At 63.8% G+C, this 224,863-nt stretch carries 209 protein-coding genes, 2 tRNA genes, 1 other RNA gene, 2 pseudogenes and 2 riboswitches (1 of these 216 cut by a window edge); of the genes and pseudogenes, 127 read left to right on the forward strand and 87 right to left on the reverse strand.

Annotated features, from left to right (window positions below; all coding sequences use genetic code 11):
• Complete coding sequence (locus FJ428_RS17275) at positions 1-867, reverse strand: SDR family NAD(P)-dependent oxidoreductase (RefSeq protein ID WP_140516569.1); 867 nt, start codon at positions 865-867, stop codon at positions 1-3.
• Positions 868-1,025: 158 nt separating this feature from the next.
• On the opposite strand from FJ428_RS17275, the gene FJ428_RS17280 reads away from it, so the two are divergent.
• On the forward strand, positions 1,026-1,307 hold the full coding sequence (locus tag FJ428_RS17280; protein ID WP_140495255.1) for a hypothetical protein: 282 nt from the start codon (positions 1,026-1,028) through the stop codon (positions 1,305-1,307).
• Positions 1,308-1,311: 4 nt separating this feature from the next.
• Here the strand turns inward: FJ428_RS17280 and FJ428_RS17285 are convergent, their stop codons facing one another.
• The gene (locus tag FJ428_RS17285) at positions 1,312-1,887 is read right to left on the reverse strand and encodes a TMEM175 family protein (protein ID WP_140495258.1); all 576 of its coding nucleotides are present in this window, start codon (positions 1,885-1,887) and stop codon (positions 1,312-1,314) included.
• Positions 1,888-2,124: 237 nt separating this feature from the next.
• Here FJ428_RS17285 and FJ428_RS17290 point away from each other — a divergent pair, with 237 nt between their 5' ends.
• Both FJ428_RS17290 and FJ428_RS17295 read left to right on the forward strand, forming a co-directional pair.
• The gene (locus tag FJ428_RS17290; protein WP_140685488.1) at positions 2,125-2,529 is read left to right on the forward strand and encodes an SH3 domain-containing protein; all 405 of its coding nucleotides are present in this window, start codon (positions 2,125-2,127) and stop codon (positions 2,527-2,529) included.
• Positions 2,530-2,716: 187 nt separating this feature from the next.
• Positions 2,717-3,925: an MFS transporter gene (locus tag FJ428_RS17295; RefSeq protein WP_140685489.1), complete on the forward strand. Its 1,209-nt coding sequence runs from the start codon at positions 2,717-2,719 to the stop codon at positions 3,923-3,925.
• A gap of 12 nt (positions 3,926-3,937) precedes the next feature.
• Here FJ428_RS17295 and FJ428_RS17300 read toward each other — a convergent pair whose 3' ends face one another.
• Both FJ428_RS17300 and FJ428_RS17305 read right to left on the reverse strand, forming a co-directional pair.
• Positions 3,938-5,410, reverse strand: a complete 1,473-nt coding sequence (locus tag FJ428_RS17300) for an MATE family efflux transporter (RefSeq protein WP_140739514.1) — start codon at positions 5,408-5,410, stop codon at positions 3,938-3,940.
• Positions 5,411-5,577: 167 nt separating this feature from the next.
• On the reverse strand, positions 5,578-7,068 hold the full coding sequence (locus FJ428_RS17305; protein WP_140739511.1) for an esterase-like activity of phytase family protein: 1,491 nt from the start codon (positions 7,066-7,068) through the stop codon (positions 5,578-5,580).
• A gap of 309 nt (positions 7,069-7,377) precedes the next feature.
• Between FJ428_RS17305 and FJ428_RS17310 the strand changes: the two genes are divergently transcribed.
• The 3 genes from FJ428_RS17310 to FJ428_RS17320 all read left to right on the forward strand — a co-directional run bounded on the left by FJ428_RS17310 (position 7,378) and on the right by FJ428_RS17320 (position 11,793).
• Positions 7,378-9,789, forward strand: a complete 2,412-nt coding sequence (locus FJ428_RS17310; RefSeq protein ID WP_140879853.1) for an FAD-dependent oxidoreductase — start codon at positions 7,378-7,380, stop codon at positions 9,787-9,789.
• 12 nt (positions 9,790-9,801) lie between these two features.
• The gene (locus FJ428_RS17315; RefSeq protein WP_140879854.1) at positions 9,802-11,355 is read left to right on the forward strand and encodes a trimethylamine methyltransferase family protein; all 1,554 of its coding nucleotides are present in this window, start codon (positions 9,802-9,804) and stop codon (positions 11,353-11,355) included.
• A 123-nt stretch (positions 11,356-11,478) separates the two neighbouring features.
• The gene (locus FJ428_RS17320; RefSeq protein WP_140495272.1) at positions 11,479-11,793 is read left to right on the forward strand and encodes a hypothetical protein; all 315 of its coding nucleotides are present in this window, start codon (positions 11,479-11,481) and stop codon (positions 11,791-11,793) included.
• A 52-nt stretch (positions 11,794-11,845) separates the two neighbouring features.
• On the opposite strand, the gene FJ428_RS17325 is transcribed toward FJ428_RS17320, so the two are convergent.
• Together FJ428_RS17325 and FJ428_RS17330 are read right to left on the reverse strand one after the other, a co-directional pair.
• Positions 11,846-12,553, reverse strand: coding sequence for a hypothetical protein (locus FJ428_RS17325; RefSeq protein WP_140879855.1), 708 nt, complete (start codon positions 12,551-12,553; stop codon positions 11,846-11,848).
• Between the two features lie 7 nt (positions 12,554-12,560).
• On the reverse strand, positions 12,561-15,257 hold the full coding sequence (locus FJ428_RS17330; RefSeq protein WP_140623147.1) for a UvrD-helicase domain-containing protein: 2,697 nt from the start codon (positions 15,255-15,257) through the stop codon (positions 12,561-12,563).
• A 182-nt stretch (positions 15,258-15,439) separates the two neighbouring features.
• Here FJ428_RS17330 and FJ428_RS17335 point away from each other — a divergent pair, with 182 nt between their 5' ends.
• Positions 15,440-17,755 carry a glucose/quinate/shikimate family membrane-bound PQQ-dependent dehydrogenase gene (locus FJ428_RS17335; protein ID WP_140879856.1) on the forward strand — a complete coding sequence of 772 codons (2,316 nt, stop codon included), beginning with the start codon at positions 15,440-15,442 and terminating at the stop codon, positions 17,753-17,755.
• A 29-nt stretch (positions 17,756-17,784) separates the two neighbouring features.
• Here FJ428_RS17335 and FJ428_RS17340 read toward each other — a convergent pair whose 3' ends face one another.
• Complete coding sequence (locus FJ428_RS17340) at positions 17,785-18,219, reverse strand: hypothetical protein (RefSeq protein WP_140495278.1); 435 nt, start codon at positions 18,217-18,219, stop codon at positions 17,785-17,787.
• Positions 18,220-18,228: 9 nt separating this feature from the next.
• Positions 18,229-18,378, reverse strand: a complete 150-nt coding sequence (locus FJ428_RS30295; RefSeq protein WP_181167328.1) for a hypothetical protein — start codon at positions 18,376-18,378, stop codon at positions 18,229-18,231.
• 243 nt (positions 18,379-18,621) lie between these two features.
• Here FJ428_RS30295 and FJ428_RS17345 point away from each other — a divergent pair, with 243 nt between their 5' ends.
• Positions 18,622-19,518, forward strand: coding sequence for a dienelactone hydrolase family protein (locus tag FJ428_RS17345; RefSeq protein ID WP_140557563.1), 897 nt, complete (start codon positions 18,622-18,624; stop codon positions 19,516-19,518).
• 8 nt (positions 19,519-19,526) lie between these two features.
• Here the strand turns inward: FJ428_RS17345 and FJ428_RS17350 are convergent, their stop codons facing one another.
• Positions 19,527-20,426, reverse strand: coding sequence for a DMT family transporter (locus FJ428_RS17350; protein WP_140879857.1), 900 nt, complete (start codon positions 20,424-20,426; stop codon positions 19,527-19,529).
• Between the two features lie 89 nt (positions 20,427-20,515).
• Here FJ428_RS17350 and FJ428_RS17355 point away from each other — a divergent pair, with 89 nt between their 5' ends.
• The gene (locus FJ428_RS17355) at positions 20,516-20,995 is read left to right on the forward strand and encodes an Lrp/AsnC family transcriptional regulator (protein WP_140521186.1); all 480 of its coding nucleotides are present in this window, start codon (positions 20,516-20,518) and stop codon (positions 20,993-20,995) included.
• Between the two features lie 51 nt (positions 20,996-21,046).
• Here the strand turns inward: FJ428_RS17355 and FJ428_RS17360 are convergent, their stop codons facing one another.
• Together FJ428_RS17360 and FJ428_RS17365 are read right to left on the reverse strand one after the other, a co-directional pair.
• A complete protein-coding gene (locus FJ428_RS17360; protein WP_140495286.1) occupies positions 21,047-21,244 on the reverse strand; it encodes a hypothetical protein in 198 nt (65 codons plus the stop codon).
• A 147-nt stretch (positions 21,245-21,391) separates the two neighbouring features.
• Entirely contained in the window at positions 21,392-21,877 is a 486-nt protein-coding gene (locus FJ428_RS17365) for a thioesterase family protein (RefSeq protein WP_140879858.1), read from the reverse strand.
• Positions 21,878-22,094: 217 nt separating this feature from the next.
• Between FJ428_RS17365 and FJ428_RS17370 the strand changes: the two genes are divergently transcribed.
• On the forward strand, positions 22,095-23,510 hold the full coding sequence (locus tag FJ428_RS17370) for an FAD-linked oxidase C-terminal domain-containing protein (protein WP_140879859.1): 1,416 nt from the start codon (positions 22,095-22,097) through the stop codon (positions 23,508-23,510).
• Positions 23,511-23,609: 99 nt separating this feature from the next.
• Positions 23,610-24,131, forward strand: coding sequence for a hypothetical protein (locus FJ428_RS17375; protein ID WP_140495292.1), 522 nt, complete (start codon positions 23,610-23,612; stop codon positions 24,129-24,131).
• Positions 24,132-24,243: 112 nt separating this feature from the next.
• Here FJ428_RS17375 and FJ428_RS17380 read toward each other — a convergent pair whose 3' ends face one another.
• Positions 24,244-25,227 carry a Dyp-type peroxidase gene (locus FJ428_RS17380; RefSeq protein WP_140516541.1) on the reverse strand — a complete coding sequence of 328 codons (984 nt, stop codon included), beginning with the start codon at positions 25,225-25,227 and terminating at the stop codon, positions 24,244-24,246.
• 224 nt (positions 25,228-25,451) lie between these two features.
• On the opposite strand from FJ428_RS17380, the gene FJ428_RS17385 reads away from it, so the two are divergent.
• Positions 25,452-29,324: an AsmA family protein gene (locus FJ428_RS17385; RefSeq protein ID WP_140879860.1), complete on the forward strand. Its 3,873-nt coding sequence runs from the start codon at positions 25,452-25,454 to the stop codon at positions 29,322-29,324.
• Positions 29,325-29,369: 45 nt separating this feature from the next.
• Here FJ428_RS17385 and FJ428_RS17390 read toward each other — a convergent pair whose 3' ends face one another.
• The 4 genes from FJ428_RS17390 to FJ428_RS17405 all read right to left on the reverse strand — a co-directional run bounded on the left by FJ428_RS17390 (position 29,370) and on the right by FJ428_RS17405 (position 31,594).
• Complete coding sequence (locus FJ428_RS17390) at positions 29,370-30,257, reverse strand: sigma-70 family RNA polymerase sigma factor (protein ID WP_140879861.1); 888 nt, start codon at positions 30,255-30,257, stop codon at positions 29,370-29,372.
• A 33-nt stretch (positions 30,258-30,290) separates the two neighbouring features.
• Positions 30,291-30,596, reverse strand: coding sequence for a hypothetical protein (locus tag FJ428_RS17395; RefSeq protein ID WP_140495300.1), 306 nt, complete (start codon positions 30,594-30,596; stop codon positions 30,291-30,293).
• Positions 30,597-30,863: 267 nt separating this feature from the next.
• Positions 30,864-31,109, reverse strand: coding sequence for a DUF982 domain-containing protein (locus FJ428_RS17400; RefSeq protein WP_140495302.1), 246 nt, complete (start codon positions 31,107-31,109; stop codon positions 30,864-30,866).
• Between the two features lie 14 nt (positions 31,110-31,123).
• Positions 31,124-31,594 (reverse strand): MarR family winged helix-turn-helix transcriptional regulator, encoded by a 471-nt coding sequence (locus FJ428_RS17405; protein ID WP_140516535.1) that lies wholly within the window; start codon positions 31,592-31,594, stop codon positions 31,124-31,126.
• Between the two features lie 148 nt (positions 31,595-31,742).
• Here FJ428_RS17405 and FJ428_RS17410 point away from each other — a divergent pair, with 148 nt between their 5' ends.
• Positions 31,743-33,536, forward strand: a complete 1,794-nt coding sequence (locus FJ428_RS17410; RefSeq protein WP_140879862.1) for a chloride channel protein — start codon at positions 31,743-31,745, stop codon at positions 33,534-33,536.
• A 12-nt stretch (positions 33,537-33,548) separates the two neighbouring features.
• On the opposite strand, the gene FJ428_RS17415 is transcribed toward FJ428_RS17410, so the two are convergent.
• The 4 genes from FJ428_RS17415 to FJ428_RS17430 all read right to left on the reverse strand — a co-directional run bounded on the left by FJ428_RS17415 (position 33,549) and on the right by FJ428_RS17430 (position 35,361).
• The gene (locus FJ428_RS17415) at positions 33,549-33,770 is read right to left on the reverse strand and encodes a ribbon-helix-helix domain-containing protein (protein WP_140516531.1); all 222 of its coding nucleotides are present in this window, start codon (positions 33,768-33,770) and stop codon (positions 33,549-33,551) included.
• A 7-nt stretch (positions 33,771-33,777) separates the two neighbouring features.
• Complete coding sequence (locus FJ428_RS17420; RefSeq protein WP_140675360.1) at positions 33,778-33,975, reverse strand: DUF4169 family protein; 198 nt, start codon at positions 33,973-33,975, stop codon at positions 33,778-33,780.
• Positions 33,976-33,993: 18 nt separating this feature from the next.
• Positions 33,994-34,527, reverse strand: coding sequence for an SspB family protein (locus FJ428_RS17425; protein ID WP_140495312.1), 534 nt, complete (start codon positions 34,525-34,527; stop codon positions 33,994-33,996).
• A 144-nt stretch (positions 34,528-34,671) separates the two neighbouring features.
• The gene (locus tag FJ428_RS17430) at positions 34,672-35,361 is read right to left on the reverse strand and encodes a TetR/AcrR family transcriptional regulator (RefSeq protein ID WP_140879863.1); all 690 of its coding nucleotides are present in this window, start codon (positions 35,359-35,361) and stop codon (positions 34,672-34,674) included.
• Between the two features lie 186 nt (positions 35,362-35,547).
• Between FJ428_RS17430 and FJ428_RS17435 the strand changes: the two genes are divergently transcribed.
• A complete protein-coding gene (locus FJ428_RS17435; protein ID WP_140516527.1) occupies positions 35,548-36,753 on the forward strand; it encodes a multidrug effflux MFS transporter in 1,206 nt (401 codons plus the stop codon).
• A 46-nt stretch (positions 36,754-36,799) separates the two neighbouring features.
• Here FJ428_RS17435 and FJ428_RS17440 read toward each other — a convergent pair whose 3' ends face one another.
• Together FJ428_RS17440 and ssrA are read right to left on the reverse strand one after the other, a co-directional pair.
• On the reverse strand, positions 36,800-37,351 hold the full coding sequence (locus tag FJ428_RS17440; RefSeq protein ID WP_140495318.1) for an AAA family ATPase: 552 nt from the start codon (positions 37,349-37,351) through the stop codon (positions 36,800-36,802).
• A gap of 117 nt (positions 37,352-37,468) precedes the next feature.
• Positions 37,469-37,829: a transfer-messenger RNA gene (ssrA, locus tag FJ428_RS17445) on the reverse strand.
• A gap of 167 nt (positions 37,830-37,996) precedes the next feature.
• On the opposite strand from ssrA, the gene FJ428_RS17450 reads away from it, so the two are divergent.
• From FJ428_RS17450 to FJ428_RS17475, 6 genes are all read left to right on the forward strand, one after another.
• Positions 37,997-38,308: a DUF2853 family protein gene (locus FJ428_RS17450; protein WP_140495320.1), complete on the forward strand. Its 312-nt coding sequence runs from the start codon at positions 37,997-37,999 to the stop codon at positions 38,306-38,308.
• A 303-nt stretch (positions 38,309-38,611) separates the two neighbouring features.
• Entirely contained in the window at positions 38,612-39,406 is a 795-nt protein-coding gene (locus FJ428_RS17455; protein WP_140516710.1) for a thymidylate synthase, read from the forward strand.
• 731 nt (positions 39,407-40,137) lie between these two features.
• Positions 40,138-40,932 carry a molybdate ABC transporter substrate-binding protein gene (modA, locus tag FJ428_RS17460; RefSeq protein WP_140516523.1) on the forward strand — a complete coding sequence of 265 codons (795 nt, stop codon included), beginning with the start codon at positions 40,138-40,140 and terminating at the stop codon, positions 40,930-40,932.
• Between the two features lie 15 nt (positions 40,933-40,947).
• The gene (gene modB / locus FJ428_RS17465; RefSeq protein ID WP_140879864.1) at positions 40,948-41,652 is read left to right on the forward strand and encodes a molybdate ABC transporter permease subunit; all 705 of its coding nucleotides are present in this window, start codon (positions 40,948-40,950) and stop codon (positions 41,650-41,652) included.
• On the forward strand, positions 41,649-42,761 hold the full coding sequence (gene modC, locus FJ428_RS17470) for a molybdenum ABC transporter ATP-binding protein (RefSeq protein ID WP_140879865.1): 1,113 nt from the start codon (positions 41,649-41,651) through the stop codon (positions 42,759-42,761). The genes modB and modC overlap by 4 nt, the downstream gene beginning before the upstream one ends.
• Positions 42,762-42,853: 92 nt before the next feature.
• On the forward strand, positions 42,854-43,195 hold the full coding sequence (locus FJ428_RS17475; protein ID WP_140495328.1) for a winged helix-turn-helix domain-containing protein: 342 nt from the start codon (positions 42,854-42,856) through the stop codon (positions 43,193-43,195).
• 151 nt (positions 43,196-43,346) lie between these two features.
• On the opposite strand, the gene cobF is transcribed toward FJ428_RS17475, so the two are convergent.
• Complete coding sequence (cobF, locus tag FJ428_RS17480) at positions 43,347-44,111, reverse strand: precorrin-6A synthase (deacetylating) (RefSeq protein WP_140879866.1); 765 nt, start codon at positions 44,109-44,111, stop codon at positions 43,347-43,349.
• A gap of 124 nt (positions 44,112-44,235) precedes the next feature.
• On the opposite strand from cobF, the gene FJ428_RS17485 reads away from it, so the two are divergent.
• The 8 genes from FJ428_RS17485 (at position 44,236) to FJ428_RS17520 (ending at position 50,602) form a co-directional block, all read left to right on the forward strand.
• Positions 44,236-45,246 carry a DUF4424 domain-containing protein gene (locus FJ428_RS17485; protein WP_140879867.1) on the forward strand — a complete coding sequence of 337 codons (1,011 nt, stop codon included), beginning with the start codon at positions 44,236-44,238 and terminating at the stop codon, positions 45,244-45,246.
• Positions 45,246-45,764, forward strand: a complete 519-nt coding sequence (locus FJ428_RS17490; protein WP_140664677.1) for a dihydrofolate reductase — start codon at positions 45,246-45,248, stop codon at positions 45,762-45,764. The genes FJ428_RS17485 and FJ428_RS17490 overlap by 1 nt, the downstream gene beginning before the upstream one ends.
• A gap of 166 nt (positions 45,765-45,930) precedes the next feature.
• Positions 45,931-47,052, forward strand: coding sequence for an FtsH protease activity modulator HflK (gene hflK / locus FJ428_RS17495; protein WP_140516511.1), 1,122 nt, complete (start codon positions 45,931-45,933; stop codon positions 47,050-47,052).
• A complete protein-coding gene (locus FJ428_RS17500; RefSeq protein ID WP_140516509.1) occupies positions 47,052-48,020 on the forward strand; it encodes a protease modulator HflC in 969 nt (322 codons plus the stop codon). Before hflK ends, FJ428_RS17500 begins: the two co-directional genes overlap by 1 nt.
• Before the next feature lie 6 nt (positions 48,021-48,026).
• Positions 48,027-48,215: a DUF2065 domain-containing protein gene (locus FJ428_RS17505; protein ID WP_140516507.1), complete on the forward strand. Its 189-nt coding sequence runs from the start codon at positions 48,027-48,029 to the stop codon at positions 48,213-48,215.
• A 134-nt stretch (positions 48,216-48,349) separates the two neighbouring features.
• Entirely contained in the window at positions 48,350-49,864 is a 1,515-nt protein-coding gene (locus FJ428_RS17510; protein WP_140495341.1) for a DegQ family serine endoprotease, read from the forward strand.
• Between the two features lie 55 nt (positions 49,865-49,919).
• Positions 49,920-50,345, forward strand: a complete 426-nt coding sequence (locus FJ428_RS17515; RefSeq protein ID WP_140879868.1) for a putative toxin-antitoxin system toxin component, PIN family — start codon at positions 49,920-49,922, stop codon at positions 50,343-50,345.
• Complete coding sequence (locus tag FJ428_RS17520; protein ID WP_140495345.1) at positions 50,342-50,602, forward strand: toxin-antitoxin system HicB family antitoxin; 261 nt, start codon at positions 50,342-50,344, stop codon at positions 50,600-50,602. Before FJ428_RS17515 ends, FJ428_RS17520 begins: the two co-directional genes overlap by 4 nt.
• On the opposite strand, the gene FJ428_RS17525 is transcribed toward FJ428_RS17520, so the two are convergent.
• Both FJ428_RS17525 and serB read right to left on the reverse strand, forming a co-directional pair.
• Positions 50,603-51,166, reverse strand: a complete 564-nt coding sequence (locus FJ428_RS17525) for a GNAT family N-acetyltransferase (RefSeq protein WP_140879869.1) — start codon at positions 51,164-51,166, stop codon at positions 50,603-50,605.
• Positions 51,163-52,050 (reverse strand): phosphoserine phosphatase SerB, encoded by an 888-nt coding sequence (gene serB / locus FJ428_RS17530; RefSeq protein ID WP_140516503.1) that lies wholly within the window; start codon positions 52,048-52,050, stop codon positions 51,163-51,165. Before serB ends, FJ428_RS17525 begins: the two co-directional genes overlap by 4 nt.
• On the opposite strand from serB, the gene miaA reads away from it, so the two are divergent.
• A complete protein-coding gene (gene miaA, locus FJ428_RS17535; protein ID WP_140879932.1) occupies positions 52,040-53,005 on the forward strand; it encodes a tRNA (adenosine(37)-N6)-dimethylallyltransferase MiaA in 966 nt (321 codons plus the stop codon). The two genes, serB and miaA, sit on opposite strands and share 11 nt — an antisense overlap.
• Positions 53,006-53,111: 106 nt before the next feature.
• Entirely contained in the window at positions 53,112-53,903 is a 792-nt protein-coding gene (locus FJ428_RS17540) for a GGDEF domain-containing protein (protein ID WP_140879870.1), read from the forward strand.
• A gap of 220 nt (positions 53,904-54,123) precedes the next feature.
• Here the strand turns inward: FJ428_RS17540 and FJ428_RS17545 are convergent, their stop codons facing one another.
• On the reverse strand, positions 54,124-55,956 hold the full coding sequence (locus tag FJ428_RS17545) for an ATP-binding protein (protein WP_140553686.1): 1,833 nt from the start codon (positions 55,954-55,956) through the stop codon (positions 54,124-54,126).
• 154 nt (positions 55,957-56,110) lie between these two features.
• Between FJ428_RS17545 and FJ428_RS17550 the strand changes: the two genes are divergently transcribed.
• From FJ428_RS17550 to FJ428_RS17560, 3 genes are read left to right on the forward strand one after another with little or no spacing between them, the layout of a single operon-like run.
• The gene (locus FJ428_RS17550) at positions 56,111-56,674 is read left to right on the forward strand and encodes an XRE family transcriptional regulator (RefSeq protein WP_140555380.1); all 564 of its coding nucleotides are present in this window, start codon (positions 56,111-56,113) and stop codon (positions 56,672-56,674) included.
• A gap of 4 nt (positions 56,675-56,678) precedes the next feature.
• A complete protein-coding gene (locus FJ428_RS17555) occupies positions 56,679-56,987 on the forward strand; it encodes a hypothetical protein (RefSeq protein WP_140516495.1) in 309 nt (102 codons plus the stop codon).
• A 49-nt stretch (positions 56,988-57,036) separates the two neighbouring features.
• Complete coding sequence (locus FJ428_RS17560) at positions 57,037-57,558, forward strand: GNAT family N-acetyltransferase (protein WP_140879871.1); 522 nt, start codon at positions 57,037-57,039, stop codon at positions 57,556-57,558.
• Positions 57,559-57,561: 3 nt separating this feature from the next.
• Here FJ428_RS17560 and FJ428_RS17565 read toward each other — a convergent pair whose 3' ends face one another.
• Positions 57,562-58,449, reverse strand: coding sequence for a LysR family transcriptional regulator (locus FJ428_RS17565; protein ID WP_140559560.1), 888 nt, complete (start codon positions 58,447-58,449; stop codon positions 57,562-57,564).
• A gap of 118 nt (positions 58,450-58,567) precedes the next feature.
• Here FJ428_RS17565 and FJ428_RS17570 point away from each other — a divergent pair, with 118 nt between their 5' ends.
• Both FJ428_RS17570 and FJ428_RS17575 read left to right on the forward strand, forming a co-directional pair.
• Positions 58,568-59,719, forward strand: coding sequence for a gamma-butyrobetaine dioxygenase (locus FJ428_RS17570; protein WP_140675331.1), 1,152 nt, complete (start codon positions 58,568-58,570; stop codon positions 59,717-59,719).
• Positions 59,716-60,306, forward strand: a complete 591-nt coding sequence (locus FJ428_RS17575; RefSeq protein ID WP_140495362.1) for an HD domain-containing protein — start codon at positions 59,716-59,718, stop codon at positions 60,304-60,306. Before FJ428_RS17570 ends, FJ428_RS17575 begins: the two co-directional genes overlap by 4 nt.
• A 73-nt stretch (positions 60,307-60,379) precedes the next feature.
• Here the strand turns inward: FJ428_RS17575 and FJ428_RS17580 are convergent, their stop codons facing one another.
• Positions 60,380-62,182 carry an NAD(P)/FAD-dependent oxidoreductase gene (locus tag FJ428_RS17580; RefSeq protein ID WP_140879872.1) on the reverse strand — a complete coding sequence of 601 codons (1,803 nt, stop codon included), beginning with the start codon at positions 62,180-62,182 and terminating at the stop codon, positions 60,380-60,382.
• A 445-nt stretch (positions 62,183-62,627) separates the two neighbouring features.
• On the opposite strand from FJ428_RS17580, the gene FJ428_RS17585 reads away from it, so the two are divergent.
• The 9 genes from FJ428_RS17585 (at position 62,628) to FJ428_RS17625 (ending at position 73,381) form a co-directional block, all read left to right on the forward strand.
• Entirely contained in the window at positions 62,628-64,409 is a 1,782-nt protein-coding gene (locus FJ428_RS17585) for an acetolactate synthase 3 large subunit (protein WP_140664654.1), read from the forward strand.
• Positions 64,410-64,491: 82 nt separating this feature from the next.
• On the forward strand, positions 64,492-65,064 hold the full coding sequence (gene ilvN / locus FJ428_RS17590) for an acetolactate synthase small subunit (RefSeq protein ID WP_023676680.1): 573 nt from the start codon (positions 64,492-64,494) through the stop codon (positions 65,062-65,064).
• Between the two features lie 109 nt (positions 65,065-65,173).
• Positions 65,174-65,770 (forward strand): LysE family translocator, encoded by a 597-nt coding sequence (locus FJ428_RS17595; RefSeq protein ID WP_140516483.1) that lies wholly within the window; start codon positions 65,174-65,176, stop codon positions 65,768-65,770.
• A 197-nt stretch (positions 65,771-65,967) separates the two neighbouring features.
• Positions 65,968-67,254 carry an efflux RND transporter periplasmic adaptor subunit gene (locus FJ428_RS17600; protein WP_140879873.1) on the forward strand — a complete coding sequence of 429 codons (1,287 nt, stop codon included), beginning with the start codon at positions 65,968-65,970 and terminating at the stop codon, positions 67,252-67,254.
• Positions 67,251-70,412, forward strand: a complete 3,162-nt coding sequence (locus tag FJ428_RS17605; RefSeq protein ID WP_140564201.1) for an efflux RND transporter permease subunit — start codon at positions 67,251-67,253, stop codon at positions 70,410-70,412. The genes FJ428_RS17600 and FJ428_RS17605 overlap by 4 nt, the downstream gene beginning before the upstream one ends.
• A 73-nt stretch (positions 70,413-70,485) precedes the next feature.
• Complete coding sequence (gene nthA, locus FJ428_RS17610; protein ID WP_140559564.1) at positions 70,486-71,109, forward strand: nitrile hydratase subunit alpha; 624 nt, start codon at positions 70,486-70,488, stop codon at positions 71,107-71,109.
• Positions 71,106-71,765, forward strand: a complete 660-nt coding sequence (nthB, locus tag FJ428_RS17615; protein WP_140559565.1) for a nitrile hydratase subunit beta — start codon at positions 71,106-71,108, stop codon at positions 71,763-71,765. The genes nthA and nthB overlap by 4 nt, the downstream gene beginning before the upstream one ends.
• Positions 71,752-72,114, forward strand: coding sequence for a nitrile hydratase accessory protein (locus FJ428_RS17620; protein WP_181167329.1), 363 nt, complete (start codon positions 71,752-71,754; stop codon positions 72,112-72,114). The genes nthB and FJ428_RS17620 overlap by 14 nt, the downstream gene beginning before the upstream one ends.
• A gap of 139 nt (positions 72,115-72,253) precedes the next feature.
• Positions 72,254-73,381 carry an ATP-dependent RecD-like DNA helicase gene (locus tag FJ428_RS17625; protein ID WP_140516474.1) on the forward strand — a complete coding sequence of 376 codons (1,128 nt, stop codon included), beginning with the start codon at positions 72,254-72,256 and terminating at the stop codon, positions 73,379-73,381.
• Here FJ428_RS17625 and FJ428_RS17630 read toward each other — a convergent pair.
• Positions 73,374-73,775, reverse strand: a complete 402-nt coding sequence (locus FJ428_RS17630; protein WP_140521265.1) for an STAS/SEC14 domain-containing protein — start codon at positions 73,773-73,775, stop codon at positions 73,374-73,376. The genes FJ428_RS17625 and FJ428_RS17630 overlap by 8 nt on opposite strands.
• A 112-nt stretch (positions 73,776-73,887) precedes the next feature.
• Here FJ428_RS17630 and FJ428_RS17635 point away from each other — a divergent pair, with 112 nt between their 5' ends.
• The 3 genes from FJ428_RS17635 (at position 73,888) to FJ428_RS17645 (ending at position 77,732) form a co-directional block, all read left to right on the forward strand.
• Complete coding sequence (locus tag FJ428_RS17635; protein ID WP_140879874.1) at positions 73,888-74,628, forward strand: pyridoxine 5'-phosphate synthase; 741 nt, start codon at positions 73,888-73,890, stop codon at positions 74,626-74,628.
• 103 nt (positions 74,629-74,731) lie between these two features.
• Positions 74,732-76,651, forward strand: a complete 1,920-nt coding sequence (locus tag FJ428_RS17640) for a potassium transporter Kup (protein WP_140495382.1) — start codon at positions 74,732-74,734, stop codon at positions 76,649-76,651.
• Positions 76,652-76,691: 40 nt separating this feature from the next.
• Entirely contained in the window at positions 76,692-77,732 is a 1,041-nt protein-coding gene (locus FJ428_RS17645; protein WP_140664649.1) for an aldehyde reductase, read from the forward strand.
• 39 nt (positions 77,733-77,771) lie between these two features.
• Here FJ428_RS17645 and FJ428_RS17650 read toward each other — a convergent pair whose 3' ends face one another.
• The gene (locus FJ428_RS17650) at positions 77,772-78,665 is read right to left on the reverse strand and encodes an SDR family oxidoreductase (RefSeq protein WP_140495386.1); all 894 of its coding nucleotides are present in this window, start codon (positions 78,663-78,665) and stop codon (positions 77,772-77,774) included.
• A gap of 134 nt (positions 78,666-78,799) precedes the next feature.
• Here FJ428_RS17650 and FJ428_RS17655 point away from each other — a divergent pair, with 134 nt between their 5' ends.
• Positions 78,800-79,210, forward strand: coding sequence for a helix-turn-helix domain-containing protein (locus FJ428_RS17655; RefSeq protein WP_140495388.1), 411 nt, complete (start codon positions 78,800-78,802; stop codon positions 79,208-79,210).
• Positions 79,211-79,289: 79 nt separating this feature from the next.
• On the opposite strand, the gene FJ428_RS17660 is transcribed toward FJ428_RS17655, so the two are convergent.
• Positions 79,290-80,027, reverse strand: coding sequence for a glutathione S-transferase family protein (locus FJ428_RS17660; protein ID WP_140879875.1), 738 nt, complete (start codon positions 80,025-80,027; stop codon positions 79,290-79,292).
• 100 nt (positions 80,028-80,127) lie between these two features.
• On the opposite strand from FJ428_RS17660, the gene FJ428_RS17665 reads away from it, so the two are divergent.
• The 3 genes from FJ428_RS17665 to ilvC all read left to right on the forward strand — a co-directional run bounded on the left by FJ428_RS17665 (position 80,128) and on the right by ilvC (position 82,435).
• On the forward strand, positions 80,128-80,586 hold the full coding sequence (locus FJ428_RS17665; RefSeq protein ID WP_140516702.1) for a MarR family winged helix-turn-helix transcriptional regulator: 459 nt from the start codon (positions 80,128-80,130) through the stop codon (positions 80,584-80,586).
• Positions 80,587-80,736: 150 nt separating this feature from the next.
• Positions 80,737-81,390, forward strand: coding sequence for a TetR/AcrR family transcriptional regulator (locus FJ428_RS17670; RefSeq protein WP_140516455.1), 654 nt, complete (start codon positions 80,737-80,739; stop codon positions 81,388-81,390).
• A 25-nt stretch (positions 81,391-81,415) separates the two neighbouring features.
• Positions 81,416-82,435 carry a ketol-acid reductoisomerase gene (ilvC, locus tag FJ428_RS17675; RefSeq protein WP_140495398.1) on the forward strand — a complete coding sequence of 340 codons (1,020 nt, stop codon included), beginning with the start codon at positions 81,416-81,418 and terminating at the stop codon, positions 82,433-82,435.
• Between the two features lie 69 nt (positions 82,436-82,504).
• Here ilvC and FJ428_RS17680 read toward each other — a convergent pair whose 3' ends face one another.
• Positions 82,505-83,089, reverse strand: a complete 585-nt coding sequence (locus FJ428_RS17680) for a BA14K family protein (RefSeq protein WP_140879876.1) — start codon at positions 83,087-83,089, stop codon at positions 82,505-82,507.
• Positions 83,090-83,277: 188 nt separating this feature from the next.
• On the opposite strand from FJ428_RS17680, the gene FJ428_RS17685 reads away from it, so the two are divergent.
• The 3 genes and pseudogenes from FJ428_RS17685 to FJ428_RS17695 form a co-directional block, all read left to right on the forward strand.
• Complete coding sequence (locus FJ428_RS17685) at positions 83,278-84,390, forward strand: endonuclease/exonuclease/phosphatase family protein (protein ID WP_140879877.1); 1,113 nt, start codon at positions 83,278-83,280, stop codon at positions 84,388-84,390.
• A gap of 3 nt (positions 84,391-84,393) precedes the next feature.
• Entirely contained in the window at positions 84,394-85,110 is a 717-nt protein-coding gene (locus FJ428_RS17690) for a hypothetical protein (RefSeq protein ID WP_140761121.1), read from the forward strand.
• Positions 85,111-85,195: 85 nt separating this feature from the next.
• Positions 85,196-85,444: pseudogene (locus tag FJ428_RS17695) on the forward strand (PIN domain-containing protein); the annotation flags it as partial.
• A gap of 24 nt (positions 85,445-85,468) precedes the next feature.
• On the opposite strand, the gene FJ428_RS17700 reads toward FJ428_RS17695, so the two are convergent.
• From FJ428_RS17700 to FJ428_RS17710, 3 genes are read right to left on the reverse strand one after another with little or no spacing between them, the layout of a single operon-like run.
• A complete protein-coding gene (locus tag FJ428_RS17700) occupies positions 85,469-86,686 on the reverse strand; it encodes an ABC transporter permease (protein ID WP_140521160.1) in 1,218 nt (405 codons plus the stop codon).
• Between the two features lie 2 nt (positions 86,687-86,688).
• Entirely contained in the window at positions 86,689-87,396 is a 708-nt protein-coding gene (locus FJ428_RS17705) for an ABC transporter ATP-binding protein (protein WP_140564194.1), read from the reverse strand.
• 4 nt (positions 87,397-87,400) lie between these two features.
• Positions 87,401-88,693: an efflux RND transporter periplasmic adaptor subunit gene (locus FJ428_RS17710; protein WP_140675311.1), complete on the reverse strand. Its 1,293-nt coding sequence runs from the start codon at positions 88,691-88,693 to the stop codon at positions 87,401-87,403.
• Between the two features lie 130 nt (positions 88,694-88,823).
• On the opposite strand from FJ428_RS17710, the gene FJ428_RS17715 reads away from it, so the two are divergent.
• Positions 88,824-89,756, forward strand: coding sequence for a PhzF family phenazine biosynthesis protein (locus FJ428_RS17715; RefSeq protein ID WP_140879878.1), 933 nt, complete (start codon positions 88,824-88,826; stop codon positions 89,754-89,756).
• Between the two features lie 107 nt (positions 89,757-89,863).
• Positions 89,864-89,939 (forward strand) — tRNA-Lys (locus FJ428_RS17720).
• 133 nt (positions 89,940-90,072) lie between these two features.
• Here FJ428_RS17720 and FJ428_RS17725 read toward each other — a convergent pair.
• From FJ428_RS17725 to cbiE, 8 genes are read right to left on the reverse strand one after another with little or no spacing between them, the layout of a single operon-like run.
• Positions 90,073-90,336 (reverse strand): hypothetical protein, encoded by a 264-nt coding sequence (locus FJ428_RS17725; RefSeq protein WP_140670218.1) that lies wholly within the window; start codon positions 90,334-90,336, stop codon positions 90,073-90,075.
• 39 nt (positions 90,337-90,375) lie between these two features.
• Positions 90,376-91,386 (reverse strand): nicotinate-nucleotide--dimethylbenzimidazole phosphoribosyltransferase, encoded by a 1,011-nt coding sequence (gene cobT, locus FJ428_RS17730; RefSeq protein WP_140879879.1) that lies wholly within the window; start codon positions 91,384-91,386, stop codon positions 90,376-90,378.
• A 24-nt stretch (positions 91,387-91,410) separates the two neighbouring features.
• Complete coding sequence (cobS, locus tag FJ428_RS17735) at positions 91,411-92,187, reverse strand: adenosylcobinamide-GDP ribazoletransferase (RefSeq protein WP_140554992.1); 777 nt, start codon at positions 92,185-92,187, stop codon at positions 91,411-91,413.
• A 3-nt stretch (positions 92,188-92,190) separates the two neighbouring features.
• The gene (locus tag FJ428_RS17740) at positions 92,191-93,504 is read right to left on the reverse strand and encodes a cobyrinate a,c-diamide synthase (protein WP_140879880.1); all 1,314 of its coding nucleotides are present in this window, start codon (positions 93,502-93,504) and stop codon (positions 92,191-92,193) included.
• Positions 93,501-94,319: a uroporphyrinogen-III C-methyltransferase gene (cobA, locus tag FJ428_RS17745; RefSeq protein WP_140495562.1), complete on the reverse strand. Its 819-nt coding sequence runs from the start codon at positions 94,317-94,319 to the stop codon at positions 93,501-93,503. Before cobA ends, FJ428_RS17740 begins: the two co-directional genes overlap by 4 nt.
• Positions 94,316-95,080 carry a precorrin-4 C(11)-methyltransferase gene (gene cobM / locus FJ428_RS17750; RefSeq protein ID WP_140495563.1) on the reverse strand — a complete coding sequence of 255 codons (765 nt, stop codon included), beginning with the start codon at positions 95,078-95,080 and terminating at the stop codon, positions 94,316-94,318. Before cobM ends, cobA begins: the two co-directional genes overlap by 4 nt.
• Positions 95,077-95,463, reverse strand: coding sequence for a cobalamin biosynthesis protein (locus FJ428_RS17755; protein ID WP_140495564.1), 387 nt, complete (start codon positions 95,461-95,463; stop codon positions 95,077-95,079). Before FJ428_RS17755 ends, cobM begins: the two co-directional genes overlap by 4 nt.
• The gene (cbiE, locus tag FJ428_RS17760; protein WP_140879881.1) at positions 95,460-96,695 is read right to left on the reverse strand and encodes a precorrin-6y C5,15-methyltransferase (decarboxylating) subunit CbiE; all 1,236 of its coding nucleotides are present in this window, start codon (positions 96,693-96,695) and stop codon (positions 95,460-95,462) included. The genes FJ428_RS17755 and cbiE overlap by 4 nt, the downstream gene beginning before the upstream one ends.
• 1 nt (position 96,696) lies before the next feature.
• Here cbiE and FJ428_RS17765 point away from each other — a divergent pair, with 1 nt between their 5' ends.
• The gene (locus tag FJ428_RS17765) at positions 96,697-97,458 is read left to right on the forward strand and encodes a cobalt-precorrin-6A reductase (RefSeq protein ID WP_140879882.1); all 762 of its coding nucleotides are present in this window, start codon (positions 96,697-96,699) and stop codon (positions 97,456-97,458) included.
• Here the strand turns inward: FJ428_RS17765 and FJ428_RS17770 are convergent.
• From FJ428_RS17770 to FJ428_RS17805, 8 genes and pseudogenes are all read right to left on the reverse strand, one after another.
• Entirely contained in the window at positions 97,422-98,186 is a 765-nt protein-coding gene (locus FJ428_RS17770) for a precorrin-3B C(17)-methyltransferase (RefSeq protein WP_140495567.1), read from the reverse strand. The genes FJ428_RS17765 and FJ428_RS17770 overlap by 37 nt on opposite strands.
• A complete protein-coding gene (locus tag FJ428_RS17775; RefSeq protein WP_140521148.1) occupies positions 98,183-98,953 on the reverse strand; it encodes a precorrin-2 C(20)-methyltransferase in 771 nt (256 codons plus the stop codon). Before FJ428_RS17775 ends, FJ428_RS17770 begins: the two co-directional genes overlap by 4 nt.
• Complete coding sequence (locus FJ428_RS17780; RefSeq protein ID WP_140495569.1) at positions 98,950-99,582, reverse strand: precorrin-8X methylmutase; 633 nt, start codon at positions 99,580-99,582, stop codon at positions 98,950-98,952. The genes FJ428_RS17775 and FJ428_RS17780 overlap by 4 nt, the downstream gene beginning before the upstream one ends.
• Positions 99,506-101,066, reverse strand: a pseudogene (gene cobG, locus FJ428_RS17785) (precorrin-3B synthase). The gene FJ428_RS17780 and the pseudogene cobG overlap by 77 nt, the downstream one beginning before the upstream one ends.
• A complete protein-coding gene (locus FJ428_RS17790; protein WP_140879884.1) occupies positions 101,063-104,806 on the reverse strand; it encodes a cobaltochelatase subunit CobN in 3,744 nt (1,247 codons plus the stop codon). The pseudogene cobG and the gene FJ428_RS17790 overlap by 4 nt, the downstream one beginning before the upstream one ends.
• A gap of 16 nt (positions 104,807-104,822) precedes the next feature.
• Positions 104,823-105,875, reverse strand: a complete 1,053-nt coding sequence (gene cobW / locus FJ428_RS17795) for a cobalamin biosynthesis protein CobW (protein ID WP_140495572.1) — start codon at positions 105,873-105,875, stop codon at positions 104,823-104,825.
• Positions 105,876-105,877: 2 nt separating this feature from the next.
• On the reverse strand, positions 105,878-106,324 hold the full coding sequence (locus tag FJ428_RS17800; RefSeq protein WP_140495573.1) for a DUF1636 family protein: 447 nt from the start codon (positions 106,322-106,324) through the stop codon (positions 105,878-105,880).
• 37 nt (positions 106,325-106,361) lie between these two features.
• Positions 106,362-106,566, reverse strand: a riboswitch (cobalamin riboswitch).
• 29 nt (positions 106,567-106,595) lie between these two features.
• Positions 106,596-107,795, reverse strand: a complete 1,200-nt coding sequence (locus FJ428_RS17805; protein WP_140495574.1) for a winged helix-turn-helix domain-containing protein — start codon at positions 107,793-107,795, stop codon at positions 106,596-106,598.
• A gap of 333 nt (positions 107,796-108,128) precedes the next feature.
• Here FJ428_RS17805 and FJ428_RS17810 point away from each other — a divergent pair, with 333 nt between their 5' ends.
• The 23 genes from FJ428_RS17810 (at position 108,129) to FJ428_RS17920 (ending at position 133,298) form a co-directional block, all read left to right on the forward strand.
• On the forward strand, positions 108,129-108,494 hold the full coding sequence (locus FJ428_RS17810; protein ID WP_140495575.1) for an NADH-quinone oxidoreductase subunit A: 366 nt from the start codon (positions 108,129-108,131) through the stop codon (positions 108,492-108,494).
• A complete protein-coding gene (locus FJ428_RS17815; RefSeq protein WP_140495576.1) occupies positions 108,485-109,066 on the forward strand; it encodes an NADH-quinone oxidoreductase subunit B in 582 nt (193 codons plus the stop codon). Before FJ428_RS17810 ends, FJ428_RS17815 begins: the two co-directional genes overlap by 10 nt.
• A gap of 4 nt (positions 109,067-109,070) precedes the next feature.
• Complete coding sequence (locus tag FJ428_RS17820; protein WP_140879885.1) at positions 109,071-109,673, forward strand: NADH-quinone oxidoreductase subunit C; 603 nt, start codon at positions 109,071-109,073, stop codon at positions 109,671-109,673.
• The gene (locus FJ428_RS17825; protein WP_140879886.1) at positions 109,673-110,863 is read left to right on the forward strand and encodes an NADH-quinone oxidoreductase subunit D; all 1,191 of its coding nucleotides are present in this window, start codon (positions 109,673-109,675) and stop codon (positions 110,861-110,863) included. The genes FJ428_RS17820 and FJ428_RS17825 overlap by 1 nt, the downstream gene beginning before the upstream one ends.
• Positions 110,864-112,141 carry an NADH-quinone oxidoreductase subunit E gene (locus tag FJ428_RS17830; RefSeq protein WP_140739456.1) on the forward strand — a complete coding sequence of 426 codons (1,278 nt, stop codon included), beginning with the start codon at positions 110,864-110,866 and terminating at the stop codon, positions 112,139-112,141.
• A 10-nt stretch (positions 112,142-112,151) separates the two neighbouring features.
• The gene (nuoF, locus tag FJ428_RS17835) at positions 112,152-113,456 is read left to right on the forward strand and encodes an NADH-quinone oxidoreductase subunit NuoF (protein ID WP_140521143.1); all 1,305 of its coding nucleotides are present in this window, start codon (positions 112,152-112,154) and stop codon (positions 113,454-113,456) included.
• A 76-nt stretch (positions 113,457-113,532) separates the two neighbouring features.
• Positions 113,533-114,228: an NADH-ubiquinone dehydrogenase gene (locus FJ428_RS17840; protein ID WP_140579849.1), complete on the forward strand. Its 696-nt coding sequence runs from the start codon at positions 113,533-113,535 to the stop codon at positions 114,226-114,228.
• 73 nt (positions 114,229-114,301) lie between these two features.
• The gene (nuoG, locus tag FJ428_RS17845; protein WP_140879887.1) at positions 114,302-116,383 is read left to right on the forward strand and encodes an NADH-quinone oxidoreductase subunit NuoG; all 2,082 of its coding nucleotides are present in this window, start codon (positions 114,302-114,304) and stop codon (positions 116,381-116,383) included.
• Between the two features lie 2 nt (positions 116,384-116,385).
• Positions 116,386-117,429 carry an NADH-quinone oxidoreductase subunit NuoH gene (gene nuoH / locus FJ428_RS17850; protein WP_140495583.1) on the forward strand — a complete coding sequence of 348 codons (1,044 nt, stop codon included), beginning with the start codon at positions 116,386-116,388 and terminating at the stop codon, positions 117,427-117,429.
• Positions 117,429-117,920: an NADH-quinone oxidoreductase subunit NuoI gene (nuoI, locus tag FJ428_RS17855; protein ID WP_140495584.1), complete on the forward strand. Its 492-nt coding sequence runs from the start codon at positions 117,429-117,431 to the stop codon at positions 117,918-117,920. Before nuoH ends, nuoI begins: the two co-directional genes overlap by 1 nt.
• A 226-nt stretch (positions 117,921-118,146) precedes the next feature.
• On the forward strand, positions 118,147-118,767 hold the full coding sequence (locus FJ428_RS17860) for an NADH-quinone oxidoreductase subunit J (RefSeq protein ID WP_140495585.1): 621 nt from the start codon (positions 118,147-118,149) through the stop codon (positions 118,765-118,767).
• Between the two features lies 1 nt (position 118,768).
• Positions 118,769-119,077, forward strand: coding sequence for an NADH-quinone oxidoreductase subunit NuoK (gene nuoK, locus FJ428_RS17865; protein WP_019858930.1), 309 nt, complete (start codon positions 118,769-118,771; stop codon positions 119,075-119,077).
• Between the two features lie 10 nt (positions 119,078-119,087).
• Positions 119,088-121,061 (forward strand): NADH-quinone oxidoreductase subunit L, encoded by a 1,974-nt coding sequence (gene nuoL / locus FJ428_RS17870; RefSeq protein WP_140879888.1) that lies wholly within the window; start codon positions 119,088-119,090, stop codon positions 121,059-121,061.
• Positions 121,061-122,566, forward strand: a complete 1,506-nt coding sequence (locus tag FJ428_RS17875) for an NADH-quinone oxidoreductase subunit M (protein ID WP_140521140.1) — start codon at positions 121,061-121,063, stop codon at positions 122,564-122,566. Before nuoL ends, FJ428_RS17875 begins: the two co-directional genes overlap by 1 nt.
• Before the next feature lie 19 nt (positions 122,567-122,585).
• A complete protein-coding gene (gene nuoN, locus FJ428_RS17880) occupies positions 122,586-124,022 on the forward strand; it encodes an NADH-quinone oxidoreductase subunit NuoN (RefSeq protein WP_140495588.1) in 1,437 nt (478 codons plus the stop codon).
• A 4-nt stretch (positions 124,023-124,026) separates the two neighbouring features.
• Positions 124,027-124,848, forward strand: coding sequence for a biotin--[acetyl-CoA-carboxylase] ligase (locus FJ428_RS17885; RefSeq protein ID WP_140656949.1), 822 nt, complete (start codon positions 124,027-124,029; stop codon positions 124,846-124,848).
• 94 nt (positions 124,849-124,942) lie between these two features.
• A complete protein-coding gene (locus FJ428_RS17890; RefSeq protein ID WP_140495590.1) occupies positions 124,943-126,613 on the forward strand; it encodes a ribonuclease J in 1,671 nt (556 codons plus the stop codon).
• A 110-nt stretch (positions 126,614-126,723) separates the two neighbouring features.
• Positions 126,724-127,128 carry a methylmalonyl-CoA epimerase gene (mce, locus tag FJ428_RS17895; RefSeq protein WP_140495591.1) on the forward strand — a complete coding sequence of 135 codons (405 nt, stop codon included), beginning with the start codon at positions 126,724-126,726 and terminating at the stop codon, positions 127,126-127,128.
• A complete protein-coding gene (locus FJ428_RS17900) occupies positions 127,125-127,409 on the forward strand; it encodes a DUF1467 family protein (protein ID WP_140495592.1) in 285 nt (94 codons plus the stop codon). The genes mce and FJ428_RS17900 overlap by 4 nt, the downstream gene beginning before the upstream one ends.
• 631 nt (positions 127,410-128,040) lie before the next feature.
• On the forward strand, positions 128,041-129,369 hold the full coding sequence (gene proS / locus FJ428_RS17905) for a proline--tRNA ligase (RefSeq protein ID WP_140879889.1): 1,329 nt from the start codon (positions 128,041-128,043) through the stop codon (positions 129,367-129,369).
• Positions 129,366-130,652 (forward strand): lipoprotein-releasing ABC transporter permease subunit, encoded by a 1,287-nt coding sequence (locus FJ428_RS17910; RefSeq protein ID WP_140516404.1) that lies wholly within the window; start codon positions 129,366-129,368, stop codon positions 130,650-130,652. The genes proS and FJ428_RS17910 overlap by 4 nt, the downstream gene beginning before the upstream one ends.
• Positions 130,649-131,332, forward strand: coding sequence for an ABC transporter ATP-binding protein (locus FJ428_RS17915; protein ID WP_181165304.1), 684 nt, complete (start codon positions 130,649-130,651; stop codon positions 131,330-131,332). Before FJ428_RS17910 ends, FJ428_RS17915 begins: the two co-directional genes overlap by 4 nt.
• Before the next feature lie 718 nt (positions 131,333-132,050).
• The gene (locus FJ428_RS17920; RefSeq protein ID WP_140516403.1) at positions 132,051-133,298 is read left to right on the forward strand and encodes a site-2 protease family protein; all 1,248 of its coding nucleotides are present in this window, start codon (positions 132,051-132,053) and stop codon (positions 133,296-133,298) included.
• 16 nt (positions 133,299-133,314) lie between these two features.
• Here FJ428_RS17920 and lipB read toward each other — a convergent pair whose 3' ends face one another.
• The gene (lipB, locus tag FJ428_RS17925; RefSeq protein ID WP_140516401.1) at positions 133,315-134,058 is read right to left on the reverse strand and encodes a lipoyl(octanoyl) transferase LipB; all 744 of its coding nucleotides are present in this window, start codon (positions 134,056-134,058) and stop codon (positions 133,315-133,317) included.
• A 180-nt stretch (positions 134,059-134,238) separates the two neighbouring features.
• Here lipB and FJ428_RS17930 point away from each other — a divergent pair.
• From FJ428_RS17930 to FJ428_RS17940, 3 genes are all read left to right on the forward strand, one after another.
• Positions 134,239-134,323: transfer RNA gene (locus tag FJ428_RS17930), tRNA-Leu, on the forward strand.
• Positions 134,324-134,518: 195 nt separating this feature from the next.
• Positions 134,519-135,937: a magnesium transporter gene (gene mgtE / locus FJ428_RS17935; RefSeq protein ID WP_140521139.1), complete on the forward strand. Its 1,419-nt coding sequence runs from the start codon at positions 134,519-134,521 to the stop codon at positions 135,935-135,937.
• Positions 135,938-136,062: 125 nt separating this feature from the next.
• A complete protein-coding gene (locus tag FJ428_RS17940) occupies positions 136,063-136,449 on the forward strand; it encodes a MerR family DNA-binding transcriptional regulator (protein WP_006203215.1) in 387 nt (128 codons plus the stop codon).
• 299 nt (positions 136,450-136,748) lie between these two features.
• Here FJ428_RS17940 and FJ428_RS17950 read toward each other — a convergent pair whose 3' ends face one another.
• Together FJ428_RS17950 and FJ428_RS17955 are read right to left on the reverse strand one after the other, a co-directional pair.
• Positions 136,749-137,225, reverse strand: a complete 477-nt coding sequence (locus tag FJ428_RS17950) for an isoprenylcysteine carboxylmethyltransferase family protein (RefSeq protein ID WP_140879890.1) — start codon at positions 137,223-137,225, stop codon at positions 136,749-136,751.
• The gene (locus tag FJ428_RS17955) at positions 137,222-138,226 is read right to left on the reverse strand and encodes a DUF1624 domain-containing protein (protein WP_140664603.1); all 1,005 of its coding nucleotides are present in this window, start codon (positions 138,224-138,226) and stop codon (positions 137,222-137,224) included. Before FJ428_RS17955 ends, FJ428_RS17950 begins: the two co-directional genes overlap by 4 nt.
• A gap of 231 nt (positions 138,227-138,457) precedes the next feature.
• Between FJ428_RS17955 and FJ428_RS17960 the strand changes: the two genes are divergently transcribed.
• Positions 138,458-139,657: an MFS transporter gene (locus FJ428_RS17960; protein ID WP_140879891.1), complete on the forward strand. Its 1,200-nt coding sequence runs from the start codon at positions 138,458-138,460 to the stop codon at positions 139,655-139,657.
• Between the two features lie 3 nt (positions 139,658-139,660).
• Here FJ428_RS17960 and FJ428_RS17965 read toward each other — a convergent pair whose 3' ends face one another.
• Positions 139,661-140,830 carry an aromatic ring-hydroxylating dioxygenase subunit alpha gene (locus tag FJ428_RS17965; RefSeq protein ID WP_140879892.1) on the reverse strand — a complete coding sequence of 390 codons (1,170 nt, stop codon included), beginning with the start codon at positions 140,828-140,830 and terminating at the stop codon, positions 139,661-139,663.
• A gap of 133 nt (positions 140,831-140,963) precedes the next feature.
• Positions 140,964-141,160, forward strand: a riboswitch (cobalamin riboswitch).
• A gap of 35 nt (positions 141,161-141,195) precedes the next feature.
• Here FJ428_RS17965 and FJ428_RS17970 point away from each other — a divergent pair.
• From FJ428_RS17970 to cobO, 4 genes are read left to right on the forward strand one after another with little or no spacing between them, the layout of a single operon-like run.
• On the forward strand, positions 141,196-141,375 hold the full coding sequence (locus FJ428_RS17970; RefSeq protein ID WP_140495602.1) for a CbtB domain-containing protein: 180 nt from the start codon (positions 141,196-141,198) through the stop codon (positions 141,373-141,375).
• Between the two features lie 15 nt (positions 141,376-141,390).
• Positions 141,391-142,188, forward strand: a complete 798-nt coding sequence (locus FJ428_RS17975) for a CbtA family protein (protein ID WP_140879893.1) — start codon at positions 141,391-141,393, stop codon at positions 142,186-142,188.
• A complete protein-coding gene (gene cobU / locus FJ428_RS17980; protein WP_140623223.1) occupies positions 142,181-142,696 on the forward strand; it encodes a bifunctional adenosylcobinamide kinase/adenosylcobinamide-phosphate guanylyltransferase in 516 nt (171 codons plus the stop codon). The genes FJ428_RS17975 and cobU overlap by 8 nt, the downstream gene beginning before the upstream one ends.
• A 1-nt stretch (position 142,697) precedes the next feature.
• Positions 142,698-143,312, forward strand: coding sequence for a cob(I)yrinic acid a,c-diamide adenosyltransferase (gene cobO, locus FJ428_RS17985; RefSeq protein ID WP_140648779.1), 615 nt, complete (start codon positions 142,698-142,700; stop codon positions 143,310-143,312).
• A 334-nt stretch (positions 143,313-143,646) separates the two neighbouring features.
• Here cobO and cbiB read toward each other — a convergent pair whose 3' ends face one another.
• On the reverse strand, positions 143,647-144,615 hold the full coding sequence (gene cbiB / locus FJ428_RS17990) for an adenosylcobinamide-phosphate synthase CbiB (protein WP_140879894.1): 969 nt from the start codon (positions 144,613-144,615) through the stop codon (positions 143,647-143,649).
• Here cbiB and cobD point away from each other — a divergent pair.
• Both cobD and FJ428_RS18000 read left to right on the forward strand, forming a co-directional pair.
• Entirely contained in the window at positions 144,614-145,660 is a 1,047-nt protein-coding gene (gene cobD / locus FJ428_RS17995; protein WP_140879895.1) for a threonine-phosphate decarboxylase CobD, read from the forward strand. The two genes, cbiB and cobD, sit on opposite strands and share 2 nt — an antisense overlap.
• A complete protein-coding gene (locus FJ428_RS18000) occupies positions 145,657-146,166 on the forward strand; it encodes a tyrosine phosphatase family protein (protein WP_140495608.1) in 510 nt (169 codons plus the stop codon). The genes cobD and FJ428_RS18000 overlap by 4 nt, the downstream gene beginning before the upstream one ends.
• Before the next feature lie 3 nt (positions 146,167-146,169).
• Here FJ428_RS18000 and FJ428_RS18005 read toward each other — a convergent pair whose 3' ends face one another.
• Together FJ428_RS18005 and FJ428_RS18010 are read right to left on the reverse strand one after the other, a co-directional pair.
• Entirely contained in the window at positions 146,170-146,973 is an 804-nt protein-coding gene (locus FJ428_RS18005) for a creatininase family protein (protein ID WP_140879896.1), read from the reverse strand.
• 54 nt (positions 146,974-147,027) lie between these two features.
• The gene (locus FJ428_RS18010) at positions 147,028-147,411 is read right to left on the reverse strand and encodes a RidA family protein (RefSeq protein ID WP_140495610.1); all 384 of its coding nucleotides are present in this window, start codon (positions 147,409-147,411) and stop codon (positions 147,028-147,030) included.
• Positions 147,412-147,680: 269 nt separating this feature from the next.
• On the opposite strand from FJ428_RS18010, the gene FJ428_RS18015 reads away from it, so the two are divergent.
• From FJ428_RS18015 to FJ428_RS18050, 7 genes are all read left to right on the forward strand, one after another.
• Complete coding sequence (locus FJ428_RS18015; RefSeq protein WP_140495611.1) at positions 147,681-148,685, forward strand: ABC transporter substrate-binding protein; 1,005 nt, start codon at positions 147,681-147,683, stop codon at positions 148,683-148,685.
• Positions 148,686-148,696: 11 nt separating this feature from the next.
• Positions 148,697-149,518: an ABC transporter ATP-binding protein gene (locus FJ428_RS18020; protein WP_140516385.1), complete on the forward strand. Its 822-nt coding sequence runs from the start codon at positions 148,697-148,699 to the stop codon at positions 149,516-149,518.
• Complete coding sequence (locus FJ428_RS18025; protein WP_140516383.1) at positions 149,505-150,353, forward strand: ABC transporter permease; 849 nt, start codon at positions 149,505-149,507, stop codon at positions 150,351-150,353. The genes FJ428_RS18020 and FJ428_RS18025 overlap by 14 nt, the downstream gene beginning before the upstream one ends.
• Positions 150,354-150,357: 4 nt before the next feature.
• The gene (locus tag FJ428_RS18030; RefSeq protein WP_140564175.1) at positions 150,358-151,659 is read left to right on the forward strand and encodes a cytosine deaminase; all 1,302 of its coding nucleotides are present in this window, start codon (positions 150,358-150,360) and stop codon (positions 151,657-151,659) included.
• On the forward strand, positions 151,659-153,062 hold the full coding sequence (locus tag FJ428_RS18035; protein ID WP_140879897.1) for an FAD-binding oxidoreductase: 1,404 nt from the start codon (positions 151,659-151,661) through the stop codon (positions 153,060-153,062). The genes FJ428_RS18030 and FJ428_RS18035 overlap by 1 nt, the downstream gene beginning before the upstream one ends.
• Positions 153,063-153,348: 286 nt before the next feature.
• Entirely contained in the window at positions 153,349-153,930 is a 582-nt protein-coding gene (locus FJ428_RS18045; RefSeq protein ID WP_140555020.1) for an NAD(P)H-dependent oxidoreductase, read from the forward strand.
• A complete protein-coding gene (locus tag FJ428_RS18050; protein ID WP_140521127.1) occupies positions 153,930-154,517 on the forward strand; it encodes an NAD(P)H-dependent oxidoreductase in 588 nt (195 codons plus the stop codon). The genes FJ428_RS18045 and FJ428_RS18050 overlap by 1 nt, the downstream gene beginning before the upstream one ends.
• A gap of 46 nt (positions 154,518-154,563) precedes the next feature.
• On the opposite strand, the gene FJ428_RS18055 is transcribed toward FJ428_RS18050, so the two are convergent.
• Genes FJ428_RS18055 through FJ428_RS18070 form a run of 4 tightly spaced genes read right to left on the reverse strand, consistent with a single transcriptional unit; the run spans position 154,564 to position 161,227 of the window.
• The gene (locus FJ428_RS18055) at positions 154,564-157,023 is read right to left on the reverse strand and encodes an FAD-dependent oxidoreductase (RefSeq protein WP_140879898.1); all 2,460 of its coding nucleotides are present in this window, start codon (positions 157,021-157,023) and stop codon (positions 154,564-154,566) included.
• Entirely contained in the window at positions 157,020-158,201 is a 1,182-nt protein-coding gene (locus FJ428_RS18060; RefSeq protein ID WP_140495619.1) for a pyridoxal phosphate-dependent aminotransferase, read from the reverse strand. The genes FJ428_RS18055 and FJ428_RS18060 overlap by 4 nt, the downstream gene beginning before the upstream one ends.
• Positions 158,201-160,654, reverse strand: coding sequence for an FAD-dependent oxidoreductase (locus tag FJ428_RS18065; protein ID WP_140879899.1), 2,454 nt, complete (start codon positions 160,652-160,654; stop codon positions 158,201-158,203). Before FJ428_RS18065 ends, FJ428_RS18060 begins: the two co-directional genes overlap by 1 nt.
• 30 nt (positions 160,655-160,684) lie before the next feature.
• Positions 160,685-161,227: an XRE family transcriptional regulator gene (locus FJ428_RS18070; RefSeq protein WP_224518992.1), complete on the reverse strand. Its 543-nt coding sequence runs from the start codon at positions 161,225-161,227 to the stop codon at positions 160,685-160,687.
• A 223-nt stretch (positions 161,228-161,450) separates the two neighbouring features.
• On the opposite strand from FJ428_RS18070, the gene FJ428_RS18075 reads away from it, so the two are divergent.
• A complete protein-coding gene (locus FJ428_RS18075; protein WP_140555023.1) occupies positions 161,451-162,155 on the forward strand; it encodes a nitroreductase in 705 nt (234 codons plus the stop codon).
• Between the two features lie 24 nt (positions 162,156-162,179).
• On the opposite strand, the gene FJ428_RS18080 is transcribed toward FJ428_RS18075, so the two are convergent.
• From FJ428_RS18080 to FJ428_RS18100, 5 genes are all read right to left on the reverse strand, one after another.
• Positions 162,180-163,622 carry an MFS transporter gene (locus FJ428_RS18080; RefSeq protein ID WP_140879900.1) on the reverse strand — a complete coding sequence of 481 codons (1,443 nt, stop codon included), beginning with the start codon at positions 163,620-163,622 and terminating at the stop codon, positions 162,180-162,182.
• Between the two features lie 160 nt (positions 163,623-163,782).
• Positions 163,783-164,370, reverse strand: a complete 588-nt coding sequence (locus tag FJ428_RS18085) for a sarcosine oxidase subunit gamma (protein ID WP_140559599.1) — start codon at positions 164,368-164,370, stop codon at positions 163,783-163,785.
• Entirely contained in the window at positions 164,363-167,356 is a 2,994-nt protein-coding gene (locus FJ428_RS18090) for a sarcosine oxidase subunit alpha (protein WP_140879901.1), read from the reverse strand. The genes FJ428_RS18085 and FJ428_RS18090 overlap by 8 nt, the downstream gene beginning before the upstream one ends.
• Entirely contained in the window at positions 167,353-167,649 is a 297-nt protein-coding gene (locus tag FJ428_RS18095) for a sarcosine oxidase subunit delta (protein ID WP_140579829.1), read from the reverse strand. The genes FJ428_RS18090 and FJ428_RS18095 overlap by 4 nt, the downstream gene beginning before the upstream one ends.
• A gap of 54 nt (positions 167,650-167,703) precedes the next feature.
• Positions 167,704-168,963: a sarcosine oxidase subunit beta gene (locus FJ428_RS18100; RefSeq protein ID WP_140495627.1), complete on the reverse strand. Its 1,260-nt coding sequence runs from the start codon at positions 168,961-168,963 to the stop codon at positions 167,704-167,706.
• A gap of 452 nt (positions 168,964-169,415) precedes the next feature.
• Between FJ428_RS18100 and FJ428_RS18105 the strand changes: the two genes are divergently transcribed.
• The 15 genes from FJ428_RS18105 to FJ428_RS18175 all read left to right on the forward strand — a co-directional run bounded on the left by FJ428_RS18105 (position 169,416) and on the right by FJ428_RS18175 (position 187,347).
• Entirely contained in the window at positions 169,416-171,905 is a 2,490-nt protein-coding gene (locus tag FJ428_RS18105; protein WP_140879902.1) for a mechanosensitive ion channel family protein, read from the forward strand.
• Positions 171,906-172,059: 154 nt separating this feature from the next.
• Positions 172,060-172,323: a hypothetical protein gene (locus FJ428_RS18110; RefSeq protein ID WP_140521120.1), complete on the forward strand. Its 264-nt coding sequence runs from the start codon at positions 172,060-172,062 to the stop codon at positions 172,321-172,323.
• Between the two features lie 205 nt (positions 172,324-172,528).
• On the forward strand, positions 172,529-173,962 hold the full coding sequence (locus tag FJ428_RS18115; protein ID WP_140728959.1) for a UbiA family prenyltransferase: 1,434 nt from the start codon (positions 172,529-172,531) through the stop codon (positions 173,960-173,962).
• Positions 173,963-173,964: 2 nt separating this feature from the next.
• On the forward strand, positions 173,965-175,317 hold the full coding sequence (locus FJ428_RS18120; protein ID WP_140656982.1) for an FAD-binding oxidoreductase: 1,353 nt from the start codon (positions 173,965-173,967) through the stop codon (positions 175,315-175,317).
• Between the two features lie 123 nt (positions 175,318-175,440).
• A complete protein-coding gene (locus FJ428_RS18125; protein WP_140521117.1) occupies positions 175,441-175,890 on the forward strand; it encodes an EamA family transporter in 450 nt (149 codons plus the stop codon).
• On the forward strand, positions 175,887-176,894 hold the full coding sequence (locus FJ428_RS18130; RefSeq protein ID WP_140656984.1) for an NAD(P)-dependent oxidoreductase: 1,008 nt from the start codon (positions 175,887-175,889) through the stop codon (positions 176,892-176,894). The genes FJ428_RS18125 and FJ428_RS18130 overlap by 4 nt, the downstream gene beginning before the upstream one ends.
• Before the next feature lie 104 nt (positions 176,895-176,998).
• Positions 176,999-178,429, forward strand: a complete 1,431-nt coding sequence (locus FJ428_RS18135) for an aspartate aminotransferase family protein (RefSeq protein WP_181165308.1) — start codon at positions 176,999-177,001, stop codon at positions 178,427-178,429.
• Between the two features lie 11 nt (positions 178,430-178,440).
• A complete protein-coding gene (locus FJ428_RS18140) occupies positions 178,441-179,673 on the forward strand; it encodes a DUF2029 domain-containing protein (RefSeq protein ID WP_140656988.1) in 1,233 nt (410 codons plus the stop codon).
• Positions 179,670-180,428, forward strand: coding sequence for an FkbM family methyltransferase (locus FJ428_RS18145; protein ID WP_140495635.1), 759 nt, complete (start codon positions 179,670-179,672; stop codon positions 180,426-180,428). Before FJ428_RS18140 ends, FJ428_RS18145 begins: the two co-directional genes overlap by 4 nt.
• Before the next feature lie 148 nt (positions 180,429-180,576).
• On the forward strand, positions 180,577-183,138 hold the full coding sequence (locus tag FJ428_RS18150; protein WP_140521113.1) for an FAD-dependent oxidoreductase: 2,562 nt from the start codon (positions 180,577-180,579) through the stop codon (positions 183,136-183,138).
• A gap of 102 nt (positions 183,139-183,240) precedes the next feature.
• Positions 183,241-184,086, forward strand: coding sequence for a DUF1194 domain-containing protein (locus FJ428_RS18155; protein ID WP_140656990.1), 846 nt, complete (start codon positions 183,241-183,243; stop codon positions 184,084-184,086).
• Positions 184,087-184,296: 210 nt separating this feature from the next.
• Complete coding sequence (locus FJ428_RS18160) at positions 184,297-184,641, forward strand: peptidase inhibitor family I36 protein (protein WP_140495638.1); 345 nt, start codon at positions 184,297-184,299, stop codon at positions 184,639-184,641.
• Between the two features lie 140 nt (positions 184,642-184,781).
• A complete protein-coding gene (locus FJ428_RS18165) occupies positions 184,782-185,726 on the forward strand; it encodes an ABC transporter substrate-binding protein (protein ID WP_140555034.1) in 945 nt (314 codons plus the stop codon).
• Between the two features lie 62 nt (positions 185,727-185,788).
• The gene (locus tag FJ428_RS18170; RefSeq protein WP_140495640.1) at positions 185,789-186,565 is read left to right on the forward strand and encodes an ABC transporter permease; all 777 of its coding nucleotides are present in this window, start codon (positions 185,789-185,791) and stop codon (positions 186,563-186,565) included.
• Complete coding sequence (locus FJ428_RS18175) at positions 186,562-187,347, forward strand: ABC transporter ATP-binding protein (protein ID WP_140516345.1); 786 nt, start codon at positions 186,562-186,564, stop codon at positions 187,345-187,347. The genes FJ428_RS18170 and FJ428_RS18175 overlap by 4 nt, the downstream gene beginning before the upstream one ends.
• Before the next feature lie 9 nt (positions 187,348-187,356).
• Here the strand turns inward: FJ428_RS18175 and FJ428_RS18180 are convergent, their stop codons facing one another.
• The 3 genes from FJ428_RS18180 to FJ428_RS18190 all read right to left on the reverse strand — a co-directional run bounded on the left by FJ428_RS18180 (position 187,357) and on the right by FJ428_RS18190 (position 189,309).
• Positions 187,357-188,358 carry a GlxA family transcriptional regulator gene (locus tag FJ428_RS18180; RefSeq protein WP_140495642.1) on the reverse strand — a complete coding sequence of 334 codons (1,002 nt, stop codon included), beginning with the start codon at positions 188,356-188,358 and terminating at the stop codon, positions 187,357-187,359.
• A 272-nt stretch (positions 188,359-188,630) separates the two neighbouring features.
• Positions 188,631-188,765: a hypothetical protein gene (locus tag FJ428_RS30890; protein WP_127853696.1), complete on the reverse strand. Its 135-nt coding sequence runs from the start codon at positions 188,763-188,765 to the stop codon at positions 188,631-188,633.
• 358 nt (positions 188,766-189,123) lie between these two features.
• Positions 189,124-189,309: a hypothetical protein gene (locus FJ428_RS18190; protein WP_140495643.1), complete on the reverse strand. Its 186-nt coding sequence runs from the start codon at positions 189,307-189,309 to the stop codon at positions 189,124-189,126.
• A gap of 217 nt (positions 189,310-189,526) precedes the next feature.
• Between FJ428_RS18190 and FJ428_RS18195 the strand changes: the two genes are divergently transcribed.
• On the forward strand, positions 189,527-190,426 hold the full coding sequence (locus FJ428_RS18195) for a LysR substrate-binding domain-containing protein (RefSeq protein ID WP_140564156.1): 900 nt from the start codon (positions 189,527-189,529) through the stop codon (positions 190,424-190,426).
• Here FJ428_RS18195 and FJ428_RS18200 read toward each other — a convergent pair whose 3' ends face one another.
• Entirely contained in the window at positions 190,427-191,407 is a 981-nt protein-coding gene (locus FJ428_RS18200; RefSeq protein ID WP_140817440.1) for an alpha/beta hydrolase, read from the reverse strand. It abuts the gene before it with no gap.
• A gap of 246 nt (positions 191,408-191,653) precedes the next feature.
• Positions 191,654-192,043: a hypothetical protein gene (locus FJ428_RS30950; RefSeq protein ID WP_318012479.1), complete on the reverse strand. Its 390-nt coding sequence runs from the start codon at positions 192,041-192,043 to the stop codon at positions 191,654-191,656.
• Between the two features lie 101 nt (positions 192,044-192,144).
• Between FJ428_RS30950 and FJ428_RS18210 the strand changes: the two genes are divergently transcribed.
• Positions 192,145-193,173, forward strand: a complete 1,029-nt coding sequence (locus tag FJ428_RS18210) for an acyltransferase (RefSeq protein ID WP_224518991.1) — start codon at positions 192,145-192,147, stop codon at positions 193,171-193,173.
• 41 nt (positions 193,174-193,214) lie between these two features.
• On the opposite strand, the gene FJ428_RS18215 is transcribed toward FJ428_RS18210, so the two are convergent.
• From FJ428_RS18215 to FJ428_RS18260, 9 genes are all read right to left on the reverse strand, one after another.
• Positions 193,215-195,344, reverse strand: a complete 2,130-nt coding sequence (locus FJ428_RS18215) for an ASKHA domain-containing protein (protein WP_140495647.1) — start codon at positions 195,342-195,344, stop codon at positions 193,215-193,217.
• Entirely contained in the window at positions 195,295-196,269 is a 975-nt protein-coding gene (locus FJ428_RS18220; RefSeq protein WP_140495648.1) for a methyltetrahydrofolate cobalamin methyltransferase, read from the reverse strand. The genes FJ428_RS18215 and FJ428_RS18220 overlap by 50 nt, the downstream gene beginning before the upstream one ends.
• An 81-nt stretch (positions 196,270-196,350) precedes the next feature.
• Entirely contained in the window at positions 196,351-197,442 is a 1,092-nt protein-coding gene (locus FJ428_RS18225; protein ID WP_140879903.1) for a methylenetetrahydrofolate reductase, read from the reverse strand.
• Positions 197,439-198,062, reverse strand: a complete 624-nt coding sequence (locus FJ428_RS18230) for a methylenetetrahydrofolate reductase C-terminal domain-containing protein (RefSeq protein WP_140555039.1) — start codon at positions 198,060-198,062, stop codon at positions 197,439-197,441. The genes FJ428_RS18225 and FJ428_RS18230 overlap by 4 nt, the downstream gene beginning before the upstream one ends.
• The gene (locus tag FJ428_RS18235) at positions 198,055-198,357 is read right to left on the reverse strand and encodes a virulence factor (protein WP_140516337.1); all 303 of its coding nucleotides are present in this window, start codon (positions 198,355-198,357) and stop codon (positions 198,055-198,057) included. The genes FJ428_RS18230 and FJ428_RS18235 overlap by 8 nt, the downstream gene beginning before the upstream one ends.
• A gap of 202 nt (positions 198,358-198,559) precedes the next feature.
• Positions 198,560-199,342, reverse strand: a complete 783-nt coding sequence (locus FJ428_RS18240; RefSeq protein WP_140879904.1) for a formyl transferase — start codon at positions 199,340-199,342, stop codon at positions 198,560-198,562.
• 93 nt (positions 199,343-199,435) lie between these two features.
• Positions 199,436-200,011 (reverse strand): DUF4893 domain-containing protein, encoded by a 576-nt coding sequence (locus tag FJ428_RS18245; RefSeq protein ID WP_140817443.1) that lies wholly within the window; start codon positions 200,009-200,011, stop codon positions 199,436-199,438.
• A 255-nt stretch (positions 200,012-200,266) separates the two neighbouring features.
• On the reverse strand, positions 200,267-200,893 hold the full coding sequence (locus FJ428_RS18250; RefSeq protein ID WP_140879905.1) for a DUF1638 domain-containing protein: 627 nt from the start codon (positions 200,891-200,893) through the stop codon (positions 200,267-200,269).
• Between the two features lie 285 nt (positions 200,894-201,178).
• Positions 201,179-201,877 (reverse strand): B12-binding domain-containing protein, encoded by a 699-nt coding sequence (locus FJ428_RS18260; RefSeq protein WP_140495658.1) that lies wholly within the window; start codon positions 201,875-201,877, stop codon positions 201,179-201,181.
• 289 nt (positions 201,878-202,166) lie between these two features.
• On the opposite strand from FJ428_RS18260, the gene FJ428_RS18265 reads away from it, so the two are divergent.
• The 6 genes from FJ428_RS18265 to FJ428_RS30305 all read left to right on the forward strand — a co-directional run bounded on the left by FJ428_RS18265 (position 202,167) and on the right by FJ428_RS30305 (position 208,657).
• On the forward strand, positions 202,167-203,741 hold the full coding sequence (locus tag FJ428_RS18265) for a trimethylamine methyltransferase family protein (RefSeq protein WP_140495659.1): 1,575 nt from the start codon (positions 202,167-202,169) through the stop codon (positions 203,739-203,741).
• An 89-nt stretch (positions 203,742-203,830) separates the two neighbouring features.
• Positions 203,831-204,520 carry a 4Fe-4S dicluster domain-containing protein gene (locus tag FJ428_RS18270; RefSeq protein ID WP_140559619.1) on the forward strand — a complete coding sequence of 230 codons (690 nt, stop codon included), beginning with the start codon at positions 203,831-203,833 and terminating at the stop codon, positions 204,518-204,520.
• A 105-nt stretch (positions 204,521-204,625) separates the two neighbouring features.
• The gene (locus FJ428_RS18275; RefSeq protein WP_140879906.1) at positions 204,626-205,363 is read left to right on the forward strand and encodes a dienelactone hydrolase family protein; all 738 of its coding nucleotides are present in this window, start codon (positions 204,626-204,628) and stop codon (positions 205,361-205,363) included.
• A gap of 145 nt (positions 205,364-205,508) precedes the next feature.
• A complete protein-coding gene (locus FJ428_RS18280; RefSeq protein ID WP_140879907.1) occupies positions 205,509-206,069 on the forward strand; it encodes an RNA polymerase sigma factor in 561 nt (186 codons plus the stop codon).
• A 2-nt stretch (positions 206,070-206,071) separates the two neighbouring features.
• Positions 206,072-208,186 (forward strand): VWA domain-containing protein, encoded by a 2,115-nt coding sequence (locus tag FJ428_RS18285; protein ID WP_140879908.1) that lies wholly within the window; start codon positions 206,072-206,074, stop codon positions 208,184-208,186.
• A 207-nt stretch (positions 208,187-208,393) separates the two neighbouring features.
• Entirely contained in the window at positions 208,394-208,657 is a 264-nt protein-coding gene (locus FJ428_RS30305) for a hypothetical protein (protein WP_181167331.1), read from the forward strand.
• 16 nt (positions 208,658-208,673) lie between these two features.
• Here FJ428_RS30305 and bmt read toward each other — a convergent pair whose 3' ends face one another.
• Positions 208,674-209,696 (reverse strand): betaine--homocysteine S-methyltransferase, encoded by a 1,023-nt coding sequence (bmt, locus tag FJ428_RS18295; RefSeq protein ID WP_181167334.1) that lies wholly within the window; start codon positions 209,694-209,696, stop codon positions 208,674-208,676.
• Positions 209,697-209,811: 115 nt separating this feature from the next.
• Positions 209,812-210,669, reverse strand: a complete 858-nt coding sequence (locus FJ428_RS18300; RefSeq protein ID WP_140495665.1) for a helix-turn-helix transcriptional regulator — start codon at positions 210,667-210,669, stop codon at positions 209,812-209,814.
• A 229-nt stretch (positions 210,670-210,898) separates the two neighbouring features.
• Between FJ428_RS18300 and FJ428_RS18305 the strand changes: the two genes are divergently transcribed.
• Both FJ428_RS18305 and FJ428_RS18310 read left to right on the forward strand, forming a co-directional pair.
• Positions 210,899-211,906 (forward strand): fatty acid desaturase, encoded by a 1,008-nt coding sequence (locus FJ428_RS18305; protein WP_140879909.1) that lies wholly within the window; start codon positions 210,899-210,901, stop codon positions 211,904-211,906.
• A gap of 91 nt (positions 211,907-211,997) precedes the next feature.
• A complete protein-coding gene (locus FJ428_RS18310) occupies positions 211,998-212,828 on the forward strand; it encodes a PhnD/SsuA/transferrin family substrate-binding protein (RefSeq protein ID WP_140675224.1) in 831 nt (276 codons plus the stop codon).
• Here the strand turns inward: FJ428_RS18310 and FJ428_RS18315 are convergent.
• From FJ428_RS18315 to FJ428_RS18330, 4 genes are all read right to left on the reverse strand, one after another.
• A complete protein-coding gene (locus FJ428_RS18315; protein ID WP_140879910.1) occupies positions 212,793-214,148 on the reverse strand; it encodes a Xaa-Pro peptidase family protein in 1,356 nt (451 codons plus the stop codon). The two genes, FJ428_RS18310 and FJ428_RS18315, sit on opposite strands and share 36 nt — an antisense overlap.
• 9 nt (positions 214,149-214,157) lie before the next feature.
• A complete protein-coding gene (locus FJ428_RS18320) occupies positions 214,158-216,740 on the reverse strand; it encodes an FAD-dependent oxidoreductase (RefSeq protein ID WP_140879911.1) in 2,583 nt (860 codons plus the stop codon).
• Entirely contained in the window at positions 216,737-217,222 is a 486-nt protein-coding gene (locus FJ428_RS18325) for a DUF559 domain-containing protein (RefSeq protein ID WP_140728946.1), read from the reverse strand. The genes FJ428_RS18320 and FJ428_RS18325 overlap by 4 nt, the downstream gene beginning before the upstream one ends.
• Before the next feature lie 164 nt (positions 217,223-217,386).
• Positions 217,387-218,964 carry a trimethylamine methyltransferase family protein gene (locus FJ428_RS18330; protein ID WP_140521093.1) on the reverse strand — a complete coding sequence of 526 codons (1,578 nt, stop codon included), beginning with the start codon at positions 218,962-218,964 and terminating at the stop codon, positions 217,387-217,389.
• Between the two features lie 216 nt (positions 218,965-219,180).
• Here FJ428_RS18330 and FJ428_RS18335 point away from each other — a divergent pair, with 216 nt between their 5' ends.
• From FJ428_RS18335 to FJ428_RS18350, 4 genes are all read left to right on the forward strand, one after another.
• Positions 219,181-221,070 (forward strand): phospholipase D-like domain-containing protein, encoded by a 1,890-nt coding sequence (locus FJ428_RS18335; RefSeq protein ID WP_140728945.1) that lies wholly within the window; start codon positions 219,181-219,183, stop codon positions 221,068-221,070.
• A gap of 165 nt (positions 221,071-221,235) precedes the next feature.
• Positions 221,236-222,411: an MFS transporter gene (locus FJ428_RS18340; protein ID WP_140555057.1), complete on the forward strand. Its 1,176-nt coding sequence runs from the start codon at positions 221,236-221,238 to the stop codon at positions 222,409-222,411.
• 94 nt (positions 222,412-222,505) lie between these two features.
• On the forward strand, positions 222,506-223,666 hold the full coding sequence (locus FJ428_RS18345; RefSeq protein WP_140879912.1) for an MFS transporter: 1,161 nt from the start codon (positions 222,506-222,508) through the stop codon (positions 223,664-223,666).
• 104 nt (positions 223,667-223,770) lie between these two features.
• A protein-coding gene (locus FJ428_RS18350) for a prolyl oligopeptidase family protein (protein WP_140879913.1) crosses the window boundary here: on the forward strand, positions 223,771-224,863 show its 5' portion. Its footprint extends 968 nt past the window's final position; the window shows 1,093 of its 2,061 coding nt (coding positions 1-1,093); its start codon is at positions 223,771-223,773; its stop codon lies beyond the right edge, outside the window.

Raw genomic sequence — 224,863 nt, forward strand, 5'->3', positions numbered from 1 at the left:
TCATTGCTTCATGAATGCCGCGAAGGCATCCTTGTGGTCGGGGTGCCAGCGCGACAGAGCAGGGCGGTTTTCGATGATGTCGCCGATCGCCCAGGCCATGCGTTTCTCATCCAGCGGACGCGTCACCTCGTTGTCAGGGCACAGGATGTAGAAGTCGCGCTTTGTCAGGGATTCCAGCATGAAATCAATGACCTGTTCGCCGGTCCAGGCGCCGGCCGGCTTCTCGGTCGCACCCTCGGTCAGGCCGGTATAGGTGAAGCCCGGGATCAGCAGATGCGCCGACAGATGGGCACCCGGTTCGTTGCGCAGGGCATGCGCCAGTCCCTCGGTAAAGGTCTTCACGCCGGCCTTGGAGACGTTGTAGGCAAGGTTTCCAGGCGGCGTGGTGATGCCTTGCTTGGAGCCGGTGTTGACGATCAGACCCGGCTGGCGGGCTCCCAGCATGCGGGGCACGAAGGCTTCGACGCCATGCACGACACCCCAGAAATTGATGTCCAGCAGCTGCTTCCAAGCGTCGCGGTTCTCCCACGGCTTGCCCGGGTTGTTGCCGACACCAGCATTGTTCATCAGCAGCGACACATTGCCGAAGGCGCCAAAGGCTCTTTCGGCGAGACGATCCACGTCTTGTGCCTTCGAAACGTCGGCGGCGACGGCCAGCACGGCATCGTCGCCGGCGATCGCGGAAACAACACGGGCCGCATCCTCAAGACGCGGGCCGGCGATATCGGCGAGCACGATCTTCATGCCCATGAGAGCCAGCCGCTTCGCGGCCGCAAGACCAATGCCGCTGGCAGCACCGGTAATGACGGCGGCATTGCCCGAACCAAGCGCGGGCAAAGCGGTCTGGAGTTCTGCGTCGGTCAGCATGGGCGGCGGATTCCTTCTTGCGATGGCGCCGAACTTAGCGCCGGAGCGGGCTGGCGCAAGCCTCCACGCGCCTGGCTGCGCTTCAGCAGCCTGCTGGGCCGGGTTGACCGGTCCAGCCGAGACTGCGCATGGTGCCTCGCAAAAAGGAGATTTCCCGATTGACGGACTGGATCGAAATCCTGAAGCAGCAGACCACCATTGGCGATCAGATGAGCCGCGAAGTGCCGCAGATGCTGGCAAACCCCGAGATCAACGAAGCACAGGTGAAGACGCTGTTTTCCGCCTTGGAAAAACAGGCGGATTTCGTCGAGAAGCTGCGCATGGCGCTGGAAAAGTTCGGCCATGACTTTGCGGTCATCAAGGCGGCGGAACGGCTGGAAGAGCGCTACGCCGATCTTGCCGCGTCGGTGGCCGAGAAGCTGAAAGCGATGCGCGAATAGATCCCTATTTTTCGATCACGCGTGCGAAACGCCGGTCCGGCACAAGCCAGACCAGGGCAACCAGTACATAGATCGCGACGCCGATCCACTGGCTGATGAAGGTCAGCGGGATGGCGCAGAGATAGGCGACAAGCGAGATCTTGCCCTTGCGGTCGTTGCCGATCGCCCTGGCAAAGGCCGTATCGTTGCCGTGCAATCGGTGAAGCGTCACGACGAGAATGAAGTAGGCGATGGCGCACAGCGCAAGATCGGCGCCGTAGACGGCGACCGGCACCGGCGCGAAATGGTTTTCGCCCATGAAGGCCGTCGTCACCGGCATCAGCGACAGCCAGAACAGGAGATTGAGGTTCGCCCACAACACGCGGCCGTCGACCCGCTGCACGGTGTGGAACATATTGTGCAAATTGTTCCAGTAAAGGCCGACGTTGATGAAGGACAGCACGTAGCTGAAGAAGATCGGCCATAGCGGCAGCAAGGCCGAGAGATCCTCGCCGTGCGGCACCTTCAGTTCAAGCACCATGATGGTGATGATGATGGCCACGACGCCGTCGGTGAATGCCTCGACCCTGCCTTTGCCCATGATTTGCGCCCTATGTCCGGTGTCGATCGTTGAAGATGGTAAATCGTTAGCTGATGTTGTCAGGCCGATAAACGCCATCCGGGGAATTTCTCAACTATATCAGGGGAAACTCTCCCGCCAGGCCGGCTCGCGGCAATGGTTTGCTGTGGCAAATTGTTGACTTTTCTTGCCACAGTCCTCCATCGAAGACAGCCTCGGCTGAATCACATAAGGCCGAGCGATCGAATGGAGTGACTGATGAGATTTCGATTTCTGCTCTGCCTCGCGACCATTCTGGCCGCCATCCTCGGCACGTCGGCCGCCGCGTTCGCCTACAGCGCCCACACCACCACCAACCTCAACGTGCGCTCCGGGCCCGGGGCGGGATATGCCAAGGTGGGGACGCTGCCAGTCGGCTACAGGGTGAACGTCACCGGCTGCCAGCCGGGTTGGTGCAGAATCCATGGCGGCGGCCTCAGCGGCTGGGCCAGTTCCGGCTATCTCTCGCGGGTTCATGTCGTTCGCCCGCCAGTGATCATCGTGCGCCCGCCGCATCGTCCGCCGCACTGGCAGCATCGGCCGCACCGTCCTCCGCACCATCGCCCGCCGCACAAACCGCGTCCCGGAAAGTGCAAGATCGCACCGGGTTTCTCCTGCAAATAGGGGATTTGCAGCGGGTCGCACGACAGGATGTCGTGACAGATCGGAGCCATCGGCTCCGATCCGGGCCTGTTCAGGCGGCAGGTTTCGGGGCAACGTCCGTCATGCTGCCAGGAGCCCGCCGGCCGGAACGTCGGGAGTAAGGGCGCGTTAAGGTCGCGATCCCTGAAACTGATGAAGAGGTTTGGCCATGGCCATTCGTGACTTGGCGCATTCGCGCAACGAAGCAGGCGGCGAGGCTCTCGCAATCCCGGTGGTCGCCACAATGATCGCCGTTCTGTTTGCCGGCAGCACGGTGCTGACGCCGCTCTACATCATCTACAAGCAGCAATTCGGCTTTTCACAGATCACGCTGACGCTGGTCTACGCGGTCTATGTCGTCGGCAATCTCGGCGCCCTGCTGATGTTGGGCGGCGCGTCGGATGTCGTTGGGCGCCGGCCTGCCGCTCTCGCGGCCATGATCGTCGCCGTCGCCAGCGCGCTTGTCTTTCTGTTCGCCAACAATGTCGTTTTGCTCGATGTGGCGCGCGTCCTGAGCGGGCTTGGCATCGGTGTCGGCGCGGGGACCGGAACGGCATGGATCGCCGAGCTTCTCCCCGGCGCTGACAAGGCGCGCGCCAGCGTCATTGCCACCAGCACCAATTTCCTGGGCCTCGGTTTCGGCGCACTCGTTTCGGGACTGTTGGCGCAGTATGAACCGTGGCCCTTGCGCCTGGTCTTCATCGTTTATCTGGCGGCGCTTGTGATCGTCTCCATCCTGGTCTGGCGTACACGCGAAACGGTGGCGGAGCCTGGCGGCCTCGGGCAGATTTCCATGCGGCCGCACTTTGCCGTGCCGGATGAAATCCGCGCGCGCTTCGTCGCGCCGGCGGTGACCGGTTTCGGCGCCATGGCGCTGGTCGGCTTCTATGCCGCGGTGGCGCCAAGCATCCTGGCGCAGCAACTGCACGAGACGAACCATGCTGTCGCCGGTGCGCTGTTCTTCGAATTGGCGATCATCACCGCGCTCAGCATAGTTGCGCTGAAGCAAATGCAGAGCGGCAAGGCCATGCTGGCCGCGCTGACGTTGATGATTCCCAGCATCCTCATGGTGGTGGCGGCGCAGATGCTGGCGTCGATGGCGCTGATGATCGCCGCCACCGCCTGCTGCGGCGTGACGGCCGCACTCGGCTATCGTGGCAGCCTGCAGGTGGTGAACGAGATCGCACCGGAGGATCGCCGCGCGGAAGTGGTATCCAGCTTCTTCATCTGCTGCTTTATCGGCAATGCCTTGCCCGTCATCGGCATTGGCATCATCTCGACCTATGCCAGCCCCATCGCGGCCAGCCTGGCGTTCGCCGCGATGATCATCGTGTTTGCGCTGGTCGCGCTGGGCTTTGGGTTGAAAAACAGGCCTTGAGAGCGGCCAGCTTCAGCCGTTCGGCGTCTCTGGGGAAAAATGCGCGCGTTGGCGCGGCACGCCGAGCCCGGTGTCGGGCGGCTCGCCGGCGGCCGGCCTGTTCTCGATCATGTGCAGGGTGCGCCAGCCGCCGAGACGGTAATAGGCCGCGGCCAGCAGCAGGGAGGTGATCGAGCCGGCGGGGAAACTCCACCACAGCGCCTCCTCGCCGATCACATCTCGCATGAAATAGGCAAAGCCGGTGCGCACGACCAGTACCGAGATCACCAGGATGACCAGCGGCGGCATCACGGCGCCCGTGGCGCGCACGGTGGCGAACAGCACGATGGTGACGCCGAACAGGATGAACGACCAGGACGCGACGTTGTTGATGTGAGCGGCGATGTCTATCGCCGCGCTGTCGCGGCTCAGGAACAGGCTGAGGATCGAGCGATCGAAGACCCATAGAAGTGCCACGAGAGCACCGGTCAGCACCAGGTTGAAGCCGACGCCTGACGCTGCGATGCGGCTGATGCGGTCCCAGCGGCCGGCGCCGACGTTCTGCGCCGCCATCGAGGACACGGCCGCGCCGATGGCGAGCGCGGGCATCTGGATGTAGGTCCATAACTGCGCGGCGATGCCGTAGGCGGCGGCCACCTGCGAACCGTAGGAATTGACGATGCCCATCACCGTCAGGGCCGCGGCCGAAATCACGATCATCTGCAAACCCATCGGCACGCCCTTGAAGACGACGACGCGCAGCAAGGCGGGGTCCGGCCGCAGCAGCGCCAGATTGGCGCCGGCCAGACGCAGCGGGTGCTTGCGGACATAGAGCACGATCAGGATGGCAATGACGCTCACCGTCTGGCCCACAAGCGTCGAGGTTGCCGAGCCGGCGATGCCGAGCTCTGGAAACGGCCCGATGCCGCGGATGAGCAGCGGGTTCAAGATGATGTCGAGCACGACGGCGAGCGCCATGAAAAAGAACGGCGTGCGCGAATCGCCGGCGCCGCGCAGCACCGTCATCACAAAGGACAGAAGGTTCATCATCGGCACGGCCACGAAGATGATGCGCAAATAGGAGCGCGCCAGCGGCAAGGCGTCGGGCGGTGTGCCGAGCGCGCCCAGAATGGCGTCTACCCAGATCCAGCCGCAGACGGCGAACAACACCGAGACGAAGAAGAAGAAGGTAGCGCTGGTGCCGACGATGCGGCGCGCCTCGGGTAGGTCGCGGGCGCCGACCGATTGCGCCACCAGTATGGTGGCCGCCATGCCGATGCCGAACACCGTGCCGAGGATGAGGAACAGCACCAGATTGGCATTGGAGGTGGCGGTGAGCGCGGACTCGCCGAGGAAGCGGCCGACCCAGACGGCGTTGACCGAGCCGTTAAGCGATTGCAGCACGTTGGAGCCGAGCACCGGCAGGGCGAACAGCAGGAGCGTGCGCTGAATGGGGCCGCTGGTCAGGTCACCGGTGCGCCGGCGCGCGGGCATCTTTTCATCCATGGCGGGCATCCGGCAAAGCTGGTTCTTTTGAGTCCGGCACGCAGGATACCGCAGGCCCGACCGGGATGCACCCTTGCGAAAGGAGCGACGGCGGGCAAGGCACGCCGTCGTGCATCCGATCAAGCTTGTCGGGCAGGAGGCGCCAGGCGGCGCCTGCTGCAAGATGCTTACTTCCTGGCGAGGCCGGGAAGCGTGACCTGATAGACAAGGAACATGGTGTCGACATCGGCGCCGTCCTCGGCCTTGTAGGGCGCGCCGACCTGGAAACCGTCCTGGGCGAGGAAATCGTTGTCGTTGGCGACGAACAGGAAATAGTCGTCGGGCAGCTTCGGATCGAGCACGCTCGCCAGCGACATCGCTTCCCACTTTTCCGAGAGGTTGTCCTTGTCGTTGGGCGCGCCATTGTGCAGCCCGAAGCGGGCAAGCTCGGCCTTGTCGTTGATGTCGATGAACGGCATCAGCCTTGCCGGCGTGACCGACGGATCGAGCACGCCCTTGGGCGCCACCGGCTTGTCGGCGGCATCGAAGGGACCGCCGGCGATGTCGGTCGCGCCGGAAAGGTCGACAATGTCGATCTTGCGATACAGCGACTCTTCGCCCTTCAGGCCCTGGCCATTGCCGCTGTCGCGCGCCAGCATCAGGAAAGCCGTGTCCGACAGCGCCACGATCTCGCTTTGCGCAGCCACCTTGGTCTTGCCCTTGGCGTCCTTGAACACCGGCAGCGGCACGACATATTCATGTGCCAGCTTGAGATGGGCAAGATCGGAGGCGTCATAGATCAGCGCCCTGGTGTTCTGGCGCGTCGAGGCCGAATCGCCGCCGTCCTGCCGGGTCGCCGACTGCAAGACCGCGATTACGAATTTGCCGTCCGGCGTCATTGCCATGCCTTCGAGGCCCTGATTGTTCTGGCGGCCGGTTTCGGGATCGTTTGGGTCGGGTTCGGCAGCACCTGGGCCCGGATTGTCGGAAGCAAAATTGGCCGTGCCGTGGCGCATCGGCACGAGCGCGGCCGGAGGCTGGGTCGCCGACATCAGACGGCCGTCGGCGGAGAAGCGGTAGATGTCGGGACCGTATTCGTCGGAAACGAGCATGGTGCCGTCGGGCAGCCGCACGATCGCCTCGTTGTCGAGCGCGAGCTTGCCATTGTCGGCCTGGGGCAGGACAGGCATGTCGCCGGCGGCGGGACGCACGCCGTTCAGCGGGTCGAGACCGGTGACGTCGGCACCCTTGTCGTCGGTCAGGAGCATGGTGTCGGCGAGCGTCACCTTGACGCCGGTCTGCTCCTGGCCGGCCGCGGGCGCGGCACCTGGTGCCACCGGGGCGAACTCGATGTTGATCGTGTTGAGGCGCGGCCGGTAGTCGGTGGTACCGACGACGTTATAACCGCGGTCGGGCAGCAGCCACAGCGGGCCTCTGTAGGTGCCGGCATCATGCGTCCAGCCCGCGGTGTCGATCGACATGCCGGAGCCGGAGCCGAAGGTCTCGCCGAACCTGTCGCGCTGGCCGGCCGGGATACGGCCAACCCCCGCCAGCCCCTTGTTGACGAAACTGGCGCCGCCGACGCTGGCCGAGCTGTCGGCGAAGGCGGGCAGCGAAACGGCCGAGGCCGCCAGCGCGGCGACCAGCAGCCGCAACGAGAATGAGCGTAGATGCGTCATGGATATCCCCTTGATGACAAAGCGCCGGGACGGCGGAATTCTGAGGTTGCCTGGCGGCGGCGAGGCTGCCGCCCTGGAGGGCCGCTTGTGCCCTCGGCAAGCGGTCTAAGGCGCGAACATGATGCTTGCATGACAGTTGGTGACGCATTCGCGTCGGCCCGCCGCGACGCTGCTGGGGAAGTGCGGCCGCGCCGGAAAATCGATCGTTCCAACACAGGTTCGACAGCGTCCAGGAGCTGTTCGCAGTACTAGACACTTATGTACAGTACGTATACGGTTCCGGTTTCGGACAGTCCGGGGAGGGAAGCCTTGAAGTCTCACTACCGCGCAGTCGTCATCGGGGGAGGAGTGGTGGGCGCTTCGGTGCTCTATCACCTGGCGCGGTTCGGCTGGTCGGATGTGGCGCTGATCGAGCGCGCCGAACTGACGGCGGGGTCGACTTGGCATGCGGCGGCGGGGTTCCACGCGCTCAATGCCGACCCCAATGTCGCCGCGCTGCAGGATTACACCATCAACCTTTACCGCGAGATCGAGGCCGAATCCGGCCAGGACGTCGGCCTGCACATGACCGGCGGCGTCAACATCGCCAGCGATCCGGCGCGCTGGGAGTGGCTGAAATCGGCCTGGGCGGTATTCCAGTCGGTCGGCATCGAGACCGCCCGGCTGGTGACGCCTGACGAGATCAAGGCGATCTGCCCGATCGTCGACGTCACCGGCGTGCTTGGCGGCCTCTACGATTCCAACGAGGGCCATCTCGACCCTTACGGCACGACGCATGCGTATGTCGGTGCCGCCAAGAAGCGCGGCGCCGACGTGATCCTGCGCAACCGCGTGGTCGAGCTGAAGGCGCGCGCCGACGGCCATTGGGATGTCGTCACAGAGCAACGCACCATCACCGCCGAGCATGTCGTGAATGCCGGCGGGTTGTGGGCCAAGCAACTCGGCCGCATGGCCGGGGTTGAACTGCCGGTGACGCCGATGGAGCACCATTATTTCGTCACCGAGGACATTCCGGAAGTCGCTGCCCTCGACAAGGAGATCGGCCTGGCCGTCGATCTCGACGGCTTTTCCTATCTGCGGCAGGAGCGCAAGGGCGTGCTGCTCGGCGTCTACGAGCAGAACCCGAAGCACTGGAACATGGACGGCGCGCCGTGGGATTACGGCATCGAGCTCATCCCCGAAGACATCGACCGCATCGGCCCGGAACTTGCCAAGGCGCATGAGCGCTTCCCTTGCCTGGCGACGGCAGGCATCCGCAAATGGGTCAACGGCGCCTTCACCTTCACCCCGGACGGCAATCCGATCGTCGGGCCGGTCCGCGGCCTGAAGAATTACTGGGTCGCCTGCGGCGTCATGGCCGGCTTCAGCCAGGGCGGCGGCGTCGGCAAGTCGCTGGCCGAGTGGATGATTTACGGCGAGCCGCAGGCCGACATTTTCGGCATGGACATCGCCCGCTACGGCGCCTTCGCCGCAAACCGGGAATATCTCAGGCAGACGACGCGACAGTTTTATTCTCGTCGTTTCGTCATGACCTTTCCCAACGAACGGCTGCCTGCGGGCCGGCCGCTGAAACGCCCCGGCGCCTATGACGGCATGAGTGCGGCGGGCTGCGAATGGACGGCCTCCTGGGGGCTGGAAATCCCCGCCTATTTCGCGCCGATGGGATTCCGCGAGGAGACGACGCTCAGGCGTTCCAACGCCTTCGACATCGTCGGTGACGAGGCGCTGCAAGTCCGGCGCGCCGCCGGCCTCATCGATATCTCGGCCTATGCGCGCTACGCGATCACGGGACCGGGCGCGGAGGCCTGGCTCGACAGGCTGCTGGCCTGCAGGCTGCCGAAGGCGGGACAGGCGAGGCTGGCGCCGATGCTCGGGCCGGACGGGCGGCTGAAGGGCGATCTCACCGTCTTCAACTGGGGCAATGGCGACTACTGGCTGATGGGCTCCTACTATCTGCGCGAATTCCACATGCGCTGGTTCGAAGCGCATATGGCTGAAGGCGTTTGCGTCACCGATATTTCAGATGCGATGTCGGGCTTTCTGGTCACCGGCCCCAATGCCAGAAAGATCGTCGAGCGCACGACGCACCAGGACATCTCCCCCAAAGCATTGCCATTCATGGCATGCGGCGAATTTGACATTGGCATGGTGCGGGCAAGGATGGCTCGCCTCTCCATCGCCGGCGAACTCGGCTTCGAGATCAACTGCCCGGCCACCATGCATGCCACATTGCGCGAAACGCTGCTTGCCGCCGGCGAGAATCTCGGCCTCGCCGAGATTGGCTATTACGCACTCAACGCGCTTCGGCTGGAAAAGAGCTTCGGCATCTGGTCGCGTGAATTCACGCAAGGCTACACGCCCGGCCAGACAGGGCTCGACCGCTTCATTGCTTTCGACAAGGGCGATTTCATTGGCCGCGAGGCGGCGCTGAAGGAACGCAAGGCCGGTGTTGCACGACGGATCGTGACGCTGGAAGTCGATGCCATCGACGCGGACGCCAGCGGCTTCGAGCCGGTCTGGCACGGCGCTCGGCGCGTCGGCTTCGTCACCTCCGGCGGCTTTGGCTACACGATCGGCAAGAGCGTCGCGCTGGCGTTGGTGGATGACGATTTTGCCGAGGAAGGAACGGCGCTTTGCGTGCACATTGTCGGCACCGAGCGGCCGGCGCGTGTCATTCCGGCTTCGCCTTACGATCCCTTGGGCAAGGCGATGCGGCAATGAGGAGGTTTCCGGATGATCGATGACGCGGCACGCGAAGGCAGGCGCGAGCGCCGGCGAGGACGCATCGGCGAGGCCGGCAGCGAGAGCAGCCGCCGGCCCAATTACCGCTCTCTGAAGAACCCATTCCTGCCGCAGCCAATCTTTTCGGACGACCACGTCGCCTCGATCCACGACACGGCGCTGCGCGTGCTGGAAGAGCTGGGCATCAAGGTTCTGCTGCCGCAGGCGCGCGACCTGCTCGCCCGCGCCGGCGCCCTGGTCGACCCGGATACCGACATGGTGCGGATCGGCCGCGACATGGTGGCCGCCGCGCTGGCCTCGGCGCCACGGTCGATCCACGCTCATGCCGGCGCACGTGCCCGCGACCTGCCGCTCGAACTCGGCTCGATGACCTTCCTGGCGGGCTCCGGCGCGCCGAACGTCACTGACCTCGAACGCGGCCGCCGACCAGGCACACTGGCGGCCTTCGAGGAGTTCATCAAGCTGGTGCAGCATTTCGACGTGCTGCACATGCTGGGACCTTGCGTCGAGCCGCAGGACATCGACAACCGTTTTCGCCACTACGCCGTCAACCGGGCGCAACTGACCCTGTCGGACAAGCTTCCCTTCATCTTCGCGCGCGGCACCCCCCAGGTCGACGACAGTTTCGACATGATCAGGTTGGCGCGCGGGCTGTCCGAGGACGAGTTCCGCTCGGGCGCCCATTGCTACACCGTCATCAACACCAATTCGCCGCGCCAGCTCGACATCCCGATGGCGCAGGGCATCATCGACTTCGCCAGGGCGGGCCAGGTCCTGATCATCACGCCCTTCTGCCTGGCGGGTGCGATGGCCCCGATCACGGTGGCCGGCGCGCTGACGCTGCAGCATGCCGAGGCGCTGGCCGGGTTGACGCTGGCGCAGATCGTGCGGCCGGGCGCTCCTGTCGTCTACGGCTCCTTCTCCTCCAATGTCGACATGAAATCGGGCGCGCCGGCCTTCGGCACGCCGGAGCATATCAAGGCGACGCTCGGAGCCGGCCAACTGGCGCGCTTCACCGGCCTGCCGTGGCGTTCGGGCGGCGGCAGCGCGGCCAACATCTCCGATGCGCAGGCGGCGCATGAGACGCAGTTTGCGCTGTGGGGCTCGGTGCTGGCAGGCGCCACCGTGTGCATCCATGCCGCCGGCTGGCTGGAGGGCGGCCTGAGCGTTTCCTTCGAAAAGCTGGTCACCGACATCGAGGCGTTGCAGACGGTGGCTGAACTGTGCGCCGCCACGCCCGGCGACGACGATGCCATCGGCTTCGAGGCGATCGCCGAAGTGCAGCCCGGCGGCCATTTCTTCTCGGCAGGTCACACCATGGCGCGCTACCGCACCGCCTTCTACGAGCCGCTGGTGGCCGACTGGTCGAATTTCGGCAACTGGACGCAGGCCGGTTCCAAGACCGCAACCGAACGCGCCACCGGTATCTGGAAGCGCATCCTCGCCGATTTCGAGCCGCCGGCGACGGCTATTGCCACATCAGCTGTGCTCGATGATTTCATCGCGCGCCGCACCGAACAGGGCGGGGCGGCGCCGGTATCGTGAGATAGCTTATTCCTCTCATCGTCCTGAATTGTGGGTGCGATCCGGAACCTGCTGCACCTCTCATGCATTCATGGCACGGCCGGTGCCTGCTCGCATTGCGAGCCATTGAGGGAGGACGACCACATGGGTTTCGACCAGTACCACGAACCGCCCGAAGAATTGTCGCAGGAGGTGCGAACCTTCGCCCGCATGATCACCTCGCTGATCGAGGAAGCGGAAGCGATCTCCTGGTATGAACAGCGCATGTCGGTGGAGAAGGACCCGCAGGCCCGCGCCATCATGAAGAACGCGCAAGGCGAGGAGTTCAAGCATTTCGGCATGGACCTCGAATTCCTGCTGCGTCAGAAGCAGGACTGGCGCGCGGAACTGAAGGAAATCCTGTTTACGACGGGAGATATCGTCAAGGCTGGCGAGGCGGGAGAGAAGAAGGTGGACTGAGCGGTCCGGCCCGGGTGACTACCGAAAGTTCCGTTCACTTCGGACGTCCACGCTATTGGAATTCATTCCAATCAATTTTAGCTGTGAAATCGCAAACATAATTAGGGTCAAAATCTACTTCGATTGTCTCATCCAGAAAACCTTCAACTTTAATGATCATTGGCTGAGTTGCCTCTGTCATGTCGTCGAGATCTATAAAAAATAATGTACCCTTTAGCCGATTGGCATGGTGCCAGAATTGGTTCCAGAGCCATTGGTGGTCGGCGCGAATAGCATTTAAATCGTGCGAAAGCGCTCCAGATACCGCGTTGCTGGCGGGAAAGTTTCTGTAGGGGGAAAATTCGTGCATGACATGTCCCGTTCTATCGTGAATTCGTTTCACACGATCAATGTCCTCTTCCCTTGTCTGCTTGATATCTAGTTCCCAAATAGTCTGCTCGTTTAGCGCGTCCTTTGCGGCTAGTCGCGCGTAAGCAGGGAATAGAAGCTTAGAGCTTCTTGTAAGGCGCTTGAAAACCTCACCCACTTTGTAGTTGGTCCTGAGATTGAGCGGCTCATCAAACTCAATTTCGGCTGCAATTACACACAAGTACGCAATCGTCTCACATGCCTTTCGTATTTGCAGACAGGCAGTTTCAATATGGATCAACGAGGCATCGTTGGCCCATAAATGGCGCCGGGCACTCATCAAACGAATTTTTAGAATCCACGCAGCCCTTAAATATTTTTCGACCAACTCCTTACGCGAGTAAGTATCCATTTTTTTCTCAAACCGCCGCGACAAACCCGTCGAGCACGCGTTTCTGGCCGGCCTTGTCGAAGTCGATGGTCAGCTTGTTGCCCTCGATGGCCGCGATGTTGCCGTTGCCGAATTTCTGGTGGAAGACGCGGTCGCCGACGTTGAACGGAGACGGCGTGTCGGCGACGGATTTGGCGACCAGTTCGCCGTCGATGGTGCGGCCCTTGATCGAGGTGCGGCCGGCGCCGTAGCCGCTGTCGGTCTCGCCATAGCCGATGCGCTCGACCTGGTGGCCGGAGCGCGAGCCCCAGTTGCGATCGGTCGCCTCGGTGCGGTTCTGCTGCGCCCGCTGCCAGCCCGGCGTGGCGTAGCTGTTGGAGAAGGCGCCAGATTTTTCGGCGCCGACATTGTCGAAGCGCGAGGCGCCATAGGGGTTCTGTCTTCCTGCCCCCTGGCCGCCCCGGCCGGAAGCGAACGAGCCGCCGCCATAGGAATTGCCGTAGCCGCCATAGGAGTTGCCGCTTTCGGCGACTTCGACATGGGTTTCAGGCAGTTCATCGAGGAAGCGGGAGGGAATCGTCGATTGCCACAGGCCGTGGATGCGGCGGTTGGAGACGAACCAGATGTGCAGGTTCTTCTTGGCACGGGTGACGCCGACATAGGCCAGCCGGCGCTCTTCCTCCAGGCCGGAACGGCCGCCTTCGTCCAGCGCGCGCTGGTGCGGGAACAGGCCTTCCTCCCAGCCCGGGAGAAAAACGGTCTCGAACTCGAGGCCTTTGGCCGAATGCAGCGTCATGATGTTGACGGCGTCGAGTTCGGCGTTCTGCTCGGCATCCATGACCAGAGCGACATGTTCGAGGAAGGAGCGCAGCGATTCATACTCCTCCATGGAGCGGATCAGCTCCTTGAGGTTTTCCAGCCGGCCGGGCGCCTCGACCGAACGGTCGTTCTTCCACATGTCGGTGTAGCCGCTCTCTTCCAGGATGGTCTCGGCGAGCTCAGTATGCGGCGTGGTTTCCAGCGCCTTCTGCCAGCGTTCGAAATTGGCGGCGACCTCGCGCAATGCGGCGCGCGGCTTGGGCTTCAATTCATCGCTCTCGGCGAGCTTGGCAGCGGCTTCCAGCATCGGTACACGCAGCGCGCGGGCCGTGTCGTGGATCTGACGGATGGTGGTTTCGCCGAGGCCGCGCTTGGGCACATTGACGATGCGCTCGAAGGCGAGATCGTCGGCGCCTTGCGCGACGACGCGGAAGAAGGCAAGCGCGTCGCGGATCTCCATGCGCTCATAGAAGCGCGGGCCGCCAATGACGCGGTAGTTGAGACCGAGCGTGACGAAGCGGTCCTCGAACTCGCGCATCTGGAAGGACGCCCGCACCAGGATCGCCATGTCGTTGAGATTGTGCTTCTGGCGCTGATAAGCCTCGATGGTCTCGCCGACAGCGCGCGCTTCCTCCTCGGAATCCCAGGCTGCGTGGACGTTGACCTTGCCATCCTCGGGATCGTCGCGATCGGTGAACAGCGTCTTGCCGAAGCGGCCTTCATTGTGGGCGATGAGGTGCGAAGCGGCGCCGAGGATATGCGCGGTGGAACGATAATTGCGCTCCAGCCGGATGATGGTGGCGCCGGGAAAATCCTTGTCGAAGCGCAGGATGTTGTCGACCTCCGCGCCGCGCCAGCCATAGATCGACTGGTCGTCGTCGCCGACGCAGCAGATGTTTACTTTGTTTTCGCTCACGGGCTGTTCCGCGCCTGCCGGCGCGGGCCCGACCCCTCTTTTCTGCGCGCCTTCGGCGTCGCGGGAGGGGCTTCGCAAAGGCTCGGACGCCCGGTCGGGCTTGCGGCCTTCGGCCGAATGCAAATCCGTAGACGTCGCGCTACGCCCGCTATTTGGCCGCTGCGCCAGGAGCCGCAGCCACATGTATTGCGCGGTGTTGGTGTCCTGGTACTCGTCGACGAGAATGTATCTGAACCGCTTATGATACTCCTTCAGCACGTCCGGATTGGCGCGGAAGATGCGGATAGGGTGGCAGAGCAGATCGCCGAAATCGCAGGCGTTCAGCGTCTGCAGGCGCTCCTGATAGGCCTTGTAGAGCTCGCGGCCCTTGCCGTTGGCGAAACTGCGCGCATCGCCCTCGGCGATATCAGCCGGGCCTTGCCCCTTGTTCTTCCAGCCGTCGATCATCTGCGCGAACTGCTTGGCCGGCCAGCGCTTGTCGTCAAGGCCCTCGGCCTGGATCAATTGCTTGATCAGCCGCACGACGTCGTCGGTGTCGAGGATGGTGAAGTCGGATTTCAGCCCGGCAAGCTCGGCGTGCCTGCGCAAGAGCTTGACGCCGATCGAGTGGAAGGTGCCGAGCCAGGGCATGCCCTCGACATTGCCTTCGCCGATCAGGATGCCTATGCGCTGCTTCATCTCGCGCGCGGCCTTGTTGGTGAAGGTCACGGCCAGGATCTGCGAGGGAAAGGCTTTTCCGGTCGCCAGGATGTGGGCGATGCGGGTGGTCAAGACGCGCGTCTTGCCGGTGCCGGCGCCGGCCAGCACCAGAACGGGACCTTCGGTGGTTTCCACCGCCAGCCGCTGCTCGGGGTTCAACCCTTTGAGATAGTCGGGCGCGTTGTTGTGGCCGCTGCGGGCAGCCATGGCGCGCGCGGCGATGCCCGACGGGGCGGTGGGCCGCGCATCGGGTTCATCGAAAAAGGGCATGTCTTCGGAAAAGCCGGACATCGCCCCCGAATGTAGTGATTCGGTGGAGAAAGACCAGAACTGTCTACGTTTTGTTCCACTCCTGATTGTTTCCGGCCTGCTTGACAGGCAGGGCGGGTGAGGGAAAGCTGCGTAAAGGGCAGGGAGGGGATCCTGTTGCCCACGGCCGCCTCGAGGCGCGCAACAGTCGAAGGAGTATCATCTTGGCTGTCACCATCACCTCCCTCATCCTCTTCCTCATCGGCCTCGCGCTTGGCGCCGGCGGCATCTGGTTGGCTTCACTGGGAGGCAGCTGGTACTACATCATATCAGGCATCGCCTTCCTCATCGCAGCATGGCTGCTCTACCGGCGCAGATCCACCGCGCTCTGGCTCTACGCCGCGATCGTGCTGGGCACGCTTGCCTGGGCGGTCTGGGAAATCGGCTTCGACTGGTGGGAACTCGGGCCGCGCGGCGGCATCATCGTGCTCATCGCGTTGTGGCTGCTGACGCCGTGGGCGAGGCGGGGCCTTGTTGGTCCCGATGGCCGCGCGCCGCTCATTCTCGCCGTGTTGGCGTCGCTGGCGGTCGCCGGCTATTCAATGACGACCGATCCCAAGGATATTGCCGGCAATCTCGACACCGACAAGGTGACCCCGGCGGCCGATCTCGGCGGCGACATACCTGCCGGCGAATGGCACTTCTACGGCCGTACGCCCTATGGCCAGCGCTATTCGCCGCTCGACCAGATCACGCCGGAGAACGTCGCCAACCTGCAGCCGGCCTGGACTTATCGCACCGGCGACGTGAAAGGTCCCGACGATGTCGGCGAGACCACCTATCAGGTGACGCCGCTGAAGATCGCCGATACGCTCTACATCTGCACGCCGCACAATTTCGCCATCGCCATCGACGCCGCCACGGGCAAGGAGAAGTGGCGCTACGATCCCCAGGTCAAGCTCGACAAGGACCGCCAGCACCAGACCTGCCGCGGCGTCTCCTACTACGCCGACGCCAAGATCGGTGCCGGGCAGCCTTGCGCCGCGCGTGTCTACCTGCCGACTTCGGACGCGCGGCTGATCGCGCTCGACGCCGCCAACGGTCAGGTCTGTCCGTCCTTTGCCGAAGGCGGCACGCTGAACCTTCTGACCGGCATGCCTTATCCCAAGTCCGGCTATTACTATTCGACCTCGGCGCCGCTGATATCGGGCGGCAAGATCATCGTCGGCGGCGCGGTCAACGACAATTATTCCACGCAGGAGCCGTCCGGCGTCATCCGCGCCTTCGATGCCTCCACGGGCGCGCTGATCTGGAACTGGGATTCCGGCAATCCCGACCAGACCACGCCGCTGGCGGCAGGCCAGACCTACACCGCCAATTCGCCCAACATGTGGTCGACGCCGAGTGCCGACGAAAAGCTCGGCCTGCTCTACATACCGCTCGGCAACCAGACGCCGGACCAGCTCGGCGCCGGCCGCAGCGCCAATGTCGAGAAATTCTCCTCTTCGATCACCGCGCTCGACCTCAATACGGGGCAATTGAAATGGGTGCGCCAGACCTTGCATCATGACCTTTGGGACATGGATGTGCCGGCGCAGCCGAGCCTTGTCGACATCACCAAGACCGACGGAACGGTCGTGCCGGCGCTGGTGGGGCCGACCAAGCAGGGCGACCTCTACGTGCTCGACCGGCGCACCGGCGAGCCGGTCATCCCGGTCAAGGAAGTGCCGGCGCCCGGCGGCGCCATCGAAGGCGACCACACATCGCCCACGCAGCCGGTGTCGGACCTTTCCTTCAATCCGCCGCCGCTGACCGATGCCGACATGTGGGGCATCACCATGTTCGACCAGCTGGCGTGCCGGATTGCGTTGCACAGGCTGCGCTATGAGGGCCGCTACACGCCGCCATCGCTGCAGGGCACGCTGGTCTATCCCGGCAATTTCGGCGTCTTCAACTGGGGCGGCGTGGCGGTCGATCCGGTCCGGCAGGTGCTGTTCGGCATGCCGACCTATCTCGCCTTCACCTCCAGGCTTGTGCCCCGCGCGGACGTGCCGCCGCCAGGCGACGCCAATGGCAGCGAGCAGGGGCTGAACCGAAATGACGGCGCTCCCTATGCGGTGGTGATGGGACCGTTCCTGTCGCCGCTCGGCATTCCGTGCCAGGCGCCGCCATGGGGCTATGTCGCCGGAGCCGACCTCAGGACCGGACAGATCGTCTACAAGCACAGGAACGGCACGGTCTATGACATGACGCCGCTGCCTTTGCCGCTGAAGGTCGGCGTGCCCGGCATTGGCGGGCCGATGATCACCGCCGGCGGGGTGGCTTTCCTCGGCGCCGCGGTCGACGACTACCTGCGCGCCTACGACCTGACCTCAGGCAGGCAGCTCTGGCAGGCGCGCCTGCCAGCCGGCGGGCAATCGACGCCGATGACCTATACGGTGGCTGACGGGCGCCAGTTCGTGGTCATCGTCGCCGGCGGCCATGGCTCGGTCGGCACCAAGCCCGGCGATTACATGATGGCGTATGCGCTGCCGAAGTAGGAACGGGTGCGGTCTCGCAGGATCGCGCCCTAACTGATTCCGAGATGGCTCTTCAGGCTGGGTACCGAGCCGAGCACTTCATTGGTGAGATCAGGCCCGGCGGCGGCTTCGGCCTGTTGGATCAGCGTGGCGCCGGCCTGCCTGATCTGCGCCATGTCGAGGCCGGAAGCCTTGAGCGCGGCGACGCCGTTGATCAGTGCGCCGGCCTTTTCGCCGAGAACACCGCCCAGCGCGCCTTGCAGCGACGACAGCAGGCCACCACCGCCGGCCGCGCCGGCGGCCATGACGTCGTATTGGCGGGCGAGATCGTCGGCGCCGGGAATCTTGGCGAAGAAACCCGAAACGTTGGTGCCTTCCGCCTCGTGCTCCAGCACCGAGAAGATGGTGCCGACGACTTTCTCGGTCGTTGCCTGGTCGAGGCCTGCCTTTTGCGAGACGGTGTTGACGATATCCTGGACGTTCATGGTCTCACCTCAAATTTGGGATTTCGGGTCCGGGCGGCGGTCCCGGCCGATGCGAAGCTCGATCATCGACCGCCTGCCTGCGTCCACAAGCCGGAAGCGTAATGCCTGAGCGGCAGCCAGGGCAAGGACGAACGCGCTGGTGAGGATAGGCATGATCATCGGCGGGTGTCCTTCTGGTCGGGACGGGATGGGACGGGCATCGGTAGCACGCAGCTTCCCTTACCATTGTGGCAGTGCCGCCAGGATTTATCGGCGATGACCAAAAAGTGATGGGGCGGGCGCCGGCGTTGCCGGCTTCACTGGCTGCGGCCGATGCTTGCCGCTGCGCTCATCCAGGCTGGACCGGGCCGGCCGCGCCCCTATCTAGCTCCGGTGTTGAAGCCTGAAGCCGAGGAATGCGCCATGACCAAAGCAGCCGCCAGACCAGCAAAGCTTGGGATCACCCAGGCGATGATCGACGCCTATGACGAATACACGCATCTGACACTCGATCGCCGCCGCTTCATGGAGCAACTGACCCGGCTTGCTGGATCCGGGGCGGCGGCCGCGGCGATCGCGCCGATGCTGGCTGCCAACTCTGCCCAAGCGGCCATCGTCGCCGAGAACGATCCCCGCGTGAAAGGCCAGGACATCACCTATCCCGGCGCCGGCGGCGAGATGAAGGGCTATCTGGTCAAGCCGGCGGACCAGGCGGGCAAGCTCGGCACCGTCATCGTCATCCACGAAAACAGGGGGCTCAACCCGCATATACGCGACGTCGCCCGGCGCGTGGCGCTGGAGGGCTTCGTGGCGCTCGCTCCGGATTTCCTGTCGCCGCTCGGCGAGACGCCCGCCGACGAGGACAAGGCGCGCGACATGTTCACCAAGCTGGATCCGGCGCAGACCGTCGCCAATGGCGTCGCGACGGTGGCTTTCCTCAAGGCCGACAAGGACGGCAACGGCAAGGTCGGTGTCGTCGGTTTCTGCTGGGGCGGCGGCACGGCCAACATGCTCGCCGTGAACGCGCCTGATCTGGCGGCAAGTGTCGCCTATTACGGCATGCAGCCGAAGGCCGCGGACGTTTCCAAGATAAAGGCGGCGCTGCTGCTGCACTATGCCGGATTGGACGAACGGACCAATGCCGGCATCGACGCCTTCAAGAAGGAACTCGATGCCGCGCATGTCGAATACACGGTCTATGTCTATGAAGGCGCCAATCACGCCTTCAACAATGACACTTCGGCAGCGCGCTATGACAAGAAGGCGGCTGATCTCGCCTGGGGCCGGACCGTCGCCTTCCTGAAGGAGAAACTGGCTTAGCGGAGGATCTACTGCGTGCTCGCAGGCCTATGCAAGGCGACGCCGGCCACCACCAGCGCAATACCGATGCAGTCGCTGATGCCGGGGATCTGGCGCAGCACGAGAATGCCGATCAGCGTCGCGGTGACTGGCAGCAGCGACAGCATCAGCGCGAAGCTCGACCGCGGCAGCCGCGCCATGGCGAGCTGGTCGCAGATATAGGGGATGACCGAGGAGCAGATGCCGACGCCGATGGCCGCCAGCAGCAGCGGCGCGGAGAAAAAGGCGGGCAACGCGTCGGTGAGGCCGATCGGCAGCACGACCAGGAAGGCCACGGCCATGGCGGCGCCGAGCCCGGCAATGCCGCCGCCGGCGCCTGAAGCGGCGACGCGGTGGCCAAGCACGATATAGCCCACAAACAGCGCGCCGTTGAGGAAGGCCCAGAACAGGCCGATGGGATCGCTGGACCATTTGACGTCGATCAGCAGCAAGGTGCCGGCCACGGCGACGGCAAGGGCAGCGAGATTGCGCGCGCTTCGGAGACCGACCAGCGCGACGCCGATGGTGCCGACGAATTCGATCGCGGCCACCAGCGAAATCGGCAGGCGGTCGAGCGCCAGATAGAAGGAGCAGTTCATCACTGCCAGACAGGCGCCGAAGGCGAGCAGCAGCAGCCGTGTCGACCGATCGGCCTGGGCGAAGGTTCGCCACGGACGCGTCAGCGGCGCGAAGATCAACGCGGCGGTGGCGATGCGCAGCCAGGCCATGCCCAGCACGCCGATCTGCGCAAACAAAAGCACGGCGAAGGCAGGGCCGAGATAGTGGAACACGGCGCTGACACAGAACCAGACATGCGGCGGCAGCGACGTCGGCAGGCTGGTAAAGGCCGCACCTGTGGGCGTGGTTTGGACTTGCGTCCGATCGTTCATCGGATCAGTATCGCAGGTATTTTTTCCGTCTGATATGGGTCGTGGTCGTTCAGGGACCTCGGTCGCTTTCCGGATGCAAGGAGTTTTTGATGAAGCGCCTTCGAAACGAAAATCTCGACCTCGACGCGGTCGATCTGAAGATACTGCGCCTGCTGGAAAAAGATGCGCGCGCCAGCACGGCCGAGCTGGCGCGCGCCGTCGGCCTGTCGGCGCCGAGCGTGTCCGAGCGTGTCAAGCAGCTTCAGGAGAGCGGCGTCATCGAAGCCTATTGCGTGCGGATCAATCCGGCGGCGCTTGGCCTGAACCTGTCGGCATGGCTGCGCATCAGGCCGGTGCCGGGGCAGCTCGCCGTCGTGGCCGAGATCATCCGCGACCTACCCGAGATCGCGCAATGCGACCGGGTAACCGGCGAGGACTGTTTCATCGCGCTGGCGCATGTCGGCTCGGTGGCCGAACTCGAACGGGTGATCGACCGTATCATTCCCTACGCGATGACCAACACGGCGATCATCCAGTCTTCGCCGGTGGCGGCGCGCTCGCCGCTGGCGGCGATCAGGCGGCAGGGTTGAGGTCAAACGCCCGGAATGTCGTCAATGGAAGTGGCCGCTCTACCCGCAGCGTCAGGCGTGGCCGCGCTTCATGCGGGCCTGCTTAAGGATGACGCGCCAGCGGATCATGTCGAAGGGGATCGGCTCATTGTTGTTGGCGATGTGGAAGATCTCGTTGTTGACGTTCTTCAGCGAGCGCCAGAAATCATAGTCGGTAATGCGCGGATCGGCGGCGAGCCTGTCCACCTCGACTTTGATATCGGTTTTCATGCACGTCCCCCGAATCGGCTATGCCCCGCCGCCCGTGTCGCTACTTCGATGCGGATCGTTTTCGAACGGCCCGCTGAGTCGCGCAACGGTCCAATCGGCTTGTTCCCGTTAAAACCTCGGTAAGGTTAACGCGGGCCCCGGGCGGGTTCAAGCCGTCTTGCGTTTGATGCCGATCGAGCGGCCTGCGCGTTCGGGCATCGGCAAGGCTGCGTGAGCGGCGCGCATCGCTTCGATCTTGGTCAGCACGTCGGCGGGGAAGGGGGCTACCTTGGGCCCGGACATGTCGACATGCAGTGCAAGCTGCTCGGACGTGGCGGCGAGCCAGCCGTCGGCATGGCGGATTTCCTGGTAGAACCGCAGCCGCTTCTCGTCATGGTCGATGAGTTGGAAGGAAACTGTGACCTTGTGGTCGAGATGCAGTTCCTGCACGTAGCAGACATGGACTTCGGCGGTGTAGATGGTGAGGCGGCGGTTCTTGACATAGTCCAGCCCCATGCCCATCGCCTCAAAGGCTTCATCCGAACAGCGGTCGAACAGGACGTTGTAGTAGGCCATGTTGAGATGGCCGTTATAATCGATCCAGTCCTTCTCGATAGCCATTGGCTGAGAAACAAAAGGGGCGGGGATCGGCATGGCAATTTCCTTGTTCTGGTGCTGGACAGAGCGTGGTTGTAAGAGCGGTTCATCGTTTCACGGAAACGTCGGACCGCCTCTTTGATACAATTCCCCAGGGAAAGCGCTAGGCGCTTTTCCCGGGAAAACCGCTTCACACTTTTCCTGGAATTGCGTTAGGCATCATCCATAAATGCATGACAAGCATGGACACATTGGTCCATTCGCGGAGGAATTCATGGCCCTGAGCGACCTCAATCCGGTCGAGCGCAACGAAGAAGGCATCGCCGCCGTGCTCGGCATCCTCAAGCAGCGGTTTGGCGAGCGCTTTCAGACCGGCCAGGCAGTTCGCTCCCAGCATGCGCATACGACAACCTACATCCCGACGCAGGCACCGGACGGCGTCGTCTTCCCGGAAACGACCGCCGAGGTACAGGAGATCGTGCGCGCCTGCGCCGCGCACCGCGTGCCGGTGATCGCCTTCGGCGTCGGCTCCTCGCTCGAAGGCCACACCAACGCGCCGGGCGGCGGCATCTCGGTCGACACTTCCCGGATGAACCGGATCCTATCGGTCAATCCGCAGGATCTCGACTGCACGGTCGAGCCCGGGGTGACTCGCGAGGATCTCAACCGGCATCTGCGCGACACCGGCCTGTTTTTTCCAATCGATCCCGGCGCCAATGCCTCGCTGGGCGGCATGGCGGCGACACGGGCCTCAGGCACCAACGCGGTGCGCTACGGCACGATGCGCGAGAACGTGCTATCGCTGACGGCCGTCATGGCCGATGGCGAGGCGGTGACCACCGGCAAGCGGGCAAAAAAGAGCTCGGCCGGCTACGACCTGACACGGCTGCTGGTCGGCTCGGAAGGCACGCTCGGCATCATCACCTCGCTGACCTTGAGGCTGCAAGGGATTCCGCAGGCGATTTCCGGTGGTGTCTGCCCGTTTCCGAGCGTCGAAGCGGCCTGCAACGCCGTCATCGCGACGATCCAGATGGGCATTCCGGTGGCGCGCATCGAACTGGTCAACGCGCTGCAGATGCGGGCGATGAAGGCTTATTCCAAGCTCGACTATCCCGAAAGCCCGTGCCTGTTCGTCGAATTCCATGGCAGCGATGCCGGCGTTGCCGAGCAGGCCGAGACCTTCGGCATGATCGCCGAGGAGAATGGCGGCGGACCGTTCCTGTGGACCAGTGTCGCCGAGGAGCGCACCAAACTTTGGAAGGCCAGACATGACGCCTATTGGTCGTCGCTGACGCTGCGGCCAGGCGCCAAGGGCCTGTCGACCGACGTCTGCGTTCCAATCTCGCGTTTTGCCGAATGCGTCACCGAAACCGAGGCCGACATCGCCGAAATGGGGCTTGTCGCGCCGATCGTCGGCCATGCCGGCGACGGCAATTTCCACGTCCTGGTGCTGATGGACGTGAACGACCCAAAGGAAATCGCGCTGTCGGAGAAATTCGTGGCGCGGCTCAACATGCGGGCCATCGCCATGGAGGGCACCTGCACGGGCGAGCACGGCATCGGCCAGGGCAAGATCGGCTTCCTGCGCTATGAGCTCGGCCACGGCGTCGACATCATGCGCACGATCAAGCAGGCGCTCGATCCGCTCGATATCATGAACCCGGGCAAGATACTGCCGGCTGCCGAGTAGACGCCGTCATGGGCTCGTCTTGACCCCACCCCCAATCGGGCCGAGACTCCGTGTGCTGAAGGCCCAGAAGACGGGCAACCCAAGCGGAGGAGTGGTGTCATGGCGATTTCACGCAAGGAAGAAGCGCGCGCGCTGAGTGCCGACGAACACGAACTGGTGGAGAAATCGCACCATCCGGCGGTCCAGGACCTTTCTGACGCCGATCTGTCCGGCCTCGTCAAACGCCTTCGGGAGCGGCGCGACAAGGCGCAGACCGAGGCGCATCGACGCCGGCGCGAAATCCGGGGCAAGGGCACACCGAAAGGGGCTGTCGCTTCAAAGGCCGATGGCGGCTCTCAGTTGAAGCTTGCGATGCTGGCGACGGCCATGCGGCGGTTGAATGGCGAGGCCGAACGGCGCCGCCAGTTGACGGCGCGCGTCTCATTGGTCGACAGCGCGCGCAAGGCGCTGGCCCTGAAGCAGAAAGCGCCGACGGATGGTCCAGCGTTCAACGCGCGCACTGCGCACAAGGGCATGCGAGCGGTGGCAAACCAGAGGACGCCGAATCTGGTTCGGCCGGCCGAGCTCGGCCGACAACGCAAAGCGGCCAAGGTGGCGCAGGCAAAGCGCGACGCGCGTTGAATTCGCACTGATGACGCCGATGATCGCGTGCTGATCTCCGCAGCACGCCGAAGCACGACAAACGCTTCTCCGCCGGCACGTGGTCGGTAGGCCGCTTTGCTGTGTGCGTCGTTTACCGAGTGGCCAACTTCTCTGGCGCTGCTTCGGCAAGCACCTGCAGCATCGGCCGTGTCGGTGCGAAGAATGTCGTGCCGGTGTGAGGGGTGGAGAAATCAAGCAGCCGGTCGTAGGCGCCGGGCGGATCGCCGACATACATGCGCTGCAGCATCTTCTCGATCACCCAGAGATATCTCGAATAGCCGATGAAGTAGGTGCCGAATTCCCGTTGCCCCGGCCGGCCGAACGGCATGTTGTCGCGCAATATGTCATGTTCGGTGCCGTCGGCATCCTCGATGGTGGCGAGCGACTTGTGCGATTTGCGCGGCGCTTCGTCATCATCGATTTCGATGTTGTCGATCTTGGTTCGGCCGATGATCGCCTCCTGCACGGGCGTGGGGATTCGCGCCCACGCCTGGAGATCGTGCAGGTATTTTTGAACGACGACATAGCTGCCGCCGGCAAAATCGGGATCTTCGTCGCCAACGAGCGCCGAGGCGGGCAGATCGAGGCCGGTGGGGTTGGCTGTGCCGTCGACGAAACCGAGCAGGTCGCGGGCATCGAAATAACGGAAGCCCGAGACTTCGTCGACGACGGTCACGCCGGGACCAAGCCTGTCCAGCAGGATACGCTCGAACTCGAAGCACATGTCGGGCCGCTCGGAGCGGATATGGAAGAGAAGGTCGCCCGGCGTCGTGGGCGCGGCGTGAACCGCACCCTTGATCGGCGCGAACCGCTTCAACTCCGCCGGCCGCCGGCCGGGGTTGAGCCGGTTCCATAGATCGTGGCCGATGCCGGCGATGCAGGACAGGCGGCCGCCGAGGTCGCGGAACCCGACAGTCTTGACCAGGTCGTCAAGGTCGCCGAGTACGGAACAAACCTTTCCGAGAACCGCCTGTTCATCGGCTATGGTGACGACAAGGAAAATCGCTGATTGCGAAAGCGGCGCATCGACGCTCTGCGCATCGATCGGCACACGGTCCCAGTTCTTCCCCGACATCCCCAATTCTCCGCTTTTCCAGGATTGTTTCAGACGATCCCGGATCGGAAAACGCCGCGACCGGAACAGGGCGAGGACGCCCAAAGCAAGGTATCGCGATCAAGAGCGACCGCGCAACATCGAACGCCGTCCATGGTTGTCGCCGACGACGATCGAATTGCCTCTTTATCGACACGCGGATGCAGGTAGAGTGCGGCTGATTTCAACCAAACCGTTCGGAACTGATGCTCGCACGCCTGTTCGTGATCTTTGGTGGCCTGTTCGTGCTGGTGCTGTGCGCGGCGCTGGTGGGGCCGTATTTTGTCGACTGGTCCGGCTATCGGGCGCAGTTCGAGCGCGAAGCGAGCGCCATTCTCGGCCGCAAGGTGACCGTGCAGGGCGACGCCACGGCGCGCTTGTTGCCGTTTCCGTCGGTAACCTTCTCCAATGTCGCCGTTGCCGGCGGCCCCGCCGGCCAGCCGGCGATGACCGTCGAGACGTTTTCGATGGATGCGGAACTGGCGCCGTTCCTGCGTGGCGAGGTGCTGATTTTCGACATGCGGCTGGTGCGGCCGAAAGCGACGATCGACATCGCCGCCAATGGTACCGTCGACTGGGCGATGCGGCCGTCCTCGCCCTTCAACCTCAACCAGATCTCGATCGAGAAGCTGACGGTGACGGAAGGGCAGATCGAGTTGCGTCATGCCGCCGGCGGACGCAGCCACACCATGTCCGAGATCAATTCGACCATTTCGGCCAAATCGCTGGCGGGCCCGTGGCGCATGGATGGCACGTTGAGGTTCGACGGCCTGCGCACGACGGTTGCCGCCACGACCGGCAAGGCCGAAGCCAACGGCCAGATGCGGTTTCGGCTCAAGGCCGATCCCGACGCCTATCCGCTGGTCATCGAAACCGACGGCAATGCCGGCATCGTCAACGGCGCCGCCATCTACTCCGGACAGTTCAAGATTTCCGGCGCCGATAAGAACTCAGCCCAGTTGCGGGGCACCGATGGCGAGACGGTGAAGGTCGGCACCGGCAAGTCCGATCCCGGCTTTCGGGTTAACGGCAAGTTCGCGCTCGATCACCAGAAGCTCGGCATCGATGAATTCCGCTTCGAGACCGGACCCCTCGACAATCCCTATACCGCCGACGGCAAGGCCTCGATCGATCTCGGCCAGAAGCCGAGCTTCGCCATCGAGGCCAATGGCGCGCAGGTGCAGTTCGACGAGGCCGTGGGTGCGGCGGCAGGCGCCGGCCTGACACTGGATCAGCGCATTGCCGGACTGGAACAGGCCTTGCTCGACCTGCCTAAGCCGACCATTCCCGGAACGGTCGAGGTCAGGTTGCCGGCCGTGGTGGCCGGTGACACCACGGTTCGCGACGTTCATCTTTCCGCCGAGCCGGTCGATGGCGGCTGGTCGGTGAAATCGCTCGCCGCGACACTGCCCGGCCGCGCCACGCTGGAGGCCGACGGCCTGCTCAGCGTCGAGAACCATTTCGGCTTCACCGGTTCGCTGCTGCTGGCCGTGGCGCAGCCTTCCGGCTTCGCTGCCTGGTTGTCCAAGGACGTCGACGAGGCGATCCGGCGTCTGCCCGCCGCCGGCTTCCGGGCTAAAGTCGATCTCTCCGAAAAGCGCCAGGCCTTCAGCGATCTCGAACTGGTCCTGGGCAAGGCGATGTTTTCCGGCCGCATCGATTCCAGCCAGCCCGACGACGCCAGGCCCTCGGTGCTGATGCGGCTGGAAGGCGGCGATCTCGATGTCGACGGGCTGGCGGCCTTCGCTTCGATCTTCATCAGTGACAAGGGCGCCAACCGATTTGCCGACCGCGACCTCGATTTCCAGATCAAGGCGGGACCGGTCAGTGCCGGAGGCTTGTCCGCCGACACGGTCGACACCGCGCTCAGGCTGCGCGACGGGCTGCTTGAGATCGACCGACTGTCGGTGGGCGGGCTGGCCGGCGCGTCGATCAGCGCCACAGGCCGGATCAAGGATTTTCCGGCGAGCCCGACCGGCAAGCTTGACGCCTCCGTGGTCGCCGTCGACCTGAAGCCGCTGCTAGACGTGGCGGCGCAGCACTATGCCGACAACGCCGTGCTCAAGGGACTGGCTAGCCGCGCCGCAGCCTATCCCGACCTGTTCCAGGATTCACGCGTCGATCTTGTGGTGAGTGCCGCCGACAATGGCGACGGCACAACGGGGCTTGCTGTGAGCGGGCAAGGCAAGGCCGGCGGATCGTCCTTTTCCGCCTCGCTGTCTGGGAAGGGAGCGGTCGACAAGCTTCTTGAAGCGCCTGTGGCGCTGACCTTCAATGCCAGGAACCCCGACGCCACAGCGCTGCTGGCACTTTACGGCTTGCCGGCACTGCCGCTCGGCATGCTCGGCGTGGCAAGCACCGACATCCAGGCCAAGGGCACGCTGGGCGGCGGCCTGGCGACGAGCTTCAGCCTTGCCGGCAACGACTTCAACGCCGGTTTCGACGGCACCGTAGCCGACACGCCGCAAGGTCCGGTCGCGAAGGGCAAGGTCAGCCTCGATGCGGCCGACATCGAGCCCTGGCTGATGACATCGGGCATAGGTTTGCCAGGCATGGGGACAGGCACGTCGACGTCGCTCACCGCGCAGGCCGATTACGGCAACGGCCTACTGGTGCTCTCCGGCCTCAATGCCGCCATCAACGAAGCTGCGGTGTCGGGTGACGTGAATATCGACATCAAGGAGGGGATTGACGGCAAGGATGGCGCGCCGCATCTGGCCGGCTCGCTGGCGCTCGACGAACTCGATCTCGACCCGATCGCGGTGGCGCTGTTCGGCGATTCCGCGTTCACGGACAAGAGCGGAGACAATAAAGGCGGTGTGTGGCCGTCGGCCCCGTTCAGCCAGAAATCCAGCCTTCCATTCACGGCCGATCTCGACTTGACCACGGCTTCCCTTGCCGCAGGGCCATTCGCGACCGCCTATGACGCGGCCTTGTCGCTGAAGCTCGACCGGAAAGGCATCCGCGTGTCCGATCTCAAGGCGAAATTCCTTGGCGGTGCGCTGACAGGCCTGTTCGAATTGAAAAACAATGACGGCACTGGGCTTTTCACCGGCCAGATGAAGCTCGCGGGTGCCGATTTGCCAGCCGTGCTGCCGGATGCCGGCATCGACGGCAAGGGGGATGTCTCGGCGGCGTTTTCGACAAGCGGCAAATCGGTCGACGCGATGATCGCCGCTCTGTCGGGTTCGGGCACGGCGGCGCTGAAGGGCATCACGGTCGCCGGCGTCAATCCGGATGCGTTCAGCACCTTCCTCGCCAAGGCCGACGCGATCGGCCGCGATATCGATGCAGCCAAGACAGCCGGCTTCGCCCCTGCTATCGCGGCAGATGGCAGTTTCGCGGCAAAGGATACCGACATCGCCTTCACCATTGCAGGTGGCACGCTACGGGCGCCGCCGATCAGCCTCGAAAATCCTTCGGCGACCTTGTCCGCCGATATCACGGCGGACCTCAATGCCGATACGGTCTCCGCCAAGGGCGCGGTCACCTACCGGCCCGGCGACGAAGCGCTCGTCGGTTCCGAACCGGCGATGAATTTCAGCGTCGAGGGGCCGTTCGGCGCCGTCAAACGGCAGTTCGACAGCGAACCGCTGGCGCAGTTCCTGACCCAGCGCGCGCTCGAGAAGGAGCAGCAGCGGGTCGAGGCGATGCAGGCCGCGTTGCTGGAGAAGCAGCGGCTGCGGCGCGAGGTGCGCTATTACGCTGCGTTGCAGGACCAGCGCGACAAGGCGGCCGAGGAGCTGCGACAGCAGGAGGAGGCGGCGCGGCTGAAGGCCGAGGCCGACGCCAAGGCGAAAGCCGAGGCGGAAGCTCAGGCGCAGGCCGAAGCAGAGGCCAGGGCCAAGGCGGATGCCGAGGCAAAAGTCAAAGCCGAGGCGGATGCCAAGGCAAAGGCCGAGGAGGCGATGCGGACCTCCTCGCAGGAGAAGGCAAGGCTGGAAGCAGAGCGCAAGGGCGCCGAGCAGACGCCGAACCCGGAACCGGCGGCACCGCCGGTGGCCAATGACAATCCGCCTCCGGCCAAACCGCAGTTCAATCCGTCTACGATCGACAATTTGCTGAAGTCTTTGCAGTAGGGCAGTAGGGCAGTAGGCTGTAGGCAGGGGATTTCCCTCGATCGTTCAAATAACGAGCAGTTCGGCGCTGTCGGCGACGTAGCGGGCGTGACGAAAATCGCGGATGGCGGCAAGCTTGCCCTCCTGCCAGACAAGCAGGATGAAATAGGCTGGTCGCGCAGCCGGATCGTTGCCGTCGTGAACGAGGACCACCGGCCTGTCCTCGACGAATCCCGGCACGAAACGCCAATCGCGGAGGCGGGAATAGTTGTGGAAATAGGTGGCCACTTCCTTGGGTCCGGTAAACCGCGTCCTGGCCACCAGCTCTAGGCGAACTTCATCGGCGAGCATGTCGCGCACGGCGTCGAAATCACGGGCGTTGAAGCGATCGATATAGGCTTCGAGCAACAGGCGTTCGGAGACGCCCAACCTGGGAACCGGCCCATCCTCGGGCTCGGCGGCGAGCTGGCGCAAGCGGCCGCGGCCACGATGCAGCGCCGCCTTGACGGCCGGGACGCTGGTGTCCAGCGCGGCGCTGATCTCTTGCAGCGAATAACCCAGAACGTCCATCATGATGACGCTGCTGCGCTGCGCGACGGGCAGGCGCATGAAGGTGTGCAGGCCGGCGGCAGCGGCCTGACGGTCGAAGGTGGCGTTGGCCGGGTCGACGATCATGTCCGGATCCTCATCGGAAAAGGCCTTTTCGCGGGCTCGCCGGCGCAGAAAGTCGAGTGCCGTGTTGTGCGCGATGCGGAACAGCCAGCCCTCCGGATTTGCGATCTGGCCGGCGTTCGGCAAAGCCTCGAACGCCTTGGCCAGCGCTTCCTGCAACACGTCCTCGCCGTCGAAGACGGAACCCGTCATGCGCGCGCAATAGCGGTGCAGCTTTGGGCGCAAGTCCCCAAGCAGGCGTTCGATGAGCGCGCGGTGCCCGCCAGGAATGAGGATGTTCATACGCCCGCCGTTCTCCACATCGCTTGACCGCGCCTAGTGGTCCAGCATCCGGTAACTGCCCACTACCGTCATCGCCTCGCGATGCGGAGGCTCGATGCAGCGATCCCTGATGCCGTTCTGAAAAGTCGCGAATGCCGCTAGCCCCGGAAGGGTGCCGGCCTGCTCCTCGGTTGCCGCCTCGACCAGATGGAAGAAGGTACCGTCGCCGGACCGCCATGTCATGTAGCGAAACCCTTCGGGCGATTTATCCCGCAATTCCTGGAACACGGCCTTGACCAGCCGCTCGTTCTCGTCGACCAGCTCCGGTTTGGTCCTGTAACGTATCAAATGGTGTTTCATCTTGTCTGTTCCTTTGCCGGCCCTGCACCTTGCAGGTCGCTCATGTCCGAGACGAAGCGGCGGAGCCAAAGGATTCGGGGTTTCCGGAATTTTTTTATGCGGCCCCTTATGTCCCATCTTCCCGATGGTAGCCGGGCTTCGCAAAAGTTGAATGGACGACGGCGCGTTGCTGACGGCTGTCGCGATCTCATCGTGCGCTCACCGTCGATCGAGGACGGTATGTCGGGCCTGTGGTTGGGCCAACAACGCCCAGGACATGCGCGGCAGTTATTCGACCAGAATGCGCGCTTCCCTCGCGGCTTCGACAAAAGCATCCCTGGCGGTATCGGCCGATACGCCGCCGTTCATGGCCTGTCGGCACGCCCGCAGCGCAGCCTTATGCTTGATGCTTCCCGCATCGCGCCAGTGATTGGTAAGAAGGTCGAGAGCTTGTTCGGCATTGGACAGATTTCGAACGTCGCCAGTAACGCCTGTGGAAACCGGGACTGCCTTGGAAAACCAGATGTTGTACATGGCATAGCCTCCATTCAGCTAGGTTGCGAAACTTGTCTCTGGAGCGTGTCGCGGTCCTTTCGGGCGAGCACGCTCCTCAGCATGGGTTCGATGCGCGAAAGCTCGTCGAGATGCACGGCCGACAAGTCGGCGAGGCAGGCATCGGCCCGCTCGGTCAGTTGCAGCAGCACCTTGCGCTGGTCGTCCTTGTCCTGATCCCTGACGATCAGCCCGGCCTCGCACAGGCGGTTGACCAGTTCGACGGCGCTATGATGACGGATGCGCAAGCGTTCGGCGAGGTCGCCGATGGCTACCGGGCCTCCGCCCGGAAAACCCTTGATGGCGAGCAGTGCCTGATGCTGGCGCGATGTCAGACCGGCGTCTTCGGCCTGTAGCTGGCTGAATTCCAGGAAGCGGCGGATCAGATAGCGGAACTCCGACAGCCGCTGGTAGTCGGCCTGGCTGATGGCGGGGCGGGGTTTTTGCGGATGCGACATATCAGACATGTGTTGTCATTCCAGCCAAAGCTCAAACGATTTCGGGCCAGGTCCGCTTGAATATTTATATCGTATTACGATACATAGCCGCCGGCAAAGCCGTTTTGACGGTTTGCCGATCCTCCAACAGCGACACGCCACGGAAAGCAGGCAGGCAATGAAGACCGAACAGGGCAGTCCCGGACATCTGCGCGATTTCACCACCGACGCCAGGGTGTTGCTGATCGCTGGCATCGCGGTGGTGGTGGCGACGGCCGCGCTGTTTGCCGGCATCATCCTGCTGAAATTGATCCGGCTCGCCACCAACGTCGCCTATTTCGGTCAATTCACGCTCGCCGATCTGAGGCTGGAGGACACGCCGCTTGGCTATGCCGCCGTCGCCGTGCCGGTGATCGGCGCACTCATTATCGGCCTGATGGCGCGCTACGGCAGCGAGAAAATCCGTGGCCACGGCATTCCAGAAGCGATCGAAGCGATCCTGCTCGGGCGCTCGCGGCTGGACGCCAAGGTCGCAGTGCTGAAGCCGCTGTCGTCGGCGATCTCGATCGGCTCCGGTGGACCGTTCGGCGCCGAGGGCCCAATTATCATGACCGGCGGCGCCATCGGCTCGCTGATCGCGCAGATGCTGCCGGTCAGCGACAATGAGCGCAAGACGCTGCTGGTGGCGGGCGCCGCCGCGGGCATGACCACCGTGTTCGGAACGCCGATCGCCGCCATCATGCTGGCGGTGGAGCTGCTTCTGTTCGAATGGACGCCGCGCAGCTTCATTCCGGTGGCGGTGGCTGCCATCGTGGCGGAGGTCGAGCGCACCATGCTGCACATGCCGGGACCGATCTTTCCGTTTCAGGGCGGCATGGCGATTTCCTTTGCCGGTCTTGGCGGTTGGGTCCTGATCGGTATTGCGGCCGGCCTCCTGTCTGCCTTGCTGACGCAGATGGTCTATGCCTGCGAGGACGGTTTCCAGAAACTGCCGATCCACTGGATGTGGTGGCCGATGCTCGGCGGCCTCGTCGTCGGCATTGGCGGCCTGATCGAGCCGCAGGCGCTCGGCGTCGGCTACGACAACATATCCAACATGCTGGACGGCCGCACGATTGCGACGGCAGCACTCCTGTTGTTGGTGGTGAAAGCGGTCATCTGGTCGGTGGCGCTGGGCTCGGGAACGTCGGGCGGCGTGCTGGCGCCACTGCTGATCATGGGCGGCGCGATGGGCGCGGTGCTCGCCGGCTTCCTGCCGGCGGCCGATCCCGGCTTCTGGGCGCTGCTGGCGATGGCGGCGACCATGGGCGGCACGATGCGCGCGCCGCTGACGGCGACCTTCTTCGCGGTCGAATTGACCGGCAACACGCATGTGCTGGTGCCGCTGATCGCGGCCTGCGCCGCCGCCCATGCGGTGACGGTGCTTTTGATGAAACGTTCCATCCTGACCGAGAAGATCGCCAGGCGAGGGCATCATCTGGTGCGCGAATACCGGGTCGATCCGTTCGCGCTGACCAGGGTGCACGAAGTGATGACCACGCAGGTCCAGAGCGTGCCGGCGACGATGACGCTGCATGGCGCAGCGGCATTCCTGACCGCGCCGGAGACGCGTCATCCGAGCTTCCCGGTCATTGACGGCAACAGGCAGGTGCTCGGACTCATCGATCCACCGGCGATCCTGCGCTGGCGGCGTGCCGGCAAGCACCGGACGACGACGCTCGGCGAATTACTGGCCGGCAGCAAGGTGACGCTTGCCTATCCCGATGAATATCTGGAAGGCCTGTCGGACAAGCTCCTGATGGCCAACGTGTCGCATCTGCCGGTCGTGGCACGCGACGATGGAACGCTGGTCGGTTACGTCGGCTGGAAGGACCTGATGCGCGTCAGATCCAGGAAACAGGCGGAAGAGCGCGATCGCACGGCCCTGCTGGGGTTCGGCACCCGCCGCGGGAAACAGGAGGGCGCTGCCTGACGGCGTCCGGCATCAGGCGCGGCCGCGCTTCGCCCAGGCCAGTACATGGATCCGGAGCGCCGAGGACAGATTGGTGTCGCGCGGCCGGTTTTCGTCGACTTCCGCGACCAGCGCGGCAAGGGGCAGATTGCGCGCGACGGCGATGGCGACAAGGTCGTCAAAAAACGGCTTTTCGAGCGAATAGCTGGTGCGGTGGCCACGGATCGTCACCGAGCGTTTTTCGACCGGGCTCACCTGAAGCTCATTTGGGGTCCGGATCGTGCGGCGGTTGACGCCGATGGCCTGCGACGAAAGCCTCGGCCTTCTCGGCAACCAGGCGGTCGCGTTCCTTCTCTGCCCCGGAGCGGCCGTACAGGGCGCGGTTCTGGCTGGCCGTGCGTTCCTTCTCCAGCCTTGCCTTCTGCTTGCGAGCCTGGCGCAGATTGACGATGTCGGCCATGACGCGCGACCCGAAGGCTTATTTCTTGCGGAAGGCGTCGAGCGAGACGACTTCGGCGCCCTTGGCGGCATCGGCATCGGCCGCCTTCTTCTCGGGTTCGGCGGCCTTCTTCTCAGCCTTCGGCTTTTTCTCGGAGACGATGGCGAGCGGTTCGGACGCCGGCTGGGAAGCTGGCTCGTCATCTGACTGGCCTTCGGTCTTGACGTCGAATTCGAGTTCGAAGTTAACCGACGGATCGTAGAAGCCGCGCACCGCCGAGAACGGGATTTCGAGTTTTTCCGGCACGTCCGAGAAGGAGAGCCCGACCTCGAAACCGGTCTCGGTGACCTTCAGGTCCCAATACTGGAACTGGATGACGATGGTCATCTGCTCCGGATAGCGCTCGCGCAGCCGCGAAGACACGCGCACGCCCGGCGCGCCGGTCAGGAAGGTGATGAAGAAATGATGGTTGCCGGGGAGGCCGGTGCGCGCGACCTCGGCCAGGACCTTGCGCATGACGCCGCGCAACGCCTCCTGGGCCAGAATGTCATAGCGGATGTGGTCGTCGGCCATGTGGCGGTCGGGTTCCGTTGAATCGTCCGCATAGCTGTAATCAAGCTTGAGCGCGGCGTAAACCGCATATAGACCGCCGCCGCGAGGAAGCGAGGACGATTGCCGAGATTTGATCGCGGAAGCCGGCTTGCGTCACCGCAAATGTCACGCGTTGGCAAGCGCGGCGTGTTTCTTGACGCCGGTCGGGGAGGGGCGCTTGCCGAAAGCGCGCAGGAAGGTGCGCACGCCATTTGTCGCCGATTGCACGACCTCGTCCTCGGCCGGGGTGCCGCCGAGCATGAAGGTCGTCTGCAATTCAGCATTGACGAGGCCGAGGAACTGCCGCGCCGCGACGTCGGGGTCGTCGATCGCGAGGTAACCGCCATAGGCAAGGCGGGCGAAGCGGGCGGCGATTGCCGGCCAGGTCCGCCCCGGGCCCTGTTCGCGCCATTCGGCGAACAGTTCGGGGTAGCGCTCGCCTTCGGTCTGGATCAGCTTGCGCAGGAATTTTCCGTCGCGGTTGCAGATGCAGTTCTGGTTCAGGCGCACGGCAAAGCCGATCAGATCCGCTTCCAGATTCCTCGGCTGGTCCGGGAACGTGGCGATGGTGGCGAAGATGCCGGCATTGCAGCGCTCGGTGAGATCGCGGACTACGGCGATGAAGAGCTTTTCCTTGTCGCCATGGTGGTTGTAGACGGTCTGGCGCGAGACACCCGCCTCGGCGGCGATCAGGTCGATATTGGCGCCGGCAAAGCCCTCGCGGCAGAACACGGAAGCGGCTGCGTCGACCACCGAGATGCGCTTGGCCTCGTGGCTGCGTGGCGGGAAACTGTCAGGAGAAACACCCGGTCTCATGAAAATCTATATAGAGGTGATTGACGATTTAGACAAGACTGTCTAAATTTGTGGACACGCTATAAGGGGTTCACCTCTGGACAGGCGAACAATTCGCTCTCGGAGAGTCGGAATCCCACGGGATCGGACGTCCTGGGGTCAGACGTCGCCTTGCGGCGGCAACCAGATTCGAAAGAAGCCAACATCATGAGTCCCAAATTCCTCCGCATCGCGGTCGTGCTCGGCCTGTTGTCCGCCATCGGGCCCTTCGCCATCGATATGTATCTGCCCGCATTGCCCTCGATCGGCGCGGATCTCAACGCCGGCACCGCAGCCGTGCAGATGAGCCTTTTGATCTTCTTCCTGTCGATGGGCTTCGGCCAGATCGTCGTCGGGCCGATCTCCGATATGGTCGGACGCAAGCTGCCGCTCTATGGCGGTCTTGCGCTGTTCATGGTCGGCGGCGTCGGTTCGGCATTGGCGCCGACCATCGAATGGCTGATCGCCTTCCGTTTCCTGCAGGGCCTTGGCGCCAGCGCCGGCATGGCCATTCCGCGCGCGATCGTGCGCGACCTGCACACTGGCAACGAAGCCGCCAAGCTGATGTCGTTGCTGATGCTGGTGTTCTCGGTATCGCCGATCCTGGCGCCGCTGACCGGCAGCCAGATCATCGAGAGTTTCGGTTGGCGCGCCGTGTTCTGGACCGTTACGGCCGCAGCGGTGCTAGCAACCATCCTGCTCGCGACCTCGCTCAAGGAGACGCGGCCGGCTGAAGAACGCGCCGGTTCTTCCTTTGGCACCGCCCTTTCAGGCTACCGTTTCCTGATGGGGGACCGCAATTTCCTCGGCCTGGTGGCGATCGCGGGCTTCGGCATTGCGAGCTTCTTCGTCTATCTGTCGAGCTCGTCCTTCATCCTGATCGACCATTATGGCCTGTCGCCTTCGGTCTATAGCGTGTTCTTCTCGATCAATGCCGTCGCCTTCATCGGCATGTCGCAGCTCACCGGCCTGCTTTCCGAGCGTTTCGGGCTCAAGCGGGTGGTGTGGGTAGCGGTGACCGGCTACGCCACGACGATGGTGGCACTGTTCGCTGTCATGGCTTCCGGCGTGGACCGGCTGGATGTGATGGCGGCGCTGCTGTTCGTCGGCTATGGCTTCCTCGGCCTGGTCATTCCGACCACCTCGGTGTTGGCCATGGAGGAGCATGGCGAGATCGCCGGCACGGCTTCGGCGCTGATGGGCACGCTGCACTTCGCCATCGGTGCGCTCGCCATGGGTGTCGCGGGCATCTTCTTCGACGGCACGCCGCTGCCGATGGTCGCCGGCATCACGCTCTGCGCGGTGATCTCCTTCACCCTGGCCAAGATCACGCTCGGCCGTTCGCGCGAGGCCGTCGAAGCGCCGGCGGAGTAGGCAATCGCCAATAAATTGAAAGAGGCCGGGCCGATCCCGGCCTTTTTCATGCCAATCCCGTTTCGTCCAGCATGAAGCGCAGCCGTGTCTCGACAGGCGCCAGGGGCAGCCGTACCAGTTCATAACCGAGTTCGGCATAGACGCCGACCAGCGCGTGACAGGTACGCTCGGCTTCGTCGAGCGTTTGCTTGCGTTCTTCATCCTGCGTGAAGATTTCGGGCCAGGGCGGGGCAACGAAGACACGAGGGTTGTAGCGGCAACGCTTCGCTGCGATGCCGACGTGATCGGGCACCGCCAGGCCGCAGAGGCGGAGATAGCCCAGCGTGTCGGGCACGCCACGATCGAAGAAGACCGGTCCTTCCTGTTCGATCGCAGCTTGGTAGGAGCGCATCTCCCAGGACAGCATCAATTCGACGAACAACGTGCGATCGCTCCACGGCAAGGCGGGACCGCCAATGGCGGACTGGTCGCGAATGATGCCGCGTCCGGCCTCGACCGAGGTGGCGAACCCTGCACGGCGCAAGGCTTCGATCAGTGCGGTCTTGCCGGAGCCCGGACCGCCGGTCAGCACGAAGAATCGGTCGGAATTGTTTTGCATTTTTTTACCCATGACGAAGGAGGCACGCGGCTCCACTGCGTCGTCTCCCATGGGCCGAACGAAGTCTGGCCGGCGCGAGCGTGCCGTTGCGCGTGATGCAGATGAAAAAGGGGGAGAAGTGGAGGTTTCTGTTGCCAGGTACCTCCGAACCCCGCCTAGAAGTGCGAACCCCTAGGGCTTGATTTGAAGCTATCGCACTGCATTAAGCAGCGAGACGTGCTTCCGCATAGTTGTCGTTGGCAACTATAAGTTTAGCCCGATGACGGTGGTACAATGCCGGGCAAAAGTACGATCTTTACACCTTCGTCGATCCTATTTCGCCCCCAGCAAAAGCCGCTCCGTCTTCCAGAGCGGTTTTTGGTGGAGGCGCCGGGTACCGCCCCCGGGTCCGAACGGCTTATTTCATCGCCAGTTTATCGCCATAGTCGGTCAAGCCGACGAAGCGAATATAGGGGCCCATCGCCAGAAATGAAAGACCGCAATGTGCTTTGTCCCTGTGTCAAAATGCGACGCGGCAGGGTTGACTTGGGAACGGTCTCAACCGAAGCTTTGCCGCGGTGAGGAGTTACCGACCGAGCGCACGAGTTGCGGAGCGCGCCACAGCCCTCATCGACCGGATCCGTGGCGCCGACGAGGGGAATTTTGATGGCCGACTATCTTGCAGACGTGAAGAAATACGACGCCGCGGCGAGTGCGGAAATTGTCGAGAAGATCGTCAAGCATCTGGGCATCGCGCTCAGGAACCGCGACTCCTCGCTGGTGTCCTGCACCGATCCCAAAGAACTCGAGCGCGTCCGGGAAAACTGGGTCGGCAAGAAGCTCGGCGTCGCCGATGCGGCTAAGGCAGATGCTGCGATCGAGAAGACCTGCAAGGCGATGGCCGCAGACAACACCAAGAATCGGGTAACTTTTTACTACCTCGTTGCCAAGGACCTGGGAAAGCTCGGTTCGCTCTGAGAATTCCGTGCTCGCGCGGCTGCTGAAGCGCGCCGCTGGTTTGTAACGGGCACGGCTTGTGCTGCCCCTCATCTGGCTGCCGCCATCTTCTCCCCGTATAGAGACGGGGAGAGGAATGCTGTCACCGATGGTTTCGCCAATTGACGGCGTTGCAAGACGGACACCGAGGCTGCGGCCAGTTTGCTTGGATGTCGGCGCAGACGCCGAAACAGTGATGAGGCAAGCGTCGCCTGCGCCGTTTTGATGTGTTCGGCCGCCTGTCTAGCAGCTATAATGCTCGCACAATCGAATCGAGCCGAACCGATGCGCCAGTATCTCGACCTTCTGCAGCACGTGCTGGATCATGGCGCCGACCGCGGCGACCGCACGGGCACGGGCACGCGCTCCGTGTTCGGCTACCAGATGCGCTTCGATCTGGCGCGCGGCTTTCCCGCCACCACCACCAAGAAGCTGCACCTGAAATCGATCATTCACGAGCTTTTGTGGTTCCTGGCCGGCGAAACCAATATCAAATATCTGACCGACCATGGCGTTTCCATCTGGGACGAATGGGCTGACGAGAATGGCGACCTTGGTCCCGTCTACGGCAAGCAGTGGCGTTCCTGGCCGGACGGCCATGGCGGGTCGATCGATCAGATAAACAATCTTGTGAAAGAGATACGCCGCAATCCTCAATCGCGGCGGCTGATCGTTTCGGCCTGGAATCCGGCCGAGGTGGAGGCGATGGCGTTGCCGCCATGCCATTGCCTGTTCCAGTTCTACGTCTCGGAAGGCCGGCTTTCCTGCCAGCTTTACCAGCGTTCCGGCGACATCTTCCTCGGCGTGCCGTTCAACATCGCCTCCTACGCCCTGCTGACGCTGATGGTGGCGCAGGTGACCGGCCTGAAGCCCGGTGATTTCGTCCATACGCTCGGCGACGCGCATCTTTATTCGAACCATTTCGAGCAGGCGCGCGAGCAACTTCGGCGCACGCCAAGAACGCTGCCGACCATGTGGATCAACCCTGAAGTGAAGGATCTCTTCGCCTTCCGCTTCGAGGATTTCCGGCTGGAAAACTATGTCGCCGACGCGACGATCAAGGCGCCGATCGCGGTCTGAACCGCCAGCGCAGTCGTTGCCGACCTGATGTCTCGAGGCCGTGGCGATGATGGTGCCTCGCCGGTACGTCGTTTTGATATCTTTTCGACAAGATCGGTCGACTTTACCCTCAGGCCAGGAGATTTCCGGGGAGGCGTCCATGCGACTGTCAGCAGCGGTATTTGCGCTCGTCTTTGTCTTCGCTTTCAATGCCCACGCATTTGCCGAGTGCGGGTGTGAATGCATCAACAACAGCATGAAGCCGTTCTGCGACGATCCAGCTGCGAAGCTGCCAAACTGTCCCCGCGCGACTTGCAAGCCCGCTGACGCAGAGGGGAATGACCTTCCCGCAAGCGCCATATCAAGCGAGACGCGGTATGTCTGCAAAGTGCGGATGGTGAAGACGCCGGAAGGCTCGTTTCGACACACACTTATCTGCATTTAGACATTGTCTCGCCTCTCCCAATAGATCACGGCGGCGACAGCTATGTCGCCCAAAGGTGACCGCAGTTTTGGGGGAACGACGCGCTTTAGAAGATTTCAGCCTTGGTTCCGTCGAGGGCAACGGGCGCCGATTTTCTTGTGACGTCTTCGTCTGCCTTTCGCTGTATCCGTGCTGGTCTATCGCAGGTCGCGATGACGCCGCGCATTCAATGGCGACGCTGGGCGAAAAACCTTTCCTTGTTATATTCATCCGGATATATCGGATGGCAGGCTTCGAGCAGGCCGGATGCCAACTCAGGGAGAGCTTCATGACGCGCAACGGTTTTGCAGTGGCGGCGGTCGCCATTGGTGGCTTCGCGGCGGCGTGGACGGCAGCAGTGCCGGCGGCGCGCGCGCAAGACGAGGTCGTGGTGTTTGCGGCCGCCAGCCTCAAGGACGCGCTCGACGCGGTCAACAAGGCCTGCGCGGCAGATGTCGGCGAAGCGGCGACCATCTCCTACGCGGCGAGTTCGGCGCTCGCCAAGCAGATCGAAAGCGGCGCGCCGGCGGACGTCTTCATCTCGGCCGATCTCGACTGGATGAAGTATCTTTCCGACAGGAAGCTGACCAAGCCCGATACCGAAGTGAAGCTGCTCGGCAACCAGATCGTGCTGGTGGCGCCGAAGGATTCGGGCGTTGAAGCCAAGATCGAAAAGGGTTTTGATCTGGCCAGACTGGTCGGCGACGGCAAGCTCGCCATGGGCGACCTCAAGGCTGTGCCGGCTGGCAAATACGGCAAGGCCGCGCTTGAATCGCTCGGCGTCTGGTCCTCGGTCGAGGGCAAGGTGGCGCAGGCCGAGAATGTGCGTGCGGCGCTCAAGCTGGTCTCGACGGGCGAAGCGGCTCTCGGCATCGTCTACGCCACGGACGCGCATGCCGAAAAGGGCGTCAAGGTGGTTGGTGTTTTCCCCGAGGATTCACATCCGCCGATCATCTATCCGGTTGCCCAAACGGCTGATTCGAAGGACAAGGACACGCCTGCCTTCCTGAAGTGCCTGCGGACGGCAAAGGCATCGGATCTATTCAAGGAGCAGGGTTTCACGGTCCTTGCGCCCGTCAACTAGGATAGCCACCTGCGCATGAACTGGCTGCTGGACCTCACTCCCGACGAATGGAATGCGGTCCGGCTGTCCATCAAGGTGGCGACAGTGGCGATGATCACCAGCCTGCCGCCGGGCATAGCGATAGCGCTGCTCCTGGCGCGCGGCCGCTTCTGGGGCAAGACGCTGCTCAACGGGCTGGTGCATCTGCCGCTGATCCTGCCGCCCGTGGTGACCGGCTATCTCCTGCTTCTGACCTTCGGCAAGCGCGGGCCGGCCGGCGCATTCCTGGCCGAGCATTTCGGCATCGTTTTTTCCTTTCGCTGGACGGGTGCGGCTCTTGCCTGCGGCGTCATGGGTTTTCCGCTGATGGTGCGGGCGATCCGATTGTCGATCGAGGCCGTCGACCGCAAGATGGAGGCGGCGGCCGGAACGCTCGGCGCCAGCCCGCCATGGGTGTTCGGCACCATCACCTTGCCGCTGATCTTGCCTGGGCTGATCGCCGGTGCCATCCTCTCCTTCGCCAAGGCGATGGGCGAGTTCGGAGCGACGATCACCTTCGTCTCCAACATCCCGAACGAGACGCAGACGCTGCCGTCGGCAATCTACACGTTCACCCAGGTGCCGGGCGGCGATGCCGGCGCGCTTCGGCTGACGCTGATCTCGATCGTCATCTCGATGGCCGCCCTGGTGGCCTCGGAAGTGCTGGCGCGGCGCGTCGGCCGGCGGATGGACATCGAATGACGGTCCTTGTCGACATCCGCCATCGGCTCGGCGATTTCCCGCTCGACATCCGCTTCGAGAGCGCCGGGCGGCTGACGGCGCTGTTCGGGCCCTCTGGCTCGGGCAAGACGACGCTGATCAATATGATTGCCGGGTTGATCCGGCCCGATCAGGGACGCATCGAGATCGATGGGCGTGTGCTGGTCGACACCGCCAAGGGCATTTTCGTGCCGAAGCACAGGCGCCGGATCGGCATGGTGTTCCAGGACGCGCGTCTGTTTCCGCATATGAGCGTGGCGAGCAATTTGCGCTACGGCCGCTGGTTCACGCCGGCGGCGGAGCGTTATGCCGAGATCGACGCCGTCGTCGAATTGCTCGGCATCGAGCCGCTGCTGGCGCGGCGGCCGGCAAAGCTCTCGGGCGGCGAGAGGCAGCGCGTCGCGATCGGCCGGGCGCTGCTCGCCAGCCCCCGGCTGTTGCTGATGGACGAGCCGCTGGCCTCGCTCGACGAGGCGCGCAAGGCCGAAATCCTGCCCTATGTCGAGCGCCTGCGCGACGAGACCAAGATCCCGATCGTCTATGTCAGCCATTCGATCGCCGAGGTGGCGCGGCTGGCGAGCGACGTGGTGATGCTGGCGCGAGGCAAGCTTGCCGCCAGCGGCCCGACCACGGCTGTCATGCAAAGGCTGGACCTTCTGCCGGCGGAGGAGCGCGGCGAGGGCGGCGCGGTGCTGGACACCAGCGTACTGCAGCATGACGAGGTTTTCGGCATGACGGTGCTTGGCTCGAACGCCGGCGAGATACGCGTGCCCAAGCTGGCGGCGACGGTGGGCGCGCCGGTGCGCATACGCATCCGCGCGCGCGACGTCATGATCGCCACCGAACGGCCGTCTGGTCTCAGCGCGCTCAACATCCTGGCCGGCACGATCGTCGCGATCAGACCGGGCGAGGGGCCGACGGTCGAGATCGGTATCGACTGCAACGGCGCGACCGTGCTGGCACGGGTCACCGAACAGTCGCGGCAGGTTCTGAAGCTGCGGCTCGGCGGACAGGTCTTCGCCGTGATCAAGACGGTGAGTTTCGACCAGGCAAACACCGGGGGCGGGCTCCCCGCGGAGGCGGACGGCTGAGACGGCGAGCGGGTCTCTGCGCTATATCGATTTGGAATAGCGAGGCGGCCAGGGACGCTCTAACATGGCGGGCGTGATCGCGGAGGAAGACAATGCCGTCGCTGAGCTTGCGGATAAATCTCGACCCCGACGGGCGCATCGGGCCGGGCAAGATCGAATTGCTGGAGCAGATCGCCGCCTTCGGTTCGATCTCGGCCGCCGCGCGCGGCATGGAGATGTCCTACAAGCATGCGTGGGACCTGGTCGAGGACATGAACCGGGTGTTCGGCAAGCCGCTGGTGGCCGCGCAGACCGGCGGCCGCAAGGGCGGCGGCGCACAATTGACGGCGGTGGGCCTGGCCGTGGTCAGCCGTTTCCGCGCCATCGAACGCGCGGCGGCTTCGGCCGCCGCGACGCATATGGAGGCGTTGCAGGCGGAGATTGAGGAGGGGTAGGGCAGTAGGGCAGTAGGGCAGTAGGGCAGTAGGGCAGTAGGGCAGTAGGGCAGTAGGGCAGTAGGGCAGACCAACTCGGGCGCGTCGAATTTTTCGTGTGCTTTCTTGTGTTCCGGCTCCTGATGTCTCGTTCACTTACTGCCTTACTGCCCTACTCCCCTACCTTCCGCAGCACGTACGTATCCATGATCCAGCCCTTTTCCCTGCGGGCCTGCTCGCGGATTTTCTCGATTTCGGCGCCGACGTCGCGGAGGCGGCCGGAGACGACGATTTCGTCCGGCGTGCCGAGATAGGCGCCCCATTGGATGAAAAGATCCTGGTCGGCGAGCGTGTTGAAGGCGCATTTGCCGTCAAGCATGACGACGACGCTGCCGGCATTTTGCGGCATGCCTTCTTCCGTCAGCCGGCGGCCGGTGGTGATCAGGATGGAATCGCCGATGCGGTTCAGCGCTGTCGCATGGCTGGCTGCAAGCGCCTGGATGGCGGTGATGCCGGGAATAACCTCCAGTTCGAAGGCGACGTTGCCCCTGAGGCGTACGCGCTCCAGGATGCGCAGCGCGCTGTCGTAGAGCGAGGGGTCGCCCCAGATCAGGAAGGCGCCGCAACCATCCTCGGCGATCTCTTCGCGGATCAGGTCTTCATAGATGGCGGCGATTGCCTCGTGCCAGTCATCGACCGTCGAGCGATAGGAAGGCGCCGGTTCGGCCCGCACGGGCACGTCGAATTCCACGCGGCGTGAATTCGGGTTGGTGACGAAGCGGTCGCAGACGTGACGGCGCAGTTCGGCAAGATCGTTCTTCTTCGCACCCTTGTCGGGGATGAACAGCACGTCGGCCCGATTGAGGCCGTCTATGGCCTGCACGGTCATATGGTCGGGATTGCCGGCGCCGATGCCGATGACGAGAAGCTTGCGCATGAAGCGAACTCCTGCCCGATCGCAACCCTTTAGTCCAGACTGGCGTGGCGCGGATGCGGAAGGGCTTTGAAACGCCACGTTGAAACCGCTAGGGTCATCGCGACATTCTCGCCGAGGGGCTTTCATGTTGCGATATGTTCTGACGGCGGTGCTGGCCTTGTCGGCCGCACCCGCGTTCGCCAATGATTCCGTTGCCGAACTCGGCACCGGCGGCCTGGTGCTGTCGCGCAGCGATGCCGTGGCGATGCAGAGCGAGGACCTCTTCATCTCGCCGGAAAAGGTGACCGTGGATTACGTCTTCCACAACAACACCGACAAGGACGTCGACGCGATCGTCGCCTTCCCAATGCCCGACATCTCCGGCGATCCCGAGGAGATGCCGGCGATCCCCGAAAACCAGAGCGACAATTTCCTTGGCTTCGAGGTGACGATCGACGGCGTGGCGGCAAAGCCTGAGCTCGAGCAGAAGGCGTTCGCGCTCGGCATCGACATCGGTGCCGACCTGAAGGCGCAGAACGTGCCTTTCAACCCATTCGGTGAAGCGGCAAAGGCGGCGCTCGCGAAGCTGCCGCAAACGGTGGCCGACGATTGGGTCACCCGCGGCATCATCATCGAGGACACTGTCGATGACAGCGCTGGCGCGAAGCCCAATTATGCACCGTTCTGGCAATTGCGCTCGACCTATTGGTGGCGCTCGACCTTTCCGGCCAACAAGGACGTCCACGTTTCCCACCGCTACAAACCGAGCGTCGGCGGCACCTCGTCGGTCAGCTTCTTCTACGACGGCAAGTTCCAGGGACAGTACGCCGCCTACAAGTCCCGCTACTGCATGGACGACACGTTCGAGAGCGCAGTGCGCAAGGCTGCCAAGAACGACCCCGACGGCTATCCAAAATATTACGAGAGCCGCATCGCCTACATCCTGACCACCGGCGGCAACTGGGCGGCCGGCAGCATCGGCAAGTTCAAGCTGACCGTCGACAAGGGCAATCCCAAAGCCCTGGTCTCGTTCTGCGGCGACAATGTCAGGAAGGTCGGGCCGACGAGTTTCGAGATGACGGCTGAGGACTTCTATCCAGAGCGCGACATCGACATCCTTATCCTCGATCCATCCGACAATGGGAACGGCAACTGATGCACGTGGCAATCTATGTCGCCATCGCCGAGAACGGCGTTATCGGGCGGGACGGGGGGCTGCCCTGGCGGCTTTCCACCGATCTCAAGCGCTTCAAGGCAGACACGATGGGCAAACCTATCATCATGGGACGCAAGACCTATGAAGGCATCGGCCGGCCGCTGCCGGGCAGGCTGAACATCGTTGTCACCCGTGACAAGGCTTGGCGCGCCGACGGGGTGGAGGTGGCGCATACGCTCGAGAACGCGATCCAGCTGGCTGATGTGCGTGGGCGCTGCATGAGCGGGGTGAACGAGGTCTGCGTCATCGGCGGCGGCGAAATCTATGCGCAGGCGCTGCCGCTGGCCGACCGGCTGCACGTCACCCATGTGCTGGCCGCTGTCGACGGCGACGCGCATTTCCCGCCGATCGATCCGAAACGCTGGCGCGAAGTCAGTTCGCAGGAGATCCCAGCCGGCGAAAAGGACAGCCACGCGACGCGCTATACGGTTTACGAGCGACGCCGCGAGAGCCATTGAAAGAAAAAAGGCGTTTAAAGACGACAAAGGGTCGCGACCGGCCCAAAACCGATGATGCCAGCAGAGCATCGCGTTGAAAGCATGCCGTGGCGTCCCTATAGAAGAACAAGACTGGATTTGCGCCGTAATTCCGGCGCTTGAGGGAATTCCAAGCGAAAGGACATTCATGCCCTGGAACGACAAAGGTGGCGGTGGCGGCGGCCCATGGGGCGGCGGCGGCAACAATCAGGGACCCTGGGGGCAGGGACCGAAGGGGCCAAGCGGCCCGCAAGGCTCGCCTCCCGACCTCGAGGACATCATCCGCCGTGGCCAGGACAGGCTGCGGCGTGCGCTGCCCGGCGGTGGCGGCGCCAGTCCGGCCATATTCGGCCTGATCGGCGCGGCGCTGGTCGTGCTATGGGCGTTCCAGGCAGTCTACACCGTGCAGCCCGATGAGGTCGCGGTCGAGCTGCGCTTCGGCAAGCCGAAGGCCGAGCTGTCGCAGCCCGGCCTGCATTTCCACTGGTGGCCGCTCGAAACCGTCGAAACGGCCAAGATTTCCGAGCAGCTCGTCGACATTGGCGGTGGCGCGTCCAGCGGCAACACGTCGGGGCTGATGCTTTCGGGCGACCAGAACATCGTCAACGTGCAGTTCTCGGTCGCCTATCAGGTCTCCGATCCCCGCGCCTATCTGTTCGACGTCTCCGACCCGGATGGCATGCTGCGGCAGGTCGCCGAGAGCGCGATGCGCGAGGCCGTCGGCCGCAGGCCGGCGCAGGACATCTTCCGTGACGACCGCCAGGGCATAGCGGCTTCGGTGCGTGAGATCATCCAGACCACGCTCGACGGCTACAAGGCCGGGCTTCAGGTCAACGCCATCTCGATCGAGGACGCGGCGCCGCCGCGTGAGGTCGCCGACGCCTTCGACGAGGTGCAGCGCGCCGAGCAGGACGAGGATAAGTTCGTCGAGCAGGCCAACCAGTACTCCAACCAGAAGCTCGGCCAGGCACGCGGCGAGGCCGCACAGGTCCGCGAAGACGCGGCCGCCTACAAGAACCGGGTGGTGCAGGAGGCCGAAGGTGAGGCCCAGCGCTTCATCTCCGTCTATGACGAATATGCCAAGGCGCCCGACGTGACGCGCAAGCGGCTTTACCTGGAAACGATGGAGAAGGTGCTGAAGGACTCCGGCAAGGTGATCGTCGAGCAAGGCAACGGGCAGGGGGTCGTCCCCTATCTGCCGCTGCCGGCATTGCAGCAGAAAGCGCCGGCTCCGACCCCGCTTGGCGCGACGACGGGAGGTAACCAGTGATGGCCAACCGTCTCCCCGTCATCGTCGTCATCGCGGCGGTCATCCTGTTCCTGCTCTATTCGTCGGTCTTCGTGGTCAATGCGCGCCAGCAGGCGCTGGTGCTGAGGTTCGGCGAGATCGTCGACGTCAAGACCGAGCCCGGCATCTACTTCAAGGCGCCGTTCTCGTTCTTCGACGCCGACACGGTGCAGTTGATCGAGAATCGGGTGCTGCGCTTCGACCTCGACAACATCCGCGTCCAGGTCTCGGGCGGCAAGTTCTATGAGGTCGATGCCTTCATCGCCTACCGCATCTCGGATCCGCGTGTCTTCCGTGCCGCGGTATCCGGCCAGATCGAGCTCGCCGAAGCGCGGCTGAGGACGCGTCTCGACGCTGCCTTGCGCCGCGTCTACGGTCTGCGCGACTTCGAGGCCGCCCTTTCGGAGGAGCGCGCTGTGATGATGCGCGAAGTGCGCGATCAGCTACGGCCCGACGCCACCTCGCTCGGCCTGCAGATCGAGGATGTCCGCATCCGCCGCACCGACCTCACCGCCGAAGTCTCGCAGCAGACCTTCGATCGCATGAAGGCGGAACGTCTGGCTGAGGCCGAAAGGCTGAGGGCGCGCGGCAATGAGGCGGCGCAGCGCATCAAGGCCCGTGCCGACCGTGAGGTGGTCGAGATCATCGCGGAAGCGCAGAAGGAGTCCGAAATCCTGCGCGGCGAGGGCGAGGCGCAGCGCAGCGCCACCTTCGCGGAGGCCTATCAGCGCGATCCGGCGTTCTTCGACTTCTACCGGTCGATGAACGCCTATGGCACGGCGCTGGACAACACCGGCACGACAATGGTGCTGTCGCCGAATTCGGAGTTCTTCCGTTTCTTCCGCGACCCTGACGGCAAGGAGGCGCCGGCAAGGCCGGCGGCTCCGCAGCCGGCACCACCTGCCGCCCCGGCGACGGCACCCGCGGCTTCGCCCAGCACCGGCCAATAGCGGCCGGTGCAGGATTTCTTCGCGGCAATAGGCCTGGTCCTCGTCATTGAGGGCCTGGTCTATGGCGGCTTTCCCGGTTTCGCCAGGAAACTGGCGGGCGAGGTGCTGTCATTGCCGGAGAATGCATTGCGGATTGCCGGGCTGGTGGCGATTGGCGCCGGCGTCGGTATCGTCTGGCTGGTCCGCGGCGGCTAGGGGTGCAAAAACGCGGGATTTACACTCTGCCAATAGCCAAAGCCGCAAACGTGCCCTATTTCTTGCCATCATGGCGCGACACGGCGTTTCCGTCGAAGCGCTTTTCTCTTTCAGAAGTGCCGGGAGGCTTCTCGATGACATCCAACACCCTTTTGCGCGCGGCTCGACGCACGTTCGTCGCTGGCGCGGCAGCGCTTCTTCTGGGCACCGTGGCCGTTCCGGCCTTCGTGACGCCGACAATGGCCGCCGACGGGCCTGCTTCGGTGGCCGACCTGGCGCAAGGCCTGCTCGGCGCGGTGGTCAACATCTCGACGTCGCAGACGGTGAAGGGCACGGAAGGTCCGGGCGCGGTGCCGATGCCGCAGCTTCCCGAAGGCTCGCCGTTCCAGGATTTCTTCGACGATTTCTTCAAGAACCGCGGCGGCGACAAGGACAATGGCTCGCAGAAAGTGCAGTCGCTCGGCTCCGGTTTCGTCATCGACGCCGAGCAGGGCATCGTCGTCACCAACAACCATGTCATCGCCGATGCCGACGATATCGAGGTCAATTTCTCCGATGGAGTCACGCTGAAGGCGACGCTGGTCGGCACCGACACCAAGACCGATGTCGCGGTGCTCAAGGTCGATCCGAAGGGCCACAAGCTGACGGCGGTGAAGTTCGGCGATTCCACCAAGATGCGCGTCGGCGACTGGGTGATGGCGATCGGCAATCCGTTCGGCCTCGGCGGCACGGTCACGGTCGGCATCGTCTCGGCGCGTAACCGCGACATCAATTCAGGCCCCTATGACGATTTCATCCAGACCGATGCCGCGATCAACCGCGGCAATTCGGGCGGGCCGCTGTTCAACAGCGCCGGCGAGGTCATCGGCATCAACACGGCGATCATTTCGCCGTCCGGCGGCTCGATCGGCATCGGCTTCTCCATCCCCTCGCAGCTCGCATCGGGCGTTGTCGAGCAACTGCGCCAATATGGCGAAACGCGGCGCGGCTGGCTTGGCGTGCGCATCCAGCCGGTGACCGACGACATTGCCGAGAGCCTCGGCATGGCGACCGCCAAGGGTGCGCTGGTCGCCGGCGTCATCAAGGGTGGACCGGTCGACAACGGCACCATCCAGGCCGGCGACGTGATCATCAAGTTCGACGGTAAGGACATCCACGAAATGCGCGACCTGCCGCGTGTGGTCGCGGAGAGCCCGGTCGGCAAGGCGGTCGACGTGCTGATCGTGCGCAAGGGTGTCGAGCAAACGGTGAAGGTAACACTTGGCCGGCTCGAGGACAGCGAGAAGCTCGCCAGCGGCGAAAACGGCAACACCGACCAGGACAAAGGCGACAAGGCGCCGGCGGTTTCGACGGCCTCGGTGCTCGGCATGACCGTCGGCGAATTGAACGACGATACGCGCAAGAAGTTCAGCATCGCCGCCGATGTTTCGGGCGTCGTCATCACCGATGTCGCCAAGGACTCGGCCGCCGCTGAACGCGGCATCCAGCCGGGCGAGGTGATCACCGAAATCGCGCAGGAATCGGTTGCCACGCCCAAGGATGTGATGGACCGGATCGGCGCGCTGAAGGAGCAGGGACGCAAGAACGCACTGTTGATGCTGGCGTCCAAGACCGGTGAGCTGAGGTTTGTGACGATCCGGATGGACTGAGGATCGCTAACGATGGTCATATTGTAACATCCCATGGGATGTACTATTTTGATTTGTGAGGCGGATCGTACTGGACACAAACGTTTTGACGGCAGGTTTGCGAAGCAGGAATGGCGCGTCTTTCGCCATCCTGCAGCTGATTGCGGATCGGCAAATTCGCCCATTAGTGACGACAGCGCTGTTTCTTGAATATGAAACCGTGCTGGCCAGACCCGAGCAGGTGGCGGCTCACGGGTTGTCCGCGCCGGATCTGGGCCGTTTGCTGGCCGGCTTTGCATTGCTGGCTGAGCCGGTCGAGCTGCACTTTCTCTGGCGGCCGCAATTGAACGATCCGAAGGATGAGATGGTGCTTGAAGCAGCGATCAACGGCCGGGCCGATGTGTTGGTGACTCACAATCGCCGGGACTTCCTAGCTGCGGCAGGCCGTTTTGATGTACTGCTTGTGAGCCCGGCCGAGTTCTTGGAAGGACTTCGTACATGAGCAAAGCGACTTATCCGCTGAAACTGCCACAGTCGGTTAAGGAAGCAGCCGCGCGCCTCGCGAAGGCCGATGGCGTGTCGCTCAATCAATGGATTGCGTCGGCTGTGGCGCAAAAGGTCGGGGCAATGGAAGCGGCAGCTGACTTCCTGCGTCGTCGTGCCGGCGACGCGTCACCGGGCGATTTCGCGAAAATGCTGGGGCGGGTCGCAGACAGATCGCCACAGTCCGGCGACGAATTTCCACCTGACAGGCATTGATCAGTGACGATTCTTCCGCCAATCCGCGCTCGTCAGCCTGTAGAACACATGCCTTTTCAGCTCCGGGTGGCTGTCGGGAATGCTGGGGTGGTCGAAGTTGGCCGAGAGATCGGCGGTCATGCCGAGGCGCTTCATGACGGCAGTGGAGCGGCGGTTGTTCTCGACCGCGAAGGAGACGATCTCGCCAAGGCCGAGTTTTTCGAAGCCGTAGGCCAGCCATGCCTCGGCAGCTTCCGTGACATAACCCTTGCCCCAGAATTCGGGCGCCAGCCGCCAGCCGACCTCAACGGTGCCGGCGGGAAGGAACGGCAGATGGTCCGTCCCGGTGATGCCGGCAAAGCCGATGCATTGGCCTGATGCGGCGATCTCGCAGGCGGCAAAGCCATAGCCGTCCCGATCGATGATGGCCCGCAGTTCGTCCATCTTGGCGTCTGCTGCGGCGCGGCCGCGACGGAAGGGGAAGAACTCCATCACGCGTTCATCGGAATTGATGCGGCGGAACAGCTCCCGGTCGCGATCCTCCCGGTTGCGCAGGATTAGGCGCTCGGTGCGCATTGGTGTCATTGGACGAACTCTTCCTGCCCGTAGCCTTGCAGATAGAGCAATGCGGTCAGGTCGCCATGGTCGATGCGAACCTTTGCCTGTGCAGCCACCATCGGTTTGGCATGCAGCGCAACACCGGTGCCGGCAAGGCGGATCATGTCGAGATCGTTGGCCCCGTCGCCGACAGCAATGGCATCGGCCGGGGTGAGGCCGAGACGCGCCGTGATCTCGATCAGCGCCTCGGCCTTGGCGGCGCGGCCGAGGATCGGCTCGCCGACCAACCCGGCAAAGAGGCCATCCTGTTCGAGCAGGCGGTTGGCGCGGTTTTCATGGAAGCCGAGCATGGCGGCGATGCGTGAGGTGAAGACCTCGAAGCCGCCCGAGACTAGCGCGGTCCAGGCGCCGTTGGCCCGCATCGTCTGCACCAGCGCGCGACCGCCGGAGGCCAATGTCAACCGGTTGGCAACGATCAGATCGACCACGGCCGCATCGAGCCCCTTGAGCAACGCCACGCGCTCGCGCAGGGCGGGCTCGAAGGCGATCTCGCCATTCATCGATCGTGCCGTGATCGCCGCGACGTGCTCCTTGACGCCGATCTCGTCGGCCAGCTCATCGATGCATTCCTGGTCGATCATGGTCGAATCCATGTCGGCGATGAGGATCTTCTTGCGGCGCGTTGCCGACTGCTGGACGATCACGTCGATCGGCTCGGCGGCCAGCGCCGCGCGCAGATTGGCGGCCGCCTCGTCGGCTTGTGCATTCGCTGGCAGTGCGAGATCGCAGGCAATGTCTTCGGCCATCCAGCGAACAGTGCTTGCGCCCACCGACCGTGAGGCCATATTCGCAAGCGATGGCGACAAGGCACGATCGGCGGGATGGGAAACAAGCGTGGCGATAAGCGGCATCGATAATTCCGGTGCGGATGCGGGCGAAGGCCGCGTGAAGAATGCGATCCTGATAGCCGGGCCGACCGCCAGCGGCAAGTCGGCGCTGGCGCTCGACCTGGCCGAACGTATAGGCGGCGTAATCGTCAACACCGATTCCATGCAAGCCTATTCGGTTCTCGACGTGTTGACTGCCCGGCCGGAGGCGGCGGACCTCGCTCGGGCACCGCATTATCTCTATGGGCATGTCCATCCCGGCACCGCCTACTCGACCGGGGCGTGGCTGCGCGACGTGACGAGGCTGATCGAAGACGGCGCGCTCTCGCGGCGACCGATCTTCGTCGGCGGCACCGGCCTTTACTTTCGCGCCTTGGCCGAGGGCATTTCGGAAATGCCCGACATTCCGCGGCAGGTACGCGACCGTTGGCGCTACGAGTTGAAGGAGCAAGGCGCCGTCAAACTGCATGGCATCCTGATGCGCGAGGATTCCAGAGCAGCCATGCAGTTGAAGCCCACGGACAGCCAGCGCATCGTGCGGGCGCTCGAAGTGCTCGACGCATCCGGCCGCTCGATCCTGGACTGGCAGGCCGCGCGGGGCCGGCCGCTCATCGACAGACAGACGGCCCGCTTCTTCGTCATCGAGCCGGACCGGGCCGCGCTGGTCGGACGCATCGAAAGGCGTTTCGACCAGATGCTGGCCAAGGGCGCACTGGACGAAGTCAAGCAACTCGCATCGCTTCGTCTCGATCCGCAATTGCCGGCGATGAAGGCGATCGGCGTTCGCGAACTGCAAGCGGCGATGGCCGGACAATCGGGTTTTCCCGAGGCGATTGAGCGCGCCAAGATCGCAACCAGGCAATATGCCAAGCGGCAGACGACCTGGTTTCGGCACCAGCTAGGACCGGAATGGCAAAGATTGCATCCTGGTGACGATATCGAAACCACGATCCAAACGCTTGTTGCTAATGCAACCTAGAAAGCCTTTCCTTCACGGAAAGGTTCTCGTTGTGGTTGTCCAAATTAACCCTCCGTAAGGCCCGCCATGCCATAAGGTCGATGGGCATTTTTCCATCGGGGAGCAGATGCGTTTCCACAAGGCGGAATCGGCGTTTTTCGTCTTTATCTTCGTGATCCTGGCCGCCGGCCTGGTGACGCTGCATGCCTATGGACTGCTACAGTCCTTTGCCACCGAACTGCACACGGCCTCCGGCCTGGACAAGGTCATCTACCTCAACAAGCTGCTTTTCGCGACGGGCGTGCTGCTCGCGACCGCGCTGTTCTTCGGCATCTTCTTCATCTACCCGCTGATCCGCAGGCAGGCGACGGAGGAAGACAAGCTGCGGGCCATGACCGTGTCACTGAGCGCCCGCTCCGAGACGTTCGAACATGCGGCGCTGACAGATAGCCTGACCGGCATGCAGAACCGGCGCTATTTCGACGACGCGCTGAAGGAATATCTCGAGGAGTTCAAGCGCATCGAGAAACCCGTCGGGCTGATGATCCTCGACCTTGATCATTTCAAGCAGGTCAACGATACACATGGCCACGACGTTGGCGACGAGGTACTCAAGGCCGTCGCCAGCTGTCTCAAGGACATGACGCGCTACCATGACGTGGTGGCGCGATTGGGTGGCGAGGAATTCGCCGTGGTCACGCCCAACATGGAGGCGGAATTGTTGTCGAAATTCGCCGAGCGTATCCGCAAGGCGATCGCCAACATGTCGGTTCTTTCGGGCAATGTCCGGCTCAAGATCACCACCAGCGTCGGCCTTGCCGTCTGGGACCGCAAGGAGACGGCGGAAGAATTCTATCGCCGCGCCGACCGCCAGCTCTACGAGGCCAAGAGGCAAGGCCGCAACCGCGTCTGCGCCTGAAATCCCGAAGAAGAATTCACGAGGCCGGTTGCCTGACGCGGCTTTTTCGACTTCCGGTGCTCACGGACTGAATGTCCGCTCCGCTCCGGCTTCTCGAAACCACGCCATTCAATCCGGCCTGATGAATTCCCTTTCGGGATTTGACCAAGCTGGTTCGATGATGTGAAGCCTTTGGAGCTTGTGTGCGGCTTCCCGGCCGGTCGTCAGAGAGCTTGCAGGCTCAATCGTTCTGGGGGCGCATGCCGAAGGTGGCGGGCTTTAGGCCGTAGCGCATGTCGAAATCATCGTCCGATTGCACGCGTGCGGCCGGCGGCTTGCGGTAGTCGGGATCGCCGGCCTGGCGGCCAGAATCGACCACTTCGGCAAAGGCCATCGCCTGCTGCTGCGGCTTTGGAACGTTGCGAAGCCGTTCCACGATCGTCACCAGATCGACATCGTCGCCGGTTTTCGACGACATGGCTTGTTCGCGCTTTGCCGTGCCGGGGATCAGTTCAGCCGGCAGTCTCTCGAACTTCAGCCGCATCGTCGTCGCCACGCCTTCCCCGAAGGCGATCGCTTCGCGCTGGCCCATGGACGACAGGAAAGCAAGCGTGGAGGCGGACGAGTCGGCGATGGCCGAGCGGATGATCGCCTGGTCCTGCTCATTGGCGAGCCGCATGGCGAAGAAGGTCGAGCACTGCGACAGGATGGTCGGGTCGAGTTCGCCCGGGCGCTGGGTGACGACGCCGAGATAGCAGCCATATTTGCGGCCTTCCTTGGCAATGCGCGACAGCGCGTGCCTTGTCGGCGCGAAGCCGAGGCGCGCATCGGCCGGCATGTAGCGATGCGCTTCTTCGCACAGCAATAGGAGCTGCAGCTTGCCCTCGCTCCACAGCGCAAGGTCGAACGCCAGGCGCGCCAGCACCGAACAGACGGAATTGACCACTTCGGACGGCATGCCGGCCATTTCGAAACAGGTCACAGGGCGGCCGTTATGCGGCACGCGGAAGATGTTGCCGATCGTCTCGTGGATGGTGTCCTCGATCAGGCGCGAGTTGAACATGAAACGGTAGCGCGGATCGGCTGCCGCCGATTCGATGCGCGTCTTCAGCGATTTGAGCGTCGGGCGCTCGTTCTTGCTTTCGAGCATGCCCATGCGCTCGTCAATCTGCTTGAGCAGATCGGCAATGCGGTAGGGCACTGGCGTATCGGCGGTCAGCGCATCGCTGCCGCGCCTGAGATAGGCGCCGGAATTGGGGTTGCGATAGAGGTTTTTGGCGAGCGGAATGAGGTCGCGCAGCGCATCGATCTCGTCGGGCACGGTCTCGCGGCCGCGAAACAGAACCTCGGCGAATTCCTCGAGCCGGAACATCCAGAACGGAAGGTCGAGCGTCTTGGAATCGACCTTGACGCAATATTCGGGCAGCGACGCGGCGAATTCGTTGTGCGGATCGAGGATCAGGATGCGCAGATCCGGCCGCGCCGCGATCGATTTGCGCAGCAGCAGCGAGACGGCGGTGGACTTGCCGACACCGGTGGTGCCGACAATGGCAAAGTGGCGCGCCAGCGTGTCGTCGATGGCGATGTTGGCGGCGATCGCCTCGTCCTGCGACAGCGAGCCGATGGTGATCGAATGACGCCCGGCCAGATCGTAGACGGCCTGCAGGTCACGGCTGCGGATGCGGTGCGCGATGGCGCCGATATGGGGATAGGTGGTGATGCCGCGGTCGAAGATCGGCTTGGAGCCGGGCTCGGCGCCGTCGCGCACTTCGCCGATCAGCTCGATGCTGACCTCGATGGCGTTCTGGCCTTCGCTGTTCCAGGCGCGATCCGACTTGCCGATCGCATAGACCAGGCCGACGGTGCGCGTGGTGCCGAGATTGACCGAGATCATCTTGCCGACCGTCCACAGGCCGGTCACCGCGCCGTCGACGTCGTCCGCAAAGGCGCTGATGGTGGCGCGCGCACCGTCGCATTGCACGACATTGCCCAGGATGCGCCTGTCGTTCTGTTCGGCGTTGCGGCGCTCCTGCGATGTCGGTTCTCCGACCGAGGCTTCGCGTTCGACATACATGGACAGGCCAATCCCCATTTTCCGTCACGTCGAAGCCTACAGGAACGGGGTTAAGGTCGAGTGTGGCCGGATGGTGTAGGGAGGATTAAGAAGCCGGCGAAAATTGTCGCGACAAGGCTCTTTTCCAGTTATTAGTTTTCGCTATAATAGACGAATGGATGATATAGCGAACGACATCTCCTCGACAATCGGCAGGCGGATACACGCCGAGAGGACGATACGGGACTGGTCCCTGGCCGAACTCGCCGAGCGCTCCGGCGTCTCCAAAGCCATGCTGAGCACGATCGAGCGTGGCATAACCAGCCCGACGGCAGCGCTCCTGGTGCGGATCGCCGCCGCCTTCGGCATGACGCTGTCGACCCTTATCGCACGCGCGGAATTGCAGGGTGGGGGCTTGCTGCGGGCGAGCGACCAGCCCGTTTGGCGGGATCCCGACACCGGCTATGTCAGGCGGCATCTTTCGCCGGCCGGCGACATGCCGCTCGAACTGATCAGGGTTCATCTGCCGGCGGGCGCCAAGGTCAGCCTGCCCGCGGCATCCTACGCCTTCATCAAACAGCAGATATGGCTGATCTCCGGACGGCTGGAATTCACCGAGGGCGATCTGGTGCACAGGCTCGAGCCCGGCGACTGTCTGGCGCTCGGCGCGCCGTCGGACTGCACCTTCCATGCACTCGAGGCGGGCGCCGACTATCTCGTCGCGCTGGTCAGGGCCTGACATCATGCCGAGACGTCCAAAGCGCTCCCACAATGGGGGACCGCCGCTCGACGACTACAAGGGGCCGCCATGGGGCAAGGGCGATCCTTATATTTTCCTGGCCTGGCAGGCCGCGCATGCCAAGGCGTGGAAAGCACCGAGCCGCGACGTCATGCTGATGCGCGTGGACAAGGCGGAACGGCTGGGACTTACCTATGAGGAATACACGCTCGAACTCCTCGAACGCGGACGCCACCTTCAGGAAGAGGACACCGAACGCATCGCCGCGATCAAGGCGGCGCGCAAGGGAAAGCGATTCAGCGCTTTCGATTGACGCCAGTTCGACCGTATCGATCCTTCCATCTCAGCCAGGCAGAACGAGCATGCATTCCATCGAGATCAGAATGTTGACGCAGGACGCGCGGACACAGGCGTTGCTTGGCGATCTTCTGGTCGAAACGGTTGCCGCGGGCGGGTCGGTGAGCTTCATGCATCCGCTGGCGCCGGAAACCGCCCGCAGGTTCTGGGACACGTCGCTGACGGCGGCCGCAAGAGGCGAGCGGGTGGTGCTTGGCGCGTGGGAGGCGGACACGCTGGTCGGCACGGTCACGCTGCTGCTCGACTGTCCGCCCAACCAGCCGCACCGGGCCGAAATCGCCAAGCTGATGACGCGCCTCGATCGTCGAGGCAAAGGCGTGGCGACCCGCCTGATGCTAGCGGCCGAGGCCCTTGCGGTGGAGAGGGGCCGCACGCTTCTGGTTCTGGATACGGCGACCGAAGAGGGGGCGTCCGGGCTCTATGAGAGGCTGGGCTTCACGCTGACCGGGGAAATACCGGACTATGCATTGAAGCCCCATGGCGGGCTGACCGGCACGCTCATCTACTGGAAGCGCATCGGCCGGTGAACGTCATGTCGGAGATGGCTCGCCGAGGCGCGACAGCAGCCATTGGCGGAAATCCTGCTCGGCACCGGTCAGTCGCGCGATCGGTGCCTTGGTCAGAAAATGCCCCGATGTGCTCGGGAGCTCGAAATCGGAAAGCCTGGCCAGGGCCTTGCTTTCGAGTGCCGCGTCAATCAGCGGCCGCGAGCCCAGAAGCACGCCCGCGCCGGCTCGCGCAGCCTCCATCGCAGCCACGAAGCTGTCGAAGCGATGCGAGCGCCTGGGGTGACCGGCCAATCCCGCCGCGGCGAACCATTCCGCCCACATCTCGCGCGCACCGGCGACCAGGAGCAGCGGCAGGGATGTCCAGTCGGCATCACTGGCCAAGGCCGGGGCGGCCACCGGCACAAGCCGCTCGGCGGTCAGCCTGTCGGCCAGGCGTCCGGGAAAGGATCCGTTGCCGAAACGGATGTCCAGCGCTGAGCCCGGCAGGTCATAGTCGGTCGGGCGATGGATCGTCACCAGGTCGACATGGATGCGCGGCAGCGCCTTGGCAAGGTCGGGCAGCTTCGGAACGAGCACCAGCAAAGCGAAAGAGATCGGCGCCCGCAAGGTGACGGTCTCGACGGCGCGGGGCTCGAACAGTTCCGCCGTGCTGCTGCCGATGGTGGCGAAGGCTGATTGGATGTGGGGCAAGTAGGCGGCGCCCTCCGGCAACAGTGCGACGCCCCGCGCCAGCCGTGAGAACAGACGCGTCTTCAGCCGATCCTCGAGGAGCCGGACATGCTGACTGACGGCCGCCTGGGTCAGGCCGAGTTCGGCGGCGGCCGCCGTAAAATTCGAAAGCCGCGCCGCTGCCTCGAAGCTGCGCAGCCAGTCGAGTGGGGGCAAGGTGGGGATGGTTCTCGCAGGCATTACGATTTTGCAGCCATTGACCGAAAAATGATAATTTCAATTATACCTTTCGCTCGATCAACATGCAATCGAGGCCCCGCTGAGCGGACTGCGGGGCGCAATGGACAGGAACATCTCCATGTTGACCGATGCGCTGATAGGCGACGCAGGAAGAATGATCGAACTGGGCTGGAAGGACGGGACGCGCTGCCGGTTCCATGCCATGTGGCTTCGCGACAACGCACTCGACGACAAGACACGCAGCGCCGGCAACGGCCAGCGACTGATCACCATCCTAGATATTCCAGCCGAGACGCGGATCGGTGCCGCTTCGATCAAGGGCAATGCCGTGGAGATCAGATTCGTGCCCGAGAAGAAGACGGTCAGCTTTCCCGAGGCGTGGCTTCGAGCCAATGCCTATGATCGCGCCGAGGCCCGTCAGTCCGGATGGACCGCCGACGCGGTGCAGCGCTGGACAAGGGCGACGATGCAGAATTCGGTGCCGCGCGCCGGTTATCCGAAGGCAAGCCGCAGCCGCAGTGTGCTGCGGGAATGGCTCTTGGCGGTGAGGGTCTACGGTTTTGCAGTGATGGACGGACTGCCGGCCGAATCCGGCGCTCTGTGCAAGGTCTCCGACCTGTTCGGCTACATCAGGGAGACCAATTACGGGCGCTGGTTCGAAGTGCGCGCCGAGGTCAATCCGAACAATCTGGCCTACACCAATCTCGGCCTCCAGGCGCACACCGACAATCCTTATCGCGACCCGGTGCCGACGCTGCAGATCCTGTCCTGTATCGAGAACACGGTGGAGGGTGGTGAGTCCAGCGTGGTCGACGGGTTCGCCGTGGCGGCCGCCTTGCAGGCCGAGAATCCCGAAGGCTTCCGACTCCTGAGTTCGCATCCTGCCCGTTTCGAATATGCCGGATCGTCCGGCGTGCGGCTGCAGGCGAAGCGGCCTATGATCGAACTCGGGCCGGACGGCGAACTGATCTGCATCCGCTTCAACAACCGCTCGCTGGCGCCGACCATCGACGTGCCTTTCGCCGAGATGGATGCCTACTACGCCGCCTATCGCCGCTTTGCGGAGTTGATCGAGGATCCGGCTTTCGAAGTAACGTTCAAGCTTGAGCCGGGGCAGGCCTTCATCGTCGACAACACCCGCGTCATGCATGCGCGCAAGGCGTTTTCGGGAACCGGGAAACGCTGGCTGCAGGGCTGTTATGCCGACAAGGACGGCCTGCTGTCGACGTTGGCGGCGATCGAGCACGGTTTCAAGGAGGCGGCGGAATGAACGCACATGATCTGAACGCCGGCAACATCGTCGAATTCATCGCCGATATCTTCGAGCGCCGGGGAGCCGAATCCTATCTCGGCGAGCCGGTGACGATGTCCGAGCATATGCTGCAGGGCGCCTGGCTCGCAGAGCAGGATGGTGCGCCGGAAGAACTGGTGGCAGCAGCCCTGCTGCACGATATCGGCCACTACACCAGCGAGTTCGGTACCTATTCGCCCGATGACGTCGAGGACAAGCACCATGACGAGGCCGGCGGCGAGGTGCTGGCGCCGTTCTTCCCGCCGGTCATCGTCGAATGCGTCAGGCTGCATGTCTCGGCCAAGCGCTATCTCTGCGCCACCGACCCGACCTATTTCGACAAGCTGTCGCCGGCTTCGGTTCATACGCTGTCGTTGCAGGGCGGGCCGATGAGCCCGGACGAGGTGGCCGGGTTCCGCAAGAACCCGTTTCACGAAGAGGCGGTGCGCGTCCGCATCTGGGACGAGGGCGGCAAGGTCGCCGACATGAGGACGCGCACGTTTCGCGACTATGTGCCGTTGCTAGAACGCGTGGTGGCGCGGTTCGCGGCCGACCAGGCGGCGTAGCCGATCGCACCGATCAGGAAAGGGAGGCGCGGTCCAAAACCGCGCCTCCCTCGGTTTTTCGCCACGATCTGGCTTATCCCTTGTGGTGAACCTGCTGCAGCCCATAGACGGGCGTCGCAATGCCTTCCTGCCTGGCCTTCAACTGCAGCGACAGGAACTGCGAATAATGGCGCGACTGGTGCAGGTTACCGCCATGGAACCAGAGCGCCTCCTGCTGCGTCGGCTTCCACATGTTGCGCTGCTCACCTTCCCATGGGCCGGGATCCTTGGTGGTGTTCGAGCCGAGTCCCCAGCATTTGCCGACCTTGTCGGCAACCTCCTTTGAGATCAGCTCCGCCGCCCAGCCATTCATCGAGCCGTATCCGGTGGCGTAGACGATGACGTCCGCCGGCAGTTCGGTGCCATCGCTGAGCAGGATGGAATGTTCTTTGATCTCGGCCACATCGACGCCGCTCTTGAGCTTGATGGCGCCATCGATGATCAGCTGCGAAGCGCCGATATCGATGTAGTAGCCGGAGCCACGCCTGAGATATTTCATGAACAGGCCGGAGCCGTCGTCGCCCCAGTCGAGCATGAACCCCGCCTTTTCCAGGCCCTTGTAGAACGCCGCGTCGCGCTCCTTCATCTTCTCATAAAGCGGAATCTGGAACTCGTGCAGGATCTTGTAGGGCAGGGAGGCGAAGATGAGGTCGGCCTTGGCGGTGGTCATACCGTTCTGCACCGCCTGCTCCGAGTAGAGCGCGCCAAGCCCGATATCCATCAGCGTGTCGGATCTGACGATGTGGGTGGTCGATCGCTGCACCATGGTGACGTCGACGCCGGCTTCCCACAGTGCTGCGCAAATGTCGTGCGCGGAATTGTTCGAGCCGATGACGACAACCTTCTTGCCGGCATATTGGTCGGGGCCGGGGTGCTTGGAGGAGTGGTGCTGATCGCCCTTGAAATTCTCCATGCCCTTGAACTTCGGCAGATTGGGACGGCCGGACATGCCGGTGGCCAACACCAGCTGCTTCGGCTTCAGCGTGATGTCCTTGCCGTCGCGGTGGACGACAACTGTCCATTCCTTCTTCTCCTCGTCGTAGGAAGCGCTCTTGGCCTCGGTTGAGGACCAGTAATTCAGCTCCATCACCTTGGTGTACATTTCCAGCCAGTCGCCGATCTTGTCCTTGGGCGAGAAAACCGGCCAGTTCCGGGGAAAATCGATGTAGGGCAAATGGTCATACCAGACCGGGTCGTGCAGGCAGAGCGACTTGTAGCGCTTGCGCCAACTGTCGCCGGCACGTTCATTCTTCTCGATGATGATCGTCGGCACGCCGAGCTGGCGGAGCCGCGCGCCAAGCGCGATGCCGCCCTGGCCGCCGCCGATGATGACCGTATAGGGCTGCGTCTTGAAGCCAAGCTCGGCCGCTTCCTTCTCGCGCTCTTCCTTCCAGGTCGGGCGGTTCCTGCCGGAGCCGTGCTTGGCGCCCATGGGCCGGGCGAAGCCGGCCGGCTCTTCATAGCCTTTCAGCTCGACCATTGTGGTCAGCAGCGTCCAGATCTTGCCGTCCTTCAACCTGATATGGCCGAAGCCGCGCGCCACATTCGTCTCGAAGCTGATCCAGCCGTCGATCACCCCGTTCGCCTCGGTCGCGTCCTCGCCCCTGGCGATGGCGAAATGTGATGGCTTCGTCTTCGATAGCTGGCTTTCCAGCATGTCACGCACCTGATCGCGGCCTTCCATGGTCTTGATATTCCAGGTGAAGGTGACGAGGTCGCGCCAATAACAATCTTCCTGGAAGCATTCGACCGCCTTGTCGACGTCGCCGGCGGCAAGGGCCGCGCCAAATCGTTCGAGAAGGTCGGAAAGCTTCCTGTTCGGGGCCTTGTCGAGCATCAGTTTCCTCCGCGTTTTTGTTGATCGGCCTCGTTGCGAGCTGCCTTTGCCGAGCTTGGGGTCCGGCCTCGGGCAGTATCGCGGCAAACCATGGGCCGCGTCACGTCGCCAAATAGTTCGGCTTGTTTTCAAGGGTTTGACCAGCGACCCGACGTCGAGCCGGGTCTAAATGACGGCGTGCGCGTGCTTCGTGCCATGCACCGGGCAAGCCGGCATGAAAGCGGAATCGACCCCATTGACGAACGGCTGCTTTCACCCTTATGGTTCGCCACCATGAAAAAGGCACTCATTCTCGTAGGAAGGCGCGTGGGCAAGGCGGTGTAACCGCCGGGCGAAAACCTCCCATGCGCAACACACAGGCTCCCTCGGGGGCCTTTTTTATTGCCTGAAACACGACTAAACGACCAGCAAATCGCCAGATGGCGGACAGTACGGGACCAAACCGATGAGCAACGGACAGAGCGAGCGGCGCGAAATGACTGGCGCCGAAATGGTGGTGCAGGCGCTGAAGGATAATGGCGTCAAGCATGTCTTCGGTTATCCGGGCGGCGCGGTTCTCCCGATCTATGACGAGATCTTCCAGCAGGACGACGTCGAGCACATCCTGGTGAGGCACGAGCAGGGCGCCGGCCACGCGGCCGAGGGCTATGCGCGCTCGACCGGCAAGGCAGGCGTCATGCTGGTGACATCGGGTCCGGGCGCGACCAACGCGGTGACGCCTTTGCAGGACGCGCTGATGGATTCGATCCCGCTGGTGTGCCTGACCGGGCAGGTGCCGACCTCGCTGATCGGTTCGGACGCTTTCCAGGAGTGCGACACGGTCGGCATCACGCGCCCCTGCACCAAGCACAATTGGCTGGTGAAGGACGTCAACGAGCTTGCCGCAACCATTCATGAGGCCTTCCATGTCGCCACCACCGGCCGTCCCGGTCCTGTCGTGGTCGACATCCCGAAGGACGTGCAGTTCGCCAAGGGTTTTTATGTTTCTCCGCAAACCGCGCCGCGCACCAGCTATCAGCCGAAGGTGCAGGGCGACCTGGAGAAGGTCAAGGCGGCGGTCGAACTGCTGGCCGGTGCCAGGAAGCCGATCATCTACAGCGGCGGCGGCGTCATCAACTCCGGTCCGGAAGCGAGCCATCTGCTGCGCGAACTGGTCGACCTCACCGGTTTCCCGATCACCTCGACGTTGATGGGGCTCGGCGCCTATCCGGCATCGGGCAAGAACTGGCTCGGCATGCTCGGCATGCACGGCACCTACGAAGCCAACATGGCCATGCATGATTGCGACGTGATGATCTGCATCGGTGCGCGCTTCGACGACCGCATCACCGGCCGGCTCAACGCGTTCTCGCCGAACTCGAAGAAGATCCATATCGACATCGATCCGTCCTCGATCAACAAAAACGTCCACACCGACGTGCCCATTATCGGCGATGTCGGCCGGGTTCTGGAGGATCTCGTGCGGCTGTGGCGGGCAACCGCCAAGGCCGACAAGAAGGCGCTCTATCCCTGGTGGGAGCAGATCGCCAAATGGCGTGCGCGCGATTCGCTCGCCTACAAGATGAACAACGACGTGATCATGCCGCAATATGCCATCCAGCGGCTCTATGCCCTGACCAAGGACATGGACACCTACATCACGACGGAGGTCGGCCAGCACCAGATGTGGGCGGCGCAGCACTACCATTTCGAGAAGCCGAACCGCTGGATGACGTCCGGGGGGCTCGGCACGATGGGTTACGGCCTGCCGGCGGCACTCGGCGTGCAGATCGCGCATCCGAACGCGCTGGTCGTCGATATCGCCGGCGACGCTTCGGTGCAGATGACGATGCAAGAGATGAGTGCCGCGGTGCAGTTCGACGCGCCGATCAAAATCTTCATTCTCAACAACCAGTATATGGGCATGGTGCGGCAGTGGCAGCAGCTGCTGCACGGCAACCGGCTGTCGCATTCCTACACCGAAGCCATGCCTGATTTCGTCAAGCTGGCCGAAGCCTATGGCGGCCACGGTATTCGCTGCGACAAGCCGGACGAGCTGGACGATGCCATCAAGGAGATGATCTCGGTCAGGAAGCCGGTGCTGTTCGACTGCCGCGTGGCGACGCTCGCCAACTGCTTCCCGATGATCCCGTCGGGCAAGGCGCACAATGAGATGCTCTTGCCGGACGAGGCGACGGACGAAGCGGTGGCCAACGCCATCGACGCCAAGGGCAGGGAACTGGTTTAGCAGCGGACAGAGGCAGGGCTGTCGCGAGAAGCCGTGCGTAAACAGAGATTAGATCCAAGAGTTTGAAGTCGAGATTCACATCATGAACGCACAGCTACAACCGACCGGCTCCGCCTATTTCATCGCCAAGGAAACGGAAAAGCCCGAGAACCACACGCTTTCAGTGCTGGTCGACAACGAGCCGGGCGTGCTTGCCCGGGTCATCGGCCTATTTTCCGGGCGCGGCTACAACATCGAGAGCCTGACAGTCTCGGAAACCGAGCATGAGAAACATCTGTCGCGCATCACCATCGTGACGCGCGGCACGCCGCATGTGCTGGAGCAGATCAAGCACCAGCTCGAGCGCATCGTGCCGGTCCACCGCGTCGTCGACCTCACCGTGCGCTCGCAGGAGTTCGGCCAGGAGCGGCCGCTGGAGCGGGAACTGGCGCTGGTCAAGGTCGCCGGCACCGGCGAGGCCCGCGTCGAGGCGCTGCGCCTGGCGGATGCCTTCCGCGCCAGCGTCATCGACGCCAACACCGAGCATTTCATCTTCGAGATCACCGGCAAGGGCTCCAAGCTCGACCAGTTCATCGCCATCATGAAGCCGCTCGGCCTGGTAGAGATCTGCCGCACCGGCGTGGCGGCGATGAACCGTGGCCCGCAGGGGATGTAGCACCGGTAAGTTTCTCCACAGTGTGACGACGGGATCGGCCACCGGCCGAGGGTGGCCTTTGTGCGGTCGTTGGAAGTGACAATAATACTGGCTTATCTGGGAGGATATCATGTCGCTCGACGCATTCCTCGCCTTGCTTGTCTACGCCTTCGTGACCTCGATCACGCCCGGGCCTAACAATCTGATGCTGCTCGCCTCAGGTGTGAATTTCGGCCTGGTGAGGAGCGTGCCGCATATGTTCGGCATCAGCATCGGGTTTCTTGTCTTGCTGCTGGCGGTCGGCCTTGGTCTTGGCGCCGTGCTGACGGCGTTCCCGGCGCTGCACACCGCGCTCAAGATCGCCGGCGCCGCCTATCTGCTCTACCTTGCCTGGAAAATCGCCATGTCACGCTCGCTCAGCGGCAAAGGCGAGACGAAGGCGCGGCCGATGCGTTTCATCGAGGCGGCGGCGTTCCAGTGGGTCAATGCCAAGGCCTGGGTGATGGCGATCACCGCCATGGCCGTCTACTCCAATCCGGAGCATCCGTTCCTGTCGGTGGCGCTGATCTCGGTGGCCTTCACCATCGTCAACCTGCCGAGTGTTTCAGTGTGGGCGGGATTCGGCACGGCGCTGCGCGGTTTCCTGTCCGATCCCGTGCGGCTGAAATGGTTCAACATCGCCATGGGCGTGTTGCTGGCCGCGACGCTTTGGCCGATGCTGCGGTAAGCTGTCCAGGCTCGCGATCATAGTGGGCTGCCCATCCATTGTGCAGTGCACATTAAATCTTCGTAATGCCGTGTTTTGGCCCTTTTCCGCCAAAGCCCTGTCCTATCTATTCAGCGAAATCGCGGCAGGCAGTCGTGATTTGAGCTAGAATACGACCACCTGGCTATGGCGTGTCGGACGGAGAGGGTCTTTTGTCGATGCGTGGAAAAGTCATTCTTTCATTGCTTGCGGTCGCCTGCGCAGGCGCGGCTTGGCTCTATCTGTCTCCCGACACGCTGAGCAGGGCCCGGCAGATCATCGGTGTAAATCAGGTCGCGTCGGACAAGCCGACGCCGGATAGGCAGGATCCGCAGGCAGGGGCCAAGCAGGCGGCCGGCGGCACTGGCGCCCGTTCGGCCTCGATCATCTCGGCCACGGCAACGACGGCCGATTTCCCGGTCCGGCGCTACGCCATCGGCTTCGTCTCCTCTCCCGCCGTGGTCAGCATCAACGCGCGCGTGTCCAGCCAGATCGTGTCGATCGACGTCAAGGACGGGCAGATGGTGAAAACCGGCGATCTCCTGTTTTCGCTGGATGACCGTGCCTTGAAGGCGCAGCTCGCCAAGGATCAGGCGACGCTCGCCAAGGATCAGGCGCTGCTTGCCAGTTCGAATTCCGATCTTCAGCGCGCCAAGGATCTTGTCGCCAAGCAGGCCGGTACGCAGCAGACCTACGACCAGGCCGTTGCCGCGCAGAAGGCGGCGGCAGCGACTGTCGATGCCGACAAGGCGACAATCGATGCAGACAATGTCCAGCTTGGCTTTGCCAGGATCACCGCGCCGATTTCCGGCAGGCTTGGCGCGGTCAACGTTGCCGTGGGCGATCTCGTGACCACGAGCAATGGCAGCAGCAGCACCTCGACCCCGCTCGTCACCATCACCCAGATGGATCCGCTGCAGGTGAACTTCAACCTGCCCGAAAGCAATCTTGCGCTGCTGCACAAGGCACTGGCAAAGCCACAGCAAGGGGCAGTGACCCTGACCCAGGACGGCGACCCGACACCCATTGGCAAGGGCACGCTCGATTTCGTCGATTCCAGCGTCGATACCGCTTCCGGCACCATCGCAACGCGAGCCAGCATACCCAACGCCGATCTGTCGCTGTGGCCGGGCCAATATGTGAATGTCGTGCTCGACGCCGGCATCATGCCGCAGATGACGTCCGTCCCCACGGTCGCGGTGCAGCCCAGCCAGAAGGGGCCGTTCGTCTATGTGGTCAAGCCTGACAACACAGTCGAAATGCGGCCGGTGCAAGTGGCGCTGACCGTGGGTCAGAGCGCCGCCATCAGCGATGGCCTGAAAAGCGGCGAGAAGGTTGTTATCGAAGGCCAGACGCGACTGAAGAACGGGGCTGCCGTGCACGAAGGCAAGGCATCCGCCGGATCCGGCGACCAGGCAGCACCCAAGATCGCGCAAGCGGACAAGGCCGGCGAGGCGGCCCAATGATCTCCGAGTTCTGCATTCGCAGGCCTGTCGCCACCCTCCTGATGTCGTTCGCCCTCGTTCTGGGCGGGCTGTTCGCCTACAAGTTCCTCCCGGTGGCGGCGCTGCCCAGTGCCGAATTCCCTGTCGTCAACGTCTCGGCTCAGCTACCCGGAGCCTCGCCGGAAACGATGGCAACGTCGGTGGCGACGCCGCTGATCAAGCAATTCGCCACCATTGCCGGAATCGATTCGATCTCGACCACCAACTCGCTCGGCCAGACCTCGATCGCCATCCAGTTCGTGCTCAACCGCGACATCGATGCCGCGGCCGCGGACGTGCAGGCAGCGATCGCGCGCACGCAAAGATCGCTGCCGCCGCAGATGACCTCGCCGCCGAGCTATCGCAAGGTCAATCCGGCCGACGCGCCGATCCTTTTGATGTCGCTGGTCAGCGATACGGTTCCGCTGACCGATCTCGATGCTTTCGCCGAAAACGTCATCTCGCCGTCGCTGTCGACCATCGACGGCGTGGCGCAGGTCTCCATCTTCGGCCAGCAGAAATATGCGGTCCGCATCCAGATCGACCCGACCGCGCTTGCCGCGCGCGGCATTTCGATCGACCAGCTGCAGGCGGCGATCGCATCCGCCAACTCCAATACCCCGCTGGGCGTTCTGAAGAACAACAAACAGCAGCTGACGATCACGGCCAATACGCAGCTGACCGACGCCGCCGGATTCTCCAACCTCATCATCGCCACCAAGAACGGTCATCCGGTGCGGCTGGGCGAGGTGACACGCGTCGTCGATTCGGTGCAGACCACGACGACTGCGAGCTGGTATGACGGCACGCGCGCGATCATCATGGCGGTGCAGCGCCAGCCCGACGCCAACACTGTCGACGTCGTCGACAAGGTCAAGGCGATGCTGCCGTCCTTCCAGGACCAGATGCCGGCCGCCGCCCAGATCAAACTGCTCAACGACCGTTCGACCTCGATCCGCCAGGCCGTGGACGACGTGCAGTTCACGCTGCTGTTGACCATCGCACTGGTGGTCATGGTGATCTTCGTGTTCCTGCGCCGCGTTACGGCGACCATCATCCCGGCCGTGGCGGTGCCGATCTCGTTGATCGCCACGCTCGGCGCGATGTTCCTGTTCGGCTTTTCCATCGACAACATCTCACTGATGGGCCTGACGCTCGCGGTCGGCCTCGTCGTCGACGATGCCATCGTGATGCTGGAAAACATCTTCCGCCATATGGAGGAGGATGGGTTGTCGGCGTTCGATGCTTCGCTGAAGGGCGCGCGCGAAATCGGCTTCACCATCATCTCGATTTCGATCTCGCTCGTGGCCGTGTTCATCCCGGTGCTTCTGATGGGCGGCGTCATCGGGCGCATCTTCAACGAGTTCGCCGTCGTGGTGACGGTCGCCATCCTGGCGTCAATGTTCGTGTCGCTGACGCTGACGCCGATGCTGTGCTCGCGGCTGCTGTCGGTGACCAAGGCCGACCGCGAGGCGCATGGCGATGGCCACAGGCGCGATTTCATTACCCGCGGCTACGACCGGATCCTGAGCTTCTGTCTGCGGCACACTTTCCTGGTGTTCCTGGTCTTCATAGGCACCGCGGCGGCGTCGGTGTGGCTGATCGAGGTCTCGCCGAAGGGCTTTTTCCCGCAGGAGGATATCGGCCAGATATCGGTGACGACCATTGCGCGCCAGGACATCTCGTTCGACGCCATGGCAAAGCTGCAGGGGCAGGTGGCCAGCGTGTTCTCGCATTCGCCCTATGTCGACCATGTTGCGTGGTCGGCGGGCAGCGGCAACAATGCGCTCAACCAGGGGCAGCTTTTCGTCCAGCTCAAGGGCAAGGACCAGCGGCCCAATATCGAGAAGGTGCTTGCGGATCTACGCAAGCAATTGGCCGGCGTCGCGGGCATCGAGACCTACATGCAGCCTGTGCAGAATCTGAGGCTGGGTTCGCGCTCGTCTGCCAGCGCCTACCAGCTCGTGGTTCAGGGCCTCGACACCGGCCAGACAGACATCTGGGCGCAGAAACTGAATGACGCGATGGCGGCCGATCATGCGACCTTCACCGACGTCACCAGCGATCTGCAGAACAATGCGCTGCAGGCGACGCTGGTGGTGGATCGCGACAAGGCGGCCCAGCTCGGCATCGACACCGACACGCTGCGCTCGGCGCTTTATGGCGGGTTCGGCACCGACCAGGTTTCGACGATCTTCGGCTCCGCCGACAGCTACGAAGTCATCACCGAGCTCGATCCCAAGATCGAGTGGTCGCCGGAGCGGATGCTGGCCATCCAGATGAGGACGGCGAGCGGCTCCCTGGTTCCGCTTGGCGCCTTCGCCCGGGTCGATCGCACGGCCGGCGCCTTGACGGTCAACCAGCTCGGCCAGCTTCCGGCCGTGACGATCTCTTATAATCTGCCGCAAGGCGTGGCGCTCGGCGACAGCGTGAGCCGCATCGACGCGCTCAAGGAGCAGATCGGCATGCCGGAGACGATCTCGACCAGCTTTGCCGGCACAGCCAAGACCTTCCAGGATTCGCTCGCCAACCAGGGCCTGCTGATCGGCGGCGCGATCCTCACCATCTATATCGTGCTTGGCATTCTCTATGAGAGCTTCATCCATCCGCTCACGATCCTCACAGGCTTGCCATCGGCTGTGCTGGGAGCGGTTGTCGCCTTGCGCTTCGCCGGCATGGACCTGTCCGTCATCGCGGTGATCGGCATCCTGATGCTGATCGGCATCGTCAAGAAGAACGGCATCATGATGGTCGACGTCGCGCTCGAATTGCGACGAGAAGGAATGTCGGCCACCGAGTCCATCCACAAGGCCTGCCTGATGCGGTTCCGGCCGATCATGATGACGACGCTGGCCGCCTTGATGGGCACGTTCCCGATCGCGCTCGGCACGGGCGCCAGCGCGGAGCTGCGCCAGCCGCTGGGCGTCGCCGTTGTCGGCGGTCTGCTCGCCTCGCAGGCGCTGACGCTGTTCGTCACACCGGTAATCTATGTCTACATGGAAAATTTCTCGGGCTGGCTGGTCGGGCTGATGCCGAAGCGCAAGCCCGAATTGCATCTGGTCGAAGCGGGGGATCAGCCTTCGCTGTTCGACGATGATGACGAAATCCGAGGCGAGCCGCAAAAGACGGCCGCGGAGTAGTGTATCCGCGTCGCGCCCACTGGCCCAAGTCGTCATGCTTGCGGCCGGCGGATCGCAGCCGTAGTTTGTGGCCATGTCCCACGATCATGACCACGACAACGAACTCGATCCGTTTGCCGCTCGCGTGCGCGCGCTGGAAACCATTCTCACCCGCAAGGGATTGATCGATCCGGCCGCGATCGATGTCATCGTCGATACCTACGAGACTAAGATCGGTCCCCGCAACGGCGCGAGGGTGGTGGCCAAGGCCTGGAGCGATCCCGCTTTTGCCGACTGGCTGAAGCGCGATGCTACGGCGGCGATCGGATCGCTGGGCTATACCGGCCGGCAAGGCGAGCACATGCAGGCGGTGTTCAACACCGAAGAGACTCACAATCTCGTCGTCTGCACGCTGTGCTCCTGCTATCCGTGGTCGGTGCTCGGCCTGCCGCCGGTCTGGTACAAGGCGCCGCCCTATCGCTCGCGCGCGGTCATCGATCCGCGCGGCGTGCTTGAGGAATTCGGGCTGACGCTGCCGGCCTCGACAAAGATACGCGTCTGGGATTCGACCGCGGAGTTACGCTATCTCGTCGTCCCGATGCGGCCTCAAGGAACCGAAGGCTGGAGTGAGGAGCGCTTGTCCGAATTGGTAAGCCGCGATGCGATGATCGGCACTGTGCTAGCCCAAAAACCGGAAAAAACGGGGGATCCGGCATGAACGGCCCGCAGGATGTCGGCGGACAGATGGGATTCGGGCCGGTGGCGCCGGAACGGGACGAGCCGTATTTCCATACCGACTGGGAGCGGCGGGCGCTCGGCGTGACGCTCACCGCCGGCGCCATGGGCGCCTGGAATATCGATGAGAGCCGGCATGCGCGGGAATCGCTGCATCCGGCCGACTATTATGCCTCCAGCTACTACCAGATCTGGATCAAGGCGCTGGAAACCCTGCTCAAGCGCCATGGTTTCGTCAGCGAGCGTGATCTCAAGGCAGGCGAGGCGATCGATGCGGCGGCGACGCCCAAAAGAGTGCTGAAGACCGATGACGTTCCGGCCGTGCTGGCCAAGGGCGCTCCGTGCAACCGGCCGGTCGAAACGGCGCCGCGGTTCAGGGCCGGCGACCGCGTGCGGACCAGGAATTTCAATCCGACCGGCCACACCAGGCTGCCGCGCTACGCGCGTGGCAAGCATGGGAGGATCGAAGCGGTGCGCGACGGCTTTGTATTCCCGGACACCAACGCGCATGGGCAGGGCGAGAACCCGCAATGGGTCTATACGGTGGTTTTCGACGGAGCCGAGATCTGGGGCGACGGGGCCGATCCGACGCTGACCGTGTCCATCGATGCCTGGGAGAACTATCTTGAACCGGCCTGAGGCGAACGGGCCTGCCGGTCTGCCCGCCGGCCTCGATGCGCCCGTCTTCGCCGAGCCCTGGCAGGCCGAAGCCTTCGCGATGACGGTGGCGCTGCACGACAAGGGCCTGTTTTCGTGGAGCGAGTGGGCGCAGGCACTGTCGGCCGAAGTGAAGAAACCCGGCGCCGGGGCTGACGGCCATGACTATTACGAACATTGGTTGGCGGCGCTGGAAGCGCTGCTGGCGTCGAAAGGATTGGCCGCCAAGCCCGATGTCGATGCAATGGCACGGGCCTGGGAGCGCGCCGCGCATGCCACGCCGCACGGCAAGCCGATCCTGCTGGAGAACGATCCGCACGCCGTCGGGTGATCGTGCGGACACGCCGCCCGTTCCCTTTACGTTCCCGTCCTCGCCTGATAGGCTGAAGCGCAGGGAGTTCGCCACCAGGCCGCGTCGATGGCGGTGGCGCTATCTTGTCTTTCTCTCGCGAATCCGGTCACACGATCAGATGGAATTTTCACCCCAACAGGACGAGGCGCTGCAGGCGGTCGCGCGCTGGCTCAAGGCCGGCAAGCCGCAATTGTTCCGGCTGTTCGGCTATGCCGGCACCGGCAAGACGACGCTGGCGCGCTATTTCGCCGAACATGTCGACGGCCAGGTGCAGTTCGCCGCCTTCACCGGCAAGGCGGCGCAGGTGCTGCGCTCCAAGGGCGCGGTCAATGCCCGCACCATCCATTCGCTGATCTACAGGCCCAAGGGGGAGGAATCGGTCGAAGACGAGGTGACTGGCAAGACGTCGATGTCGCCGACTTTTTCGCTCAACCGGCAGAGCCCGATCTCGCGTGCGAAACTGGTCATCATCGACGAATGCTCGATGGTCGACGAGCAGCTTGGCCGTGACCTCTTGAGCTTTGGCACGCCGATCCTGGTGCTGGGCGATCCCGGCCAGTTGCCGCCGATCTCGGGCGGTGGCTTCTTCACCGACCACGAGCCGGATTTCCTGCTCACCGAAATCCACCGGCAGGCGCGCGACAATCCGATCCTGCGGCTGGCGCTCGACGTGCGCGAGGGGCGCGAATTCATGCGCGGCGACTACGGCACGGCGCAGGTGATCGGCAAGGAAGACGTCAACCAGGACTTAGTGCTGAGGGCGGACCAGGTGCTGGTCGGCACCAACCGCACGCGCCGCCGCTACAACCAGCGCCTGCGCGAGCTCAAGGGGTTCAATGCCGACTATCCGCAGGCCGGCGACAAGCTGGTGTGCCTGCGCAACGACCCGGCCAAGGGCCTGCTCAACGGTTCGCTGTGGAAGGTGATGACCTCGTCGCGCGAGACGGTGAAACCTGGCATCAACCTTCTGGTGTCGCCCGAAGAGGATGATCCGGACCGCGGTGTCGCCAAGATCAAGCTGCTCAAGGCGGCGTTCGAGGATCCCGACGCCGATATCCCGTGGCAGCAGAAGAAGCGGTTCGATGATTTCGACTATGGCTATGCCCTGACCGTGCACAAGGCGCAGGGGTCGCAGTGGAACGAGATCGTGCTGTTCGACGAAAGCTGGGCGTTCAAGGAAACGCGCCAGCGCTGGCTTTACACCGCGATCACCCGGGCGGCCGAACGGTTGACGATCGTCAGGTAGCGGAGCCCAGTTGCCTGGCGCCGAGCCATTGCCAGGCATCGGCCTCGTCTTTGAAATGCCTGAGTTCGACCGGCGGCGGGGTAGGGAGGAAGTCTCGCGCCTGCGCCGTCCAGTCCGGCTCGCCGATCGCGGCACAACGGCCGATATGCTCTGCGGCCTGGACCGCGCCCTGTCGCAGCGTCTCGTCCGATATGTCGCTCCAGTCGACGCCGTCATGATCGATCACGCGCACCAGCACATCGATTCGCGGGTGAAGCGCGTAAGCCGCTTCGAGCAGGCCGAACAGGTTTTCCGCGTCGGCCGCCGAGACATGGCCGACGATATCGATGGCGAAGAGATCCTCACGGTCCGTATCGATGCGCCGGATTGCCGGCACGGCTTCGAGGAAATTCAAGGGATCGTATCCTTTCACAAACGTCATCCGATCTTCTGGAACACCGGAAACCCCCTATCTGTTCCCGTCAAAGGCGGTATAGATGCGCCGAAATCGAGCAGGATCCGAAGCCATGCCCGCAAAGCTTTCCGTCAATCTCAACGCCATCGCCATGCTGCGCAACCGGCGCGACCTGCCGTGGCCCGATGTGATCAGGCTTGGCCGCATCGCGCTTGCGGCGGGAGCGCATGGGCTGACGGTGCATCCTCGTCCGGACGAGCGCCATACCCGCCGTTCAGACCTGCCTGAGATCAGGGCCTTGATCGACGATGAGTTCCCGCGGGCCGAATTCAACATCGAGGGCCATCCGACCGAGCATTTCCTGGCGCTCGTGGAAAAGCACCAGCCGGAACAGGTGACCCTGGTGCCCGACGATCCCTCCCAGGCAACGTCGGACCATGGCTGGAACTTCATCGCCGATGCAGCGTTCCTGACACCGATCGTGAGACGCCTGAAGAAGGGCGGTTTCCGGGTCTCGTTGTTCTCCGATGCGGATCCTGCCGGCATAAACGCCGCGCGCGATACCGGCGCCGACCGCATCGAGCTTTACACGGGACCTTATGGCAGTTGCCATGCCGATTCCGCCAAGGCGGCCAAGGAGCTGGAAAGACTGGGAAAAACGGCCGATGCGGCCTTTGTTGCGGGCCTTGAGGTCAATGCCGGGCACGATCTGACGGTGAGCAACCTGCCGGCCTTGGCGCGACGCGTTCCGGCATTGGCCGAAGTGTCGATCGGACATGGGTTGACAGCCGACGCGTTGGAGTATGGCATGGCCGGCACGGTGGGCCGCTTTCTCAGGGCTTGCGGGTGGTAATGGTGGCAGCCTCGCGTGCAAAGCATGGCAGCCATAACGCGACGGTACTTGATATTGCATCGCAGCAAGCGTAGAGCACCGCCCGCTTATCGGAGTGTCGTTCATGGCCCTTGCCAACACTGGTAGTGAGGCAGAAACCGTCGAACAATCGAGCCATCCTGAAATCGAGCAGCACAGCACCAAGGTGTTGATGCTCGGCGCGCTCGGCGTTGTTTACGGCGATATCGGCACCAGCCCGATCTACGCGTTCCGCGAGGCGCTGGTGGCGTCGTCGGGCGGCGAAGTGGCCGACCGTGGCGACATTCTTGGCGTTCTCTCGCTGATCATCTGGTCACTGACGATCATCGTCACCATCAAATACATCATGTTCGTGCTGCGCGCCAACAACCGCGGCGAAGGCGGCGTGCTGTCGTTGATGGCATTGGCGCGCGGCAGTTTCCCTAAGCGCTCGGCGATCATCCTGGGCATCGGTATCGTCGGCGCCTCGCTGTTCTTCGGCGACGCCGTCATAACCCCGGCAATTTCGGTGCTCTCGGCGGTCGAGGGCATGAATGTCGTCACGCCGACCTTCCAGCCTTATGTCGTGCCGCTGACACTGGTCATCCTGGCGGTTCTGTTTTCGGTGCAGCGCTTCGGCACCGGCGGCGTGGCGCTGATCTTCGGCCCGATCACCGCGGTCTGGTTCCTGGCTATCGGCCTGTCCGGCCTCAACCATATCATCGCCGATCCGGAAATCCTGTGGGCGATCAGCCCGCACTATATCGTCGCCTTCCTGATCAATTCGCCCGATGTCGCCTTCGTCACCATCGGCGCCATCTTCCTTGCGGTCACCGGCGCCGAAGCGCTTTATGCCGATCTCGGCCATTTCGGCCGCAAGCCGATCGTGCTCGCCTGGCTGGCGATCGTGTTCCCTTGCCTGCTGCTCAACTATGCCGGCCAGGGCGCCTTCGTGCTGGCCAAGAACGGCGTGGTCGGACATCCCTTCTTCGAAATGAACGAAGGCTGGACGCTGATCCCAATGGTGGTGCTGGCGACCGCCGCGACGGTGATCGCCAGCCAGGCGGTGATTTCAGGCGCATTCTCGCTGACCAGGCAGGCGGTGCAGCTCAACATGCTGCCACGGCTGGAAATCCTGCACACGTCGGAAAAACAGTCCGGCCAGATCTACATGCCGCGCGTCAACCTGTTGCTGGCGCTGGTGGTGATGATGCTGGTGGTGGGCTTCGGCGAATCCAGCAGGCTGGCTTCGGCATACGGCATCTCGGTGACCGGCAACATGCTGGTGACCACGGTGCTGCTGTTTGTCGTCATGACCCGCATCTGGAAATGGCGGCTGTGGGTGGCTGTCGCGATGACAGCCTTGTTCGGTTTCATCGATGTCGGTTTCTTTGCTTCCAACATCGTCAAGGTGTTCGAAGGCGGCTGGGCCTCGCTGGCGGTGGCCTTCACCATCGTTCTGGCGATGTGGACCTGGGTGCGCGGCAGCCGTTATCTCTTCGACAAGACCCGCCGCAACGAGATCCCGCTCGATTTCCTGGCCGGCAATCTGTTGAAGAAGAAGCCGCAGCTGGTATCCGGCACCGCGGTGTTCCTGACCAGCGATCCGCTCAGCGCGCCGACCGCGCTGATGCACAGCCTGAAGCACTACAAGGTCCTGCACGAGCAGAATGTGATCCTCTCGGTGGTAACCGCGCCGCAGCCGGTGGTGCCTGACAGCGACCGGGTCAAGATGGAGACGGTCAACGAGCTGTTCATGCGGGTGACGCTGACCTTCGGCTATATGGAGCAGCCCAACATCCCGCGCGCGCTGGCGATCTGCCGCAAGCAAGGCTGGAAGTTCGACATCATGACGACGTCCTTCTTCCTGTCCCGGCGCTCGCTGAAAGCCTCGCCCAATTCCGGCATGCCGGTGTGGCAGGACCGGCTGTTCATCGGGCTGGCGCGCACGGCGGCCGACGCCACCGAATATTTCCAGATACCGACCGGCCGTGTGGTAGAGATCGGTACGCAGGTGGCGATCTGACTGTCTCGATCGCCTTGGGCTGACGCTTCGGGGGACGGGCATGAGCGGCGAATTGGTGCTTGTCACCGGCGGATCTGGCTTTCTCGGCGCCCACTGTATCCTTGAACTGCTGAAGGCGGGCTACCGCGTGCGCACCACCGTGCGCTCGGCCGGGCGGCAAGCCGATGTCCTGGCCATGCTCAAGGCAGGTGGCGTCGAGCCGGATGACAGGCTCTCCTTTGCAATCGCCGATCTCATGAGCGATGCCGGCTGGCCGCTAGCCGCTGCAGGCTGCGACTATGTCCTGCATGTCGCCTCGCCGTTCCCGCCCGGCGTGCCCAAGCATGATGACGAGCTGATCATTCCGGCCCGTGAAGGCGCGTTGCGGGTGCTGCGGGCGGCACGAGATGCCGGCGTCAGACGCGTCGTGCTGACGTCCTCCTTCGCGGCTGTCGGCTACGGCAAGATGCCGCCCGACGGCCGTCCGTTCACCGAGGAGAACTGGACCGATCCGATGGGAAGGGTCAGCGCCTATGTGAAGTCGAAGACGCTCGCCGAGCGCGCGGCCTGGGATTTTATCGCCGCCGAGGGTGGCGGGTTGGAGCTTGCTGCCGTCAACCCCGTCGGCATCTTCGGGCCTGTGCTTGGCTCCGACCATTCGACCTCCACCGAATTTGTCCAACGCATGATGAATGGAGCCATGCCGGGGCTGCCGCGCCTGTCCTTCGGCGCCGTCGATGCACGCGACGTGGCGGACCTGCATGTCCGCGCCATGACCGATCCAGCTGCCAATGGCGAGCGCTTCCTGGCGGTGGCCGGCGATTTCATGACCGTGCGGGAAATCGCGCAAACCTTGAGAAAGCGGCTCGGCAACGCGGCGAAGCGCGTTTCGACCAGAGAGCTTCCCGATTGGCTGGTGCGCATGGTGGGACTGTTCAATCCGGAAGTCGCGCAGCTCGTGCCTGAGCTGGGCAAGGTCAAGAATGCCACCAATGCCAAGGCGGTTCGCATGCTCGGCTGGAAGCCGCGTTCGCGCGAAGACGCGCTGGCTGCGACCGGAGAGAGCCTTATTCGGCACGGCCTGATCAAAACATCGAAGTAGGGGCGGAAAGTCGAGAACAGACTTCCCGCCGCGTGGATTTCAACCTGCCAGGGCAGCCTTGTTCGCCTCGAGGAATTGTCTCAACGTCCTTGGCGTCCTGCCGGAAAGCATCTCGATCGCGTCCGTCACCATGGCGATGCGGCCGGCACGCGTGTTGACGTCGAAGGAAACGATGACGCCGGCAAAATCCTCGGGAACGCCTGATGCCTTTACCCCTTCGGTCAGGACATCATCCGAAACCTGCACGACATCGAGCGGCTTGCCGGTGACTTCGCTGACAAGGGCGGCGATCTCTGCCGTCGTGTACGCTTGCGGGCCAGTCAGCGTGTAGGTTTTGTTGTCGGTCGAGCCGGAAGCGAGACCGGCGGCGATCGCCGCTGCCATGTCGTCGCGCGCGCCATGGGCGATGCGGCCTTCGCCGGCGGACGTGTACCAGTGCCCCGAGGCGATCGCGTGCGGCAGCGCCATGAACAGGTTCTCCTGGTACCAGCCGTTGCGGAAGATCGTGTAGGGGATGCCGCTCGCCTTGATTGCCTGCTCGGTGCTGTAGTGGTCACCGGCAAACAGGACCGGCGACACCGGTTCCGGGTTGGGCATCGAGGTATAGAGCAGGTGCGAGACGCCGGCGTTTTTGGCCGCCGCGACGGCATTCTCGTGCTGCTTCAGGCGCTTGCCGCTTTTGAGATCGAGATCGCCGGTCGAAATGATTAGCGCCTTGTCGGCGCCCTTGAATGCGGTTTCCAGCGAAATGGCGTCGTTGAAGTCTGCGGCCCTGACAACGACGCCGCGCACCGCCAAATCTGCCAGGCTTTCGGGATTGCGCGTGATAGCGATGATCTTTGCAGGCGGAGTTTTATGCGCGTCCAGGAGATAGCGGATGACGCCGCGGCCAAGCTGGCCGGAGGCGCCGGTGACGAGAAGGGTTTCGGTCATCGGAGATCCTGATTTGTGCCGAAGCGGCGGGTGCTCTAGTGGTCTCAGAAAGAGACCAGCACTAAAATAGGAATTGACCTGTCGCCGTAAAGAAGGCAGTTTTTCGGGAGGTAGGCACATCCAGGGAACCAGCGATGGACGGCAAGGTCACCAATCTGAAATCGAAGCTGGAGACCTACAAAGCGATGAGCGGGGGCGGTAATTTTGCCGATTGTCCGGTTCGCAATGTCATCCAGGGCGTCAGCGGCAAATGGAGATCGCTGCTGGTGATGGCGCTGGCTGAAAGGCCGTATCGTTTCGGCGAGTTGCGGCGGCTGGTGCCTGACATTTCGCAGCGCATGCTGACCCAGACACTGCACGATTTGCAACGCGACGGTTATGTGCATCGTGAAGTGTTCCCGACCAAACCACCGAGCGTTGAATACAGCCTTACCGATCTCGGGCGCTCGATGTTCGGCGCCTTTCATCAACTGATCCTATGGGCCGAACTCAACCATGATGCGGTGCGCGAAGCGCGTGCGGATTTTGATGCCGCCCAGGCATAAGCCGCGTGGTGGCGCCGCGACGCCGCGCATTCGCCGCAGTTCCTGGCCTCGATGGTGGCCGGCACTGTGGTCGATCCGTTCAGCCGAACTGGGCTGGCGGAAGCGCGCTGGCCCGATCGTTCTTGCGAATGACCGTCGAAAGATACGATCCCTTCGCCCGCAGGAAGGCATGCAGGCGCTGTGGATAGTCCTGCGCCACGGCATGCTTGACGGACGGGCGTCCACTCAATGCCTGGCGCCAGGCCTGGACGAGCGGTTTGCCGTCCAGAATGCCGAAATCGCCGATCCGGTCGAAGGTATCGATGTAGCGGAAGACAGGGCCGTAGACTGCGTCGACGAGCGAAAAGCGCCCGCCTTCGAACCATGGTCCAGTCCGGCCGGCTTCGCCCGCCAATTCGGTCTCCACACGATCGAACATTTCCGACAGCGTCCGAGACTCGGCAAGGAATCCTGCCTCGGTCGACGCCGAATAGAACCGGCCGACGGCGTTGAGGATGGCTGAGCCATACTCGATCCAGGCACGATGCCGGGCACGGGCATAGGGGTCGGCGGGGTGGAGGGGATTGGCCTCAGTTTCTTCGAGGAATTCGAGGATGACGGCGGATTCGAAGATCACCGTCTCATCGTTCCCCAGCCGCACGCGCAGCAGCGGCACCTTGCCGAGCGGCGAGACCGCCTTGAACCAGTCAGGCTTGTTGGCGAGGTCGATGTCGACGCGCTCGAACGGCACGCCTTTCTCGGCCAGCGAGATCGCCGCACGCTGGACATAGGGGCAAAGGGGATGGCTGACGAGAATGAGGGTGTTGGCATGCTTCATCGGATTTGCCTCTCAATATCGATGCATTCGCATCTATCTAGATGCAAATGCATTGGTCGTCAAGCTTGATGCAATTGCATCTATCTCTTATGATGCCGTCATGATCGAGACAGCCATGCCATCGCCGGAGGCCATCAAGACCTGGGCACGCCTGATGCGGGTATCACGCCAGCTGGTGGAACGTGCCGAAGACGCGCTGAAGGAAGGCGGCCTGCCGCCGCTTGCCTGGTATGACGTGCTGCACGAACTCGCTGAGGCGGGCGAGGGCGGCTTGCGGCCGTTCCAGCTGATCGAACGAACCCTGTTCGCGCAGTATAATATTTCGCGGCTGCTGGCCCGACTTGAAGCCGATGGGTTTGTCGAGAAGCTGCCGGTGGCTGATGACGGCCGCGGCCAAACCGTCCGCATCACGGCCAAGGGACGAGAGACGCGCCGCCGTATGTGGGCCGTCTATGGCAGGTCGATCGCGGAGCTGGTTGGCGACAAGCTCTCGCCGCAAGAACTGAACACGGTATCGGCCTTGCTCGGGCGGTTGCGCGATCCGCCAGCCGGCGACTGAACATACGCGTTGCGCGGCTGCGGGGACACGGGAAAGACATTTCGTCATTTTGGCCTTGCGCCGATCTTCGGATTGCGCAATATGCCGAACCGTAACGTACGGTACTGAGCTCGGGCGATCTACGGCTCTACCATCAAACGGGAACAGAGCGTGTTGCAGGCAAATGCCGATATCGACAACGGCGAAGCGCTGACGGAGCGTCAGAAGGCGGTCCTGGATGCAGCGCTCCGCCTGCTGGTCGAAGAGGGCGACAATCTGACCATGACCGCAGTGGCGCGGCGGGCGAGCTGCTCCAAGGAAACGCTCTACAAATGGTTCGGCGACCGCGACGGCCTGCTGACGGCGACGGTGCAATGGCAGGCCTCGAAGGTGCGGGTGACGGCGGTCGACGGCAGGGGGCTCGACCTTGCGTCGTTGGCCGCGAGCCTGGAGCGATTTGCTTCCGACTGGCTGAAGGTCATTTCCAGCGACACTTCGATCGCACTCAACCGGGTGGCGGTCGGCCATGCCGGTTCGGGCAAGGATGATCTTGGCGCGGTGGTGCTGGAGAACGGGCGCTTTGCCCTCGCCAAGCGCCTGAAGCCGGTGCTGGAGGCCGGCCGCCAGGCCGGGCTGCTCGATTTCTCGGACGCCGAGACGGCGTTCCGTACGTTTTTCGGGCTGGTCGCCCGCGACGTGCAGATCCGTCTCTTGCTTGGCGACCGGCTGGAATTGACTGAGGCGGCGATCGGCGGTGATGCCGTCCGCGCGACGCAGCAGTTTCTCGCTCTTTTCGGAGCAAAAACCGGGCCGCAAGGCCTCTGATCTTCAAACGGGAAGGAAGACAAAAATGCGCGTCTATTACGATCGTGATGCCGATCTCAACCTGATCAAGGGCAAGAAGGTCGCCATCATCGGCTATGGCAGCCAGGGCCGGGCGCATGCGCTCAACCTCAAGGATTCCGGCGCCAAGGAGATCGCCATCGGCCTCAAGGCCGGATCGGCGACCGCCAAGAAGGTCGAGGCCGACGGGCTCAAGGTGATGAGCGTGGCCGACGCCGCCAAATGGGCCGACCTGATGATGATGGCGACGCCCGACGAATTGCAGGCCGACATCTACAAAAACGAGATCGCGCCGAACATCCGCGACGGCGCGGCAATCGCCTTCGCGCATGGCCTCAACGTGCATTTCGGCCTGATCGAGCCGAAGTCGACGGTCGACGTCGTCATGATCGCGCCGAAGGGGCCCGGCCATACGGTGCGCGGCGAATACCAGAAGGGCGGCGGCGTGCCGTGCCTGGTCGCCGTCAACCAGGATGCTTCGGGCAACGCACTCGACCTCGCGCTCTCCTACGCCTGCGGCGTCGGCGGCGGCCGTTCGGGTATCATCGAGACCAATTTCCGCGAGGAATGCGAGACCGATCTGTTCGGCGAGCAGGTCGTGCTGTGCGGCGGCCTGGTGGAGCTGATCCGCGCCGGGTTCGAGACGCTGGTGGAAGCCGGCTATGCGCCCGAAATGGCCTATTTCGAGTGCCTGCACGAGGTCAAGCTGATCGTCGACCTGATCTATGAAGGCGGCATCGCCAACATGAATTACTCGATCTCGAACACCGCCGAATGGGGCGAATATGTCTCGGGGCCGCGCATCATCACCGCCGAGACAAAGGCCGAGATGAAGCGGGTGCTGAAGGATATCCAGACCGGCAAGTTCACCTCGGAGTGGATGCAGGAATACCGTGCCGGCCTGTCGCGTTTCAAGGGCATCCGCCGCAACAACGACAGCCATCAGATCGAGGAAGTCGGCGCCAAGCTGCGCGCGATGATGCCGTGGATCTCCAAGAACAAGCTGGTCGACAAGGCGAAGAACTGAGCGATCCACGCTCCAAAAGAAACGGCGCCGCGCGGCGCCGTTTTTTATTGCAGGATTGTGCGGCCTGGCTCAGCGATAGGGCGAGTAGCACTGCTGGCGTGGGCCGTTATAGGGCTGGAAGGTGTTGTCGTAAGCGCGATACGAGCGGTATCTGTTGTAGCACCACCGGACATGGGCGCTCGACAGCCGGCCGGCGCGATAGTAGCGGCGCGGCGGTGCATCGTAGTAATTGTAGTTGTTGTACATGCTGCCGAGGCCGAGCCCCAAGCCAAGCCCCAGGATCGCGGCGCCGGCGCTGTCATCATAGTAGCGGCCGCGATAATGGTGGCGGCGCCAACGCCAATCATCGCCGCCGTTCCAGTGACGGCCGCTCCAGTGACGACCGCTCCAGTGACGGCCGCCCCAATCGCCGCGGTTCCAATTGCCGTGGTTCCACCCGCCCGACCGGCGCCATCTCCAGTCGTTGTTGAAGCTCCGGTTGTTGCCGCCGGCCCAGCTGTCACGCACAGGCGTGACCGTCGGCGCCGCGGTGCTGGCTGGGATCGACAGCTCCGGCTGAAGGATTGGTCCGGCAGCGGATGGTGCCGTGATGCCGGAGAAGATACCGAGCGCTATCAGCCCGGATTTGACTGTGGAAGAAAAGAGCGCGTTCATTGCACTTCTCCAAGAGAACAGGCCCCACGCCGACCCTGGGATGGGCCCACTGTGGGTCTTTGCGTCTGAACGGCGGATGAACGGAAAGGTTCCCTCAACCATGGCGCGAGGCGCGCCAGGATCAATCGATTCCAGCTGGTGGTTGCCCGGCCTTGTTTTCTGCCGCGCTTGCGGGCAAAGCTCATGATATGTCGCTGCGCCTTGCAACCTTCAATGTCGAGAACCTGATGAACAGGTTCGATTTCTCCGGATACCGCAACCAGCTCAACGAGGACCGGACGCTGGCTCTCTTCGATATCCAGAGCGAGGCCGAGTACAAGATGCTGGAGCAGGCTCGCGCCATCGCGCAGTCGGACGACATGCGGCAGCTGACGGCGCTGGCCATAGCGGCCACGCGCGCGGACATCATCTGCATGCAGGAGGTCGACAATATCGAAGCCCTCAAGGCGTTCGAATATGGCTATCTTTTCAAGATGGTGGGGCAGGGCTACCGCCAGAAGTACACCGCTGCCGGCAATGATTCGCGCGGCATCGACGTCGCCGTGATGATGCGCAGCGAGACCGCGCAGGGCCAGCCCATCGAATTCGTGCGCATGACCAGCCACGCCTATGTGACCTATGAACAGTTCGGGCTGCACACGCCGGAGCTGGCGGCGCTCGGCAACCAGCCCAATGAACGCATCTTCCGGCGCGACTGCCTGGAAGTGGACATTACCGTGGGCGGCTCGCCGCTGACGCTCTATCTCGTGCACTTCAAGTCGATGGGCTCGCCCCGCAACGGGCTCGACGGGCGTGAAGCGACGATGCCGATCCGCATCGCGGAGGCGCAGGCGGTGCGCCGGATCATCGAGGAGCGCTTCGGGGCGGATCATGCAGCCGACAAGCGCTGGGCGATCTGCGGCGACATGAACGATTACCGCCAGCGCGTGAAGATCGCCGGCGACGAATTCGACGGCTATCGTTTCGAGGTGGTCGACGAGAACCTGTCCTGCATCAACGTGCTGACGGCTGGCGGTTTTTGCGAAAACGTGGTCGAGAGGCGGCCGGAAATGAACCGCTGGACCTTCTACCACACGCGTGGGCCGCAAGAGCGGCATTTGTGCCAGCTCGATTATATCCTGCTGTCCACGGGATTGGCGGCTAAGAACGCCACCGCCGTCCCGGACATCATCCGCAACGGCCAGCCCTGGCGCACGATCTTCCCCGCCGGCCAGGAAGTGGAGCGCTTTCCGCGCGCCGGCTGGGACCGGCCCAAGGCATCGGACCATTGTCCGGTGGCGATCACGCTGGACATGGCCTGAGCCGTGAGCTTCGACCTGCCGCGCAATGTCATTTTGCCGGTCGACGCCGTCGACGTCAGGCTCGATCCCGGCCCGCATCCTTTCGCGCTGGACAATGCCGAGGCGATCGCCGCGAACTGGCAGCACGAGATCGCGGCCAATCCCGCGTTGTTCGATGGTCCCGTGGTGCTGCTTTCGCGACTTGCCTGGCGCGACAATCGCCTCGTCGGCCGGTGCCACGCGGTCAACTACTCCACGTTCATGCTTTGGCGGAAGCGGCGGGAGAATTCCGGCGCCGAGCACGCCTATGCCCATGCCATGCTCGTGGCCGGCGACAATGCGCTGGTAGCGATTCGCATGGCCTCCCACACCGTTACTGCCGGCCGCGTCTATTTCGCCGCCGGTTCATTTGAACCGGCGGATTTTCGCGATGGCCTCGTCGATGTCGATTTCAACATGATCCGCGAGGTGCGGGAAGAAACCGGCCTCGACATTTCAGGCGCCGCACGCGGCCTGCATTACCATGCCCTGTCGACGGAAAGCGGCACGGTGATCTTCCGCCGCTACCGGGTTCCCGAGCCCGCCGAGGAGATCGCGCGGCGCATCTCGGCCTTCGTCGCAACCGAGGCCGAACCGGAGATCGTGGGTCCGGTCATCATCCGCCACGCCGCCGACCTGCCGCACGGGCTGATGCCGCACATGAAGCCGCTGATCGAGTGGCATTTTGCGAACGCGGACTAAACCTTACCTTCCGTGCTGATCGCCAATGCCGGCATACGAAGGTCTGAGTGGCTGCCTGCAACCCCAAACATCGGGTGCGTGCGCGGACAATCGTCTCGATCAGGATGTGTTGCCACTGTTTGCAGGCCGCATTCTGCCTTTCGACCTCGACGCGTCGCGCGCCTATGCCGACCTCATGGTAAAGGCGAGAGCCTCAGGAAAGGCGATCGGCAATGCGGATGGCTACATCGCAGCCACGGCCGCAGCAAACGGTCTTACGGTCGCCACCCGCGACACCAGTCCATTCGCGGCCGCCGGATTGAATACCATCAATCCCTGGGAAACAGCGTCGTAGCCGCGCCTTTGCTTTCCAATCGCCTTATTCATGCCGCAGCGCGTCGATCGGGTCGAGCCTGGCGCCGCGCAGCGCCGGGAAGAAGCCGAAGACCATGCCGATCAGCGCGGAAAAGCCGACGGCGAGCAGGATGACTGCCGGGCTCGGCGCAAAGGGAATGGCCAGCGTCGCCGAGGCGAGACCGGCCAGCGAGAGCCCGATCAGGATGCCGATGATGCCGCCGAGCAGCGACAGCACCGTCGCCTCGACCAGGAACTGGATGAGGATGTGCTTTTCATGCGCGCCGATGGCGAGCCTGATGCCGATCTCGCGGGTGCGCTCGGTGACCGACACCAGCATGATGTTCATGATGCCGATGCCGCCGACCAGCAGGCTGACGCCGGCGACCGCGCCCAGCATGCCGGTCATGGTGGTGGTGGCGCTGGCCATGGCATCGGCGATCTGGGTCATGTCGCGGATCGCGAAATCGCTTTCGCGGTCGGGCGTGAGGCGTCTGGCGTCGCGCAGAATATCCTCGACGCGCGGCTGCAGCTCGCTGGTCGGGGTGCGGTCGTCGGCGGCGACGTAGATGTTGTCGATGTTGCGGTTGCCCGCAATGCGCCGCTGATAGGCATGCAGCGGCATCAACACGACATTGTCCTGGTCCTGGCCGAAGCCGGTATAGCCCTTCGGCTCGAGCAGGCCGATGATCTTGCAGGAGGTGCGGTTGACGCGGATGATTTCGCCCTCCGGGTCGCCGGCACCGAAGAACTGCTGGCGCACCGTCTCACCGATCAGGCATACGCCGGTGCCCGAGCGGGTCTCGGACTCACTGAACGAACGGCCTGAGACCAGTTTCCAGTCGCGAGCATCGAGATAGGCACTGTCGGTGCCGGTGACGCCGGAGGTCAGGCTCTCGGTACCGAAGATGACGCGGACCTGCTTCTGCGAGGCCGGCGAAATGGCGCGTGCGCCTGTCAGATGGGCAATGAGCGCGGCAAGATCCTTTTCGGTGAGCGGACGGACGACCTGGTCGAGCCCGCCCGGGCCGCCGGGACCGGCCGGGCGGCCGGAGCGCACAACCAGAAGATTGCTGCCGAGCTTGGCGATGTCGTCCTTGACCTTGGCGGTGGTGCCGGCGCCAATGGTGAGCATGGCGATGACCGCGGCGACGCCGATGACGATGCCGAGCAAGGTCAGGAACGAGCGCAGCATGTTGCGGCGGATCGAGCGCAAGGAGAGGCGGACGGTTTCCCAGAGCATTGTCAGGCCACCTCGACGGTCATGGTGTCGGAGGCGACATGGCCGTCGAGGAAGCGCACCGTGCGCTCGGCATATTCGGCGACGTCGGCCTCGTGGGTGACCATGGTGATGGTCAGGCCAAGCTCCTTGTTCAGTTGCGTCAGCAACTCCATGATCTCGTGCGTGCGGGCAGTGTCGAGATTGCCGGTCGGTTCGTCGGCGACGAGCAGCGTCGGCCTCGTGACGATGGCGCGCGCGATCGCCACGCGCTGTTGCTGGCCGCCGGAAAGCTCGGCCGGCGTGTGATGCTCGCGACCGACAAGGCCGACTTGCGCCAGCGCCTGCATGGCAAGATCGCGGCGCTCGCGGCCGGCCACGCCGCGATAGATCAGCGGCAGTTCGACATTTTCCGCCGCCGTGGTGCGCGCCAGCAGATTATAGCCCTGGAAGACGAAGCCGACATAGAGGTTGCGCAGCATGGCGCGGCGGTTGCGGTCGAGCCGGCCAGCATCGACGCCCATGAAGGAATAGGTGCCGGCGGTCGGCGTGTCGAGGCAGCCGATGATGTTCATCGCCGTCGATTTGCCGGAGCCGGACGGGCCCATGATGGCGACGAATTCGCCGCGCCGGATCGCCAGGTCGACGCCGGCCAGCGCGTGCACCTTGGCTTCGCCATGGCCGTAGCTCTTCCAGACCTTGTCGAAGGTGATGAGGGGGGCGCCCATCGCCACGGCGTCAGCTCCGCTGCTGCGAGGCCGTGATGACCTGCGCCCCCTCTGACAGGCCCGAGGTGATCTCGGTCAGCTCGCCGTCGGTCGAGCCGATCCTGACGTTGACCGGATGCGGACGGCCTTTCTCCAGCACGTAGAGCATGCGTGAGCCGTCGGTCGGCGGCGCTGCCGCCTGGCGCTGGCGATTGCCGCCGGGACGTCCCATGCGGCCGGTGAACAGGTCGCTCAGGTTCCAGCCGCGGGCGGCCTGCTGCGCAGGACGATAGCGGAAGGCGGAGGAGGGGACGGTCAGCACGTCCTTGGCCTGCCGGGTGACGACCGAAACAGTGGCGGTCATGCCGGGGCGCAGCAACAGCTCGCTGTTGTCGACCTCGAGCCGCGCATTGTAGGTGACGACGCCGTCGGTGGTGACCGAGGCGTAGGAGATGTCGCGGATCTCGGCGTCGAACGGCCGCTCCGGGAAGGCATCCACGGTGAAGCGGGCATGCTGGCCCGGCTTCACCGCGCCGATATCGGCTTCGTCGACCGCCGCCACCAGTTCCATGTTCCTGAGATCGGCGGCGATGATGAACAGCACCGGCGCCTGCAGCGATGAGGCGACCGTCTGGCCGGGGTCGACAGAGCGCGTCAGCACGATGCCGTCGATCGGCGCATAGATGGTGCTGTTGGCAAGGTCGGTCTGCTGCGATTTCAGGTCGGCGTTGGCGATGGCGAGATTGGCCTCGGCGCTATCGAGCGCTGCCTTCGAACGGTCGCGGGTCGCGGTCGCCGCTTCGAGCGACTGGTCGGTGGCCATGCCGCGCTTGGTGAGGGCGGCGGCGCGCACGAGCGCGCTTTCATTCTCGGCCAGCGTCACGGTGGCGTCCGCGACATTGGCGGCGGCCGCCTTGGCGGATGCCTCGGCGCGTTCGATCTGCACCTGCAGCTTGGCGGTGTCGAGCGCGGCCAGCACATCGCCCTTCTTGACCTGCTGGTTCTCGTTGACCGAGACTGAACGAATGATGCCCGAGAGCTGGCTGGAAATGTCGACCTGGGTGAGGGGCTGCAAGGTGCCGGTCGCCGAAACCTCGACAGTGAGGTCGGCCTTGGCGGCGGGCGCCGTCGTATAGTCGATCTTGACCGGCGAGCCGGCATACCACTGGTAGCCGGCAAAAGCCGCGACAAGGACGATCAGCGCCAGCAGCGCATAGAGCCAGCCGCGGCGGCGATTCTTGCGCCGCCCCGTCTGGTCGAGCCCGAGCGCGGTCTCGATGGCGGAATCCGATTCCGTCTTTGGCAGATTGACAATCTGGTCCACGCCGGACCCCCTGAAGCGCAATATGTCCCTATGAGTGCACAGATCAGTGCTAATGGTTCGAATATCAAATTAAATTTCGCTCATGTTGGGATTGAGGCAGAAATTCGGATCAAAGCGGAAGGTTTCCTCCATGAGACGCGATTACTTGCTTTACGATGTGTTTACGACCGATCGGCTGGCCGGCAACCCGCTGGCGGTGGTGTTGGACAGCGGCGGACTGGACACGGCTGCGATGCAGGCTATCGCGCGCGAGTTCAACCTGTCGGAATCGGTGTTCGTGCTGCCACCGGATAATCCCAAGCACCGCGCCCGTATCCGCATCTTCACGCCCGATTATGAAATGCCTTTCGCCGGCCACCCGACCGTGGGCTCGGCGATCGCGCTGGCCGAACTGGCCGATATCGCGCTCGCTGAAATGGCCGACAATGACGGCGCTGCGAGCATTTTCGTGCTGGAGGAAAACATCGGCCCGGTGCGCTGTGCCGTCAGCAAGCACGATGGCGCCACCTTCGCCGAATTCGACCTGGCGAAGCTGCCGGAGCCGCTGAAGCTCGAAGCCGACCCGGTGGCGATCGGCGCCGCCCTTGGCCTGGCGCCGCACGAGATCGGTTTCGAGAATCACCGCGTCGCGTTCTGGTCGGCGGGCGTGCCCTATGTGACCATACCGGTGGCCAATCTGGAGGCGGCGGGCCGGATCCGGCTCGACAATCAGGCGTGGTCGGAACTGGCCCCGCGCAAGAGCGAATGGGCGTTTGCCAGTCCCTATGTCTATTGCCGAGAGACGGTGAACCACGAGAGCGCCTTCCATGTGCGCATGATCGTGCCCGGCACGCCTTCCTACGAGGACCCGGCGACGGGCTCGGCAGCGGCGGCCTTCGCCGGCGCCGTCATGCATTTCGACGCTCCGACGAATGGCGTTTCGCAGCTGTGGATCGAACAGGGGCTGGAGATGGGGCGGCCCTCGCGCATCCGCCTGGAACTGGCCGTACAGGGCGGAAAACTGGTCTCGGCGCGCATCGGTGGCAACGCGGTCAAGGTGGCGGAAGGCAAGCTGTTCGTCTGACCATCTGCGTCACTTCAGCGATTTGTCGGGAAATGATTCCGGCAGGGCTGGACAGGACCGGCATCGGCGGCTATATGCCCGCCAACGCCGGTTTTTGCCGGCCGAGTGGGTGCGTAGCTCAGTTGGTAGAGCAGCTGACTCTTAATCAGCGGGTCCACAGTTCAATCCTGTGCGCACCCACCAAATTCTTCAAAGACTTGGTGGAAAGACCCTGAATAGGCCGGTTCAATTGCCGCGCTCATCAGTGTTTGGCTGCCTTCGCAACCCGGCCGCCGTTGGCCAGGTGAGACGCGGGACTTTGCAGCTTGGTCAAAGACTACGATTGGCCGCGCCGAAAAACGCGGCTCAGAAACCTGCCGAACCGAAAAGCCATGCCGTTGTGCGCGCTCCGACCGTCGTCGGCATCAATGGCGGCCTTTCCGCCTGAGAAATCGCTGATGAGCCACCAGAAGAAAACTAGAAAAACAATGAGAATTGCGGTGTCGATCGGGCCGTAAGTTGAATATCCGCTGTGCCGAAGCACACCAGCAAGCAGCACGGCGATAGTCATAGCAGCGGCAGCCGGGTGAAGCTTTTTCATCCACCAGATCTATTCGAGAATCGCTACAACCGGAAGATGTTACTTCTCCGACACGCCGGCCTCGGCAAAGCTCGCCATCCTCGCATGGCACTCCAGCGCCGAGCGGACGATGTTGACGGCGAGGCAAGCGCCGGAGCCTTCGCCGAGCCGCATGCCGAGGTCGAGCAGCGGCGGCAGATTGAGCGCTTCGAGCAGGCCGCGGTGACCCGATTCAGCCGAGACGTGGGCGGCGATCGTATGAGCAAGGCCTGTGGAGTGCAGCTTTGCCAAAGGTGCTGCGGCTGCGGTGCAGACGAAGCCGTCAAGTAGCACCGGTATGCCCATGTGACGGGCGGCAAGCGTGGCGCCGAAGATGGCGGCGAGTTCGCGGCCGCCGAGCGCCGCGGCAACCCCCAGGGGGTCGGCAAGAATGGCGGCGTGGCGCTTCAAGCCCGATTCGATGGCAACCACCTTGCGCTCGAGGCCGGCATCGTCGACGCCGGTGCCGCGTCCGGTCCATTTTTCGGCATCGCCGCCGAACAGCGCCGCCGAGATCGCGGCGGCCGGCGTGGTGTTGCCGATACCCATCTCGCCGAAGCAGACGAGATCGAGATCATCAGTCACCGCATCGTAGCCGGCCGAGACGGCGGCAAGAAATGCCTTGTCGTCCATCGCCGGCGTTTGCGTGAAATCGCCGGTCGGATGGTCGAGATCGAGCGGAATGACGTCGAGTTCGGCGCCCGCGATGCGGGCGAGCTGGTTGATGGCCGCACCGCCGCCGGCGAAATTCGCCACCATCTGCACCGTGACTTCCGAAGGATAAGCCGACACGCCTTGCGCGGTAACGCCGTGGTTGCCGGCGAAGACGAAAACTTTCACCCGCTCGAGCCTAGGCATGTCGCGGCCCTGCCAGCGCGCCAGCCACGCGGCGATGGACTCAAGCCGGCCGAGGCTGCCCTGCGGCTTGGTCAACGTGTCCTGGCGGCGAGCGACCGCGCTCGCGGCGGCGTCATCGCCATCAGGCAGGTCGAGGCAAGCAGCGCGCAATTCATCTAGGGATTTGAAAGGCATGGAAGGAAATTCTCCGAAACAGAGTCAGGAAAGGGCTACGGAAGCGACGAGCAGCACCGCGATTTCGCTCACCTGTTGCATAGCGCCGATCGTGTCGCCGGTCTGGCCACCGATCTGGTTGAGGCAAAGCGCGTGGAAGGCGGCAAACAGCAGTCCGAGCAGGATAAGCGCCGCGATGGCGCCGCCAAGCCCGAGCAGGAGGAGCGGGATGGCGCCGAGCACGGCGCCGGCGAGGGCAATTTCCCGCGAGACGGTGCCGGCGCCGGCCGAGAGGCCATCGTCGCGCGCCGGGGGCAAGAGATGCATGAAGGCGCCGAATACGCCGCGCGAGGCCGCATGGGCGGCCAGGAGCGCGAAGAGAGCTTGTGTGGGATCGACGAATTCCGACAGCGCGCTCCAGCGGATGAGCAGCGACAGCGCCAGCGCCATGGCGCCGTAGGCGCCGATTCGGCTGTCGCGCATGATCTCCAGCTTTCGACCGCGCGTGTTGCCGCCGCCAAAACCGTCGGCGACATCGGACAGCCCGTCCTCGTGCAGGCAGCCGGTGGTGACCGCGGTTGCAACCAGGGCAAGGGCTGCCGCCGACCCGATGGCAAGGCCAAACCGTTCCGCCGTGGCAAAGACGATGGCGCCGATCAGGCCGACGACGAGGCCGGCGACCGGGGCGGCCCAGATCGCGGCGGCAAGGCTGCGGCCGCGAAAGTCGATGACGGGCAAGGGCAGCCTGGTGAAGAAGACCAGGCAGAGGGCAACATCGCTGGGGATTTGCCGGGGCGAAAGGGTGACCTTCGGGAACTTCATGCCTCAGCCCCTTGCGATGGCATGGAAGAAGGTGCCGCTGATCTGGCCGCGCCGGTAGCCCGAGGCGCCGATCGGATTGCCTTGCCCGTCGGCGAGGTCGGCCAGGGGCTCGTCATCGCCGGCCGCCGTCATCTGCGCATAATGGAATTCGTGCCCGCGGATCAGCGCGCCCCGCGGGCCGAGCGGACAGTCGGCGCGCAGCCGCGCTTCGCGATAGCCGAGGTTCATCTTGCGCTTGGCGAAGCTGGTTGAATGGCCGAGCAGGCCGAGCATTTTGTGCGTTTCGCCAGATGCATCTTCCAGGGCTTCGCCAAGCACCATGAAGCCACCGCACTCACCATGGATGGGCTTCGTCCCGGCGAACCTTGCCGTTCCTTTCCGAAAATTCGCAGCGGCGGCGAGACGGCCGGCGTGAAGCTCGGGATAGCCGCCGGGCAGCCAGCAGACGTCGCAGCTGTCGTCAGGCGCCTCGTCCGCGAGCGGCGAGAACGGAACGATCTCCGCGCCGGCCTTGCGCCAGTAGGCCGCGACGTGCGGATAGAGAAAGGTGAAGGCGGCATCCTCGGCAAGTGCGATGCGCTGGCCGGGCGGCTGCAGCGCATCGTCGAAGCTGCCGGGCTCCGGGGCGAGAGGTGTTGCTAGCGCCATGACGGCGTCGAGGTCGAGCGACTTTTCCGCCATGTCGGCCAACCGGTCGAGATGCGCCATCAGGTCATCATATTCACCGGCCTGGACGAGGCCGAGATGGCGCTCGGGCAAGTTGAGCGTGGGATCGCGCAGGATGGCGCCGACGACCGGCAGGCCGATCGCCTCGATGGCGTCGCCGGACAGCCGGCGATGGCGCTCGCTGCCCAGCCGGTTGAGCACGATGCCCGCCATGCGAACCTCCGGATCGTAGATGGCGAACCCCTTGGCGACGGCCGCTGCCGTGGTCGACTGGCCGGAAACGTCCAGCACCAGCAGCACCGGCAGGCCGTAGAGCCGCGCGAGATCGGCCGCCGAACCGCTGCGGCCCGGCGCGGCCGGAATGCCGTCGAACAGGCCCATGGCGCTTTCGAGGATAACAAAATCGGCGTCGTCGGCGGCATTTACGGCCAGTGCGTTGAGCAGCGACGGCGACATCGCCCAGCTGTCAAGATTGACGCCGGACAGGCCGGTGGCGGCGGTGTGGAAGCCGGGATCGATGTAATCGGGGCCAGACTTGGCGCCGCGTACTTTCAGGCCGCGCCGAGTGAGTGCGCGTAAAATGCCGATGGTGACGCTGGTCTTGCCCGAGCCGGAGCGCGGCGCGCCGACGATGATCGCGCGGGCGCTCACGATGCACCCGCCAGCGCCGCGCGCATGGCGACGATGCCGCCGACGACGATCAGCGCCGGTGCGGACAGGCCGGCGGCGGCGGCTTCCTCGGCGATGGTGGCCAGCGTGGCGACGACGATGCGCTCCTGCGGCGTCGTCGCGGCGACGATCACCGCCGCCGGCGTCGATGGCGCCAGCCCGCCGTCGAGCAATGCGGCCGATATCACAGGCAGATTGGCCATGCCCATGTAGACCACGACAGGCTGGCCGGTGCGCGCGATCGCGGCCCAGTCGAGATCGTCATCGGTGCCGGCGGCATGGCCGGTCGCCAGGATTACCGCCTTGTTGATGCCGCGCATGGTCGCGGGGATGCCGGTGGCGGCCAGCGCGCTGAGGCCCGAGGTGAGGCCGGGCAGGACGCGGAACGGGATGTTTTCCCGCGCCAGCGCCAGCGCCTCTTCGCCGCCACGGCCGAAAATATAGGGGTCGCCGCCCTTCAGCCTGACGACGCGGCGGCCCTGGCGCGCCAGCCGGACCAGCAGGGCGGTTATGTCGTCCTGTTTCATCGAGGGTTTTCCGCCGCGCTTGCCGGCAAAGAAAAGTTCGGCGTTTTCGGCAACCGCGACGACGTCCGGGGAGACCAGCGCATCGTAGACCAGCGCATCCGCCTCACTCAGCGCCGCCAGCACTTCCAGCGTCAGGCAGCCGGGATCGCCGGGGCCGGCGCCGGCGAGCCAGACATGGCCGGGCTCAAGCGTCCGCGGCTTGAAGTTCAGCCGGGCAAGCGCCTGTTGGAGCGCGGCGTTCTCGCCCTTATTTTTGGTGCTGTCGCTCACAATCCGTCCCGTCCGCGAAAACGCCGTTGGTAATGCGCGTCGTACAATGAACTCTCGCCAAAGCCTTCCGCCGCCAGCGAGCGGCCGACGAAGATGATGGCCGTACGCTCCATCGGGTCGGCGGCCAGTTGTGCCTCGATGGTTTCCAGCGTGCCGGTCAGCACGCGCTCGTCCGGCCAGGAGGCACGGAAGACGACCGCCACCGGGCAATCGCGGCCATAGAGCGGCGTCAGCTCGGCGACGATGCGATCGATGGCGTGGATGGCAAGATGAATGGCAAGCGTGGCGCCGGTGCGGCCGAAACCGGCCAGCGTTTCGCCAGGCGGCATTTTTGAAGCGCGGCCGGAGACGCGGGTCAGCACCAGGCTCTGGGCGACTTCGGGAATGGTCAGCTCGCGCCGCAGAGCAGCCGCCGCGGCAGCGAAAGAGGGAACGCCCGGCGTCAGCGTGTAGGGAATGCCGTGCCTTTCCAGCCGGCGGATCTGTTCGGCAACCGCGCTCCATACCGACAGGTCACCGGAATGCAGCCGCGCGACATCATGGCCGGCCTTGTGGGCGGCCAGATATTCGGCCTCGATCTCGTCGAGCGACATCGGCGCGGTGTCGATCAGCTTCGTTCCCGGGGCGCAATGCTGCAGCAATTCGGGCGCCACGATCGAGCCGGCATGGAGGCAGACCGGGCAGCTTGCCAGCAGCCGCGCGCCGCGCAGGGTAATGAGGTCGGCGGCGCCCGGACCGGCGCCGATGAAATGCACGGTCATGCCGCGTCTCCGCTGATGGCGATGGCGCAGGTGACCGGGCCGAGCACGATGCGTGGTCCCAGCAGCCTGGCGCCTTCGCCGGCGACGGCCAGCGCCGATGCTTCGGAAACCGACGGTGTGCCGGCCAGACCCTGCGAGAGGCTGGAGTTGCTGAGCGCCTTCGTCGACGCTGCTTTAAGCGCTGCCTCATCGACGACGATGACGGGAAGGTTGAGTGTGCGACCTGCGGCAGCGATCGCCTGTTCATCTTTCTTGAGCATGGCGGTGGCGAGCGACGAGAGCGCCGTCATCGCCAGCCCGTGCGCTTCGAGCGCGGTTTCTATCGCGGCAAGCACGTCCTCGACGCTTACACCCTTTCGGCTGCCGATGCCCGCGACCATCATGGCTTGATCCAACTCCATTGGGTAACCGGCATCGCCGGCCGCCAGGCCTGCATCGAACCGACAGGCGCGGCGCGGGATATGGCGATGCGGGTCAGATCGCCCCCGAGCTCGGTATGACGGGCAAGAAGCAGCGTCTCCATTTCCAGCGTCACCGCATTGGCAACGAGGCGGCCGCCGGTGCGCAGCGCCTTGATGGCGGCGGCCAGCACGCCGGCGTCGCTGCCGCCGCCGCCAATGAAAATCGCGTCTGGCGTATCGAGCCTTGCAAGCGCCTTGGGTGCGCTGCCTTCGACTACGATGAGTCCGGGAACGCCGCAGGCAGCAGCGTTGTGGCCGATGCGGGCGGCGCGGATCGGGTCGGCTTCGATGGCAACAGTGCGCATCGAAGGGTGGGTGAGCATCCATTCGATGCCGATGGAACCGGAGCCGGCGCCAATATCCCACAGCAGTTCGCCGCGCCTCGGCGCCAGCGCCGACAGCGTGATGGCGCGGATCTCATGCTTGGTGATCTGGCCGTCATGGTCGAACAGATGATCGGCGAGGCCTGATGTCAAAGGCAGGATACGCGCATCCGGACCAGATTGAATTTCGAGCGCCAGCACATTGAGCGGATTGATGTTTTCGAGGTTGAAGGCATCGGCCCGGGCCGTGCGCAGGTTCTCGTTCGGCCCGCCCAATGCCTCCAGGATCGTCAACCGCGAGGCGCCGAAATCAAGCTCGGTGAGCAGGCGGGCGATTGCCGCCGGTGCATCGCCGTCGGATGTCAGGGCCAGGATGCGTGCGTTGGGTTGCAGCAATGGCCGGATCAGGTCGATGGGGCGGCCATGCAGCGAGACGGTTTCGATGTCCTGCAGCGCCCAGCCAAGGCGAGCGGCCGCCAGCGAAATGGCCGACGGCGCGGGAATGACATGCATCTCCCGCGGCATGACCTTGCGGGCGAGGGTGACGCCGACGCCGTGGAAAAAGGGATCGCCGGAGGCAAGAACGCAAACGCGCTTGCCGGCGAGCGACAGCACGTCGTGCATCTTGGCATCGAAGGGAACCGGCCATGGGCGCGGATCGCCCTTGGCGAATGATGAGACGAGCGCCAGATGCCGCTTGCCGCCAAAGATGATTTCAGCGTCGGCGATCCGCTGCTTGGCCTCGTCGCCGAGACCGGCTACACCGTCCTCGCCTATGCCAACGATGGTGAGCCATTTTTGGTTGGCGCCGCGTAGACTCTTAGCAGGCATGATGACCCACCGCATTCTGATCCTCGGCGGAACCACCGAAGCCCGGCAACTGGCTGGAAAACTGGCAGCCGGTTACTCGGTGATGCTGTCGCTGGCGGGCCGCACCGAAAGCCCGGTGACGCAGGGCGTGCCGGTACGCAGTGGAGGGTTTGGCGGCGCCGATGGTCTGGCCGCCTATCTCAAGGAGACAAGCATCGAGCTGCTGATCGACGCCACGCATCCCTACGCGGCGCGAATTTCCGCCAATGCGGCGCAGGCCGCGCGCATGGCTGGGGTGCCGATCGTCGCTCTGCGCCGTCCCGGCTGGGAGCCTGTCGAGGGCGATCGCTGGACGCAGGTCTATACGACAGGCGATGCCGTGCAGGCGCTTGGACCGGCGCCGCGCCGTGTATTCCTGGCTCTCGGCCGGCAGGAGGTCGCGGCTTTCGAAGCCGCGCCCCAGCACCACTATCTCATCCGCAGCGTCGATCCGGTCGAGCCGAAGCTGGCAGTGCCCGATGCCACCTATCTCCTGGCGCGCGGGCCGTTTCGCGAGGCGGAGGAACACACGCTGCTCCAGCGGCACGGCATCGACATCGTCGTATCCAAGAACAGCGGCGGCGCGGCGACTTATGGCAAGATCGCCGCGGCGCGGGCGCTTGGCCTCGACGTCGTCATGGTGCGCAGGCCTGCGCTGCCGGAGATTCCTTCGGCTGCGACCGTTGATCAGCTTGCCGACATGGTCGATCATCTTGTCGAGCCTGCCGCGGAGCGCGGCGTGTAAACCAGCGCCGGCCTGTTACCGCGCCTGATGATCCGGGTTTCCGGCGAACCGATGATGATGCAGGTTGCCATATCCGCCTTGTCGGCATCGGCATCCGCCAGCAGGAACACCTCGATGCGCTCATCGGGCCGGCCTGCGGCACGGCCGAATATAACGGGCGTGGTGCCCGGCAGAATGGCCTTCAGACATTCGAAGGCGCGGCCAAGCTGCCAGGGGCGCGCCTTGCTGATGGGATTGTAAAGCGCGATGACGAAGCCGGCGCCGGCGGCCGCCAGCAGGCGCAGTTCGACCAAGTCCCATGGCTTCAGATTGTCGGACAGCGAGATGGCGCAGAAATCATGGCCGAGCGGTGCCCCGATGCGGGCAGCGACAGCGAGCATGGCGGTGACGCCAGGCACGATTGCGAGATCGATCGCGCGCCATTCGGAGGGGCCGGCTTCGATCGCCTCGCAGACGGCCGCCGCCATGGCGAAGACGCCTGGATCGCCCCCGGAGACGACGGCGACATTGTGACCTTCGGCCGCCTTCGCCAGCGCCTCGTTGGAGCGGGCAAGCTCTTCGCGATTGTCGGAGGCGATGCGGGTCTGGTCCGGGCGCAATTCCAGCCGGTCGAGATAGGGCTTGTAGCCGTAGAAGAAGCTTGCCTCGGCGACGGCGTGGCTCGCCTGCGGCGTCACCTGATCGGCGTTGCCAGGTCCGAGCCCGATGACAGTGAGGCGGCCGCTCATGCGCCACCCGCCGACGCGACAGGGCGTCCGGACCAGCCGGCAACGAGCACAATGGCGAAATAGGGCGCCTTGTCGTCCGGCTTGTCGGTGAGCCGCATCGAGACGCTGCCCGGCATGGTGCCGCGCTCGACATAGACGGCGCGTGTCAGCTTGCCGGTGGCCTCCAGCGCCCGCCGGATTTTGGGCAGGTTGCGGCCGACCTTCATGATAACGGCGGCATCGGTGTCGGCGAGGCGCCGGGTCAGTTCGAACTCGCTCATCGTGCCCGGCAGCACGGTCAGCACGTCGTCGCCCTGGACGATCGGCAGGCCGGTCGCCGACCAGCAGCCCGACATGGCGGTAACGCCGGGAATGACCTCGGTCGGAAAACGATGGGCGAGGCGCACATGCAGATGCATGTAGGAGCCATAGAAGAGCGGATCGCCTTCCGACAGCACGGCGACCATCCTACCGGCATCCAGATGACCGGCAACGGTCTCGGCGGACTCCTCGTAGAAGGCCGATATCTGCGCGCGGTAATCGTCGTGATCCTTGTCGATCTCCGTGGTCACGGGATAGAGCAACGGCAGTTCCAGCATGTCGGGCCGGAAGCGCGTTTCGACGATGGCGCGCGCATTGCTGTTGTTGCCGCGCTTGGCGAAATACGCCACCACATCGGCCTCGGCCAGCGCACGCGCGGCCTTCAGCGTCAACAGTTCCGGGTCGCCGGGACCGGTACCGACGCCGACCAGGCGGCCCCTCGAGCCGGTTTTGGGGAGCGCGTTCACAGGCCGGGCCTCGCGAGAGAATTGAGGGCTGCCGCGGTCATGGCGCTGCCGCCAAGCCTGCCGCGCACGATTGCATAGGGTACGCCGTAGGAATTCTGCGCCAGCGCGTCCTTCGATTCGGCGGCACCAACGAAGCCCACCGGCATGCCGATGATGGCGGCCGGTTTCGGCGCACCGTCGCGCAGCTTCTCCAGAAGATAGAAGAGTGCGGTCGGCGCATTGCCGATGGCCACCACCGAACCGGCGATGCGCTCGCCCCACAGGTCGATCGCGGCGGCAGAACGTGTGTTGCCGATCGTCCTGGCGATTTCATGCGTGCGCGGGTCGCGCAAGGTGCAGATCACCTCGTTGCCGGCAGGCAGACGGGCGCGGGTGACGCCGTGCGAGACCATTTCGGCGTCGCAGAAGATCGGCGCGCCGGCGGCAAGCGCGGCCCGTGCGGCGGAAACGAAATCGCTGGAGAAGACAAAATTCTTGGCGGCTTCCACTTGGCCGCAGGCATGGATCATGCGGACCGCGACATCGGCCTCTGCTTCGGAAAAGCGCGCGAGATCAGCCTCGGCGCGGATGATGGCAAAGGAGCGTTCGTAGATCGCCGTGCCGTCGTGGATGTAGTCGTAGGCGACCATTGTCATTCCTGTCGATAAGCCTCTGCGATGCCGGCCGGCCCCAGCCTCGTCAGGCAGGCGGCGGCGGTCTCGCCCTGATAGCGTGCGCTGCGGATTGCCGCCGCGACGCGGCCGATGCCGCGCGCGGCGTCATAGCCCGGCCTGTAACCGGCAGGAAGGGCCTTTGCCGTCGCGTTCACGACAAGTCCGGCTCCATTTTCGCCGCCGACCACGGTCAGCGCCGCTGGGCCGGGATGCGCGCAACCCTTGGCGCAGCCAGAAACATGCAAGGTGAAGTCAAGACCATCGGCGTTTTCGGTGGCGATCGCCTCGGCAATGTCGCGCGTGGCGATGCGACCCGAGGCGCAAGCCGGCGCGCCGGGACAAGCAGCGATGCGCGTGCGCGGGTCGGTGGGGGCGGTGACGAAGCCGAGGGTGGCGGCTGTTTGCTGGAGGGAAGGATTGGCGGCTGGTGGCTGGCCGAGGAAGAGCAGGGCGCGGCCCGGGGCGAGGCGGATTTCCGACGTCCCGAGGGTGAGAGCGCTTTGAGCGAGGGCGATGAGCCTTTCGGCGGGCATGCTGCCGTAGGGGAGACCGATGCCGAGGGCGCGGCCAGTGTTCAAGTCGAAAACGCCAATCGGCGAGCGAGGGTGCTCTACGGCGCCCCCCTCTGTCCTGCCGGACATCTCCCCCACAAGGGGGGAGATTGGCGGTTCGGGCGCCGGCTCTCCTTCTGCATCCCAGGAAATTGGCAAAGGCGAGCGTGAATGAGCAATCTCCCCCCTTGTGGGGGAGATGTCCGGCAGGACAGAGGGGGGCGCCGTAGAATGCCAACTTGCGAGAGACGCTATTTGCCTCTCCGATAAATCCCGTGTGTGCGCTTCGCGGCCTTTTTCAGCCACCATCCTAAGCGCTGCGACGGCTATGTCTCTAGCGGCATGCGCGTTGACCTTTGCCAACACTTTCGCATTCCGCCCGTCACCGGCCACCGACACCCGCCAGCGGATTCCCGCCTCGGTGCTCGCCGCCTTCAGCCGCACGTCGGCCGTCACAGCATCCATCGTCAGTTGCCCGCCACCGTCGACAACGACCGAAACCTTCGGCCCGAGCCGCTGCGACAGCCCGGCGTCCTCGACCGCTTCCCTGATCCGATCAGCCAGCGGCCTGGGGTCGGCGATCTCCTGCGGATCGATGCCGGCCAGTGGTCCGGTCTCCACTGGTACGCCAGTGCGGACCACAATGCCCAGCGCATCGACTTCCTTCGCCAGCAGGGTTGCACTTTGCGTGGTCAATCCGCGTATTTGCAAGCTGCCGCGCGCTGTCACTTCCATGATGCCGTTGCCGTGCCGCAGGGCGGATTCTGCCAGCCCGATCAGAAGCTTCGGCGACAATCCGCCAGAAGATGGGCCTCCGGCGACCGGGTTGAGCCGCACCAGCAGGCCGTCGCCGGTCTGCATCGGCGCCGAAAGGGCCGGGCAGGCGCCGCGGCGGGAGTAGGCGTTCATGCCGCCAACTCCCGTGCCTCGGCAATCAGTGCCGCGAGGTCGTCGTCGATCGAATTGCGCAAGGGATGCCAGAGGCCCCGCCGTCGCGCCGACAGGAGGCGTTCGGCAATGGCTTTCGCGGCGGCCGGGTTTTCGCGCAGGATGAAGGCGCGGACGTCCGCATCGCCGAGATAGGCATCGTGCACGGCGTCTATCAGCGCGCCCGGTATGGCCTGCGTGGTTTCGGCGAAGCCAACCAGCCGGTCGACGGTTTCGGCGAATTCCGAGGCGCCGCGAGGGCCGTGGCGCATCTGGCCCGCTATGAAGCGGGCGTTGACAGCGCGGGCGCGCACGACGCGCGTCACAGCCTCACTAAGTGAACGCGGCTTCGGCCTCTGCGGGTCCGTCGTGTCCAGCACGATAACGTCGGCATTCCTGCCAAGCGCTGCAAGGGCGGCCGAAAAACCGCCGATAAAGGCGACATCGGCGGAGCCTTCGAGGATGTCGCGGCCGGGATCGTCGCCGGTGTGGACGAGAAGATCGGCCTCGGCGATGCGGTTCTCGAAAGCGCCGGGCGCGGCGATCCCTTCACCGCCGGCGCCGCCATAGGCATGCGATGTGGCATCGAGATAGGCGCGGCCGATTTCCTCGCGCGCCGCCCAGTCGCCGCTCGACAGGATTTCCTCGACGCCAGCGCCGTAAGTGCCAGGCGAGGTGCCAAAGATGCGCGGGCTGATCTTGCCCTCGGCGCGGGTCCTTGCGGCGAGCGGATTTTCCGAATCGTCCTCGTCGCGCGCGGCAACGGCGTTGGCAGCGGCATCGATCAGCGCGATCTGGGTCGGGAACATGTCGCGGAACAGGCCCGATATGCGCCAGGTGACGTCGACGCGCGGGCGGCCAAGCGCTGCCGGTGCCAACACCTCGATGCCGGTGACGCGACCTGTGGCGGCATCCCATTGCGGGCGGCAGCCCATCAGCGAAAGCCCCTGCGCGATCTCCTCGCCGCCGGTGCGCAAAGACGCCGAACCCCAAAGGTCGATGATCAGCGAGCGCGGCCAGTCGCCATGCGATTGCATATAGGTGCGCACCACTTCCTCGGCGGCAGCCTTGCCGATGTCGTAAGCCGTCGGCGTCGGCATGGCGCGCGGGTCCGACGTGAACAGGTTGCGGCCGGTGGGCAGAACGTCGGAACGCCCGCGCGCGGGCGCGCCGGCCGGGCCCGCGGTGACATGACGACCGTCGAGCGCGGCAAGAAGGGCGGCCTTTTCGGCCTTGGCGCTTTGCCGGCGCATAAGGTCGGGCTCTTCGTCGGGCGCGCGGCCGTAGACATGCAGCCCATCCTTGATAGCGAAATCCTTCAGGTCGCAGAGCCAGGCATCGATGCGGCGCAGGGCCTCGTCCGGCGCGTCGGTGCGGGCAACGCCGGCCTCCGCGGCGAGGCCCGTCGTCTGCGCGGTTTCGACGATCAGACTGGCCAGACGGTCGCGGCGGCGGCGGTCGAGACCGTCAGCCTGGGCGTATTCGTCGACCAGCCGTTCGAGCCTGTGCTGGTTCTTGTCCAATCCGGCGCCGGTGAGCGGCGGCGGCAGATGGCCGAGCGTGACGGCGGCGATCCGCCGCTTCGCCTGCGCCGCCTCGCCGGGATTGGAGACGATAAAGGGATAGATGACGGGCAGGGGACCGGTGACGATCTCGGGGAAGCAGTTTTGCGAAAGCGCAACCGTCTTGCCCGGCAGCCATTCCAGCGTGCCATGCGCGCCAACATGGATGAGCGCATGGACGCCGAGCAATTTGCGCAGCCACAGGCCGAAGGCGAGCAACGCATGGCGCGGCGGCAGCGTCGGGTCGTGATAGTCGGCGCGGCGGTCGGCCGAGCGGCCGCGGTCTGGAGCCAGCGCCACGGTGATGTTGCCGAAGGTCGCGGCGCGGAAGGGGAATTTGGCGGCGGGCAGCGCTTGAACACCCCCCTCTGTCCTGCCGGACATCTCCCCCGCAAGGGGGGAGATTGGCAGTTTCGACGCTGGAGCTACTCTTGCAACGTTGGAGATTGGCGAAGACAGAGATGACGGCGTAATCTCCCCCCTTGCGGGGAAGATGTCCGGCAGGACAGAGGGGGGTGCCTCGCGCAAACCTGTCTCGCCTTCGGCTTTGCCCCAAGCTGCTTCTACGGCAGCAATTGCTGCGCCCGGCAATTCCGTTGAGAAGGCAAGGTACTCATCCAACTCCAACCCAGCCTTGCTGCGCTCCAGCAAATCCAGCAACGCACGCGACGTTTGGGGAATTCCCTCAACTACATAGCCCTGTTCCTGGAGGTCGTGCAGCATCGCCAGCACGCTCGATGGCACATCCAACCCGACCGCATAGCCGGTGCGGCCGGGAGCGCTCGGATAATCAGGGATCAGAATGGCGAGCTTGCGTTCCGCGCGGGGCGTTTCCCGAAGGCTGATGAAGGCCGCGACCCGGTCCGCCACCTGTTCGACGCGATCGGGTTCCGGCCGGTTGGCAAAGGCGCGGTGGCCGAGCGCCGGGTCGGTCTCGCTCTCGCCCTTGAACGAAACGGCGCCGGCCAGGATGCGGCCGTCCAGTTCGGGCAGCACGACATGCATGGCGAGGTCGGCGGGCGCAAGCCCGCGCTGGTTCTTCTCCCATACGTCGCGGCGGGTGGTGGCGACGATCACCTGGAAGACCGGCACGCCGGCGCGGTCGAACAGGGTCTCGACGCCGGGTTCGGCGCCGGACGCGAACGCGGTCGCAGTGATGATGGCGGCGGGCTTGAGCTGGGCAATCGCGGTTTCAACAAAAGCCAGAGATTCCGGGTCTTTCAGGCTGGAGACGAAGATCGGCACCGGCAGCATGCCGCGCTGCCGTAGCGCCTCGAAAAGCGCGTCGATGGGCGCGACATCGGCGGCGAGCAGCATCGAGCGGTAGAAGAGGATGGGAATCACGGGTGGGTTGACGTTGCCGGCGTCGAGTTCCGTCACACCCCCCTCTGTCCTACCGGACATCTCCCCCGCAAGGGGGGAGATTGCTCTTTCATCGACGATTTCGCCTATCGCGGATGGTCGAGATAAATCCCTGTCCAAGGGGACAGAAGAGGAGCCGGCCTTGATGACAGCCGATCTCCCCCCTTGCAGAGGAGATGTCCTGCCGGACAGAGGGGGGTGTGAAGGATCGTCAACATTCGATAAGTCCGGCTTCTCCACGACTCCGCGCCCCGGCTCATAAAACCCGGCTTTCGGCACGCTTACCGGCTCGGCAATCTCGCGATCAGACCCCGCCAACCGCGCCAGCCTGCGCACCAGCGCGCTCATATTGGCCGGGCCGCCCTGGCGGAAATAATTGAGCAGCCCGTCCAGTTCCTCGCGCGGCAGCGTCGAGGCTTCGATCAGCCTGATATCCTCGTCGTGGCTTTCACCGGGAAGTAGTGCCAGCTTTATGCCACGCTCACGGGCAACCACGGCCAACTGGTCGCAGCCGTAGCGCCACCACTCGTAACCGCCGAGAATACGCACCAGAATGACTTTGGCGTGACGGGCGACGCTGTCGATCCAGAGGTCGACGGACATGGGGTGGCGCAGGTCGCGCAGCGCGGCCAGCCGCATCGTGGGCAGCCGATCGGCGTCGCCTTTCCAGGCCGCTGCCAGTCCGGCCAGGTCGCTGTCCGTGAAGGACAGCGCCACCATTTCCGCCGGCGTCTGCCGCAGATCGACCGGCTCGGCGAGATCGTCGAGCGAGGCGGATGTGGTGGTGAGGATGTGCATCGCGGTCGGTGTTGCCTCAGCCGGCGAGGATATGCTCGATCGCCGGGCGGTTCAGCCCCTTGAGGCCGATGACGACCAGGCGCGAGCGGCGGTCGTCGTCAGCCGTCCAGGCGCGGTCATAATAATGATTGACGCGCGGACCAACGGCCTGGAGCAAAAGCCGCATCGGCTTGCCGCCGACCTCGACGAAGCCTTTCACCCGCAGCACGTTCTCCTGTTCGGCGGCGGTCGCGACGCGCTTTGCCAGGTCGTCCGGGTTGGCGATCGAGGGGATGTCGACGATGAACGTATCGAAGTCGTCGTGCTCGTGGTCGAAGGCGCCGTCATGATGGGACTTGCGGTTCTCGATGTCGTCCTCGACGGCGAGGCCTAGCCCGAGCAGCACGGACGGATCGACCTTGCCATGAGCCGTCGGCACGACCTTCACGGCGCGGGCGGAGTGTTCGCCAATGATGGCGTTGGCGCGAGCCGAACCTGCGGCATCCATCAGGTCGCTCTTCGACAGGATGATGAGGTCGGCGCAGGCGATCTGGTCCTCGAACACCTCCTCGACGGGGTCGTCGTGGTCCAGTGTCTGGTCCTGCGCGCGTTGCGCCTGCAGGGCGTCCATGTCGTTGGCGACGCGCCCCTCGGCCAATGCCGGACCGTCGACCACGGCGATTACGCCGTCGACTGTCACCCGGCTCTTCACTGTCGGCCACTGGAAGGCCTGGACCAGCGGCTTGGGCAGAGCCAAGCCTGAGGTCTCGATCAGGATGTGGTCGACCTTCGGCGTCAGCGACAGGATCTGGTCGAGCGCCGGGACGAAATCGTCGGCGACGGTGCAGCAGATGCAGCCATTGGCCAGTTCGACGATGTTTTCCTCCGGGCAGGTGTCGATGCCGCAGCCCTTGAGGATCTCGCCGTCGATTCCGATGTCGCCGAATTCGTTGACGATGATGGCGATCCGCTTGCCGCCCGCGTTCTCCAGGAGATGGCGGACCAGCGTGGTCTTGCCGGCACCCAGGAAGCCGGTGACCACGGTACAGGGGACGCGGGAGAGAGTGGCGGCGGAAACTGCGGCGGTCATGATCAGTCCTTCAGCATGTCGAGGGGAGGAATGCGGGCGACGAGGCCGCGCTTGAGGGAATCCGGGCGACCACGCCACGGAATGAGGCCGTTGGTCGAAGCGGCGAAGAGTTTCGCGCCGGTCACGAGATCGGCGCCGCTGGCGATGTTCAGGTCGCCGAAGACATAACTCCAGCAGCCGTCGCGAAGAATCGCGGCACTGAGACGGCGCTTGCAGTTGCCGAGGCATTCGACGGTGCGGACACGGACATTGTCGGCCGTTGCGGCTTGGCGCGTATCTTGAGCCAAAACTTCGCCGGCGCGGGGATGGGCATCGGAACCGGTCTCGTCGCGGCAGGAAGCGCAGATGATGACAGTGACGCCGGCCAAGGCGTCGCTATCGCCAGACAAGTCGCTATCGCCAGACAAAATGTCCGCTGTTTCAGCCGGGAAACTGCTGTCGCGTTCCAAATCGGGCTCCTTGCCCGGAAAACCCGCCGGGCGATCGGATTCTTATGTCTCAGACGGCAGGTCTCCTGGCTCGCGGGTCATCGCCTTCGTGCCGCCTTCCCGGGACCGTCCCAGTGGTTTTCGGCCTTGGCTCGTCGCTTACAGTTGCGGGGACAGCCGCGGATTTGAAATCGAGATTTCGCACCGCATTCCCTCTTGGCTCCTCCCTTTGCCGAGAGGAGACCGTCTGGAATGGATTTAGGCTCTTGCAGGCGGCGGTGTCAACGCGCGTCTACGACACGGCAATGTCGGCGAGCGGCTGCCCAAGGTCGCCGGCGGGCGTAACCTCGATCCGTTCGAGGCCGAGCCAGCCCTGCATCTGCGTCAATTCCTGGAAGAGTTGCGCGGCGGTTTCAGGCGGCGCGCCGGGCTCGGCATAGGCCGCGTGGACGCGTAGCACGCTGGCCGGCCGGTCGGCCTTGAGGTCGACGCGCGCCACGATCCTGTCGCCGAGCAGGAACGGCAGGACGTAATAGCCGTATTGCCGTTTTTCGGCAGGGGTGTAGATTTCTATGCGGTAGTGGAAATCGAACAGCCGCTCCGTGCGCGAGCGCTCGAAAACGACCGGATCGAACGGCGCCAGCAAGGCGCGGGCCTCGATTTTTCGTGGAATACGGGCCTCCTTATGGAGGTAAGCCGGTTTGTTCCAGCCCTCGACACGCACCGGCACCAGCTCGCCTGTTTCAACCAGCTCCTCCAGCCGGCCCTTCATGTCGGCCGGCGACAGGCGGAAATAGTCGCGCAGGTCGCTTGCTGTCGCGACGCCATGAGCGCGGGCGGATATCCGCAGCAATTCCCGATGCGCGTCCTCGGCTGACGGCACCGGCAGATCGAGGATCGCCTGCGGCAGCACGCGCTCGGGCAGATCGTAGAAGCGTTCGAAGCCACGGCGGTGCGCGGTGGTGATGCGTCCTGCCCAGAACAGCCATTCGAAGGCATGCTTGGCGTGGCTCCAGCCCCACCAGCCGCCGGACCCTTTCTGGCCTTCGAGCGCGGAGGCGGCGATCGGGCCGCGCTCCGCGACCTCGCGGTAGATCTCTTCGATATAGGCGGCGTGCTCGCGGCCCCATTTGGCGAGACCCAGATACATTTCATCGCCACGCTCCGCGCGCTGCATGCGCCAACGCATCAGGGGATAGGTCTCGACCGGCAGGAAGGAAGCCTCGTGCGCCCAGTATTCGAAAACCGTGCGCTTGCGCGTGACGGCGGCGTTGTCGAGCAAGGCGAACGGGTAGGGACCAAGGCGCGAATAGAGCGGCATGTAGTGAGCGCGCACCACCGCGCTGACGGAATCGATCTGCAGCAGGCCGGTACGCGAGAGCACGCGGGCGAAGTGGCGTCGGTCGGGCGTGCCGGCGGGGCGGGGATCAGTGAACCCTTGGGCGGCGAGCGCGATACGCCGGGCCGTGGCAAGCGAGATCTTTTCCTTCATTCGGATGCGACTCTGATGGCTTGTTGAGCGTCGTTCGGACAGTTGATTCCGGCCATGCTAGCAGGGTTTTGGCGGCAACTCTGTCAGGAGAGAAAAGTGGAGTAAAAAGCGAAGGAAATCAGACAGGAGCGGATCGGACCAGTTTCTTCCCTTATGCCGTCCAGGCCAGTGTTTTGAACAAGGTTTGACTTGCTTCGCCGGAAGCGCTGCGCTAACCCTCGCCGCGTTGCAGCAAAGGCCCCTTAAAACGGTTCAGCGGTTAAACTGTCACGCTTCCGAAATGGGGTCTGGTGCTGTAATCAAAATGGATTGGCGCCAACGGAAAGCCGCAGCATGAACGCACTTCTCAGTTCGTACCTGCCCATCGTCCTGTTTATCGCAGTGGCGGCGGCTGTCGGCGTCGCGCTTATCGTGGCGCCGTTCCTGGTGGCCTACCGCAATCCCGACCCGGAAAAGCTTTCCGCCTACGAATGCGGGTTCAACTCGTTCGATGACGCCCGTATGAAGTTCGACATCCGCTTCTACCTGGTGTCGATCCTGTTCATCATCTTCGACCTGGAAGTGGCCTTCCTGTTTCCGTGGGCGGTGTCGTTCTCGAAAATCGGCATGCTCGGTTTCTGGTCGATGATGGTGTTTTTGGCGGTGCTGACCATCGGCTTTGCCTATGAATGGAAAAAAGGAGCGCTCGAATGGGATTGAGCGACAGTTCCGGCACGCTCGTCGCGCCGAAGCCCAAGGGTCTGATCGATCCCAATACCGGCAGGCCGGTTGGGTCCGATGATCCGTTCTTCCTCGAAATCAACAACGAACTCGCCGACAAGGGCTTTCTCGTCACCTCGACCGAGGCGCTGATCACCTGGGCGCGCAGCGGCTCGCTGATGTTCATGACCTTCGGCCTCGCCTGCTGCGCCGTCGAGATGATCCACACCTCGATGCCGCGCTACGATTCGGAGCGGTTCGGTGTTGCTCCTCGCGCGTCTCCGCGCCAGTCCGACATCATGATCGTTGCCGGCACGCTGACCAACAAGATGGCTCCGGCGCTGCGCAAGGTCTACGACCAGATGCCGGAGCCGCGCTACGTCATCTCGATGGGCTCCTGCGCCAATGGCGGCGGCTATTACCACTATTCCTATTCGGTGGTGCGCGGCTGCGACCGCATCGTGCCGGTCGACATCTATGTGCCCGGCTGTCCGCCGAGCGCCGAAGCGCTGCTCTATGGCATTCTTCTGCTGCAGAAGAAGATCCGCCGCACCGGCACGATCGAACGGTAAATCCATGGCCGCATCCCTGAGCGAACTGTCGACCTATCTCGGCGAAAAATTGATTGGCCGCGTCAATGAAGCAGTGTTCGCCTATGGCGAACTCACCATCCATGTCGAACCGCGCGATCTGATCGAAGTGGTGACTTTCCTGCGCGACGATCCGCGCTGCCAATTCATCTCGGTCATCGATGTCTGCGGCGCCGATTATCCGTCACGGGCCAAGCGCTTCGACGTCGTCTATCACCTGTTGTCGCCGAAGCAGAACGTGCGTATCCGCGTCAAGGTGCAGGCCGACGAGGAGACGATGGTGCCGTCGATCACCGGCGTCTATCCCGGCGCCGATTGGTTCGAGCGCGAGACCTACGATCTCTATGGCGTGCTGTTTTCGGGTCACCCCGATCTGCGGCGCATTCTCACCGATTACGGTTTCGACGGTCACCCGCTGCGCAAGGATTTCCCGCTGACCGGCTTCGTCGAGGTGCGTTACGACGACGAAGCTAAGCGCGTCATCTACGAGCCGGTGGAACTGAAGCAGGAATTCCGCAATTTCGATTTTCTGTCCCCATGGGAAGGCACCGATTACGTGCTGCCAGGGGATGAGAAGGCAAAGCAGTAATGGCCGAAACTTCCGTCCGCAATTTTAACATCAACTTCGGACCGCAACACCCTGCCGCGCATGGTGTTTTGAGATTGGTTCTGGAGTTGGACGGCGAAGTGGTCGATCGTGTCGATCCGCATATCGGGCTCTTGCATCGCGGCACCGAAAAGCTGATCGAGCACAAAACCTACCTGCAGGCAGTGCCTTATCTCGACCGGCTCGACTATTGCGCGCCGATGAACCAGGAGCATGCCTTCGCACTGGCCGCCGAGCGCCTGCTCGGCATCGAGGTGCCGAAGCGCGGTCAGCTGATCCGCGTGCTCTACTGCGAGATCGGCCGCATCATGTCGCACATCCTCAATGTGACGACGCAGGCGCTGGACGTCGGCGCGCTGACGCCGCCTCTGTGGGGCTTCGTCGAGCGCGAAAAGCTGATGGTGTTCTATGAGCGCGCCTCGGGTTCGCGCATGCATGCCGCCTATTTCCGTCCGGGCGGCGTTCACCAGGACCTGCCGCAGAAGCTGCTCGAGGACATCGGCAGGTGGATCGATCCGTTCCTGAAGTCGATCGACGACCTCGATCAGTTGCTGACCGGCAATCGCATCTTCAAGCAGCGTAATGTCGATATCGGCACGGTTTCGCTGGCCGACGCCTGGGCCTGGGGCTTTTCCGGCGTCATGGTGCGCGGCTCGGGCGCTGCCTGGGACCTGCGCAGATCGCAGCCCTATGAATGCTATTCGGAGCTCGATTTCGATATTCCGATCGGCAAGAACGGCGACTGTTTCGACCGCTACCTCGTGCGCATGGAAGAGATGCGCCAGTCGGCGAAGATCATGCGCCAGTGCATCGATCTCCTGCTCGGCAAGGAAAGCGCCGGGCCGGTGTCGAACCTCGACGGCAAGGTCGTGCCGCCGAAGCGCCAGGCGATGAAGCGCTCGATGGAAGCGCTGATCCACCACTTCAAGCTCTACACCGAGGGCTACCGCGTGCCGGCCGGCGAGGTCTATGCGGCGGTCGAGGCGCCCAAGGGCGAGTTCGGCGTCTATCTGGTCTCCGACGGCACCAACAAGCCTTATCGCTGCAAGCTGCGCGCGCCCGGTTTCGCGCATCTCCAGGCCATGGATTTCCTGTGCCGCGGTCACATGCTGGCCGACGTCACCGCCGTCCTCGGCTCCCTCGACATCGTGTTTGGTGAGGTCGATCGCTAAATGTCAGTCCGTCGTCTCGCAGAAGCCAGCGTCCAGCCAGCATCCTTCGCCTTCAACCGGGCGAACGCGGCCGCGGCCAAGCAATGGATCAAGAAGTACCCGAAGGGCCGGGAACAGTCTGCGATCATTCCACTGCTGATGCTGGCGCAGGAGCAGGAAGGCTGGGTCACCAAGGCGGCGATCGAGACGATTTCGGACATGCTCGGCATGCCGCGCATCCGCGGGCTCGAGGTCGCGACCTTCTACACGCAGTACCAGCTGAATCCTGTCGGCACGCGGGCGCACATCCAGGTTTGCGGCACCACGCCCTGCATGCTGCGTGGCTCGGAAGCGCTGATGGACGTGTGCCGCTCCAAGATCCACCATGACCAGTTCCACGCCAACGACAAGGGAACGCTGTCGTGGGAAGAGGTCGAATGCCTCGGCGCCTGCGTCAACGCGCCGATGGTCATGATCTTCAAGGACACGTTCGAAGACCTGACGCCGGAACGGCTGGCCGAAATCATAGATCTCTACGATGCGGGCAAGGGCGCCTCGGTGACGCCGGGGCCGCAGAACGGCCGCACCGGCTCGGAGCCGGCCGCCGGCCTCACGACGCTGAAAAGCGAGAAGGCGATCCTCAAGTCGACCCGTGACAGGGAGGCCAGGGAAGCCGCCAAGGCCGCCAAGGCGGCACCCGACGCGATCATCGCGGCGCCGGTGCCAACGCCGGCCGCCACCCCTGTCGCGCCGTCCAATGCCAGCAAGCCGAAAACCGATGCGGCTGAAACCAGCCCGGCGCTGAAAACGCCGTCGCCGGCCAAGGTCGCGTCGGCAACGGAAAAAGCGGCGAGCGTCGCGGCTCCCCGCCACTCGGCGACAAACGCCAACAAGGCGGCGCCCGAGGTCGAGAAAGTTTTGAAGCCGCGCAGCGGCCCCCTGAACAAGGCTGAGCCGGCTTCCGCGTTCAAGTCGCCGGAAACCAAGCTTCCCGCCAAAGCGGCCAAGCCTTCGTTGGAAGACAAGAACCGGCCGGCCGGCATCGCCAGGCCGGCGCTGGTCGACGATCTCAAGCTGATCTCCGGCGTCGGCCCGAGGACCGAGAGCATCCTGCATTCGCTCGGCATCTTCACCTTCGCCCAGGTTGCGTCTTGGAAGAAGGCCGAACGGGAGTGGGTGGACAGCTATCTCTCCTTCCGCGGCCGCATCGAGCGAGACGACTGGGTCAAGCAGGCCAAGGCGCTCGCCAAGGGCGGCGTCGCCGAATATATCCGCGTCTTCGGCAAGAAGCCGGTCTGAGGGACGAACAATGCTTCAGGACAAAGACCGCATCTTCACCAACATCTACGGCCTCTTCGACAAGTCGCTGGCCGGCGCAATGGCGCGAGGCGCCTGGGACAACACGCCCGGCATCGTCGCCAAGGGGCGCGAGTGGATTGTCAACGAGATGAAGGCGTCGGGCCTGCGCGGCCGCGGCGGCGCCGGTTTCCCGACCGGCCTGAAATGGTCGTTCATGCCCAAGCAGAGCGATGGCCGGCCGAGTTATCTCGTCATCAATGCCGACGAATCCGAGCCCGGTACCTGCAAGGACCGCGACATTCTGCGCAACGATCCGCACACGCTGGTCGAAGGCGCCTTGCTCGCCGGCTTCGCCATGGGCGCGGTCGCGGCCTACATCTATGTGCGCGGCGAGTTCATCCGCGAGCGCGAGGCGCTGCAGCGTGCCATCGACGAGGCCTATGAGGCCAAGCTGATCGGCAAGGGCAACACTTCAGGCTACGATTTCGACGTCTATATGCACCATGGCGCCGGGGCTTATATCTGCGGCGAGGAGACGGCGCTGCTCGAAAGCCTCGAGGGAAAGAAGGGCCAGCCCAGGCTGAAGCCACCATTTCCGGCCAATGTCGGCCTTTATGGCTGCCCGACCACCGTCAACAACGTCGAATCGATCGCTGTGGCGCCGACGATCCTGCGTCGGGGCGCGGCCTGGTTCTCATCCTTCGGCCGGCCCAACAATGTCGGCACCAAGCTGTTCTGCGTCTCCGGCCACGTCAACAATCCGTGCACCGTCGAAGAGGCGATGTCGATCCCGTTCCGCGAGCTGATCGAGACGCATTGCGGCGGCATCCGTGGCGGCTGGGACAATCTTCTGGCGGTCATTCCTGGCGGCGCCTCGGTGCCGCTGGTGCCGGCCGAGCAGATCATCGATACGCCGATGGATTTCGACGCGCTGCGCGACCTCAAATCCGGCCTCGGCACGGCGGCCGTCATCGTCATGGACAAGTCGACCGATGTCGTCAAAGCCATCGCGCGGCTGTCCTACTTCTACAAGCATGAGAGCTGCGGCCAATGCACGCCGTGCCGTGAAGGCACCGGCTGGATGTGGCGGGTGATGGAACGGCTGGTGCGCGGCGAGGCGCAGAAGCGCGAGATCGACATGCTGCTCGACGTGACCAAGCAGGTCGAAGGCCACACGATCTGCGCGCTGGGCGACGCGGCCGCTTGGCCGATCCAGGGCCTGATGCGGCACTTCCGCGGCGAGGTGGAGCGGCGCATCGACGAGTTTTCGCGCAACGCGCACCGGGCCGAGCCGGTGTTGGTGGCGGCGGAATAGAGAAGCATTGAATGGGCGATAGCCCGGAGCGAGAAGAACGGGGCGGGGCGAACGAAGAAACGACCAGGAGAATTCTATGGCGCCGTATTCGACACCCCACCCGTTGATGCCCAATTTGGACCAGATCGAGAAGATGAACCAGGACCTGACCAGGATGATGCCGAAGGAGATGGCCGGCGCCGTCAACCTTCTGGCGCACCCTGTCGCGGGCGCGGCGGCGATGTCGGCTCTGGGACTTGGGCTCGCCAACCACGCTTTCGGCGTCTGGTTGGGCGCGCTGTCGGGCGCAGCCGAGGCGTCGCAACGCCTCATGCAGCCGCTCATCGAGGATTTCGAGGCGCGCGTCGAACAATTCGAGGATGCGAGCCTTTCATCCACCAGAGCGCGGGCGACGGCCAAGACCCTGATTGCGGAGGCGCAGTCCTTCGCGCAGGAAGTCACCGACATTGCCGCCAGGGAGGCCGCCACCACGGTGCCGGCGGCACAGGCGGGGCGGTCAGCGGACGAGCTTCCGGATGTGCTGCTGCCCGAGGATTTCAGGCAGCCCAAGGCTGTGGACAGGCCGGGGAAGCCTTCGGATCTCAAGAAGATATCGGGCATCGGCCCGAAGCTGGAGACGGTGCTCAATGGGCTCGGCATCTGGACGTTCCGCCAGATCGCCGACTGGTCACCCGAAGAGATCGCCTGGGTCGACGACTACCTGTCGTTCAACGGCCGTATCGTGCGCGACGACTGGATTGCCCAGGCGGCTGTGCTGGCCGCGAAGAAGTGAGTGAAATGCCGGGCGCCGCGTCTGTCGCGCCCGGGAAATGAGATTGCGGGAAATCCGCAGAGGTTTGAGGCGAATGGCAAAGCTCAAGGTCGACGGGAAAGAAATCACTGTACCCGACCATTACACGCTGCTGCAGGCGGCAGAGGACGCGGGCGCGGAAGTGCCGCGCTTCTGCTTCCACGAGCGGTTGTCGATCGCCGGCAATTGCCGCATGTGCCTGATCGAGGTGAAGGGCGGGCCGCCCAAGCCGCAAGCGTCCTGCGCCATGGGCGTGCGCGACCTGCGTCCCGGTCCGAACGGAGAAGCGCCGGAAATCTTCACCAACACGCCGATGGTCAAGAAGGCCAGGGAAGGCGTGATGGAATTCCTGCTGATCAACCATCCGCTGGATTGCCCGATCTGCGACCAGGGCGGCGAATGCGACCTGCAGGACCAGGCGATGGCCTTCGGCGTTGATTCCTCGCGCTATCACGAGAACAAGCGCGCGGTCGAAGACAAGTATATCGGCCCGCTGGTCAAGACGGTGATGAACCGCTGCATCCACTGCACGCGCTGCGTTCGCTTCACCACCGAGGTTGCCGGCATTTCCGAACTCGGCCTGATCGGCCGCGGCGAGGATGCCGAGATCACCACCTATCTCGAGCAGGCGATGACCTCGGAGCTGCAGGGCAATGTCATCGACCTGTGCCCCGTCGGCGCGCTGACCTCCAAGCCTTTCGCCTTCCAGGCACGGCCGTGGGAACTGACCAAGACCGAATCCATCGACGTCATGGATGCCGTCGGCTCGGCGATCCGCGTCGACAGCCGCGGCCGCGAGGTGATGCGCATCCTGCCGCGCGTCAACGAGGCGGTGAACGAGGAGTGGATCTCCGACAAGACCCGCTTCATCTGGGACGGCCTGCGCACGCAGCGTCTCGACCGGCCCTATGTACGCAAGGACGGTAAGCTGGTCCCGGCGAGCTGGGCCGAGGCCTTCACGGCGATCAAGGACGCCGTGTCGAAGACTACGCCCGAGAAGATCGGCGCCATAGCGGGCGATCTTGCCGCGGTCGAGGAAATCTACGCGCTGAAGCTCCTGATGGCCGCACTCGGTTCGAAGAACATGGATTGCCGCCAGGACGGCGCCGCGCTCGACCCGTCGCTTGGCCGGGCAAGCTACATTTTCAACCCCACCATCGAACGCATCGAACAGGCGGACGCGGTGCTGATCATCGGCGCCAATCCGCGCTTCGAAGCCTCGGTGCTCAACGCCCGCATCCGCAAGCGCTGGCGGGTCGGCAATCTGCCGGTCGGCGTCATCGGCGATGTCGGGGATACACGCTATGACTACGAACTGCTGGGCGCAGGACCGGAATCGCTCAAGGATCTGGCCGACGGTGATGGCAAGTTCTTCCAGGTGCTGAAGAAGGCCACGCATCCGCTCATCATCGTCGGCCAGGGCGCGCTGGCACGCCCCGATGGCGCGGCGGTGCTCGGCCAGGCAGCGAAGCTCGCCATGGCCGTGAACGCCGCGCGCGCGGACTGGAACGGCTTTGCCGTGCTGCACAATGCGGCTGGACGCGTCGGCGGCCTCGACCTTGGCTTCGTGCCGAGCGAGGGCGGCAGGAACGTCGCCGGCATGCTGGGCGAGACGGACGTGCTGTTCCTGCTCGGCGCCGACGAGATCGACATGGCAAAGACCGGCGGCGCTTTCGTCGTCTATGTGGGCACCCATGGCGATGCCGGCGCGCACCGCGCCAACGTCATCCTGCCGGGCGCTGCCTACACCGAGAAGTCGGGCACCTATGTCAACACGGAAGGGCGCGTGCAGCAGACCAACCGCGCCGGCTTCGCGCCGGGCGACGCGCGCGAGGATTGGGCCATCGTCAGGGCATTGTCGGATGTACTGGGCAAGAAGTTGCCGTTTGATTCGCTGCCGCAGCTGCGCGCTAAACTCTACGGCGAATACCCGCATCTTGCCCGCATCGACCAGGTTGCTGCGGGCAATGCCGAGGATATCGCCAATGTGGCGAAGCTTGGCGGACGGCTGAACAAGGGCACGTTCACGTCGCCGATCCAGGACTTCTACCTGACCAACCCGATCGCGCGGGCCTCTGCCGTGATGGCGGAATGCTCGGCGCTTGCCAAGAGCGGCTTCAAGCAGGCGGCGGAATAAGCATGGACACCTTCTTCTCCTTTTACGTGCTGCCGGCGCTGATCATCGTGTTGAAGTCGGTCGTACTGATCGTCGTGCTTCTCATCGCCGTCGCCTACCTGCTCTATGCAGACCGCAAGATCTGGGCGGCGGTGCAACTGCGCCGCGGCCCGAACGTCGTCGGCCCCTGGGGCACGCTGCAGGCTTTCGCCGACCTGTTGAAGTTCGTCTTCAAGGAGCCGGTGATCCCGTCCGGCGCCAACAAGGGCGTGTTCCTTTTGGCGCCATTGGTATCGGCGGTTCTGGCGATCTCGGCCTGGGCGGTCATTCCGGTCAGCCAGGGCTGGGCCGTCGCCAACGTCAATGTCGGTATCCTCTATGTCTTCGCCATCTCCTCGCTCGAGGTCTATGGCGTGATCATGGGCGGCTGGGCGTCCAATTCGAAATATCCGTTCCTCGGGGCGCTGCGTTCGGCCGCACAAATGGTGTCCTACGAGGTCTCGATCGGCTTCGTCATCGTCACCGTGCTGCTTTGCGTCGGCTCGCTCAACCTGTCCGACATCGTGCTGTCGCAGCAGGATGGGCTCGGCACCAGGCTCGGCCTGCCCAACACCTTCCTCGACTGGCACTGGCTGTCGCTGTTGCCGATGTTCGTCATCTTCTTCATCTCGGCGCTAGCCGAGACGAATCGCCCGCCTTTCGACCTCGTCGAAGCCGAATCGGAACTGGTCGCCGGCCACATGGTCGAATATTCGTCGACGCCGTTCCTGCTGTTCTTCCTCGGCGAATATGTCGCCGTCGTGCTGATGTGCGCGCTGGCCACCATCCTGTTCCTCGGCGGCTGGCTGCCGCCGTTCGACTTCGCGCCCTTCACCTGGGTGCCGGGGGTGATCTGGTTCGTGCTCAAGATCTGCCTGATGTTCTTCATGTTCTCCATGGTGAAAGCGTTCGTGCCGCGTTACCGCTACGACCAGCTGATGCGGCTTGGCTGGAAGGTGTTCCTGCCGATCTCGCTGTTCATGGTGGTGCTGACCGCCGCCTTCCTCAAGATCACGGGGTTTGCGTGATGTCCGCTCTGTCCCAGGCCGCCAAATCGCTGCTGCTGAAGGATTTCGTCAGCGCCTTCTTCTTGTCGATGCGCCAGTTCTTCGCGCCGAAGGAGACGATCAATTATCCGCACGAGAAAGGGCCGGTGAGCCCACGCTTCCGGGGCGAGCATGCCTTGCGCCGTTATCCCAATGGCGAGGAACGCTGCATCGCCTGCAAATTGTGCGAGGCGATCTGTCCGGCGCAGGCCATCACCATCGAGGCCGGCCCGCGCCGCAACGACGGCACGCGCCGTACCGTGCGCTACGACATCGATATGGTGAAGTGCATCTATTGCGGCTTCTGCCAGGAAGCCTGCCCGGTCGACGCCATCGTCGAGGGGCCGAATTTCGAATTCGCGACCGAGACGCGCGAGGAACTCTACTACGACAAGGACAGGCTGCTGGCGAATGGCGACCGGTGGGAGCGCGAACTGGCGCGCAACATCTCGCTGGACGCACCGTACCGCTGATATCGCATGGACAGGGGCGAGGGCCCTTGTCCGGGGATGACCCGAAGCATTTCAGGCAAGGTCATCCCTCAGGACTTCAGAGTTGCCCATGTTTCTTTGCGCCGGGTCTTTCAACCCGGTTGGAACATGGGCTAGGACAACGCGGCTTCGCACCGGAGGCGGAACGAAGCCACAGACAACAAACAGGACGAACGTCCTGTTTGGACAGGAACCCGGGGGAACCCCAATGCTGAGTGGACTAGAGGCGGCCTTTTTCTACCTCTTCGCCTTTGTCGCCGTGGCGTCGGCGTTCATGGTCATTTCGTCGCGCAACCCCGTGCATTCGGTGCTGTTCCTGATCCTGACCTTCTTCAACGCCGCCGGCCTGTTCATGCTGACGGGCGCCGAGTTCCTGGCGATGATCCTGCTCGTCGTCTATGTCGGCGCTGTCATGGTGCTGTTCCTGTTCGTCGTCATGATGCTCGACGTCGACTTCGCCGAGATGAAGGAGGGCGCTCTGCAATATGCGCCGATCGGCGCGCTGGTCGGACTGATCCTGGCGGCGGAACTGATCGTGGTGCTCGGCGGCTATACCTTCGCGCCGCAGCTCGCCTCGACGGTATCGAAGCCGATTCCCGATCTCGCGGCGCGCTCGAATACGGCAGCGCTCGGCGACATCCTCTATACGGACTACCTCTACTACTTCCAGATCTCGGGCCTCGTGCTGCTGGTGGCCATGATCGGTGCCATCGTTTTGACGCTGCGCCACAAGGAAGGGGTCAAGCGGCAGTCGATCGCAGCCCAGGTCGCCCGCACGGCGGCGACGGGCATGGAAATCCGCAAGGTCAAGTCGGGCGAAGGAGTCTGAGATGGTCGTCGGCATCGCACATTATCTGACCGTATCGGCGATCCTTTTCACGCTCGGCGTGTTCGGCATCTTCCTGAACCGTAAGAACGTGATCGTCATCCTGATGTCGGTCGAGTTGATCCTGCTTGCGGTCAACATCAATTTCGTCGCCTTTTCGGCGGCTCTCGGCGACCTCGTCGGCCAGGTGTTCGCGCTGTTCGTGCTGACGGTCGCAGCGGCGGAGGCCGCCATCGGACTTGCCATTCTCGTCGTCTTCTTCCGCAACCGCGGCTCGATCGCGGTCGAAGACGTGAACATGATGAAGGGTTGACGGAACCACCATGTACCAGGCCATCGTCTTCCTTCCGCTGCTCGGCTTCCTGATCGTCGGCCTGTTCGGCACGTCGCTCGGCGCCAAGGCGTCCGAATACATCACCTCCGGCTTCCTGGTGATCGCGGCGGTGCTGTCGTGGGTTGCTTTCTTCACCGTCGGCTTCGGCCATGGCGAGGTGTTCACCGTGCCGGTGCTGCGCTGGATCCAGTCCGGCGGACTGGAGGCGTCCTGGGCGCTCAGGATCGACACTCTGACGGTGGTCATGCTGGTGGTGGTCAACACCGTGTCGGCGCTGGTCCATATCTACTCGATCGGCTACATGCACCACGATCCGAACCGGCCGCGTTTCTTTGCCTATCTGTCGCTGTTCACCTTCGCCATGCTGATGCTGGTGACGGCCGACAACCTCGTGCAGATGTTCTTCGGTTGGGAAGGGGTGGGCCTGGCGTCCTACCTGCTGATCGGCTTCTGGTACAAGAAGCCCTCGGCCAACGCCGCGGCCATCAAGGCCTTCGTCGTCAACCGCGTCGGCGATTTCGGCTTCGCGCTCGGCATCTTCGGCGTGTTCGTGCTGTTCGGCTCGGTCAATCTCGGCACCATCTTCGCCAATGCGGCGACGTTCATCCCGGCTGAAGGCGCCCCGCAAGGTGCTGCGGTGCTGACCTTCCTCGGTTATGCGCTGGACAAGCAGGCAGCGATGACGATCGTCTGCCTGCTGCTGTTCATGGGTGCCATGGGCAAGTCGGCGCAGGTGCCGCTGCACACCTGGCTGCCGGACGCCATGGAAGGTCCGACACCGGTCTCGGCGCTCATCCATGCCGCCACCATGGTGACGGCCGGCGTGTTCATGCTGGCGCGGCTGTCGCCGCTGTTCGAGCTGTCGCATTCGGCGCTGACGGTGGTGACCTTCATCGGCGCCTTCACCGCCTTCTTCGCGGCGACCGTCGGCCTCGTCCAGAACGACATCAAGCGCGTCATCGCCTATTCGACCTGCTCGCAACTTGGCTACATGTTCGTGGCGCTCGGCGTCGGCGCCTATGGCGCGGCGATCTTCCACCTGTTCACGCATGCCTTCTTCAAGGCGCTGCTGTTCCTCGGCTCGGGCTCGGTCATCCATGCTGTTTCCGACGAGCAGGACATGCGCAAGATGGGCGGCCTGAGGACGCTGATCCCGACGACCTACTGGATGATGGTAATCGGCACGCTGGCGCTGACCGGCGTCGGCATTCCGGTCACCGTCATCGGCACCGCCGGGTTCTTCTCCAAGGATGCCATCATCGAGACGGCCTTTGCCGGGCATAATTCCGTGGCGGGCCTCGCCTTCGTGCTGCTGGTGATCGCCGCCGGCTTCACCTCCTTCTATTCCTGGCGGCTGATCTTCATGACCTTCCACGGCAGGCCGCAGGCGAGCCATGAGGTGATGCACCATGTCCATGAATCGCCGCCGGTGATGCTGGTGCCGCTGTTCGTGCTGGCGGCGGGCGCGCTGTTTGCCGGCATCATCTTCCACGGTGCCTTCATTGGCGAAGGCTATGCCGAATTCTGGAAGGCGTCGCTGTTCACACTGCCGGACAATCACATCCTGCACGACATCCACGAACTGCCACTATGGGTCGAGCTGTCGCCGTTCATCGCCATGCTGATCGGCCTGGCGCTGGCGTGGAAGTTCTACATCCGCTCGCCGGAAATGCCGGTCAATCTGGCCGCCCAGCATCGCGGGCTCTATGCCTTCCTGCTCAACAAATGGTATTTCGACGAGCTCTATGACTTCCTGTTCGTGCGGCCGGCCAAACGCCTCGGTTCCTTCCTGTGGAAGACCGGCGACGGCACCGTCATCGACGGTCTCGGGCCTGACGGCATTTCGGCACGCGTCGTCGATGTCACCAACCGCGTCGTCAAGTTGCAGACCGGCTATCTCTATCACTATGCCTTCGCCATGCTGATCGGCGTTGCCGCATTCGTCACCTGGATGATGCTCTGATGACCGCCTGGCCAATTCTCTCGCTGGTCACCTTCCTGCCGCTGGTTGGTGTGCTGCTCATCCTGTTCATCAACGACGACAGCGAAAACGCACGCCGCAACATCCGCGCCATCGCGCTGCTGACGACGACGTTCACCTTCATCATCTCGCTGTTCATCTGGACCGGCTTCGACAATTCGCAAGCCGGCTTCCAGTTCGTCGAGAAGGTCGCTTGGCTCGATTCCGGCATCTCCTACCATATGGGCGTGGACGGCATTTCGATGCTGTTCGTCATCCTGACGACATTCCTGATGCCGCTCTGCATCCTGGCGTCGTGGGAAGCGATCGAAAAGCGCGTCAAGGCCTACATGATCGCCTTCCTGCTGCTCGAGACGCTGATGATCGGCGTGTTCTGCGCGCTCGACATCGTGCTGTTCTACGTCTTCTTCGAAGCCGGCCTGATCCCGATGTTCATCATCATTGGCGTCTGGGGCGGCAAGCGGCGCGTCTATGCCTCGTTCAAGTTCTTCCTCTACACGCTCGCCGGCTCGGTGCTGATGCTGCTCGCCATCATGGCGATGTTCTACCAGTCCGGCACGACCGATATCCCGACGCTGTTGACGCACAATTTCCCCGCCAACATGCAGACATGGCTGTGGCTCGCCTTCTTCGCTTCGTTCGCGGTGAAGATGCCGATGTGGCCGGTGCATACCTGGCTGCCGGATGCGCATGTCGAGGCGCCGACAGCCGGTTCGGTGATCCTGGCCGCCATTCTGCTGAAGATGGGCGGATACGGCTTCCTGCGGTTCTCCTTGCCGATGTTCCCGCTGGCGTCCGAGATGTTCGCGCCGCTGGTCTTCGCACTTTCGGTCGTCGCCATCATCTACACCTCGCTGGTGGCGCTGATGCAGGAGGATATGAAGAAGCTGATCGCCTATTCGTCGGTCGCCCATATGGGCTTCGTGACCATGGGCATCTTCGCCATGAACCAGGAAGGCGTGCAGGGCGCGATCTTCCAGATGCTCAGCCACGGCCTGGTCTCGGGCGCGCTGTTCCTGTGCGTCGGCGTCATCTATGACCGCATGCACACGCGTGAGATCGCCGCCTATGGCGGCCTGGTCAACAACATGCCGAAATACGCCACCGTGTTCCTGATCTTCACCATGGCCAATGTCGGCCTGCCGGGCACGTCAGGCTTCGTCGGCGAGTTCCTGACCATGCTCGGCGTGTTCCGGGTCAATACCTGGGTGGCGTTCTTCGCTGCCACCGGCGTCATCCTGTCGGCCGCCTACGCGCTCTGGCTCTACCGCCGGGTGATCTTCGGCGCGCTGACCAAGGACAGCCTCAAGGGCCTGCTCGACCTGTCGACACGCGAGAAGGCGATCATCTATCCGCTGGTTGTGCTGGTCATCTTCTTCGGCGTCTATCCCGCTCCCGTCTTCGACGCGACGGCCCAGTCGGTCAAGTCGCTCGTCACCAATGTCACCGCATCCATCGGCGCCGCGCAGACCGCGGCGGCGAACTGACCCAGGGGTTTTGCGAACCATGACGCCGGACCTTCTCTCCAGCCTGTCGCTCTCGACGCCCGAGCTGATCCTTGCCATCGGCGCGCTCGCGCTGCTGATGGTCGGGGCCTATTCGCGCGCCAACACCGCCAACACCGTAACCGGCCTTGCCGTCGCCGTGCTGGTGATATCGGGCGCCTGGCTGATCTTTTCCACCGGGCAGGGCAGTGCCTACGGCAATGCCTTCATCCAGGATTCCTTTGCCCGCTTCATGAAGCTGCTGGCGCTGGTGGGCTCGGCGGTGACGCTGATCATGTCGATGCGCTTCGCCAGGGCGGAGCGGTTCGACAAGTTCGAATATCCGGTGCTGATCCTTCTGTGCACGCTCGGCATGATGCTGATGATCTCCGCCAACGGCATGATCGGGCTTTATCTCGGCCTCGAGCTTCAGTCGCTGGCGATCTATGTCTTGTGCGCGATCAACCGCGAGAACCTGCGCTCGACCGAGGCGGGCCTGAAGTACTTCGTCCTCGGCGCGCTGTCGTCGGGCATGCTGCTCTATGGCATCAGCCTGGTCTATGGTTATACCGGCAACACCGGGTTCCAGGAGATCGCGACGGCGCTGGGCGGCGGAGAGCGCCAGCTTGGCCTCGTCTTCGGCCTGGTCTTCGTGCTGGCCGGCCTCGCCTTCAAGATCTCGGCGGTGCCGTTCCACATGTGGACGCCCGACGTCTATGAGGGTGCGCCGACACCGGTGACGGCTTTCCTGGCGGCGGCACCCAAAATGGCGGCTATGGCGCTGATCGTGCGCGTCACCATGGGCGCGTTCAAGCCGATCGCTTCCGACTGGCAGCAGATCATCGTCTTCATCTCCATCGCCTCGATGGCGCTCGGCTCTTTCGCGGCGATCGGCCAGACCAACATCAAGCGCCTGATGGCCTACTCCTCGATCGGCCACATGGGCTACGCGCTGGTTGGCCTTGCCGCCAACAGCCAGGCCGGCGTGCGCGGCGTCGCCATCTACATGCTGATCTATCTGGTGATGACGCTCGGCACCTTCGCCTTCATTCTCGCCATGCGGCGCAAGGAAGGCAATGTCGAGCAGATCAGCGACCTGGCAGGCCTGTCCTCGACCAACCCGATCATGGCGACGATCCTGACCATCCTGATGTTCTCGCTGGCCGGCATCCCGCCGCTCGCCGGCTTCTGGGGGAAGTGGTACGTCTTTCTCGCCGCCATCAATGCCAACCTCTACGCGCTGGCGATCATCGGCGTGCTGGCCTCGGTAGTGGGCGCCTATTATTACCTGCGCATCATCAAGATCATGTGGTTCGACGAACCGGTCGGCGGCTTCGTGCCGATGGCCAGTGAATTGCGCCTCGTACTCGGTGTCTCCGGCGCTTTCGTGCTGTTCTATGTGCTGATCGGCGGTCCGATCGGCACCTATGCCGAAGCCGCCGCCAAGACATTCTTCTGACGGGATGGCATTTCGGCTGGCTCCAACCTCGGCGTCGGAAGGATTCCGGCTGGAGGCGCATGACAGCGTCGGCTCCACCAATGCGCTGGCGCTGGATCACGCCCGGGCCGGCGACCCCGGCAGATTGTGGGTCGTTTCCAAGAAACAGGAAAGCGGGCGCGGGCGGCGCGGCCGCGTCTGGGCGACACCCGAGGGAAATCTGGCGGCGACGCTGCTCGTCCTCACCGGGGGCGAGCTTCGACTCGCCGCGACGCTCGGTTTCGTCGCCGGCCTGGCGCTGGCCGATGCGCTCGATGCCGTGGTGCCGGGGGGCCGGATCGCCATCGGCCTCGACGGCGGCAATGAAGGCAAGAACCGTTTCGAGCTGAAATGGCCGAACGACGTGCTCGCCTCCGGCGCCAAGCTCGCCGGCATCCTGCTGGAATCGGCCATGCTGGACGGCGGCCGTTTCGCGGTGGCGGTCGGCATCGGCGTCAATGTTGTGGCGTACCCTGAGGATTTGCCGTATCCCGCGACGTCGCTTCACGCACTGGGTGCGGCATGCGATGCCGAAACGCTGTTCCTGGCGCTGTCGGATGCCTGGAGCGAGAATGCCCGCCTGTGGGACGACGGGCGGGGACTTGCCGCCGTCAGGCGGCGCTGGCTGGCACGCGCGGCAGGGCTTGGCGGCGAGGTTGCTGTCAGAATTGACGGTAATGTGGTGCGCGGGGTGTTCGAGACCATTGACGAGGACTGCCGTTTCGTGATCCGCGACGATGAGGGCTCGGTTTTGACGATCGCCGCCGGCGATGTGCATTTCGGCGCGGTCGCATCCGCCCGGGTATAGTTTTGTTTTTGCGCAATTCCAGACGGAAAACCGTTACAGACTTTTCCCGGAATTGCTTCAATGGCTTGGCCTGAGGGCCAGGAAGGAAAAAATCATGGCGAAAGCGGAAAACGCCGAACTCGTCTTCGTGCCGCTGGGCGGCGTCGGCGAGATCGGTATGAACTTCGCTCTCTACGGCTATGGTCCGCCGAGCGCGCGCGAATGGATCGTCATCGACGTCGGCGTCACCTTTCCCGACGCGGCGCATCCGGGCGTCGACCTGATCCTGCCCGACACGCGCTTCATCGAAGAGAACATCGCCAATTTGCGCGGTATCGTGATCACCCACGCGCATGAGGACCACTATGGCGCGCTGCTGGATATCTGGCCGAGGCTCAAGGCGCCGGTGTGGATGACGCCGTTCAGCGCTGGGCTGCTGGAAGCCAAGCGCCAGGGCGAGCAGGGCGCGCCGAAGATCCCGCTGACCATCTACCGCGCGGGCGAAAAATTCACCGTCGGTCCGTTCGAAATCGAGGCGATCCCGGTCGCGCATTCGATTCCCGAACCGATGTCGCTGGCCATCACCTCGCCGGCAGGCACCGTCATCCACACCGGCGACTGGAAGATCGACCCGGCGCCGACGATCGGACCCAAGACCGACGAAGCACGGTTCCGCGCCTATGGCGACAAGGGCGTGCTGGCGCTGGTCTGCGATTCGACCAATGCTATGCGCGAAGGCGAATCGCCATCGGAAGTCGCGGTCGGCGAGGGGCTGAAAGGGGTTATCCAGGCCGCCAAGGGCCGCGTCGCCGTTACCACCTTCTCGTCCAATGTCGGCCGTATCGTTTCCATCGCCAAGGCGGCGCGCGATGCCGGCCGTCAGTGCCTGGTGCTCGGTCGTTCGCTGAAGCGCGTCATCGATGTCGCCGGCGAACTCGGCTACATGGACGGTCTGCCGGAGTTCATAGCCGAGGAGGATTTCGGCTTCATTCCGCGCGAAAACCTGGTCGTCATCTGCACCGGCAGCCAGGGCGAGCCGCTGGCGGCGTTGGCCAAGCTGTCGCGCGACGAGATGAAGTCGGTGTCGCTGACGGCCGGCGACACGGTGGTGTTTTCCTCGCGCACCATTCCCGGCAACGAGAAGGCGATCCTCGAAATCAAGAACCGCCTCGTCGATCTCGGCATCAAGATCATCGAGGACGGCGATGCGCTGGTGCATGTCTCCGGCCATCCGCGGCGCAGCGAATTGCGCAAGATGTATGAATGGGTACGCCCGCAGATCGGCGTTCCAGTGCATGGCGAGGCCGCGCATCTGGTGGCGCAGGGCTCGCTGATGTCGACGTCCGGCATCGGCCAGGTGGCGCAGGTGCGCGACGGCGACATGCTGCGGCTTGCTCCCGGCCCTGCCACGATCATCGACCAGGTGCCGTTCGGCCGCATCTACAAGGACGGCAGGTTGATCGGCACCGACCAGGCGATGGGCATTCGCGACCGTCGCAAACTGTCCTTTGCCGGCCATGTCGCGGTCAATGTGGTGCTGGACGAGAAGTATGAGCTCGCCGGCGATCCCGATCTGGTCGCAATCGGCGTCGCCGAGGCCGACGCCAGAGGCGAGACGCTGGAGGACCTGATGATCGATGCGGCAATCGGCGCGGTGGACTCCATCCCCCGTCAGCGCCGAAAAGACCTCGATCTGGTGCAGGAGGCGGTACGCCGTGCCGTACGTGGCGCCGCCAACGAAGCCTGGGGCAAGAAACCGCTGGTGACTGTATTTGTCACGCGGTGACGAATAGGGGAATAGGGGAATAAGGCAGTAGGGGAGTAGGGGAGAATGAGCCGTTGCTTTTCTTCTGTCTTGTTTCCCTACTCCCTTACTCCCCTAAAGCGGAGCGCTCTATGCTTGGACGCCTGAACCATGTCGCGCTTGCGGTGCCGGATCTGGCTGCGGCTGTCGCTTGCTATCGCGACACGCTAGGCGCCGAAGTGAGCGAACCACAGGCGCTGCCCGGGCATGGCGTCACCGTGGTGTTCGTCAATGTCGGCAACACCAAGATCGAGTTGCTGGAGCCGCTCGGCGAGGGTTCGCCGATCGCGGCTTTCCTCGAGAAGAACCCGTCGGGCGGCATGCACCATCTCTGCTATGAGGTCGACGATATCCTTACCGCGCGGGACCGGCTCCAGGCGGCCGGCGCCCGGGTTCTGGGCGACGGCAAGCCGAAGACCGGCGCGCATGGCAAGCCTGTGCTGTTCCTGCATCCGAAGGATTTCTTCGGCACGCTGATCGAACTGGAGCAACCATGAGCTGGGTTTCGTTCACCGCACTGTTTTTCGCGACCTGGTGGGTGGTGCTGTTTGCCGTTCTGCCGTTCAGCGTCAGGACGCAGGATGACGATCGTGACGTGACGCTGGGCACGGTGCCTAGCGCGCCGCGCGGACCACATATGCTGCGTGCGGTGATCCGCACCACCGTCGCCACGGCGGTGCTCATGGGCATTTTCTACGGCCTGACGCACGGGCTGGGATATAGCCTCAACGACATCCCGCACATCGTGCCGGAATTCGGCCAGGCCACGGCAAAATAGCAGCATTCAAACCGGCTCTTGCGCTTCGGGCGAGGTCATGCCGCCATTCGGCGCCGGCTCATCTGTTCAGGCTTCAAAAATCATGACGCAGGGTAAGGTGGTTTGGCAACGCATTGCGCTAAGCAGGTGATTGCACAAAAAAAATGCAAGGCACAAGGCCTTGCAATTTAAACGCGTCCGATCTGTTTCCGGTTTCCGGCGGCAGCGAGTAACCGCGCCTAGATCGCATCCTCCCAAGACTTTGACCGCGTAGGAGAACAGATTTTTCTCTGCTCTCTCGGTTATCGGGGCACATTAGCCCAACGGAAATGAAAATGTCACGAAGAATTTTGCCTTGAAACGGGCATTCTCGTGCTGCACTGCACAATAGTACGGCAGGCTTTGCTTGGGAAACCACCAGCCGGGCGTTTTATGCAACCGTGGCTCCTTCGATCGTCCAGCATTCGCGGCGCGCGCGAGGGGTGCTCAAAACGTTTTCATTCCGCGCGCCACGCCGTTCGTAAGCTGAATTTCCGATTTCCGGGTCGATGCGTCCGGGTTCCCATTGCGCCATGAAATGGCTATGAAGCCGGGGCAAGCAAGCCTGCGTCGCACCGATTCTGGCGCGGCCTCCTCATTCACGGACCAGTCCATGCGTTTGTCGCGCTATTTCCTGCCCATCCTCAAAGAGAATCCGCGCGAGGCGGAGATCGTCTCGCATCGGCTGATGCTGCGCGCCGGCATGATCCGCCAGCAGGGGCAGGGCAGTTTTTCCTGGCTGCCGCTGGGCAAACGGGTCCTGGACAAGGTCTGCCAGATCATCCGCGAGGAACAGAACCGCGCCGGCGCGCTGGAAATCCTGATGCCGACCATCCAGTCGGCCGACCTTTGGCGCGAAAGCGGCCGCTATAACGACTACGGCAAGGAGATGTTGCGCATCAAGGACCGCCAGGACCGCGACATGCTTTACGGCCCGACCAACGAGGAAATGGTCACCGAGATCTTCCGCGCCTATGTAAAGTCCTACAAGGACTTGCCGCTCAACCTCTACCACATCCAGTGGAAGTTCCGCGACGAGGTGCGGCCGCGCTTCGGCGTCATGCGCAGCCGGGAATTCCTGATGAAGGATGCCTACTCCTTCGATCTCGACTTCGAAGGCGCGAGAGCCGCCTACAACAGGATGTTCGTGTCCTATCTCCGGACCTTCACCCGCATGGGCCTACAGGCGATCCCGATGCGGGCCGACACCGGTCCGATCGGCGGCGATCTCAGCCATGAATTCATCATCCTGGCCGACACCGGCGAGAGCCAGGTGTTCTGCCATCGCGATTATCTGTGGCTCGGCGTGCCCGGAGCCAACACCGATTTCTCCAACGACGCCGAGATATCAGGCATCGTCAAGACCTGGACGACGCCTTACGCCGCGACCGACGAAATGCATGACGAAGCGGCCTGGGCTGAGGTTCCCGACAGCGACAAGGTTTCGGCGCGCGGCATCGAAGTCGGCCATATCTTCCATTTCGGCGAGAAATACTCCAAGCCGATGGGCGCCAAGGTGACCGGGCCCGACGGCAAGGATCATTTCGCTTCCGGCGGTTCCTACGGCATCGGCCCGTCGCGGCTGGTTGCGGCGATCATCGAAGCCAGCCATGACGAGAACGGCATCATCTGGCCGGAAGCGGTGGCGCCGTTCGACATCGGCCTGATCAACATGAAAGCCGGCGATGCCGATTGCGACCGTGTCTGCGATGAACTCAACGCAGCTTTCACTGCCGCCGGCAAGGATGTGCTCTATGACGACACCGACCAGCGGCCGGGCGGCAAGTTCGCCACCGCCGACCTGATCGGCCTGCCCTGGCAGGTGATCGTCGGACCGCGCGGCGTGGCCGCCGGCGAGGTCGAGATCAAGAACCGCAAGACCGGCGAGCGCGTGACGCTGCCGATCGCCGATGCGAAAAAACGCTTCGGTGCCGCCGCATGAGCGAGGCGGCGGCAGCGAGACCGGCAGGCGCCGGACCGTTTTCCATCTTCGAACGCACGGTGGCGTGGCGCTATCTGCGCTCGCGACGCAAGGAGACGGTGATCTCGGTCATCGCCTCGATCTCCTTCCTCGGCATCATGCTGGGGGTGGCGACGCTGATCGTGGTGATGGCCGTCATGAACGGGTTCAGGGCCGAGCTGCTCACCCGCATTCTCGGCGTAAACGGCCATCTGATCGTGCAGCCGCTGGATTCGCCGCTTGAGGACTATGCGCAGGTCGCCGGCCGCATCAACGGCGTGGCCGGCGTCAAATACGCCATTCCGCTGATCGACGGCCAAGTGCTGGCGCAAGGCAATGTCGGCGGCGGCTCCGGCGCGCTGGTGCGCGGTATCAGGGGCGAGGACCTGGGCAAGATCGCCATCGTCGCCAGCAACATCAAGCAGGGCTCGATCGCCGATTTCGACACGGGCGAGGGCGTCGCCATCGGCAAGCGCATGGCGGAGAATCTCGGCCTGGCGCTCGGCGACACGATCACGCTCATCTCGCCGGACGGCGACGTGACGCCGCTCGGCACGACGCCGCGCATGAAGGGCTACAAGATCGCGGCGATCTTCGAAGTCGGCATGTCGGAATATGACGCCTCCATCGTCTACATGCCGTTCTCGGAAGCGCAGCTTTATTTCAACATGGACGGACGGGCGCAGACGATCGAGATCTATGTCGACAATCCCGATGATGTCGACGCGCTGAAGCCGAAGGTGGAAGAAGCGGCGCAGCGACCCATCGACCTCGTCGACTGGCGGCAACGCAACGAGACCTTCTTTTCCGCCCTGCAGGTGGAGCGCAACGTCATGTTCATGATCCTGACGCTGATCGTGCTGGTGGCGGCGCTCAACATCATCTCCGGGTTGGTCATGCTGGTGAAGGACAAGGGGCACGACATCGCCATCCTGCGCACCATGGGCGCCTCGCGCGGCGCCATCCTGCGCATATTCCTGATGACGGGCGCGGCGATCGGCGTCACCGGCACCATCGCCGGCGTGCTGCTCGGCGTGATCATCTGCCTCAACATCGAATCGATCCGCGAGTTCTTCTCCTGGATGACCGGCAAGGTGCTGTTCAATCCGGAGCTCTATTTCCTCAGCCAGTTGCCGGCGAAGATGGATCCGCGCGAGACGACCTATGTCGTCATCATGGCGCTCGGCCTGTCCTTCCTGGCGACGTTGTTTCCGGCATGGCGGGCGGCCCGCCTCGATCCGGTCGAAGCGCTGAGGTACGAATGATGGCGCAGGCCATTATCGAGTTGAAGAGCGTCGAGCGGCACTATGTCCAGGGGCCGCGCAAGCTCACCATTCTGAACGGTGCGGACTTCTCGCTGAAGCGCGGCGAGATGGTGGCGCTGGTGGCGCCGTCCGGCACCGGCAAATCGACGCTGCTGCATACGGCAGGGCTCTTGGAACGGCCCGACGCCGGCGACGTGATTCTCTCCGGCCGGGCCTGCGGCCGGCTATCCGATGACGAGCGCACCTCGATCCGCCGCAACGATGTCGGCTTCGTCTACCAGTTCCACCATCTGCTGCCGGAGTTTTCGGCGCTGGAAAACATCATGATGCCGCAGCTCATCAAAGGTCTGCCGCGCAAGGAGGCGGCCGAGCGCGCGGCGCAGCTGCTCGACTACATGCAGATCGGCAAGCGTGCATCGCACCGGCCGTCCGAACTGTCGGGCGGCGAGCAGCAGCGCGTGGCAATCGCGCGTGCGGTCGCCAATGCGCCGCTGGTGCTGCTGGCGGACGAGCCGACCGGCAATCTCGACCCGGTCACTGCTTCCTATGTGTTCGAGGCGCTGGAGGCATTGGTGCGGCAATCGGGCCTCGCGGCGCTGATCGCCACCCACAATCACCAGCTGGCAGCGCGCATGGACCGGCGCGTCACCCTGGCCGAGGGCAAGGTGGTGCCGCTGTAGAACTCTGATGTCCGCTGCGAGATTGGGTCCAACCTTAACAACGTCCAGCGAGATTTCCGCGGGTTTAGTTTCCCGTCGGGGATACTGATCCCTCCGGGATCAGAACCGCCAATGAGCCTTCAGTGCGATCAGGGTGGAAGAGATCGCGATCATCACCAGGATGAGCAGCCAGGTTACAAAGCTGCGCGAGAGGCGCCACCGGTGGCCTTGCCTCATGCGCTTTCGCCAGCGATCAGCTTGATTGGCGCCTTGGTGTTGCCTCACGTCCATCACTCGGCAGTCTTAGCTTACCCACTATTGTCTCGACTGACGTTGAGTGCAAGCAGGCGCTCATCCCATACGCTAACTGACGATAGCGTCGCCGACATCTTCCTGACCTGTTGATAGGTCCCGCGCCGTCAACCTTTTCTTAACCCTGCCGGTTTGATCGCTCGAAAATTCCGGCAGCGGACGGATTCCGCTCGTTGACTTTGAAACAAAATTAGAACAAATTGCGAACATATCAACAACAGGAGAGAGTTATGACCGATCTGGTTCAGGATGTCATCTCGCTGGTTTGCATGAGCACCTTCCTCATTTCCATGGCGATCTGGATCGGAGCCATGTGAGGTGACAGTGTCTGCCGTCGCTGTTCCGGCGGACGAAAGTCCGCTTTGCCGTTAAGCCTTTCTTGCCGCCCATGGCGCTAGGGTGTCGCTCCTGAAAGCAGGAGCGCCGCGTGTCGCCCATCGTCGCCGCCTTCCTCGTGGCCAGCAATCTAGGGCTGATTTTTCTCCTGATGAGCGTGCCGCTTGGTTTGCGCACAATCAGGCTCAGCCGCACGGTCGCGGCCGACCGGCAGCGTCTGTGGCAGGCGCTGTGGCCGCTCGGGAGCAATGCCGGCTGGTCCGGCGAAATCCTCTCGGCGGAGATGCTGGGCGAGGGAGTGGTCCGCACCAGAATGTCCTGGGAGGGCCGGGACGGCCTGCCGATCGAACGCAAGGCCCTGCTCGAGAATGTCGTGCATGGCAGGTGCTTTTCGATGCGCGTCATCGAGGACACGGCGCTCGATCCGTCTTTCTGGGCGCATTATCGGGAAACCGCGCAGTTGGTCTCGATTGGCGAGGCCACCCGGGTTACGCTCACCCAGACCGACCGTTACCGCGGCGTGGCCTTCCTGGCGTTCCGCTATTTCGCCATGCGCCGCGAACTCGCCAAGCTGGATGGCTGGGCCAGGACAGGGCGGTATCGCAAGGGCGGCTGGTTCGAACATCCGCTGAGTCAGCTCGGCTTCGCCGCTCTCTCGGCATTCATCCTGTGGCCGTTCTTCGGGCTTCACCGCGGCGGGCTTGCTCTGGCCGCGATCCTGACTTCCGTTGTCGCCCTGCACGAGCTCGGCCACATGGCGGCATTCCGCCTGATGGGCCACCGCAGGGCGCGCATGATCTTCATCCCGCTGCTCGGCGGCCTCGCCATTGGCGGCCGGCCCTATGACAGCCGTTTCGAAGTTGCGTTCGTGGCGCTGATGGGCGCCGGGTTCTCTGCTTTCCTGGTGCCGTTGGCGATGATGGGCAGCACGTTTGCAAGCGCGGAAGGGCACTGGCTTGCCGCGACATTGCTGGCGACACTGGCGGGCTGTGCTGCCCTGTTCAACATCGCCAATCTGGTGCCGGTGTGGAAATTCGATGGCGGCCAGGTGCTGCGCCAGATCTGCCCGGGGCCGGTCGCGCTGGCGCTGGCCTCCTTCTTCCTGCTCTCGGCGTTCCTGGCGCTTGGCTGGCGGGCCGGCTTTTCCATCGGCTTTCTGCTCGCGGCCGGCGCGGTCTTTGCAATCCTCAGCCTTCTGACAGCGGGCAGCGGGGTGAGGCCGCGCCACGAACTGAAGCCGATCCGCACGGCCGACCGTTTCGTCATCGCCGGCGCGCTGCTGGCGGTGTTCGTCATCCACGGTTATGGAGTGCTCTGGGCGTCGGCACGGCTGATCTGAGCTGTCCGGGAAGCGTTCAGCCGGCCTCGCGGGCTGTTTCCAAGGGCAAGGCCGTAGCCGGGCCGAAGACATCCTCGAACGCTGATTTCAGCGCCAGATCGAGATCGGCCATCGTCACCGGCAGCCCGAGATCGACAAGGCTGGTGACGCCGTGGTCCTGCACGCCGCACGGCACGATACCACTGAAATGGCCGAGGTCCGGCTCGACATTGATGGCGATGCCGTGAAAACTCACCCAGCGCCTGAGCCGAATACCTATTGCCGCGATCTTGTCCTCCGCGGCAGAGCCGTCCGGCAGGGCAGGGCGATCGGGCCGCACCACCCAGACGCCGACGCGATCCTCACGGCGCTCGCCATTGACGTTGAAGGCGGCGAGCGTGCCGATGATCCACTGTTCGAGGGCGGCGACGAAGGCGCGCACATCCTCGCGGCGGCGTTTCAAGTCGAGCATGACGTAGGCGACGCGCTGGCCCGGCCCATGATAGGTGTATTCGCCGCCGCGGCCGGCCGAAAACACCGGGAACCGGTTGGCGTCGATCAGGTCCTCGCTGCGCGCACTGGTGCCGGCGGTATAGAGCGGCGGATGCTCGACCAGCCAGACCATCTCGCCGGCGGCCCCGCTGCGGATCGCTTCGGCGCGCGCCTCCATGAAGGCAAGCGCCTCGGGATAGGCGGTGAGGCCGGGCTCGATCGCCCATTCGACGGGCGCCGAACCGGGCAAAGGCAGGAACGACGTGGCGATCTGGCTGCGTTCTGGCATGGGGTGTCCCTTGTTGTACTCCATATGGCGATATCGGGCCGAAACGTCCAGTTCGCGGCGCATTTTGGCGCTTTGATCCGTTATGGCAATTCCCAGCGATTAAATGCTCGGGGCGCACTTGTTTCGCCGGAAACGATTTGCTACACGCCGCGAGCCGGTCGGTTCCGGCTCCTACCACGTGCGGTCGTGGCGGAATTGGTAGACGCGCAGCGTTGAGGTCGCTGTGGGGCAACCCGTGGAAGTTCGAGTCTTCTCGACCGCACCATTCTCTCTCCCCAGAATCTGATTTGTAGCGGCACCTCCAGCCCTACGGGCACCGCGCATTTCGTTTGATATTCCCGCGCGTTACGCCAGTTTCTTTTTGGGCGTCGGATTTTCCCGAAACCGGTTTCCACTTTCGGGTCCGATGTTCTAGACCTGAGACGCACCTTTTCCAGGATTGCAATGGCGGGAGGCGCTGGTGGAAGGCCAGGACGAACGGACGACCGGCGCTGGGGGCGCTGACGAACACCGCGCCGACATCTACGGTGAGGACGGCGCTGTCCTTTCGTCCTTTCTCGCCCAGATCGGCGCGGCGATCGCCGACCGCGATACGCTCACGCTCAAGCGTGAGGTCGACGACCTGCACCAGTCTGAAATGGGCGACCTGATCGAGGCGCTGCATCCCGACCAGCGGCGCGCCCTTGTCGAGCTTTTGGGGGCCGACTTCGATTTTTCCGCGCTGACCGAGGTCGACGAGGCGATCCGCATGGACATCGTCGACAATCTGCCCAACGCGCAGATTGCCCAGGCGGTGCAGGAACTCGATTCCGACGACGCTGTCTACATCCTCGAGGACCTCGAACCGGAGGACCAGGACGAGATCCTGTCGCAGCTGCCGTTTACCGAGCGCATCAGGCTACGTCGCTCGCTCGACTACCCCGAGGAGACCGCCGGGCGGCGCATGCAGACGGAGTTCGTCGCGGTGCCGCCGTTCTGGACGGTCGGCCAGACCATCGACTACATGCGCGAGGACAAGAACCTTCCCGACCGCTTCAGCCAGATCTTCGTCATCGACCCGAGCTTCAAGCTGCTTGGCGCCATAGACCTCGACCAGATCCTGCGCACCAAGCGCTCGGTCAAGGTCGAGGAGGTCATGCATGAGACGCGGCACGCCATTCCGGCCACGATGGACCAGGAAGAGGCCGCGCGGGAGTTCGAGCAATATGACCTTCTGTCGGCCGCCGTCGTCGACGAGAACGAGCGGCTGGTCGGCGTGCTGACCATCGACGACGTCGTCGACGTCATCCAGCAGGAAGCCGAGGAAGATCTCCTGCGCATGGGCGGCGTCGGCGACGAAGAGCTTTCCGACAGCATCTTTTCGACCTCGCGTTCGCGTGTGCCATGGCTGCTTGTCAATCTCCTGACCGCCTTCCTTGCGGCATCGGTGATCGGCCTGTTCGACCACACGATCGAGCGCATTGTGGCGCTCGCCGTGCTGATGCCGATCGTGGCCGGGATGGGCGGCAATGCCGGTTCGCAGACCATGACCGTCACCGTGCGGGCGCTGGCGACAAGGGATCTCGACATCTACAATGCCGGCCGCATCATTCGCCGCGAGATAGGCGTGGGCTTCATCAACGGCATCGTTTTCGCCATATTGATCGGCATCGTAGCCGCCGTCTGGTTCCGCGATGCCAATCTGGGCGGCATCATCGCCGCGGCCATGATCATCAACATGTTCGTTGCGGCCCTTGCCGGCATCCTGATCCCGCTGCTGCTCGACCGCTTCAAGGTCGATCCCGCGGTCGCTTCGGCGGTCTTTGTCACCACGGTCACCGACGTCGTTGGTTTCTTCGCTTTTCTGGGCCTTGCCACGTGGTGGTTCGGCGTCCATTGATCCGGCTCAATTGACTTTTACGTAAATGCCGTGCGAGGCTCGGCGACAGGCAGACTGCGGCCGATTCCGGCAGGTCTGCCGCGGACGGAGAGCAGCAGTCGCCAATCTCCGGCTATGGGGCGAGAATGCGGGAATATTATTCGATCACCGAGCTGACGCGCGAATTCGACGTCTCGACGCGGACGCTGCGGTTCTACGAGGACGAGGGACTGGTGCAGCCGGTGCGGCGGGGCCGCACGCGGCTGTTTCGTCCATCCGACCGACACTTGATCCGGCAGATCATGCGCGGAAAACGGCTCGGCTTCTCGATCAACGAGATCCGCGAAATCATCCAGATGTACAAGGAACCGCCCGGCGAGGTCGGCCAGCTCAAGCTGATGATCAAGCGCATCGAGGAAAAGCGCGAGGATCTGAGGCAAAAGCGCCGCGACCTCGAGGAGACATTGGCCGAACTCGACCAGGCCGAGGAATCCTGCGTCGAGCGGCTGGTGGAGCTCGGGGTTAATACGTAGCGGCCTTCCAGGCAGGACAATCGCTTTAGAGTCGGCGCCGCCCCTCATCGCCCTGCCGGGCACTTCTCCCCGTATAGTGACGGGGAGAAGGGGGCTGACCGTGATCTCGGTCTCTTTCCTGCAACGCTGGTGGCTGGCGAAACCGCTGATGACAGCGCCCCTCTCCCCGTCACTATACGGGGAGAGGATGCCGGCAGGCAGGTGAGGGGCGGCGCCGACATCGACAAATTGTTGGTCTCCGCCACAAATCAGAAACCGTTATCTTCCCGATATGGCTCTGGCAGCCGGCGTTCAGATGCTCAAATCCAGCGCCGCACTCGCTTGGCATAGTCGCGGTATTTCTTGCCGAACTTTGCCGCCAGCATCTTTTCTTCCTTTTCCACCGCGACCTTCTGCGTGACGAAGGCGGCGACGAAGGCGAGCGGCAGGAACCAGACGATCCCGGAGATGAAGGCGACGCCAATCAACAGCAGCGTGTTGGCGAGGTACATCGGATTGCGGGTGACGCCGAAAGGACCCGTGGTGACGAGATGGTCCGGCACGGCGTTGGGGTTGAGCGTGGTCTTGGCCCGCGTCATGGTGCGGATGGCGGTGAACCAGAGTGCGGCGACGCCGAACAGCGCCACCCAGCCGGCCGCGTAGAGGAGGTCGCCCAGGAGGTCGCCGATCCAGGGCAGGGGAAAGAGCAGGCCGAGCGCGATACTGATGGCGATGGCGGCGATGTAGATCAGCGGCGGCCACGGTATCAGCCCAGGTTTGGGCGGGGTCTCGGTCATTCGACACCTTCCTCCGTCATCTTGCTGTCGGTCTGGGCCGTGCAGGTGCCGGCGAGATCCGCCAGATGCGCTCTCCATTCGGCGGTCTGGTCGTTCTTGTAGAGCCGATCAAGCGTTGCCTCGCCCTCCAGCGTGTCCAGCATGCACCCACAATAGCTCGAACAGAACTTGCTGTCGCGCTGCTGCTCGCACGAGATCTGGCAGGTCTTGAGAAAGTTCACCTGCGGGGTTTCGACCTTGGCCGGCATTACTTGCGAGAACAACCAGACACTGCCGATCAGCAGCGGCTGGTGAATCAGGTAGAAGGCCAGGCTGTGCCGGCCGATGAAGCCCAGCGGGTTGGACCAGCGCCCGGGTGCCACATCTGCCAGGCGCGCCACGGCGCCGAAGCCGGAGGCAAGCTTGGTCGCTCCGAGGCCCACAAGCACCGCACCGAACCACGGGAACAGCGGGACATAGTCGTTGGAGTGTGGGTTGACCGCGGAAAGGCCGACCCACCACAGCCAGGGGTGATCGAACGATTCCAGCCGAAAATAGAAGGGAATGGCGATGACCGCCGCGGCGATCGGCAGTGTGAGCAGCGCCGGCAGGCGCAGGAATGCCAGCCCGAGCAGGCTCGCCAGCGCGATCTGGTGCAGGATGCCGAAGAAGATCCACCCGTCCGGCGTGGCGATACGGGTGGCGACCGAAATGGCGATCGCCGCTCCGGCGACCATGGCGAAGCGTCTCCAGAAGCCGTTCCAGCGGATCTCTTTGCCATGGGCGAGATACAGGCTGACGCCGACCAGGAACAGGAAGGTCGAGGCGATGCAGCGAGCATAGAACTTCCACCAGCCGAAGGCGGTCAGGCCGGGATCGGTGTAGCCGAAGAATTCCAGGTCCCAGGTGAAATGGTAGCTCGCCATGGCGATCAGCGCGATGCCGCGCAGCATGTCGACGGCGACGATGCGCTTGGTCTTCGGCAACTCCGCGGCGGGCATGGTCGGCGTCTGGATGCTCATGGTCTCGCGATCTGATTCAGCCCCGCACGAGGACTATCACGGTTACGCCGGACAAAAGAAGGCCGTGAGCTTCGATACGGACGATCAGCCGGCGCTGCATCAGGCACCCCTTTAGGCCAGCACCGGAAAGCCTTTGACCGGCTTCGTTTTAACCGGGGCACGTCGGTTTCCTGTTACCGGTCGCGAAATGATGGCCGCAGATTTGGCTGGTGATTCTGCTTTGGGGAAGCAATGTCCACGCATGTGCGCCATCCGATCTGGCTACCGGCCCTCAAGGCCGCGGATGCCCGCACCTTCGCCTCGCTCTACGCGGTCGAATCCTTCGCTCGCGCCACGGTGTCGAGCGTCATCCCGATCCAGGCCTACGAGATCCTCCACAACGAGCAGATCGTCTCGATCCTCTACACCATAGTGGCGATGCTCGGCCTGTCGGTGACCCTGTTCATGCCGATGCTGATCCAGCGCTTCGCACGGCGCTGGGTCTACACGGCGGGCGCCTGCCTGCTGGCGATCGGCTCGCTGTTCTTCGTCACGCATACGCTCGCAGGGCAATTGGCCGGCATGCTGTGCCGTGTCATGGGCGCCAGTGCGCTGTCGATCACGCTCAACCTCTACATCATGGACCACATCCGCAAGACCGATTTCATGCAGGCCGAATCGCTGCGCATGGCGTGGTCGATGTTTGCCTGGACGGGTGGGCCGACGCTCGGCATCTTTCTCTACACACGCTTCGGCATCTATGCCGCGCATGGCGCGGTCGCCGTATTCGCCTTGGCCCTGCTGGCGTTGTTCTGGACCTACCGGCTCGGCGACAGTCCCTCGATCCGGCCGGGCAAGACGCGCCCGGTCAACCCGCTGGCCAATATCGGCCGCTTCGTCGCGCAGCCGAGGCTGAGGCTGGCCTGGCTGATCGCCTTCGGCCGCTCCTGCTTCTGGACGACATTTTTCGTCTATGGCCCGCTGTTCATGGTCATCACCGGTGAGGGCGAACTTGCCGGCGGCATTCTGGTTTCGGCAGGCAACGCGCTTTTGTTCATGGCGATTTTCTGGGGCAAGGCCGGCAAGCGCTTCGGCGGCCGCAGGACCATGACTTTTGCCTATTTCGCCATGTCGGTGGTGCTGCTGGCGGCGGGTGCCGTCGGCGAAAGCGCGCCGCTCGTCACCGGCGCCTTCCTGCTGTGCGGCGCCTTCTTCACCATCGCGCTCGACGCGCTGGGCTCGACCGCCTTCATGCGCTCGGTCCGCTCTTATGAGCGGGCGCAGATGGCTGCGGTCTACCGCACTTATCTCGACTTTTCCGAACTGACGCCGCCGCTGGTCTACTCGGTGGTGCTGGCCTTTTTCGGACTGGGCTCGGTTTTCGTCACGCTCGGCCTGCTTGCGGCGGTCTGCGGTTATGTCACCTGGCGGTATCTGCCGAAGTCGCTGTGAAGCTTACGGCACAAGCGCAGCATGTCGTTCGCGTACCCAATCGTGGAAGCGGTGGAGGTCGTACTCCTCCGGCATCAGCACGCCGGCCTTATGGCGCATAGAGCGCAGCCCTTTCTGGTTGACCTCGCAGATCGCGGCATCCTCCTCCAGCACCTGGGTGCCGAATCCGACGATGTTGTCGATGTCGGTGGCGGCGAGCGCGTCGGGCGCGAACAGCCATTCGGCGGTCAATTCGGTCTGCTCGGGGCCAAGCGGCACCAGCCGTACGGACCTGACATAGTCGACGTGGCCGACGATGAACATCGAGGGCAGGCTGGTGGCGTAGGTCTGGCCGGCGGCGTGCTCGGCCGGCGTCAGGCCCGAAAAGACCGGCCCATGCGCCTGGCCGTCACGTGACCATGTTTCGGCACCCGCCCGCAGCCCGCCGGAAAATTCCGGCGCGTCATTGTCGGCATGGCGGGTCCATTCGGGGTCGTCATGCCGGCCCATCAGGCCGCGACCATAGATCGGCACCAGCCGCGACAGGTCCTTGTGGACGCCGGGGCAATGCAGGCATTCGTTGAAGTTTTCCCAGAAGATCTTCCAGTTGCAGTTCATCACCTTGCGCAGCACATGGCCCGATACCAGCGATTCCAGCGGCCAGTTGCCGAGATCGCCGGAGGCCGGGTCGAAGGATGAGTGCGCCGAGCCGGCGGCATCTTCCGCGAGATTGACGAAGACGAAGCCGCGCCAGACCGACAGCGCGACGCGATAGAGCGGATGGTCCGCCTTGTCGAAACCTTCGGGCAGCGTTTTCGATGGCACGCGCACGAGATCGCCGCGCAGCGAATAGGACCATGCGTGGTAGGGGCAGGTGATCAGCCGCGCCTTCAGCCGGCCCTCGCGTTCCTGGCAAAGCTGCGAGCCGCGATGCCGGCAGGTGTTGTGGAAGGCGCGCAGTTCGCCGGTGTCGTCGCGCAGTACGACGATCTCCTGGCTGCCGACGCGGAAGGTGCGAAAAGCCAGCGGTTGGGCGAGATCAGCTTCACGGCAGACGAGCAGGCAGTTCCTGTACCAGATGGCGTCAAGGTCGCGCTGGTAGGCCGCCGCATCCCAATAGGCCGACGACGGCAATGTCGGCTCGGCCCGGGTGAGGCCGTTATAGGGGGCGTGCTGGCTCTGGACGGGCTGCATGGCTGGCCTCCTGTGAGATGGCAGCCGACACCCGGCTACGGAAATTGTCAATTGCAGCGGAGCAAGCGGCCGGACGGCGCTAAAGCGCTTGTCGCCGTCGGAATTTGGTTTGCCGGATGCGGCGATTTTCCCTATAGTCACCTTCGTCGTCGGTTCCGATTGGAGCCAAGAGGGAATGCGGTGCGGGCAGATTTGTTGCCCAATGCCGTGGCTGCCCCCGCAACTGTGTGCGGTAGTCCTCTCCATATGCCACTGAAGATTTTCTTCGGGAAGGTGGGGAAGGGCGCTGATCCGCGAGCCAGGAGACCTGCCGGCGACAGGAAACTGACTTCGATGCCCTCGGGTGGAGGGTGAAAGGACAAGACATGAATACCGCTTCCGTCTCCCTCGGCGCCTCCATCTCCTCGCAGTCGCGCCTCCTGCAGCTCGCGCTCGCGGCGCTGCTCGGCGTTTTCGTCGTAGGCTTTGTCGGTTTCTCGCATATCGACGCGGTCCACAATGCCGCGCACGACTATCGCCACTCGATGGCGTTTCCCTGCCACTGATAGGGATTTGACATCATGAACCTGTTTCGCAACGTCGTGTTCATCGCGGCGATCGCAGGGCTCGTGGCCGGTGTCGTTCTCGCCTGCATGCAGGCCTATGCCACCGTGCCGTTGATCCTGAAGGCGGAAGTCTACGAACAGGCCGGCGGCGGCCACCACCACGACCATACCGCACCGGCCCCGACCGACAACAACGCCATGAACTCTGCCGCCCCGGCGGGCAATGCCATGAGCTCCGCCGCGCCGGCAGCCGCTGAAGCTGTTCCGGCTGGAGAGGAAGGCTGGGCGCCGGCCGACGGCTTCGAGCGCTTCGCCTTCAGCGTGCTTGCCAACATCGTCACCGGCATCGGCTTCGCGCTGGTCCTGGTCGCGGTTTCGGAATTCGCCGGCGGCATCGGCAACTGGCGCCAGGGCGTGTTCTGGGGACTGGCCGGCTTTGCCGTGTTCACGCTGGCGCCGGGCCTCGGCCTGCCGCCGGAACTGCCGGCCATGCCTGCCGCCGAGCTTCTGCCACGCCAGATCTGGTGGACGGCGACGGTGGCGGCGACGGCGATCGGCCTTGCCCTGATCGCCTTCCGCAAATCACTGCCGCTGGCGATTCTGGGCGTGGTGTTGATCGTCGCGCCGCATATTGTCGGCGCGCCGCAGCCGGACAGTTTCGAGACGCCGATTCCGGAAGGCCTGCATCATCAGTTCGTGGTGGCGGTGACCGTAACCAACCTGGTGTTCTGGCTCGTGCTCGGCGCTGCCGCCGGCGTGGTGCGTGGACGCTTCACCGGCAGCGCGACGAGCCTGCGCGACAGCTTTGCCTGATCGCGGAAGACTGACCTTCATCATCGGCGGTGCGCGCTCCGGCAAGAGCGCGCACGCCGAAACGCTGATGACGGCCTTGCCTTCGCCATGGACCTACATCGCCACGGCGCAAGCCTATGACGACGAGATGCAGCAGCGCATCGCGTTGCACCGGTCGCGGCGCGGCGAGGGCTGGACGACCATCGATGCACCGCTTGGCCTTGTCGGTGCACTCGAGGCCCTACCGGAGGACCAGCCGGTCCTTGTCGACTGCCTGACGCTCTGGCTGACCAATCACATGCTGGCCGATCATGATGTAGAGGCCGAATGTCGGCGGCTGGCTGACATGCTGTCGCGGCCGCGCGGACCCTGGTTCGTGGTATCCAACGAGGTCGGGCAAGGCATCGTGCCCGACAATGCGCTGGGGCGCCGGTTCCGCGACGCCGCCGGCCGGCTCAACCAGCAGGTCGCGGCGATTGCCGAGACCGTGCTTTTGATGGTGGCGGGGCTGCCGCTCAAGGTGAAGTGACATGACCGACATCGACGAAAAGGACGAAGAGCGCCACCGCGCCAAGATGGCCAAGCGCAAGGCGGTCCAAGACGCCGAGGTGGCGAGCAAGACGGTCGAAAAGGGGCTGCTGATCGTCAACACCGGCCCGGGCAAAGGCAAGACCACGGCTGCCTTTGGCCTGGCGCTGCGGATGCTCGGCTACGGCAAGCGCGTCGGCGTCGTCCAGTTCATCAAGGGCAAATGGCATACGGGTGAGAAGGAGGCCTTCGCCGCCTTCGGCGACCGCGTCGTCTGGCACGCGATGGGCGAGGGGTTCACCTGGGAGACACAGGATCTGAAGCGCGACATCGCGGCGGCCGAGGCCGCCTGGGCCAAGGCGCTGGAGCTGATGGCCGATCCGTCGATCAGTCTCGTCGTGCTCGACGAACTCAACATCGCGCTGCGCTACGAGTATCTCGATCTGGACAAGGTGGTTGCCGCGCTGAAAGCGCGCCGCGAGGGCCTGCATGTCGTCGTCACCGGTCGCAACGCCAAGCCGGCGCTGGTCGAGGCGGCCGATCTGGTGACCGAGATGGGGCTGACCAAGCACCACTTCGCGGCGGGCGTGAAGGCGCAACAAGGGATCGAGTTTTGAGAGCTTTTGTCCCCTTTTGTGGATGAGCATTCAAGTCTGGTCGCCAAACGCTCCAAGCGGGGCTCACTTCCTTTCCCTCCGGAGGGGGGGAAAGGTGGCGCTGCGAAGCAGCGACGGATTGGGGGAAGGCGGTTATCGAACGCGCGGTCCGCAGACAGGCAGGCGCAACCCGGCGGGTGCGAGAAACGCGACTGCCGAGCTCGTCGACCCCCACTCCGTCTCGGCTTCGCCGAGCCACCTCTCCCCGATCGACGGGGGAGAGGAAAGGCGCGAACCTGTTGCAGCCCGGCTCCCTTCCTCCCCTTCGGGAGAGAACTCACGGGGGGGGGTGAGATCATGCCAGAATGACGATCGCCGAAACCACGCCGAACAGGGCAATCAGCAAATAATCGGCGACGCGGTAGAGTTTCAGCGCCCGCCTTATGTCGATGCTGTCGGCTTCGCGCCGGCCGCCTTCGCCCATGAACGCGTCGTCGACCGTTACGCCGCCATAGCTGCGCGGCCCGGCGAGGGCCAGGCCGAGCCCGCCCGCCATCGCCGCCTCCGGCCAGCCGGCATTGGGCGAGCGGTGCTTTTTCGCGTCGCGCCGCACCGCCTGCCATGCGGCTTTCGCGTCGGCGCCTTTCACCAGGAAAGCCGCCAAGGTGATGAGCAACGCCGTCAGCCGCGACGCCGGCAGGTTGATCCAATCGTCGAAGCGTGCGGCTGCCCTGCCGAATGCTTCGTGGCGCGGCGTGCGATGGCCGATCATCGAATCGGCGGTGTTGGCGGCCTTGTAGGCGGCGCCGCCGGCGAGGCCGCCGACGCCCGTCCAGAAGGCGGGGGCAACGATGCCGTCGGAAAAATTCTCGGCCAGGCTCTCGATCGCCGCGCGGCAGACGCCGGCCCTGTCGAGGGTTTCGGGATCGCGGCCGACGATGCGCGAGACGGCGGCGCGGCCCATGTCGAGGCCGCCCGAGTCGAGCGCATCGGCGACGGCCTCGACATGCTCATAAAGGCTCCGCTGCGACAGGAACGATGTTGCCAGAAGCGCGGTGATGAACAGTCCCAGGGGAATGAACCAGAGCAGGATCTGCACGGAGAGGCCAATTAGCGCCGGCACCAGCACGATGACCAGAAGCGCCTGGACACCACGTTGGCGACGCAGTGCGTCGGGATCAGTGGCGCGGTTGAGCCTGCGATCGAGAAAGGATATCAGCCTGCCAAACCACGTCACGGGATGGCCGATGGCGCGAAACAGCCAGTCGGGGTAGCCCAGCGCGGATTCGATGGCCAATGACAGGAAAGCGATCAGGACTGACATGAAGCTTCTTGAAGGAGCGGTGGACCATGGTGGAAGTCTCGGCCGGGCAAGGGCGCTTTTCCCCAACGCCCCGCAGCCTTTCGTCGACCTCTCGACCGGAATCAATCCGCACTCCTACCCGCTTTTCGAGCTGCCCGCCACCTCGCTGTCGCGATTGCCGGAAGCGGGGCGGACGCGTGAGCTGACGGCGATCGCGGCCAGTAGCTATGGTGCGCCCTCGCCAGCCAATGTCGTCGCTGCGCCCGGTACGCAGATCCTGCTGCCGCGCGTGGCATCGCTGGTCGCGCCGGGCAAGGCGCTCGTACTGGGGCCGACCTATGCCGAACATGCCCGCGCGGCGGCGATCGCGGGGCACGAGGTGATCGAAGTCAGCGATTTCGCTGATCTGGCGGATGCCGACCTTGCCGTCGTGGTCAACCCGAACAACCCGGATGGGCGCATCGTCGAGCGCGACCGGCTGCTGGCGCTGGCCGCCGGTTTGCGCGCCAGGGGCGGGCTGCTGGTCGTCGACGAGGCGTTCATGGATGTCGGCCCGCGCGAACACAGCCTTGCCGGCGATGTCGGCCAGGGCGGCATCGTCGTGCTGCGTTCTTTCGGCAAGTTTTTTGGGCTGGCCGGCCTGCGGCTTGGATTCGCGCTTGCCGATGCGCCGGCGGCCCAACGGCTGGAAACGCAATTCGGACCTTGGGCCGTCGCCGGCCCGGCGCTGGAATATGGCATTCGCGCACTTGCCGATATCGGCTGGCAGGACGCGATGCGCGCATCGCTTGCGGAGGCATCGGTTCGGATCGACGGACTGTTCAGCCGCTTCGGCGTGCCTGCCGCGGGCGGCACCACATTGTTCCGCTATTTCAGCCTGCCGGATGCCGCCGGCTTGTTTGCAGCGCTTGGCGAGCGCGGCATCCTGCTTCGCCATTTCACCGACCGCCCGCACGTCCTGCGGGCAGGCCTGCCGGGGAACGAGGAGGAGTGGCTGCGGCTCGAATCCGCCCTTGCCGAATGGGCGGCGCGGCGCGAGGATCGAGCGAAAGGTATCAAACCATGATCCATGTCTGCTCGCTGGCAAAGGTCGAGGAAACGGTGGCGAGGACCGGCGCCGAGCGGCTGCTGTCGCTGTTGGCCGCCGGCACCGATGTGCTCCGCCCGGCCTCGATCATGAGGGAAAACCATCTGCACCTGGTCATGCACGACATCGCGGCGGCGCAGGATGGCATGACCATGCCGGGCGAGGAGCATGTGCGCAATCTGCTCGATTTCGCGCGCCGCTGGGACCGCGCAAGGCCGATGGTCGTTCACTGTTATGCCGGCATCAGCCGCTCGACAGCCTCCGCCTATATCATCGCTGCCGCGCTGGCGCCGAAACGCGACGAGGCCGAGCTGGCCCGGACGTTGCGGAGATTGTCGCCTTCGGCGACGCCCAATCCGCGGCTGATCGCGGTGGCCGACGCGCTGCTTGGTCGAGGCGGCCGCATGATCGCGGCAATCGAAGCGATCGGGCGCGGCGCCGATGCCTTTGAAGGCAACCCGTTCGAACTGAGGATCGACGGCTAGAGGCTACTTCAGCCAATCGGCGAGCTTCGCCTTGCGTACGTCCCTAAGCAGGCTGACGAAACCATCAGCCTGATGTTCCGCTGTCAGCCGACCTTTTTCAGCCGTGGCAATGCTGGCGTCGCCGACCACGCCGTTCGGGTTGAGATCGCTGGCGATCCAGGCGAAGGCGTGGGTGCCGGTGTGCCGCATCAGCGCGAATTCCTTCTCGGCCTTGGCGACATTGGACACGAAATTGTCGGCCCTGGCCATGTCGACGAGATCCGGCCGGAAATGCAGCATCAGCGAGGTCTCGACGTCGCCGCCATGGATGCCGTGGCGGTCCTCGAGTTCGGTGTACATGCCGGCCGGGCGGCCGAAGCGTTGCCAACTGGTCTTCACCGCCAGCATCTTTTCGCGCACCCGCAATTCGCGCGTGACGATGCCCATGATCTCCTCGTTGCCGCCATGCGAGTTGACGACGACCAGCTTGCGCACGCCTGCCCGCGCAATCGACACGCCAAGCTCGGTCCAGGCGTCCGCCAGCGTCGTTGCCGGCAAAGTAAGCGTGCCCGGCGCGTGAAGATGCTCGTTCGATTTGCCCACCGCCTGGACCGGAAGGATGCGGATGTCGAGATCGTCGGGCAGGCGGGCGATCACCGTGTCGAGCATGCCGTTCATGATCGAGGTGTCGGTCGAGACAGGCAGATGCGGTCCATGCTGCTCGATCGCCGCCACCGGCAGTACGGCGATCGTCGCTTCGGGATCGATCGAGGCATATTCGGTGGTCCGATAGTCACCCCACCACACACGTCTTTTTGCTACGGTCATGTCATGCCTCTTCGATGAACGGTGAGACCTAGCGCGAGATACACGGCGTGTCGATCACCCGGCCGCGATGGCCTCAACCTCGACCTTGAATTCAGGCCGGGCAAATCCGCTGACGATCATCAGGGTCGAGGCCGGCGCGGGGTTCGAAAAAAGCCGGTCGCGAACATCCATATAGGGTCTCAGATGCGCGCGGTCGGTGACATAGGCGTTGATGCGAACGATATCGCCGAGCCCCAGCCCCGCCTCGCCGAGGATCGCGGCGATGTTCTTGAAGCAAAGCTCGGCCTGGGCGCCGGCGTCTTCGGGGATCTGGTCGTCCGCCGTGATCGCGACCTGGCCTGAACACAACACCAGCCGCTTGCCCGGGGGCACTTCGACGCCGTGACTGTAGCGGGCAAAAGGCGGCTTGATCGACTTCGGGGTGAGGAACTTGAACATGGCAATCTCCTGGATACCGCCAGCCTAAGACTGGATTCATCACAGCTTCAAGATGGCGGTGCATGTCGCCGGTGCGATTGTGGACAGGCGTTTAAAAAATAGGCACGATGCCTCCGGTGCAGCACGACCTTTCCGGCGTTCGCAGATGGCTGTGGTGTAGGCGGGCGGGTCCCGGCGCGAGACGCCGGTGGCATGTGTCTTGCTTCTTGAATCTCTGGTGTCGAGCCTGGCGCGTGGCGCGCCGGAGCAAACAAAGGGTGGTGGTGTCGATGTACGGAAAACTGAAGATGTCGGTAGCGGCGGTGGCCGTGCTTGCAGCGAGCACGCTTGGTGCCGCGGCAAATGAAAAAGTCACCTTCGGCACCAACTGGCTGGCCGAGCCGGAACATGGCGGCTACTACCAGGCCGTGGCCGACGGCACCTATGCCGCCTGCGGCCTCGACGTCACCATCATGCAGGGTGGCCCGCAGGTCAGCGGCCGGCCGATGCTCCTGGCCGGCAAGATCGATTTCTACATGGGCGGCAACCTGCTGTCGGCCTTCGACGCCGTCCAGCAAGGCATTCCGATGCGCGTGGTGGCGGCGGACTTCCAGAAGGATCCGCAGGTCATCATGTCCCATCCCGGCGAGGGGCTGGACAAATGGGAGGACCTGAAGAACGCCGAGCAGTACATTCTGGGTGACGAGGGCGCGCAGACCTTCTTCCAGTGGATGATCATCGAGCTCGGCTTCGACGCGGCCAAGCGCGTGCCCTACACCTACAACACTGCTCCCTTCCTCGCCAACAAGAAGTCGATCCAGCAAGGCTATGTCACGTCCGAGCCGTTCGCGGTCAAAAAGGAAGGCGGCTTCGTGCCCAACCAGTTCCTGCTCGCCGACTATGGCTGGGACACCTATTCGACGACGATCGAGGTGATGCAGGACACGATCGACAAGAAGCCGGAGGTGGTCCAGTGCTTCGTCGATGGCTCGGCCAAGGGCTGGTACAAATATCTCTACGGCGACAACAAGGCCGCCAACGACATGATCAAGAAAGACAATCCTGACATGACGGATGAGCAGATCGCTTTCTCAATCGAGCAGATGAAGAAGTTCGGCCTAGCCGATTCCGGCGACACCGAGAAGCTCGGCATCGGCGCCATGAACGAGGCGCGGATCAAGAGTTTTTACGACAAGATGGTCAAGGCCAAGGTCACGCCCGCCGGCATCGACATCACGAAAGCCTACACGCTGGCCTTCGTCAACAAGGGCGTCGGGCTCGAGCTGAAGAAATAGGCCGTCCCGGCATGATGCAGGAAAAGGTGGCGCAAGCGCCAGTGAAGACTTCGGTCTCCTTGTTGGCGCTGCGGGGCGTCGGCAAGGTCTTTTCCAATGGCGTGACGGCGCTCGCCGACGTCGACCTGGCGATCCGGGAAGGGGATTTCCTCAGCCTGCTCGGGCCGTCCGGCTGCGGCAAGTCGACGGCGCTGCGGCTGATCGCCGGCCTGTCAACGCCGACCTCCGGCATGCTCGACTGGCGTGCGGGCGGTTCGCTCGACCGCTCGAACATCGGCTTCGTGTTCCAGGAGCCGACATTGCTGCCCTGGGCCAGTGTCTTCGACAATGTCTGGCTGCCGCTCAGGCTGAAGGGCGTCAGCCGCGCCAAGGCGGCACCGGTGGTGACCGAGATGCTGGCAAGGGTTCATCTCACCGGCTTCGAGAACGCCGTGCCGCGCGAACTGTCGGGAGGCATGAAGATGCGCGTCTCGATCGCACGGGCCCTGGTGACCAAACCGCGCGTGCTTTTGATGGATGAGCCGTTCGCGGCCCTCGACGAAATCACTCGCTTCAAGCTCAACAACGATCTGCTGGAGTTGTGGCAGGACGAGCGCTTCACCGTCGTCTTCGTCACGCATAGCGTCTTCGAAAGCGTGTTTTTATCCAACAGGGTTGTCGTGATGGCGGCGCGGCCAGGCAGGATCTTCGACGAGCTTGCCATTGACGCGGCCTATCCGCGCGACGAGGCCTTTCGCACCTCACCCGATTATGCGGCGCTGTGCCGGCAGACGTCCGACGTGCTGGTCAAGGCCATCAACTCAATTGCAGGCTCGCATCATGACGACCCTTGACGGTGCATTGAAACTCGACCCCGAGGAAGCACGCCGCGCGCGCCAGGAGCGGCTCGAGCGGATCGGCCGCTGGGTTCTGCCGCTGGCGATCATGATCCTGGCGATCTGGCTGTGGGACCGTATCTGCGTGTGGAATGAAATTCCGCAATACATCCTGCCGCGTCCCGGTGTGGTGCTGGCAACGCTCTACAACGACGCCGGCCTGCTGTTCTCCGCACTGCTGGTCACCTTGCGCATCACCTTCCTCAGTCTGCTCCTTGCCGTCATCGGCGGCGTCGGGCTGGCGGTGCTGTTCGCGCAGTCGAAATGGGTGGAGATGTCGTTCTTTCCCTTCGCCATCGTGCTGCAAGTGACGCCGATCGTGGCCATCTTCCCGCTGATCAACATCTATGTCGACAACCAGACGACCAAGCTTCTGCTCTGCGCCTGGATCGTCGCCTTCTTTCCGATCCTCTCCAACACCACCCTCGGCCTGAACTCGGTCGACCGCAATCTGCGCGACCTGTTCAAGCTCAACGGCGCAACGCGCTGGCAGCAATTGCGCTATCTCAGGCTGCCGGCGGCGATGCCGTATTTTCTCGGCGGGCTGAAGATCGCCGGCGGCCTGTCGCTGATCGGCGCGGTGGTGGCCGAGTTCGTCGCCGGCGCCACCGGCCAGTCTTCGGGCCTCGCCTCGCGCATCATCGAGGCCGGCTACCGGCTGAACGCGCCCAGGCTGTTCGCGGCGCTGTTCCTGATCTCGCTGACCGGCATCCTGATCTTCCTCGTGCTGTCGCTGATTTCGCATCTCATCTTACGGCGCTGGCACGAGAGCGCGCTGAAGCAGGAGCGGTAGCGCCTTGATTCCGAACACAGGTTCATACCGGCTCGCCAACGCACGCGTTCATCGGTCCGTCACGCCTGGCCTTGCCGCGCCCTTCGACGGCGACGGTTTCGCACTTGCCGACATCGCGGTGGGCGACGGCAAGATTTCCAGCATTGCTGTTCCTGGCAGATCGAACGCACCTGCCGATGCGATCGACCTCGGCGGGCGGATTCTGCTGCCGTGCTTCATCGATTGTCACACCCATATCGACAAGGGCCATATCTGGCCGCGAAAACCCAATCCTGACGGCACTTTCATCGGGGCGCTGAATGCCACAGGTGCCGACCGCACTGACCGCTGGAGTGCCGAGGACGTGGCGCGGCGCATGGATTTCTCGCTGCGCTGCGCCTACGCGCATGGCACCAAAGCACTGCGCACGCATCTGGACAGTGTCCCGCCGCAGGAGGAAATCTCCTGGCCGGTGTTCGAGACGATGCGCGAGAGGTGGCGCGGCCGCATCGAGTTGCAGGGCGCCTGCCTGATTGGCGTCGAGGGCGTGCGCGACAAGAATTGGTTCGACAGGCTGGCCAAAAGGGTGGCCGCCGCCAAGGGCGTGCTTGGCGTCGTCACCTACATGGTGCCGGATCTGGAAGAACTGCTCGACCATGTCTTCTCCCAAGCCGTCAAGCATGGCCTCGATCTCGATTTCCATGCCGACGAGACCGACGACGTCGCGGCGATCTCGCTGAAGAAGATCGCCGAGGCGTCGCTGTGGAGCGGCTTCGAGGGCAAGATCCTCGTCGGCCACTGCTGTTCGCTGGCGCGCCAGCCGGACCTCGAGGTGCTGGACACGCTGGACAAGGTGGCGAAAGCCGGGCTGGCGATCGTCTCGCTGCCGATGTGCAATCTCTATCTGCAGGACCGGCGGCGCGATCAAACCACGCCCCGCTGGCGTGGGGTGACGCTGCTGCACGAGATGAAGGCGAGGGGCATTCCGATCGCGGTCGCCTCCGACAATACCCGCGATCCGTTCTATGCCTATGGCGATCTCGACATGCTGGAGGTCTACCGCATGGCGACGCGCATCCTGCATTTCGATCATCCGGTCGCCGATTGGCCGCAGGCCGTCACGGCAACGCCGGCTCACGTGATGCGGCTCGATGGTTTCGGCACGCTTGCCGCCGGCGCCGATGCCGATTTCATCGTCTTCAAGGGCCGCAGCTGGACGGAATTGCTGTCGCGGCCCGAATCGGATCGCATCGTGGTGCGCGCCGGGCGGGCGATCGACCGGCAACTGCCCGACTATGCCGAACTCGACGAGCTGATGGTGGACTGATGGATATCGCCGCGCTGAAACGCGATCTCGACGGGATAAAACTCGACGACAATCCGGCCATCGTCCAGCAGAAAAGCCGCGATTTCTACTGGTACAGCCCGGTGCTGAAGCAGCAGCTCGATCACGTCACCGGCGATCTTGTCGTGACGCCCAAGAACGAGGCCGAGCTGATCCGCGTGCTCGCCGCCTGCCACCGGCATGGCGTGCCAGTGACGCCGCGCGGCAGCGGCACAGGCAATTACGGCCAGGCGATGCCGCTCTCGGGCGGCGTCGTGCTCAATCTCGCCGAGATGAACGAGATCAAGTCGATCGCGCCGGGGCGTGTGGTGACCGGGCCGGGCGCTGTGCTGGCCGACATCGACAAGGCAACGCGGGCGCATTCCGGCCAGGAACTGCGGCTCTCACCCTCCACCTACAACACCGCCTCGATCGGCGGCTTCATCGCCGGCGGTTCGGGCGGCGTCGGTTCGATCAATTTCGGCGGCTTGCGTGATTTCGGCAATGTGCTGCGCCTGCGCGTGGTAACCATGGAGGCCGAGCCGAGGGAGCTCGAACTCACCGGCGAGGATCTGCACAAGGTGACCCACGCCTACGGCACCAACGGTATCATCATGGAAGTCGAGATGCCGCTGACCGCGGCCTATGAGTGGATCGACATCATTGTCGGCTTCGACGCCTTCATGAATGCGGCGCGCTACGGCAACGCGCTGGCCTGCCAGGACGGCATCCTGACCAAGCTGATCACGCCGATCGCGGCACCGGTGCCGCAGCTCTATTTCAAACGGCACCAGAAATTCCTGAAGGATGGGCAGAGCATCTGCGTCGTAATGGTGGCGCGGCATGGGCTGGACGCCTTTCTCGCTTTCACGCGGCGGGCTGGAGGCGAGGTGATCTTCAACGCCGCCACGGCGACGCCGGAGGAGAAGAAGGGTCTGCCGCCGGCCTATGAACTGGCCTGGAACCACACGACGCTCAGGGCGCTGCGGGTCGACCCTGATATCACCTATCTACAGTCGCTTTATCCCTTTCCCAACCAGCTGGCGCTGGTCGAGAAAATGGACGCGATGTTTCCGGGCGAAGTGTTCTCGCATCTGGAGTTCGTGCGGCTGGATGGCAACATCACCTGCTTCGGCCTGCCGCTGATCAAATTCACCACCGAGGCGCGGCTCGACGAGATCATCCGCTTGCATGAGGAGAATGGCTGCCCGATCTTCAACCCGCATCGTTACACGCTGGAAGAGGGCGGCATGAAGCAGACCGATGCGGTGCAACTCGCCTTCAAGCGCCAGACCGATCCGCAAGGACTGCTCAATCCCGGCAAGATGATCGCCTGGGAAAACCCGGATTATGATTACCGTTCGGGACGAACTTTTCTGTTCAAGGGGCTGCAGAGGACGGGATGAGGAGAGGTTCGCGCTTGAACACCCCCCTCTGGCCTTCCGGCCCGGGCCCTTCGCTGTCGCTTCGGGCGTTCGTCGCTCGGAAAGCCAAGAAATTGGCTTCCCGTCCGCTGCGCGGACCACTCCTCACCCCCCTCAAGGGGGGAGATCGGCAGCTTAAGCGCTGCCGCCAACCTGCCGCGCTGACAATTGGCGAAAGCAAGGAGATAGTCCGATCTCCCCCCTTGCGGGGGAGATGCCCGGCAGGGCAGAGGGGGGTGCCTCGCGCTGACCCAGGCAATGCCTCGCCATGAACATCCTCGTCCTCCACGCCCATCCGGTCGAAACCAGCTTCAATGCCGGCCTGCACCGGACGATCGTCGAGCGACTGACGGCTGCCGGTCATGCGATTGACGACTGCGACCTCTATGCCGAGGACTTCGACCCGCGGCTCTCTCGCCAGGAACGGCTGGACTATCACAATCCGCGCGGCTCCGCCGACCCTGCGGCGCCGTATGTCGAACGCCTGCTGCGCGCCGATGCGCTGGTGCTTTCCTATCCAGTGTGGAATTACGGCTTTCCGGCAATTCTGAAAGGGTTCTTCGACCGCGTCTTCCTGCCCGGCGTGTCGTTCAAGCTGGTCGACGGCAAGGCGCAGCCGTCGCTGCACAACATCAGGAAGATCGCGGCGGTCACCACCTATGGCGGCAGCCGGTTCCGCGCCATGCTGATGGGGGACCCGCCGCGCAAACTGGTCCAGCGCGTGCTGCGCGCCACGGTCAAGCCGGGCGCTTCGGTTTCCTATCTGGCGCATTATTCGATGAACATTTCGAGCGACGAGACGCGCAAGGCGTTCTTGGCCAAGGTCACGGCCAGCATGGACAGATTCTGATGCGCGCGCTGGTGGTTTATTGCCATCCGGTGCCGGAGAGTTTTTGCGCCGCTATCCGCGACACCGCCGTGGAGGTGCTGACGCGAAAGGGCTGGGAGGTGCGGCTGCTCGACCTCTATGCCGAGAAGTTCGATCCGGTGATGAGCTGCGAGGAACGGCGTTTCTACAACAACCAGGCGCCGCAGGACCTTGCGCTGAAGCCGCATTTCGAGCTGCTCAACTGGGCCGAGGCAATCCTCTTCGTATATCCGACCTGGTGGTACGGGCTGCCGGCGATGCTGAAGGGTTGGCTCGACCGGGTGTGGGCGACGGACGTCGCCTTCAAGCTGCCGGCCGGCAAGGGGCGGATCAAGTCGCTGATGCGGCATGTGACCAAGGTCGGCGTCATCACCACCTGCGGCGCGCCGACATGGTGGAGCGTCGTCGTCGGCCAGCCCGGGCGCAAAACCTTGCTGCGCGGCATGCGCGCGCTGTGCGCCACGCGCTGCCGGACCTTCTTCCTGGCGCACTATCTGATGGACGCCTCGACGCCGAAGACGAGGGCCGCGTTTCTGGCGAAGGTGCGGGCGAAGCTGGAGCGGTTTTGAGGGGGCGAACTGCCCTTCTCCCCTTGTGGGAGAAGGGAAAACCGCGCTACGTCTTCACCCGTTCCGATTTCGGATCATACATCGGCTTCAGCGATGCCTCTGCCGCAAACCGCTCGCCGGCGATCTCGATCTCATAGGACGAGGCCAGCACATCCGCCTCGGTCTCGCCCTGGCAGGGCACATAGCCCAGCCCGATCGCGCCGCCGAGATGGTGGCCGTAATTGCCTGAGGTGATCGGACCGACGATCTTGCCGTCGCGCAGGATCGCCTCGTTGTGGAAGAGCAGCGGTTGCGGGTCCTTCAGCCGGAACTGGACCAGCCGGCGGCTCAATCCGGCTTCCTTCTTCTTCAACACCGCGTCGCGGCCGATGAAATCGCCCTTGGCCGTCTTCACCGCGAAGCCGAGGCCGGCTTCCAGCACATTGTCTTCGTCGGTGATGTCGTGACCGAAATGGCGGAAAGCCTTTTCGATACGGCAGGAGTCGAGCGCATGCAGCCCGCACAGCTTGAGGCCGACATCGGCGCCGGCCGCTTCGATGGCTTCAAAGACGTGGGCCGCCTGGTCGGTCGAGACATAGAGCTCCCAGCCGAGTTCGCCGACATAGGTGACACGGTGGGCGCGGGCGAGGCCCATGCCGATCTCGATCTCCTGGAACGTGCCGAATGGGTTGTTCTCGTTGGAGAAGTCGTTGGGGCTGACCTTCTGGATCAGTTTTCGCGCATCCGGGCCCATCAGGCAGAGTACGCTTTCGGCAGCGGTTACATCGGTGATGACGACGAACTCATCTGTCAGGTGCTTGCGCAGCCAGGCGAGGTCGCGCTGCAGCGCGGCGCTGGGCACGACGAGGAAATAGGCGGTGTCCGACAGGCGCGACACCGTGAGATCGCTCTCGATGCCGCCGCGCCGGTTGAGCATCTGCGTGTAGACGATCTTGCCCGGCGCTACGTCCATGTCATTGGCGCAGAGTTTTTGCAGGAAGGCGCAGGCGTCGCGGCCTTCGACGCGGATCTTGCCGAACGAGGTCATGTCGAACAGGCCGACCTTGTTGCGGACGGCGAGGTGCTCCTCGCGCTGGTTGTCGAACCAGTTCTGCCGCTTCCAGGAATAGCGGTACTCGCGCTCCTGTCCCTCGCGCGCGAACCAGTTGGCGCGCTCCCAGCCGGCGACCTCGCCGAACACGGCGCCGCGCGCCTTCAGATGCTCGTGCAGGGGTGAACGGCGCACGCCGCGCGATGTCGCCATCTGGCGATAGGGGAAATGGTCGGCATAGAGCAGGCCGAGTGTTTCGGAGACGCGCTCCTTGAGGTAGCGGCGGTTCTTCTGGAACGGCTGGGCGCGGCGGATGTCGACTTCCCACAGGTCGAACGGTGCCTCGCCGTCGTTGATCCACTGCGCCAGCGCCATGCCGGCGCCGCCTGACGAGACGATGCCGATCGAATTGTAGCCGGTCGCCATCCAGTAGCCACGCAGTTCCGGCGCCTCGCCGAGATAGTAGCGGTCGTCGGGCGTAAAACTCTCGGGGCCGTTGAAGAAGGTGTGGATGCCGGCGGTCGCCAGCATCGGCATGCGGTTGACGCCCATTTCGAGGATGGGCTCGAAATGGTCCATGTCCTCGGGCAACTGATCGAAGCAGAAGTCCTCGCGGATGCCGTCCATGCCCCACGGCTTGGCCACCGGCTCGAAGGCGCCGAGCATCATCTTGCCGGCGTCTTCCTTGTAATAGGCGCACTCGTCGGGCACGCGCAGCACCGGCAGGCGGCTCAGCCCCGGGATCGGCTCGGTGACGAGGTAAAAATGCTCGCAGGCGTGCAGCGGGATGGTGACGCCGTTCTGGGCGCCCAGTTCGCGCGCCCACATGCCGGCGCAGTTGACGACGATGTCGGCCTCGATCGTGCCTTGCTCCTCGCCCTGCGCCCAGGACACGCCGGTGACGCGGCCTGCCTTGGTGTGGACCTTGGTGACCTTCACATTTTCAACGATGGTGGCGCCGCGCTGGCGCGCGCCCTTCGCAAGCGCCATGGCGATGTTGGCGGGGTCGCACTGGCCATCAAGCGGCAAATGCACGGCGCCGACGACGTCGGACACGTTGAGATGCGGGTACATCTCCTTGACTTCCCTGGGCGAAATCTCGCGCACGTCGACATCGAAGGCGCGGGCGAGTGACGCCTGACGATAGATCTCGTGCTTGCGCTCCTCGGTCAGCGCGACGGTGATCGAGCCGACTTGGCGCATGCCGGTGCCGACCTCGGTCTCGGCTTCCAGCTTGACGTAGAGGTCGGCCGAATATTTCGCCAGCCGCGTCATGTTCTGCGAGCCGCGCAACTGGCCGATCAGGCCGGCGGCATGCCATGTCGTGCCCGAGGTCAGCTGCTTGCGCTCCAGAAGGACGATGTCGGTCCAGCCGAGCTTGGCCAGGTGATAGGCGACCGAGCAGCCCGAAACGCCGCCGCCGATGATGACGGCCCTTGCCTTGGCGGGAATGGTTCTGGGGGAAGGGATGTTCATGCGGCCTCGCGGCGGTAGCTGGAGACAAAGCGGCGCAGCCGGAGTGCTGCTTCCCGCAAGACGGGTTCCGGCTGGCACAGGCTGACGCGGATATGGCCTGCCGCGGCCTCGCCGAAGCTGGAGCCGGGCATGACGCCGACCTTCTCCTTGTCGAGGAAGGCGAAAGCGAATTTCTCGTCGTCGGATTCGACGGCCGATATGTCGAGCATGACATACATGCCGCCTTCGGAGCCGCGCACGCCGACATCGTTCATGCCGCGCACGGCGTCGAGCAGGACGGCGCGTCGCGCCGCATAGCGTTCGGCGATTTCCTTCACGCCATAACCCTTCTCCAGCGCCTCGGTGCAGGCGATCGAGATGAAGGCCGGCAGGCCGTAGGTCGTCACCAGATTGAGGTTGGTCAGCAGCGAGATCATCTCGCTCGGGCCGGTCAGCCAGCCCATGCGCCAGCCGGTCATGCCGTGGCTCTTGGACATGGAATTGATGACCAGCGTGCGCTCGGCCATGCCGGGCAGGGAACGCGGCGAGATGTGCTCGCCACCGCCGAGCGTCCAATAGACTTCGTCGGACAGCAGCCACAAATCGTGCTCGCGGCAGACCTCGGCCAGCTGTTCCAGCCGTTCGCGCGAATAGACGGCTCCGGTCGGGTTGTTCGGCGTGTTGATCAGGATGGCGCGCGTGTTCGGCCGAAGTGCCGCGCGGATCATGTCGGCGCGAGGCTGGAAACCGTCCTCGGCCGGCGTCTCGACAACCGTGAAGGTCGCGCCCGCGGCGCTGAAGGTGTTGGGGTAGGTCGCGTAGTATGGCGCGACCACGATGGCGTGGTCGCCCGGGTCGAGCACGGCCTGCACGGCGGCGTAGAGCGCCGCCTGGCCGCCCGGCGTGGCGATGACCTGGTCCGGCGTCGTCCCGACGCCCGTGCAGGCGACCGAGGCCGCCGCCATCGCCTTGCGCAGGCGCGGCAGGCCGGGCAAAGGGGTATAGTGGTGATTGCTGCCGCGAACCGCGGTCACGCAAGCCTCGATCGTTTCGGAAGGTGTGTCGAAATCGTGATCGCCGACCGACAGCATGATGATGTCCTCGCCGGCTTCCTTGCGGGCCCATGCGGCGAAGTGGACTTCCCAGCCATCCTTGCCCGACGGCACGATGCCTGAAATGCGCGATGATGGTTTTGGCATCAGGCTCTCAACCTTTCGTTCTTCGGATCCCACAAGGGCTCATCGTTCTGCACGACCGCCTTGAAACGGTCGCCGAAGATCTCGATCTCCACGGCGGTGCCGGGCTCCGCCAGATCGGCACGCAGCATGCCGAGCGCGATCGACTTGCCGACGCGATGGCCCCAGCCGCCCGACGTCGTCTCGCCGACGATCTGGCCGTCATGCCACAGCGTCGACATGTAGGGGGCGTCGCAATCGCCGGGGTTTTCGACCACCAGCGTGACGAAGCGCTTCTTGACGCCCTGCTGCTTCTCGTTCTGGAGCGCCGCCTTGCCGCGGAACTCGGGCTTGTCCCATTTGACGAACCGCTCGAGCCCGCCTTGCAGGATCGAGTAGTCGGTCGAGAGGTCGCCTTTCCAGGTGCGATAGCCCTTTTCAAGCCGCAACGAATCCAGCGCGTACATGCCGAATGGTTTCAGGCCGTGCGGCTGTCCCGCCGCGCAGATGGTGTCGAAAACGGCGGCGGTGTCGTCGACCCTGGTGTGGATTTCCCAGCCGAGTTCGCCGGCGAAGGAGACGCGGACCAGCTTCGCCCAGCGCCCGGCGATCTTGGTTTCCTGATGCGTGAGCCAGGGCAAGGTCAGGTCGGCCTCACAGACGGCGGCGAGGATTTCCCGCGACTTGGGTCCGGCCAGGGTTTGGGTGGAGAATTCCTCGGTCCGGTCGATCAGCTTGAAAGTCGCATCGACGGGCATGTGCGATTTCAGCCATTCGAAATCATGCCATTGCGCCACCGCCGCGGTGATCAGCGTCATGGATTCCTCGCCGTGGCGCACCACCGACATTTCGGTGACGATGCGGCCCTTGTCGTCGGAGAAATAGACGAGACCGATGCGGCCGGGCTTCGGCACGAGGCCGGTCACTTGCCGGCTAAGCCATTCGGCGGCGCCCGGACCTTCGAGGTTGAAGCGCGAAAAACCCGGCAGGTCGAGGATGCCGGCGGCGTCGCGGACGGCCAGGCATTCCTCGCGCACGCGGTGCTGCCACGGCCCGTCGCGACGGAAGGTGAGCGTTGCTTCCTCCGAGACGTCGTCGCCATCCTGCGCATACCAGGTGGCGCGCTCCCAGCCATTATAGGCGTCGAAGCGCGCGCCGAACGCCTTCATGCGATCATGGATCGGCGACAATTTCCTGTCGCGTCCCGCCGGCCAGGCATGGCGCGGAAACTGGATGACGTATTCGTTGCCGTAGATCTCCATGCCTTTGGCAACGCAGTAATCCGGAGCCGAAGCGAAGGACGTGAAGCGGCGCGGGTCGCAAGACCACATGTCCCATTCGGTCTGGCCTTGCGTGACCCATTCGGCCAACACCTTGCCTGCACCGCCGCCTTGCGCGATGCCGAAGGTGAAGACGCAGGCCTCGAACGCATTGGGGACGCCCGGCATCGGCCCGATCAGCGGATTGCCGTCCGGCGCATAGGGGATCGGGCCGTTGATGACCTTGGACAGGCCGGCGGTGCCCAGGATCGGCACGCGGGCGACGGCGTCGGCCAGATAATGTTCCAGCCGGTCGAGATCGTCGGGGAAAAGCTGGAAGGAAAAATCCTCCGGCATCGGATCGTTGTGACCCGCCCAATGCGCGCGGCAATTGCGCTCATAGGGGCCGAGATTCATGCCGTTCTTTTCCTGGCGCAGATAGTAGGAAGTGTCGACGTCACGCAGCAGCGGCAGCTTCCTGTCCTGTTCCTTCGACCATGCGGCGAGTTCGGGGATCTCCTCGAACAATATGTACTGATGGCTCATCACCATCATCGGCACCTCGCGGCCGAACATTTTTCCAACTTCGGCGGCACGGTAGCCGGCGGCGTTGACGACGATCTCGCAGCGGATCTCGCCTTGCGGCGTCACGACCACCCATTCGTCCTTGTCGCGGCGCACGCCTTTCACCGGGCAGAAGCGTATGATCCGGGCACCCATGTCGCGCGCGCCCTTGGCCAGCGCCTGGGTCAGCTGCGCCGGGTCTATGTCGCCGTCGCTCGGGTCGTAGAGGGCGCCTTTCAGCTCATGCGTCTCGATGAAGGGATAGCGGCACTTGATCTCGTCCGTGCCGACAATCTCGATGTCCATGCCCTGGTAGCGGCCCATGCCCTTGGCGCGCTGGAACTCCTGCATGCGCTCTTGCGTGTGGGCAAGCCGCAGGGAGCCGGTGACATGGTAGTTCATAGGATAGTCGACGGCCTCGGCCAGCCCGCGATAGAGCTCGGTCGAATAGCGCTGCATGTTCATCAGCGACCAGGACGAGGAGAAGGTCGGCACGTTACCGGCGGCATGCCAGGTCGAGCCGGAGGTGAGTTCATTCTTTTCCAGGAGAACGCAGTCGGTCCAGCCCGCCTTGGCGAGATGGTAGAGCGAGGAGGCGCCGACGACACCGCCTCCGATGATCACCACGCGTGCCGTGCTCGGCAAACCGGCCATGTTCTTCTCCAACCCTTGGTCCAATTTCATTCAATAAACTGGCGGCGAAACCACCCAGATGACGACCGCCGGCTCCATTCCCGGATTGCGCCAGCGGAATGGCTTGCCCTCGAAGCGAAAGGAATCGCCTTCGCCGAGCCGATGCCATGTCCCCGATATTTCGATGTCGAACGTCCCCGCCACGACATATCCAGCCTCTTCGGTCGGCCGACGCGCCTCGCTCTTGAGCTCAGCGCCCGGCGCGAAGACGGAACGCAGCATCTCGAAGCTACCGCCGAGATCGGGCGACAGAAGCTCCTCCATGAGGCCGGATTCGCTTGTGCCAAGGGTGCGGCGGCTGCCGGCCCGCACGACCGCGCCGCGCTCGCTTTCGACAGGCACGTCGTGGCCGAAGAACAGGCTGACCGGCACGCCGAACAGTTCGCCGAAAGCCCGGAGATCACTGAGCGACGGTGTCGACAGGCCGCGTTCGACCTGGCTGACCCAGCCGACCGACCGGCCGAGTTTCAGGGCGATCTCGGCGAGCGTCAACCCTCGCGCCTTGCGCAGCGCCCTGATGTCGCTGGCCAGCAATCGCTCGTAATTTCCCTGCAATGCTTTCGCTGTAGTTGGAGGCAAATCGCGCTCTCGTGAAAAAATCCCATCAAATTTCATGAGATGCCGGAGCGGTGAAAAAATCAAGCGGATTTTCACGGGTGCACAAGATTTGCTTGCGCGATTTTGGCGGTTCATGCAAAGGCTCGGCCGCGAGCGGCGAGTGGGGACGTCCGATCGGGACACGGGGTAAGGACGGCCCATGCTTGGAAAAAAGGCTCGAATCACGGTTGATGCCGAGATCGTCGACGGCGCGATCGTATCGCGCCGGTCGGTGCGCGCTTTTCTGCCCGACATGGTCGACGACAACACGATCCGCGACATACTGGCGGTCGCGGCACGCGCCCCTTCCGGCACCAATATGCAGCCATGGCGGGTCTATGTCACCAAGGGTGACATCAAGCAGCGGATATCGGATGCCATCCTGAATTCCGGCATCCGTGCTGAAAAGGCCGATTGGGACGAATATCGCTATTATCCCACGCAGTTCTTCGAACCCTACCTGACCCGCCGCCGCGCCAACGGTTTCGGGCTCTATGGCGCGCTCGGCATCGGTCGCCGCGAGGTCGACAAGATGCGTGCCCAGCACGACCGCAACTTCGTCTTCTTCGACGCGCCGGTCGGCATGATCTTCACCATCGACCGCCGGCTTAACCAGGGTTCCTGGATCGACTACGGCATGTTCCTGCAGAACATCATGGTTGCCGCGCGGGGCAGGGGCTTGCACACCTGTCCGCAGGCGGCGTTCGCGCCCTATCACCGGCAGATCAGGCCGGTGCTCGGCATTCCCGACGAGGAGATCGTCGTCTGCGGCATGGCGCTCGGTTATGAAGATACGTCGAAGCCCGAAAACGCCTTCCGAACCGACCGCGTGCCGCTGGAGGAATGGGTGACGTTCAGCGAGTAGGCCGCTGCTGCGCTGCGACATCCGCTATTCCGTGTTCATCTGGGCGCCATGGCCGCTGACATGGGCGCCATCCTGCGGCGTCAGCTTGAGATAGGCTGATAGCGCGCACAGCGTGATGACACCCTCGATCACGAACAGTATCCGGAAGTGATTGGCGACGGCCGGGCCGCCGCCGGCCAGAAACGATAGTGCAGCGGCGGCGAGGCCGACGCTGATCGCCACCGCCAGTTGCCACAATATGTAATAGAGCGCGCTGAAGCGAGCGAGCTGCTCGGGCGCGATGTCGGAATAGGCAAGGTTGCCGGTCGACGCCCATTGCGCGGAGCGGAAGACGCCGAAGATGAAGATGTAGGCAAGCACGATCCACACCGGTGTGGTCGCCTGCATCAGGGCAAAGCCCGCAACCATGGCCGCGACGACGGGCGTGTTGAAAACCAGCACGCGGCGGAAACCGAAGCGGTTGAGCAGGCGAGGCATGAAGACACGCATGACCACCGACCCGACCGCGGCGACGAAGGTCAGCGACCCCGCCTGTACCGCGCTCATGCCGAAGCCGAGCTGGAACATCAGCGGCAGCAGGAAGACGACGGAGCTGAGGCCGATCGTGTCCAGACCGCCGCCGGTGAGGAAGGAGATGCGGAAGGTGCGGATGCGCAGGAGCTTGAGGTCGAGCAGGGGATTGCGCACGCGCAGGCAATAGAACGAGGCGACCGTCAGGATGACCAGCGCCAGGACAAGCTCGGCCGCGATCACGCCGGCGGCCGCATCTTTCGCCGCCAGCGAATCCATGCCGAAGACAAGCAGGACCATGCCGCTGCCGACCAGCAGGAAGCCCGGGAAATCGAACGGCGTGCGCACGGGTTTGGTCACCGTCGGAAACAGCGAGGCGGCAAGGACAGCCGCGGCCAGCGCGAAGGGCACGTTGATGAAGAAGATCCAGCGCCAGGAAATGTAAGTGGTCAGCGCGCCGCCGACGAGCGGACCGACCAGCGGCCCGGACTGGCCGGCCAGCGAGATATACATGTTGATCTTCAGCGTCCGGCTTCGAGGGAAGGTCGACAGGATGACGACCTGACCGAGCGTGCCCATCAGCGCGCCGCCGAAGCCCTGCAGCGCGCGGGCGCCGACCAGAGTCCAGATGTTGTCGGACAGGCCGCACAGCGCCGACGAGGCGGCGAATACCAGCAGCGCAAAGCAGTAGACGTTGCGCAGGCCGAAGCGGTCGGCGGCCCAACCGCCGAGCGGCATTGAGATGATCAGGCTGGCGACATAGACCGTGATCAGCAGGCCAAGCTGGCTGGGCGGGCGGCCAAGGCTTTCGCTGATGCCGGGCAGCGCCGTCACCACGACATTCTGGTCGAGGCTGGTCATGAACACGCCGCAGGCGACCGTCAGCGGCAGCAGGAGCAGGGCTCTGGCTGGCACATCGGCGCGATCGGTGGCGCCGGCGGATATTTCTGCGGTCATGGAGATATTCGAACCAAACGGATGCGCGGATTCTGGAGACGGGTTTTGTTACCCTTCGGACCGGCTTGACGGCCATATCATGCCAGTATGACGGCACGCCGGTGCATTGCTGTAGCGTCAGAGCCGGCCGGCCTTGATGCCAGAATCCGTCGAGGCGCGCCTACTGGACCTCGTAGCCGACTTCCTCGCTGGCGTGACACAGCGCCTTCCAGAAGGAGCGTGCGAAAGAACGGAAGACGTAGATGTCGAACTGGTCGCCGCCGGTGCGCTGGATCTGGGCGAAGACATCGTGATGGGTGGTCGAGCGGCCGGCGCCGAGCGGGAAGGCCGGCAGCGCGAAATCGATGGCGAAGAACTTTGCCAGCACCCATTCGGCCTTCGGACCGGCGATGCGGATCGCGGTGCGGCCATGCGAAAGATCGGTCACTGTGCCGATGGCGGGGGTCACCACGCCCGCGAAAGCCGCGGCCAGCCCCTCGGCTTCGTCGGCTACGGTGAACTTTCCCGGTGCGAAACCGAATGCCGATTTGGCGCCATTGGTGGCCCCACCGCCGGCACCGTCGGGCAACGTAAGCCCGGTGACGGCGCGGATGCCTGATATCAGTTTCTTCTCTTCGCCCGGCCAGGCGGCGAGCTGCACGATCGAGCCCGGTCTCGTCTCGGTCAGGATGACCTCGACACCATGTTCGAAATTGCCGTGCGAGCCGACATGGAATTCCGGTTCCAGCGGTGAAAGGCGCTCAACCATGCATGCGGCTCCCGTCCGGATCGTAGAAGTGGTTGGAAACGATCTCGACCGGCCCGAACCGGTTGCGCAGCGGATCGGAGACATGGGCGCGCGAGCCGTGCCTGGCCTTGCCGCCTTTGACCAGCGCCAGCGCGATGTGCTTGCCGAGCGCCGGCGAATAGCAGCAGGCTGTGATGTGGCCGATCGAGCCGTGCGGGTTGGACTCGTCAAGCTCCTCGACGATATGCGCGCCGCCGTTGAGCGGCCTGTTGTCGAGCGAGACCAGGCCGACAAGTTCCAGCCGGTCGGGCGAGATGAGGCCCTCGCGGTCCATCATCGCCGAGCCGATAAACGGCTTCTTCTTCGACAGCATCCAGTCGAGATGCAGGTCGCGCGCCGTGGTGCGGCCGTCGATCTCGGCGCCCGTCACATGGCCTTTCTCGATGCGCATCGTGCCCAGCGCTTCCAGTCCGTAGGTTACAAGTCCGAACGGCTTGCCGGCCTCGACAAGCGCTTCCCAGACATGGGTGCCGTGGTCGGCGCCGCAATAGACCTCGAACGCCATTTCGCCGGAGAAGGACAGCCGGCAGATCATCACCGGCACACCAGCGATCTGGCCATGCACGATACCCATGAACGGCAGCGCCGCATTATCGACAGCGGTGCCGGCGACGCAGCCGGCCAGGATCTGCCTGGCTTTTGGCCCGCCGATCGCGGCACCCGCCCACTGGTCGGTCACGGAGGTGACATGAACCTTGAGCTCCGGCCAGACCACATCAAGGAAATATTCCAGATGCTGCATAACCTTGCCGGCATTGGCCGTGGTGGTGGTCATCAGGAAATCCTGTTCGCCGAGCCGCCATGTGGTACCGTCGTCGAAGGCCAGCCCGTCCTCGCGCAGCATCAGCCCGTAGCGCGCCTTGCCAACGGCCAGCGTGGAAAACATGTTGGTGTAGACACGGTCGAGGAATTCGGCCGCGTCCGGACCTTGCACCGCGATCTTGCCCAGCGTCGAGACATCGACGATGCCGGCGCTTTCGCGCGTCGCCCTGGCCTCGCGTACATAGGCCTGCTCGACCGTTTCGCCGGCAAGGCCGTAGATCATCGGCCGGTACCACAGGCCGGCGGAATACATGGTCGCGCCATTGGCGACATGCCAGTCATGCATCGGCGTCAGCCGTTCGGGCTTGAGGTCGCCGAAGCGCTCCGCCGCCAGCGACCCGATCGAAACCGGTGCAAAGGGCGGCCGGAAGCGCGTCGTGCCGACTTCCGGGATCGGCTTGCCCAGCGCCTCGGCCATGATGGCCAGGCCGGGGATGTTGGAATTCTTGCCCTGGTCGGTGGCCATACCGAGCGTGGTGTAGCGTTTCAGATGCTCGACCGAGACGAAGCCTTCGCGGTGCGCCAGCCGCACGTCCTCAGACGTCACGTCGTGCTGGAAGTCGACGAAGCTCTTGCCGCTGGCCCTGATCTCGAACACCGGCGCCGGATCGGGATCGCAAGCTACGGCTTCGACCGAGGGCAGTGCGGCCGGCGTGGTTTGCGCGCCTGCCGCGGCAAGGCCCGCGGCGCGGCCCTCGATCATTGCTTCGGCCGTGGAAAAGCTGCCGGTGAAGGCGCCGGCGCCAATCCAGTTCTGCGTCGGCTTCGGCGGCAGGAAGGCTTGTCGGGCGGCATTCCACTGCGCCTTGCCGCCGGCCTGGCTGGCCAGATGGATGGTTGGCGACCAGCCGCCCGACATCAAGAGGCAGTCGGCATGGATGCTGCGGGCGTCGCCGGTGAGCGTGCCGTTGGTCATGTCGAAGCGCTGCAGCTTGACGCCGGAGAGCGCCTTGCCGCCCTCAGTGGCGATCACGGCATGGCCGGGAAAGATCTCGGCTTCGGTCTCCTCGGCCAGCTTGCGCATTTCGCCCGAAAGCTCGGGACGGACATCGACAATCGCGGCAATCCTTGCGCCGGCCTTCTTCAGCGCCAGGGCGCAGCGATAGGCGCTGTCATTGTTGGTGAACAGCGCGATCGTCTGCCCCGCCAGCACGCCGAATTCGTTGGCGTAGCGCTCCGCGGCATGCGCCAGCATCACGCCCGGGCGGTCATTGCCCGGAAATACGAGCGGCCGTTCGAAAGCGCCGGTGGCCAAGACCACCGATCGGGCGCGGATCGCCCAATAGCGATGGCGCGGTTCGCCCTTGCCGGGTGTCTCCTTGTGATCGGTGACGCGCTCAAGGGCGGCAAGCGTATTGCTGTCGTAGTAGCCCCAGACCGTGGTGCGCGGCAGAAGCCGGACGTTGTCGTAACCCTCGAGCTGGGCCACGGTTCGCCTGGCCCAGTCGGCCGCCGGCAGGTCATCGATCGTCTCGTTCGACCAGTTGGCAGAGCCGCCGAAACGCGGATCGAGTTCGGCAAGCATGACGCGCGCGCCCTGGTCAGCAGCGGCCTTGGCGGCCGTCAGCCCGGCAGGGCCGGAGCCGACCACCAGCACGTCGCAAAAGGCGTTCATGCGCTCATAGCGCGCCGGGTCGGCGGTGGAACCGGCCCGGCCGAGGCCGGCGGCGCGGCGGATGAAATGCTCGCAGAACATCCAGAAGCGCGTGCCCTTCAGCGGACCGATCACCGGACCCATGAAGGTCTTGTAGTAGAAGCCGGCCGATAGGAGCTTGCCGCCGAGCTGGTTGACGGCGCTGACGTCCCAGGCCAGCGACGGAAAACGGTTCTGGCTGACGGCGACCAGCCCGTCATGAAGCTCGACCATGGTCGCCGCGACGTTGGGCTCGCGGACCTCGCCCTTCAGCACCGTCACCAGCGCGTTCGGCTCTTCCACGCCTGCTGTCAGGAGGCCGCGCGGGCGGTGGTATTTGAACGAGCGCCCGTAAAGCGTGACGCCGTTGGCCAGCAGTGCCGAAGCCAGCGTATCGTCGGCATGGCCGGTGTAGGACGCGCCATCAAAGGTGAAGCGGATGGTCTTCAGCCGGTCGATGTGGCCCCCGGTTTCGGTGCGGCGCGGGCTCACGATCTGCCCTCCGCCTTGCGCCGCGCGACCGAGCCGTGGTCACCGCGTGCGAAGGCGACGCTGGAAATCTCATGCGTCAGCGTGTTGCGCACGACCCTGAGATGCGCGCGGCAGCCGCCGGAATGCTGCCAGATCTCGTTGTGGTCTCCGGCCGGGTTCAGCCGGTCATAGACATAGGCGTTCCAGGCTTCGAAGTTCTGCGAGGCGGGGTCGGGACGCTCGCGGTTGCCGTCACCCTGGTAGGTGAACTCGATGACGTCGCGCGGGCCGCAATAGGGACAAGTGATCAACATCGGATATTCCTGGTGCAGCCTTGCTCGGTGAAGCCTTGCTTGGAGAGATATTGTTCAGTGCAGTCTGGGATTGGCGCCCTGGCCTTTGTCGTCGATCACCAGGCCGCGATGGAAGCGGTCGAGCGTGAAGGGGGCGTTGAGGTCATGCGGCTCGTCCTTGGCGATGGTCCAGGCAAAGCACCAGCCGGAGGCGGGCGTCGCCTTGAAGCCGCCATAGCACCAGCCGCAGTTGAGATACATGCCGGGCAGGGGCCCGGTGGTGATGATGGGCGAGCCGTCCATCGACATGTCGCAGACGCCGCCCCAGGAGCGCAGCATGCGCACGCGGGCAAGCCCCGGGAACAGCGCCAGCATCTCGCTCATCACCTCGTCGACGATGGGCAGGTTGCCGCGCTGGGCGTAGCTGTTGTAGCCGTCGATGTCGCCGCCGTAGACGAGGCCGCCCTTGTCCGATTGCGACATGTAGAAATGGCCCATGCCGAACGTGACGACCGTATCGATGAAGGGCTTCAGCGATTCGGTGACGAAGGCCTGCAGCACATGGCTCTCGATCGGCATCGTCTCGATGCCGGCAAGCTGCATCACCCGGCCGGTGCTGCCGGCCACCGCGACCGCCACCTTCTTGGCGCGGATGTCACCGCGTGATGTGGTGACGCCGGTGATGCGGTCGCCGTCGCGCAGGAAGCCGGTGACCTCGCAATTCTCGATGATGTCGACGCCGCGCCGGTCGGCGCCGCGCGCATAGCCCCAGGCCACGGCGTCGTGGCGGGCGGTGCCGGCGCGCCGCTGCATCAGGCCGCCGACCACGGGGAAGCGTGCATCACTGGAAATATCGAGCGCGGGGATCAGGCGCTTGATTTGCGCCGGCGTCATCAGTTCGGCGTCGACACCGAGATGGCGCATGGCGTTGCCGCGCCGTGCATAGTCGTCGAACTGGGCCGGCGTGTGCGCCAGGTTCAGGCAGCCGCGCTGCGAGAACATGACGTTGTAGTTGAGATCGTGCGACAGGTTCTCCCACAGCTTCATCGAATGCTCGTAGAAGCGGGTGTTGGCGGGCAGCAGATAGTTGGAGCGCACGGCGGTGGTGTTGCGGCCGACATTGCCGGAGCCGAGCCAGCCTTTTTCCAGCACCGCGACATTGGTGATGCCGTGTTCCTTGGCGAGATAATAGGCGGTCGACAACCCGTGCCCGCCGCCACCGATGATGATGACGTCGTAGGATGCCTTCGGGTCCGGCTTGCGCCAGGCCGGCTTCCAGTCCTTGTTTCCCTTGAGCGCGTTCGCGAGCAGCGAAAGGGCCGAGTACTCTGCCATGGATATGATGTCCGTTTCGGGCGATGCGGCAGACTATAGAGCAGGCCGCACGCGCAAAGCCAATATTGCGCCATCGCCTTTCGACTGGCCGACGCTCCGACCACCGCCAGATCAGCGCAGGTGCGGTCGGATCAGGCGACGAGTCCGGGTGACGGGGTCCTTCGCCGGCGCGCTGTTGATGGAGCATTGAACGAAAAAACCCGCCTGTGCGGCGGGTCGTTGGCGCAACTCAGCACCATGACTGAATATCTACCATAGCTGCCTTCACCCAGTCAAGAAAAAATTCCTATCACAAAGCTGCCGGCACAACGGGACTGGCGGTCGTCAGGTCTTTGTTGCCCCGAGTTCGGAGCCCTGGCGGTCGGATGCGACGGCTTGCCCCATGATATGGCCGTCTTTATCAAGGACAGGCAAATTCAATTGCCATTGCCGCCTTGAGTCGCCAACAAATCATGTTTTTCAAATTGCTTCGTCTCGTCTTGATGTTCGCGCTTGTCGTTTCGGCGCCGCTTTCGTTCGATGCGTCGGCGCAAGGGCTTGGCCAGGCGCCTGCCGGACTGGTCGCCGACCAGCAGAAAATCCTTCAGGACCTGACGACCAAGACCGATAATTTCGACAAGAAGATCCAGCAGGACGGCGACGACGACGCCACTCTCGTCGATATCCGCCTGCAACTCGAGGAACTGTCGCGGCAATCGCTGAACAGCGCGCTGGCCTTCCGCACCCGCCTTAGCGAGATCAACAGCCGGCTCGAGCAGCTTGGCCCGGCACCCGCCGCAGGCCAGCCGCCGGAACCCGACATCGTCAGCACCGAGCGCCAGGCGCTGGTCTCCGAAAAGGCCGAGATCAACGCGGTCATCGCGCAGGCGCAGACGCTGTCGATCCGCATCAGCGGGATGATCGACAAGATCGGCAACATGCGCAGCGCGCTTTTCCGCAATCTCCTGACCAAGCGCTATGTGCTGTCGGATGCGCTGAGCCCACAGGTCTTTTCCGACGCCCGCGACGAGTTCGGCAATTTCTACAAGGCGGTCTCGTCCTGGCTGAGCTTCGCCTTCAGGTTCAAGTTCCAGGCCATTCTGGCGGCAACCTTCGTGGCGCTCGGGCTGGCCTTGGTGCTTCTGGTCGGCGGCAGGCGGTTGTTTGGACGGGTGTTCGAAGCCGATCCGTCCAATGAGGACCCGTCCTATCTCAGCCGCCTGTCGGTGGCCTTCTGGTCGACATTGCTGCCGACGCTGGCGGTCGGCGCCTTTCTTGGGTCGACGATTTTCTTTTTCAACTATTACAACGTTTTGCGCGGCGACATTGGCCTTTTCCTCAACGCGCTGGCGACGGTCATCGGGGTGGTGTTCTGCGTCAATCGGCTGGCCAATGCGGCGCTCGAGCCGAGGCTGCCGAACTGGCGCCTGATCCCGGTCGAATCCGGCCCGGCGCGTTGGCTGGTGCGCCTGACCACCGCCATGGCCGTGGTCATCAGCGTCAACACCTTCCTGTCCGTCATCAACGACAAGATGGGATCGCCGCTGTCGCTGACGATCGCGCGCAGTTTCGTGGCCACCATCGTCGTCGGCATCATCCTGATCCTGATGGCGATGCTGCGGCCGTTCAAGGCCCGTGACGGCAGCTGGCGGCCTTGGCCGGCATGGCTGCGCTACCTGGCGCTGGCTCTGGGGCTCTTCACCATCATAGCCGCCTTGCTTGGCTATATCGGCCTTGCGCTGTTCGTGTCGCTGCAGGTGGTGGTCACCGGCACGGCGCTCGTCACCGCTTATATCGGCTTCCTGTCGGCACAGGCGATCGGCGACGAGGGCGCCTTCGCCAACACGTCGGTCGGGCGCTGGCTGTCGGCCAATTCCAGCTACGAGGACACCGCACTCGACCAGCTCGGCCTTGTCGTCAGCGTCGCCATCAATGTGATGATCGTGCTGGTCTTCCTGCCGCTGATCCTGTTGATGTGGGGCTTCCAACCGGGCGACATCCAGGCCTGGGCTTACAAACTGGCGACTGGGATTAATATCGGTTCGGTGACGATTTCGGTCACCGGCATCCTTTCGGGCATCGTCGTCTTCATCATCGGCTATTTCCTGACGCGCTGGTTCCAGGGCTGGCTCGACGGTTCGGTGATGGCGCGCGGCAAGGTCGACACGGGCGTGCGCAACTCGATCCGGCTGGCCGTCGGCTATGCCGGCGTGGCACTCGCGGCACTGATCGGCATCTCGGCGGCGGGCATCGATCTGTCCAGCCTGGCGCTGGTCGCCGGCGCGCTTTCCCTCGGCATCGGCTTTGGCCTGCAGAACGTGGTGTCGAACTTCGTCTCGGGCCTGATCCTGCTGGCCGAGCGGCCGTTCAAGGTCGGCGACTGGATCGTCGCCGGCGACATCAGCGGCACCGTCAAGAAGATCAGCGTGCGCGCCACCGAGATCGAGACCTTCCAGCGGCAGTCGGTGATCCTGCCCAATTCGAACCTGATCAACAACGCCGTCGGCAACTGGACGCACCGCAACAAGCTCGGCCGCATCGACATCAAGGTCGGCGTCGCCTATGGCAGCGACGTCAAGCAGGTGCACGCCGTTCTGCTCGAGATCGCCCGCGGTCATCCGCTGGTGCTGAAGAACCCCGAACCCTTCGTCCTGTTTTCCAATTTCGGGCCTGCCGCGCTGGAATTCGAGATCCGCCTGTTCCTGGCGGATGTGATGAACGGCAATATCGTGCAGAACGACATCCGCTTCACCGTGCTGGAAACATTCAGCGACCAGCATATCGAGATACCCTCGACGCCACGCGCCGTCGTCGAGCCCAAGCATGCGAAGGCCTGGCCGACCGACGACGACAAGATCGAGGCCGATTTCGCCGAGCAGGAACGAGCAAAGGCGGAGGCCGCGGCCGGGGCCAAACGTCTCTCCAAATCAGGACGCAAGGCGAAGAAACCTGATCCGGATTAGATCGGCGATCGGAAGGTTTCAGGCCGTCGAAACCAATTGCGGCATGAATGCGGCATTCAGTTGCGGTTCAGCTTCCATCTCATATAAGCTCCCATGCAAAGGCGAGAATGCCTTGCGAAATGCAACAGAGGCGGTGGGAACACCGATATTGCACATGTGGAAGTCTCTCGTCGCTGCCGTCGCCTTGCTCGCCGTGAGCGGCTCGGCCCATTCCGCCAGCGCGGTCAACAAGGACGCCGAGACCCGCACGCTGATCGTGACGGAAGGTGGCAGCAAGACCGACCTGGCGTTGGCCGCCGGCGAAACCGTGGAATTTTGCCCGAATGGCTGTTTCGTCACCTTGCCCAATGGCGACCTCGAAGCCCTGACCGGCTCGGAAACGGTCGAGATCTCGGGCGGCGTCGCCCGCATCAAGTAATTTCGACGGCATGCCTTGAAAGGCCGGACATTTGTCCGGCCTTTTATTGTTTTCGGTAGCGGTTGTTTAACAATGACGCCGGAAATACCGCGGCGACAGCCGCCCACAACCGGGCGTTTTAACGTTCGTTACGCCATCTCCCCGCTATACGTCTTGCGAAGACGCCGACAAACGGCGCGGCGGGTTCGAGGCAGGGCAGGACGACATGGACGCGCGGTCCGACGGAAACGCAATACCGCTTGCGGTCGATCTCGACGGCACGCTGATCGCGACCGACCTGCTATGGGAAGGACTGTTCATCCTTCTCAAGAAGAACCCGCTCTACATTTTCCTCGTGCCTTTCTGGGCCGCCGCCGGGCCGGCCCGGCTGAAGCAAGCCATCGCCCAGCGCGTCGATATCGATCCCGCGTCGCTGCCTTACCGCGCGCCATTGCTCGACCGCATACGGGCCGAGCATGCCGAAGGCCGCAAGATCGTGCTGGCGACAGGCACGCCGCGCAAATTCGCCGACGCCATCGCTCGCCACCTCGGTGTCTTCGACAGGGTGCTGGCGACGGACGGGGTCGACAATCTGACTTCCGGCAAGAAGCGTGCCTCGCTTATTGCGGCCTATGGCGATGGCGGCTTCGATTATGCCGGCAACAGCCGCCATGATCTCAAGGTTTTCGATGCGGCACGCAGCGCGATCGTGGTGGCGCCGGATCGCCACGCCGCGCGCTGGCAGGCTGCGCATGGCGCCGAAACCATGTCGGCGCCGAAACCGACACTGCGTACCATCGTCAAAATGCTGCGCGTGCATCAGTGGCTGAAGAATTCGCTGATCGCGGTGCCGATGGTGCTGTCGCACGAATATTTCAACGCCGGCATGATCTGGGAGTGCGTGCTGGCGTTCATCTCGTTCAGCGCGGTGGCGTCGGCCATCTACATCCTCAACGACTTCTTCGACCTGGCGCTTGACCGCAAGCATGCCACCAAGCGTAACAGGCCATTCGCCAGCGGCGCGCTCTCTATCCCGTTCGGGATCGGCGCGATCGCGGTGCTGCTGGCGATCGGCATCGGCACAGGGCTGTTTCTGTCGCCCGAATTCCTCGCCGTGCTCGGCGGCTACATGGCTGTCACCACGGCTTATTCGCTGTCATTCAAGCGCATGCTGCTGGTCGACGTGCTGACGCTGGCCGGCCTCTACACGATCCGCGTTCTGGCGGGCGCGGCCGCGACCGGCGTCGAGGTCTCGTTCTGGCTGCTCGCCTTCTCGATCTTCTTCTTCCTGTCGCTGGCGCTGGTGAAGCGCTTCGTCGAATTGCGCACCACGGCCATTCCACCCGGCGAGCGCATTGCCGGGCGCGGATATCGCACCGAGGACCAGGAGATCGTCGCTCAGGCCGGCATGGCTTCGGCCTTCTCCTCGGCACTGGTGCTGGCGCTCTACATGGATAGTGTTGCAGTGCGTGAGCTCTACCCGCATCCCTGGCTGATCTGGCCGCTGCCGCCGATCGTGCTTTATCTCACCATGCGGGTCTGGATCCTGGCGCGTCGCGATGAGATGCATGACGATCCGGTCGTGTTCATCATCCGCGACTGGCGCAGCCAGATCGTGGTGCTGATCGGCGCCGTGCTGCTGGTGATCGGGGGCTGGTAGACATGGCCGGCGAGCGCTTCGACAGCTTCGGGCGCGCGACGCCGCCCGCACCGCGCGCCATTGGCATTGATGACGCTATCGTGCTGCTGAAGGGCGGTCAGGCCAGGCACGCCTCGCTGCTTGCCTATGGCAATGGCAGATCCTACGGCGATTCCTGCCAGAACGAGGCCGGTGCCGTCGTCGACATGCGGCCGCTGAACCGCATCCGCGCCTTCAATGCCGAGACTGGCCTTCTCGAAGCGGATACGGGCGTGCTTCTGTCCGACATCATTGCCCACGCCGCGCCCTACGGCTTCTTCCCGGCAGTCGTTCCGGGCACGCAGTTCGTCACGCTCGGCGGCGCCATTGCCAACGACGTCCACGGCAAGAATCATCACCGGCGCGGCACGTTCGGCTGCCATGTCGAAAGTTTCACGCTACTGCGGTCCGATGGAAGGACCTACCGCTGCTCCGCGACAGATAATCCGCGGTTGTTCCGGGCGACGATCGGCGGCATGGGGCTGACAGGCCTGATCCTGTCGGCCTCGATCCGGTTGATGCGGGTGCATTCCCTCGACATCATCGAGAAGGTGACGCCGTTTCGCGACCTGGGCGAATTTTTCGAGCTGGCCGAGGCGGCGGACCAGGCCAATGAATATGCGGTCGCCTGGATCGATCAGCTCGCCGGCGGCAGGCGCAGCGGGCGCGGCCTGCTGTTCACGGGCAATCACGCCGAGCATGGCTCGCATACCGCCGCGCGCGCCGGCGGCAATTTCGCGGTGCCGTTCCAGCCGCCGTTCAATGTGCTCAGCCGACCGTTCCTGAGCGCCTTCAATGCGGCCTACCGATGGAGGAAGGGCCGCTCTGCCGCGCCGCGCCAGGTCGGTTACCAGGGCTTCTTCTTCCCGCTGGACGGCGTGCGCGATTGGAACCGGCTTTACGGTCCGAACGGGCTGTTCCAGCACCAGAGCGTTGTGCCGGAAGAAGCCGCGCGTGAAGCGGTGCCGATGCTGCTCGCGGCTGCCAGGCGGGCCGGGCAGAGCTCGTTCCTCACTGTTCTGAAACGCTTCGGCGGCGTCCGATCCCCGGCGCTGCTCTCCTTCCCGCGACCTGGCTACACGCTGACGCTGGATTTCCCCAACAGGGGAGCCGCGACCCTGGCGTTGCTGGACGAACTCGACCGCATCGCCATCGGAGCCGGCGGGGCAGTCAACCCCTACAAGGATGCGCGTATGAGCGCCGCGACCTTCGCCGCGTCCTTTCCGGAGTGGTCACGGCTGGAGGCGCAGCGCGACCCGGCCTTCATGTCCGGCTTCTGGGCGCGCACAGCCAAAAACATCGACCTGCGAAGACGGGGCGCCGAGGCCGCCGAATAGATAAAATTGAAATGGATCGTGGTTAGCGATCGGTTAACGAGAAGATTTACTCAAAACGTCCTTGTGAGTTCACGAAATCTTTTCGGGTTTGTAATAGAAGGCGTCACGGGTGGGTGAGCTGACATGAAATATATCGTCTTCATTCTCTTTACGGTCATGACGAATGCGGCCGCGCAGCTGATGCTGAAGCAAGGCATGATGTCGCTTGGGCCGATCTCGTTCGAAGGCGCCAACCCGCTTATCAGGCTGTTGCAGATCGTCTTCAGCCCCTGGGTGTTCCTCGGCCTGTGCACCTTCGTCATTTCCATGGCCTCGCATCTCTACGTGCTGTCCAAGGTCGAGCTTTCCTTTGCCTATCCGTTCCTTAGCCTCGCCTATGTCGCCGTCGCGGTCTTCGCCTATTTCGTCTTTCGCGAGGACCTCAATGGCTGGCGCATCGCAGGTATCGGCTGCATCTGCGTGGGCACAGTGCTAATCGCCCAAAGCGGCCGAGACCTGGGTGACCACGGGCATGACGAGCAGACCGTTTCCATCACCTCCGACAAGATCGGCACCAGCGAGATCGTTCGATGAGACATGTGATTTTCGGCGGCGACGGCTTTGTCGGTCGCCACCTTGCCCCGAAGCTCGTGGCGGATGGCGAGGAGGTTGTCGTCGCCGACATCGTCAAGAGCGACCTGGCGCATTATCGCAACGCCGGCTTCATCCATTGCAACGTGACCGATCCAGCATCGGTGGCGGCGGTTGGGCTAAAGGCCGACGACATGATCTACAATCTGTCGGCAAAGATGCTGTCGCCGATCCAGGTGCGCGCCAAGCGGCACGATTTCTTCTTTCCGGTCAATTTCCATGGCACCGAGCATATCATGCAGGCGATGGACAAGGCCGGCGCGCCCCGGCTCGTGCATTACACGACCGACATGATCTACGGCCATACGGTCACCTTCCCGATGACCGAGGAACATCCGGTCGCGCCGCTCGGCGAATATGGCTGGTCGAAGCAGAAGACCGAGGAACTGGCCGCCGAATGGCGCAAGCGCGGCATGTCGATCTCGCTGTTTCGTCCGCGCCTGATCATCGGTCCCGGCCGCCTCGGCATCCTTGAAAAGCTGTTCAAGCTGATCGACTGGAACCTTCCGGTGCCGATGATCGGCTCGGGCCGGAATCCATACCAGTTCATTTCTGTTTTCGATTGTGCCGAAGCTGCCCGCGCGGCCTGGAAAGCCGGCGTACCGAACGAGGCCTATAATCTGGGTTCGCTCAACCCGCCGCCGGTCAGGAAATTGCTCGGCCACCTGATCAGGCATGCCGGTTCGAAATCGATCCTGATCCCGACACCGGGCTGGGCGGTGAAGCGCACGCTGGACCTGCTCGACCTGATGAACCTGCCGATCATGGATCCGGAGCAATATCTGATCGCCGACGAGGAGTGCGTGCTCGACGTCTCCAAAGCGGGACGCCAGCTCGGCTGGGTGCCGCAACATCGCGACGAGGACATGCTGATCGCCGCCTACAGCGAATACCGCGCCAGGAAGGCCGGCCACGCCGTCGCCACCAAACATGTGCCCGCCGAATAGCAGCCCGCCAACAGTTTCATTTGCGCACGATCCCCGATCCTGCGCGCGGACAGGAGATTGAAATGACCGTCATGGCCAAGCCCGATCAGGCGAGCGCACGCACCATGGTCAGCGCGCCGGCGCTGTCGCCAGCCACCATCGCTAAGCCTGACCTGATCAGCGTCGAGCAGGCCAAGGCGATGGACGTCGCTGCGATGACGGACCTGTTCAAGGCGCATCTCAACCCGGGCCAGCTGCATTTCATGAAGCTGCTCGGCTTCCACAAGGTCAAGATCGAGCGCGCCGAGGGCATGTTCTACATCGACCAGAACGGCCGCAAGATCCTGGATTTCTTCGGCGGCTTCGGTTCGCTGGCCTTCGGCCACAACCATCCGCGCATCCTCGAAGCGCGGAAAAAATTCCAGGAGGAGAAGCGCCAGGAGATCGCCATCGCCTTCATGTCGCAATATGCGGCCGCGTTGGCCCACAACATCGCCAAATGTTCGCCCGGCGATCTCGACATGGTGTTTCTGGGCTCGTCCGGCTCGGAAGCGATGGAAGCGGCGGTAAAAGTCGCCGAGCGTGCCGCCGGCCCGAAGCGGCCGAAAATCGTCTATGCCGAGAATTCCTTCCACGGCAAGACCAAGGGTGTGCTGGCGATCACCGACGGCCAGCTCTACCGCGCCGATTTCAAGGTGGCGGACAATGCGGTCCGGATTCCGTTCGCCGACATCGAAGCGGTCGAGCGCGCATTCCGCGCCGATCCCGAGATCGGCGTCATCGTGCTGGAAACCATCCAGGGTGGCGGCGGCATCATCCAGGCGCCCGCGGAATATTGGCGGAAGCTGCGCGCATTGTGCGATCAATACGGTGTGCTGTGGGTGGCCGATGAAGTGCAGTGCGGCTATGGCCGCTCCGGCCGCTTCTATGCTTTCGAACATTATGGCGTCGTTCCCGACGTGACGGCGCTCGCCAAGTCGCTCGGCGGCGGCAAGGCGGCGGTCGGCGCGATGGTCGCCAGGCGCGAGATCTATATGAAGGCCTACGGCACGCCGAAGACGGCGATGATCCATGCCATGGCGACTTTCGGCGGCATGGGCGAGGCCTGCGTCACCTCGATCGAAGCGCTCAACGTTCTCTATGACGAGGGCCTGATCGACAATGCCGCCGCTACCGGCGAGTACCTTTTGCAGCGCCTCCAGGCACTGAAGGACAAATACCCCAAGATCATCAAGGACGTCCGCGGCAAGGGGCTCATGATCGGGCTCGAGTTCCATGATTTCTCGCAGACATTGCCGACCGTGTTGCGGCCGGTGGTCAGCGTGCTTGACGACAAGCTGAAGGGTTCGCTGTCGGGCTTCATCGGCGCGCTGCTGCTGCGTGACTATGACGTGTTGGTCGCCTTCACCGAGTACAACCGCAACGTCATCCGGCTCGAGCCGCCGCTGATCTGCCTGCGCGAGCATGTCGACCGGTTTGTCGACGCTTTCGACAGCCTTTTGTCGCGCGGCATTGTGGGAATCGTGAAGGATTTCGTCAAAAGCCAGGTTCGTTGAGCCCCACGACGATGCTGACCAAGTCGCCCACTCCGCAAAACCCGCTCGACCGGCTCACAGCGGCCGGCCTGGCGTGGGGTGAGGGGACCTATGCGCGGCTGGCGGCACCCATCGGCGCGGCGGCTTTCGCGCTCTACATCCTTTTGACGGCGCTGACGGCCTGGTTGATGCCCGATTCTAATTGGGACATGCTTCCCTATCTCGCCATATCAGAGGAAGGCACATACCCCGATGCGCAGGCGCTGCATGATTATGCCTACAACACCGTCAAGGCCGGGGTCTCGGCAGGTGACTACAAGACGCTAACCGATGATGGCGGCGGCTTCCGCAGCCACATGGCGGAGAATGCCGCCGACTTCCATTCGCTGCTCGGCATGTACCGGATCAAGTTCCTCTACGCCGAGATCCTGTCGACGCTGAGCGCGGCGATGTCGCCGGTCGAAGCGATGCGGCTGGTGCAGGTGGCCTCGGTGCTGCTGTTCGGCGCGATCACGCTGCTCTGGCTGCGCTCGGAAAAGGCCTTGGCGCTGGCGCCGGTGATCGGCGCGGTGTTGATCATGGCCGATTTCGGCGATGCGGCGCGCGCCTCGACGCCGGATCTGCTGACTTCGGCGCTGCTGCTCGGCGGGCTTTACGCCTATGTCAGGGGCCGCGAGGCGGCGACGGCGATCCTGCTCTTCCTCGCCTTCATGGTGCGGCCGGACAATATTGTCTTTCTTGCCGTTTTCGCCGTTCTGCTCATCGCCTTCCGGCAGCAGGCATGGGGTGCGCTGGTCGGTTTTGCGGCGTCCTTCGTCGCCTATTTCGCCATCTCGCACTGGGCGCATCATCCTGGCTGGTGGCCGCATCTGTGGTTCTCCAGCGTCGAGCAGCACTACAATATGGACGGGTTCGAGCCGCCGTTCTCCGTCGTTGCCTATCTCAAGGCATTTGCCGCATCGCTGCTGCGCGCCGTCAACCTGAACAGCTGGGTCGGCGTCTCGGTGCTGGCGCTGGCCGGCTGGTACGCGGTCGGCCGTGCCGGCTTCCGGCTCGACCGACGCGCCGGCATTCTGTTCGCGGCGCTCGTGCTCGGCGCGCTGGCTAAATTCACCGTCTTCCCGATCCACGACACGCGCATCTATTTCCCGCATCTGGTTCCGCCATTCCTGTTGCTGGCCACCCCTTTCATGGCGCTGTGGGCGACAGTCGCCCGTGACCAGCACCGCGCCGTCTTGCATGTCATTCCCGGAGACACGCCATGAGTTCGCTGTCCAGCCTGACGCGCATCGCGCTGTCGCTTGGCCTTCCGGCCGGTTTGCTCGACCGGGGGCCGTCGCTGCGCGGCACGAAATTCCTGGCCGGGGCGGCATTGAAAGCGCGCCTCGGCGGGACAAGGCGGCCCTTCCAGATGGTCAATGTCGGCGCCTGCGACGGCGCGCTGTTCGACGACGTCACGCCCTGGCTGCATCGTATTCCAGGCGCCCGTGCCCTGCTGGTCGAGCCGATCCCCTATAACCAGAAGCGCCTGCGCGCCAACTATCCCGATACCAACCGGTTCATCATCGAGCCGGTTGCCGTCACGAAAACAAGGGGGACGATCACCGTCCACACCTTCGATGCCGCCGCGCTCGAGGCCGGCACGCTGCCGATCGAGTTCATCGGCTGCTCCTCGGTTACCGACACCAACCTGATGTCGGGCAAGAATGCCTGGGGCGAGGATGACGTGAATTTCAACAAATTCGCGCCCTATCTCAGGGACATCGAAGTGCCGTCCGAGACCTTGCAGACATTGCTCGACCGCAACGGCATCAGCCATATCGACGCCTTCCTCGTCGATTGCGAGGGCGCAGACTGGATGGTCTTCGAGCAACTCGATCTCCAACGCTACCGTCCGGGCATGATCAAGGTCGAGGTCGGCGCACTGCCCGCTCCGGAGATCGGCCAGGTCGTGGTCAAGCTCAAGACCGCCGGCTACCAGGTCGGTTTCCAGGCCGAGGACATCTGGGCCTTCGCCTGACGGCAGCGATTTTCCTGATCCAAATCGGGTCGCGACGCATTCGCGGCGTGTCGCAAACAGGCGGTAGCGCGCTCATCGTCGTCTGCATATTGTGCGCCGATCAGACGGGCGCCGACGCCGCCCGCAACAGCACCTGGAGTCGCGGGCAATGGCAGAGTTTCCGAACAAGGCGAAGGTCGTCATCATCGGCCTGGGTGGCATTGTCGGCGCGTCGATCGCCCATCACCTGATCGAACGCGGCTGGGACGACATTGTCGGTATCGACAAATCAGGCATCCCGACCGACATCGGCTCGACGGCGCATGCTTCCGACTTCTGCTACACCACCAGCCACGATTTCCTGTCCTGCTGGACGACGCTCTACTCCATCGATTTCTACGAGAAGATGGGCCACTACGCGCGCATCGGCGGCCTCGAAGTCGCGCGCGTCGGCGATGACAGCCGCATGGACGAAATCAAGCGCAAGATCGCCTCGGCCAAGGCTTTTGGCACGCGCGCCCGGCTGATCGAACCGGCCGAGATCAAGGAGAAATTCCCGCTCATCGAAGAGGCAATGGTGCAGGGCGGCCTGTGGGATCCCGACGCCGGCCTGGTCATCCCGCGCTCGCAGACGGTCGCCGGCAAGCTCGTCGACCAGGCGGAAGCCTCGGGCAAGCTCAAATCCTTCGCCAACACGCCGGCCCGGTCGCTCGTTGTCAAGGACGGCCGCATCAGCGCCGTGGTGACTGACCGCGGCACCATCGAGGCCGACTACGTCATCGTCTGCGCCGGCATCTGGGGCCGGCTGATCGCCGAGATGGTGGGCGAGGACCTGCCCGTCATGCCGATCGACCATCCGCTCACCTTCTTCGGCCCCTACAACGAGTTCGCTGGCACGGGCAAGGAGATCGGCTGGCCGCTGCTGCGCGACCAGGGCAATTCCGCCTATATGCGCGACACCGGTGATCCCAAGACCGCCGAGGGCGGGCAGATCGAGTGGGGTTACTACGAAGAGACCAATCCACGCCTTTGCCATCCGCGCGACCTGCTCGAGAAGGACCAGGCCCGGCTTTCGCCTTCGCAGCGCGACCTCGACATGGAGCAGATCCTGGCGCCGCTGGAGCGCGCCATGGAACTGACGCCGATCCTGGGCGAACTCGGCTACAACGAAAGCCATTCCTTCAACGGCCTGCTGCAGGTGACGGCGGATGGCGGTCCGTCGATGGGCGAGAGCCAGAAGGTGAGGGGGCTGTGGTATGCCGTCGCCATCTGGGTCAAGGACGGCCCCGGCATGGGCAAGCTCATCGCCGACTGGATGACGGACGGCCGCACCTCGATCGACCATCACGCGATCGACTATGCGCGCTTCTATCCGCACCAGACCAAGGAGCAGTTCATCTGGGATCGCTGCACCGAGACGGCGATGAAGGTCTACAATCCTGCCGTGCATCCGCGCGAGCCCTTCTCCAAGGGCCGCAATATCAGGCGCTCGCCGTTCTGGGAGCGCGAGAAGGAACTCGGCGGCTATTTCATGGAGCTGGGCGGCTGGGAGCGCGCGCACGGCTATGCCGCCAACGAGCATCTTCTGGAGAAATACGCCAACCGGGTGCCGGTGCGCGAGAACGAATGGGACAACCGCCATTTCTGGCGCGTGTCCAATGCCGAGCATCTGGCGATGAGCGAAGACTGCGGCATCGTCAACCTGTCGCACTTTTCGATGTATGACATCGAGGGACCCGACCACGTCGCGCTGCTGGAGTGGCTGTGCGCGGCCAAGATCGGCGGCGACAACAATATCGGCAAGGGCATCTACACCCACTTCCTCGACGAGGAAGGCATGGTGCGCGCCGACTTCACGGTCATCCGCATGGCCGACCGCTGCCGTTTGATCGATGGCGCGGACGCCGGCCCGCGCGACTTCCAGTACATGCGCCGCACCGCGCAGGATAAAGGTTTCGATGTCACCATCACCGATGTGACGGAAAAATACGTCACCATCGGCATCTGGGGCCCGAACGCGCGAGCAACCCTGCAAAAGGTGGTCGAGAATCCCGAGGGCCTTGCGCTGGAGAATTTCCCGTTCGCCGCGATCAAGCCGATCCGGATCGCCGGCAAGGACGTCACCGCCTTCCGCATCTCCTATGTCGGCGAACAGGGATGGGAACTGCACATGCGCTACGAGGACGGCCTGGCCGTCTGGGATGCGCTGCGCTCGACCGGCGTCATGCCGTTCGGCGTCGAGACCTATGCCAATACGCGGCGCATGGAAAAGAGCCTGCGTTTGCAGAATGCCGATCTGCTCACCGAGTACAACCTGCTCGAGGCCGATCTTGCCCGCCCGAAAGTCAAGGAGAACGACTTCTGCGGCAAGGCCAAGCACCTGGAATACCGCGCCCGCGAGCACCAGCCGGCGATGCTGTGCACGCTGGTGATGACCGAAAACACCGATTCCAAGGGTGTGGCGCGTTATCCGGTGGGCACGATGCCGGTGCTGGACCCCGAGACCGGCGAGACGTTGGTCGACGAACTCGGCCGCCGTTCCTTCACCACGTCGGTCGCCTACGGCCCGACCATCGGCAAGAACATCGCGCTCGCCTATCTGCCATGGGCCTATGCCCAAGAGGGCCGCAAGCTGAAGGTGGAGTATTTCGGCGAGACCTATCCGGTCGAAGTCGCTGGTGTCGGCTACAAGCCGCTCTACGATCCGGAGAATCTGAAGCCGAGAAGCTAGGCAACCTCCCAGCAGGGCTCGTGAGCAAATTTTTGGATAAGCCCGGCGGCCAAGGTCGGGCTTTTCTCTTTTTCGGCTGGCGATTCTGGCTTACCCTGCGGCATGTCTGCTTTTGCTCGCGCAAGACATCTGCTTTCAGGCGCCGCCGCCCTGGCGCTGATGCTGTGGCTGGCCCCGGTGTCGCTCGCGGACGAACCCGTCGACGTCGAACTGGTGCTGGCGGTCGACGTCTCGCTGTCCATGTCGGCGGACGAGCTCGAGATCCAGCGTCGCGGCTACGCGGCTGCATTGACGCACGATCATGTGCTGCAAGCCATCGCCGCCGGCGCTTATGGCAGGATCGCCGTTACTTATGTCGAATGGGCTGGCACCAACTCGCAGCACGTCATCGTGCCGTGGACGGTGATCGCCAGCCGCGCCGACGCCGAGCAGGTGGTGGCGCGGCTGTCCGCCCAGCCTCCCAACAGCGCGCGGCGCACGTCTATCTCCGGCGCGCTGGAATTCGGCGCGGACCTTTTCGCAGAAAGTGGCTTTCAAGGGACGAAGCGGGTCATCGATATTTCCGGCGACGGCCCCAACAACCAGGGCGCGCCGGTCGATATCATCCGCGACGAGGTGGTCAAGCAAGGCATCGTCATAAACGGCTTGCCGCTGATGACCCGCGGCGGTTTCACCAGCGCCTACGATGTCAACGATCTCGACCGCTATTACAGCGACTGCGTCATTGGCGGTCCCGGAGCCTTCATGGTTCCGGTCAACGACTGGACGCAGTTTCCCGAAGCTATCCGCCGCAAGCTTGTGCTTGAGCTCGCCGGCCCGGCCTCGCCGCGGCCGGTTGACCAGGCCGATGGTCCGCCGGTGGTGCTGGCGCAGGCTGAACAGGCCAGCGATTGCCTGGTCGGCGAAAAGATGTGGCGCAACCGCAATTGGATGCTCGATAGCCGCTGAGAAATTCCAGAAAAAGCGCATAGCGCCTTCCCGGTACGCGCGTAACGCTTTCCGTTTGGAATTGATTGAAAAAAATAGTCAAAGCGGTTCGGCGTTTCCGTGAAATGCCGAACTGTTCCAGGCTTGCCAGTCCGGCAGAAGCAGTGGCAAACTGGCCTTGCCGCGCCATCCGGCGGGCGGGGTGACGCGGTCAAACCGAGGAAACACCAGATGAGACGTCTAGCTATCCTGACTGCGGTCGCGTCCATGCTTTACGCCGACGGCGCCAGCGCCCAATACGACGATCAGGCCGCCTGCATCATGTTCGAAAATGGCAATTTTCGCGGACGGTCGATCGCGCTCGGGGCCGACGATTCGGTCAATTTTCGCGGCCGCGAGTTCTGGAACGACCGCGTGTCGTCGGTGATCGTTCGCCGAGGCTGCACTCTCGTTGCCTATGAGGATTCGCGCAGGGGAGGCCGATCGATCGAGATCAGGCGCAGGGTCCGCGATTTCGGCGGTAGCGACTGGAACGACCGAATCTCGTCCGCGGAGTGCTACTGCGACCAGTATTGACGACAAGGTCCTCGGCCTTGCCGTTTTGTGGCGGCAAGGCGAACCTTCGTCGCCGACGATGTGGGCAAACACGGCCCTGTTCATTGACAGCCGGGCGGCGTCCGTGAACATTCCCCCAGAGAAAACAAAGGGGAACTGACATGAACAGGACCATTATCCTTACGCTGGCGCTTGCCGCCGGCTTGTCCGCGCCGGCGACGGCCGCCACATCGGTCACTATCGGGATCAGCGGCTGGACCGGCTTCGCGCCGCTGACGCTCGCCAAACAGGCGGGACTCTTCGAGAAGCACGGCCTCGACGTGACCTTGAAGAAAGTGCCGCAGGCCAGCCGGCCGCTCGCCATCGCCAGCGGCGACCTGCAATGCGCCGCCACCACGGTCGAGACATGGCAGGTGTGGAACGCCAGCGGCGTGACCACCAAGCAGATCTTCCAGCTCGACAAATCCTATGGCGCCGACGGCATCGTGGTGCGCAACGACATCAAGACCGTCGCCGACCTCAAGGGCAAGACTGTCGCGTCCTCGGCGCCGGGCACCTCGCCCTATTTCCTGCTGGCCTGGGTGCTGAACAAGAACGGCATGTCGACAAAGGATGTCACGGTCGTCAATCTCGAGCCGGACGCGGCGGCGCAGGCCTTCCTTGCCGGCCAGAACGACGCGGCCGTCACCTATGAGCCGTTCATCTCGGCGGTGCGCGACAAGGCCGACCAGGGCCACATATTGGCGACCACGCTCGACTACCCGATGGTGCTCGACACGGTCGGCTGCACGCCCGAATTCCTCAAAGCCAATCCGGACGCCGCCAAGGCGCTTGCCGACAGCTATTTCGACGCGCTCGACCTGATCAAGAAGGACCCGCAGAAATCCTACGGCATCATGGGCGCGGACGTGAAACAGTCGGCCAAGGAGTTCGAGGATTCGGCGAAGTACCTGAAATGGGCCGACCGGGCGGAGAACAAGCAGTTCTTCACCAAGGAGTTCCAGGATTTCTCCAAGACCGCCGGCGAGCTTCTGCTGCAGATGGGGCTGATCAAGGAAGCGCCTGACGTCTCCACGCTGGCCGATACCAGCGCCGTGGCGAACTGAGCGGCCGCTGTCTTGCGGCGGCGCCCCGCGCCGCCGTTTCGCTTCCACAAGGACCGTTGTAAATGCCGCGCCCCCTGCATCCGATCTCGCCGGGCACGCGAACCGTGCTCGGCATTTCCTTCTTCGTGCTGTTCGTCGTTTTCTGGGCGTGGATCACGCTTGGCGGCCACGTCAACCGCATCTTTCTCGCCGATCCGCTGTCGATGCTGCGGGATGGCTGGCGGCTGCTGGTCGAGGACCGGTTCTGGCTCGACATACTGATCACCATCTGGCGCGTCTTCGGCGGCTTCGTGCTGGCATCGGCCGTCGCCGTGCCGCTGGGCATAGCGATGGGCGCGTGGAAACCTGTCGAGGCGTTCCTGGAGCCGTTCGTCTCCTTCGCCCGCTACCTGCCGGCCTCGGCCTTCATTCCGCTGCTTATCCTTTGGGCCGGCATAGGCGAACTGGAGAAGCTGCTGGTCATCTTCGTCGGCTCCGTGTTCCAGATCATCCTGATCATCGCGGTAAAGGTCGGCTCCACGCGCCGCGATCTCGTCGAGGCGGCCTACACGCTCGGCTCCACCGACAACGGCATCGTCAAGCGTGTAATCATGCCCGCCAATGCGCCCGAGATCGCCGAGACGCTGCGGCTGGTGCTCGGCTGGGCTTGGACCTATGTCATCGTCGCTGAACTGATCGGCTCGTCGTCGGGCATCGGCTACATGATCATCAACAGCCAGTCGCGACTGGCAACCGGCCAGATCATCTTCGGCATCATCGTCATCGGGCTGATCGGGCTGTTGTCCGATCTTGCCTTCAAGGCGCTTAATCGCTGGCTCTTCCCATGGAGCCTGGCATGAGCAAGCTTCTCATCGAGGGCGTCTCGCGCACGTTCGCCGGCGTGCGCGGCGGCTCACCGGTCCAGGCGCTGATGCCTGTCGACCTGGCGGTCGCGGCCAATGATTTCATCACCATCCTGGGACCTTCGGGATGCGGGAAGTCGACGCTCTTGCGCATCGTCGCCGGGCTGGAGGCGCCGAGCGAAGGGCGCGTGCTGCTCGACGGCAAAGCGGTGACCCGGCCGGGGCCGGATCGCGGCATGGTCTTCCAGTCCTATACGCTGTTCCCATGGCTGACGGTCGCCGAAAACATCGCCTTCGGCCTGCGCGAACGCGGCATGGCCGAGCGGGAGAGGGGCGAAATCGTCGCCTCCTATATCGACCTCGTCGGGCTGAAGGGCTTCGAGAACCACTGGCCGAAGCAACTTTCCGGCGGCATGCAGCAGCGCACGGCGATCGCCAGGGCGCTGGCCAACGACCCCGCGATCCTTTTGCTGGACGAGCCGTTCGGCGCGCTCGACAACCAGACGCGCGGGCTGATGCAGGAACTGCTGCTCGGCATCTGGGAACGGCGCAAGAAGACGGTGCTGTTCGTCACTCACGACATCGAGGAGGCGATCTTCATGGCATCGCGCGTGGTGGTGATGACGGCCAGGCCCGGCCGGATCAAGTCGGACGTCGCCATCGACCTGCCGCACCCGCGCCACTACACGCTGAAGACCAGTCCGGAATTCTCCGTGTTGAAGGCGCGGCTGACCGAGGACATACGTGTCGAGGCGATGCGGTCGGCAGAGGCGCTCTGAGGCGCGCCTCTATGCCGCCAGCAGCTGCTTGCGGTCGACGCGTTCCTGCTGCGGCGAGCGGGCGTAGAGCTCGCGGTAGCATTTCGAGAAATGCGAGGCCGAAACGAAGCCGCAGGCGACCGCCACCTCGACCACCGGCATCGAGGACTGGATCAAGAGATGCCTTGCACGGTCGAGGCGGATTTCGAGATAATAGCGGGCCGGCGAGCGTCCCATCTCGGTGCGGAACAGCCGCTCGATCTGGCGACGCGACAGGTCGACATGGTCGGCGATCTCGATCAGCGACAGCGGCTCCGACAGATTGCCTTCCATCAGTTCGATGATGGTCAGCACTTTCGAGTTCTGTACGCCGAGCCGGGCGCGCAGCGGCAGGCGCTGGCGGTCGGTGGGGCTGCGCACACGGTCGGTCAGCACCTGTTCGCAGACGCGGTTGACGAGATTCTCGTCGAAATCGTCGCCGATCAGCTTCAGCATCATGTCGAGCGCGGCGGTGCCGCCGGCGCAGGTGTAGATGTTCTGGTCGATCTCGAACAGGTCGGCAAAGACATTGGCCTTCGGGAATGCCTCGGAGAAGCCCGGCAGGTTCTCCCAATGGATGGCGCAGCGCTTGTTGGACAACAGGCCGGCAGCGGCCAGAACATGCGCTCCGGTGCACAGGCCGCCGACGGAGACGCCACGATTGTATTCCTCGCGCAGCCAGGCGAAAGCGGACTTGTTCTGATAGCGCTCGACATTGGTGCCGCTACAGACGATGGCCATGTTGGGGCGATCCGGCCCTCCCATTTTCCTGCGCTCCTCCTCCAGCGAGGTGTTGACCGCGCATTCGACACCGTTCGAAGCGCGCACCGGCTTGCCGTCGATGCTGGCGAGGCGCCATCGATAGGCCTCGTAGCCGAGCATGCGATTGGCCGAGCGCAGCGGGTCGAGCGCCGTCGCAAACGCGATCATGGTGAAGTCGGGAATGAGAAAAAATACAAACGATCGCTTGATCGGATGCTTAACGGCGTTCACGGGAACCTCACGCAGCCATGGCGCGAACAGAATGTCGCGAATAGCATAGCGACAACAGGAAAAACCATCCTTGTCAATCGGCTAAGGAGCTTTAGCAAGATTTAATTTGCGACATGGGTCGCAAATGGGCAATCGTGTTGCGATGCCGCGCAGCCGCGGCGCCGTCCATGATGGAAGCGCCGTCAGGGGTGTGCAAACAAACGCCGCCTCGGCGGAACCGGGCGGCGTCATCTATTCAGGCAGCGCGAAGGAGCGCTGCCTGCGGGATCGGTTCAGGCGACGAAACCGAGGCGTGCGGCAGCCATGGCGCCGGTCTGGCCGGGCATGGTGTTGGCAAGGCGCTGGCGCTCGAGGGCCGTGGTCAGGTTCATTTCGCGGCGAGGGAAAAGGCGGGCAAAAAGCTTCATGTTCATCTCCAATCGGTTGCTCAGACGGGTCGCCTTCGCTTGATGGAGTGGGGCAGCTCGTTTGCTGGCGTGGATATAGGCTTGTGTAAGTAAAAACTAAATCGCAAAAGCGAAGCACTTCATATGAAAAGCGACACGCAAGGCGGGAGCCTTTGTAGGCACTCCCGGATTTTTCGTTAGCTTACAAAGCGTTAGCTCAAAACCCAGCCGCTATGCGGCTTGTTCATATGCGCCATGCAGCGGCAGCATGGCTCCGAAATTCATGTGAACGCAAATAAAACGGCAAAATAGGTCGGTAAAACAAGAAGACCTGCCCGGCGGTTTGCGCGGCAGGCCTTCAATGCATGATACACACGGTTTACTTTGCTCCAGCCCAGGATCCGACGCCGGCGCGTATGCCGGCCTTCGTGTCGGCCGCTTCAGGCCAGCCAATATCCTTCTGCAGCTCGATCGGCAGGGAGCGGATGGCGCGTTCGGTCTGGTAGCGGGCGCGGGCCGCGCTGAATTCGGTCGCAAGCCGACCGATGGATGACAGGATAGACATTTCGATCTCCTCGTGTCGGGGCGGAAGTGCCCGGCAATGCCTTACGTCAGGTCTGTATCAGCTTCATTGCATGTCGAAGGCAGGTCTGTGTCGTGATCGTTTCGTGGCTGCCTTGGCAGCATCCTGCTTCGATGGAGTTGACTATGCGCCCGAACTGATGTTCAATCAAACGAAATGGAATGATAGTTTGCATCAGAAAAATTGAAGGTCGATCGTCATGAACGCCCCACTCAATCATCCGCTGCCGCTGCTGGACCTCGACGTGCTGCGCACTTTCGTGGCGATCGCCGAAACCGGCAGCTTCACCACCGCGGCCAATGCCGTCTTCCGTACGCCCTCGGCGGTCTCCATGCAGATCAAGAAGCTGGAAGATATTCTGGGCCGCTCGGTGTTCGCGCGCGATGCGCGCTCGGTGACGCTGACCACCGACGGGGAAATGCTGCTGGGCTATGCCCGTCGTATGCTGTCGATCAATCGCGAGGCGGTGTCCAAGTTCATCATTCCCGACATTGTCGGCGTGGTGCGGCTGGGTTCGCCGGACGATTATGGCGAGCGCGTGCTGCCGCATGTGCTGAAGCGTTTTGCGCAGTCGCATCCATCGATCGCCGTCGACGTCACCATCGACCAGAGCAGCAATCTGCGCCGGCGCATGGATGACCGGGCGCTCGACATCACGCTGCTCACCAATTCCTACAAGACCAGTGCGCTCGGCGCCGAGGTGCTGTTGACGGAACCGATCGTCTGGGCCGGCGCCAAGGGCGGCTGCGCGCATCTGCGCGAACCCTTGCCGGTGTCGCTGTGGGAAGAGGGCTGCGCCTGGCGGGCAGGGGCGCTCGAAGCGCTGAGCCGCGAGGGCCGCAACTACCGCATCGCGTATATGAGCGCGCATACGGCCGGCCAGCGCGCCGCCATCATGTCCGATCTCGCCGTGGCGCCGCTGCCGAAGTCTTTCCTCGGCAACGACATGGTCGAGCTCTGCCCCAAGGACGGCATGCCCGATATCGGCACCTACAACCTCGCCATGGTGGTAGCGCCGGATGCCAGCGCGCCGGTCAAGGCGGTGGCCGACCACATCCGGGCGACGTTCGAAGTCTTCCGGGAAACCGGCAAGTTCTGATCAACCGGGGTGCTCTGACTGGAGGCCCTGCCCCGAAGCCTCGGTGGACGGCGCTTCGAAGCCTGCTCCGGCGCCTTCAACAGGGGGCGAGGAGTTCTCGGTCAGAAACGCCACGATCCGTTCGCGCGCGCGGCGCGATTCCGGCATATCGATCAGCGGCCAGACGTGGAACATCCCTTCCTCGTGCACGAGCTCTACCTCGACGCCGGCGGCCCGCGCCTTTTGTGCGAAGATCAGATTGTCGGGCGTGAGAAGATCGCGAGAACCCGCCAGGAGCAATGTCCTGGGTAGTACCGAGAGATCGCCATAGACGGGGCTGATATGCCAGTCAGTCGGGTCTATTCCGGCACTGTAGAGCCGGATGGCCTCCCGTCCGCCCGCGATGCCCAGCCAGGGATCGTTCCGCTCCGCCTCGAACACCTCGGGGTTTGCAAGCGAGACGTCGAGGCCGGGTGAGATCAGCACATGGCGCGACGGCAAGGGCAGGCCTTCTTCGGCAGCCATCATGGTGAGCACCACGGCCATGTTGCCGCCGGCGGAATCGCCCATGAAGATTATGTCTTCCGCCTCCGTCTCGCCGAGCATCCGGCGATAGACGTCGCCGACCATGCCGAACATGGCGTGGAAGTCATGCTCGGGCGCGATGGGATAGATGGGCACAGTAAAGGCATAGCCCAGCCGGTCGGCCATGTCGGCGATCAGGTGCCAATGATAGGGCGTGATTTCAAAGACATAGGCGCCGCCGTGCAGATAGAGAACCCGCTTGCGCTCGCCGGCCCTGGGGGCGATCTCGTAGACGGGAAAGCCGTCGACGGTGCGCGTCTCGATGTTGAAGCGCTGCTGCACTGACACCGGAGGGTGATGGTCCTCTGTCCGGCGCGCCGCAGCGATCCAGCGCTGCAGGTTTTCCGGGCTGGAAAACGCCTTCTTGCGACTGTGCCTGAGCACGAAGGATACGACGTGGCTTTTCAAACTTGGCATGCGGATACACGAACTTCGGCGGCAGCCGACTAAGAGAAGTCCCCTTCATATTTGAAGATCGTGCCCTGGTCGAAGATGTCAAGATTTACGCTGTGTGCACACGTCGCTGTGATGGGCGCCGCATTTCTCGCGGGAGGGATCAGCGCTGCGGCAGAAGGGCTGCGCGCAGGCGGTTGCTGGTGACGGCCGGAGCCCCTCGCGGGCTCCGGCGCGTGCCGAGCAGTTTGCACTTTTCGGCGAAGGTCATCAGCGCGTAAAGCCCAAAAGCAGGGCGGAAAGCGCCGCCTGCGGGTCGCTGGGCGGCGAGGCCGGCCAGCCGATGTCTTTCTGGACATGCGCCGGCAGGCTGTTCAGGGCGCGGACGGCCTTGTTCCTGGCATGGGCCTGCCTGATGGTCGCACCGTAGCGGCCGAGATTTTCGAACATCGACATTTTCATCTCCCTTGAAGAACGGCGGCGGCCGAGGATTATCTTCGGCCGCCGTTCGATGCCGGGTAAATGCGCCTGCCATGTATCGGTCGGATTTCGCGAAAACGGTGATTTGGTTTCCGGATCAGTCAATCCGGAAACATTTGCATACAAATGAAATTGCAGGTGATTGACACCCCCGAGCGATCGCTTCTCGGCCGCGTCCAAGAGGGCGTGCCGCGATCCTACCTAGCTTGCCCGTTGACAGCAGATGGCGGATGTCTGCTATTGTGCATTGCAGCATCGGGGGTGCGGGTAAGGAGTATGGCGTGAATGACATTCACAGTATCCAATACCTTCGAGGACTCGCCGCTTCCGCGGTAGTTTGCTTTCACATCAACGAACAGTTCGGCGGTCCGTTCGCGGTCGGTGCTGCTGGCGTCGACCTGTTTTTTGTCATCAGCGGTTTCATCATGTGGGTGACCACGGCCGATCGCCCTGCCAATCCACGGCGTTTCATATGGCGTCGGATTGTTCGCATCGTGCCGCTCTATTGGATCGTCACGGTGCTGACCGCGCTGGCAATTTTCCTCAAGCCGCAATTTCTCTACGGACATGTGCTGAGCCCGGAAAATTTTTTCGGCTCGCTGGTGTTTCTTCCGATCGTGCAGGATGGGGTACTTCATCCCGTGGTGATCCAGGGCTGGACGCTGTGTTATGAAATGATGTTTTACGTCATTTTCGCCTTGGCGCTCTTTTTAGGCGAGAAGCAGCGTTTTGCCGTGCTGATCGGCGTGCTGACGGTGATGGTCGCATCGAACTTGCTGCTCAAAGGCTACCGCTTTACCTCTCCCCTCATGCTCGAGTTCGCGGCCGGCATTGTTATCGGGCGGCTGTGGATGGAGGATATTCGGCTCCGGCTTGTGCCGGCGCTGTCGCTGGTTGTTGGCGGATTTCTCCTGTTGATGACGATCCAGATGCTTGACCCCGAGCTGCCTCGTGTTCTGCGTTGGGGTATTCCGGCGACCCTGATCGTTGCTGGAGCGGTTTTTGCCGAGCGTGCCAGACCGTTCAACCCCGTGGCCTTGTTTACATTTTTTGGTAGTGCCTCGTATTCGATCTACTTGTGGCATGTGCTGGTGGTTGTCGTGGTAACTGGCATCATGCTGCGGCTTGGGGTTCCGCCAAATTGGCAGCCGGCGCCGATTGCCTTGATCAGCATCGCGCTTTCCGCGATGCTTTACCTGTCGATTGAAAAGCCGCTGACGGGCTTTCTCAACCGGTCGCGCGTCAAAAGCATGCCGTTGCTGGCTCAGCGGCCCAGCTTGCGCTTGCCATCGAATGAGGCAAACGACTGACAAGCGGCCAAGGCGCCTGGGCGTTGCATTGTGCCCTAATTTTATTCCCGGCCACGTCGCGCGGCGTGGCCTTCGCGCGAGCGCCGGCGCGGGGTGGCGTCGCCGGCGATGCCGTCTTCGCTCACCGTCTTGCGCGGCGGCAGCTTCACCGCCGCCGACAGTTTCGGGAACGGATCGACCTTGTTCGGCAACGCCATCGCATAGACGAAGTGCTCCTGGAATTTGGGCTCCAGTGCGGTCTCGATCTTCTCGATCTGGCTCACCGTCTCCTCGATCTCGCGACGATAGCCGCGATTGAGCAGCGCCATGCGCGCGCCCGCGCCGGCGGCGTTGCCGACGGCCGAGACCTTGTCGAGGTCGCAATCGGGGATCAGGCCCAGCACCATGGCGTATTTCGGATCGATGAAGGAGCCGAAGGCGCCGGCGAAGTGGATGCGGTCGACATGCTCGGTGTTCTGCTTTTCCATCAACAGCTTGGTGCCGGCATAAAGTGCTGCCTTGGCGAGTTGGATGGCGCGCACGTCGGTCTGGGTGATGGTGATTTTCGGCTCGCCTTCCTTCAGCACGTAGGAGAAGGTGCGGCCGTTGGCGACGATACGCGGCGAGCGCATGCTGAGCGATCCGTCGACGACGCCGTCTTCGGAAATGATGCCGGCCAGATACATCTCCGCGACGATCTCGATGATGCCGGAGCCGCAAATGCCGGTGACGCCGGTCGCCTGCACGCTGTCGAGGAAGCCCGGCTCGTCGGACCACAGTTCAGAGCCGATGACGCGGTATTTCGGCTCGAGCGTGTCGGGATCGATGCGCACGCGCTCGATGGCGCCGGGCGCGGCGCGCTGGCCGCCGGAGATTTCGGCGCCTTCGAAGGCCGGCCCGGTGGGCGAGGAAGCAGCCACGACCCGGGCACGATTGCCGAGCACGATCTCGGCGTTGGTGCCGACGTCGACGATCAGCATCATCTCGTCCTGACGATGCGGGCCCTCCGACAGCGTCACCGCCGCGGCGTCGGCGCCGACATGGCCGGCGATGCAGGGCAGCATGTAGAGACGTGCGCCCGGGTTGAGCTTGAGACCGATATCCGAGGCCTTGATGCGCACCGCGCCCGAGACGGCGAGCGCGAAGGGCGCGCCGCCGAGCTCGGTCGGATCGATGCCGAGGAACAGATGGTGCATGATCGGATTGCCGACGAAGACGGAATCCAGGATGTCGTTGCGCTGGACACTGCCTTCCGCGCAGACCTTGTCGACGAGGCCCGAGATCGCCTCGCGCACGGCGACCGTCATGCCTTCGCGGCCATCCGGGTTCATCATCACATAGGAGACGCGGCTCATCAGATCCTCGCCGAAGCGGATCTGCGGGTTCGACGTGCCTGACGAAGCGGCGACGCGGCCCGACAGCAGCGACACCAGATGCATGGCGATGGTGGTCGAGCCGATATCGCAGGCCAGCCCATAGGCCTCGTTCTTGAGGCCGGGCCACAAAGCGATGACGCGCGCGATATCGCTGTCGGCATCCTTGTGGATGGCGGCGGTCGCGGTCCAGTTGCCCTTGCGCAAGATGCCCTGCACCTGCGGCAGCAGATAGAAATCGAATTCGAGGTTCTTGAAGTTCCAGTCCTTCATCAGCGCGATCTTGAGCCGGTCGAGGTCGCCTGAAGGATTGTGCATGTCGGGTTCTTCGATTTCGACATAGCACATGCGGATCGCCGTATCGCGCGCGATCACCCTGGTGTCGGCATCCTTGCGGATGGTCTGTGCGTTGATGACCGTGTCCTGCGGCACGTCGATGACAAGGTCGCCGAGGATCTGCGCCGAGCAGGAGAGGCGGCGCCGTTCCGGCAGGCCGCGCACGCGCTCATAGCGCTCTTCCTTGGGCCCCTTGGGCGAGATGTGGTCGTTGGAGGAGACGATCTTGTGCTTGGCGAAATTGCCTTCCTGCACCTCGATCTGGCAGCGCCCGCAAGTGGCGCGGCCGCCGCACACGCTCTCGACATAGACGCCGAGCTGGCGTGCGGCATCGAGCACCGGCGTGCCGACCGGAAACCGCCCGCGTTTGCCCGACGGCATGAACAGCACGAGCGGATCGGTGATGTTGGTATGCGAATTCACGATTGCGCGCTTATCCCCTTGCCATGCGGGCTTCACGACCGCCACGACGGCGACCGCCATTGCCGCCGCCTTCGCCTGGTGCATTGACCGCCGTCGGAGCGGCGACCGCTTGGCCGCCTTCGGCCGGCTTGTAATCCTTATAGGTGCGAATCCAGTTGGTGCAATTCTCGTCGGTGCCGTTCAGAACGTTGGCGCCGCGCACGGCTTCCATTTCCTGCGGACGCACCGGGTTCATGATGGCCGATGTCATGCCGGCGCCGATCACCATCGGGATGAAGGCGGCGTTGATGCCGTGGCGGTGCGGCAGGCCGAAGGAGATGTTGGACAGGCCGCAGGTGGTGTTAACCTTCAGTTCCTCGCGCAGGCGCCGCAGCAGGGCGAACACCTGGCGGCCGGCGTCGCCGAGCGCGCCGATCGGCATGACCAGCGGGTCGACGACGACGTCATGCGCCGGAATGCCGAAATCCGCGCAGCGCTGCACAATCTTCTTGGCGACGGCGAAGCGCACATCCGGATCCATCGAGATGCCGGTCTCGTCATTGGAGATGGCGACGACCGGCACGTTGTATTTCTTGATCAGCGGCAGGATGGCTTCGAGTTTTTCCTCCTCGCCGGTGACGGAGTTGACCAGCGGACGGCCCTTGGCGACCTTGAGCGCCGCCTCGATCGCGGCGGTGACCGAGGAGTCGATCGACAGCGGCAGGTCGACCAGGCCCTGGACGATCTCCAGCGTCTGTACCAGCAATGCCGGCTCGGTCGCGTTGGGGTCGACGGCGGTGACGCCGGCATTGACGTCGAGCATGGTGGCGCCGCAAGCGGCCTGTTCCAGCGCGTCCTTGATGACGGTTTCGAAATTGCCGGCGATCATCTCGGCGGCGAGCTTCTTGCGGCCGGTCGGGTTGATGCGCTCGCCAATCACGCAGAAGGGCTGGTCGAAGCCGATGATGATTTCTCGTGTCGCCGAGGCAACGATGGTCCGGGTCATGAAATCTCTCCGTCGTGATATAAAGAATTCTTTATATCGTTATCTCTTGTCGATCAAGCGAATGGTGGCTGCCCGCGCAAGTCAATGCGCGGTCTTCACCATGTCCACCTGGGTTTCGGTAACATCGTCGTGCAGGATATGGTCGAGCCGGTCGGCGACCATCTGGTCGTCGCGGCGGATTTCGCGCTTCCACGGCTGGCGGCCCTTCAGCACGCCCGATTCATCGACGATCTCGGCGACATACTCCTCCTGGCGGTAGGCCATCACATGGACGCCTGAAACGCCTGGGATTTCCTTCACCTCGTTGATGATGTCGATGCAGAGCTGCTTGCCTTCCTTCTTCTGGTCGTGGGCGCCTTCCAGCCGCTTGATGACGATATCCGGAATATGGATTCCCGGCACGTTGGAGCGGATCCATTTGGCGGTCTTGGCCGAGGCGAGCGGTCCGACACCGCACAGGACGAACACTTTCTCCGTGTGGCCGAGATCGCGTGCCTTTTGCATGAAGGCCTTGAACATCGGCACGTCGAAACAATACTGCGTTTGAACGAACTGAGCGCCGGCTGCGATCTTCTTGCCGAGATGGATCGGGCGGAAGTCGAAGGGCGGTGCGAACGGATTGACGGCCGCGCCGAGGAACAACTGCGGCGGCGTGGTAAGCTTGCGGCCGGACAGGAACTTGCCGTTGTCGCGCATGATGCGGATGGTTTCGAGCAGCGACATGGAATCGAGGTCGAACACCGGCTTGGCGCCGGGCTGGTCGCCGGCCTGCACGCCGTCGCCTGTCAGGCACAGCATGTTGGCGACGCCCATGGCAGCCCCGCCCAGCACGTCGCCCTGGATGGCGATGCGGTTCTTGTCCCGGCAGGCGATCTGCATGATCGGTGCGTAGCCCATGCGGGTCAGGAGCGCGCAGATGCCGACCGACGACATATGACAGTTGGCGCCCGACGCATCGACCGCATTGATGGCATCGACCCAGCCGTCGAAGATCTTCGCCCTGTTGTAGACGTCTTCGGGATCGGCGCTGTCGGGCGGGTTGAGCTCGGTGGTGACCGCGAATTCACCGCGTCGCAGGACGCGTTCGAGCCGGCCGCGCGAGGTGTGGCCGGGCAAGGGGTCGAGCGGCAGATGGATGCCGGCCGGGTTCTCGTCACGCTGGCGGGCGATCATGCGGCCGCTCCGGTCTTCGCATCGGCCGCGGCTTCACGGGCGGCTGCCGCCTGAGCGGTGACGCGCAGCCAGGCGGACGTTTCGCGCAGCGACTGGTCGACCGGCTTCTGCACTGCAAGAATCCTGTCGCCGTGCTCCATGTTGCGCGCCCCTTCCCAGGCCTTGACCCAGACGCAAGGCATATCGGGCTCGACCTCGCAATTGCCGTTGGCGCGCACGCCGCCACAAGGGCCGTTGCGCAGCTGCTTGGGGCAGTTCATCGGGCACGACATGCCGGTCGAGGACAGGATGCACTGGCCGCACATGCGGCAGTCGAACATGAAGCCCTTGACGCGCTTTTCGACAAACTTCACCGGGGCCTCGACACGGCTGTAGCCGATGCCTTTCCACAAAGGATGCAGCAGGAGGAACGTGTCGGCGAAGCGGGCATAGAACCATTCGAGCAGGCGCGAGTGCCGGACCGACCATAATCTCACCGCGAAAGAACGCTGCACGCGGCGCTGTGGCGACACGTCGGCCGGCTTGTAGTCGGATTTCGGTGCCGCCTTCTTGACCAGGGTGGCCTGGGTGACCGGCTGGAGGGCCGCCGGGCTCTCCTTGGCGGGAATGGTTTCAGACATTTTCTTTGCCGCCCGCCTTCACCAGAGCGACCAGCCGCTCGCGGTCATATTTCGCGTCGATGTCCTGGAATGCCTTCTCGACCTCGGCTTCGAGGTCGTCGCCGACCGGAACCGGATCGGCCTTGCGCCATTCGGCTAGATAGTCGTCCGTGCCGCCGGCGCCGGTGCGCATGGCGCACATGTCGATCGCCTCGGTGAAGCGCAGCGGCAGTTCGCGCTTGGCGTTCTGGCGGCCTTTCCTGACGATGACCTGGGCAGGGATGTCGCGCCAGTAGACGACGATCAGATCGGCCATGAATTCTCACTCCTCGATCTGCGAGCATTGCCGCATGCGCAATTGGGCCGCTTGTTATGGGACGACGCGCGCGCATTCAAAAGCGACGCATTTGGATGTCGTAAAATGAAAGGCGCGTTTATTCGTTCCGGCTTGCGCGTCGGCAGGCTCGAGACGCTGGGGTAGCCCTGCCTTCGGCACGCGGCGCCGGACGCGGAATGCGCTACCAGATGCCGGTTCTGAACCCCGTCCAGAGATAATACCAGATCGTCGGATGGTACCACTGCTTCGATGGCAGGCCCGGATCGAACGTCGTCAGTTTTCCGGCAAGCGCATCGCTGACCGCCTCGACGCAAATGTCGCGCGAAAACGCCGTCTGGCGCAGCGCATAGCTTGAGATCGTGTCGCCTGGTTTCGGCTGGCCGTATGCCTGTTTCAGCACGCCGCCCGTGTCCACGCCGGCATCGACCAGATGCACCGTGGTACCGAAATTCGCGGAATCGCCTGATGCCAAAGCCCAGTAGCCGCCATTCATGCCGCGATATTTCGGCGTGATGCCCGCGTGATAGTTGAGCACCGGGCAAGGCATCCTGGCCAACATGTCCTTCGACAGGAGTCGGCAGCCGTTAAGCAGGACGATGCCTGGCTGGATTCTCTGGATCGCCGCTAGACACTCCGGCCCGTTGGCCGAGGCAACATGGATGATCTCTTGGCCCGGCCGCGGCTCGGTCTCGAGCTTCTCCTGCGCAATCAACCGGGCGGCATGGCTGGCGTAGAGCCGCTTGCCCAGCCTGCTCAGCACCATCGTGCCGGACTGGCCGATGGCCTGCAGCCAGCCCTGGCGACGGGCACGGCCAAGCAGCAATCGCTTTTTGGATTCAGGGACTTCCAGGATCACGATGACTGGGCCGACACGATCGGCAATGGCGTTGACCATTGCCCATACGTGCTGGCCGCCTCCGGTGACAACCACGATCGGTCTCGGATTGGTTTCCGGTACTGCCATTGATCTTGCCACCCCCGGGACCAACTGCCACGGCCGGAGCTTAGACGAGGCGGGTTAATCCTTGGTATGCCGGAGTCGTCAGGAAGGCTCCGCTCAGCGCTTGAACTCCATGATGTCGAGCTTCGATTCGTAATAGGGAGCGGGGAACTCGATGCGCCATTCCCCGGCGCTATTGCGGAAGGCGTAGCCGACCTGGTCGGTCCGGGGGCCGCTGCCATAGGGTTTTGCCTGATCGTTGTTGACGGAACCGGAGCCGAGATAGATCGCACGCTTTTCGCTGTCGTCGAAGAAGCGGCCCTTGGTGCGCTGCGAGCCGGTGAGCTTTTCCAGCCGCCAGCCGGAGCCGTCGTCGGTCACCCTGCATTTGAACCAGCCATAGATAACGAGCGGGCTCAGCCCGCCCACCTTGATGGTGCGGCATTGCCACTTGCCGGTGAGGTCCTTGTCGGAGAAGGCAACCAGCGGCTTGGCAAGCAAGGCGTCGAGTTGCCTGACCTCGCCAGGATTGCCCGCCTTCGCCTCGGCAAGAGCCGCCTTGCGCGTCTCGCCATATTTGTCCAGCCGCGCCTTGTCGGCGGCGGTGATCAGCTTCTGCACCTCGCCGTCAGCAAGCGCGGGCAAGGTGCAGCAGAGAAGGCCGGCAACGGCAAGCATCGGGCGAAGGGTCATCGGCATTCCTCGTCGGTGTCCGGCAGCCGACCACTGGACGGCGCCTTTGCATGGCTTGCGCGCAATTTACCCATTCGCGGCAGGCTGTCATCCGTGCTTAACAACGAAACCACGCCGCGATCCAAATTAAGGCAATTGGCCTGGGAACAGATCAAGGCCATTCTCCAGTAGAAGGCAGCGATCCGTCCTGTCTTCGCCTTCGGAAAGGGCGATAATCGCCAATCGCCGCGCAAGAGGGCCGCAGCCCAGCCAGCGTCAGACGTCAGCCGCGGCCTTGGCCAGCCCAGCCGTCAGATCGCCATAGCCTGTCGCGCGCCGCTCATAGACGAGGCCAAGCAGTTTCGCGGCCCTTTCCGCGACCTTGTCGAGCTCCGGATCGTCGGTCTGGGCCAGGTAGATCAGCTTCTCGTAATTGCCGAAATAGTCCTTGATCAGCTCCGGATGCCTGTCGAGGCCGAGCGGCTTCATGAAGAAGGCATCGAACTGGCGGCAGAGGAAATCGGTCATGTAGAAGGACATCATGTCGTCGTCGGCGACCTTCGCATAGGCATCCATGCCCTGGTAGAAGGCGAAGCAATGCGGTCCGGCCATGCGTTCGACGCCATGCTTCTCGCAGACCCGATCGAGCAGGCCGCCGGTGCCGCAATCGGCGTAACCGACGAAGATGTTGCTGTAGCCTTCCGCCTTGGCCTTTTCGATGGCCTTGTCCATCGCCGGCGCGATGCGGTCCGGATAGAAATGAAACTCGGCCGGAAGGCATGTCAATTCAAGGTGATCGAGCCCGAGCTGTTCCTTGACGGCCAACACCTCGCGCGCAATCATCCCGCAGGCGATGATGAGCAGCTTGTCCGCTTGATTCTGCTTGGGTCTGGGCATCTTCATGAAACCAGCCGAGCCGGCTTTCGTTGCTGTGGGGCGATCTACCGAGAGAGGGATAAACCGTCGATGAAACTGTTACGCATTGCGCCAATCGCAATCCTGGCTTGTGCCCTGGCCCTTTCGGCCTGTGCCAACACCGTCCGCGGCGTCGGCAGGGATATCAAGTCTACCGCGAAGGCCGTTGACGATACCGTCAAGAAACCCTGACCGCCGCTCCCGACATCTGGGAACAAAAAAGCCGCGCTGCAAGGCGCGGCTTCGTCTGTTGAGCGTCCGCCTTGCCTTGTATCAGGCGGAAGCGCGCACATTGTGTTTACGCTTCATGTAGTCCTTGGCGGTCTCGACCGCCACAGCGGCGTCGCGGCAATAGGCGTCGGCGCCGACCGCCTTGCCGAATTCCTCGTTAAGCGGCGCGCCGCCGACCAGGACGACGTAGTCGTCGCGGATGCCCTTTTCCTTCATCGTGTCGATGACGACCTTCATGTAGGGCATGGTCGTGGTCAGCAGCGCCGACATGCCGATAATGTCCGGCTGGTGCTGCTCGATGGCATCGAGATATTTCTCGACCGCATTGTTGATGCCAAGATCGATGACGTCGAACCCGGCGCCTTCCATCATCATGCCGACGAGGTTCTTGCCGATGTCGTGGATATCGCCTTTGACGGTGCCGATCACCATCTTGCCCTGCTTGGGCGCGCCGGTGGCGGCGAGCAGCGGGCGCAGGATGAACATGCCGGCCTTCATCGCATTGGCCGACAGCAACACTTCGGGAACGAACAGGATGCCGTCGCGAAAATCCTCGCCGACGATGCGCATGCCTTCGACCAGCGCTTCCGTGAGCACCTTGTAGGGTGCCCAGCCGCGCTCGAGCAGGATGCGCGTGCCTTCCTCGATCTCTTCCTTCAGACCGTCGTAGAGATCGTCGTGCATCTGCTGCACCAACTCGTCGTCGGAAAGCTCGGAGAGGATAATCTCGTCGTCGGACATTGTTTCTCAGGCTCCTTGCTGCCGGGAACGACCATGGCAGCTTAAAATCAACGCGCCAATACCTAACCCGCAAGGGGCGGGTATCCATAGCTGATTTGCGACTTCCCGCAAAAGGAAAGCGACTGAAAAATCTATCGGTTTTCTTGTCGATTTTGCGACAGGCGTTGGCGCGGACGGGCCGTTTCGAATAGGGTGCATGGCTACGATCCGCCGGAAGCCGCGATAGGCGGCCACAACGGTTCCGGGCCGGGCGCTAATCAAGCCGGTCCAAATTCAGGGAAGAACGATCATGAGCGAACACGCGGCAGTGGACCAGGAAGCGTCAAACGCGCGACGTGGACGCGGCGCCAGCGGCGGAGCGGCGGCAAGGCGGGCAGCGCGGTCGGGCGGCGGTCCCGGCACCCAGCTCACCTACATCAAGCGCAAGATCAACGTCTATGAAGTGCTGGACGAGGAAGGCCTGGCGCTGATCGAGAAGAACACCGACACGGTGCTCGAAGAAATCGGCATCATCTTCCGCGACGATGCGGAGGCGTTGCAGCTGTGGAAAGAGGCGGGCGCCGACGTCAAGGGCGAACGCGTGCATTTCCCGAAGGGGCTCTGCCGTTCGCTCTTGAAGACCGCGCCCCCCATCTACACCCAGCATGCCCGCAATTCCGAACGCTCGGTGCAGATCGGCGGCAATGCTACCGTCTTCGCCCCGGTCTATGGCCCGCCCTTCGTGCGCGACCTCGACGGCGTCAGGCGTTACGCGACCATCGAGGATTTCCAGAATTTCGTGAAGCTCGCCTATATGGCGCCTTCGATTCACCATTCGGGCGGCACCGTGTGCGAGCCGGTCGACGTGCCGGTCAACAAGCGCCATCTCGACATGATCTACGCGCACATCAAATATTCCGACAAGCCGTTCATGGGCTCGGTCACCGCACCGGAACGTGCTGAAGACACGGTCGCCATGGCCAAGCTGGTGTTCGGCGACGACTTCGTCGAAAACAACACGGTCCTGACCAGCCTGATCAACGCCAACTCGCCGATGGTCTTCGACGAGACCATGCTTGGCGCGCTGAAGGTCTATGCGCGCCACAACCAGGCCTGCATCGTCACGCCGTTCATCCTCGCCGGCGCGATGAGCCCGGTGACGGTGGCCGGCACGCTGACCCAGGTGCTTGCCGAGGTGCTTGCCGGCGCTTCGTTCACGCAGCTGATCCGGCCGGGCGCGCCGGTGCTGTTCGGCACGTTCGCCTCGTCGATCTCGATGCAGTCGGGCGCGCCGACCTTCGGCACGCCGGAGCCGTCGCTGGTATCCTACGGCGCCGCACAGCTCGCACGGCGCCTCGGCCTGCCGTTCCGCACCGGCGGTTCGCTCTGCGCCTCGAAAATCCCCGACGCGCAGGCAGCTTATGAAAGCGCCAACACGCTGAACTCGACCATTCTGGCCGGCACCAATTTCGTCCTCCATTCGGCCGGCTGGCTCGAGGGCGGGCTGGCGTCCTGCTACGAAAAATTCATGATGGACATCGACCAGCTCGGCATGACGCAAAAATTCTCCGAAGGCGTCGACCTGTCGGAAAACGGCCAGGCGATGGACGCCATCCGCCAAGTCGGGCCGGGCAGCCACTATCTCGGCTGCGACCACACGCAGGCGAATTTCCAGACTGCCTTCTATCGCTCCAACATCGCCGACAACAATTCCTACGAGCAGTGGCTGGCCGAAGGCGAGAAGACCGCGCCGCAGCGCGCCAACGAACTCGCCCGCCGCTGGCTGGAATCTTATGAGGCGCCGCATCTCGATCCGGCGATCGACGAAGCGCTGAAGGACTTCATCGCCAAGAAGAAGGGGTCGATGCCCGACGCCTTCACGTGAAAGGAGCCCGAGTCAGGCGGGGCTAAAGTCGCCAACATCATCCACGAGGAAGTCTGGCGGAGCGCCTTCTCCGATCCGGTCAAGAAGGGATGATTCCTTCGCGCGGCAGGATGGAGGAGATTGCGGCCGCGCTTGGCGCCGACGGCCTCATCCTGCGTGGCGGCTTCACCTTTGCGGACGGCGAGGCGGCGCCTTGTGGCCGCTCCGGTGCACCAACCAGGTCGGCGCTGCTGGTGGGACAGGCGGGGGCAGCACCCTGGCCGCATTTTCTGCGCTGGCGTGAAAAGCAGCCGCGAGCAATCGCCAATCCGCTCGACACCTGGTCCCGGCAGGTCATAGGCGCGGTCGCGGAAGAATTCGGCGCACGCGCCGTGTCGCCGTCCGACAAGCCCTATCTGCCGTTCCAGCGATGGGCGATGCGGGCCGAGGGCCTGAAGCCGTCACCGCTCGGCATCCTCATGCATCCGCGATATGGGCTTTGGCATGCCTATCGCGGCGCGCTGCTGTTCGAGGACGAGATCGCGCTCCCGGAGGCTCGCGAGGCGGTCCATCTTTGCGACACCTGTGTCGACAAACCGTGCCTGAAATCCTGTCCGGTCGATGCCTATTCCATCCAAGGCTTCGCCTACCAGGCCTGCCTGGCGCATGTGCGCGGGCCGAGTGGCGGGCCCTGTTGTGACGGCGGCTGCCTTGACCGCAACGCCTGTCCCTATGGCACAGCCTATCGCTACCCCTCAGAGGTGCAGGCCTTCCACATGGCAGCGTTCGCGGGCCGGTAAGCTCGTCGCGCTGCCGCACGAAATGTTGACTGCCAAAATCAGGCAACAGCTTGCCCTGTCGGCGTGCCCGGATATGTATCGCCCAGCAACCGAACGGAGCTGGCGATGGCGAAACAAGACCTTCAGATCAAGACCAGGGACGGTATGGCGAGGGCGGGGCTGTTCCGCCCGGCCAACGCTTCCCCGCCCAAGGCCGGCATCATCCTCTATATGGATGCCTTCGGCCCGCGCCCCGCGCTCGACGGCATGGCCGGGCGGCTGGCGGACGAGGGCTATCCGGTGCTGGTGCCCGATCTCTTCTATCGCAACGCGCCCTACGGTCCGTTCGATGCCAAAACCGCGTTCGTCGAGGAAAGAACCAAGGTGCCGCTGATGGCGCTGATCAGCGCCACGACGCAGGAGATGACGATTGCCGACAGCGGCGCCTTCCTCGACGCACTCGCTGCCGAAGGCGTCACCGGGCCGATCGGCGTTGTCGGCTATTGCATGGGCGGCGCGCGGGCGCTGAACGCAGCCGCCTCCTATCCGGATCGCATCAGGGCGGCGGCCAGTTTCCATGGCGGCAATCTCGCCACCGACGCGGCCGACAGTCCGCACCGCAAGGCGGGGTCGGTCAAGGCACGCGTCCATGTCGGCATGGCCGGCGTCGACAGGAGTTTTCCGCCCGAACAATCAGCGCGGCTGGCCGAGGCGTTCAGGGCGGCGGAAGTCGATTACGTGCTGGAGAATTATGTCGGCATGGCGCATGGCTGGTGCGTGCCGGACCACAGCGTCTACAACGAAGATGGCGCCGAGCGGCATTGGAACCGGTTGATCACCCTGTTTTCCGAGACGCTCGGGTAAAGCCAATCTTCGAGAGGTCGGCGGCGCCCCTCATCCGCCCTTCGGGCACCTTCCCCGTAGAACGGGGAGAAGGAAGAGGTACCAGTAAAAAAATCTTTCCCTCACCCCAAGGATTGGCCATTAGCCTTCGTCCAACAGGCAAATGATGGCGATGATGCTGGATGAGAGCGAAGCCTCCGACGCCGAACTGATCGGGCGGGCGAAGGGCGGGGACAGGGGGGCTTTCGGCACCTTGCTCGAAAGGCACTATGACTTCGTCTATCGCGCCGCCTATCGCTGGTGCGGCCGGAAGGCGGATGCCGAAGACATCGCCCAGGAAGTCTGCGTCCGGCTCGGCAAGGCGATCCGCGGCTATCGCGGCGGCAGCGCCTTCACCACCTGGCTCTACGCCATGACGCTGAACGCCGCGCGCGACATGATGCGCAAGAGCGCCCGCGAGACGGTCAAGACCGAAGCCTATGGCGTCCACGCGCTGATTTCGGGCGAGGATCCTGCCGAGAACGAGGATCCTGCCGAGGCGATGTGGGTCGCGGTCCGGCAACTGCCCGACAAGCAGCGCCACGCCGTGCTGCTGGTCTATGGCGAGGGCTTGAGCCACGCGGCCGCCGCCGAGGCGATGGCGATCTCGGAGACGACGGTTTCCTGGCACATCCATGAAGCGAAGAAACGGCTGAAGACGCTCATGCGTTCAGCCGGGGAAGTGTGACCATGGTCGACGAGAACGAACTCAAGAGGCTGCGCGACATAGTGATCCCGGCTCCCGGCGAGAGCGCGAAGGCGCGCGCCTTCGAGGCCGCCATGCGCGCCTATGATGAGGAAAATATTTCCGCCGTCAGCCAAGGATCGGTCGGCGGTCTTCGTCTCACAGAGCGAGCACGAAAGCTCTGGAGCGAAATCATGCAAAAGAAACTCATTGCCACGCCGGCTATTGCTGGGCTCGTCGCGCTGCCGATCGCCGGATACGCCACTTTCCATATGCTGAGGGAACAGCCGTCCACTTTCGGCGGCGGCGAAAAGATCACCGAGACGCTGGCCGACAAGCCCGCCACGGTGAAGCCGCTGGCTAAACAGGCCACGGGCGATCAGGCGATCGACAAACCGCTCGCAACGAGCGCGCCTGAGAAAGACAAGAAGACCGACGCGGAAAGCCGCGACGAAACGGAGGCGTTGGCGGCGCCGAGCAAATCCGAATCGGCCGTTGCTGGAGGCCTGGCGCCGCAGAATGCGCAGGAACAGGTTGCGCCGGCGGAACCTGCGCCACCTGCGCCAACGGGCGAGTTCGCCCTGGATAGCACTGCCGCGCCCAGCACGTCGCGAGCCGCACGCATGTCCAAAATGATAGCACCGCAGCAGCCCGCCATGGCGCCGGCGGACCAGATCGCACCACCGGAGGAAAACCGCGATCGCGTCCAGGATTTTAAGACCAATCCGGTACATTCGGCACTCGAGGACCCGGTCTCGACCTTTTCGATCGACGTCGACACCGCCTCCTATTCCTTCGTGCGCCGTTCGCTGAAGGAGGGCTTCCTGCCGCAGGCCGACACGGTGCGGGTCGAGGAGATGATCAACTACTTCCCCTATGACTGGAAGGGGCCGGATGCGGCGTCGACGCCGTTCAATTCGACCGTCAGCGTCATGCCGACGCCGTGGAACGCGCACAGCAAGCTGATGCATGTCGCCATCAAGGGTTTCGACGTCAAGCCGGCCGAGCAGCCCAAGGCCAATCTGGTGTTCCTGATCGACGTCTCGGGCTCGATGGACGAACCGGATAAATTGCCGCTGCTCAAATCGGCATTCCGGCTGCTGGTCAGCAAGCTGAAGGCCGACGACACCATCTCGATCGTCACCTATGCCGGCGATGCCGGCACGGTGCTGATGCCGACAAAGGTTGCCGAGAAGGACAAGATCCTCAATGCCATCGACAATTTGCAGCCGGGCGGCTCGACGGCCGGCGAGGCCGGCATCAAGGAGGCCTACAAACTGGCCGAGCAGTCCTTCATCAAGGACGGCATCAACCGCGTGATGCTCGCCACCGACGGCGACTTCAATGTCGGCCAGAGCGACGACGACGATCTCAAGCGCCTTATCGAACAAGAGCGCAAGAGCGGCGTCTTCCTGTCGGTGTTCGGTTTCGGCCGCGGCAATCTGAACGACCAGATGATGCAGACCATCGCGCAGAACGGCAACGGCACCGCCGCCTATATCGACACGCTGGCCGAGGCGGAAAAGGTGCTGGTGGAGGATGCCTCCTCGACGCTGTTCCCCATCGCCAAGGACGTGAAGATCCAGGTCGAGTTCAATCCCGCCAAGATCTCGGAATATAGGCTGATCGGCTATGAGACCCGCGCCTTGAACCGCGAGGATTTCAACAATGATCGCGTCGATGCCGGCGAGATCGGCTCGGGCCATTCGGTCACCGCAATCTACGAGATCACGCCCAAGGGCAGCGGTGGCGAACAGATCGAACCGCTGCGCTATGGCCAGGCCGCGGTGAACAATGGCGGCGTCGCCAATGCGGACGAATACGCCTTCGTCAAGATACGCTATAAGCTGCCCAACGAGGACGTCTCGAAGCTGATCACCACGCTGGTTACGTCGGCCAACGAAGTTGCGTCCTTCGGCGAGGCCAGCGCCGACCAGCGTTTCTCCGTCGCCGTCGCGGCGTTCGGCCAGAAGCTGCGCGAGGAGGATGCAACGGCGAAGTTCGGCTACGACAAGATCTTGGAGATCGCCACAGCCGCCCGGGGAGCCGACCCGTTTGGGTACAGGTCCGAGTTCCTCTCGCTTGTGCGCCTTGCCTCGGCGCTGGGCGGCAACCGCTGATGTTGATGACGGTCGGTTTCTTCCAGATGGGGTCGTTCTGATGGGAAAACCGGCCACGGGCGGGTGAGGCAGGCCGGCGAGGGGACATTCCCTGCCGGCCTTTTCTTGCGGAATTTGCGATCCGTTAAATTGCGCGGCATTTCCGGTACCGGATCGCAATTTCCTCTTGTTACGCCGGATAGGTGTGTGGGGCTGAGGGAGCCGGAATTGCAGATCAGGACTACCGCCAACTCGACACCGCCGGCACGGGACGCTTCGGCGGCCGCCCAATCAGCCGAATCCAGGCGCATCGGCGATGATGTCGCGCAGGCGCGCCACACCGCCATGTCGGCTCTGACCAACGACCGTTTCCGCATTATGCTGGAGCAGATCACCGATCCGGTTTCATCCGGAACGCTGATGACGATGCGCGGCGACAATGTCGTCGATCTCAAATCGGCGCAGTCGAGCTACGCCGACAACAGCGAATAATTAGAAAGCGGTGGCTTCAGGCCCGGCTGCGACGACGCTCGCGGCGGGCCTCGCTGGTCTCGGCGCTGTTCGCCGTGGCCACCTTGTTGCGCATCGGACCGATGCGCTCGACGATCGTCTCGACGGTCGGACGATCCGCCTTGGTGTGGGCGTCGAGCGCCTTGCGCATGGCGGCCAGGTGCTGGAACGAGGTGCCGCAGCAGCCGCCGATGATTTTCGCGCCGCCGTCGACGGCAAGGCGCACATAGTCGGCCATCAATTCGGGCGTGCCGGAATAGTGGATCTCGGTGCCGCGGAATTCGGGAATGCCGCAATTGCCCTTGACGATCACGGTTGCCTCCGGTTTCGCCTGCGTCATGTCGAGCAGCGAGGCGAGGATGTCGGAAGCGCCGACGCCGCAATTGGCGCCGACGCCGAGCGGTGCTTGCGACAAGCCATCGGCGACGCCGTGTATGTCCTTCGGCAGCAGGCCCATCATGGTGCGGCCGGCTGTGTCGAAGGAACCGGTATAGGTATAGGGCAGGCCGACGCGGATCGCCGCTTGGGCGGCGGCACGGATCTCGTCGGGCGCCGACATGGTCTCGATCCAGGCGACTTCGGCGCCGCCCTCCTTGAGGCCTTCGATCTGCTCGGCGAAGGCGTCTACCGCCTCGTCATAGGTCATGGCGCCAAGCGGCACCAGCAACTCACCGGTCGGGCCAACGGAGCCGGCAACGATCACCTTGCGGCCGGCCTTGTCGGCAACCGCGCGGGCGATCTCGGCGGCGCGCTTGTTCAAGGCGTGCACGCGGTCCTGCGCATGATGCAGCTTCAGCCGGTGACGGGTGCCGCCGAACGAATTGGTCAGGATGATGTCGGCGCCGGCGTCGACGAAATTCTGGTGCAGGCGGGTGATGGTGTCGGGCGCGGTCTCGTTCAGCAACTCAGGCGCCTCGCCAGCCTCCAGACCCATTGCGAACAAATTGGTGCCCGTGGCGCCGTCAGCCAAAAGCACGCCTTTTTGCGCCAGCAGCGCGTCGATCGGGTTGGTCGTCGTCATCGGATTGGCTTTCATGTTCTGAATTCGGATAAGGATATAAAGAAGTCTTTATGTCCAGTCAATGAAATAGCGTCGGCGGAGTCGCAGTTGAAGGGCGCGGTTACGGGTGCCGCTGTCATGCGGAACCTGATGGAAACGACAGGCCAGCCAGATTGCGCGCGAAGCTTGCTGCCTCATGCGGGTTGACGTCGGCGGCCCGGATCAGATTGTCGAAATGCCGGGTCAAGGCCTGGACCGGCTGGGTGGCATTCAGCACGACGTACATGTCGCCGACATAGATGGCGGCGCGGTAAGGTCCGAAAATGGTGAGCGGGATCGAATAGCGCATGCGGCCGTCGTAGAGAAACAGCCGGAAAGTCGGATAGAGATCGTCAAGCAGCGTCGCCATATGGGCGAGTTGCTGCCGACGGTCGGCCTCCGGAAAGCGGTCCCAGACGCCGAGGCCGCGTGCAAAAATCTCCAGCGTGTGACGCGGCATGCAGACTTCCATGTCGGTTTCCGGGCGCCGGTTGTATTCGATGCGGTATTGGGTCTCGCTGGCCTGTGCGAGCCTGCTCCTGTTGGTGATGTTTGCCTCATAGTCGACCAGCGCGTGGGTCCGCAGAAGATCGGGGATGCCGGCCGGCACATAGCGGATCTTGGTGCCCGCGGCCTCGGCGAACCATCTGGCCAGAAGCGTGCGGTCGAAACCGTCGGGGGCTTCCTCGATCTCCAGGCTTTCGCGGATTTCACCGGTGACGCCCTCGTCCTGGCTGAGGCCGAGCAGCCAATCCAGCGACACTTTGAACTCGGCCGCGATGTTGAGCAGCGTTTCGGCCCGCGGCAAGCGCGTCGACGCGCCCGACATCAGCTGCGACAGCGCCGACCGATCGATGCCGACGGCGGTGGCGAAGGCGGACTGGTTGAGGTCGGACCGTGTCAGGAGCAGCTTAAGACGCTCCCGAAAGATCGCTGACAAATCCCGTTTGTCCATCTCCCGACTCTCCGAATCATGAGGAAAAATTTTCGCCGGAACGCCCTGACGAGGCGCTTCAGGCGCAAATGAATCCCTAGGTCTGTTTACAATCTGTAACATGTGCGGTTGAAAATGCGCAATCGCAACATTTTGTACACTTTGTCTCGTTGAGTGGAATCGTTTCTCCTGACACTATGCTGTCAGGAGCCACTGGGGTTCCGGCGACTGAGGGGCAGTGGTCGATAGCATGACTGGCAAGAGCATCAGGCGACGCAATACACCGGCCATCGAGTGGCCAACCGTAGCCCTCGCTTTCTTCTGTTACGGAGCATGGCTCGCCACCGGCCTTCTGCTCTGGCCGTCCTATCCGATCTTCGCGCTCGCTCTCCTCGGTTTCATCCTGGCACTTCAGTCGTCCATCATGCACGAAGTGCTGCACGGCCATCCGACGCGCAATGCCCTGATCAACGAGGCTTTCGTTTTCCTGCCGATTGGTCTGGTCTGGCCGTTCCGCCGTTTCAAGACGCTTCATCTGCGCCATCATGCCGACGAGCGCCTGACCGATCCGCTCGACGATCCGGAGAGCTATTACCAGGCGCTGTGGCAGCATGACGACCTGCCGCGGGCAATGAAATTCCTGCTCAAGGTCAACAACACCATGGCCGGCCGGTTCTTGCTCGGTCCCTGGCTGTCCTGCATCGGCTTCTTCATCGACGATGCCAAGCACATAATGGCCGGCGACAAGGCCATCCGCAAAGCCTGGCTGCTGCATGCGATCGGCCTCGCCGTCGTGGCGCCGATCGTGCAGTTCGGCTTCGGCATTCCGCTCTGGCTCTATATTCTGCCGGTGTGGCTCGGCCAGTCGCTGATCGCGATCCGCACTTTTGCGGAGCATCAATGGTCCGAGCATCCGGAAGGCCGCACGGTGATCATCGAGCGCTCGCCGCTGTCGTTCCTGTTCCTCAACAACAATTTGCACTTCGTCCACCACAAGACCCCGACGGTGGCCTGGTACCGGCTGCCTCAGCTGTTTCGCGAGCGTCGCGAGGAATGGCTGCGGATGAACAATGGCTATGCCTATCCCAGCTATTTCGCGCTGATCAGGTCCTATGCTTTCAAGGCCAAGGAGCCGATCGTGCATCCGGTGTTGCGGCGCCAGCCGGAGCCGGGCAGGGCGTTCAAGCCGCGCGTCAGGGCGCGGAGCATCAGCGGGCTCGGCACCGCGCCAGTCCCGGCCGAGCCGCCCAAGGAATGAAGCCCGCGACACGACGGACGGTGTCGGCTAACTCAAATCCGACGCCGCGTTTTTGTGAACCTCTCTCCAGATTTAATGGTCAGATCCCGGCATGAGCGAATTCGTTGCAGCGCTGCCGATGTATGACTGGCCGGAAGTGCGCCGCGAGGTCGACGACCAATGGGCACTGCTGCGCGATGCCTTCCGTCAAGGAGGGATAATCGATGCGCCGGAGACCGTCATTCGCCGCAACGGCGATCTGCCGCCGGTGCCGGGCGGCATTCATAGTGGCACCGGCGTTCTGATCGCGCCCGACCCCGCGACATTACCGCCGGACGCGCTCGATTTTCACCAGCTCTGGCTGCATCCCGCACTGCTGTTCGCGCAGACTTGCTGGGGGCCGATGGAGCTTGGCCTGGCCGGCCATGTGCAGGTTGTCGGCCAGCCGAGCTATGACGTCTACGAAGGCGGCCAGGGCGAGCTTTATTCGAGCGCGCTTGTCATGCGGGCGGACGGCAAGGCGTCAGTGCCTGCGCCTGGCAATGGCAGGCCCGTCATCCCGCTCGATCTGATCCGGGGCAAGCGCTTCACCTTCAACAGCCTCGATTCCATGTCCGGTATCATCGCGCCGACGCGCGACCTGGAGGCGTTGGGCGAAAGCCTTGATGTGTTTTCCTCGCGCAGCGAAAGCGGCGGACATCGCGCTTCGATCGTCGCCGTGGCCGAGGGCAGGGCCGATGTCGCGGCGATCGACTGCGAGAGCTGGGCGCTGGCGCAGCGCTTCGAGCGGGCCGCCCGGCAAGTGAAGGTCGTCGGCTGGACGGGCCTGCGTAAGGGCCTGCCCTTCATCACCGCGAAAACGACGCCGGAAAAAACGGTTGCCGCGATGCGCGAGGCCCTTGCCGGCTTAGCCGAGCAGCCTCGCATCCAGCGGATAGGTTGAAAGCTTTTCGTTGCCGGTGCCGGTGACCAGGATCTGTTCCTCGATCTTGACACCCTCGCGCCCGCCGAGCCTGCCGATATAGCTCTCCACGCACAGCACCATGCCTGGCTCGATCACGCCGTCGGGCGTATCCGATGTCCAGTCGTCGGCATGCGGCAAGGTCGGGTATTCGTCCGCCAGCCCGACGCCATGGTAGAGCACACCATAGCGGATCGGGAAACAGTCGCCGGGCGGCACCGCCGAGCGGTCGACAAGGTCGCGGAAGGAGGTGCCCGGCTGTATCAATTCGGTATTGTGCGCGATCTGGTCGGCAGCGATGCGGAAAAGATCGCACTGTTCGTCGGTTGGCTTCACATCCCCGCACAGCCAGGTGCGCGACAGGTCGGCGCAGAAGCCGTAGGGGCCGATCAGGTCGGTATCGAAGGCGACGAGATCGCCCGCCTCGATGAGGCGCGAGGAGCATTCCTGGAACCATGGATTGGTGCGCGGGCCGGATGCCAGCAGCCGCGTCTCGATCCATTCGCCGCCGCGGGCAATGTTGCCGCGGTGCAGTTCGGCCCATAATTCATTCTCAGAGATGCCGGGCTTCAGCGCCTGTTCCATCTCGCCCATTGCCGCCTCGCAGGCGACGATGGCGCGGCGCATGGCAAGGATCTCGTCCGGCGATTTGACCAGCCGGGCATTCTCCATCACCGCTTCGCCATTGCCGATGGAAATGCCGCGGCGCGCAAGTTCCTCGGCGCCTTCCGGATCGATGTGGTCGACCGCGATGCGGCTGTTGCCGCCGCCATGTTCCCGCACCAGATCGGCGATCCCGGCCGCCCAGCGGCGGACCTTCTGCTCGGTGAGTTCGCCGCTGTAGAGATACATCCACGAGACGGCGGGGCGAACCTCGTCGACGACGCCGGAATGGTCCGACAGATGTTCGCAGGAGAAATAGTCGAACAGCACCACCGGCCCTTCGGTGGCGACGAAACAATGCCGTGTCGGGTTGTGCGCCACCCAAAGCTGCATGTTCGTGGAATCGGCCGCATAGCGGATGTTGACGGGATCGTAGAGCAGCGCGCCGGCGTAGCCCCGGCGCCTCAGCTCCGTGCGGATGCGCTCCAGCCGGTATTTGCGCATTTCGGCCAGGTCGGGGGCGGCAATGCCTGCCGCCGCCCATTCCGCTTCGGCTGTCGCGCCGTAGCCCAGCACATGCTGGTTGAGATCAGCCGCCTTCCGGCGGGAGGCGTCGCGCAGCGCCTCGATCGAGCCCGGCACAAACGGCATGATCTTGCGGTGGCGGCCGAAGCTCCCCTTTGGCGCCGCGCTGTCCATGGCGAAACCTCAGCTCCGCATCTTCTCGCCGCTCGGGTCGAACGGCGCCTCGACATTGATGCGGGCCGGACGGCGATGGCCGAGGATTTCGATCTCGAACAGGCCGGCGCTTTCATCCTGGGCCAGCGCCGCCGGCACGTAGCCCTGCGCCATCGACTTCTGGATATAGTGGGCATAGCCGCCGGAGGTGACCCAACCGACCACGCGCCAGTCGCCGTCGACGATGCCGCGCACGGCGGATGCGCCTTGTGCCGCCTTGGAGCCCCGCACTTCCTTGCCGGCCGCATCGAAGCGCGGCGCGCCAAAGCCATGCGGCTTTTCCACCGTACCGTAGTCCTTGCCGACCTTGGCCCAGATCGGCTCGTCACCCATCACGTCGGCGTCGGCCGCCTCGACGATAAAGGACACGCGGCGCAGCTTCGGTCCTTCGGCCCGTTCCCTGGCGGCCGCGTCGCGGCCGATAAAGTCGTTCTTCTCCAGCTTGATGAAGCGGTCCATCGAGCCTTCGAACGGTCCGTAGATCGGGCGCAATTCGCGGAACCAGGTCGGGAAGTTCTTTTCCAGGCGCATGGAGAGCAGGGCGCGCATGCCGAAATCGACCAGGCCGAATTCTTCGCCTGCGTCCCTGATCGCCTTGTAAACCAGGCGCTGATAGGCCGGCGCCATCCAGATCTCGTAGCCGAGGTCGCCGGTATAGGTGATGCGGTTGACCATGCAGGGCGCGCCGCCGACCGCCATTTCGCGGAAATCCATGAAGCGGAAGGCCTTGGTCGAGATGTCGACATCGACCAGCTTCTGCAGGAGATCCCGCGACTTCGGTCCGGCAATCGACAGGCCGACAAGCGTCTGGTCGAAGCGGTGGATGCGCACCTCTGACGCCCTTGGACCATCTTTCGGCAGGTGCTTTTCGAACCAGCGCATGTGATATTTCTGCGCGGCCGACGAGCCCCAGATCATGAAGCGGTCTTCCGCGGCCTTGGCGATTGTGAAGTCGCCGATCAGCTTGCCGAATTCGTTGATCATCGGGGTCAGCACGATGCGGCCGGCCTTCGGCATGCGGTTGGTCATCAGCCGGTTGAGGAAATCCTCCGCCCCCGGTCCGGAGATTTCGTATTTGGCGAAGTTGGCGATTTCGGTGACGCCGACGCGCTCGCGCGTGGCGCGCACTTCCTCGCCGATCGGCCCAAAATCGTTGGAGCGGTGGAAGGACACGATATCCTTCGGCTCCTTGCCCTTCGGCGCGAACCACAGCGGGGTCTCGAGGCCCCAAGAGTCACCCATGACGGCGTTGTTGGCGAGCATGGTGTCATAAAGCGGCGTCGTCTGCGCCGGGCGCGCTGCCGGCAGTTCCTCGTTGGGGAAGCGGATCGAGAACCGGCGCGAATAGTTCTCGCGCACCTTGGCGTTGGTGTAGCGCAGGCTCGCCCATTCGCCGAAGCGGGCGACGTCCATGCCCCAGACGTCGAAGCCGGGATCGCCATGCACCATCCAGTTGGACAGCGCCAGGCCGACACCGCCGCCCTGGCTGAAGCCGGCCATGACGGCGCAGGCGCACCAGAAGTTGGTCAGGCCCTGCACCGGGCCGACCAGCGGATTGCCATCCAATGCGAAAGTGAAGGGACCGTTGATGATCTGCTTGATGCCGGCCTTCTCGATGCCGGGGAAATGCTTGAAGCCGACCTCCAGCGACGGGGCGATGCGGTCGAGGTCGGGCTGCAACAGCTCGTGGCCGAAATCCCAGGGCGTGTTGACCGGCGACCACGGCTTGCACGCCTTTTCGTAAGTGCCAAGCAGGATGCCGTTGCGCTCCTGGCGGGTGTAGATCTCGCCCTTGAAATCCATCACGCCGATCATCTCGCGGCCGGTCGATTTGTTGAATTCCTCGACCTCCGGCATGGGTTCGGTCAGGAGATACATGTGCTCCATGGCGAGCACCGGCAGCTCGAGGCCGACCATGCGGCCGATCTCGCGCGCCCACAGGCCGCCGCAGTTGACGACATGCTCGGCGTGAACCGTGCCTTGTTCCGTGATGACGTTCCAGGTGCCGTCGACCTGCTGCGTCAGTTCGACGACGCGGTTGCGCAGCACGATCTCGGCGCCGAGTTTCTTCGCCGCCTTCGAGTACGCAATCGTGGTGCCGGACGGATCCAGATGGCCTTCGACCGGATCCCACATGGCGCCGACGAAATTCGTCTCGTCCATCAGCGGGAACATCGCCTTGGCCTCGGATGGCGTGATCAGCTCGGTATCCATGCCGAGGTAGCGACCCTTGGCGTGGGCAAGCCGCAGGAAGTCCATGCGCTCGGGCGAATCGGCCATCATCACGCCGCCGGTCAGGTGCAGCGAACAGGACTGGCCGGAAAGCTCCTCGATCTCCTTATAGAGCTGCACGGTGTAGGCCTGCAGCTTGGCGACGTTGGGATCGCCGTTGAGCGTATGGAAGCCGCCCGCCGCGTGCCAGGACGAGCCGGAGGTGAGCTCCGAGCGCTCGATCAGCATGATGTCTGTCCAGCCGGCCTTTGCCAGGTGATAGAGCACCGAGCAGCCGACGACGCCGCCGCCGATGACAACCGCTTTTACATGGGATTTCATGAAGCTAGGTCCGTTTTTGAAGAGATTGAATCGGGTGAGTGCGGTGTGAAAACAAAGCGGAGGTCGGATGCAGCGATGTTTTCGACCAGCCTGTCGTCGAGCGCGGCGAGGATGGTTTCGCACACGGGAGTACGGTGTTTCAGGACTTCATAGCTCCAGAGGCGCAGGATCGAGTAGCTTTGGGCGCGCATGAAATCGTCGCGGCGGCGGTCATAGGGACTGTCGGCGTGCTGTGAGTCGTCGATTTCAACGACCAGCCATTTTTCGCGGCAACAGAAGTCGGCGTAGTATGGTCCGATAGAGAACTGGCGTGTGAACTTGTAGCGACCAAGTCTGCGGGCTTTTAGTTCGAGCCAAAGCAGTGCTTCGGCCTGATTGTTGCCTTGCCTGAGTTTCCTGGCTCTCTGGGTTGTAACTGACTTTCGGCGACTGCGGGTTTTACGAGCGGCTTCCCCCACTCCGTCGCTGCTTCGCAGCGCCACCTCTCCCCCCTCCGGAGGGAGAGGAAGGGAGCCAGCCCGGCCAAGCTCACGCCCTTCCTCTCCCCCGTCGATCGGGGGAGAGGTGTCGAGCGCAGCTCGACGGAGTGGGGGTCGACCGTTCATCGAATCCATACGCGTGATCAGTTCATCGACAACGCAGACGATCAAAAATCGGTCGGGGCGCCGCCTTCGGCGCGGCGCTTCTGGACGAAGGCGTTGAGCTCTTCGCGGATCGCCGGGTCCATGTAGGGCTCGTCATAGGAGGCCAGCCGCTCCTTCCACACCTTGTTGGCCTTTTCGAGCGCCGTCGGCGAGCCGGCTTCGGCCCAGGTCTCGAAATTGCGCCAGTCGGACAGGATCGGCGAGTAGAAGGCGGTCTTGTAGCGATCCTGCGTGTGCTGTGTGCCGAAGAAGTGGCCACCGGGGCCGACCGACTGGATGGCGTCGAAGCCAAGCGCCTGTTCGGACAGGTCGAGCGGGGTCAAGAATTCCGCCACCATCTGCAACAGGTCGATGTCGAGGATGGTCTTCTCGTAGGAGCAGCGCAGGCCGCCTTCGAGCCAGCCGGCGGCGTGCATCATCAAATTGCCGCCGCCCTGGATGGCGCCCCACAGCGAGAACACGCTTTCATAGGCGGCCTGTGCGTCGACCGTGTTGGCGGCGCAAGTGTTGGAGGTGCGGTAGGGGATGTTATAGCGGCGGGCGAGCTGGCCGCCGACGAGCTGCGCCTTCATGTATTCGGGCGTGCCGAAGGCGGGCGCACCGGACTTCATGTCGACGTTGGAGGTGAAGCCGCCATAACCGACCGGCGCGCCCTTCCTGACCATCTGGGCAAACGCGATGCCGGACAACGCCTCGGCGTTCTGCTGCACCAGCGCGCCGGCAATGGTCACCGGCGCCATGGCGCCCGACAGGGTGAACGGCGTGACGATGACGACCTGGCCCTTGCTCGACATCTGGATGATGCCTTCCATCATCGGCACGTCGAGTTTCAGCGGCGAATTGGTGTTGATGATGGTGAAGACGGACGGTTCTTCGAGCAACTGCTCGTGGCTGATGCCGCGCGCGATACGGGTGATCTCGATGCCGTCGACATTTCGTTCCTTGCCGAGCGAATAGATGTGGAACACCTTGTCGGTCAGCGTGGCGAGGTCGCGGATGCATTCGAGGTGCCGGACGGAGGGGTGGATGTCGATCGGCTCGACCGGATAGCCGCCCGTGCAGTTCAGTATGTTGTGCATCTGCGCCAGGCGCAGGAAATTGCGATAGTCCTGCTGGTTGCCGGGCCGGCGGCCACGATCGATGTCCGAGCAATTGGGCGCCGAGGCCATCATCGAGATGATCAGGTTGTCGCCGCCGAAGCGCACATTGTGCGCGGGGTTGCGGGCATGGATGGTGAATTCAGGTGGGCAGTGCGACACCAGATCGAGGATCATGTCGCTGTCGAAGCGCACGCGCTCGCTGCCTTCGCGCACGTCGGCGCCGTGTTCCTTCATGATGCGGCGGGCTTCGTCATGCAGGACGTCGACACCGATCTCCTTCAGCACGCGCAGCGAGGCCAGGTGGATCGATTCCAGCTCGTCGTCGGAAACCAGCTTGGTCGGCTGGAGCGGGATTTTCAGCTGGCGGAACGGCGGCTGCTCGAACGCGGCCGAGCCGCCTGCGCGTTTTCCGGCGCGGCCGCCGCGGCGGGCACGATCGGTTGCCAATGCCGGTTCGGCGGGTTGAAGGGCGGCGGTCATGAGGGGCCTCGTACGATGCGAAAGTGGGCGGCATAATGGACCGGCGGCTGTCCGGCCATTGCGGAGGCGGCGACCACTAGAGCGAGGGAAGCGACATGCCGGAACGGCAGCTGCGTGGTCCCGAGGCGGGCCCGCGGATAAGGGGGCGCCATTCGTTGCAGTATCGTCTTTTGCTTCTGATAAACTTGTGCGTCGAATATCTCCGGAGGGAGAGCCATGCCTGACGTCGTCAAAGTGCGTGCCGCCACCAACAACGAAGTCGCGTTCCTCTCCTGGGACCTCGACGGGATGATCCCGGGCTGCCTGGGCTTCGAGATCGTTCGCCTCTATCCCGACACCGGCGAGGAGCGTTGCCTGGCTTCCTGGGTGCCCTTCAAGGGACAGCGCAACAAGGATTGGATCCCCCAGGATACCGGCGTCTGGCCGGTGCAGAAGACATTCTGGCGCGATCTCACTGTCCGGCGGCGCCGCGACAGCCTGGATGTCAGGCCAGACGGCCAAATGATAGCCTACCGGGTGCGTCCGGTCGGCGACATGAAGGCCGGGCTCGATCCCGTGCCGGTGCGCCCGGAAAAGACCTATACCGGTCCAGCGCGGCCGCTGGGCTATCTCGGCCGGGGCGCGGTCAGTCCGCCGATCTTCCTCGGCCAGATGTTCGGCAAGGCGCGCGTCGCCTTCACGAATGGCGTATTGTCGACGCAATGGATGTCGCGCGCGCTGGCCGAGGCCGGCATCAAGGTCGGGCAGCGCGACAAGATCAGGGCTGTGCTGCAGGATCCGACCAGCAAGATACGCGCCTACCTGCATGGCGACGTGCCTGATGTGCTGATCAGCCTGCTGAAGCGGGCCAAGGCCGAAGGCGGCACGGTCAGGCTTGCGCTCTACGAGCTTGGCGACGACGAACTGTGCGACGCAATCATTGCCGCTAGGGATGTCGTGGAGGTCATTCTTTCCAACTCGGGCAGGGATGACCAGACGAAGGCCTGGGACGCTGGCAACGCGCCTTACAGGAAGCGGCTGCACGACGCAGGCGTCGCGATGACGGATCGCCTGTTCAACAACAACCATATCGGCCACAACAAGTTCGCCGTCTATCGCGATGCCCAGGGAAAGCCGCAATCGGTGATGACGGGCAGCACCAACTGGACCTCGACGGGCATTTGCGGGCAATCCAACAACGCCTTCATCCGCGACGACCCGGCGATGGCCGAGATATTCGACGCCTACTGGCAGCGCATGAAGGCCGACCTGTTCCCGCCGCCGCTCACGGAAAGCGCCGCCGGCCATGTCGCGCAGACGCAAGGCGTGCCGTTTCGCAGGGAGAACCACAGGCCAAACCCGCTCAGCGGCGCCACGGCGGCGCTGGACGGCATGACGGTGTGGTTCTCGCCCAATGATCCCGAGCGCAACAAGAAGGACATCTCGGTGCGGCCGATCGATCTCGAGGACCTCTTCGCCCGCATCAAGGCAGCCAAGCGTGCCGTGCTGTTCCTGGTGTTCAATCCTTCGCGGCTCGGCGACAATTCGATCGTCGACCAGGCGGTGGCGGCGGCAAGGGCCGATCCGAAGCTGATCGTGCAAGGGGCAATCAGCGATGAGACCGCCATGCCCAACTATGTCGCGCCGACCAAGGATCCGGTCACCCATAAATCAAACAGGGACGGCAAGTCGCCCTTCGTCTATCCGGAGAAGGTCTGGGAGGCGCCGAACGTTTCCATCGTGCGGGCGGCGAACCTGACCGGCGCCACGATCGCCCGCGATTTCCAGGCGGAGGTGCTGACCGTCGGCCATGCCATCGTGCACGACAAGATCGTCATCATCGATCCGATGGAGGACAACGCAACGGTCGTCACCGGCAGCCACAATCTCGGCTACAAGGCTTCCTACGAGAACGACGAGAACATGGTGATCGTCGAAGGCGACAAGACCTTCGCCGCGGCCTATGCCGTGCATATGCTCGACGTGTTCGACCACTATAAGTTCCGCGCCTGGCGCAGGACCATCGGCAAGGGACCTTCGGATGACGATGGGCTGTCCATCGACGACAAGTGGCTGAAGCCTTACGCGCAAGGCAGGAAAGGCGCGATCGCACGGTATTTTCCATAGCGCTGCCGGCGGGTGCTGACGGCTTTTGACGCGAGCCTTCCGGTGCACGGCGCCGGCCGTTGGCGCAAGCGGATTTCGCTGTCCGGCCCTTCCTTTCCGGTGATCGAACCGGTAGCTGATGGCTTGCCGATCCGCTGGTCGGCGATTCACTCATGGAACGGCAGCATGGTCGCGACCGGCTCGAGCCAAGGCGAAGCGGCAACGCAGTGGGCAGCGCTCGCCGGCGTCACCGCAGCGCTGGCGATGTTCGGCGCCGCGCAAGGGCTGAGCTCGCCGCTGTTCACGCTGCTGATGCAGAAGCAAGGCATGTCGCCGGGCCTGATCGGCCTGTCGGCGGCGATGATGCCGGTTGGCTTGATCCTGTCTGCCTCGTTCGTGCCCGCCGCCGTGCGGCTGGTCGGCGCCCGCACGCTCGCCGTCGGCTGCTCGCTGATCGGTGCGCTGTGCTTCCTGGGCATCGGCTATCTGCAGGACTGTGTGGCGTGGTTCGTCCTCCGTTTCATCATCGGCGTGGTCATCAACCCGCTTTATATCCTCGGCGAGGTGTGGGCGCTGTCGCTGGCGCCGCCGGCGCGACGCGGCCGGGTGATGGGCGTGTTCAACACGCTGATGGGGGCCGGCTACGCGGCCGGGCCTTTCACACTGACCCTGCTCGGCACGTCGGGCTGGGCTCCCTTCAGCGTCGGCATTGGCGGGTTCGTGCTCTGCGCCGTCATTCTGCGCCTTGTCTCCTCAAAGCTCACCGGTTTCGAGGATGACGGCCAGCCAGCCGGCAGCTTTATCGGTTTTGCCCGGCTGGCGCCGGCGCTGCTGCTGGCGGTGCTGGTCTCGGCAGCGGTCCAGCAAAGCACCTATGCGCTGGTTCCGGTCTTCGGCGCCGGCTATGGCTTGCCGGAAGCCGTGCTCGCCGCTCTGGTGATGGCGTTATCCTTGGGCAATATCCTGCTGCAGATCCCGCTCGGCCTGCTCGCCGAACGCTTCGGCGGCCGCCCCATGATCCTGGCCTGTGCGGTGGCGACCACCGTTTGCGCGCTTCTGCTGCCGCTGCTGATCACGACGCCGCTGATCTGGGCGGTGCTGCTGGTGATGGGAGCGGTCGGCTATGGCGTCTACACGATGGCGTTGGTGGAACTCGGCAGCCGCTTCAAGGGCTCGCTGCTGGTCACCGGCAACGCCGCTTTCGCCTTGTTGTGGGGCGTTGGCGGCATTGTCGGTCCGCCCAGCGCCGGTCTGCTGATGCAGGCGATCGGGCCTTTGGGATTGCCGGCGGTGATCGTCGGCCTGGACGCGCTGCTGGTCGCCTTCGTGCTCTACAGATCGGCCAGCCGCAGAGGCTCCTGACAGGGTTTGGCCGGAACAAGCGTGGGTTCGGGCTTTGGGGCTTACGGCTATCGGGTCGAAACGCTAAGCCTGCAGCCGAGAGGCGATGTGGATCATGGACCGGGTGGAACCGAAGCGCGACGAGACGATGCAGTGGGCAGCGATCACCGGTGTGATCGCGACCGTGTCGGTGTTCGCCATCGCGCAGGGACTGTCCTATCCGCTCTTGAGCTTCATCCTGCAGCGGCAGGGCGTTTCGCCTGTCATGATCGGCCTGTCGGCGGCGATGACGCCGATTGGCTTCATCGTCTCGTCGCCGCTCATCCCGTCACTGGCGCGGCGGTTCGGGGCAGGGCGCACGGCGCTGACCTGCGCGGCGCTTTCGGCGGTCGTGCTGGCGCTGATCGGCTGGACACAGGATCTCTATCTCTGGTTTCCGCTGCGGTTCCTGATCGGCGCGGTGACCAATCCGCTCTATGTCTTAAGCGAAATCTGGGTGATCGCGCTGGCGCCGCCGGCCCGGCGCGGCCGCATCATGGGCGTCTATTCCACGATCATCTCGGCCGGCTTCGCCGCCGGGCCGCTTTGCCTGCTGGCCGTCGGTACGGAGGGCTGGCCGCCATTCCTGGTCGGCATTTCCGCTTTCATCTTCTGCGGCGGGTGCCTCGCCCTGGTGGTCGGGCGCCTGCCTAAGGTCGACGAAGCCGGGCATCGGCTTTCGGTGATGGGCTTTATGCCGCTCGCCTGGCTGCTTTTGTCGGCAGTAATCGTGGCTGCCGGCTTCGAGCAGGCGGTGCTGGCGCTGCTGCCCGTCTACGGCACGCATTATGGCATCGCCGAGAACCGCATGTCGGCCCTGCTGTCGACGATGATCGCCGGCAACATCGCCATGCAGGTGCCGCTCGGCCTGCTGGCCGAGCGGCTGACGGCGCGCCTGGTGCGGTTCATCTGCCTGGTGCTGACGCTGCTCGGCTGTCTGCTGCTGCCGCTGTTGATCGAAACGCCGCTGGTTTGGCCGATGATCTTCGTCTGGGGCGCGGTGTCCTACGGCATTTATACGATGGCGATCATCGAACTCGGCGAGCGTTTCAGCGGCTCGGCGCTAATTGCCGGCAATGCCGCTTTCTCCCTGATGTGGGGCGTCGGCGGCATCCTCGTTCCGCCGCTTGCGGGCGGCGTGATGGACGGGATCGGCGCGAGCGGCCTGCCGGTGACGCTCGGCGCGATCTGCCTGGCGCTGGCGGCTGCGACCGTCATCCGGCGGCGGATCGTGTGACGGCCTGAAGCGATCTGCCGCGATGACGCGGCTTCAACACCTTGAATCCGGCGCCCTTTGACGCGATGTAGGCAGGGCCGCCCCCCGATTTCTCGGAGACCCCCATGACCATTTCGACGACAAAGCCTGGCTTGGCGACCGATGATCCCTTTCTTTGGCTGGAGGAAAGGACGAGCAAGGAGGCGCTCGACTGGGTACATCGCCAGAACGAAGTCACGGTGGCGCAATTGCAGGGCGATCCGTCCTACCAGGCGTCGTTCGAAACCGCGCTCGATCTGATGACCGCCGAGGACAACATAGCCGTCGGCTCCGCGCTCAACGGCTACGTCTATAATTTCTGGCAGGACAAGACCAATGTGTTGGGCCTGTGGCGCCGCACGACGGTGGCTTCCTACAAGACCGACAGACCGGACTGGGAAACCATCATCGACTTCGACCAGCTCGCGGCGAAGGAGGGAGTGAAATGGGTGTTCGGCGGCGCCAACCGGCTCTACCCCGATTTCAACCGCTGCCTGGTTTCGATGTCGCCTGATGGCGGCGACGCCAGCGAGATGCGCGAATTCGACATCGCCGCCAAATCGCTCGTCGAGGACGGTTTTCGTGCGCCCGCTTCCAAGTCCGGCTTCGGCTGGCTCGACAAGGATACGGTGATCGTCTCGGCAGCCTTCGAAGAGGCCGACAAGACCGAATCCGGCTACCCGCGCGTCGTCAAATTGTGGACGCGCGGCACGGACCTTGAAGACGCGACGCCGATCTTCGAAGCGCAGAAGGAAGACCTCGCCGTCGGCGCCGGCCTGGAGTTCGATGGCGAGAAGCGGCATTTGTTTCTAACGCGGACGCTCAACTTCTTTGCATCGCACAGTTTCCTGCGTCTCCCGTCAGGTGAAAACAGACGCATTCCGTTGCCCGACGACATTACCGACACGGCGCTTTTCAAGGACCAGATGGTGTTTGGCGTGCGTACGCCTTGGACGGCGCCGGATGGCACGTCCTGCCGGCCGGACGGGCTCTATTCGTTCGATTTCGCGCATTGGATCGAGACCGGCAGTTTCGGCGTCATCGAGACCTTGCTCGCGCCGGCGCATCGCGTGTCCATCGCCACTCTTGCCAGGACGCAGGACCGCCTGTTCATCAGCCTGATGGACAATGTGCGCGGCAAGGTTGTGGCCTGCGAACGCAGGGACGGCGCCTGGTCGC

Source organism: Mesorhizobium sp. B2-8-1, from assembly GCF_006440955.1.
GTDB lineage: Bacteria > Pseudomonadota > Alphaproteobacteria > Rhizobiales > Rhizobiaceae > Mesorhizobium.

What these genes read in the sequence shown, in the direction of transcription:
- FJ428_RS17275 (WP_140516569.1), bottom strand. Translation starts at nt 867, where the DNA reads ATGCTGACCGACGCAGAACTCCAGACCGCTTTGCCCGCGCTTGGTTCG.
- FJ428_RS17285 (WP_140495258.1), bottom strand. Translation starts at nt 1,887, where the DNA reads ATGGGCAAAGGCAGGGTCGAGGCATTCACCGACGGCGTCGTGGCCATC.
- FJ428_RS17290 (WP_140685488.1), top strand. Translation starts at nt 2,125, where the DNA reads ATGAGATTTCGATTTCTGCTCTGCCTCGCGACCATTCTGGCCGCCATC.
- FJ428_RS17295 (WP_140685489.1), top strand. Translation starts at nt 2,717, where the DNA reads ATGGCCATTCGTGACTTGGCGCATTCGCGCAACGAAGCAGGCGGCGAG.
- FJ428_RS17300 (WP_140739514.1), bottom strand. Translation starts at nt 5,410, where the DNA reads ATGGATGAAAAGATGCCCGCGCGCCGGCGCACCGGTGACCTGACCAGC.
- FJ428_RS17305 (WP_140739511.1), bottom strand. Translation starts at nt 7,068, where the DNA reads ATGACGCATCTACGCTCATTCTCGTTGCGGCTGCTGGTCGCCGCGCTG.
- FJ428_RS17315 (WP_140879854.1), top strand. Translation starts at nt 9,802, where the DNA reads ATGATCGATGACGCGGCACGCGAAGGCAGGCGCGAGCGCCGGCGAGGA.
- FJ428_RS17320 (WP_140495272.1), top strand. Translation starts at nt 11,479, where the DNA reads ATGGGTTTCGACCAGTACCACGAACCGCCCGAAGAATTGTCGCAGGAG.
- FJ428_RS17325 (WP_140879855.1), bottom strand. Translation starts at nt 12,553, where the DNA reads ATGGATACTTACTCGCGTAAGGAGTTGGTCGAAAAATATTTAAGGGCT.
- FJ428_RS17330 (WP_140623147.1), bottom strand. Translation starts at nt 15,257, where the DNA reads ATGTCCGGCTTTTCCGAAGACATGCCCTTTTTCGATGAACCCGATGCG.
- FJ428_RS17340 (WP_140495278.1), bottom strand. Translation starts at nt 18,219, where the DNA reads ATGAACGTCCAGGATATCGTCAACACCGTCTCGCAAAAGGCAGGCCTC.
- FJ428_RS30295 (WP_181167328.1), bottom strand. Translation starts at nt 18,378, where the DNA reads ATGATCATGCCTATCCTCACCAGCGCGTTCGTCCTTGCCCTGGCTGCC.
- FJ428_RS17345 (WP_140557563.1), top strand. Translation starts at nt 18,622, where the DNA reads ATGACCAAAGCAGCCGCCAGACCAGCAAAGCTTGGGATCACCCAGGCG.
- FJ428_RS17350 (WP_140879857.1), bottom strand. Translation starts at nt 20,426, where the DNA reads ATGAACGATCGGACGCAAGTCCAAACCACGCCCACAGGTGCGGCCTTT.
- FJ428_RS17355 (WP_140521186.1), top strand. Translation starts at nt 20,516, where the DNA reads ATGAAGCGCCTTCGAAACGAAAATCTCGACCTCGACGCGGTCGATCTG.
- FJ428_RS17360 (WP_140495286.1), bottom strand. Translation starts at nt 21,244, where the DNA reads ATGAAAACCGATATCAAAGTCGAGGTGGACAGGCTCGCCGCCGATCCG.
- FJ428_RS17365 (WP_140879858.1), bottom strand. Translation starts at nt 21,877, where the DNA reads ATGCCGATCCCCGCCCCTTTTGTTTCTCAGCCAATGGCTATCGAGAAG.
- FJ428_RS17370 (WP_140879859.1), top strand. Translation starts at nt 22,095, where the DNA reads ATGGCCCTGAGCGACCTCAATCCGGTCGAGCGCAACGAAGAAGGCATC.
- FJ428_RS17375 (WP_140495292.1), top strand. Translation starts at nt 23,610, where the DNA reads ATGGCGATTTCACGCAAGGAAGAAGCGCGCGCGCTGAGTGCCGACGAA.
- FJ428_RS17380 (WP_140516541.1), bottom strand. Translation starts at nt 25,227, where the DNA reads ATGTCGGGGAAGAACTGGGACCGTGTGCCGATCGATGCGCAGAGCGTC.
- FJ428_RS17385 (WP_140879860.1), top strand. Translation starts at nt 25,452, where the DNA reads ATGCTCGCACGCCTGTTCGTGATCTTTGGTGGCCTGTTCGTGCTGGTG.
- FJ428_RS17390 (WP_140879861.1), bottom strand. Translation starts at nt 30,257, where the DNA reads ATGAACATCCTCATTCCTGGCGGGCACCGCGCGCTCATCGAACGCCTG.
- FJ428_RS17395 (WP_140495300.1), bottom strand. Translation starts at nt 30,596, where the DNA reads ATGAAACACCATTTGATACGTTACAGGACCAAACCGGAGCTGGTCGAC.
- FJ428_RS17400 (WP_140495302.1), bottom strand. Translation starts at nt 31,109, where the DNA reads ATGTACAACATCTGGTTTTCCAAGGCAGTCCCGGTTTCCACAGGCGTT.
- FJ428_RS17405 (WP_140516535.1), bottom strand. Translation starts at nt 31,594, where the DNA reads ATGTCTGATATGTCGCATCCGCAAAAACCCCGCCCCGCCATCAGCCAG.
- FJ428_RS17410 (WP_140879862.1), top strand. Translation starts at nt 31,743, where the DNA reads ATGAAGACCGAACAGGGCAGTCCCGGACATCTGCGCGATTTCACCACC.
- FJ428_RS17420 (WP_140675360.1), bottom strand. Translation starts at nt 33,975, where the DNA reads ATGGCCGACATCGTCAATCTGCGCCAGGCTCGCAAGCAGAAGGCAAGG.
- FJ428_RS17425 (WP_140495312.1), bottom strand. Translation starts at nt 34,527, where the DNA reads ATGGCCGACGACCACATCCGCTATGACATTCTGGCCCAGGAGGCGTTG.
- FJ428_RS17430 (WP_140879863.1), bottom strand. Translation starts at nt 35,361, where the DNA reads ATGAGACCGGGTGTTTCTCCTGACAGTTTCCCGCCACGCAGCCACGAG.
- FJ428_RS17435 (WP_140516527.1), top strand. Translation starts at nt 35,548, where the DNA reads ATGAGTCCCAAATTCCTCCGCATCGCGGTCGTGCTCGGCCTGTTGTCC.
- FJ428_RS17440 (WP_140495318.1), bottom strand. Translation starts at nt 37,351, where the DNA reads ATGCAAAACAATTCCGACCGATTCTTCGTGCTGACCGGCGGTCCGGGC.
- FJ428_RS17450 (WP_140495320.1), top strand. Translation starts at nt 37,997, where the DNA reads ATGGCCGACTATCTTGCAGACGTGAAGAAATACGACGCCGCGGCGAGT.
- FJ428_RS17455 (WP_140516710.1), top strand. Translation starts at nt 38,612, where the DNA reads ATGCGCCAGTATCTCGACCTTCTGCAGCACGTGCTGGATCATGGCGCC.
- modA (WP_140516523.1), top strand. Translation starts at nt 40,138, where the DNA reads ATGACGCGCAACGGTTTTGCAGTGGCGGCGGTCGCCATTGGTGGCTTC.
- modB (WP_140879864.1), top strand. Translation starts at nt 40,948, where the DNA reads ATGAACTGGCTGCTGGACCTCACTCCCGACGAATGGAATGCGGTCCGG.
- modC (WP_140879865.1), top strand. Translation starts at nt 41,649, where the DNA reads ATGACGGTCCTTGTCGACATCCGCCATCGGCTCGGCGATTTCCCGCTC.
- FJ428_RS17475 (WP_140495328.1), top strand. Translation starts at nt 42,854, where the DNA reads ATGCCGTCGCTGAGCTTGCGGATAAATCTCGACCCCGACGGGCGCATC.
- cobF (WP_140879866.1), bottom strand. Translation starts at nt 44,111, where the DNA reads ATGCGCAAGCTTCTCGTCATCGGCATCGGCGCCGGCAATCCCGACCAT.
- FJ428_RS17485 (WP_140879867.1), top strand. Translation starts at nt 44,236, where the DNA reads ATGTTGCGATATGTTCTGACGGCGGTGCTGGCCTTGTCGGCCGCACCC.
- FJ428_RS17490 (WP_140664677.1), top strand. Translation starts at nt 45,246, where the DNA reads ATGCACGTGGCAATCTATGTCGCCATCGCCGAGAACGGCGTTATCGGG.
- hflK (WP_140516511.1), top strand. Translation starts at nt 45,931, where the DNA reads ATGCCCTGGAACGACAAAGGTGGCGGTGGCGGCGGCCCATGGGGCGGC.
- FJ428_RS17500 (WP_140516509.1), top strand. Translation starts at nt 47,052, where the DNA reads ATGGCCAACCGTCTCCCCGTCATCGTCGTCATCGCGGCGGTCATCCTG.
- FJ428_RS17510 (WP_140495341.1), top strand. Translation starts at nt 48,350, where the DNA reads ATGACATCCAACACCCTTTTGCGCGCGGCTCGACGCACGTTCGTCGCT.
- FJ428_RS17520 (WP_140495345.1), top strand. Translation starts at nt 50,342, where the DNA reads ATGAGCAAAGCGACTTATCCGCTGAAACTGCCACAGTCGGTTAAGGAA.
- FJ428_RS17525 (WP_140879869.1), bottom strand. Translation starts at nt 51,166, where the DNA reads ATGACACCAATGCGCACCGAGCGCCTAATCCTGCGCAACCGGGAGGAT.
- serB (WP_140516503.1), bottom strand. Translation starts at nt 52,050, where the DNA reads ATGCCGCTTATCGCCACGCTTGTTTCCCATCCCGCCGATCGTGCCTTG.
- FJ428_RS17540 (WP_140879870.1), top strand. Translation starts at nt 53,112, where the DNA reads ATGCGTTTCCACAAGGCGGAATCGGCGTTTTTCGTCTTTATCTTCGTG.
- FJ428_RS17545 (WP_140553686.1), bottom strand. Translation starts at nt 55,956, where the DNA reads ATGTATGTCGAACGCGAAGCCTCGGTCGGAGAACCGACATCGCAGGAG.
- FJ428_RS17550 (WP_140555380.1), top strand. Translation starts at nt 56,111, where the DNA reads ATGGATGATATAGCGAACGACATCTCCTCGACAATCGGCAGGCGGATA.
- FJ428_RS17555 (WP_140516495.1), top strand. Translation starts at nt 56,679, where the DNA reads ATGCCGAGACGTCCAAAGCGCTCCCACAATGGGGGACCGCCGCTCGAC.
- FJ428_RS17560 (WP_140879871.1), top strand. Translation starts at nt 57,037, where the DNA reads ATGCATTCCATCGAGATCAGAATGTTGACGCAGGACGCGCGGACACAG.
- FJ428_RS17565 (WP_140559560.1), bottom strand. Translation starts at nt 58,449, where the DNA reads ATGCCTGCGAGAACCATCCCCACCTTGCCCCCACTCGACTGGCTGCGC.
- FJ428_RS17570 (WP_140675331.1), top strand. Translation starts at nt 58,568, where the DNA reads ATGTTGACCGATGCGCTGATAGGCGACGCAGGAAGAATGATCGAACTG.
- FJ428_RS17575 (WP_140495362.1), top strand. Translation starts at nt 59,716, where the DNA reads ATGAACGCACATGATCTGAACGCCGGCAACATCGTCGAATTCATCGCC.
- FJ428_RS17580 (WP_140879872.1), bottom strand. Translation starts at nt 62,182, where the DNA reads ATGCTCGACAAGGCCCCGAACAGGAAGCTTTCCGACCTTCTCGAACGA.
- FJ428_RS17585 (WP_140664654.1), top strand. Translation starts at nt 62,628, where the DNA reads ATGAGCAACGGACAGAGCGAGCGGCGCGAAATGACTGGCGCCGAAATG.
- ilvN (WP_023676680.1), top strand. Translation starts at nt 64,492, where the DNA reads ATGAACGCACAGCTACAACCGACCGGCTCCGCCTATTTCATCGCCAAG.
- FJ428_RS17595 (WP_140516483.1), top strand. Translation starts at nt 65,174, where the DNA reads ATGTCGCTCGACGCATTCCTCGCCTTGCTTGTCTACGCCTTCGTGACC.
- FJ428_RS17600 (WP_140879873.1), top strand. Translation starts at nt 65,968, where the DNA reads ATGCGTGGAAAAGTCATTCTTTCATTGCTTGCGGTCGCCTGCGCAGGC.
- FJ428_RS17605 (WP_140564201.1), top strand. Translation starts at nt 67,251, where the DNA reads ATGATCTCCGAGTTCTGCATTCGCAGGCCTGTCGCCACCCTCCTGATG.
- nthA (WP_140559564.1), top strand. Translation starts at nt 70,486, where the DNA reads ATGTCCCACGATCATGACCACGACAACGAACTCGATCCGTTTGCCGCT.
- nthB (WP_140559565.1), top strand. Translation starts at nt 71,106, where the DNA reads ATGAACGGCCCGCAGGATGTCGGCGGACAGATGGGATTCGGGCCGGTG.
- FJ428_RS17625 (WP_140516474.1), top strand. Translation starts at nt 72,254, where the DNA reads ATGGAATTTTCACCCCAACAGGACGAGGCGCTGCAGGCGGTCGCGCGC.
- FJ428_RS17635 (WP_140879874.1), top strand. Translation starts at nt 73,888, where the DNA reads ATGCCCGCAAAGCTTTCCGTCAATCTCAACGCCATCGCCATGCTGCGC.
- FJ428_RS17640 (WP_140495382.1), top strand. Translation starts at nt 74,732, where the DNA reads ATGGCCCTTGCCAACACTGGTAGTGAGGCAGAAACCGTCGAACAATCG.
- FJ428_RS17645 (WP_140664649.1), top strand. Translation starts at nt 76,692, where the DNA reads ATGAGCGGCGAATTGGTGCTTGTCACCGGCGGATCTGGCTTTCTCGGC.
- FJ428_RS17650 (WP_140495386.1), bottom strand. Translation starts at nt 78,665, where the DNA reads ATGACCGAAACCCTTCTCGTCACCGGCGCCTCCGGCCAGCTTGGCCGC.
- FJ428_RS17655 (WP_140495388.1), top strand. Translation starts at nt 78,800, where the DNA reads ATGGACGGCAAGGTCACCAATCTGAAATCGAAGCTGGAGACCTACAAA.
- FJ428_RS17660 (WP_140879875.1), bottom strand. Translation starts at nt 80,027, where the DNA reads ATGAAGCATGCCAACACCCTCATTCTCGTCAGCCATCCCCTTTGCCCC.
- FJ428_RS17665 (WP_140516702.1), top strand. Translation starts at nt 80,128, where the DNA reads ATGATCGAGACAGCCATGCCATCGCCGGAGGCCATCAAGACCTGGGCA.
- ilvC (WP_140495398.1), top strand. Translation starts at nt 81,416, where the DNA reads ATGCGCGTCTATTACGATCGTGATGCCGATCTCAACCTGATCAAGGGC.
- FJ428_RS17680 (WP_140879876.1), bottom strand. Translation starts at nt 83,089, where the DNA reads ATGAACGCGCTCTTTTCTTCCACAGTCAAATCCGGGCTGATAGCGCTC.
- FJ428_RS17685 (WP_140879877.1), top strand. Translation starts at nt 83,278, where the DNA reads ATGTCGCTGCGCCTTGCAACCTTCAATGTCGAGAACCTGATGAACAGG.
- FJ428_RS17700 (WP_140521160.1), bottom strand. Translation starts at nt 86,686, where the DNA reads ATGCTCTGGGAAACCGTCCGCCTCTCCTTGCGCTCGATCCGCCGCAAC.
- FJ428_RS17715 (WP_140879878.1), top strand. Translation starts at nt 88,824, where the DNA reads ATGAGACGCGATTACTTGCTTTACGATGTGTTTACGACCGATCGGCTG.
- FJ428_RS17725 (WP_140670218.1), bottom strand. Translation starts at nt 90,336, where the DNA reads ATGAAAAAGCTTCACCCGGCTGCCGCTGCTATGACTATCGCCGTGCTG.
- cobT (WP_140879879.1), bottom strand. Translation starts at nt 91,386, where the DNA reads ATGCCTTTCAAATCCCTAGATGAATTGCGCGCTGCTTGCCTCGACCTG.
- cobS (WP_140554992.1), bottom strand. Translation starts at nt 92,187, where the DNA reads ATGAAGTTCCCGAAGGTCACCCTTTCGCCCCGGCAAATCCCCAGCGAT.
- cobM (WP_140495563.1), bottom strand. Translation starts at nt 95,080, where the DNA reads ATGACCGTGCATTTCATCGGCGCCGGTCCGGGCGCCGCCGACCTCATT.
- FJ428_RS17755 (WP_140495564.1), bottom strand. Translation starts at nt 95,463, where the DNA reads ATGATGGTCGCGGGCATCGGCAGCCGAAAGGGTGTAAGCGTCGAGGAC.
- cbiE (WP_140879881.1), bottom strand. Translation starts at nt 96,695, where the DNA reads ATGCCTGCTAAGAGTCTACGCGGCGCCAACCAAAAATGGCTCACCATC.
- FJ428_RS17765 (WP_140879882.1), top strand. Translation starts at nt 96,697, where the DNA reads ATGACCCACCGCATTCTGATCCTCGGCGGAACCACCGAAGCCCGGCAA.
- FJ428_RS17770 (WP_140495567.1), bottom strand. Translation starts at nt 98,186, where the DNA reads ATGAGCGGCCGCCTCACTGTCATCGGGCTCGGACCTGGCAACGCCGAT.
- FJ428_RS17780 (WP_140495569.1), bottom strand. Translation starts at nt 99,582, where the DNA reads ATGGTCGCCTACGACTACATCCACGACGGCACGGCGATCTACGAACGC.
- FJ428_RS17790 (WP_140879884.1), bottom strand. Translation starts at nt 104,806, where the DNA reads ATGCACATCCTCACCACCACATCCGCCTCGCTCGACGATCTCGCCGAG.
- cobW (WP_140495572.1), bottom strand. Translation starts at nt 105,875, where the DNA reads ATGACCGCCGCAGTTTCCGCCGCCACTCTCTCCCGCGTCCCCTGTACC.
- FJ428_RS17805 (WP_140495574.1), bottom strand. Translation starts at nt 107,795, where the DNA reads ATGAAGGAAAAGATCTCGCTTGCCACGGCCCGGCGTATCGCGCTCGCC.
- FJ428_RS17810 (WP_140495575.1), top strand. Translation starts at nt 108,129, where the DNA reads ATGAACGCACTTCTCAGTTCGTACCTGCCCATCGTCCTGTTTATCGCA.
- FJ428_RS17815 (WP_140495576.1), top strand. Translation starts at nt 108,485, where the DNA reads ATGGGATTGAGCGACAGTTCCGGCACGCTCGTCGCGCCGAAGCCCAAG.
- FJ428_RS17820 (WP_140879885.1), top strand. Translation starts at nt 109,071, where the DNA reads ATGGCCGCATCCCTGAGCGAACTGTCGACCTATCTCGGCGAAAAATTG.
- FJ428_RS17825 (WP_140879886.1), top strand. Translation starts at nt 109,673, where the DNA reads ATGGCCGAAACTTCCGTCCGCAATTTTAACATCAACTTCGGACCGCAA.
- FJ428_RS17830 (WP_140739456.1), top strand. Translation starts at nt 110,864, where the DNA reads ATGTCAGTCCGTCGTCTCGCAGAAGCCAGCGTCCAGCCAGCATCCTTC.
- nuoF (WP_140521143.1), top strand. Translation starts at nt 112,152, where the DNA reads ATGCTTCAGGACAAAGACCGCATCTTCACCAACATCTACGGCCTCTTC.
- FJ428_RS17840 (WP_140579849.1), top strand. Translation starts at nt 113,533, where the DNA reads ATGGCGCCGTATTCGACACCCCACCCGTTGATGCCCAATTTGGACCAG.
- nuoG (WP_140879887.1), top strand. Translation starts at nt 114,302, where the DNA reads ATGGCAAAGCTCAAGGTCGACGGGAAAGAAATCACTGTACCCGACCAT.
- nuoH (WP_140495583.1), top strand. Translation starts at nt 116,386, where the DNA reads ATGGACACCTTCTTCTCCTTTTACGTGCTGCCGGCGCTGATCATCGTG.
- nuoI (WP_140495584.1), top strand. Translation starts at nt 117,429, where the DNA reads ATGTCCGCTCTGTCCCAGGCCGCCAAATCGCTGCTGCTGAAGGATTTC.
- FJ428_RS17860 (WP_140495585.1), top strand. Translation starts at nt 118,147, where the DNA reads ATGCTGAGTGGACTAGAGGCGGCCTTTTTCTACCTCTTCGCCTTTGTC.
- nuoK (WP_019858930.1), top strand. Translation starts at nt 118,769, where the DNA reads ATGGTCGTCGGCATCGCACATTATCTGACCGTATCGGCGATCCTTTTC.
- nuoL (WP_140879888.1), top strand. Translation starts at nt 119,088, where the DNA reads ATGTACCAGGCCATCGTCTTCCTTCCGCTGCTCGGCTTCCTGATCGTC.
- FJ428_RS17875 (WP_140521140.1), top strand. Translation starts at nt 121,061, where the DNA reads ATGACCGCCTGGCCAATTCTCTCGCTGGTCACCTTCCTGCCGCTGGTT.
- nuoN (WP_140495588.1), top strand. Translation starts at nt 122,586, where the DNA reads ATGACGCCGGACCTTCTCTCCAGCCTGTCGCTCTCGACGCCCGAGCTG.
- FJ428_RS17885 (WP_140656949.1), top strand. Translation starts at nt 124,027, where the DNA reads ATGGCATTTCGGCTGGCTCCAACCTCGGCGTCGGAAGGATTCCGGCTG.
- FJ428_RS17890 (WP_140495590.1), top strand. Translation starts at nt 124,943, where the DNA reads ATGGCGAAAGCGGAAAACGCCGAACTCGTCTTCGTGCCGCTGGGCGGC.
- mce (WP_140495591.1), top strand. Translation starts at nt 126,724, where the DNA reads ATGCTTGGACGCCTGAACCATGTCGCGCTTGCGGTGCCGGATCTGGCT.
- FJ428_RS17900 (WP_140495592.1), top strand. Translation starts at nt 127,125, where the DNA reads ATGAGCTGGGTTTCGTTCACCGCACTGTTTTTCGCGACCTGGTGGGTG.
- proS (WP_140879889.1), top strand. Translation starts at nt 128,041, where the DNA reads ATGCGTTTGTCGCGCTATTTCCTGCCCATCCTCAAAGAGAATCCGCGC.
- FJ428_RS17910 (WP_140516404.1), top strand. Translation starts at nt 129,366, where the DNA reads ATGAGCGAGGCGGCGGCAGCGAGACCGGCAGGCGCCGGACCGTTTTCC.
- FJ428_RS17915 (WP_181165304.1), top strand. Translation starts at nt 130,649, where the DNA reads ATGATGGCGCAGGCCATTATCGAGTTGAAGAGCGTCGAGCGGCACTAT.
- lipB (WP_140516401.1), bottom strand. Translation starts at nt 134,058, where the DNA reads ATGCCAGAACGCAGCCAGATCGCCACGTCGTTCCTGCCTTTGCCCGGT.
- FJ428_RS17940 (WP_006203215.1), top strand. Translation starts at nt 136,063, where the DNA reads ATGCGGGAATATTATTCGATCACCGAGCTGACGCGCGAATTCGACGTC.
- FJ428_RS17950 (WP_140879890.1), bottom strand. Translation starts at nt 137,225, where the DNA reads ATGACCGAGACCCCGCCCAAACCTGGGCTGATACCGTGGCCGCCGCTG.
- FJ428_RS17955 (WP_140664603.1), bottom strand. Translation starts at nt 138,226, where the DNA reads ATGAGCATCCAGACGCCGACCATGCCCGCCGCGGAGTTGCCGAAGACC.
- FJ428_RS17960 (WP_140879891.1), top strand. Translation starts at nt 138,458, where the DNA reads ATGTCCACGCATGTGCGCCATCCGATCTGGCTACCGGCCCTCAAGGCC.
- FJ428_RS17965 (WP_140879892.1), bottom strand. Translation starts at nt 140,830, where the DNA reads ATGCAGCCCGTCCAGAGCCAGCACGCCCCCTATAACGGCCTCACCCGG.
- FJ428_RS17970 (WP_140495602.1), top strand. Translation starts at nt 141,196, where the DNA reads ATGAATACCGCTTCCGTCTCCCTCGGCGCCTCCATCTCCTCGCAGTCG.
- FJ428_RS17975 (WP_140879893.1), top strand. Translation starts at nt 141,391, where the DNA reads ATGAACCTGTTTCGCAACGTCGTGTTCATCGCGGCGATCGCAGGGCTC.
- cobO (WP_140648779.1), top strand. Translation starts at nt 142,698, where the DNA reads ATGACCGACATCGACGAAAAGGACGAAGAGCGCCACCGCGCCAAGATG.
- cobD (WP_140879895.1), top strand. Translation starts at nt 144,614, where the DNA reads ATGAAGCTTCTTGAAGGAGCGGTGGACCATGGTGGAAGTCTCGGCCGG.
- cbiB (WP_140879894.1), bottom strand. Translation starts at nt 144,615, where the DNA reads ATGTCAGTCCTGATCGCTTTCCTGTCATTGGCCATCGAATCCGCGCTG.
- FJ428_RS18000 (WP_140495608.1), top strand. Translation starts at nt 145,657, where the DNA reads ATGATCCATGTCTGCTCGCTGGCAAAGGTCGAGGAAACGGTGGCGAGG.
- FJ428_RS18005 (WP_140879896.1), bottom strand. Translation starts at nt 146,973, where the DNA reads ATGACCGTAGCAAAAAGACGTGTGTGGTGGGGTGACTATCGGACCACC.
- FJ428_RS18010 (WP_140495610.1), bottom strand. Translation starts at nt 147,411, where the DNA reads ATGTTCAAGTTCCTCACCCCGAAGTCGATCAAGCCGCCTTTTGCCCGC.
- FJ428_RS18015 (WP_140495611.1), top strand. Translation starts at nt 147,681, where the DNA reads ATGTACGGAAAACTGAAGATGTCGGTAGCGGCGGTGGCCGTGCTTGCA.
- FJ428_RS18020 (WP_140516385.1), top strand. Translation starts at nt 148,697, where the DNA reads ATGATGCAGGAAAAGGTGGCGCAAGCGCCAGTGAAGACTTCGGTCTCC.
- FJ428_RS18025 (WP_140516383.1), top strand. Translation starts at nt 149,505, where the DNA reads ATGACGACCCTTGACGGTGCATTGAAACTCGACCCCGAGGAAGCACGC.
- FJ428_RS18035 (WP_140879897.1), top strand. Translation starts at nt 151,659, where the DNA reads ATGGATATCGCCGCGCTGAAACGCGATCTCGACGGGATAAAACTCGAC.
- FJ428_RS18045 (WP_140555020.1), top strand. Translation starts at nt 153,349, where the DNA reads ATGAACATCCTCGTCCTCCACGCCCATCCGGTCGAAACCAGCTTCAAT.
- FJ428_RS18050 (WP_140521127.1), top strand. Translation starts at nt 153,930, where the DNA reads ATGCGCGCGCTGGTGGTTTATTGCCATCCGGTGCCGGAGAGTTTTTGC.
- FJ428_RS18055 (WP_140879898.1), bottom strand. Translation starts at nt 157,023, where the DNA reads ATGAACATCCCTTCCCCCAGAACCATTCCCGCCAAGGCAAGGGCCGTC.
- FJ428_RS18060 (WP_140495619.1), bottom strand. Translation starts at nt 158,201, where the DNA reads ATGCCAAAACCATCATCGCGCATTTCAGGCATCGTGCCGTCGGGCAAG.
- FJ428_RS18065 (WP_140879899.1), bottom strand. Translation starts at nt 160,654, where the DNA reads ATGGCCGGTTTGCCGAGCACGGCACGCGTGGTGATCATCGGAGGCGGT.
- FJ428_RS18075 (WP_140555023.1), top strand. Translation starts at nt 161,451, where the DNA reads ATGCTTGGAAAAAAGGCTCGAATCACGGTTGATGCCGAGATCGTCGAC.
- FJ428_RS18080 (WP_140879900.1), bottom strand. Translation starts at nt 163,622, where the DNA reads ATGACCGCAGAAATATCCGCCGGCGCCACCGATCGCGCCGATGTGCCA.
- FJ428_RS18085 (WP_140559599.1), bottom strand. Translation starts at nt 164,370, where the DNA reads ATGGTTGAGCGCCTTTCACCGCTGGAACCGGAATTCCATGTCGGCTCG.
- FJ428_RS18095 (WP_140579829.1), bottom strand. Translation starts at nt 167,649, where the DNA reads ATGTTGATCACTTGTCCCTATTGCGGCCCGCGCGACGTCATCGAGTTC.
- FJ428_RS18100 (WP_140495627.1), bottom strand. Translation starts at nt 168,963, where the DNA reads ATGGCAGAGTACTCGGCCCTTTCGCTGCTCGCGAACGCGCTCAAGGGA.
- FJ428_RS18105 (WP_140879902.1), top strand. Translation starts at nt 169,416, where the DNA reads ATGTTTTTCAAATTGCTTCGTCTCGTCTTGATGTTCGCGCTTGTCGTT.
- FJ428_RS18110 (WP_140521120.1), top strand. Translation starts at nt 172,060, where the DNA reads ATGTGGAAGTCTCTCGTCGCTGCCGTCGCCTTGCTCGCCGTGAGCGGC.
- FJ428_RS18115 (WP_140728959.1), top strand. Translation starts at nt 172,529, where the DNA reads ATGGACGCGCGGTCCGACGGAAACGCAATACCGCTTGCGGTCGATCTC.
- FJ428_RS18120 (WP_140656982.1), top strand. Translation starts at nt 173,965, where the DNA reads ATGGCCGGCGAGCGCTTCGACAGCTTCGGGCGCGCGACGCCGCCCGCA.
- FJ428_RS18125 (WP_140521117.1), top strand. Translation starts at nt 175,441, where the DNA reads ATGAAATATATCGTCTTCATTCTCTTTACGGTCATGACGAATGCGGCC.
- FJ428_RS18130 (WP_140656984.1), top strand. Translation starts at nt 175,887, where the DNA reads ATGAGACATGTGATTTTCGGCGGCGACGGCTTTGTCGGTCGCCACCTT.
- FJ428_RS18135 (WP_181165308.1), top strand. Translation starts at nt 176,999, where the DNA reads ATGGTCAGCGCGCCGGCGCTGTCGCCAGCCACCATCGCTAAGCCTGAC.
- FJ428_RS18140 (WP_140656988.1), top strand. Translation starts at nt 178,441, where the DNA reads ATGCTGACCAAGTCGCCCACTCCGCAAAACCCGCTCGACCGGCTCACA.
- FJ428_RS18145 (WP_140495635.1), top strand. Translation starts at nt 179,670, where the DNA reads ATGAGTTCGCTGTCCAGCCTGACGCGCATCGCGCTGTCGCTTGGCCTT.
- FJ428_RS18150 (WP_140521113.1), top strand. Translation starts at nt 180,577, where the DNA reads ATGGCAGAGTTTCCGAACAAGGCGAAGGTCGTCATCATCGGCCTGGGT.
- FJ428_RS18155 (WP_140656990.1), top strand. Translation starts at nt 183,241, where the DNA reads ATGTCTGCTTTTGCTCGCGCAAGACATCTGCTTTCAGGCGCCGCCGCC.
- FJ428_RS18160 (WP_140495638.1), top strand. Translation starts at nt 184,297, where the DNA reads ATGAGACGTCTAGCTATCCTGACTGCGGTCGCGTCCATGCTTTACGCC.
- FJ428_RS18165 (WP_140555034.1), top strand. Translation starts at nt 184,782, where the DNA reads ATGAACAGGACCATTATCCTTACGCTGGCGCTTGCCGCCGGCTTGTCC.
- FJ428_RS18170 (WP_140495640.1), top strand. Translation starts at nt 185,789, where the DNA reads ATGCCGCGCCCCCTGCATCCGATCTCGCCGGGCACGCGAACCGTGCTC.
- FJ428_RS18175 (WP_140516345.1), top strand. Translation starts at nt 186,562, where the DNA reads ATGAGCAAGCTTCTCATCGAGGGCGTCTCGCGCACGTTCGCCGGCGTG.
- FJ428_RS30890 (WP_127853696.1), bottom strand. Translation starts at nt 188,765, where the DNA reads ATGAAGCTTTTTGCCCGCCTTTTCCCTCGCCGCGAAATGAACCTGACC.
- FJ428_RS18190 (WP_140495643.1), bottom strand. Translation starts at nt 189,309, where the DNA reads ATGTCTATCCTGTCATCCATCGGTCGGCTTGCGACCGAATTCAGCGCG.
- FJ428_RS18195 (WP_140564156.1), top strand. Translation starts at nt 189,527, where the DNA reads ATGAACGCCCCACTCAATCATCCGCTGCCGCTGCTGGACCTCGACGTG.
- FJ428_RS18200 (WP_140817440.1), bottom strand. Translation starts at nt 191,407, where the DNA reads ATGCCAAGTTTGAAAAGCCACGTCGTATCCTTCGTGCTCAGGCACAGT.
- FJ428_RS18215 (WP_140495647.1), bottom strand. Translation starts at nt 195,344, where the DNA reads ATGGCGGTCGCCGTCGTGGCGGTCGTGAAGCCCGCATGGCAAGGGGAT.
- FJ428_RS18220 (WP_140495648.1), bottom strand. Translation starts at nt 196,269, where the DNA reads ATGACCCGGACCATCGTTGCCTCGGCGACACGAGAAATCATCATCGGC.
- FJ428_RS18225 (WP_140879903.1), bottom strand. Translation starts at nt 197,442, where the DNA reads ATGATCGCCCGCCAGCGTGACGAGAACCCGGCCGGCATCCATCTGCCG.
- FJ428_RS18230 (WP_140555039.1), bottom strand. Translation starts at nt 198,062, where the DNA reads ATGTCTGAAACCATTCCCGCCAAGGAGAGCCCGGCGGCCCTCCAGCCG.
- FJ428_RS18235 (WP_140516337.1), bottom strand. Translation starts at nt 198,357, where the DNA reads ATGGCCGATCTGATCGTCGTCTACTGGCGCGACATCCCTGCCCAGGTC.
- FJ428_RS18240 (WP_140879904.1), bottom strand. Translation starts at nt 199,342, where the DNA reads ATGGCAGTACCGGAAACCAATCCGAGACCGATCGTGGTTGTCACCGGA.
- FJ428_RS18245 (WP_140817443.1), bottom strand. Translation starts at nt 200,011, where the DNA reads ATGACCCTTCGCCCGATGCTTGCCGTTGCCGGCCTTCTCTGCTGCACC.
- FJ428_RS18250 (WP_140879905.1), bottom strand. Translation starts at nt 200,893, where the DNA reads ATGAAGATGCCCAGACCCAAGCAGAATCAAGCGGACAAGCTGCTCATC.
- FJ428_RS18260 (WP_140495658.1), bottom strand. Translation starts at nt 201,877, where the DNA reads ATGTCCGACGACGAGATTATCCTCTCCGAGCTTTCCGACGACGAGTTG.
- FJ428_RS18265 (WP_140495659.1), top strand. Translation starts at nt 202,167, where the DNA reads ATGAGCGAACACGCGGCAGTGGACCAGGAAGCGTCAAACGCGCGACGT.
- FJ428_RS18270 (WP_140559619.1), top strand. Translation starts at nt 203,831, where the DNA reads ATGATTCCTTCGCGCGGCAGGATGGAGGAGATTGCGGCCGCGCTTGGC.
- FJ428_RS18275 (WP_140879906.1), top strand. Translation starts at nt 204,626, where the DNA reads ATGGCGAAACAAGACCTTCAGATCAAGACCAGGGACGGTATGGCGAGG.
- FJ428_RS18280 (WP_140879907.1), top strand. Translation starts at nt 205,509, where the DNA reads ATGGCGATGATGCTGGATGAGAGCGAAGCCTCCGACGCCGAACTGATC.
- FJ428_RS18285 (WP_140879908.1), top strand. Translation starts at nt 206,072, where the DNA reads ATGGTCGACGAGAACGAACTCAAGAGGCTGCGCGACATAGTGATCCCG.
- bmt (WP_181167334.1), bottom strand. Translation starts at nt 209,696, where the DNA reads ATGACGACGACCAACCCGATCGACGCGCTGCTGGCGCAAAAAGGCGTG.
- FJ428_RS18300 (WP_140495665.1), bottom strand. Translation starts at nt 210,669, where the DNA reads ATGGACAAACGGGATTTGTCAGCGATCTTTCGGGAGCGTCTTAAGCTG.
- FJ428_RS18305 (WP_140879909.1), top strand. Translation starts at nt 210,899, where the DNA reads ATGACTGGCAAGAGCATCAGGCGACGCAATACACCGGCCATCGAGTGG.
- FJ428_RS18310 (WP_140675224.1), top strand. Translation starts at nt 211,998, where the DNA reads ATGAGCGAATTCGTTGCAGCGCTGCCGATGTATGACTGGCCGGAAGTG.
- FJ428_RS18315 (WP_140879910.1), bottom strand. Translation starts at nt 214,148, where the DNA reads ATGGACAGCGCGGCGCCAAAGGGGAGCTTCGGCCGCCACCGCAAGATC.
- FJ428_RS18320 (WP_140879911.1), bottom strand. Translation starts at nt 216,740, where the DNA reads ATGAAATCCCATGTAAAAGCGGTTGTCATCGGCGGCGGCGTCGTCGGC.
- FJ428_RS18330 (WP_140521093.1), bottom strand. Translation starts at nt 218,964, where the DNA reads ATGACCGCCGCCCTTCAACCCGCCGAACCGGCATTGGCAACCGATCGT.
- FJ428_RS18335 (WP_140728945.1), top strand. Translation starts at nt 219,181, where the DNA reads ATGCCTGACGTCGTCAAAGTGCGTGCCGCCACCAACAACGAAGTCGCG.
- FJ428_RS18340 (WP_140555057.1), top strand. Translation starts at nt 221,236, where the DNA reads ATGGTCGCGACCGGCTCGAGCCAAGGCGAAGCGGCAACGCAGTGGGCA.
- FJ428_RS18345 (WP_140879912.1), top strand. Translation starts at nt 222,506, where the DNA reads ATGGACCGGGTGGAACCGAAGCGCGACGAGACGATGCAGTGGGCAGCG.